The sequence below is a fragment of the Paenibacillus diazotrophicus genome, from assembly GCF_042610465.1.
On record NZ_JBGJZN010000001.1, the window covers coordinates 576,717 to 807,402 of the forward strand.

Consider the following 230,686-nt stretch of genomic DNA (forward strand, 5'->3'; position numbering starts at 1 on the left):
GGAATTGTTGCTGTAGCAGCAGACATTTTGAACAAACGAAGGAGGTGGGCCTATCCGCCTGAATCGTGGAGACGGTGGATAGGAGTATAAATTGAGCGACCCTTTACCCGGTATATTACATGTAGGTCTTATTATTTTGTTGGTGCTGTTTAATGGCTTTTTTGTTTCGGTTGAATATGCGATGGTGAAAGTACGAAGCGGACGCATTGATTCCCTGATGGAGGAAGGCAGCAAACAAGCAGTGGCAGCAAGTAATATCGTACACAATCTGGATGGTTATCTGTCCGCCTGTCAGCTCGGCATCACTCTTGCTTCTCTGGCACTTGGTTGGCTGGGTGAACCGGCAATCGCCATGATTGTGGGACCCCTTGTAACAAGCCTTGGATTTGGCGAAACTTCAGTATATGTGATTTCGCTGATTATTGCTTTTATGTTCATCACAGTTCTGCATATTGTGCTCGGTGAACTTGCTCCCAAGACAATTGCAGTGAACAAAGCTGAAGCGGTACTTCTGCTAACTGCTGGTGCAATGAATGTTTTCTTCCGGATCATGTATCCTTTTATCTGGATCGTCAAAGGTCTGGCCAGCAGTCTGCTGCGGATATTCCGCTTATCGCCTGCGTCAGAGCTGGCAACAGCGCATACGGAGGAAGAAATCCGCATCATTATGCAGGAGAGCAACAAGAGCGGACTAATCGATAATACGGAAATGACCCTGGTGGATAACATCTTTGAGTTTGCTGATACGATGGCACGCGAAATCATGATTCCGCGCACGGAAATGATCTGTCTGAACAATAATCTGACGGTTGAAGAAAATATGGAAATTGCCTTTGACGGGATGCGTACACGGTATCCGGTCTGCGACGGGGATAAGGATCACATCCTTGGATTTATTCACATCAAGGATCTGATCCGGGACAATGCACCCAAATACAATGAATTGATTCGTCCCATTCTTACCGTACCGGAATCGATTCAGATTAGTGCACTTCTCAAAGTCATGCAGCGTGCGAAGACGCAAATCGCGATTCTGATTGATGAATACGGCGGTACCTCCGGTATGGTTACACTTGAAGATATTATGGAGGAGATTGTCGGTGAAATTCAGGATGAATTCGACGAGGAGCGCCCGGGGGTAGAGAAGCTGGGAGATCATGAATTCTCCATTGACGGCTTGATGCTGATTGAGGAGATCAACGACCGGCTCGGGTTGAACATGGAAACGGATGACTATGATACGATTGGCGGCTGGTTGTATTCCAAGCTAGAAGTCAATCCGCCGCAAAAGGGGCAGACCGTTGAATTTGACAATCATCTATTTGTGGTAGAAGAAACAGACAACAAACGAATATCCCGTATCAAGGTAATGAAGATCGAGTTTCTGGCTGAAGAGGCAGGAGCTTGAGGATAACCTAACTCTTGTTCCAAGGCATGGCGTGAAGCAAACGCTGTGTCTTTTTTTATACATAAAATCCCATAAAGCATAGAGATTTTTGTCGATTCGAGTCGTTTCGCACAGGGTAAAAAGAGTGTAACTGACAGGATTACATTCTTTTTAAAATAAGAAAGGAGAGTGGCCGATGACGAATCACTCATTTTACAGCGAGCTGCTGGCCCTCTTTTCTATTGTAATAGCATGGCTATCCAGCTTCATAGCAGTGGAGCTTACTGAAAGAATGGTACGTAAAAAAAGAAGTGTGTTCTATGTCCTATTGAGCGCCAGCAGTCTTGGAATTGGGGTATGGAGTATGCACTATATTAGCATGAGTGCAGTTAAGCCCGGGAACAGCATGTCTTATGATCTGCTTCTGCTGTTATTTTCACTGGCCGTGCCTATAGCGGCGTCTTTTGTGCTTCTAATGATATTCAATAATCCCCGTACGCGCAGGAGCAAGTCAAATCTCGCCTTGGGCGGCTGTTTATTCAGCAGCGGTATCCTGATCATGCATTACAGCGGGATGATGGCTATGCAATATTCAGCGGCTTTTGAACAGAGCATGTTATCAATATTCGGTTCTTTAATACTCTCGCTTGCCATTCCTGTGGTTGCAGCCTCCTATAACTTCAGGTGGATAGAGCAGCGGTATAATATGTTTTCTGCAGCCAAAACCAAGCTTATTCTGCTCCTCACTGCAGTAATGTCGGGAACGAATTATATAGCTATGGCTGGAGCTTCTTATGTCAACACAGAACCCTCTATGTACACTGGCAGAACTCCCCTTCTGAATGATTCGATGCTGGGAATGATCCTAGCCGGTACGTTTCTGCTGGTTGTCATTGTTGTGCTAATTCTTATGTATAAAGATAGGAAACAGGTGATATTTACTTCACAGTTTAATGAGCAGCGCTACTCTGCCTTATTTGAGTTCAGCCCAGATATGGTGATATGCATCGACCCATTAGGCAAAAAGGTGATCAGTGCTAATCCTTCGTTAAGGCGGACAACGGGTTACGGCCAAGAGGAGTTGAGCGACTATAAGAATGTGTTATTCAGTACCCGGGATGCACAAGCGCTCAAATCAGTCATAAAGCGTGCTGCAGCCGGGCAGTCCGGGAAGCTTGAAGTAAACGTAAAAACTAAAAACGGAAGCAAGTTGATCTGCAGTGTTACTGTCTTTCCTTTAATGAGCGAAAAAGAGAACTTCATCTATATTATTGCAGAAGACATCACAGCGCTAGCTGAACAACAGAAAGAGCTTCTAATCGCCAAAAATGCCGCTGAAAGCGCTGCGCGGATGAAAACTGAATTCCTGGCTACGATGAGTCATGAAATCCGTACACCCCTTAACGGCATTATTGGCATTAACCAGCTGCTCGCCGAGGAAATTACAGTTCCTGAGCAACTGGACTTATTAAAACTTCAATATACGAGTAGTCATGCCCTGTTGAATGTGATGAACGATGTTCTGGATATATCCCGCCTGGAAGCAGAAAACATACTGCTGGTAAAAACGGATTTCAATCTTCCTGTATTGATGCGGGAGTGTGTGAACCTTTTCAAGGTTGCTGCCACCCAAAAAGAATTGGCAATGTCACTTCAGCTGGACCCCGCCGTTCCGGAATTGTTCATAGGCGACAGCGCGCGCATCCGGCAGATTTTGGTTAATCTAATCGGCAATGCAGTCAAGTTTACTCATCATGGGGGGATAACAGTATCCGTAGCTCCATACAGCGCTCTGGGTGCGTCTATGGTTCTTGAATTCACGGTGAAGGATACAGGGATTGGGATCACGCCGGATAAGTATAAAATGTTGTTTCAGCCATTCTCCCAGGCAGATGCTTCCCATACCCGCAAATATCCCGGCACAGGTCTCGGGCTGGCGATCTGCAAGAAACTCGTAGAACTTATGGAGGGAAGCATTTGGTCGGAAAATGCCACAGGCGGGGGGAGTGTTTTTAGCTTCAGAATCCCTCTGCAGCGGATGGAACCTATTCCTCAACAGGAGGTTTGCCAATAAGAGAGTTTTAATTATATAATTTTAAAGGAAATACCTTCATCACAACAGTCCCGACGGGACAGAAAGGAACTCTCATTTGAACAAATCAAATAAAAACAATGTCATGCTTCCCCAATTAAGCAAAGCGGAGAAACGCAGGGCACAACAGGAACAGGACAAGCAGAAAACGAGAATCCTGATTATTAGCACAGTGGCCATTGTAGTGATTATTTTCACCGTGCTTATTCTTTTGGCATCGAAGGACTCTTCTTCCAATGCAGGTTCAGGCGAAGCGGTTCAATTCAATTACAGTGAGCTTCCAAGACTGGGCAAAGCGGATGCACCGGTTAAAATCGTCGAATTCGGTGATTTCAAATGCCCGGCGTGTGCCAATTTTGCAGGTGTCATCAAGCCACAGCTGGCCCAGGAATATGTGAATCAGAATAAAGCAGCTATTTACTTCGTAAATATGGCCTTTATCGGTCCGGATTCTGAAACGGCCTCTCTGGCAGCCCTCTCGGTATACCATCAGAATAGTGATGCTTTCTGGAAGTATTACGATGCAATTTATGCGAATCAAGGGGATGAAAATGCTGAATGGGCTACACAGGATTTTCTGGTGAATCTGGCAGAGAAGGAAAAGCTGCCCATTGATTTAGATCTGTTGCGCAAGGATATCAAGGAACGGACCTATGAAAGTGAACTGCAAAAGGATATTACTCTTGCCAAGGATACCGGAGTCACCTCCACACCTACTGTATTTATTAATGGATACAAAGTAGAGGAGCCATTCAATATGGAAGCCATAGATGCACAGATGAAGTCTGCTTCCGAAGCAGTGAGCGCCGAGTGATGAAGTTCTCTACGTTCTGCAGGCGCCACTGTCTCTATCTGGCCTGGTTCGTGTCCGTTATTGCGGTAGCGGGAAGCTTGTATCTTAGCGAGGTCCTAAAGTACGAGCCATGTAAGCTGTGCTGGTTCCAGCGTATATTTATGTACCCGCAGCTCATCCTGCTGGGCATTGCCACATACCGGAATGACAAAAAGATAATTCCTTATGTGCTTCCTTTAAGTCTAATTGGGGGTAGCATAAGTGTTTATCATTATGCCGAGCAGAAGATTCCTGCACTCAGCAAGGTGCTCCCATGTACGATTGGCGTACCCTGTAATAAAGATTATCTTAATTTTTTCGGGTTCATTACGATCCCTTTGCTTGCCCTGATCGCATTTGCTCTAATCACGATTTTGCTCTGGACCGGGCGTAAAGAGGACACCGTAGACTAGACAGAGCCACAGCAGAATATAGAGGGCAATCATTCCTGAAATTTCTGACACAAATATAGATAAAAATCATGAAAAAACCCGGTATGAAGGGATATTCGCAGAGAATGAAAGATCGCTATATCCCTCATCTTTGTTTTGCGTAAATTGGATGTTTTTTCATTCTTTTTTCATTTTTTTCACCGCTTTACGGAAGAGGCATTGTAGACTATCATTAGACCTTGTGAGAAGTTGAATATGCGCTGAATTTTCTGTAAGGAAAAACGGGGGAACCAACATTGGCCAAGCGCCAAAGGGGTGAATCGGGAACGGTCCGCAAGGGCTATAACCGTAGGGCTACCACAGCCCGAATCCGCCAGCTAACCTCGTAAGCAACGGTGGGATAATGACGATGCGTAAGCATGCGGATCATTTCCGTATGCTTATTTTTGTGCCTGCATTTATGAAATCCACCAATGAAAACAGCGCACGGTATTACCGTTTCAACGTAAGCAAAGAGAGGAACTGTTACTACAATGGTAAGCAAGGTAAAACGACTATTGATCGGGCGTCCGATGAAGTCGAACGAACTCGATCATGAAAAGTTATCCAAGGTGAAAGCACTGGCTGTCCTGTCTTCTGATGCGCTCTCGTCTGTAGCCTACGGAACGGAACAAATCCTGATTGTGCTGGTAGCCGCAGGCTTCACAGCTATCTGGTACTCATTGCCAATTGCATTAGCCGTATTGGGCTTGCTGGCTATTTTGATTTTATCCTATCGCCAGACTATTTTTGCTTATCCGCAAGGCGGAGGCGCGTATATCGTTGCCAAGAGCAACCTCGGGGTTCCTACTGGACTCTTAGCAGGCGGATCGCTTCTGGTCGACTATATTTTGACCGTTGCGGTTAGTGCGTCGGCAGGGACGGATGCGATCACATCCGCTTTTCCTAATCTTCATAATCATAGTGTTCTAATCGCCGTAACCGTTATTCTGCTCTTGACCCTTGTCAACCTACGAGGCGTTACGGAATCTGCATCGTTCATTGCTATTCCTGTGTATCTGTTCGTAGTATCGATCTTCGTGTTGATCATTGCGGGAATATTCAAATATGCAACCGGCGGAGCCCATGCCAATGTTCCAGAAATCGGGGCTGCTGTATCGAATGTCAGTTTGTTTTTACTGCTTAAAGCCTTCAGCTCCGGCTGTTCGGCCCTTACAGGAGTAGAGGCGGTATCGAACGCAATTCCAAACTTCAAGGCACCTGCTGAGAGAAATGCGGCCAAAACCTTGATGATGATGGGAATTATCCTTGGAAGTATGTTTACAGGAATCACGCTGCTCGCCTACTGGTACGGAATTACACCGGATACCAAAGCTACAGTTGTATCCCAAATTGCTGAATCTACTTTTGGACGCGGTGGTTTGTACTTCTTCATTCAAGGGATTACTGCTGTAATTCTCTTCCTTGCAGCCAATACGGCTTACTCAGCTTTCCCGCTGCTGGCGTTTATGTTTGCCAAAGATAAATATCTGCCCCATGCCTTTATGGTCCGAGGCGACCGTTTGGGCTTCTCTAACGGCATTATCTTCTTGGGTGTATTATCAGCCCTGCTTGTCGCTGCTTTTCATGGAAATACAGAAAGTCTGATTCCTTTGTATGCAGTGGGTGTATTCATTCCTTTTACCCTGTCCCAGCTTGGTATGATGGTGCACTGGTATAAATCCAAACCTAAAGGCTGGCAAAATAAATTTGCTGTGAATACGGTGGGGATGCTTACTACCCTGACCATTACTCTGATCTTTATCATCACGAAGTTCTCGAGTGTATGGATGGCCTTTATCTTCCTGCCGGTTGTAATGTTCGTGTTCCACCGGATTCACCGCCATTATCTCAATACAGCAGATCAGCTGCGTATTTGTCCGGAAACGGATAAACCTTGTATCAAAGGAAGCACCGTAGTTGTTCCTGTCGCAGGTGTAACCCGTGCAGTTCTGCATTCCATCAGCTATGCCAAGTCCTTAACGGATAATGTGGTAGCCGTGTATGTTGGATTTGATGAAGAAGAAATTAACAAAATGGAACAGAAGTGGGAGGAATGGAATCCGGGAGTGCGCTTAATTGTACTACGTTCCCGGTATCGCAGCATTCTTCGTCCGCTTGTCAAGTTCATTGATACAGTGGAGTGGAAGACCGCTTCTACCGACCATATCACGGTACTCATTCCGCAGTTTATTACGAAGCATTGGTGGCAGGCGATCCTGCATAACCAGACCAGCTTGTTCATCCGCTCTTATCTGATGAATCAAAAAGATATCATCGTAGCGACAGTGCCTTATCATTTGCATAAATAAATAGATGTATTACATTAACAGGGCTGTTTCCGGATACTTCGGGAGCGGCTCTTTTGTATTGGCTATGTTAAACCTTATTGTTGATATTTGATTATTACGAACAAACGTTCTATAATAAAGGTAATATCATTTTTCGGAGATGATTTACCTATGGATTTAAAGGAACTGAAGAAGCTTGCCGATACTTTGGACGATAGCAGCAAGCGGGAGCTTATCTATTTCTTGCAGTCCCAAACCAAGGGCATGTTGGCTCCTGTAAGAGCAATTGATGAGATACAAGAGCAGAAGCACAAAGATGGGCTTGTTTGCCCGCATTGCAAAAGCCATTCCGTTGTTCGGTTCGGCAAGTACCTAGTAAAAACACGTGCTGGAGAGGTCAAACGTCAGCGTTACCGTTGTAAGTCCTGTCGCCAAACGTTCAATGACCTTACGAACACCCCTTTGCAACGAACGAGGCGACCTCATATGTGGGTTCGTTTTATTGAATGCATGATTGAGGGCTTTTCTCTTAGAAAATGTGCAAAGCAGTTAACCGATGAAGTCACACATGTCACCTTGTTTTACTGGCGACATAAGATTCTCGCCGCTCTTAAGCAAATACCAACTGAAGCGTTCCAAGGTATCGTCGAAATGGACGAAACCTATTTTCTATTCTCTGAAAAAGGCAAGCAGAATATCGTTGGACGTAAGCCTCGAAAACGTGGCGGCAAATCCAAATATCGTGGCATAAGCAACGACCAGGTTTGTGTCCTTGTAGCCCGTGACCGTCAAAAGATGACCTACTCTGGCGTTCTTGGACGTGGGCGTATTAAGACAACGAAGTTGGATGAAGCGATTGGCGAACATCTATCCGACTCAAATGTTCTTTGTACCGATTCGTGGAGAGCGTTCAGTTCGTACGCAAATACTAAAGGCTTAGCTCATTACCGTTTCAAGTCCGATGGTAAACAGCGTGTGAAGGGCGTGTACCATATCCAAAACGTAAATAGCTATCACAGTCGCTTAAAGAAATGGATGGACCGATTTAATGGTGTTGCAACGAAATATTTGCATAATTATCTGGCGTGGTTTCGATATATAGACAGCAAGGAATATGAGAATACCTCATCGAATAAGAAAAATATGCTGGTCAAATCATGCCTATTTACGGTGACAGAAACGAACAACAAACTTCGACTGTCGGCTTTATCTTGCTGAATAAACTGACGATGCTTGTGAAATTTATAATAACAAAAGGTGTGTGTGAAATGATAAAAGGAATATATGAGGCACATTTACCAGTAAGAAATTTAGAAGTTTCGATAGAATTTTATAAGAAATTGGGTTTGGGTTTTGCTTGGCGAGATGATGACACTGCTTTCTTTTGGATAGAAGAGGGAAAAAGTTGGTTGGGTTTATGGCAAGGAGATGAGTATAAGACCCCTTACCATCCTTCATTACGACATATTGCTTTTCGAGTATCATATGAAGATTTGAAAAAGTCTTTAAAATGGTTAGAATCAATTCAAGTTGAAGCTGTACCATTTGGCAGAAGAACATCTATTGAGCCATTTATTCGTCCGAATCAAGGTAACGCTTCCGTTTATTTTAATGACCCAGACGGTAATAGTTTAGAATTAATATGTTATGTTCCAGTTTCAGATGACTTAAAACATATTACTGATAAGTTGTCTTTTGAGGAATGGGAAAAACTTATGGATAGTCATGTAAAATAAAATTGAACCACCTTCTCTAAGGAAGGTGGTTCAATTTTAACCCAAAATCAACATTGAAATTTAACATAGCCTTTGTATTAAGAAGAAAAGGTGAAAGTGAATTTTATATTAATATGGTATTATTATGCCTATCCGAAATAATAGAAGGGGAGATGCAAATGGCCATTTATTTCATAAGACATGGAATTGATGATGAAGGATTTCGTGGAGGGTGGAGTCAAAGAGGACTCGTTGTTGAGGGATATCGGCAATCGGAGAAGCTGGGGCTTTACCTTAAGGAAAACCAATCGTCCTTTAATATACATCGTATCCTAAGCAGCGATTTGCAACGGGCATTAGATACAGCAAATGAGATCTCCAGAGCACTAGGATTTCGAGTTGAAAGCAGCGAAGATTGGAGAGAAACGAACAATGGGGTTATTGCAGGCATGCCCAATGAAATTGTGGATGAACGATACCCTAATCTGTACTTCTCGGGTTTACGGATGGATGAACGTTATCCTGGCGGAGAAAGTCCCATTGAATTTTTTACACGTATAAAAGAAACATTTACCCTACTATGTGAAGAACAAGTGCGAAACCATCCTGTTGAAAATGTAATCGTTGTTACGCATGGTGGAGTCATTAATATAATCTATCATATTTTGAGAGGATTGGAATGGACTAACAAGACCCGAAAAGCATTTTCGGCTTCTTACACAAGTATACATAAAATAGAGTATTGTGAAGGAGAGTGGAGAATTTCACTGGAAAACCTTACACAGCATCTGTGAAGATAAACAGTTGCGTGTAAAAACTAAATATTTATGTTGACATAGATAATGAGAATCAATATCATTTAATGGAGTGAGACGTAACAGACAATTCTTTGACCAGATCGGATATTACATATAGGATTCTATTGATGTATAGGAGTGAAGAGGATGCCGGAACGTTTGAACACAGAGCAGTTAAGTATTGGATATGCGGAGGCATTGATTGTCAAAGGACTGAACCTGTCTCTTCCAACAGGGAAAATCACAGCCCTGGTAGGGGCGAACGGTTCCGGGAAATCTACCATTCTCAAGACAATGGCGCGTATCATGAAGCCTAAGAGCGGCAGTGTGATGCTGGACGGTAAGTCGATCCATAATCTGTCGACCAAAGAAGTAGCCCGGCAGCTGGCGATCCTGCCGCAGAACCCCACTGCACCGGATGGACTTACTGTATCAGAACTGGTAAGTTATGGCCGCTATCCGCATCAAAAGGGCTTTGGTACGCTTACTCCGGAAGATCATAGTATTATTGCAAATGCGATCTCAGTGACGGGTATGGAAGAGTTCCACGACCGTCCCATTGACCGTCTATCCGGAGGGCAACGTCAGCGGGCCTGGATTGCGATGGCACTGGCCCAGCAGACGGATATTCTGTTTCTGGATGAACCGACAACTTTTCTGGATATGGCACACCAGCTGGAGGTTCTCCATCTGCTGCAGAAGCTGAATCAGGAAAAAGGCCGTACCATTATTATGGTAGTGCATGATTTGAATCATGCTTCCCGTTATGCTCAGCATATGGTAGCGATCAAATCCGGACATGTGATCAGTGAAGGCCCTCCGGCTGAAGTAATGACACCTGATGTGCTGCGGGAAGTATTTGGTATTGAAGCGGATATTGTACGTGATCCGCGGACCGGTGTGCCTCTCTGTCTGCCTTATGAACTGGCGGCATTCAGTGCAGTTGGGGTGTAATAGGTTATAAATGTGAAATGTGACTCATAATGATAATATATGCAGTTGGCAACAGGCTCCCGTCATTGACAAGGGAGCCTGTTCGTTGTTAAAGTTGTGGTTGCCCTAGTTAACGATTATACAGTGAATCAAGGAATATTATTTTTATGGAGTCGAAGGAGCACTGAACATGAATATCAGCAAAATATATGAGGATCTGCAGCAGCTGGTTCCGACTGGAGTGGTCAAGCGCGGGGAGGCGCTGCAAGGTTATGTATTTACGCGTATCGGCGGGCAGGCCGACATTCTTACGATACCTGCGACATATGAGGAACTTCAGTCCATTGTTACATATGCCCGTGTAAACGACATTCCATTGACCGTTCTGGGGAACGGCTCGAATGTCATTATCCGTGACGGAGGGATTCGCGGGATTGTCCTGCAGACTGCAGACTTAACCGATATGGGAATAAGGGATAATTTGCTTTACGCCCAGTGTGGTGCAAAGATTATCGATGTTTCCCGATTTGCTTTGGAGAAAAGTCTTGCAGGACTTGAGTTCGCCTGCGGAATTCCGGGAACTGTAGGTGGAGCGCTGTATATGAATGCTGGCGCATACGGCGGAGAGGTCAAAGATGTGCTGCATAGTGCACTTGCTATCAGTAAAGCAGGGCGGCTAGTGACTCTTCAAGGGGATGAGCTGGAATGGGGATACCGTAAAAGTGTCTTCGCCAGTGGCGAATTCATTGTATTGGAGGCCCGGTTTGCTTTGCAACCAGGTGATCCTGCGAATATCAAAGCGGTCATGGACGATTTGACCTGCCAACGCGAATCCAAGCAGCCATTGGAGTATCCCTCCTGCGGAAGCGTCTTTAAGCGTCCCCCCGGGAGATTTGCCGGGCAGTTGATTCAGGAGAGCGGGCTTCAGGGAACAAGAATCGGCGGAGCTGAAGTTTCACTTAAGCATGCGGGATTCATTGTTAATACCAATCAAGCAACGGCCAAGGATTATATAGGGTTGATTCACCATGTTCAGTCTACAGTCAAGGATAAGTTCGGAGTAGAGTTAGAGACAGAGGTAGAGATTATCGGAGAAGAATAATTAACATATCACAGGACGCAGTCAATTGGATGCGTCCTGTTTTGTTATTTTATAGTGGGCAGTATTCAGCTTTTGGAGATGGAATATTTGGCTCTGTCCGTCCGAAGTTCAACCCGCTCGTCATTAACTTCATCCAGTTGAAGCCCGCTGACAGCAATCTCGTAATTCAACTGGGGCAGGGGGACAAGCTCGCCGTCCCGGTTAATAGTGTTGCCAGTGCCTCGCAGAATCAGAGCACTATCCAGATATTCATCAATGACATCTTCGGCATCCCGATAATCCACGGTTTCCAGATTGAAGTGGACGGTGTCCAGATCCTTCATCTCTTGCTTGTCAATAACCAGAGTTTCGCCCCCTTGGGCGGTCAGCCAATCCATTAATTTCTGTACACTTTGATCCATCAGTTGATCCCATCCTTATCAAGGAGATTATAGAAGTTAAGTTACCCTTTTCTTCGAAATTGAATCCATGCTTCTGTGAATGCATTAGACAGGTGAAGGTGAAAGATGAATTAAGTGAATTAAAGATTAATGAAGTTAACAAAAACTCATTCAGACCTGCAGCTGATTGTAATTTCCTTTTCGAGTGTAAACTACTATCAGGCACTTCTATTTTATACTTAAACTACATTGGCCAAGGAAGGTGAACCTATTGTGGAGTGCACTGTTATGGGGAGCTATTTCCGGCTCTGCGGTCCTGCTTGGAGCATTGCTGGCTTTATATCTGCCGATTCCGAAAAAGCTGATTGGATTCATTATGGCATTTGGTACTGGGGTACTCATTGGTGCAGCGGCGTATGAGCTTCTGGATGATTCCGCCGCTGAAGGTGGACTGAATCCTACCATTATCGGATTCTTGGCCGGTGCAGTTGTGTTCACACTGTTTGACTGGTATATCTCGCGCAAGGGCGGCGCGGGCCGCAAACGTTCCGGCAGAGACAGCAGCAGTAAGAAGGTGCAGGGCAGCGGAATGGCTATTTTTGCAGGAACTGTGCTAGATGCTATTCCAGAATCAATAATGATTGGTGCCAGTCTAATCTCCGGCCAAGGGGTAAGCATGCTGCTGGTAGCTGCCATCTTCATCAGTAATATTCCTGAAGGGCTGTCCAGTACTTCAGGACTTAAGCAGGACAACTACAGCAAAGGGAAGATCGTCTTGCTGTGGCTCAGCGTCTTATTGATGTCTTCAGTGGCATCGGGTGCGGGATATCTGTTCATGGATCATGCCAGCGGTTCTACGACCGCGCTGATAGCCTCTTTTGCCGGAGGAGGAATTATCTCTATGGTGTCCTCCAGTATGATGCCGGAAGCATATGAGGAAGGCGGGCCGCTGACCGGACTTGTTGCCGCAATGGGCATGCTCTGTTCTCTGATTTTGGATAATCTGTGAGGGTTGTCAACCGACCGCCATACATGGTATAGTTCAATTCGCTAGTATTATCATAAAGAAGAATTCTGGGCCTTGAGCCACAGGAGAGGTTCGCGAACTCCCTCTATAAAAAACTAAGCCGTTTTGGCATAACTTATCCCGTATCAAGGGTTCAGGAAAAGTGTAGGCAGCCGCCTGTGCTTCTTTTGCTGTTATGCTGTGCGCAAAAAAGACAGCGCCTGTCAGTCAGTATGCATATCCGTCAGATTAGACTGGAGGCGTATCTTCTTAGTAGAGCCAAGTTTTCGAAACTCGTTCTTCTTTCCAGTTCCGGATAACACCGGAGGAAAAGAGAGGGGTTTTTTGTCATGTCAGAAGGCAGAGTAAAAGAGGAAATGCAGGAGGTCACCCTGCTGGGCAATCAAGGTACAACTTATAAATTCGGCTATGATCCGGACATTCTGGAGGTATTTGATAACAAACACCCCGGCCGCGATTATTTTGTCAAATTCAATTGTCCGGAGTTTACAAGCCTGTGTCCCGTGACCGGTCAGCCGGATTTCGGCGCCATGTACATCTCATACATTCCGGAGCAAAAAATGGTCGAGTCCAAGTCACTGAAGCTCTATCTGTTCAGCTTCCGTAATCATGGTGATTTTCATGAAGACTGTGTAAATATTATTATGAATGATCTGATCTCCCTGATGGAGCCACGATATATTGAAGTATGGGGCAAATTCACCCCGCGCGGGGGCATTTCCATCGATCCTTACTGCAACTGGGGACGTCCAGGAACCAAATATGAAGCGATGGCCGAGCACCGGCTGATCAATCATGACCTGTATCCGGAGAAAGTGGACAACCGTTAATCCGTAGCTAGTGAGAGGAGACCATAACTGATGAACAAAAAAGCATTAGTCGTATTCAGCGGCGGCCAGGACAGCACAACCTGTCTGGTGTGGGCATTGCAGCAGTTCGAAGAGGTTCAAGTGGTGACCTTCAATTATAATCAGCGCCACGCTGCCGAGATTGAAGTCGCTAAGGAAATAGCCGGGAAATTCAATGTGAAGCAGCATATTCTTGATTTGGGCTTGCTGAATCAGCTTGCACCTAACGCACTGACCCGGGATGATATAGAAATTGCCGCCGGAGAAGGAGAGGAACTGCCAAGTACGTTCGTGGATGGGCGAAATCTTCTGTTCCTTTCTTTTGCAGCAATTCTTGCCAAACAGCTTGGGTATGCCAACATCATTACCGGGGTATGCCAGACTGACTTCAGCGGATATCCGGATTGCCGGGATGTATTCGTGAAATCACTGAACGTGACTCTTAATCTATCCATGGATTACGAGTTCGTCATTCACACACCGCTGATGTGGCTGGACAAAAAAGAAACATGGAAGCTGGCCGACGAGCTCGGTTTCTTTGAATATATCCGCGAACACACGTTGACCTGCTATAACGGAATTATTGGCAGCGGGTGCGGCACCTGTCCGGCTTGTCTGCTGCGACAGCGGGGACTCACGCAGTATGAAGCGGAACGAAACGAGGTTGTTTCCTGATGATGGGCGAGGTATCTGTATGCAAAATATTTACTTTTGACTCGGCTCATCAATTGGTGGGACATAAGGGGAAGTGCAGCAATCTGCACGGGCATACCTATAAGCTGGAGGTTGTGTTGAAAGGCAAGCCGCTTGTAGGAGAAGGCCAATCTGACGAAGGGTTTGTAATTGATTTCAGCGACATCAAGGCAACGGTAAAGGAAAGTCTGGTGGACCATCTGGATCACGCTTTTCTGGCTATGGGAAATGAGCCTGTATTGGAGACACTGGTAAGCACAGGTTCGAAGGTGGCACTACTGTCTTTCCGGACAACAGTCGAGAATATGTCGGCTTACATTGCTTATCAACTCAAGCGGGCTTCACTTCCGCTATACTCCGTCAAGCTGTGGGAGACACCAACTTCCTGGGCAGAAGTGCTGGCAGCGGATATCCCTGATGAAGGGCCGTCCTACCGCCTGTATGGGGGCTGTGATTGTGAGTAAGCTACCGGTAATTGAGATGTTTGGTCCAACGATCCAGGGTGAAGGGGCGGTCATTGGTGTCAAAACCATGTTCGTCCGCACCTATGGCTGCGACTATCGCTGCAACTGGTGTGATTCTGCTTTTACCTGGGACGGTACAGCCAAGGATAAAGTGAAGATGCTCTCGCCTGAGGAGATAATGGACGAGCTGACTTCGCTCGCCGGTAACAATTTTGATTGTGTGACCATCTCCGGGGGCAACCCTGCGCTGATCGGTGAGGGACTGGGTACCCTTATTAATCTGCTTCATGAACGCGGTATTCAGTCAGCCATCGAAACACAAGGAAGCAGATGGCAGGAATGGTTCTACGAGGTGGATGTGCTTACCATCAGCCCCAAACCGCCAAGCTCAGGAATGAAGACCGATTGGGACATGCTTGACAGTATTATGGACAAGATGAAGATACAAGGCAAGTCTGCCCATAGTCTGAAGGTTGTTGTATTTAATGATGAAGATTACCAATATGCGAAAAGCATCCACGGCCGCTATCCGGAGGTGCCACTCTACCTGCAGCCTGGTAATGAGGATGTTACGGAAGAGGGAGACATCTCGGCCCGTCTGCTGGGACGGCTGGAATGGCTGTTCAATCTGGTTATTGCCGATCCGGAGATGAATAGAGCGCGGGTGCTGCCGCAGTTGCATGCCCTGATTTGGCATAATAAACGGGGCAAATAATCCGGTTACGTATGAACCGGAATACTTAGCCGGACCTCTGCACAGTGGAGGTCCGGTATTTGTCTTGTTCGCAGCTTATAACTGCTGTCACATAAATGAAGCCTATACTTCAGCTCATCTGGTATAATCTTTTGGTAGATCAAGGTACTCCGTTAAATTTATTCGATAAGGAGAGATTATTCCAATGGCAAACGATTCGACAGCGTTAATGATTATCGACGTTCAAGAGGCTATGTTTTCTTATCCGGACATGAAGCTGCATGAGGAGGAGGGCGTGACAGCCAGAATCGTCTCCCTGCTGCATAAAGCCCGTTCGGCTGGCGTTCCAGTTGTGTTTATTCAGCATACGGAAGATCAAGAATACACCAAAGGCACCCCCACATGGGAGATCAGCCGTCATGTCACCCCCCGGGAAGGAGAAATCATTGTCGAGAAGCCTACCTGGGATGCTTTTCACCGGACAAATCTGAATGACAAGCTTCAAGAACTAGGTATCACTCATCTGGTGATCTGCGGCATGCAAAGTGAGTTCTGTGTGGACACGACCTGCAGACGAGCTTACAGCCTAGGTTACAACAGTGTGTTGGTTGAGGATGCGCATAGTACTTTTGACAATGAAAGTTTACGCGGTAGCGAGATCGTGAACTATCATAATTCGCTTCTAGGCGGAAGGTTTGTAAGGCTGCGGAAGGAGCAAGAGGTGGAATTCTAATAGACACAACTGCTGCTTCATGGATAAACCGCAAGGTTCTGGGGGTATAACATAGTATGGCTTGAAGTAGTAACGGCCTGCTGGTTCATATCTCTACTACCGAAGGAGTGGTTGCATAATGAAAGCAGTAACTTACCAAGGCAAGAGAAAAGTTGAAGTCAAAGAAGTCGCTGACGCAAAGCTTGAGAAAAAAGATGATATTATTGTTCGTATAACTTCCACAGCCGTTTGCGGTTCGGATCTTCATATCTATAATGGAGAAATCCCCGGAATGCATGATGACTATATTATTGGGCATGAACCGATGGGAATTGTCGAGGACGTGGGTCCTGATGTGACCAAGGTGAAAAAGGGCGACCGTGTCATTGTACCTTTCAACGTAGCCTGTGGCCAGTGCTTTTTCTGTCAGCATGAAATGGAGAGTCAATGTGATCATGCCAATGATGCCAAAGATACAGGCGGTTTTCTGGGGTATTCTGATTCCTATGGTGGATTTGCCGGTGGTCAGGCGGAGCTCCTGCGTGTGCCTTATGGCAATTTTGGCCCATTTGTCGTGCCGGAGGATGCTGAGATGGAGGATGAAAAACTCATGTTTCTCTCGGACATTGTGCCGACAGCCTGGTGGGGTGTTGAGAACGCAGGAGTCAAGCCCGGAGATACGGTCATTGTTCTGGGTTGCGGGCCGGTTGGGCTGTTGACGCAAAAATTCGCCTGGATGAAAGGGGCTTCCCGGGTAATTGCCGTAGATCATGTGCCGTATCGTCTCCAACATGCAAAGCAGACTAATAATGTAGAGATTTTTAATTTTGAGAAAGTGAAGGATATCGAAGCCCATTTAAAGGAAATTACGCGCGGTGGAGCGGATATAGTCATTGATTGTGTCGGTCTGGATGCCAAAAAAACGGTAGTGGAAAAAGTGGAGACCACGTTAATGCTTCAAGGGGGTTCGCTCGGAGCGTTCAGGATTGCAGCAGATGTGGTACGCAAATTCGGAACGATCCAGTTGATCGGCGTGTATGGGCTTAACTATAATATGTTCCCGCTGGGACATCTGTTTGAACGCAATATCACGCTTAAGATGGGACAGGCACCGGTGATTCACTACATGCCGGCTTTATATAAAATGATAAAAGAAAATGTGTTTGATCCTACGGATATTATTACTCACCGGCTGCCGATCAGCCAAGCTGAACATGCGTATAAGATCTTCAATGACAAAGAAGAGGATTGTATCAAGGTTGTGCTTAAACCGTAGTATGAAACGTAAGCATTCAACTAATAAGCTTCATTCATACAAGCATGGACTTCTTCCCGGTAGGTGGAGTTCATGCTTTTCATTTGATTATTTATTGTGAAAAAGGCTGCATTTTTTTTCATTCTGCGATAAATTAACATAGTGAGTTTTATCTAACCTGAAAGGAAGCTATTTGTGAATTCAAAAAAGCCGCCCGTTCCTGTCCCTTTTCTGATGCTGATTGGAATTGTGGCCGTCTCATTTTCTTCTATCTTCATCAAATGGTCGGATGCCCCAGCGTCCATTCAAGGCATGTACCGGCTGCTCTTTACCTCGCTTTTGATGCTGCCTTTTGCCCGGCCATACAGCGGAGCAGCTTTTGCCTTGCGCCGTAAGGACTGGCTACTGCTGGGAGCGTCAGGCTTAATGCTTGCACTGCATTTTTTACTCTGGATGGGTTCGCTAAAGTATACTTCTGTGGCCAGTTCAACTATGATTATGGCGCTGGAACCAGTATTTATAATGCTGGGAGCTTACATACTGTATAAGGAAAGAAGCACTTCAGCCGCTATAATGGGTCTGGCCCTCGCCATATTTGGTGTGGTCTTTATCGGCTGGGGGGATATTGGTCTCTCAGCAGACAATCTCAAAGGAGATCTCCTGTCCATCGGAGGAACTGTTGCGGTTGCCGGTCATTTACTGATTGGACAGAAGCTTGTAGCCCGTATGCCGTCTTATCTTTACAGCCTGATCGTATTTATTTCGGCGGCAGCAGTATTTGGCTTATATAATCTGCTCTCTGGCATTTCATTTATTAATTATCCTCCGCGGGAGTGGGGCATATTTGTTCTGCTGGCTGTAGTTCCAACCGTCTTCGGGCATATCCTTTTCAATTGGCTACTGCAGTATACTTCAGCAACTACAGTGTCTATGAACATTCTGGGTGAACCCGTGGGAGCAAGCATATTGGCCTTCCTGCTTCTGGGGGAACAGCTGACAATGCTCCAATGGGCAGGAGGAGTACTGGTTATGGGTGGACTCGCTGTATATTTATATTCAGGGCGCAAAAAAGCGGCGAAGATCAAGGAATCCCTTCCTAGCGCATCCTAAGGGATTATCATAAGAGAGTATTAAAAGAGATAAAGGGGTTACTATTACATGAATGAACATGAACAATTCGCAAACATTAATAATCCGGATAGTCTGAGCACAAGCCCTTCCAGTGAAGAACTGTGGAACGAGGATACCTATTCAGCCTGGACCGCCCGCTTTGGCAATCCTGCAGATGCAGCGGCGAAGCTCAAAAAAGATCCTGCTGCCAGACTCTACCCCTTGCTAGGCTACCTCGGTGAAGTTCGGGGCAAGAAAGTGTTAAATCTTATGGGTTCTAACGGCATGAAAGCCGTAGCACTCGGGCTCCTGGGAGCAAAGGTGAGCGTGGCGGATTTCTCGGAAGCCAATGCCCGCTATGCTGCCGAACTGGCCGAAGCTGCGGGAATTCAGCTTTCTTACATTGTATCGGATGTGCTGAAGCTGCCGGAAGAACTATTGGATAGTTCATATGACATCGTCTTTGCTGAAATGGGGATTGTCCATTACTTTACGGATTTGGCTCCGTTTATGGCTACGGTATACCGGCTGCTGACACCCGGTGGCCGGTTCGTGCTCCGTGATTTTCATCCCATTACGACGAAGCTGATCTCCTCGAAGGGCTCAACCGCCAAGGTTCGTAAGCATAAGGTGAGCGGGGATTATTTTGACACCACATTGGAAGAAAAGAAAGTCTCCTACTCCAAGTATCTGCCTTCATCCGGAGTGCCGCTAGGAGAAGAGAAACATAGTGTCGTATACTGGCGGCGCTGGACACTGGGTGAAATAGTGACAGCAGCAGCCAGAAGCGGACTGATAATCCGGGAATTAGCTGAAGAGCCTAATTTATCTTCTGAAGTCTTTGATGCAGGAATTCCCAAGACCTTCGCCCTGGTGGCGGAAAAAATGTAGTATCTCCATCAAACGAACCGGTATAGCCCTTGACGCTGTAAGCAGTGTCGTCAAAGGGCTGTACTTTTTTTGAATTATTCTTCTCCTTTAACACCTGCTGCCAAATCTGCAAATGCAAGCTGCAAGGGGGTTAGAGTATAATCTCTTCGCCATGCCAGCGCAAATTCCCCATGTTCGGGCTGTATACCTGGCAGAGGTATGCAGCGTAAGCTCCCGGCAGCGAGTTCAGCCGCAATCATATTCTTGGAACAAAGCCCGACGCCGCCCCCGCTACGAATGATTCCCTTCATTGCTTCAGGTGAATTCAGTACTACATGTCCCCATACCTTTACTGTGTTCAGCTCTGCCCATTGGTCTGTAATGCCTTGTAGGAAAGAACCTGCCTCATATTGAATCCATGGCTCCAGAACAACCTGTTCAGGTGATATATTCTTGATGTCTGTAAAAGGATGACCTGGCGCAAAAACCAAAACAGCTTCATTACGGGCAACTGTTCGAGTTGTAAAGGAATTGTCCTGCCCGCCATAATTATGCAGAACAGCTAACTGGATTTCTCTACCCCGCAGACGCTCGCGGAGAACAGCATCCGGTTGCACGGATAACGAAATATCCATTCCAGAATGCTGGCGGATGAATTGCGAAACCAAATTTGGCAGAAGATAAGTACCAGGAACATAACTTGCTTCAAGTTCCAGATGACCGGAAGAGAGTGAGGAGTATTGTTTGATACTTCGTTCAGCTTCAGCCGTGAGTGCTACAATCCGGGAGGCATACTGATACAGCGTCCGTCCGGCATCGGTAAGGAGCACCCGTCCACTGCGATATTGAAAAAGAGGGGTCCCCAGCTCGCTTTCCAGGCTTTTCATATGAAACGAAACGGTGGGCTGTTTTAAGCCCATTTCAGCTGCCACATCGGTTACTTTTTTGTATTTCTCAATCAGGACTACAATTTGTAGCTTAACAATATTCATTATGTACCTCCGCAAAAATAGGGATTCATTAATTAACTTTACTCATTGTATAGATTATATCTATATTATTATAGAAATTCTATTATGTTTTTTATCCTCCGCTTTACATACTTAATACTTTTCCCTGACGAACGGGCTCTAGAATAGGAAGAGTCAGATGTGACACGGACACAGTCTGATGCTTCCAAAAGTGAGTTTTGTATGAAGCAAATACCAATAACAGATACTCACAAAACATAGTGGATGCTGAACCTGTGAATGATAAGCAGAAGCTATACAAAACACTCAGGAGGAGACAAACAAATGCAATTCAGAAAAACGTGGGTCATGGCTTTGGCATTAACAAGTGTAGTAGCACTTTCGGCATGCGGCAACAATAACGGTGGAAACAATGCAGCAACCAATAACGGAGGGAACGCAGCTGCCACTAACGCACCTACAGAAACGAGCAGCGGCGCTGATTTAAGCGGTTCTATCCTGGCATCAGGCTCCACAGCCTTACAACCGCTGGTAGAGCAGGTAGCTGAGAAATTCATGGAGACTAACGCAGGTGTAGATATTCAAGTACAGGGTGGAGGAAGCGGGACCGGCCTTACCCAGGTAGCAGAGAAGCAAGTGGATATCGGTAACTCCGATGTATTCGCAGAAGAGAAGCTGAAGGATGCCGATGCTGAAAAAGCAAAAGCGCTCGTTGACCATCAGGTAGCGGTTGTAGCGATTGCTGCAGTTTCTCATCCGGATGCAGGTGTAGATACTTTGACCAAGCAGCAGCTTGTTGATATTTTCACAGGTAAAGTAACGAACTGGAAAGAAGTTGGCGGTGCGGATCAGAAAATCCAGATCATTAACCGTCCAAGCAGCTCCGGTACACGTGCTACTTTTGAAAACTTCGCACTAGGAACCAAAACAGAAGATCTTCAAGGTTCGATCCAGGAAGATTCTTCCGGTACCGTTAAGAAGATTATCGGCGAAACACCAGGAGCGATTGGTTACCTGGCATTGTCTTACCTCGATGATTCAGTGAAGACGCTGAAGTATGATGGAGTTGAGCCATCCGTTGATAACGTGGTTGCAGGTAAATATCCAGTATGGGCTTACGAGCATATGTACACTAACGGCGAACCTAATGCAACGGTAAAAGCCTTCCTCGACTACATCATGACTGACGAAGTTCAGACCGGCGATGTAGTAGAACTGGGATACATTCCAGCTTCGCAAATGCAGGTTTCCCGTGATGTAGCAGGTAAAGTAACTACTAAGTAATTCACAACCACACAATCAAGTGAATCATCCATTAGAACTTCAAGTGATTAGAGGCGGATTTCTTCTGCCTCTCTTTTCACTTTAGAAAGAGGGAGCATCTTGAGGGCAAAACCGAAGAAAGCAAAGATTGAAAAACATCATATAGAAGATTTTATTGGAAAGGCTTATATGTCCTTTTGCGTACTGCTATTGATAGTCATCATAATATCGATGGTATATTTTGTGGCGTCCAAGGGTATATCCACCTTCACCAGTGGAGATGTAAAAGTATCTGAATTTCTGTTCGGGACCAAATGGTCACCTGAGGCAGACACGCCTTCATATGGAGCTTTTCCATTTATCGCCGGTTCCTTTCTGGTTACGCTGATTGCTGCACTGATTGCAAGCCCGCTCAGTATCTGTGCTGCACTGTTCATGACTGAGATTGTTCCGGGATGGGGCAAAAAACTGCTGCAGCCGGTAATTGAGCTGTTGTCCGGAATTCCATCTGTCGTGTACGGCTTTGTCGGACTGAGTGTCATCGTTCCTTTTCTGCGTAATACGTTCCCTGGTCAGGGCATCGGGGTTGCTGCAGGCGCGCTTGTCCTGTCGGTCATGATCCTGCCGACCATTACAAGCGTGGCTGCAGACGCGCTGGCTTCATTGCCGCAAAATCTGAAAGAATCCTCTTTTGCGCTCGGTGCCACGCGGTGGCAGACCATTGCCCGTGTGATTCTCCCCACTACGTTCCCTGCGATTATGACAGGGGTGGTGCTCGGTATGGCTCGTGCATTCGGGGAAGCGCTGGCCGTGCAAATGGTTATCGGGAATGCTCCTTTCGTGCCGCGGTCGCTCTTTGAATCCGCTTCGACCCTAACTAGTGTTATCACACTTAGCATGGGCAACACGACGATGGGTTCCCCGCAAAATAACGCGCTGTGGAGTATGGCGCTGGTTCTTATGCTGATGACATTTGTCTTTGTCCTCCTCGTAAGAATGCTCGAAAGGAGAAATAAAATTTGAAGCCGAGAACTGCAGACAAAATTGCCACAGCGCTGATCGTATTTTTCGCATTACTTATTGTAGCCATCCTGATAGGACTATTGGGATACATTCTGATTCGCGGCCTTAACCACATCAGCTGGGATTTCCTGACCTCTGCTCCGCAGAAGATCCGCGCAGGCGGAGGGGTTGGACCACAACTCTTCAACTCTATCTACCTGCTGGTCTTGACCCTAATCATTACTGTACCGCTAGGCCTTGGTGCTGGAATCTTCATGGCGGAATATGCCCGCCCAGGCAAGCTGACTAACTTTATCCGTCTGATTGTGGAGGTATTGTCTTCTTTTCCTTCGATCGTTGTCGGATTGTTCGGTCTGCTACTGATCGTGAACACCTTTAATCTAGGGTTCTCCCTGGTCTCCGGTGCACTGGCCCTTACGTTCTTCAATCTGCCGCTGATGGTGCGGATTACTGAACAGGCCTTCCGCACAGTGCCTAAGCAGCAGAAGGAGGCAGGCTTTGCCCTGGGGCTGTCCAAATGGAAAATTGTCACTACTGTGCTGCTCCCAGTCGCATTGCCGACCATAATCACAGGAACGATTCTGTCAGCGGGACGTGTGTTTGGGGAAGCGGCTGCGCTGATGTTCACGGCAGGCATGAGCAGTCCCCGCCTGGATTTCTCTAACTGGAATCCGGCTAGCCCGACTTCGCCGCTCAATCCGTTCCGGCCGGCAGAGACGCTGGCAGTGCATATCTGGAAGGTCAACAGTGAAGGCTTGGCCCCGGATGCCATTCAGATCGCTGCTGGAGCTTCGGCAGTGCTTGTGATTACGGTACTCATCTTTAATCTGGCTGCGCGTTACTTTGGCCGTCTGATCTACCGCAAGCTTACTGCTTCTAAAAGAATGAGCTAACTGCAAGTATACGATGGATTAATAGGAGGAATATGAGATGGGTATTGCGGAACCAGTAGTGCGTGAATCGTTCCAAACCGAGGATTTGAGCATATTTTACGGCACATATGAAGCAGTGAAAGGGATAAGCCTCCCTTTTGCCCAGAATACAGTTACAGCGCTGATCGGCCCTTCGGGCTGCGGTAAATCGACATTTCTCCGTTCACTCAACCGGATGAACGATGAAATCTCCGGTTCCACGACGAAGGGAAGTATCTGGATTGATGGTGTGGATATCAATGCCCCTGGTACAGATGTGATCAAGCTTCGTCAAAAAATCGGCATGGTCTGGCAAAAGCCGAATCCATTTTACAAGTCGATTTATGAAAACATCGCGTTTGGTCCAAAATATCACGGAATCAAGGGTAAAGCGGCTCTCGATGAAATTGTGGAAAGCAGTCTGCGGCGCGCTGCACTATGGGACGAAGTTAAGGACCGCCTGAAGGATTCAGCACTTGCTTTATCCGGTGGACAGCAACAGCGTCTATGTATTGCAAGAGCCTTATCGGTAAATCCGCAGATTCTTCTTCTGGATGAGCCTGCATCGGCTTTGGACCCGGTATCTACCGGTAAAGTCGAAGAGCTGATCAAGGAACTGAAAGAAGATCTGAGAATTGTTATTGTCACACACAATATGCAGCAAGCTGCGCGGATCTCGGATTATACAGCCTATTTCTATCTTGGTTCACTTGTAGAGTACGACAGAACCGAGAAGGTTTTCAGCAATCCCGACAATCAAATGACCCAGGAATATATTATGGGCCGCTTCGGCTGATTCAACGTATATGTAAAAACAGGTATAACCCTTCATGAGAAGGAGTTGTACCTGTTTTTTTGTGTATTTGAAATAAACATCAACAACATGTAAAATCTACTGAACATGATTATGAACGAATCCAATTCCGCATCTGCCAGCAGTATTATCGTAATTCATTCTGTTCACTAGATCCTGAAATGTTGAATCACATTAATCAATGGAAGGATGTATAAGTATGGACAAGAAAGCCAAAAAAGTATTGCAGACAACCTTTTGGTCTTCGGGGGGTTGGAAGAACGTTCCAGCTATTTATACTGGTGAAGACTTTGAATATGCCAGAAGCCAAGGAGTAATGTTTGATCCGTTTACAATAACACATGACGAGTGTGTGCGGCGCATTCGAGAGCTTCATGATAGCACCGTCACCAAAGAACGGGTAGCGACAGCTTTTGTACATAGTCTTTCGCAGCGGAAAGTTCATTTACGGAGTGCTTTGTCTAGTTGGGCGCTGACGTCCGGGTTGGAACAGCATTCCTATGAGCAGCACCCGTTGGAAAGAGCCAGTTATAGTTATTGTGGCGATTGTAACACGGTTAAAATTATGTCTGACAAGAATTATGTTAATGCAGACCTGAATGTGCTTAACTTTGAAAGGGTCAAATGGGGCGGAGTCCGTCTTAACCAGCTTTTGTATTGCTGGCTGGATCTTGAACTGCTGAGTAGAGAAGAAGAACTCAGTGTTAGCAGAGAAGATTTGGAAATCCTCAAACGCATGATTGAAGCCATGGAAGAGTGTGATCCTGGCGATACGGCACGCAAACTGGAGAAGCGCTGGAAAGACCTGCTCCCGTCAAGTAAATACGAACGAGATGTGATTATGGAGATTTGGGGTTTTGCGGGAATATTGGTGCCGCAGGAAGAGCCCCGGCTGGGGCGCGGTGGAAATAGTGATTTTATCTCTGTTGCCAACTGGCGGGGAGAGGATAGGATCTCCTGGGAGAAGCTGGAGTTTTATTTTGGTACCATGCTATAAATCCAAAGAGAGCAAGCTGTGTATCGTCTCGATTAAAACACTTGAAAAACTAATCACATTAGTTTATATTATAACTAATAACATTAGTTTTGGAGGGGATCTTATGAGAACGACTCAAGTAGGCCAATTGCTACAGCTGACCTGGATGCCCGGATTTTTCCCCGTTAACTGTTATCTGGTAGAGGAAGAGGATGGACTAACATTAATAGATGCAGCCTTGCCATTCAGTGTGAAGGGTATTATGGCCATAGCTACAAGTCTGAATAAACCGGTGAACCGTATTGTTCTGACACATGCCCATGGTGACCACGTCGGAGCATTGGATGAACTGAAGAAGCAGCTTCCGGCAGCGGTGGTGTATATTTCCGAAAGGGATTCTGCCTTGCTTAGAGGTGACCGGTCCTTGAGGGCTGATGAGCTGCAGACGCCAATTAAAGGCAGTGTTCCGACCAGAATCACCACCGTACCGGATATACTGCTGCAGGAGGGCGATACTGTAGGCTCGTTAACAGCCATTGCGACTCCGGGTCATACACCGGGTTCAATGTCTTTTCTGGATCAGCGTAACGGATTCCTTGTGGTTGGAGATGCTTATCAGACCTTCCGCAGAACAGCTGTGTCGGGGACGGTTGTACCGTTGTTTCCTTTCCCCGCCATGGCCACCTGGAATAGAGACAAGGCACTGGAAAGTGCGATTAAGCTATATAAGCTTTCACCCAAGCTGCTTGCAGCGGGACACGGAAATCTGCTGAAGGCACCGGGTGAACAAATGGAATTGGCCATTCAGCAAGCCGAAAGACTTCAGAAGGAGGCAGGGAACTGAAATGTCACCAAGAGCCGGATTAGATACACATACATTAATACTGGAAGCTGCAGGAATTGCCGATGAGCAAGGAATAGAAGGGGTAACCCTGGCTGCACTCGCAGCCAGGCTGGGCGTTCGTTCACCGTCGTTGTATAATCACATTAACGGGCTTCAGGGACTGCGTTCGTTGCTTGCAGTACATGGTCTTGAATTGTTATTTACAGCCATGTCTGCAGCGGTTGATGGACTCAGGGGAGATTCAGCTGTACATGCCATGGGACAGGCTTATGTAGACTTTGCCAGACAGCGTCCCGGATTGTATGAGACAACACTGCGGGCGCCGGAGGAAGGAAATCCGGAGCTGGAGAAGGCGAGCGAGCAGGTACTGTCCTTAATTATTGGAGTGTTGTCCGGCTATGAGCTGGGTACAGAAGGGGAATTGCATGCGGTCCGGGGCCTGCGCAGCTTGCTGCACGGATTCGCGGCCTTGGAGAACAAAGGAGGATTTGGCATGCCTCTGGATACTAACGTCAGCCTAAGCCTGCTGATTAGCACTTTTATTGCAGGGATCCACAGTATGAGATTAGACAAGTAGATGAGTGCTCTAGCAGCAACATTAGGAATTCCGGGAGGTAATATTGGTGAGCAGTCTAGAAGAACAAGGAACAGTCTTGACTTATGAGGAAATGAAAGAGGTTATTGCCAAGCTGGGTATCCTGCCGTTGGCATCACTCATCCCGGAACATCCATCCGTGACCGGATTAACCAAAGCTGAGAAGTGGCATACGGATACGGAGCTGGATCCCTGGTCCTGGCGTGCCCGCTTCCCTGGTGAGGGTGTGGCTGCATACGGAAAGTTCATTCGAAAAAAAGCAGTTTTAGTCACCAGTGAATGGTTCCCAGCTTACGTAGCGGCTACGGGTAGCCCGCGTTCCCTGGAGGAACGTTATGATAGCGGACTGTGCAGCAGGGAAGCATTAACTTTGCTTCAGATCATCCGTGACAATCAGGGGATTGAGACACGTGAACTCCGCACACTGGCGGAAATGAAAGCAAAGGAGAAGAAAACTGCATTTGACAATGCCGTTACAGAATTGCAAGGCACATTGGACATTGTTATTTCCGGGGTTAAGGAACGCCATAATTCGCTTGGTGAGAAAAATGGCTGGAACAGCACTTCTTTTGAAACAGTAAGCCACTGGATGACAGATAATAAGATACCCTTATTTAAAGGTACGAGGGAAGAAGCGGCAACATGGCTGCATGTGCGTATGGAAGGGAACTGGCATCCCGGCGCTATTAAATGGTTAGAAAAAGTGTTGTCCTGGTAATAGAAACGGCTGACACTTTCCATAAGCGGAAGGTGTCAGCCGTAAGCGCTTTCTATCAATCGTATATAATAAATCAGCCTCTTACAGCATAGGGGCAAGGTAAGCAATCAGGAAATACAGAAACCCAAACAATAGCATAACATAAGCTGTGTACTTGATGGCATTGGAAGCTACGATGCTCGGGTCGACGGGGGCCTTGACATCCGTGCGATCCACTTCAATGGTTTCCAGGTCGTGGGATAATGATTCTTTCATCGGGACAACCTCCTTGGAAATAGAATCCTTAACTGTATTGTGGCATAATTGTGAACTAAATTCAACAATTTTGTGAATAAAGTTTGAACAAAATTTCAAATTTAGACTATTCATCTCCTTAATACTAGCTGAACAGGCAAAAAAAGACCCTGAAGCTCTCTTTTTCAAGAGAAACTTCAGGGTCTTTAATAATATGAATGGATTTGTCAAGATCTGTTAGTTAACTTAAGCCCAGTTACCGTTGCGGAAGATAGGTTCGGATACTCCATCATCTGTGATCCCATCGATATTCATGTCCGCGGATCCCATCATGAAATCTACATGCGTCAGGCTCTGGTTCATCCCGTGCGCTGCTAGTTCATCTTTGGTCATCGTAGTCCCTTGCTCCAAAGTGAAGGCGTAAGCGGCTCCTATTGCCAGGTGGCAGGACGCATTTTCATCATAGAGAGTAGTGTAGTAGAGAATGCCGCTTTCCGAGATAGGCGAGTGATATGGTACCAGGGCGACTTCACCAAAAAATGCTGAACCCTCATCCATTGCGAGGAGCGAGGCGAGCGCTTCTTGACCTTCCTCGGCAGTAAAGTCTGTGACTTTGCCGTTTTCAAGGGTTAAGGTGAACCGGTCAATAATCTTGCCGCTGTAGCTCAGCGGTTTGGTGCTGCTGACCTTGCCGTTAGCCCCGGTCTTAAGCGGAGCGGTGAATACCTCTTCCGTTGGAATATTAGCCAGAAAAGGAACTCCGCGTCCGTTCACAGCCCCCGCCTGGCACCAGATATGTCCTTCAGGCAGTTCTAAAGTTAGATCAGTGCCTGGGGCGGTGTAGTGCAGCTTGCGATATCTCTTCGCATTCAGGACATCACAGCGTTGTTTCAGGCCGTCCAGATGGAGGCTCCAGGCTTCCACCGGATTCTCCTGGTCTGCTCTGACCGCTTTGAAGATCGCATCCCACAGCAGTTCAACCTGCTGTTCACGCGGAGCGTCCGGGAATACTTTGGCCGCCCAGACAGCAGAAGGGTATGCCACCAGGCTCCAGCTCACATGGTTACCCATCAGCATTTCCCGGTAAGGCACCATGGCTTGACCTGCGGTGCGCTGATTATCGGCAATTCGCACAGGATCTATTCCGTTCAGTAAATCCGGATTCGTCGAAATAATCGACAGGAAGGCCGCTCCGTTACGTGCCAGATCTTCCAGCTCATCTGCTTGCCATTTTGGCGGCTCCAGGAAGCTTTCGGAGGGAGCCAGCTCATAACGTGTCCGGGTGACAAGCTCATCCGTATAATTTACTTTGACCAGCTTTGCTCCGGCTTCGTAAGCTTGACGCACAACGAGGCGCACCAATTCAGCGGAGGCAATGTCAGCGTTGACCACCAGCGTCTGACCTGGTTGAATGTTAATTCCTATTTTTACTGTCAGCAGTGCGTAATTTTTCAGCTTTTGCTTGAAACTCAGCATAGTTACCGCTCCCCTCAATCTCTCTCTTTCGTTAGAACGCCCAGTTTCCCTTAAGGAATACAGGCTCCTTGGTACCCTCAGCGGTAATACCGTAAATGTCCATCTCTGGAGAGCCGATCATGAAATCAACATGGGTAACACTTGTATTCAAACCGCGTTCAATCAGTTCTTCCTGATTCATATCTTTGCCGCCTTCGAGACAGAAGGCATAGGCTGTGCCGATGGCCAAATGGTTAGAGGCATTCTCATCAAACAATGTATTGAAATACAGGATGTTGGATTCGGATATTGGTGATTTATGCGGGACAAGAGCAACTTCACCTAGATATTTCGCGCCTTCATCCAGACTGATGAGATATTCCAGTGCTTCCTGGCCTTGTTCAGCCTTAACGCTTACGATCCGGCCTTGTTCAAAAGTTATAGAGAAGCCATCGATGATGTTCCCGCCGTAGCTAAGCGGTTTGGTACTTCTGACGGTTCCGTTAACACCGGTTTTGAGCGGGGCTGTGAATACTTCTTCCGTTGGCATATTGGCAACAAAAGAATGACCTTTGGCATTGATGCTGTCTCCTTGAGCCCAAAGATGGCCTTCAGGCAGCTCGATGCTAAGGTCTGTGCCGGGTGCTATGTAATGCAGGCTTTTGTATTTCTTGGCATTCAGGACATTGGCTTTTTGTTCAAGTGTATCCAAGTGCTCCTGCCAGGCAGCTACAGGATCTTCACGATCCAGTCGAACGGTGTGGAAAATTGCATCCCAAAGCTTGCTGATGCGTTCTTCTGCGGGAACCTCCGGGAATACTTTATCTGCCCATGGCTGTGAAGGAATGGCAACAATACTCCAGCTGACTTTATCGGACATTTGCATTTCACGATATTTGGTCAGCGCAGCTCCACGGGTCTTCTGGAAGTTCGCGATACGCTCAGGATCGATGCCTTTGAGTGCGTCTGGATCCTCTGCGATGACATGAAGAAAGGCCGCGCCATTCTCAGCGAATTCGGTCATTTCTCCGGCAAACCAGGTAGGAGCCTTCGTGAACACTTCCGGCGCTGCATGCTCGAACTGCTGGCGGGTAATGAATTCGTCACTCCAGTTGACTTTTACCTGGCTTGCTCCGATGGCATATGCTTTGGCTGTAATCATACGGACGAATTCTGCAGCCGAGATAGGCGCACTCACGACCAGGATTTGTCCAGGTTGAACATTCACACCAATTTGAACCGCCAAATCCGCATATTTATTAAGCTGAGTTTCCAGTTGGCCCATTGCTAATTTCCTCCAATTTCGATTGTATTTAGTCTTTAGTATTAAATTATTAACCGCCGGATGAAAAAAGTCAATCGGCTTACATTAGGTAGGGAAAAGCTCTCATCTCATGATATACTAAGGGAAAGTTAGGTTATGATGAAGGGAAGAAAAGAACATGAATGTGGAAATTATAAAAGCAGAAATGAAACGCGAGGAAGACCGAAGTTTCGTAGGCAGAACGGTCTTCACACTTGAGAATCACAGTTCCCCATATGAGATCACATTTTTCAGCAAACGCGGTACGGAATGGGATTACAGTCTGAGCTTTGCCGGTGAGCCTGGAAGTGAAGAACAATTCCTGGAAACCGATGCCCTGCTTGAAAGTGATGACGATGTCTATAATCTGCTGCTGGATGCAGCACTGGATACCCAGGAGCTTCCGGAAGAGGCAGAAGAAGAGTAAAAGAAAAATGCGACCTTTCAAGGCATGAGCTTGCCGGGAAAGGTCGCATTTTTCTGTAGATATAGGGTTATAGCCGTGCCGCTTGTATCAGCCTAATGTAATATTACCTTCGGGATAGCGGTATAGGTCTTTACTTCCCTTTGGTTTGAGCGCATAAGCCAACGTCAGCGGGCCTGTCCGGCCGACGAACATCAGGATAATTACTGCCAGCTTGCCAATTGTTGTGAGCTCAGGTGTGAGTCCCATGGTAATGCCAGAAGTTCCAAAAGCGGAGACAGCTTCAAACAGTACCGTCAAGAAATCAGCACTCTCGGTAACCGACAGGAGCATCGTAGCGGATACAACGAGTATAAGCGAGAGTAGGGACATGGTAATGGCCCGATATACATTCTCTTTGGAGATTCGAAGGCGGAACATGACAATTTCATCCTTACCCCGGATCTTGGCGTAAGCTGTACTGACGAGTAGGGCGAAGGTAGTGATTTTGATCCCCCCGCCGGTAGAGCCTGGGGCCGCACCAATGAACATCAGAAGGATCATAAGGAACTGGGTAGATTCAAGCAATAACGGAATCTCGATGGTTGTGACACCGCCTGAACGAGGTGTGATCGCCTGAAGGAAGGACGCCATAATTTTTCCTCCGGGATGCAGAGGCTTTAAGGTGTTGTTCAGCTCCAGCCAGAAAAAGACCATAGCTCCGCCCAGAATTAAAATGACGGAAGTTGAAAGGACGACTTTGGAGTGAAGGGTCAATCGTCTACGATGGGGATAATCAACTACATCAGACAGGACAATAAAGCCAACTCCGCCCAAGAATATCAACACCATAGAGGTCATGTTTACAATCGGGTCTTCGGCATAACGTGTTAATCCACTGAATGGCCCGTGAATATCGCCAAAAAGATCAAAACCTGCATTGTTGAAGATAGATATGCTGTGGAATATCCCATAATAAATTGCTTTACCGAAATTCATGTCCGAATTAAATCTGATGGTAAAAAGGATGGCTCCACAAAGTTGGATGATAAGCGAATATAGCAGTACTCTCTGGATCAGACGCACAATACCCTGGATTGAATTCTGGTTCATGGATTCCTGCAGCAGCAGCCGTTCTTTCAATGAAATCCGCTTGTTGAGCACAAGAGTTATAAGTGTAGCCATGGTAACAAAACCCAGTCCGCCACATTGAAATAATACCAGAAGCACGATTTGTCCGAATACGGTAAGCTCTGTTCCTGTGTCGATAACAGCAAGGCCTGTAACACAGGTTGCTGAGGTCGTCATAAACAATGCATCAATTAAGGAAATTCTCTCCCCGGTGGAAGCCGCCGGGAGACATAGAAATATCGTCCCGATTGAGATCAGCAGCATGAATCCAAGAGATAATATTTTGGGTGGTGTCAGTTTTTGATGTCTGAAAGTTTTCATATCCTGTGCTCATTCTCCTGACGTCTGAGTAAAAGTTGACAAGATTATACCATATCTTCATTTCAATCCTCAAAAAGGGGAGGGATATGACAGAATTTATCGAAATGGTTAAGTAGTCCAAATATATAAGAAGTTTTATAGAGGAGGCATACTGGCTGTGACAAGTCCGATTCTGAATCAGATTGGCGCTGTTTTCATTCCTGTTAGTGATATTGAAAGGTCGAAGAACTGGTATTGCAGTTTATTGGGGCTTCCACTAGATGGTGAAGTGCTGTTCGGTCATTTGTATGTGATTCCAATGCAGGGGCCCGGTATTGTGCTGGACAGCAGAATCTTCACAACAGAAGCCGTACTGAAGGTTCCTACATTCCACCTGAACACAGAGGATATAGATGCAGCCTATGATTATGTCAAGGAATCCGGAGCAGAGCTGTTGACCGACATTGAGCATGACCACTGGTTTAGTTTCAAAGATCCTGATGGGAATATGCTAATGATATGCCGATGTTAAGGGAAGATGCAGATTAGTTAACTATATTAAATAACGCAGATAATTAATATCATTAAGTATCGTTAAGCCTAAAAGATGCCAATCGATTCTTTTGGCTATTACTGCACGAACAAAGGCGCTCCAAGTTGGAGCGCCTTTTGCAATGTTTAATGTAATTAATTATTCCGGCTGTACGTCCTGATATTCAGATCCGGTCTGTCCGATTTCAATCTCAACCTTGCGTATCCGGTGACGGTTCATTTCGAGAACGGTTAGTTTTACATGTTCATGAGTCACGCTTTTACCAACAGCAGGTTCCTCCAGATGGCTGTATAGCCATCCTCCGATAGTAGTGACCTCATCGTCATGCAGATCCAGACCAGTCAGTTCCTTAATTTCCTGGACAGAGACGTTACCGTCAAACAGGTAGTGGGATTCACTGAGCTTCTCGATATTGCGGCGTTCGTCAGCGTCGAATTCATCACGGATCTCACCGACAATCTCTTCGAGAATATCCTCAATCGTAATCAGACCGGAGGTACCACCGTATTCATCAAGCAGCAGGGCGATATGCACACGCTCTTTTTGCATGCGGGTCAGCAGTGTTTTCACTGGAGTAACTTCAGATACGGTGAGCAGCGGCAGAATCAGGCTTTTGAAATCGAATTCCGGATTGTTATCGTATTGTAAGTAAAGCTGTTTCGTATTGATCATCCCGATGATGTTGTCTTTACTACCGTCAGCCACGGGAAATCGGGTGTATTGCTCCTTACGGATGATTTCCAAATTCTCTTTCAGGGAATGGTTGGTGAACAGGCAAACCATGTCTGTCCGAGGTACCATGATCTCTTTGGCCAGCATTTCGTCGAAGGTGAAGATACGGTTTACATAGCCATATTCAGCTTTGTTGATTTTACCGCTCTCATAACTTTCTGAGAGAATCAGACGAATCTCATCTTCGCTATGCGCATCTCCATGCTCGCTTGCCGGCTTCATCCCGAACATGCGGACAAGCAGGTTGGCAGAACCATTCATCAGCCAAATCAGAGGGTACAATATTTTGTAGAACCAAATAATCAGCGGTGAGGTAATCTGACCGATTTTCTCCGGAATATTGATAGCGGCTGTCTTCGGAGCAAGCTCACCGACTACGACATGCAGGAATGTGGCAATAATGAATGCCAATGCAAAAGCAATGGGCTCACTCACACTGTGGCTGATATGGCCAAGGTCGAACAATGGAAGCAAAAGCTGCTCAAATGCAGGCTCTGCCAAAGCCCCGATCCCCAGTGCTGTAATCGTGATGCCCAGCTGGCAAGCAGACAAATATCCGTCCAGATTAGCTGCAACCCTTTGAACCGCCAAGGCATTCTTCTTGCCCTCCAGCACCATCTGGCTAATCTGACTGCCTCTCAGCCGTACCAATGCAAACTCCGTCGCTACAAAAAATGCGGTTAAAATGATCAAAATTGCCACAAGCGTCAAACTAAGTCCTATACCCATATAATCTTTACCATCCCTCTCGTTGTTAAAATAGGTTATACTCATATTATGAGTTCATATGAACTCATTGTACGAACTTTTCAATATAAAATCAAATGGCGAAGGGGTGCCATATATGGAAGCTTTTACACTCAGCCGGATAGAAATGTCTGAATTATTGCTGTCGCTGAACGGAGCTACAGAACGTAAACCGTTACATATTTTACAGGCTGCCTGGTCAAAATTTCATCATGAAGCAGTGGAAAATGGCTCGTCGCTCCCGGCTTTTCTGTCTACAGAGATTCCTCCCATTCTACAAAAGCTGATCAAAGGCGGGAAAGTGAAGGGGTTGTCACTTGGAGAAATCGCTACACTGGGCCACTTGATTGAGTATTCTACACTTTCAGCCACTTCTATGCAGAACTGGGTGAAACGTGATTTCAAAGAATACCTGGGCTCGCCCCGGGAGGGTAAGAAATATTCCGTTAACCAGGCAGCGCTTCTATTTATGATCGATGATCTGAAGGCAGCGCTTGATTTCGAGAGTATCCGCCAGCTGTTCCGGATGCTTTTCCTGGCACCTGAACGGGACGATGACGATCTGGTTGAACCAGCACAGCTGTATCATGCCTATGCGGAGCTTTTTGAGGAGATTAAGAGTAGTCCTGTGTTGCCGGACCAGGGAATCGCTGATCTCAACGCTCAACAGACTTACTCCTCTAAGGCAGACAGGGTGCTTAAGGCCTCGCTCGAAAATATGATGCAACGGTTGAACCATTTGACCAGGTCCCAGCGGCATGCCGTACGGAATATGCTAATGATTGCCGCTATCTCCGTCCAAACCTGCTATTTCCAGGCATTGGCCAGACAATACTGCAACGCAGCGTTATTCCTTGATTTTTGAACCCGGCAAATTTAGAATGTGTAAGTGATACAAGCAATAAATACCAGGTTGATTAGTCGGACTTAGGGAAGAGGTGCATAATGTTAAATAATATGTCGCTGCTGCAAAATCCAAAGCAAAGAAAACTGCTCTTCAGTGCCGGTCTCAGCTGGATGTTTGACGCAATGGATGTGGGAATGATATCTTTTGTCGTTGCGGCGCTTGCCAAGGAATGGGGCCTCGGACCGGAAAAGATCGGATATTTGACGAGCATCAATTCTATAGGTATGGCAGTAGGCGCAGCCGCTGCAGGTATTCTTGCTGACCGTTTCGGTCGTAAGTCGGTTCTACTGTGGACCCTCCTTATTTTCTCGCTGGCCAGTGGGTTATCTGCTTTTGCCGCCGGGTATGCCATGCTGTGCGTACTGCGTTTTATCGCCGGATTTGGGCTTGGCGGAGAGCTTCCTGTCGCCTCAACACTGGTCTCCGAAAGCATGCCAGCGAAGGAAAGAGGACGGGCGGTAGTTCTGCTGGAGAGCTTCTGGGCGGTCGGGTGGATCGTCTCGGCGTTAATCGCTTATTTCGTAATTCCGGATTATGGCTGGAGAATAGCTTTTGCCATTGGTGCGGTACCGGCCCTCTATGCGCTGTACTTGCGGCGTGCGATTGATGATTCCCCCCGATTTGCGGAGATTCAGAAGAAAGCACCTGTGCCTCTACGGAGCCGGATAGCCACCGTCTGGTCCGGTGAATATCGTCGTTCAACGATCATGCTCTGGATTTTGTGGTTCACGGTTGTTTTTTCCTATTACGGCATGTTTCTGTGGCTGCCTACGGTCATGGTGATCAAAGGCTTCAGTCTTGTCAGAAGCTTTGAATATGTGCTGATTATGACGCTGGCGCAATTGCCGGGATATTTCACCGCAGCTTATTTCATTGAGAAATTCGGCCGCAAATTTGTGCTTGTGATCTATCTTCTGCTCACTGCGGTCAGTGCTGCGTGGTTCGGAAATTCTGATACCGAGGGCATGCTGATGGCTGCCGGGATCTGCCTGTCGTTCTTCAATCTGGGGGCATGGGGCGGGATGTACGCCTATACACCGGAGCTGTACCCGACAGCCATCCGCTCAACAGGTGCAGGACTTGCGACTTCCTTTGGCCGCATCGGCGGGATTATAGCACCTACGCTAGTGGGCGTTATGGTCGGTAATGGAGTAGGGATCGGTTCGATATTCCTGATCTTTTTTGGGACTATTATTATTGGTGCTTTAGCTGTACTGTTCCTGGGCAAAGAGACCAAAGGGCTAGAACTCAGTTAATCCCAAATCTTCAGTATCAGGCTTGATGTTCATCCGTTAAGAATGCTAATATTAATAGTAAGATGTAGACAGCGTTACTTCATACCAGAAGTACACAAACGGTTCCTTCACTTCTGTGAACAGGACCGTTTTTTCGTAAGACCCGTATGGGGGTGGAGACTTGAGAAGAGACGGAAATGAGCCGCATTTTACAGAGCTGGTGTGGGAGAGCACGGAGCAGAATTTGCCGATCCCCCCTCGTTCTTCAGCAGAGGCCGGGGTCCCCAAGGCTCCAGCAGTCATACCGAAGAAAAAAGCGCCTGAAGAATCGACCATTCAGCTGCAGTTATGGGATATGGAAGAAACTCAGGAGCCGGTAACTACGACAGAGAGCCAGTTTGTCATCCGGGCCAGGGAACTGGTGGATCATAGGGAAGCAGCGGCGCTGTTTGTTCCTTTCAAAAGCTACTGGCCGACCTATGGTCATATGACCGGAGCACAGAGCCGATGGTATTTCTTTTGGCGTGATGAGGTCAGACAGGGCAGGTACCCTAAGACGGATCTGTCTTATATTTTTCTGCATGTCTATGAGCTGATTAATGGTGTGGGCTGGGACGAGCCCCAGGAGGGATACCGGCAGCTGAATCGGTTATGGGAAGCTTATCGGGAACAATATAAAAGACTTGATCAATACCTGGGCGGATGGATTGCGGATTTCTCATTCGTGCATCATCTGGAGGTTCCGTTGACGGGCATTGTCGCCCGTTCGCGGGGACTTGCCGGTGATCTGGCTGAGCTTGAACTGGTGCGCTGTTTGACTTCTGCACCGGAGCAGCTGACTTTTGAAGTGCTGACTGTCATGTCCGATTACGATATCAGCAAATCCAAATTCTATGCGGGAGAAGGAAAGGCGGCTGCAGAACGTTATATCCCGCAGGTGGTTGCCCTGATTGATGCCTATGTGACCCGCAAGCATGGCTCCAATCTGATCGGAATGTTTCCTCCGGGTCCGGCAGTAGTTCGTGAGCGTTACCTGTTCCGTAGCGCAGTGTATGACATCTCATTGTACGGCTATTCTGTTCTTGTGCCTGTGGTGCGGATTAGTAAATCTCCTCCACTGCGCAGTCTGATTACACGCCTGTTCCGGCTCACGGAGAATAAGCTGCGGGCACTGCTGGGTTATCGGGGCAGATTGAAGGATGTTAAGGTTGATGCCGATATGGAAGACTTGGTCAGCCGGTTTCTGCAGCGTGAATTCAAGAAGGCGGAACAGAAGGAAAAGGGCCCGGCGGTTATCATTGATCCCCGGAAGCTGGAGCAGCTTCAAAGCGATTCCGATATTGTGCGGACACTGCTTACGATAGAGGAGAGCGGGCAAGCCCAGGATCAGCTTACTGAGCTTAACGAGGATGTAGCAGGAGATGCGGGGATTCATGTGTTTGAAGAGACTGTTTCAATGGCAGAGCCGCTGCCAGATCCCGGCAATGATGATTCCGCGATCATGCATCAGTTCGCTGCTGCGCTGACTCCGCTTGAATTCGCCGTCGTCCGTGCTCTGGCAGAAGGCAAAGGAATGAATGCGGTGCACCATTTGGCTGCGGCCGGTGGAACGATGACTGAGCTGCTGTTCGATGGAATCAATGAGACTGCGATGGAACTTCTGGGCGATCTGCTGATCGATGAAGAAGAGCTGAACGAGGAATTGGTGCCGTTACTGCAATATTTGGGTGGGGTGAATGATTGATGAGTGTACTGAAGATACCAAAGCGGATGACCACTGCGCTGATAAATTCACTGACAGCGGGTGTTGTTCCGCGTATTGGTCTTGAGCATATCGCGGTGGGACGCCGTCCCGAGGTCGAGGCCATTCTCCGGGATATGGAGAATATTGCTGAAGGCGGTGCCGCCTTCAAATTGATAACCGGCAAATTCGGCAGCGGCAAAAGCTTCCTGCTTCAGATTATCCGCAACTACGCCATGGACCGGGACTTTGTAGTTGCGGATGCTGACCTGTCCCCTGAAAGGCGCCTTGTGGGTACCAAAGGGCAAGGCCTAGCTACATACAGGGAGCTGATGAGCCATCTGTCTACGCGCACACGCCCCGACGGCGGAGCGCTGGAGATGATTCTCCAGAAGTGGATCATAACCCTGCAGCAAGCGATTATGCAGGAGAAGGGCTATAGTCCGGATGCTCCTCAGCTTGGTGAAGAGGTGGAACAAAGAATCTATACTGTGGCTTCAGAAATGCGGGGTCTGGTGCACGGTTTTGATTTTGCGAAGGTGTTAGCTGCCTACTGGAACGGTCACAAGTTAGCCGATGATGAGCTGAAGCAGGATTCCTTGCGCTGGCTCCGCGGCGAGTTCGCCACCCGTACCGAAGCACGCAAGGCGCTGGGCGTCGGTGTAATTATCGATGATGACAACTGGTACGATTATATGAAGCTATGGGCGGAATTCACGGGTGCCATCGGGTATCAGGGGCTGCTGCTGTTCATTGATGAAGGTGTGAACTTATACAAGATCACGAACAGTATTTCACGCCAGAGCAATTATGAGAAGTTGCTGACCATGTTCAACGATACCATGCAGGGCAAGGCAGAGCGGCTGGGAATCTTTATTGGGGGGACACCGCAATTCGTTGAAGACGGACGCCGCGGGCTGTTCAGTTACGAAGCCCTGCGGTCAAGACTTGTTGCCGGACGATATGGCGGTACGGGTCTTAATAATTTTACCGGGCCGATTATTGCACTGGATATGCTCTCCCACGAGGAAATTCTGGTGCTGCTGCAGAAGCTACGGGATATTCATGCCCTTCATTACAGTTATGAGGCCAGGCTGACGCAGGAGCAACTGGTGCATTTCATGGAAGAAGCCGTAGGCCGCCTCGGAGCGGATGAGCTGCTTACCGCGCGCGAGGTGGTGCGCGATTTCATGGACCTGCTGCATACGCTGCACCAGCATCCGGAAATATCATTCGAGAAGCTTGTTGGCGAGCGGACACCTAAGACTGCCGACACGGAGCCGAATGAACTGGACGGTTTCCTGGCGGAGTTTGACTTATGAGCAGCAATCCGTTTTACAGGCTGGCTCCATTTATTAAGGAGTTCATCTATAAGAACCGCTGGGAGACACTGCGTGAGGCTCAGGTGGATGCATGCCGTGTGCTGTTCGATACACCGCATCATCTGCTGATTGCCTCGGGTACGGCTTCCGGTAAGACGGAAGCCGCTTTTTTTCCGGCGCTTACCCAGTTGTATGAAATGCCTTCGGCTTCTGTGGGGATTCTCTACATAGCACCGCTTAAGGCGCTGATCAATGACCAGTTCACCCGGTTGAATGACTTACTCCGCGAAGGGAATATACCGGTCTGGCACTGGCATGGGGATGTACCGCAGGCAGACAAGACGAAGCTGATGCAGAATCCCTCAGGGGTGCTACAGATCACTCCAGAGTCCCTGGAAGGTCTCCTGATGAACCGTCCTAATGCCATTCCGGCATTATTCCATGATCTTCGCTTCATTATAGTCGATGAAGTGCATGCCTTCATGGGAGCGGATCGCGGCATTCAGGTACTCAGCCAGCTCGCGCGCATCAACAGGATGGCTGGCTGCCACCCGCGGCGGATTGGACTTTCTGCTACACTAAGCGATTACGCTTCTGTAACGGAATGGCTGGCGGCGGGTACCCGCGAAAGTGTAGAAGTCTCGGCACCGCAGGGGGGGCGTAAGCTTCGCCTTAGTGTCGAGCACTTCTCATTTCCTGATGCGCGGGACGAAGTGCAGGCCGAGCATCTGGAGCGGGCGCGCCAGGCCTATTATGGTTTCATTTATGACCATACGCATCTGAAGAAAGCGCTCATCTTCACCAATAGCCGGACGGATGCCGAGGAGGCGATCCTGGAGATGCGGAGGCTCGCCGCGAAGCGCGGCGAGCGCGACGTGTTCCATGTGCATCACGGAAGCATATCCGCGATGCTGCGCGAGGAGACGGAGGCAGCACTCCGTCAGAGGACTGGCCCGGCGGTGGCAGCGGCCACGCTGACGCTGGAGCTGGGCATTGACCTGGGCGAGCTGGAGCGCGTACTGCAGCTTGGCGCACCCTATAGCTGCGCGAGCTTCGTGCAGCGGCTGGGACGTTCAGGGCGGCGGGGAGATGCCGCCTCGGAGATGATCTTCGTCACGCCGGAGGAAGAAGACGAGGAGGCTCAGCTTCCCGCACGGATGCCATGGACGCTGCTGCGGGCCATCGCCGTCATAGAGCTCTATGTGCGCGAGAAATGGGTTGAACCGCTGGTCGTACGGCAGCTTCCGGTAGGGCTGCTCTACCATCAGACGATGAGCATCCTGAAGAGCATGGGTGAAGCGGAGCCAGAGGATCTTAAGGCTGCTGTACTTAGTCTTCCTTCATTCAGCAGTATAGAGCCTGCAGATTATGATGCATTCATGGAATATATGATCGGAATGGGCCATATTGAATCCATGGATGAAGGCAACCTGCTGATCGGACTGGCAGGGGAGAAGATCGTTAATAACTTCCGGTTCTATGCCGTATTCAAAGACGATGAGGAACATGTGGTATATAACGGCACTGAGGAGATCGGTTCCATTACAACAGTGCCGCCGCCAGGCTATTGTTTCACCCTTGCAGGCAAGCTCTGGAAGGTGGAAGAGGTAGACAACCGCCATAAGGCCGTGTATGTCAAAGGCTCGCGCGGCAAAGTGGATACCTTATGGTTAGGTGCAGGAGGAGATGTACACACCCGCATTATGACCAAAATCCGTGAGGTACTGGGATCAACGGCACTATATCCTTACCTGGCCCCAAGTGCGGCTGCACGACTTGAACGTGCACGCCGTCTAGCGAAGGAAAGCGGTCTTCTTAAGCATTCCGTGCTTCCTGCCGGCGGCGATTCCATGTTCATCCTGCCTTGGGCAGGGAGCCGTCAGTTCCGGACTCTGGAACGGCTGTTGAAGAATAATCTCAAGGGACCGCTTGGATTGCGTTCCGTGACCCCCATGGAGCCCTATTATATGGTCGTTGCCGGGAAGGCAGATGCAGAAATGCTGGAACAGGAGATTATCACCGAAGCCACAGCCGCATCCAATCCGATCGCTCTCCTCGGGCCGGATGAAGCACCATACCTTGGCAAATATGATGAATTCATTCCGCATGACCTGCTGCGCAAAGCTTTTTCCCTCGACGGCCTGGATGTCCCGGGATTGGTAGAGGTGCTGAAGCAATGGGGGAGAACAGAGTGAAAACGATGTGTATGCAGTGAAATTGACCTATCCAAGCTTGTCTCAAGGATGGGCCGTTAATTCATATATTGAGATCCCCAATACTCCTGCTTTCTTGCGCAGGAGTATTTTTTTGGCATCCCTAGAAAAAACAAACCTTATTTCTGTAGTTCCCACCTTGTTGGAAGCGCTTAAGCAGAAGATAATTAACCTATCACGAACACAGGGGGCATTGATTCATGGTCAACAGAAAAATGAAGACAACATTCACCGTCGCATTAACTGCAGCAATGGCTTTAAGCGTTGCAGCATGCGGCAACTCAAACGACAACAGTAAGAACAACGCAGCGTCAAGTGCAGCACCTGACAGCACCAACAGCACTAACAGCGGTACAGCAGCGAACACGACGAAGAGTGACAAGAAGGTAACCATTACCTTCCAGAATATTTATCCCGATCCAACCACTCCGTCCTACAAAATGGTCCATGAGCTGACTGACCAGTATATGAAGGAACATCCAAACGTCACCATTGAACTGGATACACTGAATACCGACCAGCAAAAAGTCAAGCTCAAAACCCAAGCAGCTTCCAAAGAGGTACCGGACATTACCATCGTGAACCCGGCCGCACAAATGAAGCCTTTTGTAGATGCAGGATTGTTCGCACCACTGAACGATATGCTGGATCAGAACGGGCTCAAAGACACGTATCAAACGGGTCTGCTGGACTACTACAGTTTTAATGGCAATATATACGCCTTACCAGATGGCAATAACATCGAAGTGGTCTATTACAACAAAGACTTGTTCGCACAGGCTGGTATTGCTAATACCCCAACAACCTTTGAGGAAATGCTTAAGGACGTGAAGATTCTCAAAGACAAAGGTATTACGCCACTGGCTATCGGTGAAAAAGATTCCTGGACAGGTTCCTTCCTGTTCATGAACATCCTGCTCCGCACTAACGGCGGCCCTGGCTTCCTGCAGGATGTAATGGATGGCAAGAAAACCTTTGAAGATCCTGCTTTCGTAGAAGCTGTAGACGCATTCCAACAGCTGGTTCAAGCAGGTGCGTTCCCTGACGGTGCAACTTCCATTGACGCTAATGCAGGCGGTAACATCTTCAAATCCGGTAAAGCCGCTATGTGGGTGATCGGATCTTGGGAAACAGGCGCAGTTGATGCTTCTTCCGTGGCAGGTAAAGTAGGAGCGTTCCAATTCCCTACGGTTAACGGCAAAGGCGACCCTAACGAATTCATGCTTGCACCAGGCAGCGCATTCGCAGTATCTGCCAACAGCGAACACCTGCAGGAAACAAAAGACTTCCTCAACTTCTTCGCCAGCAATCTGCCTAAGAAACAATTTGAACTGAAAAATGCTGTAGGTCTTGGTCAAAAAGTAGACGGCGACTTGAAAGCAGCCGGTTACTCCGATCTGGCAATCACCATAGCCGGTCTGTTCAACCAAGTTAAGGGCGGCGACCTCTCGTTCGACAACACGATGAATCCGGCTACTTCACAGGTGCACCTCAGCAGTATCCAGAACCTGTTCGTACAGAAAATGGATTCCGCTGCAGTAGCCAAAGAACATCAAACCGCATTCGAAGCTAATAAATAAGCAGTTACCATCGTTCACTCTCGGTGCGAAGTAAGCTGAATCCGGCTTCTTCGCACCGATATTTATCCATGAAACAAAACATCTGATATAGACAAAGAATCTGCTTGTTTAGGAGGCGGGAAAGATGAAAGTACTGAAAGTGCCAGCACGCACAATAGCCGTCTTCGTGTTGCCGTGTCTGTTCTTGTACGTGTGCCTTGTGTTTATTCCCATACTGGTTTCACTGTATACAGGTTTATTGAAGTGGGACGGACTCTCGTCTGCCACATTTGTCGGATTCGGCAATTTCAAAGATATGTTTTGGAATGACCCGGTGTTCTGGCCATCTGTAAGAAGAACCTTGCTCTATGCTGTAGCTTCCATGCTGGAAATTCCACTGTGTCTGGGAATGGCTATTTTGCTTAACCGTTATGTCAGAAGAGGCAACACATTGGTTTCGATCTATTTTACACCAGTTATTCTTTCTGTCGTAATTATTGGACAACTGTGGAAAACGATCTATAACCCGGCCTCCATGGGCGGTATGCTCAACGGTGTTCTGATCTCTCTGGGACTGGACAGCTGGACACACAATTGGCTGACCGAGCCCAAAATTGCCATGTTCGCCCTTTATCTCGTATCCCTATGGCAGTTCTTCGGCTATCATCTGCTGATTCAGTACACAGGGGTACAGAATATTCCGGATGAACTTTATGAAGCGGCCAAAATTGACGGGGCGGATGGCTTTAAAGCGGATCGCTATATCACACTTCCGTTGATCGTCCCGATCTTTAAAATATCGATTGTACTGGCGTTTATCGGTTCCCTGCAGGCCTTCGATCTGGTTATGGTAATGACCGCCGGCGGTCCGGCTCATGCAACCGATGTCATCTCTACACATATGTACAATAGCTCATTTATGTCTTTGAAGTATGGCTACGGCAGTGCGATTGCCAGTTTCCTGGTTGTAGTCTGTCTGGTCTTTACCGGATTCATTAATGCGATATTCAACAGACTTGAACGTAAATTCAATTAGAAAAGGAGTGCGCGATCATGCAAAAATTCAAAAAAGGAATCGTGTATCTTCTTTTCGCAATTCCTGTAGTGACCCAGTTATATCCACTGCTCTGGCTAGTACTCTATTCACTGAAGACCAATGAAGAAATTATGGATGGCAGCTTTTTCTCCTTCCCCAAAACCTTTCAATGGCATAACTACAGTGAAGCCTATACTTCAGGCAGTTATCTGAAATACTTATCCAACAGTGTGTTCGTTACCGGCATTACAATGATCTGTGTTATTGTTCTTGCCTCCATGGTAGCTTATGCCATCTCGCGTTTCCGCTGGAAATACGGAAATATCGTCATGACGATCTTCCTAATGGGTATGATGATTCCGATGCAGGCTACGCTGCTGCCGCTGATGATTATTTTCAAGAACATTCACGTTCTGAATACTCATTTGTCGCTGATTCTGCCGTACGTTGCGTTCTCAACACCAATTGCAGTCTTCATCCTGTCCGGGTTTATGAGAGATATTCCCCACGAAATTGAGGAATCGGCATTTATTGATGGAGCAAGCGTATACCGGATTTTCCGCAGCATTATTCTTCCGGTGTCCATCCCGCCGGTGATGACCGTATGTATCCTGACCTTCATCAACATCTGGAACGAATACATCCTGGCAGCAACCTTTATCTCTTCCGAAAAGCTAAAAACATTACCATTCGGGGTATATACTTTTGTAAGCCAGTATTCCGTTAATTACGGTGACATCGGGGCATTCCTGGTCATGGGCGCGCTGCCGGTTATCCTGATCTACTTCTTCCTGTCCAACAAAATTACCAAAGGAATGGTAGCGGGTGCTGTCAAAGGCTAATCGTCGTTGCAAAAAAAATTGGTAAAGATTTATAATAGGAAACGGCAGAACAGGGTGTTGAAAGGAGAGAGTCCTATGAAAAGCGGCTTTCATTCCATCCATCATCGGTTGTTCTTGCTGTTTCTTTTTTGCATGTCCAGTATTCTGCTTATTGTCAGCCTGCTCTACTATAACCGGACTACGGTACAGTTGCATGAGAAGATTAGTGATTTGTCGCAAAAGAACGTCTCCCAGACGGCAGGGTTGTTCACCTTGCTCTACAAAGGATATGACTCTCTGTCCAAATCACTCAGCAATAACTTCGAGATGATTCGATTGATTAATGAAACAACGGATGAACCAGCAGTGGCTTACATCAATGAGCAGACCGTCACCAACATTATCGGTTCAATATTTTATTCACGGGATGATCTGGTGGGCATCCATGTCATCACGGACAAAGGAAAAATCTATAATTACGGCAACTATATGAATGTCGTAGACCCCAAATATCAAAGTCAGGACTGGTACAAACAGCTTCAATCCTCTTCAGGCAAAATGGTCTGGCTCGGTGTGTATCAGCATTCGTTAATTGACCAGGTGGAGGACAGCCCGGTGTTTGCTTTTGGCCGGCAAATCTATGATCTGAATGAGCACAAACCAATTGGCATTGTTCTCTATGAGACGAATCCACAGCCTGTTCTTGACGCTTTGGAGAACCTTAAGCTGGGTGTGCACAGCCAGGTGTATTTGATGTCAGAGGATGGGCGGTTTGTGACCTCAGCAACAGATCCGGCTCCGGTAAGGGAGACTTTGCCTTCCTTGCAGAACTTCCAGCATGAGAGTGTGCGGCAGGAATCTGGGCGTCTGGTGGTGGCTTCCCGGCTTTCTTTTTCCGGATGGTGGGTGATGACTATTACCCCGGATAAGGATCTCAATGTGGAACTGAAAGAGATGAAGCGCTATTTGCTCATTGTCATCTCGATTCTGATCTTCGTGTCGACGTTAATCGCTTCTATCGTGTCACAGACGATCTCCTCACCGCTGAAAAAGCTGATCCGCGAGATGAGGCAGGTGGAGGTCGGCAACTTCCGGGGGATGGTCAATGTGTCGTCCTACCAGGAGATTAATATTCTCGTTGCCTCCTTTAACCGGATGGTCCGGCGGATTGAGGAACTGATTGAACGCGTGAAACTGTCCTCTGTGAGTGAGAAAAATGCTGAGCTGCATGCGCTGCAGTCCCAGGTCAATCCGCATTTTCTCTACAACACACTGGATATGATCTACTGGATGCTGGATGAGGAGGGGAATGAGCAGCTCGGCGAGCTGGTGCTTTCCCTCTCATCAATGTTCCGGTACAGCAGTCAGTGGGAGGATGCAGCAGAGGTTACGCTGCGCGAAGAGCTGGAGCAGATTGGCCATTATCTGATGATTATTTCCATCCGCCTGGAAGGAAGGCTGCAGATTGTGATGGATATTGACGAGCGCTGGCTGAACATCCGTCTTCCGAAGATGACCGTTCAACCCGTGATTGAAAACGCAGTTAAGCATGGACTGGAGTCTCTGGGCCGCCAGGGTATTCTGAAGGTGTACACACGCGAAGAGGATTCCATCCTGCAATTGATTGTGGAGGACAACGGCGACGGAATGACAGCAGGGCAGCTGGAACGCCTACTACAATCCCTGAACGGGAATAGTCCCAAGGAAGGCAGTAAAGGCGGGATTGGACTACAGAATCTGCACCGGCGCTTGCAGCATATGTTCGGAGAAGAATACGGGCTGCACATTCAGAGCTTTCCCGGAGAAGGAACCCAGGTTGCTATTGTGCTGCCGATTAGGTTGGAAGGAGATAACTTAACGTGAATATTCTTGTAGCTGATGATGAAAGGGTCATCCGCGAAGGCATCATACGCACCATCGGACAGATCAGTCCGGATCATCAGGTGTTTGTGGCGGCTAAGGCGGAAGAAGCGGTCAAGATTATGGAAGAGCAGCGGATTCACATCGTTCTGACGGATATTTTGATGCCAGGAATGAGCGGGCTTGAATTCATGAAGATCTCCAAGCGCAGATATCCCTACGTGAAATGGGTAGTGATCTCGGCCCATAGTGAATTCTCCTATGCGCAGGAGGCAGTACGTCTCGGGGCGAGGGATTATCTGCTTAAACCCATTGGCAAGAGCAAGTTGCTGGAGATCATCACGAATCTCACTCTTGAAATTGAGCAGGACAACGATATTTCCCGGCAGGGAGAGAGGCTGAAAGCGAGCCTGCGGTTTCTGCGGGAAGGCGTCTTTCAGCGTCTGGCCTCAGGGCTTGATATCGGTAATCTGGACATAGAGCCTTTTATTGAGGATTATAAACATTTCTATATGGTGATGGTGCAGCTGGATTCTGCGGACAGAAGCATACGGCTGGAGCATTTTATTGTGGAGAACGTACTATCAGAGCTTATTGAGCTGCATGGGCGGGGTTTTGTTGTCAGCTATGACCGCCAGAGTCTGCTTGGACTCATTACCTTGCGGGAGGACGCCGAGATTCAGCAGTTTCTGGAGGAGGTCAAAGACCATCTCACCCATTATTTAAAAATCCCCTTTCAAATGATCCACTCCGGTCTCAGCTATGACTTCAGTACAGTCCCGCAGGTCGTCAAACGGATGAGGGAAGCTTCGGCTCTTCAGGCCCTGGAGCTTGAGCCGATGAAGGGGAGCGGTGAAAAAGCGGTAGATGTGGCGCTGCACTATATCAAGGAGCATTTCAATGAAGACCTGTCTCTCGAAAAAATGGCTTCGGTAGTATTCCTGAATCCGGCATATTTCAGTCAACTGTTCAAGCAAAAAACCGGGCAGGGCTACAAAGACTATGTGACTTCGCTGCGGCTGGAGCAATCCAAGCTGCTGCTGCTTAATCCCAGACTAAAACTGGCTGAGATCGCCGAGCATGTGGGGTATCAGGACATGAAGCATTTCACTCAGATGTTCCGCAAAAGGTACCAGTTAACCCCTACCGAGTATCGCCAACAGCAGAATATCAATATTCTGATGAGTAAAGGAACGCCGCTGTCATAAAGAACACACTGATAATCCAACTAAAAAAGGAAGCGGATGCCGGTTTCGAAACCGGTGTCTGCTTCCTTTTTGACTGCATGTCATGCTGCTGTGTAAGGTGGTTTAGATGTTGTTGAAGCTGTTAAAAGCATTATATCCGCCATCATAGTCGTTCAAGAAAATAACTGCAATAATGACAATGGCAATAATAACGGCATAAATAATCGTGCCAACAATTCCGCAGACCAGCCCTGCAATAGCCATGCCTTTACCTTGTTCGTTACGTGTGCGGATCTCTTTGAAAGAAATCGCGGAGAGAATAATCGCAATAATCCCGAATATCAGACCAATATAAGGAGATACAATGGATAAGATTCCGAGCACCAGGGCGGCAACGGATTTGCCGTTTGTCTTGGCAGGCGCGGGTGGCTGCGTGTAATATTCCTGATTTCCAAATTGCGGGGGTTGATAACTCATGTGATAGCTCCTTTTATGTGTTTTGTGAATAATAGCTCCAGTGTATTATATAATATTTTCCAACTGGAGATGTGCGCATTCCACTATTTATTTATATCGGTTGAACTATGTAGTTTATTCAATTTCCAGCAGAGAGACATTTTTCAGCAGGTTTATGCGCAGTTTTCCCAGAATCCTGTCGTACTGGATCATATGAATTCACCTCCTGTCCGTTAGAGGATCCAGAATCGGCCATTTCTTCAATATTACTATATAATCCTCCAATTGACCTTAATAATTTTGATGAATAGGATCGGTCTATGCCAACATGAAAAGACTGCACGTTCGTCCAGGGATGGCGGAGTGCAGTCTTAATCTTTAGCTACGTTTCATTTTTGGTAACACCATTTAAGCTTGCTACGTAATCGGCAGCTTTATTGTTGCTAACCATTTGAGGTTCCTCAGTGAGATGATCGTGATTTTGCTGATTGTTCTTCTTATCCGCACGATTATTGGCGCGGTCGTGTTTGGGATCGGCACTGTTTTTGGGCATAACGTTCACCTCCATCTCTTTGAACTTAGTATGAGACGGTGTTTTGTATTTTATCCCAGCATCTTTCCGGCAGGCTGCCATAATAATTATGCCCATGGACATTCTTTTTTCATTGGATATATAGGAAATACTTGCATATATGTAATTATCATGGTAAATTATAAATATAAGTTTGGGATTCATTTTGGGCCCAATAGTTAATTTAATTAGCTGTAAATGTAAGGCGAGAAGGAGCATTTCCCCCAATGCTCCTTTTTGTTATGTCCAGTTGTTCGTATGGAGATTTCTTTTCGATTAATGTTTCTTTAAGAAATCAGAGGTACACTTAGTGTGATACGAGCCATAAGGTAGGATAAGGAGAGATAGCATGCACCAATTATTGAACGCTATAACCGATGCCGCTCTGAATCTTGTAAGTACGCTTGGAATCTGGGGAATCTGGATTGGGATGGTGCTGGAGAGCGCCTGCATTCCCATTCCAAGTGAGGTGATTATGCTAAGCGGCGGGCTTCTGATTGCCAGAGGAACGTTGTCCTTTCCAGAGGTCGTGACCGCGGGAGTACTCGGCAATCTCGTTGGATCTGTTGCGGCATTTTATGTGGGGGCTCATGGTGGCAGAAGATTGCTGGAGAAGTATGGTAAGTATATACTCTTCAATTCCCGCCATCTGGAGCAGTCTCAGCGCTGGTTTGACCGTTATGGAGAGAGTACGGTGTTCTTCACAAGGATGATGCCGTTTATCCGGACCTTCATTTCTTTGCCTGCCGGAATTGCCGGGATGAAGCCCGGGAAATTTATTTTATTCACTGCACTGGGTTCCTTGCCATGGAATATCGTGCTGGTGTATCTGGGATATCGCCTTGGTGACAATTGGACAATCGTCGAGCAATATATGCGGCCTGTGAGTTATACCCTTTGCGGTGCTGTTGTTGTACTGATCATCCTGTGGCTGGTGCGGAGAAGCAAAGAACGTACTTCTTAGCGGTTATACACACATTCTAATCCTCCCGCAGCATTATGCGGTATTCACTGGGCGACATGCCGCAGTATTTGCGGAACTGTCTGGAGAAATACAATGCATCGTTGAAGCCGACGGATGAAGCCACTTGGTCAATGGTGAGAGTACCTGATAGTAGACTTTTGGCTTTGTCCATCCGCATCTTCAGTAAATATTGCTTGGGGGAGAGGCCTGTTTTCTGTTTGAAAGCCTTGGACAGATGCGCACGGTGATAGCCGAGTGTTGCCGCCATATGATCTATGCTGATTTGTTGATGGAATTGCAGAGAGATCCAGCGGATGGCCTGATCGATCTGCCGGTCGATGATTTCCGGCATTTCCATGGGTCTGGCAGGCAGCATGGACAGGTTATCCTGCCCGAAATGGTGAAGCAGAAGCCGAGTCCATCCGGATGCTTCCAGACTTTCCAGACGCGGATAAGCAGACTGCCGGAAGGAGAGACGGATCCGTTCGTACAGGCTGTGCAGCTCCCGGATGTTCTCGGATTGCAGCAGCGGGCGGTCCCTTGTAATGCCGATATCGGATAACAGTCCGGATACCCCTGTACCTTGAAGCGCCACCCAGGCATAATGCCAAGGGTTAAGATCATCCGCCTGATAGCTGAAGAGAGAGCCTGGAAAGATCACGAAAGTGTCGCCGCTCCTGCACTGCTGAGACGCAGCGCTGCTCTGGAAGCAGCCCTCACCCTCCAGAACCGTATGGATCAGATAATAATCATGGACGGAAGGTCCGATTTTATGACCGGGATAGGGCTGGCCTTCACCGCTGAACAGAACAGCCAGGTCCTGCTCCTCAGGAAGCAGATTGAAGCCGGCGGTAAAGGAATAATGCTCAGGAATCATGGATGATCCACCTTTATATCAAGAGTGTGACACACTATTGTCAGGCTACAACAGGTTTGTTCTAAATGCAACAAGTGTCCATAACTCTCTTAAGTCTGAGCAATCAGGCTTTTTTTGTTGTGGGCTTAGCAGTGGGTGATTAATAGCTTAGAGTGAAACCTAGACATGAGAAGCAAAATATTGAATATATTTGATCCGCAAGGATTTCTTCCTGGTACACAACTTTCTGCTGCTGTTAGTGCCCTATTACATAATTATGGGCTATAGCAATCTGGATGCCTATACGATGTTCACACTGCCTTTTTATCTCATTGGAGATGTGACAGGGCAGATAAGTGAACCGGTTGAATACGTTAACGTAGATCCGGCTGCGCAGTCCCTGTAGGGAGTGGCGCAGCCGGTTTTGTTTTTATAAGGCACGCATAGCTTTTTCACATGGTATTACCTGCCCTGATCCATTTGATCTACATAATCCTTGGCATCCTTCAGCGATAAATTTCTCGCTTCACGGAGGACCTTGATCGCCTGGATCTTCTTGCCTTCAGCCAGCAGCAGATACAGCCTTCTCTCCAGATCCGGAGCAAATTCCATGTTCTGCACATGCAGAGGTGTTGGTGTATCCATCCTTGGCTTGACCAAGCCTCCGTCCATTCCTGAGCGGCTATGGATCCGCTCTAGCTGTGATTGCAAGTCGTTAACCCGTCTGCTGAGGGTCATTACCCTTAGCATTAATAAGCTCGAGAGAGCAAGTGAAGCGATCGGAATCCAATCTGTATTTTGCAAGGAAAGAGCCTCCCTATAGGTCATTGGTATATACTCTATTACTCAATACCCGTCGAGCTCAGTAATGAACACACTTGAAGGTTCTAATGAAGAATGTCATATCCCTTCAGTATATATCATGATATTTTGATCAAAAGTTTCTGGAATGTAGCAGAGGGGGGTTGGATATGATTACTCCACACACACTTGAAGAATACTATGTTAGAATTGGCAGGCTGAAACAGAGATATTTGCAGGAGCGTTTTGAGGCGGATCTGCCCACATTTGCCTCCCACGAAGAGGCTGCTGGCTGGTTCCGCAATTTGTTTGCAGATAACTTCATCTTCGTGGAAGAGATGGATGCGCCCCATTCCGGGAAATACTACCTCTATGACATTATTCATGACAGGGAGATTTGGGAACGCCGGCAGTTAGATTTAAGAGAGAAGGGCACAGCCAACGGGCTTGGTATGCTTCTCTGCACTCAGAGAGTGGATATTTATGAGGATGGCTCCGTGCAGCTGGGATTTTGATTATATTTTAACGAGTTATGCAGGTCAGTAATCAGAAATGATTATTGGCCTGTTTCATTTGACTGTTAGAAAGATGAAGGATATGCTTATCTTATAATTAGAAACCTAACTATTTTGCGTTAAAGGAGTTTAGCCCATGACTGAACAACACTCGAACACGCCATTTTCGGATTTGATCCGGGAGATTGGCTTGAAAAAGAAAAGACAGGCAGATGAAAGATTAGCGGAGCTGGGCATGAATGCACAGCAGGGGCAGATGATCGGTTATATTGCGGAGAATCAGGAAAAAGGTCTGATCCAAAAGGATCTGGCGGAGCATTTCAATCGCAAGGAGGCCAGCATCACCAGCATGCTTCAAGGCCTGGAGAAAAAAGGATACATTAAACGGGTGATTCCAAAAGAAAATGAGCGGCAGAAAAATATCTATCTTTTGGAGAAAGCAACAGCTCTGGTCGAGGAGTTCAATGAGATTTTTGCGGAAGTGGAAAAAAGCATCACTGACAATCTTACTACGGAAGAGGCAGAAACACTGATGAAATTATTATTAAAGGTGAATTCGAGCCTGTAGGCTGCTTGACATGAAATGCATTTCACAATTTACAGTAAAGGGGACCCTATAAATATACATGAGGAGAACCTGCTATGAACATCAAGTTAATTGCGGTAGATATGGATGGAACTTTTTTAGATGATTCCAAGAACTATAACCGGAAATGGTTCAAACGGCTGTACGCTGTAATGAAGGCAAAAGGCGTTCATTTCGTGGTGGCCAGCGGGAACCAGTATTATAAGCTAAAAACTATTTTTGAAGAGATTCAGGATGAACTTGCTTATGTCGCGGAGAATGGCGCCTATGTTATTGATGGAACAGAAGTATTATTCACCGGCAGAATCGCACCGGATAAGGTAAACCTGATCGTAGACAAGCTGAGTCAATATGAGGAGATTTCTGCAGTTATGTGCGGAGTGGATGGGGCTTATGTGCTCGAAAGTGAAAGTGATGAATTTTATGAGCTCATGTGCCGTTATTATCCGAGACTGCAGAAGGTTAACGCACTCAAGCAAGTAAATGACCAGATTTTCAAATTTGCATTAATAACTCCTGACTTGACCGCTGGTGGGGTTGACAAATACCTGCCGCTGCTTATGGAAGAGCTGAAGGGTATAGTTGACCCTGTGACCAGTGGTCATCAGTGTATTGATCTGATCATCCCTGGTTGCCACAAGGCATCCGGGCTTGAACGTCTGATGGAGCGATATAGTGTCCGGCCTGATGAATGCGCGGCTTTTGGAGACAGCAATAATGATATCGAAATGCTGAAGTTGTGCAAATACAGTTACGCTATGGATAACGCATCGCCGGAAGTAAAAGCTGTAGTTAATTATCACACGGTGAGCAATAATGAACATGGTGTGCTGCATGAGATTTCATTACTTCTGGGAGAACCATCTTTGCTGGAAAATATAGAGGACGGGAAAATAAGATCCGAAATATTAAGATAACAGGCTTCCCGCACATGTTTATCGTACACACTAATTAGGACATAACCAACTAACCAAAACCAGCAGGGTTCAGGACTCTGTTGGTTTTGGTTTATTTTATTATGTTTGTATTGTTTTTTTTATTTGTGCTATTGTTTATAACAGAATGAATGAGAGATTAAAGGTTATTATTCAGATATTATACATAGGAGTGATAGGATGCTTACGAAGATCAGCCTGGAAGGCGAATGGAAGCTGCAATTGGATGAGGCGAAAAAAGGACTGGTAATGCCTTTTGTAGATGTCATTGCTCTTCCGGGCACAACGTCTCACGCCCTAAAGGGACCTAAGAACGAGCAAATACTTGTAGACGCTCTCACAGATGAGTACTTGTTCGAAGGATATGCCTGGTATTCAAAAGAATTTGATATTCCGGAGGCACTTTCCGGGAAAACCTGCATTCTGCATCTGGAAAGAACCAGACTTACCACTGTTTGGCTGGATGGTATAGAGATCGGCAACCGTGACAGCCTGAACACCCCTCATGTATATGACCTCGGACAGCTTCGTTCCGGTAATCATACACTAACTATCCGTGTTGATAATACGGATTATCCGACTAAAGGCGGACATTTAACTTCGAAGGATACCCAGACCAACTGGAATGGGATTACGGGACGCATTGAGTTGCAATTTTACAGTGAATCTTATTTGAGCGGCATTCGTCTTGATCCGGATGTGTCAGGGCGATCAGTTCGCATCACAGCCACTCTTGAAGGCGCGGATGCAGGCATGATCGCTGTTTCGGCCTTTAGTTTTAATAGTGAGACTGAACAGAACATAACCGGACAAGAGTACAAAATCTCACGCGGAGAGTTTTCAGTCAGCTATGGCCTCGGACCGGATGCACTTCTCTGGAGTGAAGCCGAACCCAACCTGTATAAGATAAGTATTACACTCAGAGGTACGGGAGAAGGGGATTCCGATCAGCATGAGCTGACTTTTGGACTTAGGGATTTCAAGACAGACGGCGACAAATTTACGATCAACGGACAAAAGACCTTTCTCCGCGGCAAGCACGACGGTCTGATTTTCCCATTAACCGGATATGCGCCAACGGATCTGGAGGAATGGCTCCGAATACTTGGCATCTCGAAGTCCTATGGTATTAACCATTACCGTTTCCATACCTGCTGCCCGCCGGAGGCGGCCTTTGCCGCTGCGGACATGCTCGGTATCTATATGGAGCCAGAGCTGCCATTCTGGGGAACGATTACAGAAGAAACGGATGAGGGCCATAATCAAGCCGAACAAGACTATCTGATCAGCGAAGGATATGCCATTCTACGGGCTTTTGGCAACCATCCATCCTTCGTAATGATGTCGCTTGGCAACGAACTGTGGGGCAGCCGAACCAAGATTGATTCCTTTCTGAAAGACTATAAGGCTTTCGATGATAGACATCTCTATACACAGGGCTCCAATAACCATCAGTTTGTTCCGGAAGTCCTGGAGCATGAGGATTTCTTCTGTGGTGTGCGTTTCTCCAAAGACCGGCTGTTTAGAGGCTCTTACGCGATGTGTGATGCCCCTCTGGGACATGTTCAGACCGATGAACCTGGTACCATGAAAGATTACGATGAGCAATTCGTACCTCCCGCTTTAGGGAATGGGAATGATCCTGCAGTAGCAACTGGGGATACCATACAAATTCAGTATGGCACTGAAGCTAAGACCGTACAGGCCGGAGATGCATCTGGTGAATGGATTCCACGAATTCCGGTAGTCTCCCATGAGATTGGACAGTATGCGACTTATCCGGATTATGCAGAAATCAGTAAATATACAGGTTCACTCAAAGCCAAGAATTTTGAAATATTCCGCGACCGGCTGGATGATAAGGGATTGGGTCATCTCGCTGAGAAATATTTTGAATGTTCTGGGCAGTTGGCAGTAGCTTGCTACAAAGAAGAGCTGGAGGCAGCGTTCCGTACCCGAAAACTTGCCGGATTTCAGCTTCTGGATCTGCAGGATTTCAGTGGTCAGGGGACTGCGCTGGTAGGCATTCTTGATGCCTTCATGGATTCCAAGGGGCTCATTTCCGCAGAGGAATGGCGTACGTTCTGCAGTGATGCGGTTCTGTTGGCGAGATTTGAGAAGTATAACTATGTCTCCGGAGAACGTTTCGATGCGCATGTTGAGTTGTCCTGGTACCGGAACGGGTCGCCGGACACCCTTGAACTGCAGTGGGAGTTGAATGCTGATGGAGGAACACTGGCAAAAGGTAGTTCTGAAGCAGTAATACCGGCTGGGTCCAATTATATCGATATCTGTGATATATCCATCGCTCTTCCTGAGGTCGTGCAAATGACCAAAGCCGTTCTTTCTTTGTGGATACCAGGTACGGATATCCGCAAGAGCTACGATGTGTGGATTTATCCGCAAAATACTGGCGGGGTGCTGGACGATGTGCATTTCTTCCAGGAACTATCGCCGGAAGCGATCAACTTGCTGGAGCAAGGCCAGAATGTGCTGCTTATGCCTAAGCCGGAGTCTCTCCAGAACGCTGTTGAAGGTTTTTACTGTACAGAATTCTGGTGTTATCCTATGTTCCGTTCCATCTCCGAGAGCATGAACAAGCCCGTACCAGTAGGTACAATGGGTCTGCTGATCGACAATAACCACCCTGTGTTTCGCGATTTCCCGTGCGAAGAATATTCTACGTACCCTTGGTGGAACATCATTCAGAATTCAAAGTCCATCATCCTGGATGGAACCGATCGGTCGTGGAGTCCCATTGTGCAGACCATTGACAACTTTGAGCGCAACCACAAGCTGGGCTTCTTGCTGGAATGCAGCGTGGGGGCAGGTAATCTTCTGATATGTGCGCTTGATGCGGACAAAGCAAGCGTCACTCCTGAAGGCAGACAGTTCTTATCCAGCTTGACCCATTACATGAAATCCGCAGATTTCAAGCCGCAGTACCGTGCGGACGTTGCTGAGCTTCAGGAGTTACTTCAATAAGAAAAGCTAACAGAGGTGTCCTAAAGCCAAGCATTTGGCTGATTGGGACACCTTGTTTTTTTGAACAGGGATCCATGTGATTGCTTGGTGTGCGCTTTCTTAAACGTTCCAGAGGGTTTGGGAACCATTACTATTCTAGAATGAAACAGCCACGAGGCTATTTACATTGAGTTAAGGGTACTGGAGGAAATATCTTCTTGTCTACTTTTCCATAGATTATTGATAAGGTGGAGGAAGTATGGATAAGAGGTGATGTAGATCATGATTAGAAAACACTGTTTGTTCTGTGATGAGATGGTCCCTGTTCAACAGGATGGCGAATATGACAAATATACAGGATGCTCCTGTTCGCCGGGCGGGTTCTATAGCTTATTAAGAGACAGCTATGAAGCGATTACCTCACTCCCGCACCCAAGGAAACGCGATTTGCTTCATATTGTATCGGCTTATATCCGGGAGCAGACCGATTGTGGCGTGAAGGTCGTCCTAGCTGAGAATGATGTGGAATCCATTACAAATTTACCGGAAATCCCTGTGACCCTTGAAGATAAGGGGACCCGGTTCTTGCAATATTTGTACAGACACTCCGAGGGCCCGGGAGAACCGGTCATCATTCAGCCGCTCTCCAGCAGTTATAACCTGACGTATTCTCCCAACTTGCAAGAGCTGGTATATATCATTGATAAACTCATCGGCGAGCAGCTGATCATAAGGGAAGGCATGACTTTTAAGCTTACCGATAAGGGATGGAGTGAGACTGCGGCAAAGGCTGGCGGCAAAAAAATAAAACCATGCTTCGTACTCATTCCGGACGATGAGGATCAGCGTACAGAATGGCTGGAAATGCTGTTGCCTAAAATCGAGCAGTTCGGTTATTTACCTCGCTTGCTTGCACATGACAAAACGCAGAATCAGGATCACAATTCTCTTGAGTTCATCGGAGACAGCAGACTGATTATCGCTGACTTGACCGGTCATTCGCCAGAGGTGTATTTTACAGCAGGATATGCACTTGGTCTGAACATTCCGGTGATATGGACCGTTCACAGCAGTGAGGCGGATATACTTCGGGTTCAAATTAAAGACATTCGTCCAATCGTCTACGATACCGTGGAAGAACTGGCCGTTATCCTGCAGCAGAGGCTTAGCTATGGGCGGATAGATGATTTCAGAATATAGGCCGATAAACGCAAGCCGACATACTTAACAGACGTCTCAGTACTAATAAGATGTCTGATTTTTTGAGGGGAGACCGGATCATACGATCCGGTTTCTTTTCTGTGTAACCAAAAACACTAATCACCGTATTAGGGTTATGATTAAGATGCCCATAATAAATTCGAGCAGAGGTAATAAAGCGTATGAATGAGAAGACTACGGATCAGGGTGAGACGATGTACAGGGTGGCTGAGCAGAAGGCAGCTCAGTATTTTGCATCCCTTTATATGCAGGTTAAGGACAAATCATATATCCCTGCTGTGACCAAAGATATTCAGTTGTGGAGACGGAGACATGTTCATAAAAATTCATGGCTGTCTTTTTTTACACGGTGGAAGAAAAGTGCTGTTTCCCGGGATTATGAACAATATATCGAATGGCTGAATCATACCGGGCAATTAGATGACTACTTGGATCGCAGTATCTCCTATATTTATATGAGAGACTTGGGGAAAACACTGGACGATCCCCGCACGCAGGCACGAATTCAGCAGGTAATTACAGACACGAAGCATCACTTGATTCCTTCCAATACATCCGGGCGGCAGAACCGAGCAGAATCCATTAGTGTCGCCGGATTTTTCCGGTGGGCCCAGAAGGAGGGCATAGCATCGACGGCCATTTGGCTGATAGAGAAGCTTAAGAATGTCGCCACTCATATCCCGAAGGAAATGGATGCCGATCAAGCCGAACGCAAACTCATCAAAATCATAGTCGGAGTCGTCCTGCATGTGATAGAAGAAATGGATGACAATACAGCATCTGCAGAACGGTCCCGGAGACTGGATGAAGCGATCCGGATCGGCTACTCCTACGGTTTGACGTATCCTTTTATTGACGATCTTCTGGATTCTAAGGTTTTAACAGCTCCCGAGAAAGAACAATATTCCGGTATGATCCGGACTGCGCTGCTAACAGGGGTAGTGCCGGAGCTTAGCGAGTGGCCCGGAAAGAACATGGAGATTATCCAATATGTCCATGCAGAGCTGCGGAATGCGTTCGAATATATGAAGATCCTTCAGAAACCGGAGACGGAGACGACCTTTTTCGGGCAGTCGTATGTTTTTTTTAATGCCCAGGACATTGACCGAAATAAGGAACTTACTAATGCGAATTACACCAATGAAGAACTTTATATTCCTATTATTTTAAAATCCTCTTCCTCCAGGTTAATTGTCCGTTCCGTGATCAGCGCACCCGTGGACGAAGGTTTTGATGAGCGGACCTTTTATTACGGAATCTATAATCAGCTGGCTGACGACTTTGCAGATATGTTTGATGATATGGAGGAGGGAGCGGTAACCCCCTATACCTACTATTTGAAATATCGTAAAGTCCGTTCGGATCTGATCAATCCCTATGAATTATACTGGACGGTGATCTCCCATCTGATTCATAATGTATATCACTCTGATCCCAAGACCCTTGAGGTCATTCTGGATCGTGCCATCAACGGACTCAAACGCTATAAAGCACGCATAGGGACTGAACGGTATAACGAGATCATGGAGATCTTTGCATCCGGGAACCCGGAATTTAACCGGCTTATTCAACAAATGGTACGAAAAGCAGATCATGTTGATTTCTTCGACAAGTTGCTTCGGGACCGGATGAACACCCAACTTAAAAATGAACGTAAGGAAAAGGAAGAATTTCAGCGGACCGTTCACACCGCCCGGGACCATATCAATCATCTGCTGGAGATTCCCATACCGGATGGTATTCCTCTCATGAAAGAATCATTGATTGAGGCTGCGAATTATAGCCTGACCGGGGACGGGAAGCGGATACGGCCTATTTTGACCTGGGTCCTGGGTGTCGAGGGATATGGACTTCAGTCCGCTGCAATCGAGCCGCTTCTCCGGTCATTGGAATTCATGCATACCGCATCCTTAATATTCGATGATCTGCCTTCTCAGGATAATGCACCTACCCGCAGAGGAAGGCCAACCTTGCATGAGGTGCATAATAGCGCCACAGCTGAATTAACGGGACTTTATCTGATTCAGAAAGCCATTCAAGAGCAAGCTTCGCTGAAGGCTTTCGATCCTAAAACCGTGCTGGCTTTGATGCAATATTCGGCTGAAAAAGCAGAGGACATGTGCATGGGGCAGGTAATGGATTTGCACTCCAAAGGCAAGGCATTGACGCTGGAGCAACTGAACATGATGTGCTTTTACAAAACCGGATTAGCGTTTGAAGCCTGTTTGGTGATGCCTGCCATTCTTGCTCAGGTGCAGCCTGCGGAAATTGCAGCGTTGAAGAAATTCGCTTATCATGCTGGTATTGCTTTTCAGATCAAAGATGATCTGCTGGATGAGGAAGGGGATCATCAACTGCTTGGCAAGAATACCCGTATGGATGCGGACAATAATAATTCGACCTTTGTATCTATTCTTGGTCCGGAAGCGGCTAGAATCGAGATGTGGGATCACTATTGCCACGCAGTAGAAGCGTTGAATGCGATCTCCCGGCAAGCCGCTTTTCTAAAGCACTTATTAGACTATATTATTAACCGGGACCGCTAAATTTACGGAAGTACTGGGGGAGACCATGAATAAAACTGAACGGCAGCTCGCCATCACACTTGAACTGCAGAGGAGCAAGGTGCTTCGAGCGGAAGACTTGGCTGATCAATTCGAGACGAGTGTGCGGACGATATACCGTGACATTCAAGCATTGAGTGAGGCGGGGGTTCCGATTATCGGCGCTCCCGGGCAGGGGTACTCCCTGATGGACGGGTATTTCCTGCCGCCAGTCGGCTTCACTGCCGAGGAGGCTGTGGCCTTGATTATGGGGACGGACTTCATTGAACAGAGGCTGGACGCTTATTACGGCAGTGTAGCGAAGGCGGTACGGCGCAAAATTGAGGCCGTCCTTCCCGAGCCGGTACGCTCTGAATCCAACCGGGTACGTGAAACGATGCGGCTTCTTCACACCAAAGAACCGGTAACCGGCCATAAGGAAAAAGACTATCTCGGAGATGTAAGGCGTGCCGTTCTGGAACGACGCAAATTGAGCTTTACCTATCTGAAATCTTTGCCCGGATCCGACGGGAACCGGAAAAGCATGCGGAAGGTTGCCCCGTATGGACTGGTGTTCATTCAAGGGAATTGGATTCTGATCGCACACTGCGACCTGCGGCAGGAAATCCGCCATTTCCGTTTGTCGCGGATGACAGAGCTCGACGTGCTCGATGAGTCGTTCACGGTGCCAACCGGATTTGACCTGAGCCGCTACCGCCAACCAGATGACCGTAATATTCGGGTACAGATACGGGTGAATCCTGAGAAGGCGGACAAAATCGCAGAAACCGGCAGCTTTTATATGGAAACGATGGAGGAGCGGAAGGATAGCCTATTATTTACCTTTCGCGTCCGGCACACGGAAGAATTGCTTCCGTATGTCCTTAGCTGGGGCGGGGACGTAGAGGTGCTCGAACCGGAGTCATTCCGCCATAGGATCCGGGAAGAGGCCGATAAAATTCTTAAACGCTACTGACAAGCAAAGTGACCATACGCATAACCCTTTGGCCGCAACCGTGTATATTTATAGTATGAATAGATGAACTTTGAAAATTTCAAAATGTGATTGTAATCCTCCTTTTTGTTTAGCCTCCAAGCTAGAATGAAGTTGTTGATAAACATTATCATTCAGGAGGTTAAGCATATGAACACAGAATACAAGATTGCGAAAGATACTTATTGGGTCGGTAAAATTGATAACCGGGAGGTACCTTTTCATCGGCTGATCCTGGCGAAAGGAACTACCTATAACTCCTACCTGCTGAAAACCGGCAAACCTACGATCATCGACACTGTAGATATGGAGTTTGGACGTGAATATGCGGAGCGGTTAAGCCAATTCATTGATCCCATGGATATTGAATATATCGTAATTAATCATACAGAACCTGACCATTCCGGAGGACTGGCTGCGCTCTCCTCACGGGCACTCAATGCCACGATTGTCTGCACAGCGATCGCTGTGCCGGAGCTGCAGGAAATGTACAAGCTTCACAGCCGGAATTTCCTGGTTGTAAAGGACGGAGATACACTGGATATCGGCGGAAAAACCTTGCTGTTCAAGGAGACTCCGTACCTTCATACGGCTGAGACTATGATCACATATTGTGTGGAAGATAAAATCCTCTTTCCTTGCGACATTTTCAGCACCCATGTTGCTGTGAATAAGCTGTTCAGCGATGAGGCCGGATACGACATCACGGATGACTTCAAAGGCTACTACAGTGCAATTATTCACCCGCACCGGAGATACGTCAGAACGCTAATGACTGCTGTTCAGGACCTTGATATTGAGATGATCGCACCTTCTCACGGATATCTGATCCGGGAAGACATCCGCAAATATATTGATCTCTATGATGTACTCAGCCGTGAGACTACTGAAGGCAAAAAGGCTGTTATTGTCTATACCACACTTAAGAATAATACCAAAAGAATGGCGAATATCATGAAGGATTGCCTGAATGCAAACCAGATTGAGACTGAAGTGTGGGATGCCGACAAGAGTAGTGCGGAAGATATTCTGAACAGTATCGCCTCTGCAGATGCCGTGTTTATAGGAAGCTCTACCAGATATGCTGATATGATCGGCAACCTGGAGCCTATCCTGCAAGAGATGAAGAATATGGATCTGGAAGGCAAACTGGCGGCTGCCTTTGGCTCCTACGGTTGGAGCGGGGAAGCGATAGAAGTGATCCAGGATTATCTGAACGCCACGAATATGACTGTACAGAGTACTTCGGAAGTCATTAAATCCACAGGGATGATCCACATTGAATTCCCGATACGTGTCCGTTTCTCGCCTAAGGCGCCGGAAAAGGTTCAACAAATCAAAAATGCTGCGGAATTTGTCTCTGATCTTCTGCTCAGTTCTTATTAAGGGGGCAGAACATGAATAAACATTATCTTATTATTGGCAGTGGAGTAGCGGCTGTTCATGCCGCCAAGGCGATACGCGATCAGGATCCTGATACGGAGATTTCAATTCTGGGTGAGGAGGGGCATTTGCCCTACAACCGGATTAAGCTGACCAAAGGATTGTTCACCGATTTGCACAGTGAAAAGGTACTGATCAAGAAGGAAAAGTGGTATAAGGATAACCGAATCGCTGTGCAAACCTCAACCCGGGTAACGAATATTCATACAGACCGGCAACAAGTTGAGACAGCTGACGGCAGAATGATCACTTACCACAAGCTGCTGCTCTGTATGGGGGCGAGAAACCGGGCACTTCCAGTGGAGGGTGCAGGGCTGAAGAATGTCCATACCATCCGGGATCTGGAAGATGCTGATTCCCTGAAAGCGAGTCTTGAGAGCGGCAATCGTATCGTAACCATCGGCGGTGGTGTACAAGGTCTGGAGACGGCATGGGCCTTACACGAAGCTGGTTATGAAGTGACTGTTATCGAAGCGGCTCCGCGGTTAATGGCTCGTCAACTGGATGAAACCTCTTCAAAAATGCTGAAGGAAACCCTTGAACAAGCCGGTGTGAAGGTTATTCTGCATACCGGTGTGACCTCGATAACAGGTGTGGAATCCGTAACAGGGGTTACACTTGACGATAATTCTGTAATTTCCTGTGATCATGTCGTTTATTCGATAGGTATTGTGCCGAATACAACGCTTGTGAAGGACACCCCGATTGATACCCGTTCCGGTATTGTCGTGAATGCACATATGGAGACTAGTGCTCCCCATGTATATGCTGCAGGAGACATTGCTGAAATGAACGGACATGTGGAAGGTTTGTGGGGAGGAGCTATGGAGCAGGGGCGCATTGCCGGTAATAATATGGCGGCTAATGAACCTGTTGCTTACCGCAAAGCAGTTCCGGTCACTTACTTTAATGCATTTGGAATCTCGCTGTTTTCGATTGGACAGACAGATGAGGCGCTGTGTGACCAGAGTATATCAGCAGTAGAGAACGGGGTATATACCCAGATATTTGTGAAAGAAAACACAATGATCGGCGCTGTTTCCTGGGAGGGGGCTGCGGCCTCGCTGGTCTATAAATCCGCTATTGAGTCAGGCTGCAGCCTGGAAGGCATCAATCTTTCCAGCAGTATTTCAGTAATTATGGAGGAAGTTAAGAGTAGATTACAAAGCTAACCTGAGTAGATCAAAGAGGAGATGACCCTGATGAAAAAGTATGTATGTGAGCCTTGTGGTTATATTTATGATCCTGCAATTGGTGATCCTGACGAGGATGTAGAACCGGGCACCGCTTTTGAAGATTTGCCTGAGGATTGGGTCTGCCCGGTCTGCGGCGAAGATACCAGCCATTTTTCACCTATATCTTAGAGAATTCTGCAAAGGAGAGACCCGATATGCCGGAACATTCCTGCCAGAATGCCGCTGAGCCCTGCACCCGCAAAGTACCCATCTTCGCTTCCCTTTCCGGCGCGGACCTCTCCCGGATCAGTGCGATGATTATCCACCGGAAGTACTCCAAGGGACAGTCTCTGATTCTGGAAGAACAGCCGACGGATACCCTGTATATTATTCAGCAAGGACAAGTGAAACTGTCCAAAATGACTCCGCAGGGAAAGGAGCAAATCCTGCACATTTTGACAGCCGGTGATTTTTTTGGCGAACTCAGCATCTTTAACAGCGATGAGCTCAGTAACTTTAGCGCATATGCATTGAAAGATACCAGTATCTGCATGCTGACCAAAACAGATATGGAGCTGCTGATCATGGATAATCCCGATATTGCCTTCAAACTGCTTAAGACGGTAACTAAAAGACTGGCGCATACCGAGAATCTGGCGCAAAGCCTGGCTACCAAGGATCCGGAAATCCGGATTGCCTATATGATTCTGGAGCTTAGTGATGTCTATGGTAAAATGCGGGGCGATAAGATTCATATCGATCTCCCGCTTTCACGGGAAGAACTGGCGAATTACGTAGGCGTTACACGGGAAACCATTAGTCGGAAATTTGCAATCTTTGAAGACCTGGGTCTGATTGAGCTGATCGGCAACAAGCAGATGATCATCCGCAACCGGCCCTCCTTGGAGAAATATATGGACTGACAATTGAAGACAAAAAAAAGAGTGTGCCGGAATTTGGATTCTGGCGCACTCTTTTTTACAATGTGGACTAGGCTTGTTCTAATTGCATAGCCGGACCAAAAAACTCATAGTGGATCTGTTCCTCTTTCATCCCTATCGCCAGCAGTTCACGGATCATGGCTTCCATGAAAGGAACCGGTCCGCATACATAGGCATCACCTGCTGGATCCACATACGATGCTAATGCTTCACGAGTGATTTGGCCGTCCGGGCCGCTTGAATAAAAGGTTTTATATTTGATATTGCTCATGTTCAGCGCATGCTTCTCAACATCATTACCAAAAGCGGCTAGTGATTCATTTCGTGCCGCATGCAGGAACACAGTAGGGCGGTCCGGCGATGACACGGCTACCGTTTCGAGCATGCTCATCATTGGCGTGATACCGACACCACCGGAGATAAAAGCCACCGGTGTGGTTTTGGAAGTATCCAGCAGGAATTCTCCGGCAGGTGCACTTACTTCCACGGTATCTCCTTCGCTTACCTGTGTATGAAGGTAGACAGAGACTACTCCATTCGGATCATTGTCAGCTTCCCGTTTCACGGAGATGCGGAACTCGTCAGGATTGGATGCTTGAGACAGGCTATACTGGCGGATCATAGTATACTGTTCACCCGGGATTAGTACCCGCACTGAAATGTATTGTCCTGGTTTGAACGCCGGTACACCCGAGCCATCAGCAGGCTTGAGATAGAAGGAGGCTATGCTGGAGCTTTCCTGTACTTTTCGGACCACAGTAAACGGTTTGAAGAAATTCCAGCCATTCTCTTGCTCGCGCGCTTCCTTGTACATGTTCGCTTCAACACCAATGAAGGCGGCTTCGATTACGCCATAAGCTTCTTCCCAAGCCTTCATGATATCATCGGTTGCTGCGTCCCCAAGCACTTCCTTGATGGCTTTCAGCAGAAATTCACCGACAATCGGGTACTGCTCCGGTTTAATACCAAGACTCACATGTTTATTGGCAATCTGGACGACTGCAGGCAAAATATTCTCCAGGTTGTCAATGTGAACTGCAGCAGCATACACTGCATTCGCAAGGGCAGTCTGTTGCCGGCCTTGTGCCTGATTGGCATGGTTAAATACATTCAAAAGCTCAGGATGGGCCGCAAAGAGATTCCGGTAGAATACCGTAGTTATTGCAGTACCGTGTTCCGCAAGGACAGGGGCTGTGGATTTGACAATTTCTCGTGTTTGTGTGGATAAAATGACCGTTCACTCCTCTCAATTTTACAAATTTAATATATACTCTTTTACATTTAAAAGATATATTTAAAATACCACTTTAACAAAACGGACACTTTTTCTATCTTATTTTGTATCAAAGATCACATAATTTATCCAGGCTGCGAAATTATCGTGAAGGTTCCTCAAGCAGCAACCTTTCCTCGTCTCTGCTGTGAATAGCATTCACCACCACAAGCGCATGGAAATGCTGAAGCACTTCTGTTGTGAGGCCGTCTTCGTCAAGCATGGTTTTGATATCTGTGATCATGATTCGGAGGAGCTCATGATCACGAGTCAGCCTGGTTACTACATTCTGCAAACCGGGGTTATTCGCCGCCATCTCCGGGTAGAACCCTTCTTCTTCCGCCTCCGCATGACTCAGTATCCTGGTCTCCCAGTACTCCACAAGGTGATCGGCCGCTTGTCGTGCAACCTCGAATTCTTGTATCTCCAGCAGTTTCTCGACTTCTTCAGTTTTGTCTATTGCACCCGATAGTCCGCCTTGATGTATGGCATGATGGGCGTGCAGTTGACGTAAAGAGGGTCCTACCATTTGTTTATCCTCCCCAAAATTTTTTCTCAGTATAACATAGAAGGCAGCATTGAAATTTCCGGTTAGGACATCCCCTGAACAAAAAGAGGGAATTCCCTGACAGCAGTTAGCAGCGCACACCTTTCTAAAACACTTAGAAGGCTCTCCTGATTCAAGAGGGGGGCTTTTCACTTTTTGCTGAATCAAGGGATTTCCCGAGGGACTATAGGACATTCCCTAATGGGAACTCCGGTCCGGGACATCCATAATGGAGGTATTCGAATGAATAGTGAGTCGGACTCTTCCATGTCCTTCATTCTGCAAAGGAGTGTTTGTAAGCGATGAAGAAAAAGTATGGCTTGAACTTTTTTAAGCCGGTTGAAAGTTATTCTGGAAAGTGGTCCATTCTGGAGGAAAAGAACAGGGATTGGGAAGATATGTACCGCCAGCGCTGGTCTCATGATAAAGTGGTCCGCACAACGCATGGAGTGAATTGTACAGGCTCCTGCAGCTGGAAGGTATTCGTGAAGAATGGAATTATTACTTGGGAGAATCAACAGATTGACTATCCGTCCTGCGGACCGGATATGCCAGAGTTCGAACCCCGCGGCTGTCCCAGAGGAGCAACCTTTTCCTGGTATGAATATAGTCCACTTCGGGTGAAATACCCCTATATGAGAGGGAAGCTGTGGCGCCTCTGGAAGGCTGCAGTGCAGGAGCATGACAATCCCGTAGATGCTTGGGCAAGTATCGTAGAAGACCCGGAGAAAGCGGATCTCTATAAAAAAGCCCGAGGCAAAGGGGGGCTGACCCGGGTTGCGTGGGATGACGCGCTTCGTCTGATCTCGGCACAGTTAATCTATACCATACGAAAGTATGGGCCAGACCGGATTGCCGGGTTCACTCCGATTCCGGCTATGTCTATGGTCAGCTATGCTTCGGGTGCACGGTTCCTCTCCCTCATTGGAGGGCAAATGCTCAGCTTTTACGATTGGTACGCTGATCTGCCCCCGGCTTCTCCGCAAATATGGGGCGAGCAGACGGATGTTCCAGAATCCTCAGATTGGTACAATGCCGGCTATTTGATCATGTGGGGCTCGAATGTACCGCTAACCCGGACCCCGGATGCCCACTTCATGACTGAAGTACGATATAAAGGAACCAAAGTGGTGTCCGTTGCACCGGATTTGGCAGAGAACGTCAAATTCGCTGACAACTGGCTTGCACCTAATCCGGGTACCGATGCTGCCTTAGCTCAGGCAATGACCCATGTGATTCTGAAGGAATTTTATTATGAACGCCAAGAAGCGATGTTTATGGACTATGCCAAACAATATACGGACATGCCTTTCATCATTCTCCTGGATCCCCATGAGCAGAGCTTGAAGGGCGGTCGTTTCCTCCGTGCGAGCGATCTCGGTGATTCCTCTCCGCATGCGGAATGGAAACCAGTGATCTATGACTCTGTCTCAGAGGAGCTTGTGGTTCCGAACGGGACGATGGGGCAGCGCTGGGAGACGGATAAGAAGTGGAATCTCATTCTTGAACGGGAAGACGGAACGAAGATTGTTCCTGCACTTTCTGTTGAAGAACACGGCGGGCAGTGGGAAGAGATTGTATTCCCTTATTTCGATCAAGCGGGGAACGGTACATTCACACGGACGATTCCTGCTATGAAAATACGTCTTGCTGATGGAACGGAACGATATGGTACAACGGTATATGATCTGATGATGAGTCAATACGGGATCGGCAGAATTGAGAGTCCTTGGAACGCCAAGGACTATAACGATAGCGCCTCCCATTACACTCCTGCATGGCAGGAGAACATCACAGGTGTGAAATCCAGTGTTGTGGTTCAGATTGCCCGTGAATTCGCCCAGAACGCCATTGATACCGGCGGACGCTCCATGATTATCATGGGAGCAGGGATTAATCATTGGTTCAATAGTGACACCATCTACCGCTCCATCCTGAACCTTGTAATTCTTACCGCATCCCAGGGGGTAAACGGGGGCGGCTGGGCGCACTATGTTGGTCAAGAGAAATGCCGCCCGATCGAAGGATGGTCGACTATCGCTTTTGCGAAGGATTGGCAGGGCCCGTCCCGGCAGCAGAATGCTACGTCGTTTTTCTACTTCGCAACAGAACAATGGCGTTACGAAGAGAGTGGTACCGATTCGCTTAAGTCACCGACAGCAGGAGAGGTAGCCTACCAGCACCCCGCCGATTACAATGTGCTTGCGGCAAGGCTGGGCTGGCTGCCTTCCTTCCCGCAGTTTAACAAGAACAGCCTCATGTTCGCAGAAGAAGCCGCTCAGCAGGGCAAAAAAACCAATGCTGAGATCATCGCCCATACGCTGGAGGAGATCAAATCAAGAACGACCCGTTTTGCTCTAGAAGATCCGGGTGCACCCGAGAATTTCCCGCGAAGCTTATTCATATGGCGTTCTAATCTGATATCCAGCTCCGCGAAGGGCCAGGAATACTTTATGAAGCATCTGCTCGGTGCATCAGATGGACTGCTTGCCACGCCGAATGAAGAGCAGAAACCCGAAGAAATCGTCTGGCGGGAGGATGTAGAAGGCAAGCTGGATCTGATGGTCGCGCTGGATTTTCGTATGACCACAACCCCGTTGTATGCAGATGTCGTTCTTCCGGCGGCTACCTGGTATGAGAAGACGGATTTATCCTCAACAGATATGCATCCGTTCGTTCATCCATTTAATCCTGCGGTCAATCCGCTGTGGGAATCCCGTTCAGATTGGGATATTTACCGCCAGCTCTCGGAAGTCTTCTCGGAAATGGCGAAGTCAGAGTTGCCGGGTGTCTACAAAGATCTAGTCGCTACACCGCTTGCCCATGATTCGATCAGTGAGATTTCTCAGCCGATGGGCTTGGTCAAAGACTGGGCCAAAGGTGAAGTGGAAGCTGTTCCGGGCAAAACGATGCCAAATCTGATTATTGTGGAACGAGATTATACCAAGATTCATGATAAATACATCTCACTTGGACCTAATCTGGTCTCCGGCAAAGCAGGCGCACACGGCATCAGCTTCTCCGTGGCTGATGAATATGAAGAGCTGAAACGTCTGAACGGGGTCTTTTATGATGATTCGATCAAAGATGGTTTGCCCAAAATTCAAACTGCCCGTCAGGTAGCAGATACGATTCTTCATCTGTCTTCTGCAACCAATGGCCGGGTATCCCAGAAAGCCTACGAACAGGCAGAGAAGGATTCTGGCGTTGTGTTAAGAGATATCTCAGCGGACCGGGCTGCGGAGAAAATCACATTCCATAGCATCACCGCACAGCCCCGGGAAGTGATTCCTACACCGGTATTCAGCGGTTCCAACAAACAAGGGCGCAGGTATTCGCCGTTCACTACCAATATTGAACGTCTGGTCCCGTTCCGGACCCTGACAGGCAGACAGCACTTCTATATTGATCATGAAATCTTTCAACAGTTTGGTGAAGCATTGCCTATCTACAAACCGACCTTGCCGCCGATGGTATTCGGACCGCGGGACAGGGAAGTAAAAGGCGGGCAGGATGCGCTTGTCCTTCGGTATTTAACACCACACGGCAAGTGGAATATTCACTCCACATATCAGGACAACCAGCACATGCTGACTCTTTTCCGTGGCGGGCCTACGGTGTGGATTAACAACGAGGACGCAGAACAGCACGATATTGCTGATAATGATTGGCTGGAGGTCTACAACCGGAATGGCGTGGTCACTGCCCGTGCTGTCGTCAGCCACCGTATGCCTAGAGGCACCATGTTCATGTATCACGCACAAGACAAGCATATTCAAGTACCCGGCTCCGAGATTACCGATACGCGTGGCGGCAGTCATAATGCTCCCACCCGAATTCATCTTAAGCCCACCCAGATGGTTGGGGGTTACGCACAGCTCAGCTATGGATTTAACTACTACGGCCCAATCGGCAACCAGCGTGATGTATACGTAGCCGTGCGAAAAATGAAGGAGGTCAACTGGCTTGAAGATTAAAGCGCAAGTAGCAATGGTGATGAATCTGGATAAGTGCATAGGCTGTCATACCTGCAGCGTGACCTGCAAAACGACCTGGACCAACCGCAAAGGTGCGGAATATATGTGGTTTAACAACGTGGAGACCAAACCGGGTATCGGTTATCCGAAACGCTGGGAAGATCAGGAACTCTACAAAGGGGGCTGGCAGCTCCGCAAAGGCAAGCTTGAGCTGAAATCCGGCAACAAGTTGTCCAAGATCGCGCTCGGGAAGATTTTTTATAACCCGGACATGCCAGAGATGAAGGATTATTATGAACCCTGGACATACAATTATGAGCATCTTACGGACGCGGGGGAACAAAAGCATTCACCTGTGGCACGTGCGCATTCGGCAGTAACAGGCGAGAAGATGGACCTGGAGTGGGGTCCGAACTGGGAGGATGATCTGGCCGGCGCACACGTAACCGGACCGCTTGATCCGAATATCCAGAAGATTGAAGAGGAGATCAAGTTCAACTTTGAACAATCGTTCATGATCTATCTGCCACGGTTGTGTGAACACTGCCTTAATCCCAGCTGTGTCGCCTCTTGTCCTTCAGGAGCGATGTATAAAAGGGAAGAGGATGGCATTGTTCTCGTAGATCAGGAGGCCTGCCGGGGCTGGAGATACTGCATGACGGGCTGTCCATATAAGAAGGTATATTTCAACTGGCAGACCAACAAAGCGGAAAAATGTACGTTTTGCTTCCCGCGTGTGGAAGCTGGATTGCCGACGGTATGCTCTGAGACCTGTACTGGTCGTATCCGTTATCTAGGCGTTCTGCTCTACGACGCGGACAAGGTGCTGGAGGCTGCTTCCACACCGGATGAGAAAGATCTGTACAAAGCCCAATGTGATTTATTTATGAATCCGCATGATCCTGAAGTCATCGCCCAAGCCAGAAAAGACGGGATCTCTGAGGATTGGCTGGAAGCCGCCCAGAATTCACCGGTATATAAGCTTGCCATTGAACATAAGCTGGCGTTCCCGCTGCACCCGGAATACCGGACGCTGCCGATGGTATGGTATGTCCCGCCACTCAGCCCGATAATGAATTATTTTGAAGGGAAGGATTCTCTGAAGAATCCGGATATGATTTTCCCGGCGATCGAGGAAATGCGGACACCCATCCAGTATCTGGCCAATATGCTGACCGCAGGCGACACTCAGACGGTAAAAGAAGCTCTCCAGCGGATGGCTATGATGCGCTCGTATATGCGTGCTAAATCAGCCAATCAACCCTTCGATGCAAGCCGGCTTGAGCGGGTAGGATTGACAGCACAGCAGACTGAACAGATGTACCGCTTGTTGGCTATCGCCAAATATGAGGACCGCTTTGTAATTCCGACATCCCATAAGGAACAAACTATGAATCCATATCGTGCCCAAGGCTCTGCTGGGTATGGCAACCGGATGGGTGACATGGGTTCCTTCGGGTCATCAGGATCGGGATGTGATGGATGCGGTCCGTCAAATACTGCCGGTTCGGAGTCGAAGACGGCCAAGGAATTATACGAAGAGAACTTCTACGGAGGGATCTGGCGTGATTGATTTAACGAAGCTGTATACATTCAAGCACTCCTTCGGGTACTTTGCATTGCAGCTAATGTATCCAGAAAGTCAGGATTTTCAACAGTCTTTCCCGGAAGAGGTGTTCGAAGAGGGACATCCGGCTTACCACCATCTGCATATGTACGGGACGCTCATGCAGCAATACAGTTTGGATGAGATACAGGAACAATATGCAGCAACCTTTGATTTTCAGCGGGATTGTGCACTGTATATGACCTATTTTAAATTTGAGGATGCCAAGGAACGTGGTCAAATCCTCGCCAAACTAAAAATGCTGTATGAAATGTATGGGCTTGAAATGCCTGAAGGTGAATTGCCGGACTACTTGCCGCTCATGTGTGAATTTCTTTATGCAGCCGAATGGCTTAACGATTCACGGACACCCGAGAATTTCCGGATGCTGATTGGGGTTCTGGAGGATGGCACATATCACTTGCTTCAGGCGCTGGACAAGAATCAAAGCCCGTATTTCCACCTGGTGAAGGGTCTTCGGGAAACACTCAAAGCTTGCATCGAACAGGAGGCAGTCAGTCAATGAATATGTTCGATCAATTCTTATGGGTCATTATTCCATACATTTGCCTAGTCGTTTTTGTTGTTGGGCATATCTACCGCTACCGGAGAGACCAGTTCAACTGGACGGCCAAATCCAGTGAATTTATCGAGAAGAAACAACTGAAATATGGAAGTATTCTCTTTCATCTTGGAATTATTCCTGTTATCTTCGGACACATTGGCGGTCTCGTTGTTCCAAAATCATGGATGGAGGCTGTGGGTGTAAATGAGCATACGTATCATATCGGGGCAGTATATATCGGTGGGATTTTTGGAATCGTCACTCTGGCCGGTATGCTGATTCTTACCTCACGGCGATTTACACTTAAGAACGTCCGGCGGCTAAGCAGCGCTTCTGATTTGATTGTTAATTCTCTGCTCTTGTTCATTGTATTTATGGGCATGTACTCTACACTTGTTACCAACGCGGTGCAGCCTGAATTTGATTACCGTGAGACCATTTCCGTATGGTTCCGTGGCTTGTTTATGTTCAGACCCGATCCTGCGTTAATGACAACTGTGCCGCTATCCTTTAAAATTCACGTCCTGTCAGGTTTCGCGATCTTCGCATTCTGGCCCTTTACCCGGCTTGTTCATGTATGGAGTGTTCCGTTGAATTATGTAGGCAGAAGTTATATTCTATACAGAAGACATAAATCGAATTAAAGGAAAGTAAGTGTGCACTTCTTTCCCTGTTCAAATAGGAGAGAACACGATGAAAAACAAGGTTGATTATCAGCTGGAGCTTGACCTGATCCGTGAAGCTTTAGGGTATGATTTCATGTCATTGGCACTTGCAGACCCTGCAGAATATGATTATGTCATCCGATGGAAATACGCCTCCGGCAATCTGAATTCCCGTTATAAAGGGATTGTTCTTCAGTCGGGAAGAGGAGTAGCGGGCATCGTATTCAAAACCGGAAAGCCGTTCTTACTCTCTTCAGTAAAAGAACAGGTTCGGCAAGAAATGCTGTTTAATTATCCGATTGTTAAATCAGAGAATCTGCAGAGTATAGGGGCAGTACCCCTGTGGAACGATGCCCGTGTAGCCGGTGTGCTTCTTGGTGGTTTCCGGGGGATTCAGCAGGTTAATGAAACCATGCTGAGGGATCTGGAGAGTATGGCTCGTAAGGGGATTGGAGACTTGAACGGGAAGGAATTGTTGCTGAGTTGATGCTGCCAACCGGGATGGATTCACTAAATATTCTGATGCTGAAGCTGTTTGAGAACAGCAGGGAAGCTATCTTCTTTTTTGACAGGGAAGGGAAGACACTGGCCATGAATCCTGCAGCCTCCAGTATTGTGGACAGCGACTTTCTAGACCAGCTAGAGCAAGGGAATTCCCTTGCTCTCTGCAGTACATGCAGGGGGTATACCAGTGACCATGAGCTCCGTACCTGTTCCAACTGCTTTTTTCATACAACTGAATCCGAGGATTTCACCTCCTACCAGGTTTACCTTGAGACGAAATACAAAGGGATTGTACCCTACACAGCAAGCTTTCATACGATAGATCCCGAGAATGGGATCCGGGTGTTAATGCTCCGGGATCTAACCAGACAGTTCAAGACCCAGGAGAATTTTTATCAGAATAAAATGATGAAGCATGTGATTGAAGCACAAGAGAATGAGCGAAAGCGGATTTCCCGTGAACTGCATGACAGCGTTGCCCAGGAGCTTATGAGCGCTGTAGTGGATTTGCGGGTGCTTAAGTACATGACCACAGATGACAACATACTTAAGAAGGTCAAGCAGACCGAAGTCTCTATGACGCGGCTCCTGAATGATATCCGCAATCTCTCTGTGGAGCTTCGTCCGGCTGCGCTCGATGATTTCGGGCTGGAAGCAGCCTTCCGTTCCCACTTTAAGCGGCTGGAGCAAATCTACGGACTTATCATAGAATTTGATTCCGATCTCTCCGAGAACCGCTATGACAGTGAAATAGAAACGGTGATGTACCGGGTCTGCCAGGAAGCTGTGCTCAATGCTCTAAAGTATGCACAGGTAGACATGGTCCAAGTAAAACTTACCGAGCGTGACGGAATGCTGAAGCTCACAATCGAAGATGAAGGTATCGGCTTTAACTTAGGGGATGAACCAAACGGTACCGGACTGGGATTATACGGTATGCAGGAGCGTGCAGAATTAGTAGGAGGCAGCTTCAGCATAAGGACGGAGGCAGGAAAGGGAACTACAATTATTATTCAAGTTCCTGCCGGAGATGGAAGTGGAAAGGAATGATCACCGGATGAAGATCGTTATCGCAGACGACCATGCCATTGTGCGCAGCGGTTTTGCCATGATTCTTAATTTCCAGGATGACATCGAAGTCATTGGTGCTGCTGCCGACGGGATAGAAGCCTATGCCATGGTAGCGAAATGCAGGCCGGATATCCTGATCATGGATCTTAGCATGCCGCCCGGAGAGAGCGGACTGATCGCTACAGGCAAGATCAAGGAGGATTACCCCGATACCAAAATATTAATTCTGACCATGCATGATGATGAAGAATATCTGTTCCATGTCCTGAAGAACGGAGCGTCAGGTTATGTGCTGAAAAGTGCGCCGGATGAGGAGCTATTACTGGCTATTCGCACTATTCATCAGGGAGGAACCTATATTCATCCCAAATTGGCTACCTCCCTGGTCCGTGAATTCATCAAAAAGGATAAAACTGCCGCTTCAGAAGACCTGTTTGAACTGTTGTCCAAGCGGGAGCTTGAGATTTTGCCGCTGATCGCTAAAGGCTATGGCAATAAAGAGATCGCAGAAAGGCTGTTTATCTCCGTGAAGACGGTGGAGGCCCATAAATCAAAAATCATGGAAAAATTAAACCTGAAGAGCCGGCCGGAACTGGTGGAATATGCCTTGAAAAAAAAGCTGCTGGATTTCTAAGTTTCGATTGGAGGTATTTATGCCGAATTCTACCGGTATGCACTCTACTTCACCTGCTATGCGTATTCTAGAGAACGAACACCGCTATTTATCCTATCTGATGGGAGAATGGCACGCGATTGTTCTTTCTTTTGAACAAGACGATCTGATCAGTGAAGAGGAAGCTCGTCACAGAATCGGGGAGCTGCGGAGATTGATTCTGGAGTTTCAGATTCCGCTTGCCAAGCATACACATAAAGAGGAAGAACACTTTTTCCCGCTGCTCGGCCGGTATATAGGTTTTGAACAAGGGCCGCTGGTTGGAATTCAGGAAGAGCATGTGGAAATCGACGGTTATTTGGGACATTTCCTTCACCATACGGCAGTTGACATGGAACCGCTGTCGCTGTCAAAGATGATGTCCGCCGTGAAAGATGCTGCAGAGGCTTTTGAAATATTAACCGTGCATTTTGTCAAAGAAGAAGCTGTGATTTTTCCAATGGCCGAGACTCAGCTGAACGAACCGGACCACAGGCGGCTTTTTTCAAAAATGAACACACTAATCACATAAAATCTCCATACGGCTTTATTGTCCTCCTAAGGATGATAGAGCTTTTTTATATTTCAGGGAATCCCCTCTCAGGGACAGGGTACTCCCCTATATCAGTAGCCGAGTAAGGGCAGATACAATAAGGACAGGAAGTGAATATATACAATCAGCAGATAAGAATAATGGCGGAAAAGGTGAATGACATGATTAAAAAAATGCAGTTGCCGTTACAAACCCTGAATTTGATCGTTGGCTTTATGGTATGGGTAATTATTTCATCACTAATGCCTTTTATTTCCGAGGATATTTCTATTCCATCGGGAAAACTGGCCATGGTCACGGCGATTCCCGTAGTGCTTGGTTCGATCCTGCGTATACCGCTCGGCTACTATGCCAATATTTTTGGAGCCCGTATCATTTTTCTGATCAGCTTTATCCTTCTTCTCTTTCCAGTCTTCTATATTAGCAATGCCACCACATATATGGACCTGATCGTTGGCGGTACGTTTTTAGGGATTGGAGGCGCTGTTTTTTCCGTAGGAGTTACCTCGTTGCCCAAGTATTTCCCCAAAGAAAAACACGGGTTTGTTAACGGGATCTACGGGGTTGGGAATTTGGGTACGGCCCTAACCACATTTACTGCTCCGATCGTCGCTGCCCATTATGGCTGGGCGACTGCTGTGAAGCTGTATCTGATCCTTCTGCTGGTCTTTATTGCGCTTAATTTCTTTTTCGGAGACCGTCATGAGCCTAAGGTAAGAACGCCTATTATTGATCAGATTAAAGGTGTAGCCGCTAATGAGAAGCTCTGGTTGTTCTCGTTGTTCTATTTCATTACGTTCGGGTCGTTTGTCGCCTTTACAATCTATCTTCCTAACTTTCTGGTATCCAATTTTGGACTGGAAAAGGTGGATGCAGGCATGCGAACCGCGGGCTTTATTGCTGTTGCCACCTTCTTCCGGCCGGTTGGCGGCTGGCTGGCTGACAAATTCCAGCCTTTATTTCTGCTCATCGGGACGTTCAGTATTTATACTATTGCTGCGATCCTCTTAGCATTTCTGCCCTCTATTGGACTGTACACGGTGGGGTGCCTGGCCATTGCGTTCAGTGCAGGGATAGGAAATGGAGTTATCTTCAAGTTAGTCCCGCTTTATTTCAATAAACAGGCGGGGATTGCCAACGGGATTGTCTCCATGATGGGTGGACTGGGCGGGTTTTTCCCGCCGATTATGCTCTCGATTATTTTTTCAATCACAGGCCAATATTCGATAGGGTTCATGCTGCTGTCCCAAGTGGCCTTGGCGAGTCTTGTTCTTGTGATTTGGCTCTATTACAACGATCGCCTGGCACTTACTTCCGAAGTGTTCAAATCTACGGCCCAGGGAATTCTCGTAACGGATGCTTCGGGTGTGATCAAGAGTGTCAACCCTGCATTTACGAAGCTTACTGGCTTTACAGAAGCGGAGGTGCTGGGCAAATTGCCAAACGTGCTGAAGTCAGGAAGGCAGCCGGAAGGTTTTTACCGCAGCATGTGGAGCGAAATCCGGGCAAAAGGGTTTTGGCAGGGTGAAATTTGGAACAAAAGAAAGAATGGAGAGGAGTATCTCCAGCTGCTGAATATTAGTGCCGTCAAGGATGAGACCGGGGCAGATATTCGTTATGTCGGTACATTCAGCGATATTACGCACAAATAAGTGGGAGATTACTAGAAATGGGAGGAGGGCGTATGAGAACGACACCCATCATTGATCAACTAAAACGTCCGATCCGGGATTTGAGGATTTCGGTAACTGACCGTTGTAATTTTCGCTGTACCTACTGCATGCCGAAGGAAATATTCGGTGACGATTACGCCTTCATGCCCGCCCGCGAACTGCTGTCTTTTGAAGAGATTATTCGTTTGAGTAAACTCTTTATATCTTTGGGAGTTGGCAAAATCCGACTGACCGGGGGAGAACCGCTACTGCGGAAGGATCTTCATGAGCTTGTATCAGGCATCCGGGATTTGAATGGTGTAGAGGACATCGGATTGACCACTAACGGTATTTTCCTGGGGCAGCATGCAAAAAAGCTGTACGATGCGGGATTGCGGCGATTAAATATTAGCCTGGATGCGCTGGATCCCGTGATTTTCGGAAAAATGAACGGAAGAGGCACGAAACCTTCTCTTATTCTGAGAAATATTGATCAAGCCCGTGAAATGGGCTATGAGATCAAAATCAACATGGTGGTTCAAAAAGGTGTAAATGAATCAGAGATCCTGCCGATGGCTGCCTATTTCAAGGAACGTAACATTACGCTGCGCTTCATTGAATTTATGGATGTAGGAAATGACAATGGCTGGAGTCTGGCTAAAGTTGTTACCAAAAAGGACATTCTCCAATACCTTCAAAACGATTATAAGTTAGAGGCTTCGGAGCAAGAGAGCTATGGAGAGGTAGCACAACGTTACCGTTATCAAGACTGTAAGACTGAGGTGGGATTTATCACTTCGGTGTCTGAATCCTTTTGTTCGTCCTGTACGAGGGCAAGGTTATCTTCTGACGGTAAATTCTATACTTGTCTGTTTGCATCAAAGGGTACGGACCTGCGGACATTGCTTCGCACCGGAGCTGACGACCGTACGCTGCTCCGTGTGATTAAAGAGGTATGGGAGCTGCGCGGAGACAGGTATTCCGATGAGCGCCAGGAACAAACTGCAGGGAGCCGGAACAAGATAAGTATGTCGTATATTGGTGGCTGACGGGTTGGAATACACAAGATGGTATGAATTAATAAAGGTAGGAGACGATGGTCACCCATGAACGGAGCGGAACTGCTGATTCAGTTATTGCTTGACAAGAAGGTCGACACGATTTTTGGATATCCGGGGGGAGCCGTACTTCCTCTATACGACGCTTTGTTTGATTGTAATACCTTACATCATGTCTTAGTAAGACATGAACAGGCGGCCGTTCATGCCGCCGATGGTTATGCGCGGTCCACGGGGCGTCCCGGACTTGCACTTGTCACAAGCGGACCTGGTGCAACTAACGCCATTACCGGAATTGCGACAGCGTTTATGGATTCTATTCCAATGATTATCCTTACGGGTCAGGTGGCTACCGAATTAATTGGTCTGGATAGTTTTCAGGAAGTGGATATTTACGGAATGACGATGCCTATTACGAAACATAATTATATGGTTAGGGATATAGGCGATCTACAGAGGATTGTACATGAAGCCTTTTATTTGGCCACAACAGGCCGTCCCGGTCCTGTGCTGATCGATCTGCCGAAGAATGTGATGACGTCCACAGTAGAGGACAACCATTACAGTGAAATATCGCCAGCACCCTTACATATCCGCGGTTATCAGCCATATTCAGTGATCCCTGCCGATAGCTTACAGCTTGCAGCAGAGCAGTTCAATCATGCAGAACGCCCATTAGTTCTAGTTGGAGGCGGCTGTATGACAGATGAGACACCTTCATGGCTAAGAAAGTTTGTGGAGAGATTTCGGCTTCCTGTTGCGAGTACGCTAATGGGACTCGGCGCCCTGCCTTCCGATCATCCACAGCATCTGGGCATGGTGGGGATGCATGGAACTGTAGCTGCCAATCGTGCATTACAGGCAGCCGATTTGGTACTATGTCTCGGGGTTCGCTTCAGTGATCGTGTGACAGGAAACCGCAAGTCATTCTCTCCCGGCTCTTTTAAAATACAAGTTGATATTGATTCCTCTGAACTCAATAAGAACATCAATGTTGACCTTGCCATAACAGGACTCATATCGGAAATGCTTGCCGGATTGATGGAAGAAATACATAGGAGTGACCACTCCCTTTGGGAGAAACAGATTCAGCAGTGGATACAGCGATCCTCTAAATCTTCTCCCCAACCAGTAGCGAAATTGACTCCACAGGAAGTAATTAAATGTATTGATGCAGCTACAGACGGCAATGCCATCGTATCAACCGATGTAGGCCAACATCAAATCTGGACAGCCAGACACTACAACTTTACCGAACCGCGCTCTTTTCTAACCTCCGGTGGACTTGGAACCATGGGCTATGGATTGCCGGCAGCCATCGGTGCAGCAGTGGCCTATCCCGACAGGGAAGTCATCTGTATTACAGGGGATGGAAGCTTCCAGATGAATATACAGGAGATCATGACTGCTGTGGATCTGGGCATTAATCTGAAGGTCGCCATTCTTAAGAATGGATACCTTGGGATGGTCCGGCAGTGGCAGCAGCTTTTTCTAGGGCGAAGGTACTCTTCGGTGCACATCAGTTCACCTGACTTTGCTCTAATGGCCCAATCTTTTGGTGCGCACGGATTTCGGGCGCAGACCCTGGAGGAAGCAGAGTGCATTATTGAAGAGGCATTGCACACAAAGGGAGTCGTAATCATGGAATTTGATATTACCGAAGAATCCAATGTATATCCTATCGTCCCTCCGGGGGCCGGGAATCACGACATGATCGAAGAGTAGCACTATCAATATACAAAGAAGCGGGTTCCGTTATCGGAGACCCGCTTCTTTGCTTTCCAAGAGATTTATTGTAATTAGTGTTCAAAGAAAATAAAGTATTCGACTGGATTCATTGATTTAACGGGGTTTTTGTTTTGAAGGATCGTCAGCTTTTGAAAAATAAATTTTAAACTGATCCATTAATAAAAGCAGTGACGAACCAAGACTTGATAATAAAGTCTTAGACTGCCGCTGTTTCGTTTAACTAACGTTTCCCGTTAGATTAACGTCAAAACTTATGAATTATATATCTCTCTATTTAGATTAACAACATCTTGATGTGAGTATCCGCCTGCAGTTGTAGTAGAAAATCTTGCTATTGCCTGATCTCTTAAAAACGGGGCTTTTTCCTTATTCGCCCTCGTTAATGCTTCGGTTAATTCCTCTTTCGTTAGTTCCGTGCAGTAGCCAGGGTTTCCGGGCTGTTGTCTCCACGAATCATTTAAAGAGCCACCATCTACGGCATCAAAGCCTAGCACATTTACTACGTCCATAATTACTTCTTTATGGGATTGAACGTTACCAGCCACCGCCATTGCAATGCGACCACTAGTACCTTCAGGAGTTCCATTATTTTTTAATGTATACGCTAATTGATTGTTGAACGCTTTAATGATAGGTCTACCTAATTGGTTTGAAACCCAAAGACTTTCAACCATTCCGTTCTCAATTTCTTCAATTTTATTATCCCTAAAAGGATAATAATTTGATGTGTCTACAACAATAACTTCTTCTCCAATTTTGTCTATAGTATCACGGATGCTTGGTATTACATGAGAAGGAAGAGATATTATAAGAACATCAATATTTGTAATTACATCTTCCAAACTCGCAGGTGTTCCAGCAAACTCTTTTCCTTCTAAATGTTCAACTCCACGAGTTTCTGCAATTTTTACGTTATGCCCATTCTCAACTAATTTATTAGAAATACTTGCCCCTATTGCTCCTGCACCTATAATTCCAAATCTCATTTTTATTCCTCCTATTTGTATTAAAGTTGATTTTTTGAGTATTTTGTCTACATGCACTAATATATATACGTTACTCGCTTTTTTGAAGAGGGCAATAATAAGTGACATAGTACTATTTTTTGTACCTAACAGCAGAATGAGGTGGAATTGGTGTCTAAAATCAACAAAGAAGGATTTAATGAAGAATGTAAGACGGACCATAGGGAAATATATGGAATTGCTTATACCCAAAATCTGCTTTCAGGACGTTGGAAGTATATGATTCTTTGGTTTCTAAAATTCAAGCCACACCGATACAACGAAATTAAAACTCTTTTATGGGGTATTTCACAAGGGTCTCTAACAAAGCAACTTCGGGAATTGGAGGCAGATGGCTTAATTAACCGTAAGGTTTACCCTGAGGTGCCTCCGCGTGTTGAGTACTCACTGACGTCAAAAGGAGAACAATTGATTCCAATTATTGATTTAATGGAGGAATTCGGAAATAAGTTTGGAGAAAAATCAGATTAATTAGACGGGGTATTTCTAAACTATCCTGCTCCTCAGCTTAATGAAGCATTGTCAGTCTAATACTTTATTTTCACCGAACAATTAGAAATAGAAGATAATCACCGATATGTACAGCATAATGGAAAAGACAATTTCCAGCATTCCGGTTCGTTTGGCTGTGATTTTTGTTCTGGGAAGGCTTGCCGCGCGCGCAAGCAGAAGGAGCAGGGGGCAGGTTAATGAAGGGAAGAGGAACACACCAATAAGTATAAATAGACTATGATACACTACCGATGCGTAATAATACTTTGGATTGTTTTTCTCACGAATAATCGTTTTTACGTACAAGGCAGTCCCTACAAAATATAGTAACGCCAAGATAAACAATTCGGTAGCTGTTTCCCAGCTTGTACCTCCGCCAACATAAAATACGGGAAACACCATCAGACAGAACAGCAGAATCCCTGAGATATCGTTGAGCAGCGCACGTTCATTTTTGGTTCTGGCATAATACAGATTTACAGCAAAAAGTGGTAGGGCCAGCAGGGCGAACCAGAGAAGCTTAGGCTTGGCAGCGGTCAGATAGATAACAAAAGGGAGGAGCAGCAGACCATATACTTTAAGAGGCTTGAGAACCCTGTCAAACCGTCGCGTTTTGACTCCTTGCAAAAGTTGAAAGATGAATAAATAAATGAACAGCCAGCACAAGAACAATGGAATATGAAGGAATAGGGCCTGTGAGGCCGCCATTCCGAACAAAAAAGGGAGTACCAGCATGGCCCAAGCGCCATGTTGATTAGGAATATATTTTTTCAACAATAATTACCTCCAGTGCGATACCATATTTCCCGGACACTTTAAATATACGATCTTTCGAAGCACCCTCTAGTGATTCCAGACACACGTTGCAGATTATCCAGTTCTATCCCTACATATAAAAATAAAGCTTGCATCCCTTTGACTATTAATGATATTTTAAAATAAAAGCCACACAAAACAACGTAAAAGCACAAAAGAACAACTTGGGCATCACAGGGATGAGATCCCGGAATTCAGGAGGCTTAACATGATTACACGTCGACTTTCCTTTCATCCGAATGGGACTTTTAAAATTGTGCAGTTTACGGATATCCATCTCCAGGATGGAATCGAGCCGGAGCGTGATGCCCGGACGCTGGAACTTATGAAGCGTATTCTGGAAACCGAGCAGCCGGATCTGGTCGTGTTCACTGGCGATCTGATCTACAGCGCAGATACGGTAGACCCCAAGGCTACATTCCGCCGGGTAATTGAGGTAGCGGCACAGGCGGGAACGCCGTTTGCCGTGATCTATGGTAACCATGATACGGAGAAGGGGGTTACAAGGGCAGAGCTTCAGGCGATTTTATCAGAATATGAGTTATGTATGGCTGAAGCGGGACCGGAAGAAATACAAGGTACAGGCAATTATGTGCTATCCCTCTATAGCCATGCGGAAGAACGGGAGTCTGCGGTACTATATTTCGTGGATTCGGGTGAATATGCTCCTGCAGCTATCGGCGGGTATGCCTGGATTCATCCTGATCAAGTCGGCTGGTATTCACAGGAATCTGCTAAGATCCGGGAGAGAAATGGCAAAGTGCTGCCTGCGCTGGCATTTATGCATATTCCGATTCCAGAATACAATGAGGTATGGCAATCGGGAAGTGTAGCCGGGAATAAGGGAGAAATGGTCTGCTGCTCCAAAGTAAACAGTGGCTGGTTCGCGGCCATGCTGGAAGCAGGAGATGTGATGGCAACCTTCGCCGGACACGATCATGACAATGATTACATAGGCGTACTGCACGGAATAACGCTTGCCTATGGCCGGGTGACCGGGCATAACACATACGGGGCCCTGCAGCGCGGAGCAAGGGTGATTCGACTCCAGGAAGGGGAACGGCGGTTCGAGACATGGATCAGGTTGGAGGATGGCGGTGTAGTTTGACCTAAGCATGGACAGAGACAACAGGAGGGTATACGAAATGAAGGTAGATTTCCATCTCCATCTGGAAGAAGGGCCGTATTCACCAAGGTGGCTGCAGCGTACGCTGGAGAGTCTGACCACGATGAAGGGCAGCTCTGAAAAGACACATACACTGTCCTGGATGCAGGATAGCTTCGGTCTGCTTGAACAGCGCATCGCGGGCGGAGCCTTTACCACCGAGTGGCTGGACCTGTATCTGGAGCAAGCTAAGAAGCGAGGGATGCACACCGTCGGCATCGTCGATCATCTGTACCGGTTCACGAAGTATAAAGCCTATTATGAAAAGCATATGATCCTGGATGATACCTGGATAGGCCGGTTGCAGCGAGAGTGGCTGGATCAGGTGTGTATGGCGGATTCGGACGATTTTGTAAGATGCATTCAGCTCCAAAAGGACAAGTGGCGGCGTGAGGGAATAGAGCTGCGTCTTGGTATCGAAGCGGACTATTTTCCCGGCTGTGAGCTGGAGCTAAGCGGGATTTTGGCAGAACAGCCTTATGACTATGTGATCGGTTCTGTGCATTTTGTAGATGGCTGGGGTTTTGACAATCCGGCGACGCAAAAGTACTTTGAACAATTCGATCTGGAAGCTCTGTACGCCCGGTTCTTCGAGATTGTCGGATATGCGGTCACTTCACGTTTGTTCGATATTGTTGCCCACCTCGATAACCTCAAGGCCTTTAACTACCGCCCGGATGAAGAGCTGCTACTGCCTATGTATGAGCAGATTGCTGATCTGCTGATTGCACATGATACTGCCACAGAGATCAACGCTGGAATGGTGTACCGTTATCCGATTAAGGAGATGTGCCCAAGCCCCGCTTTCCTGGCGGTATTGGCGGACAAAGGCGTACTTCTCACGACCTCTACCGATGCGCATTTCCCAGAAGATCTCGGCGGTTATACGGATCTGCAGCTGGAACTGTTGAAGCAGGCGGGCATGAGGGAGATAGTAACTTTCCACAACCGGCAACGGAGCACGCATAAGCTGGAATGAATAATGAATAGCGAGTCTTTCTTTTTGAAGAAAGGCTCGTTTTGTTATAATAGGTAAGGATACATAAGTTCGGTATGAGGGGTTGCTAAGATGATGAGCCATATGAAAGAGAATATCGTCGAATATTGTCTGCGGAAAAAGGGGGCGACTAGGGAATATCCCTTTGGGCCTGAACCCTTGGTGATCAAAGTTAAAGGTAAAATGTTCGCTCTTATCTTTGAGAATTTAGAGAAGCATACCATTATCAACCTGAAATGTGATCCTGTCATTGCGGATAATCTGAGAGAGCAGCATGAAAACGTTCGTCCAGGTTACCATATGAACAAAAAACACTGGAATTCCATAACCCTCGATGGCTCCGTGCCAGAGCCTGATCTATTGGCAATGATCGACCACTCTTATCTTTTAGTTGTTAAAACCCTTTCAAAAAGTCTCCAACAATCGATACTGGATACTTAATCTCCTACGCTTGCGTTTGCTCTGACTTCCGGCGACGCAGGCTCATGATAACCAAGGACAGAGCAACACCCGTGAGGATCAACCCTAGTACACGGAATCCCCCGAAGCTGAACTTTCCGCCCATGACGATCCCTACCAACAATGAGGAGAGAATCGTTCCAAGGTATCTGGATGTATTAAACAACCCTGATGCTACTCCGATTATTTCTTTCGGTGAGCTTTTGAACATGGCTGCTTGCATACCAACATTATTTAACCCGTTACTTATGCCGAAAGCAGCTAAAGCCAGACATACACTGATAACCGGCGAATGTTGATTCAATGACACGATCCCAACAGATCCCAATGTCATGAATATGGCGGACACCAAGAGTGCCGGGGCTGCTCCTGAGTGATCGATCCAACGCCCTGCCAATGGGGAAACGACTAGCGAGCATAATCCTAAAGTTAACATCAGAATCCCTGTATGGAATTCGCTGACATGACGTACGATTTGCAAATAGGAAGGAAGCCCGAAAAACACCGAATAATACAATACGTTCACGAGCATGAATTCGATATTGACCCAAGTCATCGCAGGATAATGGGCAAATGTACGCAAAGGAATAAACGGTGAAGTCGTATGCAATTCATGCCGGATGAAGGCCCAAATTAACATGAGACCTATCACTATTTCAGTGATAGTTAGCCATGAGATGTGACCGGATGATTTGGCCGACAGTAATCCAACGAGCAGTGCTACCAGACCTGTTGTGAAAAGCAGGATGCCTGACACATCAATCACATGGGCCCATTTCCGAAAAGACGTGTTGCTTGCGATGGCTGCTTGCGAATCGTCCTTAGGAATCGTCTTCCAGGACATTATAAAGCTAACCACTACAATTGGAATATTGACGAAAAAGATAGCATGCCAATCCCACCAGTGAATGAACACCCCGCCAATAAAGGGCCCAATAGCTGCTGCTCCGGATAGGAATATGGACAAAACAGAAAGTGCGGTAGCTTGCTTCTCTGTGATATGAACTCGTACAATGGCCATTCCAACGGCAACCATCATGCTTGTTCCAACGGATTGCAAAATTCGAAACACGATAAGCCACCCAAAGCTTGGGGATAGCGCAGCTAAGAATGAGGCAGCGAAGGATACGCATAGCCCGGTAAGGAATATTTTTCTACGGCCGAATAAATCACTGGCCTTACCCATGACAGGTTGAGCGACAGCACTCGCTATGTAGAATGAAAAGATAACCCAAGAAACCTTTGTGAAATCTAGCTGAAACACATTTTGCAGCCTTGGAATCGCCACCGAGACCATCGAAGAGTTTAGTGGATTCAAGAGAATCCCCAGTCCCACGGATATCATTAACCACCAGCTACGCGAATTCATTGTGAGTACCTCCCCAAATTGTTATAATCATATCCTACTTGACATCATGTATTTACTCCAACGCATTCTATGTTATGATTTCATTGACTTAAGGGAATGAATGGAGGTTGGCCAATGGAACTTCTTCAATTGCAGTATTTTGTTGCTGTAGCCCGGTTGGAACATGTTACTGAAGCTGCACGAAGTCTGCATGTTACACAATCCTCTCTGAGCAAAACGATTGCCCGCCTGGAGGAGGATTTGGGTGTTCCCTTATTTGACCGGACCGGAAGAAGACTGCGGTTGAATGATTTCGGAAGCAGATTCCTCCGTCGTGCTGAAAGGGCTTTGTTTGAATTAGAACAAGGCAAGCAGGAGATTAAGGATCTTGCCAATCTGGAACATAGCACCCTGGAATTGGCGGTGACCGCCGCAAGCATGTTGCCAAGTATCCTTCGGGAGTTTCGGAAAAAGATGCCTTCTGTTCTTTTTCATGTACAAATGCTTGCCACGCAGGAAATGGTTACACTTCTTCTTAGTGGAGCTATCGATGTATGCTTGTCTTCACCTCCGATACAAGGGGATGATATAGAATGTCAAATCGTATGCATTGACCCGATCGTTGTCGCTGTTCCTAAGGGGCATCATCTGGCAAATCGAAAAAGGATATCCTTGATAGAGCTAAAGGACGAATGGTTTGTCGGTGTAAGGAGAGGTTACGGCACTCGCGATTTAGTGGACACTGTTTGCGAATCAGCTGGATTTATACCCCAATATGTATATGAGGGCGATGAACCTGCAAGGTTAAGCGCTCTTGTGGAAGCGGGAATTGGCATAGCTTTCATACCTAGCAGTGCACGGAACTCACGGGAACACATCCATTATATCCAAGTGGATAATCACGATTTGGTAAGGGAAATCGCTCTATTATGGCACAAAGGTCGGTATATTTCGCAGGCTGCTCTGGAATTCCGTGAAGTGGTTGTGGAGTATTTTGGCGCGATGTCTGAACAATATTATTTCAACTAAGGAACGGTGGATCAGATGAGGCTTACCCTGTATACTGATTTTTCTTTGCGCATCCTCATGTATCTCGGGACAAAAGAACGAAGCGGGCTGTCGACGATACAAGAGATTTCAGATGCTTATCATATTTCGAAAAATCATTTGATGAAGGTTTCCCACGAGCTCGGTCAAGCGGGATATATAGAAACGGTAAGAGGCAGAGGAGGCGGAGTACGGCTGGCACAGTCGCCTGAGCTCATTAACATCGGTGAAGTGGTACGACGGATGGAAGACGATTTCCATCTGGTGGAATGCTTCAATCCTGCTGGTAATCATTGTCCAATCGCTCCAGCATGCGGATTAAAGGGCGTGCTTGGCAGAGCGCTCAATGCCTATTTGCAGGTGCTTAGTGAATACACCTTGCAAGACCTGCTGCTGAATAAGCATGACCTGCAGGATATCTTTCAGCGGGAAAGAACGGCATTAAGCCTTCAATCTTAATTGGCCATTTAAGGACTCCTCATAATTCGCTCTATTAATATTCTGTGAAATTAGTGACAGCATCTGTCGAATAATGATTGTATTTCATAGATATATGTGAGATTCTGTAAATATCTCTATGTCTATGAAAGAGATCACACAGCTAGAATGTTGTAACACAACACAGAAGAGGGGTCAAAACTATGAGGATTAAGCAATCATCATCAAAAGTGGCTATGTATTTGGCAATTCTATTATTTTGTATGACGGTCATGCCGCAGCCTTCAATTACCTTGGCAGCGCCGTCCATACAGGCAGAAGATGCACCCGTTCAGCCATGGCCATCCAGTTTCACTGCTTACACGGACAGCAGTGGGAAGATAATCAATGACCCAGCCAACGAGCCGGGAATAAGTCCGGACGATGTTGATTTTATGAGCGGATTATCTAAAGGCGCGGGTGATCTTCCTTCGTTCTATGTAGCAGGTGACGGATCGAATCTGTTTTTTCGCATGAGACTATTAGGGGACCCGCGGGATGACAAAGGAGGATATCTCTCTTCCGTCTGGCTGGTGAAGGTTTCCGATGGGACTGCGACCAAAGCCGTCATTGGGCTTAATGGTAAATCCCCTCATGAGGATTATATATATATATCCAATAACAACGGTTCTGTAGTACATGCTGTGAATAAGACTGACAATAGCGGGAAGAATGTACCCGGCACCCGGGTGACCGAGGATTCAAACGGTGATTATTTTCTCGATATCCAGATTCCTGTAGCTAGCTTAACAGCTATTGATTCAAGTATCACATCAGCATCTATTCTGAAGTTTGCATTCGCTACCTCCAAGGCGGCCAATCTGGCTGTTATCAATAAGGATGGACAGGAAGAAGCTTACGGCGACTACGCTAAGCTGTCTCCCTTCGGAATTTACCGGCCTAATATAGCGATTGCACCGGCCCTTCAGGATGCATACACAACTTTCCCTGCATCTGTAACCGGCACCACTGCCAATGTGGCAAATGGACAGACAGTGACTCTGACTATTGCACCTACTTCCGGCAATGGGGCAGCAGTTACCAAAACAACGACGATCACCAATAATGCCTGGTCCATATCAGGTATTACAGGTATCGCTACTGGATTCTCCTATCTGGTCACAGCGAGTGTGGTGAACGAGAAGGGGTATACGGCTACCGCATCTCAGCTTACTGGAATCGGTGCCTCCAAAGTGACGATTACAGGAAATCCTAGTTACTCCACATACCAGTTTCCGACCAGCTTTGCAGGGACCTTTGTCCGTTCTGCAACTGGTAACAGAAATGTACTACTCTCCATATACCGATTGTCGGGTCCTAATTTAGCGACTGAGACACTATTGACTTCAACTATGAGACTCGGTGTAACTGGAAATCCGGGAATATGGTCAATAGCTTCTATAAGTTATATAAATGGAAGTCAACCTACACCAGGATCAACTTACAAGATCGTTGCCGTAGATGAAGATAATGCCAATGCCAAAGCGGTACAGGTGATTAAATTCCTCCAGAGCAACATCACGATCAGTTCACCGGCGAATAATACCCGTTCAGATGTTACTACACCCAATGTTATAGGAACAGCGAACCCCGATGAAACGGTCAAACTGTACATCGACAATGTGCTCTCCAGGCAGACTATTGCTGATTCAGGCGGCAACTGGACGATCAGCATCGATAAGCCGCTTACAGCCACACCGGTTAACAACTATCATACGTTCAAAGCTGTGGCTTCAGACGGAAGCACTGAGGTGGCCAGCAATATTGTCAATTACGGAGTCAGTGCGCTGGATGTCAGCATCGAGAACGGCTCACATCCATACATTTATCTGACGACAACTGAACCGGTCTTCCGGGGCAGATCAACGGACACCGCTGTGGATGTCGTAATAACTGATGATAGTGATGCGTCCCAATCCTATACTTGGTCCAATGTGCCAGTTACTTCCGGCAAATGGTCTGTGAGAACGCCTTCTACATTTATGTTGATAAGCGGAAAGAACTATACCGTTACAGTGTCAGCAGACAACAATAATTCAGTCACGGCTACTATGCATGCGCTAGTGAAGACCAGCACTACTATTTCGGTCATCAGCCCGGTAGCAGCCTCACATATGAATGTCCGTGATTCCATTACAGGCATTTCTGAACCTAATGCAGAAGTCAGCTTGAATCTGGATCAGGCAACCATTGTGAATGTGACGGCAAATAATATCGGTGATTGGAGCTATACACCTTCTTCCGATTGGACAAAAGACAACCATACCGCTGAAGCGACTACATCGGATGAAGCTGGGAATACGGCATCTGCTGCCACATCCTTCATGATTGGTAGTACCAGTATCGCTTCAGTGACTAATGTGAGTTACAGCGCACCCTACGGGACAACCATTGACGACGCTAAAAGTGCACTTGGGTCAAGCGTTACAGTGGATCTGGAGGACGGGGGAACGGCTACGGTTCCAATCACTTGGAGCGGAGATTCTGTTCCTGCTTATGACGGTTCAGTTGCCGGCTCTTATGTTTTTGCAGGAACCTTCAATTCATTGCCGGAGGGTGTGAATAATAACAATTCTATTAACGCAAGCGGGACAGTACATGTGTTGCCTCCCGGCACTACAAATATCGTGTCAGCTGAAGACGTCAGCGTGAATGTGCCATACTCCACTACAAAGGAGAAAGCCAAAGAAGCATTAGGCACCATAGTTGAGGTTACGTTGGATGGCGGCAGCAAGGCAGCGGTTCCGGTTGCGTGGGACGATGAATCTGTTCCTGTGTACGATGGCAACTACGCTGCAGCATATAGCTTTACAGGTACTTTGGGTCCTTTGCCAAAAGGATTGGACAATACTGCTTCTGTTAAGGCAATGGGGATCGTGAACGTTGCTGATATTAATGAGAATCAATTGAAAGAAGCTGTACGAAGCCTATGGATACGCTACAGTGTTGGCGACATCTGGGAAAGCGTAACACTGCCTGTATTCCTGCTCAAGGACGGTAAATATAATACTGATATTACATGGACTTCTAACAAGCCGGATGTAATATCCATTGAAAATGCTCCTGCTGATTGGGGGAGTGCAGAGGGGAGAGAATTCAAGGCGGTCGTTAACCGCCAGGCAGAAGACGTAAGTGTTATTCTGACGGCCAACGTTGCAAAAGGCGCAATGCATGTGTCCCGCAGTTTTCTGCTGATCGTCAAGAGTACAAATGTTGCAGAAACAAAAACGACAAGTCCACGTAATGACAGCAACATCAAAGTAAATGATAAAGAAATCCCGATTCTGATTAACCGCACCACCTTGTCGGACGGCAGCCGTATTGACAAACTGATTGTATCTTCCACTTCTATGGATAAACTGTTGCTCGCCATCGGACCCGGAGCAGATCTGGAGATGCAGTTTAATGATAAACCGAATGGGGATACCTCTGAGCGTTCCGATGAAATCACCATGGAGATTCCAGTAGATGCTCTGGACAAGCTCAATAATCAGGCAGTTCAACTTACAACCCCGGAAGGATCTGTCCGGCTCCCGGCAGCTTCCGTCGCTCAAGCAAAGAGCTCCGGCATCGATCTCTTTTTCCGGATTGTTCCGGTTCGGGCAGAGACGACACGCCAGACGATCTTTAACGATACTCTGCAGAATCCCCTGGTAAGAGCGGAGGCTGGAAGTAAAGACATTCGAATGCTCGATATTCCACGCGAAATTGAAACTAATTATTCGGGATTCGCTACTGAAGTAACACTGCCTTTGACCTATCTTTCGATACCAAGCGATCCCACACAACGCCAGCTGTATCTTGACTCCTTACGCGTCTTTATCCAGCACTCGGATGGTTCGGAAGCCATTGTCAGAGGAACGGGCCCGAACTCCATTCCCGGTGAGATTATTACTAGTAATGGTGCAGCTACAGGGTTGAAATTTACGATTGATAAATTCAGTACCTTTAGTTTCTTTCAGGTCACTGATCCTGTGCCAACACCGGTTCCGACAGCTGCTCCGACAGCCGCTCCGACAGCCGTTCCGACAGCTGCTCCAACAGCGGATCCATCTTCGGGTTCACCAATGGGTTCATCAACCCCTGTGTTCCCTGAGAAGGTAAAAGTAACCACGGGTACCGTCAGTCTTATAGATCATCAGCTGGAGCTGAAGCTGGATCAGCCCCTTGCAGCGGGAACTCTATCGACTGAAGGGTTAACCGTAACGATTGCCGGCAAACCTGTCCAGGTTCAGAATGCAGAGATTACCGCCGATAAGCGGCTGGTTCTGACACTCGGTGAACCCATTCAGGCAGGAATGCTCATTCGTATTGAATACAAGGCTCCATCAAGCGCCAGCACAGTACAGTCTAAAAGTCTTGAATCCTTCACACTGGAGATCCTGAACAGTATGATTCATAACAAGTACATCAACGGATACCCGGATGGTACCTTCAAGCCAGGCCACTCCATTACACGGGCTGAAATGGCCGCTATATTGACACGCTTGCTTGGAACAACCCAGGAGAAGATAACCGTCAAGCCTTACCCTGATGTGAAGACCACTCACTGGGCATCATCAGGAATTCAACTTATGAAGGATACGGGGATAATGAAAGGTTATCCGGATGGACTCTTCCACCCCGAGAAGTCTATCAGCCGGGGAGAGATGGCTGCGGTCATTCTGGCCTTCAAGGGTAAAACTGCGAGCAGCGAATTACCGTTGACCTATAGCGACACGGCCGGTCATTGGGCTAAATATGCCGCTGAAGAACTGAAGACAGAAGGGATCATGATTGGGGGCACGGACGGCAAGTTCCATCCGCAAGATAATCTGACTCGGGCAGAAGCGGTGGTTGCCATGAACAAGGTATTGAAGCGCGGAGGACTCACAGGTGATTTCGATCCTACCTGGCCCGATACTTCGAAGAGCGACTGGAGTTATGCGCAAATAGAGGAAGCATCCCATTCCCATGAATCCACTCGTGTTAATGACATGGAAGAACGTTGGATACGTTTCATTAATAATTAAAAGAATATACAATAAGCCCCCAGGCTGTTGCCCGGGGGCTTATTGTATGCCAAAAACAAATAATTCCTATGAAGAAAACGAATTAATATTGACACATAAGTGTTTGTCTTCTCTATCGACGCAGCTCACATGATATGTTATCATGATAAACTGATAACGTGTTACCGAACTAAAGCACATGTTACAATGTGTTATCTACTAGGGGGATTAGAGAGATGAAGAGAAAAGGAATATTCGTTCTATTGGTAGTTATGGCTATTGCTGTGATAGCAGGCTGCTCCAGTTCTGGAGGCAATGATGGTAAGCTGGTGATCGGTATTGATGATAAGTTTGCCCCTATGGGCTTTAGAGATGACAATAATGAAATTGTCGGTTTTGATATTGACTATGCGAAAGCGGCAGCTGAGAAAATGGGCAAAGAAGTGACCTTCCAGCCGATTGACTGGTCAGCCAAGGAATCGGAGCTGAACAGCGGACGTATTGATATGATCTGGAACGGGTACACCATTACGGACGAGCGCAAGGAGAAAGTGTTATTCACCAAACCTTATTTGGAGAACAGTCAAGTTGTTGTTGTGCTTGCAGATTCGCCGCTGTTGAAGCTGGCAGATCTGGCCGGAAAAAAAGTGGGACTACAAAGTCTTTCGTCAGCTGCTGATGCCCTGGATGCCAGCCCGATTAAGGCAGAACTTAAAGAGGTATCCGAATTTACGGATAATGTGTTAGCTTTGACGGATCTGAAGTCGGGACGTCTGGATGGTGTCGTCATAGATGAAGTGGTGGCAAGATATTATATGTCCAAGGAGCCAGACACTTACAAACTGTTGGATGAATCGTTAGCTCCTGAGCAATACGGTGTAGGGATTAAGAAAGGCAATGAAGCCCTGCTGACTGAGCTGCAGAAGGCTCTGGATGAACTGAGCAGTGACGGAACGGCTGCTGAAATTTCAACAAAGTGGTTTGGTGAGAACAAAGTACTTAACTAGATTGTTTCCTTTAGGAGTCAGGTGAAAACATGGATATTGACTATATTATTAAGATTTCCGGACCGATGCTGGAGGGTGCGCGGACGACCGTATTGCTATTCCTGATAGTGATATTACTGTCCATTCCGCTCGGGATGCTGGTCACACTGATGGCCAAAAGTGCCATCAAGCCGCTGGCCTGGATTGCACAAAGCTATATTTACGTCATGCGCGGAACTCCACTTTTGCTGCAGCTGCTGTTCTTCTGCTTCGGCCTGCCGCAGATTCCCGTCATTGGACAGTATCTGGTGATGGACCGTTTTGTTGCAGCCTGCCTGGGTTTTATTCTTAATTATGGTGCTTATTTTGCCGAAATCTTCCGCGGTGGGATGCTCTCGATTGATAAAGGTCAACATGAAGCAGCCAAGGTTCTCGGACTCAGCAAATGGCAGACCCTCCGTAAGGTGATTCTGGCCCAAATGTTCCGGGTGGCACTGCCTGCGGTAGCGAATGAATCGATCACTCTGGTGAAGGACACTGCTCTGCTGTATGCCGTAGCCGTACCTGAACTGTTGAATTTCGCGAAGACGGCGGTGAACCGTGATTTTACGGTGACTCCTTTTGTAGTGGCCGGCGTAATTTATTTATTGATGACACTGGTGCTTACGCTATTCTTCAAGGCACTGGAGAAACGTTTCAAATTTGAGTAGAAGGACTGTTTGGCTATGAGTAGGATGATTGAAGTACAGCAATTGCAGAAATCTTTCGGCAGTCTCGATGTGCTAAAAAAGATTACATTTGACGTTAACCCTGGCGAAGTCGTTGCGGTGATCGGACCTTCTGGCTCCGGCAAAAGCACCATGCTGCGCAGTCTTGTGCATCTTGAGGAGGTTACCGGTGGAAGCATCTTTATCCACGGCAAGCCGCTCGTTGAGGATGGGAAATACGCCAGTGGTGCCGACATTAGAGAAATCACCTCGACCATGGGCATGGTATTTCAGCACTTTAATCTGTTCCCGCATCTGACTGTCAGGGGCAACCTGGAGCTTGCACCTAGAACGCTGAAGCGTGAGAGTATTGAGGCGATAACTTCCAAAAGTATGGAGCTGCTCTCCAAGGTAGGTCTTGCTGACAAAGCAGACGTATATCCCTCCATGCTGTCAGGCGGACAGAAGCAGCGGGTGGCTATCGCCAGAGCACTGATGCTGAATCCGGACATTCTCCTGTTTGACGAGCCGACGTCGGCGCTTGATCCCGAACTGACCGGTGAGGTGCTGCGTGTCATCCGTCAGCTTGCGGAGGAGAATATGACGATGATTATCGTCACCCATGAGATGAACTTTGCCCGCGATGTGGCGGACCGTGTATTCTTCATGGACAATGGGGAAATTGCCGAATCGGGAACTCCAGAGGAGATTTTTGGCAATCCGCAACTAGAGCGGACCCGGACCTTTCTGAATCAGGATTAGATGAAATGGAATTAGAAGAGTGCACAGCGGAAGCTGTGCGCTTTTTTTTGTTCGGTGAAGGTTCTTATGGTTTTGACAGCAGGCTTAGGAAATGAGAAAATAATGTTTTATCCATGGAGAATTAATAAAGCACATTTGGAGGCATATTAATGAATCAGCGTTTTCGTATTACCCGATCCATGCAAGAAAACAATGGGGAGCACAGCATCTCCTTGGAAGAGTGTAAACAATACTTTGCATCCATCTCTGACTTTTCGTACTCGCAGGTTCTTACGATTCAAGGAGCAGATAGCACGATGTCTATCGACGGAGATTTTTTTATGTGGAAATCTGGAGGTATGGAGATTCCTTTCCGCCTTTATATGGGAGATTTATATGTAGCGGTATCCAATGAAGCTATTGTTCCCAAAATGATTGAAATTGCAACGGATCTGCGGGCGGATATAGTGGAGGGGTGAACCTAGAATCAATCAGTGAAGTATAGTGCATAACAAGAAGGCATACGCTCAAGTGGCGGATGCCTTTTCGTTGTTTCCTGGAGATTAAATATGGGAGACAATTATTTAAAGATTCAGTCCTCTTTAGGGGAATCAGCAGTTAAATACTCACAGTTAAAACCTGTAAAAACCGCATGGGAATCAGGGGTATCTCCAACCGCATACAATCCGATCAGTACACCTGTAAATCCTCCTGCTACTTCTGAAGAAAGGTATCTGGTTTGCGCAGCTCCAAGGAAAGTTTCTGTACCCTTGATCTGAACATAAAAGCGATAGTGAGTTGGCGTAGATTTGATAATCAATGTAGCCTGATTAGTTTGCTCCAGAACCAATGCTTTTTCAATGGATTTAATGTCTCCGATATTTAGGCGTTCAATGACTTCGTATCCCTGTTGTTGTCCACGCAGTGCCAGATCATAATGGTGGTTTTCGTCCATATACACAGTAATGCCGGCTTCGCCGCTGGTAAGGCTGACTTCGCATGTAATTACCGCATTGAAGTCCTTTTGACGGATGCCTATGAAGGTTGGGGATGCCGGCAAATCCAGCGATACTCCGGTTCCCTGCAGCTTAATCTTATCGGCTTCTAACTGATAATGCTCCTTAGCCGGATGACGCAGATAAACCCAGTCCAGGTTCCAATCTGTGTTCTCGAAGTTAAAGACCTTTTTCTCCTGTTGGCTGACTGTGTCCGCGATCCGATCCGTCTCGAAACTTAACAGAGTAGTACCTTGGTGACCCGCCGTAAACCATCCGTCTTCGCCAAAGGTGATCGGGGTCAGGAATACTTCACGTCCCAAGTGGTGATAAGTAAGATATTGACCGGTCTGACGGAAACCCAGATGCAAGAGCCACCAATTCCCTTCGTGGTCCTGAATCAGATCACCGTGGCCAACGCCTTGGAGCTCATAACCCCCTAAGTTCCGATTGGTCAAAACAGGATTATTGGCATAAGCTTCGAACGGGCCGGAAGGTGAATCACCCCGCGCATAAGTAACCATGTGGCCATATTCGGTCCCGCCTTCAGCTGCCATCAGATAATATCTTCCGTTTATTTTGTATAGATGAGGGCTTTCCAGATAGCGGCCGCCCGAACCTTGCCAGACAGAACGGCTTGGTGACAGTTTGCGTCCGGATTCAATTTCAATTTTGCATTGGACAATCCCGGGGATACCATAATCGTCAGTTCCATTGCTCATGAAATATGATTTACCGTCTTCAAAATATAAATCCGGATCGATGCCCCCTTGATCGACATTAATCGGTTCAGACCATTCCCCGTAAATATCATCCGTCCAGACATAGAAGTTCTGATGAGTAGTGTCATTGGTGGTGGTCATGTAGAACCGGCCGTGGTTGTATCGCAGAGTGGGGGCAAAGACCCCTCCAGAGCTACCCACACTGTCCAATTGAATCTGGCTCTTCCGGGTTAGACAATGACCGATTTGGGTCCAATTAATCAGGTCCTGACTTTCGAAAATCGGAACGCCGGGGAAATACTGAAACGAACTGCATACCAGATAATAGGTACTATCTACTTTGCATACGCTGGGGTCAGGATAAAAGCCTTTGATAACCGGATTGTTGTATCTCATAAGATCCACCTCATAATAAATTCATATATATATGATTTCAATCAATTGATTGCTATAAGAATTAAACACTATTGATCAATTACTTTCAATAGAAGTAGGTTTAGGGTTTGTAGTATATTTAATGAAATAATATATATGTGATTTCAGTAGATATTCGTCAGGAGAAGATGTCCATGCTAAAAGCGAACGGGGAACCGAAATATATTGCATTATATGAAGCGCTGGCTAGTGAAGTCAGGTGGAGAATTATGGATTTGATTGCCGGCAGTGAAATGAATGTCAAAGACATCGCGTCAAAGCTGGAACTGAGCCCTTCCATCGTCACCATGCACATTCGCAAACTCGAGCAGGCCGAATTAATCGGGAGCCGCAGGGTTCGGATAGACGGAGGAACGCATAAAATGTGTTTCCTCAAGCAAAAAAGCATCGAGATCGAGCTGCCCTCCGCCAACCGAACTTCGAGGATCAGAGAACAGACGATTTCAGTCGGTCATTATACCGCTTTTGATGTTCATCCTACCTGCGGGCTTGGCACCCATGAGAAAGAAATCGGAGTCTGGGACGATCCGCGCTATTTTCTCGATCCCGAGCGGGTTCAGGCTGCCATTCTGTGGTTTGGAAAAGGCTACGTAGAATATAAAACGCCTAACTACTTGCTTCCTGAGCAAACCCCAGAGGCTATCGAAATTTCCATGGAGATTGCTTCTGAAGCCCCAGGTCTGCGAGATCATTGGCCATCGGATATCCGGTTCACTTTTAACGGTGTAGCACTTGGAATATGGACAAGCCCGGCAGACTTCGGAAGAGCCGCGCGTGGCATCTATACACCAAAGTGGTGGCATCGAAATGTGAACCAATACGGATTATTGAAGACGATTCGCATTGATGCTTCAGGTACGTATATAGATGGAGAGTGGATGTCGGATGTGACTATTGTTGATATCAAGTTAAAAGAACAATTCTGGACACTTCGTTTTGCGGTTGAAGAGGATTCCGTAAATGTAGGGGGATTGACGCTCTATGGAGCGGGATTCGGCAATCATGACCAGGATATTGTGATTCGTGTATACCTTAGCGAGTGATGGCTGATAATGAACAAATTCATTAATTCCATTCATTAATGAACAAATCGGATGGTTTTAACAATAGGCAAGCCCTTTAATTTCTTTATAATAATAGACGCGAATACCTAAAGAGGGTAAATCTATAATAGAGCCTAAAACCATCAATCTATCCATTGAAAGAAGGAATCCATCATGAAAAATGAACAGCTCAGCAATAGTACTATTTTTCCGTTAGGGGAGAAGGTGAAAACAAACTTTACAGGTGACGCCTATCTGCAAATGGTGTTTACAGATCCAGCACCACTAAATACCGCGATCGGAAATGTAACCTTTGCTCCGGGGGGCCGTAACAACTGGCATGCTCATCAGGTTGGACAAGTCCTGTTAGTCACCGGCGGCAATGGCTGGTATCAGGAAGAAGGCCAACCCGCCCGTGCACTCACAACAGGTGATGTAGTCAATATTCCGCCTCACGTGAAGCATTGGCATGGTGCCACAAAGGACAGCTGGTTTGTTCACCTGGCCATGACCCCAGGACCCACGGATTGGTTTGAACCGGTCGATGATGAATGGTATGAGAAACTGTAGGAATGTACGTAACGGAATTGGAGGTTTGATCTGTGGAATATGTCAAATTTGGCAATACTGGTATGGACGTCTCGCGGATATGTCTGGGTTGTATGAGTTTTGGAGATGTGCTGCCAGGAGGGCATCAATGGGTGCTTAATGAGGAAAACAGTCGTCCAATCATCCAAAAAGCTCTGGACCTCGGAATCAATTTTTTTGATACAGCGAATGTCTATGCAAACGGAACCAGTGAAGAGATTATAGGACGGGCATTGAAGGATTATGCCGACCGGGATGAAATTGTGCTTGCCACTAAGGTCTGGGGACGTATGCATCAAGGACCAAACGGTGGGGGGCTTTCCCGAAAGGCCATTATGAGCGAAATCGACAAAAGCTTGAAGCGGCTAGGGACTGATTATGTAGATCTATATATCATCCACCGCTGGGACTACAATACGCCAATCGAAGAAACCATGGAAACGCTACACGATGTTGTGAAGTCCGGAAAAGCCCGATATATCGGTGCTTCTGCCATGTACGCTTGGCAATTTCAAAAGGCTTTGCATGTAGCAGAGAAGCATGGCTGGACGCGTTTTGTATCCATGCAGAATCATCTTAATCTGATCTACCGTGAAGAGGAAAGGGAGATGATGCCGCTCTGTAAAGATCACAAAATTGCGGTGACTCCTTATAGTCCACTTGCATCAGGAAGACTGATCCGTAATGGTTCAGAAAGCACACACCGATCGGATACCGATCTGATTCAAAAAGCAAAATACGATTCTACAGCAGAAGCAGACCGGTTGATCGTTCAGCGTGTAGCGTCACTTGCAGACAAGCTTGGCGTTCCCCGTATTCATATTGCGCTTGCCTGGCTGCTGCAGAAGGAATCTGTAGCTGCTCCTATTATAGGCGCAACGAAGCTATCTCAACTCGAAGATGCAGTAGGTGCTCTGTCGGTGAAATTAACACCTGAAGAAATTTCATTCCTTGAAGAACTATATATTCCGCATCCAATAGTCGGTGCTCAGTAATACAGCGACATGCTTCCTTATCAGAACATGAATGAACTCAGCCCGGGAATGCCATCCTAAGGATGTAGTATACATCTCAGTTTCCCGAGGAGGATTCTTGTATGGCTCACCAGATGAGAAGAAAAGAAGCAGCCTGGAAGTCACGAAAGCAAGATCAGCACCCCCATGGTAAAATCAAATCGCTTAAGACCTTGTCCAGCGAATATGATGAGAAGCATACTGCGTTTTAAGAATAAGAAAGACTGTCGGACTAATATGCCGGCAGTCTTTCTTCATTGAATCTGCTCAGAACTCGCTCCTTGTAAAATGGTGGTCACACTTCCATTTAACCCAGGGGCGATTTTTTTATAAGAATTGCAATGACTAGATTATGCTATACCTATGACTTGAAAATGAAGGTATGGCAAAGTGGAATTATACTACAATGTGAAGTGAACAGAGGATTGGCATCTGTATTAATAACTGACAGGAGTGCGGATTCATGAAATATACCAATCCCGTAATACCGGGTTTTCATCCTGACCCGAGTATTTGCCGTGTTGGCAGCGATTACTATTTAGTCACAAGTTCGTTTGAATATTTTCCCGGTGTTCCTATCTTTCACAGTAAAGACCTGGTTCATTGGCGGCAGATCGGTCATTGTCTCACCACAGAGCATCAACTTCCCCTAACGGGTGCATGGAGTTCAGGTGGAATCTACGCACCGACACTCCGTTACCACAACGGCTGGTTTTATATGGTGACTACCAATGTCAGCGGGGGCGGGAGTTTTTTTGTCAAGGCTCAGAACCCTGAAGGCCCCTGGTCGGAGCCTGTGAAAGTTGCCCAGGGCGGCATTGATCCTTCTCTATTGTTCGACGATGACGGCCGTGTATATCTCCAGTCTCCAACTACTGGCGCTGAAGGAGATGGCATCTATCAATGTGAGATCGATATGGAGACCGGCGACAGACTGTCAGAGAGCCGCTTGATTTGGAAAGGTACTGGTGGTGCTCATCCTGAAGGGCCTCATTTATACAAAATCCATGGGCAATATTATTTGATGATCGCCGAAGGGGGAACCGAATATGGCCATATGGAGACGATTGCAAGAAGTGATCATCCTTATGGCCCCTTTGAACCTTGCCCTAACAATCCGATTTTAACGAATAGAAGTATGGCAAACGGTATATATGCAACGGGCCATGCCGATTTAATTGAAGCTCATGACGGTTCATGGTGGGCGGTGTGCCTAGGAATAAGAACGGTATCCTACCCTATGGGACATCACCTGGGAAGAGAGGTTTTTCTGGCACCCGTGAGCTGGACATCTGATGGTTGGCCTATCGTAGGCAATGGCACCCATATCGAGCCTGTGATGGATGCTCCGAAGCTGCCCCAAGTGTTATGGCCGGAAAAACCGCCCAGAGACGACTTTGAAGATACCCAGCTGGATATGAGATGGACATTCTTGCGTAACCCTGTGGAGGGCAGCTGGTCTTTGACGCAGCGACCGGGTTATCTTGTCTTGCTTGGACAAGCGGCAACCTTAAATGAGGCCCTGGCTCCTGCTTTTGTAGGTCGCCGCCTGTGTCACTTTTCCTGTACAGTGGTGGCTAAGCTCGAATTCGATCCTCAGCACGACGGAGAAGAAGCGGGGTTAACGATGTACATGGACGAAAAGCATCATTACGATCTGGCTGTAAAATTCATTCAGGGCCGCAAGCAGCTGATCTTCCGCCGGACAGTCGGCTCCATGCAGATGGTGGAGCAGCGTGAATGTCCTGAAGGAGCCATTGAGCTGCAGTTTCAAGCGCAACCCGAAAGATTCGTGGCATCGTTCCGTTCTTCACAGTCTGGCACCATAGAAATGGGATGGGGAGAAACACATCTTCTCTCTACCGAAGTCGCTGGCGGTTTTGTTGGTGTAATGGCAGCTATGTATGCTACATCGGATGCGGAGAATCCCACCCCTGCGCTATATGACTGGTTTCACTATGAGCCAATCGAATAGGTTCTGTGGATTGTAAGTTCCTTCTGCCTGAGCAAGCCTTAATGTTCAGAGAATACCGGATGCTGCTGTGATTCTTGCATCTTACGAAATGCTTTTGGAGTCATGCCGTAGCTTTTTTTGAATTGGCGTGTGAGGTAATTGCTATCGTTAAAACCGCACTCGTAAGAAATATCCGTAATGGAACGATTGGTTTGCTTAAGTAGTGTGCAGGCCCGTTCCAAACGGAGCCGGTGCAGATAAGCAATGGGTGTGGTCCGGTAATACGACTGGAAGATCCGGTTTAAATGTCTGACGGAAATATCCGCTTTGGATGCAATCTCCTCCAGTGCTACTTGATCCAGGTAATGATCCTCGATGTAAGAGATTGCACTGGCCAGATGCATCAGACTGTTGGCTACGCCCTTCTCCTGATGATCGTATTGCCTGGACAGGTACACCACAAGCTCCATGAACCGGGAAGCAAGCATGGTCTGATAACCTTGTTGCTTCGCTTCATATTCTTTGATCATAACTGATACCAGCGCTGTAACATATTCAAGGCTTGCAATGGACATGTTCAATTTGCTTTTGTACGTATTGATGCTGCGATAGAAAGGTTCCAGAATGAAAAGTGCCTGATAACCATCTAGGGAGCGCAGATCCTGTCCGGCAGACTTCAACATATCCGGCTTGTACATTACATTACAAATTTTGAATTCGTGCGGGGCTTTGTAGGCATGATGGGTCCCGCCGTTCAAGACAAATACATTGCCTTTCTTGATAAAAGATTCCTCATTGTTAACGATATGTGTAGCATGACCATTCAATACGATGACCAGCTCAGAGAAATCCACATGTTTATGAAGGGACATTTCTTCATCATGTCCTCCGTACTGAATGAAAAATGGAAACTGCTCATCGGTTGTGAACCAGTTAAGATAGACATCACTCAAATGAAAGCACCCGCTCCGTTATTAATCATGTCTATATTATGCTATTTTGTGACTTGATAATCAAGGTTTTCACATGGATCAGAAGTTAAAATAAAGACGAAAACAGGCACGATTAACTTACCTAAAGGGGGATAATATCACCATGATTCAAAAATTGCCCAAGACATGCGGAATAGCACTTTTAGCAAGTGCGCTCCTTCTATCGGCAGGCTGCAGCAGCACAAAAAATAATTCTGCTAACACCGCAAATGACAGCAACAGCAGCAGCGATACCGCTCCGGTAACATTTTCATTCTTTGGAGCTGATGCCAATCCGAACTGGAATAAAATGCAGGATGATGTAGGTAAAGAGATTACTGCGAAGACCGGAGTTACCCTGGATGCCGAATTTGATGTGGGCAGCGGCGGTGGAGACAAGATCTCATTAATGGCTGCCAGCGGAGATTACCCGGACATGATTTACGCCAAAGGAGAGCTCGGCAAACTGGTGGATGCAGGAGCAATTATCGATCTGACTGATCTTATCGACAAGTATGCACCAAATATTAAAAAGGTCATGAGTAAAGATATGAACCGGATGAAATACAGTAAAGACGACCAGGCCATATACTCGATTCCAACTAACACAGGTGTGGATCAGCAGTATTTTGATGTCACGAGCGGATTTGAAGTTCAGCTCCGTGTGCTCAAAGAGTTAGGTTATCCGGAGATCAAAACGGTTCAAGACTTTGAAAGCGTACTCAAGAAGTATGTGTCCAAACATCCGACAACCGATGGACAACCTACCATTCCTCTTTTGTTAAATGCAGATGGCTGGAAGAGTATGATTACCGTAACCAATCAAGCCGCAGCGACTACCGGAGGTGCAGGTGATGGTGAGTACTACGTGGTACCGGAAACGTATGAAACCATGCTGCATTACAAACGTCCGGAAGAAAAGGATTACTTCCGCTGGCTGAATCACATGTATAACGAAGGACTGCTGGATAAAGATTCTTTTGTGCAAAAGGATGATCAGTATAAATCCAAAATCTCCAGCGGACGCGTACTCGGTCTCACTTCTGTGGAATGGGAATATTCAGATGCAGAAAACGCACTGAAATCAGCTGGTAAAGATGAATACACATATGGTCATTTTCCAGTGACATTAGGTGAGCAGTATAAAGATAATACCCTTCAGGCCATTGGGGTGGACGGTTATGGTATCAGTATCACTACTGCCTGCAAAGACCCTGTCCGTGCCATCAAATTCATAGACTGGTTGTCCTCTGAGGAAGGACAGGTGTTACGAAATTGGGGGATTGAAGGCAAACAATATACAATAGAAAACGGAGTGCGTGTGATTCCGGAAGAGATCCGCAATCAGAAAGTGAATGATGCCGCTAATTTCGGGAAACAGACAGGCATCGATATGTATTCAGCCTTTGGTGTCCGTTACGGAGACGGCGTCAAAGATTCAACAGGCAACTACTATACGACCAACTTCCCGGAACAGATCATTGCCAGCTACTCGGATGCTGAGAAGGAAGCTTTAGCGGCTTATAAAGCAACCACGTGGAAGGATCTGTTCCCGGCCGAAAATGAATTTCCTGTCAAAGAATGGGGGGCACTGTATAATATGCAGGTTCCGACAGATGGGGATTATCAGGTCATTTACCAAAAAACACAGGACATTGTCCACAAACGTATTCCGGAAGCCATTCTCGCAACACCAGCAGACTTTGACAAAATATATGATGCATTCATTCAAGAATTGAACAAAGTTGGAGCAGAGAAAATGGAGAAGGAATATACAGAGCTGGTTAAAGCAAGAGTATCACTCTTTACCGGCAAGGATATAAAATAATAGTTAAACGTATAAAGGTCCTTACCTACTTGAGGTAAGGGCCTTTATGTCTGTATTCAGGATAAGAATGCTTTGACGGATAGATTTCATTGGCGTATGATAAACGTATCAAATAAATTTGATTTGACGAGGTCTAACTATGAATACAGAGCAATCGCAATTGTTTAGTAATTACGAACAAAAGTTTAAGGCACTGGCTGATCAGAAGCGATTAGCGATTTTGTATGAAATCAAAAAACAATCTGAAGTGTGTGTATGTGAGCTGGAAGGGATCATAGATCTTCCCCAATCCAAGTTGTCTTATCACCTTAAGTTATTGCTGGATGCAGATTTACTTAAGTGTCGTAAGGAAGGTCGCTGTAACTATTACAGTATCAATGAGAAGGCGATCAAATATCTTTTGCCGGATGATGTTTGTTGTATCTTTTACCCTCCCACAGTATAAAAGGGGGTTAAATTATTCTATCCATCAAAATATTTTGATGAGATTCTGATGAAGCAAAGGAAGGTATTTAGAGATGGTGTTGCTAAATTCTGATTATATAAATTACGTTATCGATAACCATTTAACTCAAGAAATTTTTAAGGGACGGTTTGGGCTTGAAAAAGAGAATGCGCGTGTCGATAAACATGGGAATCTTGCATTAACACCTCACCCCAAAGCATTTGGCTCCAAAACGGATAATCCCTATATCCAAACCGATTTTTCGGAAAGCCAGGTGGAGATGATCACTCCCGCATTTCATTCTGTTGAAGAGACCTATTTGTTCCTGGAGGCGCTGCAAGATATCGTAACGCAAGAATTGACTGGTGAATATTTGTGGACCAGCAGTAATCCCCCCGCTTTGCCTCCGGAAGAGGATATTCCTATTGCCCAGATGAATGATCCTTTAGAAGATGCGTACAGAAATAAGTTAGCGGGCAAGTATGGGAGAAAGAAACAGTTGCTCAGCGGAATCCACTATAATTTTTCGTTCGATGAGGGTTTTCTGCAAAAGCTCTATGAAGCTGTACCAAGTAAAACCGGATTTAAGCAATTCAAGGACGATTTATATTTCAAGGTAGCACGGAATATTCTGAAATATCGCTGGTTACTGATTTATTTGACCGGTGCCAGTCCTGTTTTTAATAAAACCTATGTAGATCGATGTGTATCCTTAAGCGATCAGTTGGATGACGAAAGCCATTTCTTTCCCAATATGAGTTCACTGCGCAATAGTATTTGCGGATATCGAAATGAAAAACCTATATATGTATCTTTTAATTCAATGGATGAGTATGTCCGGGATTTGAGAGAATTGGTCATTTCGAAGGAATTACTCAGTGTCAAAGAATTTTATAGTCCTATTCGTATGAAGCCGGCTAAGGGTGATCATCCCATGCAATCGCTTCTGGAAGACGGTGTAGCTTATATAGAATTACGTATGTTCGATTTAAACCCGCTTTATAAGAACGGGATCAGTCTGCAGACTATGAAATTCATCCATTTATTTCTTATCTATGTGATGCTGAAGCACGATGAACCCTTCACTAAACAACAACAGCAGCAAGCAGATATGAATGTGGATACCCTTATGTTCAAAGGACTTCAAGGGGAACTGCTGGATGACGGCAGTGGGGTAAGCATGAAAGAAAAGGCCATAGCTATCCTTGATGAAATGCAAGCAATGATAAAAGCACTCCAACCCGACGACTCGTCGTGGATTCATATACTTAATTATCATAGAGACATCCTGCACAATTCCGACCACAGTTACGCATCCATCGTCAAATCAGAAATACAATCTTCTTCTTATCTGACTTATCACTTAAATAAAGCGAAGCAATATGCACAAGAAAGTTGTGCGGCAGGATACCAGTTCGTTGGCTATGAAGATTTGGAATTGTCGACACAGCTATTACTAAAAGCAGCGGTTAAGCGCGGAATTAGCTTTGAGCTCATTGATCGTGATGAGAATTTTGTTGTCCTTAAGAAGGGGGATCATCTGGAATATGTGAAGCAGGCAACGAAAACATCCTTAGATTCATACAGTACAGTACTAATCATGGAGAATAAGATCGTTACCAAGAAGGTGCTGAAACAGCATGGAATTCGGGTTCCTGCTGGTGCAGCTTATGGCAGTCAACAGGATGCCTTGCTGGATTATGAAGTTCATCGGGATAGAGCAATCGTAGTAAAACCGAAATCGACGAATTTTGGCTTGGGCATCACTATATTCACCAATAGCTATACTATAGAAGATTATAAGCAAGCTATTGATATGGCCTTTGCTCATGACCGGACGATCCTAGTTGAGGAATTTGTAGCAGGACAAGAATATCGTTTCCTGGTTATGGGAGATGAAGTAGTAGGGATACTGCACCGTGTACCTGCCAATATAGTAGGGGATGGGGTGCATACAATCGAAGAACGGATTCAGCAAAAAAACAAAGATCCGTTGAGGGGGAAAGGGTATAGAACCCCGCTAGAACGGATTCAATTAGGCGAACCGGAAAGGTTGTTTTTGAAAAACCAGTCCATGAGCGCATTAGATATCCCAAGATTAGGTGAAGTAATCTACTTAAGAGAAAACTCCAATATCAGCACGGGAGGGGACAGTATCGATTGTACAGATGACATTCCAGAAAGTTATAAACAGATAGCTGTGCGGGCTGCTAAAGCTGCTGGAGCTACATTTTGTGGAGTCGACATGATGATTAATCATATTAACGAAGAGGCAAGCGAGGAGAATTATAGTATTATCGAAATTAACTTTAATCCGGCCATTCATATTCATTGTTATCCATATCAAGGTATAAATCGAAGAGCAGATGATAAGATCCTTGATTTATTATTCGGACCGCCCATGGAAACATGAGGAGATCCGGTGGGGAAGACACTTAGAGCGGGAGAGTACTGATCTGGTAAAAAAACAGTCCGCCCTCAATCACAGAGGGGGCGGACTGCTTTGGTTTGACCAATAAATCTCCTTATAAGCTGCTTATTACGATATTACGCAGCTTGCGGGTAATCGGCAGCGTGCCGGCATCTTTTTTCTGAATCATAAAAAGCACGGTCAGACCATCTAGAGGACTATTGCAGAAATATGCCCCAAGCCACCCATCCCAGCCATATTCGCCTTGGCCGCCGATTACTCCGGCTTTCCCGGTGTCGGTCATGATGCGCATCTGGTTACCGTAGCTGTGGCCTTGCAAGGAATGCCAAGTATCGAACCCTTTTTGCTGCCAATCGCTTAATCGTGCTGAAGTCATATATTGAACGGTTCTAGGCTTGAGCAATTGAACTCCCTTATAGCTGCCCTGATTCATAAGCATCGTCGTAAATTTAGCGGCATCGTCAATCGTAGAGACAAGTCCCGCTCCGCCCGACTCGAATGCCGGTTCCCGGTCCATGTGGTGGAAGATACCGAGATGACTGTCCATGTACGCCTTCAATCCGCCTTCACCATCATCCTGATAGACTTTGGCAAGACGAACTCTTTGTTCTTCTGACAGCCAGAAACCGGTATCTTTCATTCCCAGCGGCTCAAATATCTCCTTGTTCAGAAATTGCCCATAACGTATGCCGCTAACCGTCTCCACAATCGCACCAAGGACGTCCGCCGACGTTCCGTATTGCCAGAATGATCCCGGCTCGAACGATAGGGGTCCTTGACCCAGGCGGTTGGCAAATTCCATTGTGCTCATTGGATCTTCACCGTATAGACGGCTGCCTAGATCCTGGAACAAAGCATCTGTGTACTGTCCCGCTTTATCGGTTCCGCCGTATACCAGTCCAGAGGTCATATTCAGCAAGTCGTGAATGTTGACTTCCCGGGTAACAGGCTTCAGTTCACCATTGTTCTCGACCTGTTGGTTTTTGAAACCCGGAATATACTGGCTGACAGGATCAAATAAATCGATATCCCCACGCTCCAGCAGCATCATGATGGAAGTGGCGGTAACCGGCTTTGTCATCGAGTATAGGCGGAAGATTGAATTTCTTGATATAGCGCGACCTGTCTCAAGGTCGGCCATACCGTCCTCATGATAAAAAACCTCGTTGCCATTCTTGATCACCATGAAGTTAGCACCGGCGATTTCCTTGTTGTCGATACTTTTTTTAAGCGTTTTCTTCAGTTGGTTGATAATGTTTAGGTCCAGCATGTCTTTTATGACTCCCTCTCCCAAAATTATTCGCTACAGAGAATTTTAAACGCTTTTGGAGCGGCTGTATAGTATACTTATAGGCTCCTCTCTAAAAGCACCCCGACTTGTTTTGCCATTTCGTGCGGTGGATGGGGCATCCCATTCCTGATCCACCATTCAATGACTCCAACGTACGCAGTTCCTGCATACTGCAACATAACATCATCACTCAAATCCGCATTCTTATCGCTTTCCCTGTCAATCTCACCTTGGAATCCTTTCATAAATGAAGCCAAGAGCCGTGTCCGGAAAGAAGAGGGGGTGCCTTTACTTGCTAACATCGTAGAAAAAAACAAATAATTTTTCTCGAAATATTCAAAATAAGGTACAAGCGCATCGACCCAATTCATCTCACATGCCCATTTATCCATCTCACCTAACTCATTAATATGTATTTCTATGAGCTTATCCAATAAATCGAATTTGTCCTGATAATGAAGATATATGGTTCCACGGTTGACATTCGCACGGTCTGCAAGCTCCTGAATGGTAATGTCGTCAAAGTTCTTCTCAGTCATGAGTTCAATGACAGCCTTTTTTAAGGCTTCCTGGGTTTTAATTTTTCTGCGATCCACTTTGCCCGTCAATATTTACACCAAACTTTCTTAGATAATGAATATTATTGATTAATGTGTTGATAAATCAACATAATACGTCTTTTTGATCCTTGAACATAGGATTCTTACCTATATAATAATTGACAGGAGTTGATTAAACAAATTTAGTTTACTATTTCCGGTTGGGAATATCGTAACTGTATGTTGGAGTTTCACTAAGAAGTTAACCGTGTAAGTCTTAAGGTGAACTCATAAGTAGGATTATCTGTTTTCGGATTTGTTCAACTGCCATGTTTATTCAATAAACCAATTCGCAGGAGGTTTTACAATGATTACTGTTAACGCACGTGCTACATTCAGCCAGGAAGGCCCCTTCCGGCTGACCACGATAGAGCGCAGAGAGCTACAGCCACATGATATTCTGATTGAGATTAAGTTCGCAGGGATTTGCCATTCTGACATTCATACAGCACGGGGCGAGTGGGGGCCAGTAGAATATCCTCTTGTTCCAGGGCATGAGATCGCAGGGATTGTTACACAGGTAGGTTCAGAGGTTACAAAATATGCTATTGGCGACCGTGTTGGGGTTGGCTGTATGGTTGATTCCTGCCGGGAATGTGATAACTGCCATAAAGGGGAAGAGCAGTACTGCCTCAATGGAATGACAGGAACCTATGGGGCTGTCGATAGGTATGGGCAATTTACACAAGGAGGTTATTCCACACATATTGTAGTTACTGAAGATTTTGTAGTTCGAATTCCTGACGGTATTGAGCTGGATGCCGCAGCACCATTGTTGTGTGCAGGGATCACGACATACTCGCCACTGCGCCATTGGGGAGCTGGTCCTGGCAAAAAGATAGCTGTTGTAGGACTTGGAGGGCTTGGACACCTGGCCGTAAAAATAGCGCATGCCATGGGGGCAGAAGTAACGGTTCTATCTCAATCATTGAAGAAGAAGGATGATGGTCTGAAGCTTGGGGCGGATTATTATTATGCCACAAGTGACCCGGGAACATTTGCAGAGTTGGCTGGTTCGTTCGACCTGATTGTGAATACCGTGAGTGCGGGTATTGATATTGGTTCCTATCTTTCGTTATTAGCGCTGGATGGTACTCTTGTCAATGTAGGCGCTCCAGCGGAGCCATTGCCAGTTAACGTATTCTCACTTATCGGCCACCGCCGTTCGTTTGCCGGATCTATGATTGGTGGCATTCGGGAAACCCAGGAAATGTTGAATTTTTGTGCGGAACACCATATCGCTCCTGAAATTGAGATTATTTCTGCCGACCAAATTGATGAAGCTTGGGAGCGCGTGTTAGCCTCAGATGTCCGGTATCGATTTGTGATCGACATCAGCACGATGGAGAAAGAATAATCACGGGTATTGAATACTAACAAAGAAAGAATCTGCTACAGAAATAGCAGATTCTTTCTTTGTTAATGATTATATTTGGAAATGTATTAGGATTTACTTACACTCACATCATCGATGATCGCTTTGCGGAGGTATGCCTCGATAGTACCGTTAGTAAGCTTTGACAGTTGAATAAGACTGTTATGGGACATTTTAGCCCATGCCTTGATGTCTTCAAAGAATCCTTGATCAGAGGCCGTTACTTTTAAAATTTGCCCGACCTGTAGCTGGTCGATATTTTTTTTCACTTGAATGATCGGCCCTGGACAGCAGAGTCCACAGGCGTCAATGACTGCATCAGCATTCAAATTGTCCGTAGCAGTCAATTTATCATTTGAAGCCGTATTTTTGTTTTGCGGAACATATTTGCTGATCTGATATGTTTTGTAGCCACCTGTCAAATTCTTCACCTTGAACCCTTTTTGGGTTAAGATCCGGGATGCCGTATAGCCTCTCAAGCCAACCTGGCAATAGACCCATATTTCCTTAGCGGGATCCAGTTCATCCAGGCGATTACGCAGTTCATCGACAGGAAGGTTAATCGAACCTTCGATATGCCCATTCGCATGCTCCAATTCGCTTCGTACGTCCACAAGTATTGTGGAGTCCAAATTCCGGCTGGCTAAATCCCCAGGTACAAATACTTCACTCATTCCGTTAATTACATTCTCTGCCGTGTATCCGGCCATGTTAACCGGATCTTTAGCCGAGGAATATGGAGGAGCATATGAGAGTTCCAGTTCAGTTAAATCCGCAACTGTGCCCTTAAAACGGATCACCGTGGCAATATCATCAATGCGTTTGTCTACTCCGTCAAAGCCTACAGCTTGCGCACCCAAAACTCTGCCATCCATATTAAAAAGAAGTTTTATGGATATTGGAGTGGCTCCAGGATAATAGGAAGCATGGGAGTTAGGATGTACATAGATAACACGATACTGGATACCAAGTCGCTGCAGGGTTTTCTCATTATTGCCGGTAGATGCACCAGTCAAGCCGAAGACTTTAATAATGGATGTACCTTGAGTCCCTTTGTATGTGGTACCTAATCCACTGACATTGTCTGCAGCAATACGACCTTGTTTATTGGCAGGTCCTGCCAAGGGGACGGCTGACTTATGTCCGTTAACGAAATCCACGATTTCTACAGCATCACCTACCGCGTAGATATCTTTAATATTCGTTTCCATTCTCTCGTTAACCAGGATATGCCCTTTAGGTCCGAATTCCAGACCGCTATCTTTCAGGAACGATGTATCCGGCGTAACTCCGATGGCCAGCAGGACAATTTCACTTTGTAGAACCTTACCGCTTGCAAGGTGGACCTGAATCTGCTCGTCAGTCTCCTCAAAGCTCTGCACCATGTCGGAAAAAATTAGATTTACTCCATGATCCACGAGTTCTTTGGATAATACGGCTGACATTTCGGAATCGAAGGGAGCCAATAGTTGAGGGCCTGCCTCAATCAGTGTTACTTCCAGCCCGGCTTCCTTCAGGTTTTCCGCCATTTCCACTCCAATAAATCCACCGCCAATTACTACCGCTGAACGTGTACCTTCTTCACTCACCTTATTTTTGATTTTGTCTGTATCCGGAATGTTTCGTAGTGTGTGAATTTTGGAACTCTCTATTCCAGGCAGAGAAGGGCGGATTGGCTTTGCACCTGGAGATAGAATCAGAGCATCATAGTTCTCCTCATAGGAGCCTAGTTCCTTACTTTGCACAACTACTTTTTTGCCAATCGGGTCAATGGAGATCACTTCACTCTGGATTCGAACATCAATATTGAAGCGTTTATGCATGGCCTCAGGCGTTTGTACCAGTAATTTGGAACGATCTTGTATGGAACCCCCAATATAATAGGGAAGACCGCAGTTAGCAAAAGAAATATAAGGGTCACGCTCAAACATCACTATATGTGCATCTTCATCCAATCTGCGCAGACGGGCTGCCGCTGAGGCGCCTCCTGCAACTCCACCTACGATTAATACTTTTTTATTCATGACTATTCCCCCTTTAATATTTGTAGCAGAAGTTTGATTCTTTCGTCTTTAACGGAATAAATAATCTCAAGGCCGTTTCTTTCAGTCTCCACAATACCTAAAGATCTAAGCTTCTGGAGGTGTTGGGAAACTGTAGATTGTGGAAGCTCCAAACATTCTTGCATATAAGTCACGTTACAACTTCCTTTATCAATGATTCCTTTTACAATACATAATCTAACCGGATGGGCTAGTGCCTTCAATAATTCAGCTGCCTGTGCATAGGTTTCAAATTGTTTGTCCATTGACTGTGAAATCACCTCGATCCACTAAAACGTTATATCGTAATATTAAGATATAGAGATATAAATTGCAATCCCTTCATTGTGTCGAAAATATGACGGGCTGTGTGCATAGGTCGAAGTAGTAGGTTATCTAATCATTTACTTCATTAATGAGCAAAATTATTCGTGTTTCTAGTTTGCATTATCCATATTAATAAAAAATCAGGTGCTTACACACACTATTGACAAACGGGTTCAACACAATTATGATTTATCCATGCCAATACCCATGGGGGTATACGTATTATATGTTTTTAGCATCCAGATAAAATACTTCAAGGAGGTTCTGAAATTGCAAATGATTAAAACAGATCAATCACTGGATTGCAAAGGACTGGCATGTCCGATGCCTATCGTAAAAACTAAGAAAGCGATGGACCAGCTTGAAGCAGGTCAGGTCATCGAGGTTCAAGCTACCGATAAAGGCTCTCTAGCTGATATTAAGGGATGGGCAAAGAATACCGGTCATCAATATTTGGGAACCATTGAAGAGGATAACGTCCTCAAACATTATCTTCGCAAAGCCAGCCAGGATGAGATTAAGGAGCAAAAAAAATATATGCATGTGATCTCTAATGAGGAGCTTGAGAAAAAACTGGCGAGTGATGAGAAGGTGATGGTTCTAGATGTTCGTGAACCAGCTGAATATGCATTTAGTCGAATTCCAAATGCGTTCTCCATTCCTCTTGGTGAACTGGAGAATCGTTGGAATGAACTCAATCGGGAAGATTCTATCTATGTTATTTGCCGGACGGGAGCGCGTAGTGATCTGGCGTGCCAGCTGTTAGCTTCAAAAGACTTCAAAGACGTTCATAATGTTGAACCTGGCATGTCCGGGTGGACAGGATTAACGGAAAATAACTAATACAATAACTATAACTAAAACATTAAATGGAGGAATTAACGTAATGAGTACAAAAGTAGCTATTATCGCAAGTAACGGTGGTTTGTTCGATGCCTATAAAGTGTTCAATATTGCCACAGCTTCTGCCGCAACCGATGCCGAAGTGGCAATCTTCTTCACCTTCGAGGGATTGAATTTGATTCACAAACAGGCTCATCACCAGCTGCCATTACCGGCCGGACGCGAGCATTTTGCCGAAGGATTCAAAAATGCCAACGTTCCATCCATTCCTGAGCTGGTTGAAATGGCACAGGAGATGGGCGTCAAAATCATTGCCTGCCAGATGACTATGGATGTAATGAATTTGCAAAAAGAAGATTTTATCGAAGGAATCGAAGTCGGAGGCGCAGTAACATTCTTGGATTTCGCTAAGGATGCCAATGTCTCTTTAACATTTTAATCAAAGGAGGAACCGATACATGGAAGCTACAAATGCACTGAGTATAATGACAGCCAGGGAACTTACAAGATTGGTTCTGGCCAAGGAAGAGCTGTTCATCCTGGACGTTCGTAATGAAAGTGACTTTAATGACTGGAAAATTGAAGGAGATATGATTGAGGTCATCAATATTCCATATTTCGAACTGCTGGATGGTGTGGATCCTGCACTTGATCAAATTCCAAATGGCAAAAAGGTCCTTGTCGTATGTGCCAAGGAGGGTTCATCCAAATTCGTGGCTGAGCAGATTGTCCAGGCGGGAAGAACTAATGTGTACTATCTGGAAGGCGGAATGAAATCATGGAGTGAGCATCTGGAGCCTGTTAAGATCAGTGATTTGAAGGGTGGGGGATCCCTCTACCAGTTTGTTCGAATCGGTAAAGGCTGCTTGTCTTATATGGTTGTATCAAACGGTGAAGCGGCCGTAGTGGATACACTCCGGATGACAGAAGTCTTCGAGGAATTTGCGAAAAGCCAAGGGGCGACGATCAAGCATACCTTAGACACTCACCTCCATGCCGATCATATCTCAGGCGGCCGGAAATTGGCGGAAAAGACTGGAGGGACCTATTGGTTGCCACCTAAAGATGCTGACGAGGTTACTTTTTCGTATGATAAATTGGAAGAAGGACAGGATATTACTGTTGGAAATACAACAATTCGGATCGAGCCGGTATATTCACCAGGTCACACAATCGGCAGTACCTCACTTATCGTAGACGAACAATTCCTGTTGACCGGTGACATCTTGTTTATTGAATCGATCGGACGTCCTGATTTGGCCGGCAAAGCAGAAGACTGGGTCGGCGACCTTCGTGAGACACTCTATAACCGCTACAGAAGACTATCCCAGGACTTAACCGTTCTTCCGGCTCATTTCGGAAAAGTATCCGAGCTTGGGGATGGAGGGAAAGTTATGTCGAAGTTGTCGGAACTTTATGGTAAAAATCCAGGTCTGAATATTCAAGAAGAAGCAACATTCCGGCGCACTGTAACGGAAAACCTGCCACCTCAACCGAATGCATACCAAGAAATCCGTCAAACGAATATGGGGAAAATGACACCAAGTGAAGAAGAGCAGCAAGAGATGGAAATCGGTCCAAACCGCTGTGCCGTTCACGATAAATAAGAGGAGGATATAAGAAAATGCAAGTAGATCTTGTGGTCGACACGAAAGGATTAGCTTGTCCAATGCCGATCGTAAAAGCAAAAAAAGCCCTGGACGGTCTTACCACTAATCAAATCATGGAAGTGCAATCAACAGACAAAGGTTCTATCAATGACTTTCAGGCATGGGTCAAACAAACCAAACATGAGCTTATTAAATATGAAGAAGAAAATGGCATCTATAAATTCTTTGTAAAGAAGATTTAAGAAATAAGCGGACACGCATGAGCGTGTTCGCTTATTTCAAGCCATCATAAACAATTCGTACACCAAGAGAGCTATAGCTCTCCTCTTTATAATGACCTTTGGGGCATGACTTGATACTGCAGGCAGCATTACTGTCGGCATGCAATCTATCGTTGCATACTGGGCAGTTATCTTTAAAAAGAGATTTCAACACACTAAACATGCTTAATCACTCATTTCACATTAATTTACTTGGTATTATTATACCCGCATATTTCTGATCCGTATACATTTTTGTTGTTTTTTTTATCATCATCTAAAGGAAGGGGAAAGCCGATGGATATACTGCTTTTTATCGTAATGGCATTGCTTGGTCTGGTCGGTTCTTTCTTTTCCGGTTTGCTTGGGATTGGTGGAGCGATTATTAATTATCCGCTGCTTTTATATGTACCCTCTCTGCTTGGGGTAGCACAATTCTCCGCCCATGAAGTGTCGTCGATTAGCATGTTCCAGGTATTTTTCGCTTCGCTTGCAGGAGTCATTGCTTTTCGGCGTAAAAAAAATAATGGGGCTGTTGTTCACAAGGGTCTAGTTGTATATATGGGGAGCAGCATTCTCGTGGGCAGCCTGGCTGGAGGATACATCTCGGGGCTTCTTAATGGAGAAGTTATCAATTTGATTTACGGAATCCTTGCAGTACTAGCGGTTATCCTCATGCTTATCCCGAGAAAAGGAAGCGAAGAACAGTCGGAGCATCTAACATTCAATAAATTCATTGCTATGGGCGCGGCTTTTTTGGTAGGTATCGTCTCAGGAATCGTAGGAGCAGGGGGCGCATTTATTCTAATACCTATTATGCTTACTGTTCTCAAAATACCCACTCGTACAACCATTGCCTCCTCGCTTGCTATTGTCTTTATATCAGCAATAGGCGGGTTAATCGGTAAAATCTCGGCTGGGGGTATTCCTCTGGAGCCTACAATCTATACGGTTATCGGGAGTCTACTCGGAGCACCTCTTGGATCCAGGATTAGCTCCAAAATGAATGTTAATGTGTTACGGTATGGATTAGTCGTCTTAATTGCCCTCACGGCAGTAAAGATCTGGTCAACCATTCTATAATCATTCTCGAAATCCTTCAAGCGAGTTGTTTAAAAAAATTTTTGTGCTATAATACCTATAGGGGTATATGTATACTATGTATATTTGATGAAAGGTGATGATCATAGATGGAATATCATTATCCGGATGAAATGAAAACACGCTTACGCAGAATCGAAGGTCAAATTCGGGGTGTCCTTCGAATGATGGAAGAAGGAAAGGCATGCAAAGAGGTTGTGGCTCAATTATCTGCTGTGCGCAATGCATCTGATAAAGCTATTGCCCAGATTGTCGCGGAGAACCTGCATCAATGTATTGTAGCTGAACAAGCTGAGGGCAACCCAAATACCGAGAAAATGGTCAAGGAAGCCATCGCGCTTCTTGTGAAAAGCCACTAACTGAGAGTTAATGAATTAATACTAAATAGAATAAAGGAGAGATTAGCATGGCATTTAAAATTACAAAAGAAATTTCACCACAGAAGGTAGCCGCACAGCTCAAAAAAGGGGATTCAATGATCATGCTGGATGTTCGCGAACCTGTAGAATGGGCTGAGGGACACATCGCCGGTGCCAAACATATTCCACTTGGCGTGCTTTTGGAACGGCTACATGAACTCGATCCTGCCCAAGAAACCATTGTTATGTGTCGAAGCGGAAACCGTAGCGGCTTGGCATGTGAACTGCTGACTGAAAGAGGTTTTAATGTTATTAACATGACAGGTGGACTTAATAACTGGACGGATGAATGGGTGCGTTGACTAACTTACAAGTGGATTTGCAGTAGCTGGAGCAATAATTATCAGCTGCTGCAGCCCTTAGGAAAGGACAGAGCAAGATGATCATATTATTGTGCTTTTTGACTGGAGCCATCGCTTTAAGGTTCTTGTACCAGATATGGCCCGTTCGTTCCCTTTCCTATATTGATCCTAATAATTGGGTCCAAGAAAAGGAAAGGTTAAATTTGAAAATGCTCGATGTCAGGGATGCTTCAGATTATTTGGAAGAACATATTTCCGGCTCGATAAATATATCTTTAGGACGCCTTCCTTACGTATGGCAACACGATCTGGTTCCTGACGATAGCGTACTGATTTTGTCCAACAATTGGTACCAAAGCAATAAAGCAGCAAGAATACTCCGTAAGCATGGTTTCCGTTGTCTGTTTGTAATCGAAGGTGATGAGTGGCCTGCAAAAATATGTTTTCGTAAAATAACCCAAGAAGGAGGAAGACATTGTGGACACAGGTTCAATCATTAACATTGCAGTAATTGTATTGTTGCTCTGGTTTGTTTATTCCCGTATAAGACCCGCAAAAGGATTAAAGGCGCTGAACGCTGAAGAATTTCAACATGTGATGGAGGGCAGCGAGAAAAGGATGCTCATAGATGTACGGGAGCCGGGAGAGTATAAGACCGGTTATATTAACGGCGCTAAGAACATCCCTTTATCCCAGCTATCTGGCCGCTTAAGGGAAGTACCTAAGGATCAAGCTGTTTTTCTATATTGTCGAAGTGGAATGCGAAGCAAGAATGCGGCAAGAATTCTGCTGAAAAACGGTTATACAGGACTTGTTCATCTGCAAGGAGGCTTGAGCGCCTGGAGTGGTAAATTGAAGCGCTAATAAGGGATTCATCCATTTAAAATAGTATGAATAGAAAATGACATCATACACAATACTATCTGAAAATGGTTATTAAGGTGGGGAAATAGGTTGGATATCGCCTGGATATGGAAATCTGCTTTTCTGGTTGTCGTCGGGATAATACTTTTAAGAATTGCCGGGAGAAAATCAATAGCACAAATGAGTGTAGCTACGACTGTAATTATAATCTCAATCGGTACTACGATAGTTCAACCTATCGCCAATCATGAATTATGGAAGGCTGTTGGTTCAGCTGCAGTGTTTATTGTGTCCTTATTAATTATTGAATATTTACAATTGAAAATAAACTGGCTCGAAAAGGTGCTTAGCGGAAAATCAAAGATCGTGATTGAAAATGGACAAATCAATATTAATACTCTACATTCTGTCCGAATGACAGTTGATCAACTTGAAATCAGGCTCAGAGAGAAAGGGATTTCGAGCTTTAAAGATGTCAAAACCGCCACACTTGAACCAAACGGCCAATTAGGATACGAACTGATGAGGCATGCCAGACCAGTAACTATCGGGGAACTGGAACGTATGCTGGGCTTGAAGTCAGGCGACAAAATAGAAGAGGGGACTCTTTTCAAAGAAGTGAGTCAAAACCGCCATGAGAGTGGGATTGACCCCACCCTGCAGTAGTCATGTCTTTACTTCTCAACTTCTAACAAAACAGCCAATTTCGCACCTTTGCTTTTTCTATACATACACTGGAAAAAAGCATAGGAGATGATATTGGTGCTTGATATTCAAAGTCCACCGATTCTTTATGCCCATTATTCTTACATTGGAGATCCATTAGTTTTTGCCTCTGGTGTTGCTGAAGCTTACAAATTTCTGAAGTGAATATGCGCTGATATTTCAGACTTTATATCAAGAAAAAGAACCGCCCCTCATAAATTAGTTGAGGGGCGGTTCTTTTCGGAGCAGGCGAAGAACATGACTTGCCGGCTCTGACGGCGTCCTGGCCGAAAGCTGGGTCTATAAAGCCAGCAGGTTATGCAGCAGCAAAAATTATGGAATTCACCTGCTCTTACTGTTAATATAAAACTTGTGTCAAAAAAAATGAAAAGAAGGTTCTTGCAGTGAATCAACATTCGATCCGCAGACTGCTGGATACTTGGTTTGATTTCAAGTTTCGGCTTCTCGCAGGCGGCATAGCAGTAGGCATACTATCAGGTACGGTGGTTGTAATGTTTCGTTATGTATTGGAGGAAGCGCTCAAGCAGTCTTTGGTCTTTTATCAGTATCAGAGAAATCACTTATGGGTTGTACCCGGATGGCTGGCGATTCTGATTCTGTCCGGATGGTGTACTGGTATGCTTGTAAAGAAACAGCCTGGTATTTCGGGAAGCGGCATCCCTCAGGTGAAAGCCGTGTTGCAGAACCGACTGCAACTCAACTGGTGGAAAGCGGTAACCTCTAAGTTTTTCGGGGGAGCAGTAAGTATTGGAGCCGGATTATCCCTGGGAAGAGAAGGTCCTTCGATTCAAATCGGCGCTCTGGTTGCTGAAGGCTTCAGCCGGATATTCCATAAATCGAAGACGGAGACACACATCCTAATCACATGCGGTGCAAGTGCGGGGCTTTCGGCCGCCTTCAATGCGCCAATCGCGGGCGTTATTTTCGCCTTGGAAGAAGTACACATGAATTTTTCTCCACTCATTATGATCTCTGCTTTAACCTCGTCACTGGTCGCCGATTTTATTTCAAAGGAGTTCTTTGGACTAACCCCCGTATTTAACTTTTCCGGGATCGGAACGCTGCCGCTGGCCGATTACTATCATCTGGTCCTGTTGGGATTGCTGGTCGGTGTATCTGGTATTTTCTTTAATAAAGGCTTATATTTTTTTCAGGATCTGTATCAAAAGATAACCTGGATTCCTTCACAGGCCCGTCCGGTCATTCCGTTCGTTCTAGCGGGAATCCTGGGATTGACACTCCCATCGGTCTTGGGCGGAGGCAATGACTTAGTCAATGATTTAGTGTCAGATCCTTATTCTTTAACCTTTTTACTGCTTCTTCTTGCTGTGAAATTCCTATTTACCATGCTCAGTTACGGATCTTCCGCACCCGGAGGGATATTTCTGCCGATGCTTGTCATTGGAGGATTGATTGGCACCCTTTACTGTAAATTTGCAAATGGTTTACTGGGAGGAGTTCATCTTGATGAAGCTTATTTTCTTATAGCCGCCATGGCCGGATTTCTGACTGCAAGCCTGAAGGCTCCCATTACTGGCATCATCCTGATTACTGAGATGACAGGTTCCTTTACGAACCTGCTGCCTATAGGCATCGTATGCCTGGCAGCTTACATGACTGCTGAGTTTTTTCATTCCTTGCCAGTCTATGAAGTACTACTTGAAAGATTTCTGCACGGGAAAAGCGCTTTTGACAAGACGGATTCGAGTAAAGTCATTCTCGAGATTCCGGTCCATCAAGGATCTCTATTAGATGGAATAGGCATTGGAGAATTCCAATGGCCTGCACATTGTCTGATCGTATCCGTTAAAAGGGGAGCTGAAGAAATTATACCTACCGGGAGTGTGGTTATACGTGCGGGAGACTCGCTTATAATTTTGACAAATGACAGCCAGTCAACGCTAGTTTTGGAGGCGGTAAGAAAAGTCGCACATATCAGTTCATTTGCTTAGCTTTAGTAATGTAGGAAAGAGCAGCCATAAAAAGGCTGCTCTTTTTTTGCTTTATTGATCTTTTTCCAGTTGATTAATCAGCTCTTTCATCTCGGCGATTTCTCTCTTCTGGGACTCAATAATCCCATCCGCGATTTTCCTTACCCGGGGGTCGGAGATATTCGCTCGTTCACTTGTCAGAATGGCAATGGAATGGTGAGGAATCATGGCTTTCATCCACGCCACGTCACCTACTGTAGTCTGGCTTCGAACGAGCCACAGCGAAAGTCCAAAGACAACGATATTTATGGTAAGAATTAGGGCATTCACGATCCGCTTCGTATACATTTTCCACATAAAGAGAAGCATGACTATGGCCATGGCGGAGCCCATGATCAATGCCATATATAGCCGGGTTTGGCTAAAATATATATGATCGATTTGAAATACATTCAAATACATTAGCCAGTACATGAGAAGTGTGGATATTATAATCATCATTCCGAATCGCACATACATTTTCATGGATATCGCTCCTTTATGGGGTTATCTTATAAACTCTTGCTTCGTAAGGTTCAAGCATAAATGAAGGCTCCAGACGAACATTCTTAGTTTCATAGTTGGAGATAAGAAGCTCTGCATCGGTCTTGCCTAGTTCATAGGGCCAAGTAAACTCAGCTTGCTCGTCGGAGAAATTCAGGAGAATGAGCATTTGTTCCTCATCCAGAGTTCGCGTGTAAGCATAGATGTCCGGATCTATCGGCTGAAGAAGCTGATATTCGCCGTAGAGCAGCACCTTGCTCTTTTTACGCAACTCGATCATTTTTTTGTAATAGTGGAAGATAGAATCCTTGTTCTTTCTATCACGGTCCACGTTAATGTCTGGATAATTGGTGTTCAACCTGATCCAAGGCACCCCAGTGGTAAATCCCGCATTTTCGGATTCGTCCCACTGTAAGGGCGTTCTGGCATTGTCCCGGCTCTTATTCCAGATGGCTTTCATAATCTCGTTGTCGGAGAGACCCTTCATTTTGGCCTGCTCGTAATAGTTGAGTGTCTCGACATCCCTATAATCCCCGATGGAAGGAAAGTGAGCATTGGTCATGCCGATTTCCTCACCTTGAAAAATGTAGGGTGTTCCTTCCAGCGTAAGCATGAAAGTAGCAAGCATTTTAGCAGATTCTATGCGGTATTTCGCATCATTACCGAACCGCGAGACCGGTCTGGGCTGGTCATGGTTGCCTAAATAATTAGCGTTCCAGCCTTTTCCGTGAAGTGTGGTCTGCCAGCGGCTCATGATCTTTTTTAATTCAGGTACTGTCCAAGAACGTGACTGCCATTTGCCGGTACCCGGCGCTGCTGCATCCAAGGACATGTGTTCGAATTGAAACACCATATTTAACTCGTGCCGTCCATCCCCGACGTATTCCAACGCTTGTTCGGGACCGAGTCCAGATGTTTCTCCGACGGTCATAATGTTATAATCCATAAGCACTTCCTCGTTAAGTCTCTTGAGCATTACATGGACTTTCTCAAGGTTAGAGAAGAGCTGATAAGCTTGTACCACTGTTAAATGCTGGGGATTCTCCGCGTCGGGTAATCCTCTGGTTTTGACAATATGGGCGATGGCGTCAAACCGGAATCCGTCTACACCTTTCTCAAGCCACCACCGGATCATCTGGTAGAGCGACTCTACCATTTCGGAATTCCGCCAATTCAAGTCAGGCTGATGCTTGGAATAGAGATGCATATAGTATTCTTCTGTCGTCTGGTCATACTCCCACACTGAACCGCTGAAATACGATTCCCAGTTGTTAGGGAACAGGCCGTTTTTGCCTTCCCGCCAAAAATAGTAATCCCGTTTCGGATTATCCTTGGAGCTTCGTGATTCTTTGAACCAGGGATGCTGATCGGATGTATGGTTGAGGACCATATCCATCATGATTTTAAGCCCTCTCGCATGTGATTCTCTAAGCAGTTCGTCAAAATCGGCCATCGTCCCGAAATCCGGGTTGATTGCATAAAAATCGCTGATATCATATCCGTTATCTGCTCCCGGGGATTCGTAGATAGGGCAGAGCCATAAGACATCCACACCGAGTTCTTTCAGGTAATCCAGCTTGGAGATGATGCCCCGAAGGTCACCTTTGCCGTCTCCGTTCGAATCCATAAAACTTGCCGGATAGATTTCGTAGACAACACATTCTTTCCACCATTTCCCCGTCAATCCTGTATCGGTCATGTTATCTCTCCTTAATGAACCAGCATGTCGATCATTATCCATTGCCTCCCTGAAAAGAAGGGTATTGTGTCATACCTCCGTCTGCAACAAGAGTAATCCCTGTAACATAGCTGGATTCATCGGACGCCAGCCATGCCGCTACGGCCGCTATCTCTTCCGGCTTGCCGATATAACCGAGCGGTACCAGCTTTTCAACCGCCGCCCTGGATGCCGGATCTGCAAATTTGACCGCATTAATCGGCGTTTCAATCGCTCCTGGTGCAATATTATTGATTCTGATTCCTCTAGGCGCGAACTCCAAGGCCAGCGTTTCCGTCATTAGCTTAATCCCGCCTTTGCTGGTCGCATAGTGAACAAAATGGGGCCATGGAATTTGCTCATGAACACTGGAGATATTGATGATTCGTCCTTTAATGTCATGATCCAGCATGTACCGGATGGATTCCCTGCAGCCCAAAAAAGCACCCGTCAGGTTCACATCAAGCACTCTTCTCCAATTGTCCAGCGTCATGTCCTCCGAAGGAACTTCGTTTTCTATTCCTGCATTATTGATCATCACATCAACCGCCCCGAAGGACTCGTGAGCCAGACGAATGAGCTCTTGTATATCCGCTTCCTTGGAAACATCGCCTTTCAGACTGACGGCACGGCCACCGTGTTCTGTAATTTCCTGAATGATTGGGTCCACATGTTCCTCATTACTGTAGTAGTTAATGACAACATTGGCTTTCTCCCGCCCAAACCTTTGGGCCATCTCCCGTCCCAGACCGGTGGATGCTCCGGTAATGACGACAGTACGGCCTTTCAATTCCTTGTACATGTTAGCCTCCTTGCCGAGCTTCGGATTTTGTTGATTTGTTGATAAGGGTAACACCTGTATAATAAATAGTAAGCTTGCCAACTAATTTTTAAACATTATAATTAAAAGGAAACAAGATATATGCCTGCTTATACATAAGGCTGGGCATCCATTTTATTAGTGAGGAGCTGTCGGCGATGTCAAAACATCCCTCAGAAAAATTAGCGGTTATTTTTTACCGGTTGAATCGAAACTATCAATATCTTATGGCGCTTCGTCTAAAACCATACAACATCACGCCAGAGCAGTGGAATGTGCTGAAACATCTTCAAGAGCAGGATGGCCTGACCCAAAAGGACCTAACCTACATGGCGGATAAAGATAAAACGACGGTTACCCGGATGATCGAAAGTCTGGTGGAGAGGGGGACGGTTACCAAAGAGGTGAATTCGGAAGACCGCCGTTCTTATCGGATTTTTCTTACTGAAGAGGGAAAAGAGCTTATTCGTCAAGTTCAGCCGATTCCAGATCGTGTGAACTGGGAGGTATGCAGCGGATTATCTGATGAGCAGATTCTTCAGTTAAAGGAGACGTTGGACGTTTTGCAGGAACAGATACTAACTGAAATTGAGCACTACAGCCTTCAAAGGGGAAATATTACACATGCATTTAACTAATCGAAAAGGGTATCATTGGCTGGTTGTCTTCACGGTATGTATAGGTGCCTTTATGGCAGCCCTTGATGCAAGCATAATCAATCTGGCATTACCAACACTTGTACGGCAATTTGATATTAGCATGTCTGATGCCGAATGGATTAGTCTGGTTTACTTACTAACGCTTGCATCGCTGGTTATCCCATTTGGAAGATTGGCGGATATGTATGGCCGCCGCTGGATGTATGCCGCTGGCTTTGGGGTATTTCTATTCAGTTCTTTATTGTGCGGTTTATCGTCTAGTTTGATAATGCTGCTACTATCCAGAGTGTTACAAGCAATTGGAGCAGCTATGTTACAAGCTAACAGTGTCTCCATTATTACTGCTTCCACCCCACAGAAGCATCGTGGGAAGGCTATTGGTATTCAGGCGAGTGCACAGGGGATTGGACTTAGCCTGGGTCCGGTAATCGGTGGAGCCTTTCTTTCGATAGGGGACTGGCGCTGGTTATTCTTTATTAATATTCCAATAGGTATCATAGGAACAATCATGGCTGTATTTTTACTTCCGAAAGATATACTGGGCAAGAACCGAGATCCCTTTGATTATTGGGGGAGCTTATTTCTCATTCCTGCCCTAGTCTTGATCGTGTATGTTTTGAATAAGGGAGAGAATACGGGATGGACCTCACCGATTATTACATTATGTTTGTTCGCAGGTTTACTTGCATTAACTTCGTTTATCAGAGAAGAGCGCCGCTCCAATTCTCCTTTACTTGATTTGAATTTGTTTAAGAACAGTATCTTTTTGACTGGTAATGCGGCAAGCTTTCTTTCTTTTACGGCGATGTATGGAGTGTTGCTTCTCAGTCCTTTTTTAATTGAAAGCGAATTTCACACGTCTATTACCATGACTGGATTTTATTTATCATTTGTACCGGTCGGTATGACTGTTTTCACTCCTGTTTCCGGTTATTTATCTGATCGGTTTGGTATTCGCTTTCCGGCAATTATGGGGATGAGTGCAGTTTTTGGAGGATGTATTTTACTGGCTTGTATTCAGAATGAGAATGATATTCCGCTTCTTCTTTCTGGTCTATTATTAGTTGGCATAGGGATGGGGATCTTCACGCCTCCCAATAACAGTCATATTATGGGGAGTGTTCCCAAAGAGCGGCTAGGGGTGGCAGGTGCAACGTTGAATATGAGCAGGACGATTGGCATGGGTATGGGGGTTACTCTTAGTGGCATGCTATATCAAATGTCGCTTAGATTACTGCCGGCTACTGGGAGATCATCCGCTATTGCAGCATATAGAATTTCTTTTGTGCTTATTGGGTTACTAAGTGCTGCAGCACTTTTTATAGCTCTTTTCCAGAAGAAATCAGGGCATAAGTACAGCGAGGAGTTTATAGAGTACTATATTTAGCAAAGCTGATCCTATGATGGGTTATATAAGCTTAACCTCTTTTTTAAATCTTCTAAAAGTTCATTGGGCATTTCCCTAACCTTAACATCAGCACCCAGAAAAAGTAGCCAATTCGTTATTTCAGCCAACTCTCCAGGCTTGTTCACATGAACAAAAGTCTTTATCGTGCCTGTGGTTTGGTAAGGGTTGGTGTAGGATAATGATATTTTTAAAGGATGGTATTTTTTGAACTGGGCAATCGCTTTTGGACCAAGATCAAGGACAAGGTTGATTGCTTCTTCCTGCTTACTTAGCTTTTCAATAATTTTTTTCTTGCTTGTTCTATTTTTCACCGGATAGGGTATGACATGGGTAAGCTGGTCTACCGGAAAAATCCGCTTCTTTTCTTCATTTAAGTCAAAGCCTTCAATCAGCCAAAGGTTCTTTTCACGATATAGGTGCATGAGATATATGGGATAAGACTGGATTACCTTCTCTTCTTCGATGGAAATCAATAAATAGCTATCTACAAGAAGAAGTTGGATCAGTTTTTCCAGCATCGGATGGGGAAGGTCGGACAGGTCAAGCAGATCAGGATTGTTTGGGTTGGTTCCTTCAAAGAGCAAGGTCTGATTCAAAAGAAAAAGGTCTTCCTGCTGGTTTTCTGAGATGAGACCCAGTAATTTTTCCGTTAAGGACTGACGACTCTTAAGGTAGGGGAGCTGCCCATTTCTTGTTGCCATGAAGGCAATAAAAAGAGCTTTGACTTCATTATCAGTAAACCGGACAACGGGAAGAACGGAGTTGCGCATGACAGAATACCCCCCGTCCCTTCCAACTTCAGCGACCAGCGGCATTCCCATGGCTTCTATTTCTCTGATATCTCTAATAGCTGTCGAACGTGAGATGTTAAACTCCTGCATCAGTTCAGTAATGGTAAAGTGGGCGCGATTGTTGATATACCGCATGATGATATTAATCCGTTCAACTTTTTTCATGGGAGCTCCTAAACAGTATCATTTTTTGACATGATTTAAGGCTATCATATAATTATCAAGTGAAGAAGACAAATCATTTGATAAATCCACATAAAAAGGATGGTTAAGACAATGGAGACGTATACCCTTGAAGAAAAAGAAAGCTTTACTGTTATAGGTTTAGGAACTGAACTCAAAAGTGATTACACAGATTATGCTGGCATTAACAAGGAGAAAGCAGACTTTTGGCTGGCCGTCAGTCAAGATGGAAGGCTTGACACTTTAAAAGCGATGGCCACTAACGACTACGTATTTGCCGTAAACGAAGCGGTGAATAGTAAGATGATGCATTATGCTGGCGTTATGACCGATGCAGCGGCACCAGAAGAAGCCAGAGTGATCCAATTTCCTAAGGGAGATTATCTGGTTGTCAAAGGGGAAGGAACGACGGCAGATGAATTGAATAACAAGCTTGCCGGTGTTGCCTTTGGACAAGTTCTGCCGGAAGCAAAAAACTTTGCGTATGTAGGCGGACCTAATACAACAGTAGAGATGGGGCAGCGAAATGGCCTCATTGTTGGTGAACTGTGGATTCCTGTGGTAAGGAAATAATAATCGGAGCATAAGAGGAGGTTTGGAAATGTCACATATCGTTGATTTTACAAATGTGTCTACGTCAGGCTTGGAGTCTTCACCTGTAGCAGAAGCGCTAGCTGGTCTACGTGCGAATGAAGCCCGTTACTTCATGAACAAATATAAACATGAATTTGAGGTTCTGCCTGCCAGTGAAAGCCAGGATACTCTTGATTATGTGAACCGGGTATTAAAAGAAGAACGTGATCTTGTTTTTGCAGCCAAACCTCTAGAAACGTCGCGCTTTCAAGTGGAGAATATCCGGTTTGCCTACGTCTTTTATGAAGATGGTCTGGCGATCAATGTCATGTATACAGTAGATGACCCTAAGAAACGGGCTGTAGGTTTTAAACTCTCTGAGGGGATGGAGATTCCACAGGAGTTAGAAGGGAAGTTTAAGTTTGCCAGACAGAAGTCTAAACTTGCGGGTACCATCCGGGGTTCGTTTTTTGTCATTAAAGGAGAATACGAATAATCCGATCTGACGGCCTGGACAAGTAGAACCGGTGGCTGTGGGTATAATCATCGTTTGGTTTGTGAATTTCTTGCATAAGCATCGGCCTATAATGGAAAACTTCTGGAGTGTGCACTTTGAATTCCAAGGAGGTTAACAAGATGACAACTCAGGACCCGGAAGAGCTTCTTAAGAAAAAACACGAGATGGATGAGCAAAAAAGACAGTTTACCAATTTTGCCAAGGCCGCTTCCGGTCATGTTGAATTAGAAGCAGGTCAAGAATTCAGTAATGACCGAGTGCCTGATGATCAAAACCGTATGAAATCTGTGGAGAACCGACGCGATTGATCTTAAGAAAGTGATAAAAAATATGCCGATCCTTTTCTGGATCGGCTTTTTGCGTATTATTCAGCATTAACCCCTATGACTGTGATAAATCAGTATGGATCAATTATATATTAGTATTAATCATTGGATTGAAGGACACGCTGCTTTATAATTTCATTGTATTATCAAAGATAGATAAATCCAACTCAATTGAGGGGCTGCAGGCGATGATCGAACTGAAGGGCAAACATGTCGTTCTTCACGATGGTGATTTGAAACGCAGAGAAGAAGCAAACCGGCGGTATTTAATGAAATTGACGAATGATAATCTCCTGTTTAACTATAAAGTAGAAGCAGGCAGATACCATGGCAGAGATATTCCACATGATGCACATGGGGGATGGGAGACGCCTGTCTGTCAGATCCGGGGGCATTTTCTTGGACATTGGCTGTCTGCCGCAGCTATGCGGTTTCATGAGACTGGAGATTTGGAACTCAAACTTAAAGCGGATATCATATTAGACGAGCTTGCCGAATGCCAGAAAGATAATGGCGGACAATGGGCTGGGCCTATCCCAGAGAAATATTTACATTGGATCGCAAAAGGAAAAGGGATCTGGGCTCCACAGTATAATATCCATAAGTTATTTATGGGACTTGTTGATATGAACCAATTCACCGGAAGTCAAAAGGCACTCGATGTGGCAGATCGATTTGCAGACTGGTTCGTCACATGGAGTAGCACCTTCACAAGAGAGAAATTCGATGACATTCTGGACATGGAGACAGGCGGTATGCTTGAAGCTTGGGCGGACCTGCTCCATATTACCGGGAATGATAAATACACTACCTTGCTGGAACGTTATTACCGCAGCAGACTTTTTCACCCGTTACTTGAAAACAAAGACCCTCTGACCAACATGCATGCCAACACAACCATTCCTGAAGTACTCGGTTGTGCTAGAGCTTACGAAGTAACAGGTGAACAGAGGTGGCTGGACATTGTCACTGCCTACTGGAAATGTGCGGTTACAGAGAGAGGAACGCTGGCAACTGGCGGGAATACTGCGGGTGAAGTGTGGATGCCCAAAATGAAGATTAAGGCACGCCTCGGTGATAAGAATCAGGAGCACTGTACGGTATATAATATGATTCGTCTGGCAGAGTTTCTCTTCCGGCATACATCAGATCCGGCCTATGCGCAGTATATCGAATATAATCTGTACAACGGTATTATGGCTCAAGCTTATTATCAGGAGTATTCTCTGACCGGCAATAAGCACGGTAATCCCGAATCAGGGCTATTAACTTATTTCCTGCCGATGAAGGCTGGCCTCAGGAAGGATTGGAGTTCGGAGACTGATAGCTTCTTCTGCTGCCACGGAACAATGGTACAAGCTAATGCAGCATTAAACAGAGGTATTTATTATCAGGATCAGAATGATCTCTTTGTATGCCAGTATTTTCACTCTGAGCTGACAACTGAGATCAACGAAGAGAATGTCCGAATTTATCAATCTCAAGATCATATGAGTGGAAGCATGCTGAACTCTTCGAACACTGCAGGACAGCAGGAATTGAATGAGATCACAGCTCTTCACGAGAATCTGCCTAATTATAAAAAGTATGATTTCGAAGTCCATACCACCTCTTCGAATGAGTTCGCAATCCATTTCCGTATTCCAGACTGGATCATGTCGGAAGCCGTCATCTATGTGAACGATGAGTTACATGGGAAATCTGCAGATCACCATACATTCTATAGCATATCACGGAATTGGAGATCCGGTGATCGGATCAGTATGATATTGCCTATCGGCATCAGGTTCATTCCTCTGCCGGACGACGAACAGACAGGAGCATTTCGCTTTGGTCCTGAAGTACTGGCTGGTATTTGTGAGAATGAAAGGATTCTCTTTACACAAAAAGATGATGTTGCGTCTGAATTGATACTGGAAAATGAACGGGAGTGGGGCAGCTGGCGCTATTTCTTCAAGACAGTACATCAGGATCCGGGAATTCAGCTGAGAAGAATTCGCGATATCGGTTATGAACCCTATCAAGTTTACTTCCCGATAAAAAAAGCTTAGGCACCTATCGGCGAGGTAGATAACGTGGTTAACTAAAAATGATTATTGCGGACAAAAAAGTAAAGGGTGGTTATCTAGTGGAATATCATGTTGCAATTCAAGGAAGCGATCAGGTGCCGGGTACGGAGGCACAACCTTTCCGTACTGTTTCACGCGCTGCGGCTATAGCGGAGCCGGGAGATATCATTACCGTGCATGCCGGTGTCTATAGGGAATGGGTCAACCCGGCCAATGGAGGAACAAAGGAACAGAGGATTGTATACCAGTCTGCCGGCGATGGAGAAGTGGTTATCACGGGTGCTGAGCCTGTAGCTGACTGGAAAGCCGAAGGGAACGGTGTCTGGAGGGCGGAAGTGCCAAACAGTCTGTTTGTCATCCGCAACCCCTATCAGACTAAATTGCAAGGTGATTGGTTGTTTGAGGGTGCATTCGAGCCGCATCTGGGGGATGTTTATCTGGACGGAAAATCCCTATATGAATGTGATAGCGTTACCAAATTGCACAATCCCCAGGTTTGGCCACAGGCCAAATATGCGGAGGACTCTTTGATGCAATGGTACGCGGAAGTAAGTTCAACGACCACCACCATATGGGCGAACTTCGGAGGCAAAGACCCCCGCCAAGAGAATGTGGAAATCAATGTGCGCCCTTATTGCTTCTGGCCTGAGAAGACCGGCCTCAACTATATTACCGTCAGGGGCTTTACTCTACGGCAGGCATCCCCCCAGTGGGCCCCGCCAACGGCTTTGCAAGAAGGACTTATAGGTCCCCATTGGAGTAAAGGCTGGATTATTGAGAATAATCGGGTCAGCGAGTCCAAATGTACAGGTATCAGCTTAGGCAAAGAGAGAACTACCAGTCAGAACGAATACTCGGACATTCGTAGTAAAGGCGGAACGCAACGGGAGCAGGAGGTTATTTTCGGTGCATTGCGCAAGAATTGGCATAAGGATCATATCGGAAGCCATATTGTCCGCAACAACATAATTCATGATTGTGAACAGGCTGGAATTGTTGGACATTTAGGTGCTGTTTTTAGCCGGATCAACCAGAACCGCATTTATAATATTCATCACAAGCGCATCTTCCACGGCGCAGAAGTGGGGGGAATCAAACTCCATGCCGCACTGGATACCCAGATTAGCGGAAATGTCATCTATAGCTCCTACCGGGCGCTTTGGCTGGATTGGCAGGCGCAAGGCACCCGCATCAGCCGGAATATCTTTTATGACAATCTGTCCGAGGATCTCTTTGTGGAGGTCTGCCACGGCCCTTATATGGTGGATCATAACCTGTTCCTGTCTCCTATGAACTTCCGCAATATGGCCCAAGGCGGTGCGTTTGTGCACAATCTGTTTACTGGCAGATTCGTGGTGCGCTCCGAGCTTACCCGCTATACCCCCTACCATATGCCTCATGAGACAGCGGTTGCAGGGTACAGCAACATCACGGGCGGCGACGACCGGTATTACAATAACATATTTATAGGTGATGATGATCCGAACAAAGAGCCGCTGCCTATGACCTTTTTCGAGCATCTTCCGCTCACACCAAGGGAAGATATGGATTACGGCGGTGCAGCGGTGATGGACGGTGTACCAGATAACTCCCGCTGTTATCTTCATCCTGCAGGACTGGGCGGCTACAACGATTACCCGAGTATTCGTGAAAAGCGGTGGTGGGAATATTCAAAGGAAGAAATTGCGGCCTTAAAGGAATCCGGTAAGCCATTTCAGCCCGATCAGATCGCACTCCCCGTTACGATACAGGGTAATCTGTATTTGAAAAGCGCGGTGCCGAGTAGCCATGAGACAAATGCTAAGGTTTATGTCCAGGGTGGGATCGAGATCGAAATCGATCCGGCTAAATGCAGGATACAAGTGCATGTCCATAGCCCAGAAATACTACGTGCTGCAGCCCCTACGGTAGTTACAACTGATCTTCTCGGCAGAAGCCATCACGCTGAGATGTACTATGAGGAGCCGGATGGATCTTCTTACCGTTTCGACCACGACTTCTTTCATAAGCTACGCCCAGAAAAAAATGTAACACCCGGACCCTTTGAAATATTTGACAACAGTCCGGTGGAGATTGTTCTGTAAACAGCAGTGCATGAGAGGTCATTCAGGCTGAGTATAACGAAAATATCACTCAGCATACTTCTAATGTGAAGATGGTACCTTTGGATATGACGAGATTGATCGAGTTATTTCGAGCAAAGAAGCAAAGTTGCAGTACAGACAGCCGAATTAATTCCATTAAGTTGAATATTATTAGAAATGAGCTGACATCCCGTTATGTACCGGTTATCAGCTTGTTTCTATTTTGAGTAAGCCAAACAGAATAGCGTTTTACTTGAAAAACCCTGCCGTCTATGGTGCACTAGATGGCAAGGACGAGTCTTAGCTTATAAGCTACTTAGCATCAATTGAAATAATGAGGCATGACGCTGTTCGTCATGCATGGCGTGCATAAAATGCATATTAATCGGGTGATTAGTTGCTCTATAGGCAATTTCTTGATAGAACGCTGCCGTTTCTAATTCATCGTGAATTGCGGTTCTGACGCCTTCTTGGAATGTCACAGGCATCTTACCGGCAGGTATTTGCGGTTGTTGTCCCCCCAGGTGGTTTAGAATCATGGTAAACCAATGATAATGCTTGAATTCATCCCTCTGGATACGTAAAATTGTCTGCCGGTACTGTTCATTCGGTGCTAATTCAGCTAACCTTTGATAATATCGATAGGCATGAACCTCACCAACAATTGCTTTAGAGATATCAGGGATAAGAAATGTATCGGTAAATGCCATTCCTCCTTGCATACCCATTTGCCCCATTTGTCCGCCCATAGCCCTCAATCCGTCTGCATAACCCATTTGATACACTAACATCTCCTCCATAAATTTACATATACCTTACCTTATGCTGTGCCATCGTCATTTGAGCCTAGATCCATTAAATTCTCCTGATGCGCTGTAGCGGAAGTAGTGAGTGGGTATCTGTACCTGTAATGGAAAACTGACATGTTGATATCCTTTATTTTGTTTAGCCGAAGGTATCTAGGGTAAGGATATGAGGAAAAGAAACATTTATCACGAAAATATGGAGGTTGAATAGTCATGTTCCATTATACGGTTGAAACCTCAAAGACCCCTGAAGAGGCGATAGCGGAACTTACTGAACATTTGAAAGAGGATAAATTTGGCGTCCTTTGGGAGCTTGATATGAAGAGCAAGCTTCATGAAAAAGGAGTTGAATTAGATATGGCATACCATATTCTTGAAGTATGTAATCCGAATGAAGCGAAACGGGTATTATCCGAAAACATACTGGTCGGTTATTTTCTCCCATGCAAGATTGCCGTCTATGAAGAGAATGGGAAAACTAAGATCGGGATGCCAAAACCTACGTCGCTCATTAGTATGATTCCAACCGATAAATTGATGGCTATTGCTTCAGATATTGAGAACCGGCTTGTTGCTTGTATCGACAAGAGTCGATAACTTAAGGGATTAGAGTCCTAAGTAATGTAATAGATGGCTAGAGGAAGTATGTATGTAAAAGATTTTTTCCAAGTCTTTGCAAAGATATGCGACGATTGTGCTACAGAATGTGCAAAGTTCCAAGACGCACTCTGCCAGGCATGTGCTGAGTATTGCCGCAAATGTGCAGATGAATGCCGTAAAATGGCTTCGTAAATCTGGATTCTAAACCTAAAAGGAATCAATAAACAAGCTGACATACCGCTCTGAAACGGTTGTCAGCTTGTTTGTATGAGCAGGTAACTGTGATTCCTGAATTTTTTGTAGCTTCATCAAAAACGTACAGTTTCAACATTTTAACTACATAACTTCCTTTTATAATAAAGACAAATGGTAGAAATCTTACTAAAAAGGAGGAAGAAATATGGCTTGGTCTTGGGTACGTATGTTGGTGGTTCCGTTGAGTTTGGGGTCTATGGTGCTTGGGAAAAACGAAAAAAAGAATTCCTGTTCTAAGATGGCAGAATCCGACTGGAATCTCCATTCCGATTACTTTGAATTAATGGTTCTAAATGAACGTCTGAAAAAAGAGCTTGATGACTTAACTGTATAATGAATGACGTTTGAAAGTACTCATATGTTATGATGTGGGGAAATACGACACATAGAGGTTTTGAAATGGCAGCTCCAGACAAAAGTATCGTCTTTAACAAGTTGACGCAAAAATACGGATGTTCCTTCTCTGCTATCAAGGGAAAGCAAATTATGTTTCAATGAGTGGATCAATTGTTTACGGATAACAACGGTGAAAAAACAGTGGAAGATGATTACCGAATCGATTATCTCAAGCATCATTTGATTCAAATCGCTGAGGCAATTCAAGATGGCGTTGAACTGATGGGGTATACGACTTGGAATTGAATTGATCTTGTTAGCGCAACAACCGCCCAACTGAAAAAAAGATATTAGATGGAACATTGCAGTACTTGGAGGTGGATTAGTTATTTATGCAAATTTTAGTATTAGGTGCAACCGGACGTGTTGGCAGTCATATCGTGGCCAATGCGCTTAAGGATCAACACCATGTAACTGTACTGGTTCGTAATCCGGAAAAATGCCAGACTCATAATAAAAATTTAACAATCATTCAAGGTAATGTATTGAATCGAGAGGATATTATGCGTGCTATCCATGGAGCTGATGTCGTTATTAGTGCACTGAACACAGATGGGACCAATACGCTATCCGCAAGTATGCCGTTGATCATTGATGCAATGCGTGAAGAAGGAATAAAACGAATCATTACTTTAGGAACAGCTGGTATTCTGCAAAGTAGACAATCTCCGAGTGTTCTAAGATATCAATCCAGTGAATCCAGGCGTAAATCCACCCATGCTGCAGGAGAACATCATCGAGTATATTTGATGCTTCAAGATTCAATACTGGAATGGACGATAGTGTGTCCCACATATTTACCAGATGGAGTACACGTAGGTGTATACCGTGTAGAGCGTGATTTTCTACCTGAAGGTGGCACTGAAATATCCGTAAGGGATACAGCAGAATTCACGTACAATCAAGTTAAAGATGACTCTTATATCAAGTCTCGGGTAGGAATTTCTTACTAATTATTGAGAATTACCTGCAGATAAGGGAAAGAAGATATACCTAAGAAAAAATGAAAGATTTTGTTTATTGCAGCACCTGTAGGACGCAAAGGTAAAAATAGACGTTTAACACAACGTTCTATAGAAAAACTTGTTGAGAAATATGCAAAAGTCTTTGGAAAGCCGGCTTTGACGGTTCATTCTTTGAGGCATTCATTTGCCACACGTTATCATATTGAGAATATTGACATAAAGTTACCTGTCCTCAATGGTGCAACTGTCGCCAACCGGTCCAACTTCCTGCAGTCTTATCGCTTGCAGACTCTTTGCAATTGCCTTTAGCCGGTTTTAACCGCGTTTTTCTGGTATCTCTAATCGAAAACAATTCTTTGACTCCGTAGGAACTCCTGAAGCAGAATATGATTGAGGCTAAACCAGGGATGTGGACCGGTTCCTATACGTCAGGCAGCGTAACTTCTTTATTCTTCTGGTTTCCCAGTGAGCCTGCGCTTGATTTGGAGATGTTTCGTCTCCTCCCAGGGAAAGGCATTTACAGTCGGCCGTTCTCTCCTTGCCATTTAACCACTCACTGGAAGAGGCAATTTAATCAGGTAAACCAGCTATGGTAAAATAGAGGTTATTAAGAGACCTATCCAAGAAGCAGTAAATGTAAATAGAAGGGGCAAAATAGTAAGGAGGTAAGGGCACTAATGCCTTTACCTCCATTTCATCTTTTGTCAAAATACAATGCGTCTGATAAAACGATTGCCCAAATTGTTGCTGAGAACCTGCCTGAATGACCCAGCACCTTGCGTGTTTTGGAGCAAAGGCTATGAGGGCGCGTCGTAAGGAAGCTGTCGAGGTTATCCTTCAGGCTACTGTATGATCTGAATATATAACTGTTTTAGAATTGTTCTTAAGCATCAACAAATGCTATCATGAATTGGAGTGGTAATTAATAGTGTACATGCTTTTTAATTATATAGTATCTATAAAGTAATAAATAGAACCGGGGGCTGTTATTACTAATATGAAAACATATTATTGTGACCTTGAGGTTACGTTGGACATTATCGGAGGGAAGTGGAAGGGGCTTGTTTTGTATTATTTGATTAAAGGTCCAAAGCGCACGAGCGAGTTAAAGAGACAGATACCAGGTATTACTCAAAAAATGCTTATTCAAACGCTTCGAGACCTGGAAACGAGTGGACTGATACATAGAAAAGTGTATAATCAAGTCCCCCCGAAAGTCGAATATTCAACTACTGAACTTGGTCAATCTCTTGAATCTATTTTGAAAGCTCTTTGCAACTGGGGTGGAAAATATGCAGAGGAAACATTCGCACAGGATGAGTTCGAAATTTTGCACACGGATTAAAAATAGTATAAAACGAAAACCCCAGGGATATCATGCTTGGGGTTTTCGTTTATATAAACGGCTATAGAAGAGATTTAGCCCAACATCCTTACAATTGTTTCATTTTAGTTACTATATAACAAAAAAGTACGTACTTCTTTTTTAGATATGTTTGATACATAATGTCACTTGTAAGGTGGAATTACATCTTACACAAGTAAAATCGCTGCGTTGTTATAGTTTGGTTACTATAGCGGTACTAATATAGGCCATACGGCCTCAAGAGGGAGAGGACAGAAATTATGGGGAAATTCAATGGTAAGGTCGTGGTCGTCACGGGAGGGACAAGCGGTATCGGACTTGCAACGGCACAGCGTTTCGTGGAGGAAGGCGCGCATGTTTTCATAACTGGACGCAGACAAAACGAGCTGGACACAGCGGTGAAATTGATTGGGGAACGGGTCACTGGCGTTCAAGGTGACATATCAAATCTAAACGATCTAGACAAACTATTTGAAACGGTGAGACAGGAGAAAGGGCATCTGGACATTCTTTTCGCTAATGCCGGACTTGGCAGCTTCCTGCCCTTGGGCCATATTACAGAAGAGCAATACCAGATTACATTCGATGTAAACGTAAAGGGTACTCTGTTCACCATCCAGAAGGCTCTGCCGCTGTTTCCGGACCAGACTGGTTCCATCATTCTTACGGGTTCAACGGCATCTACGATCGGCGATGCAGGGTTTAGCGTGTACGGAGGAACCAAAGCGGCGCTCCGCCAGATGGCGAGAAACTGGATTACGGACTTAAAGGGGACCGGAATACGAATTAATGTACTGAGCCCAGGAATGATCCATACGCCGGCTTACGACGATTTGTTTGGAGAGGCGTTGGATCAAGTCCTTGAATCCGCTAAGGATACCGTTCCAATGAGCCGCCTTGGTAAAGCTGAGGAGATCGCCAGTGCAGTGATGTTCCTTGCCTCGGAGGAAAGCAGCTATGTCAACGGCATCGAACTATTCGTAGATGGTGGATTGGCACAAATCTAAGCATTCGTTAAAGGCCGCTTAATCAGCGGCCTTTTTATTTGAAGTTGTTTTTTTGTGACCAAAATAGGGGATTTATCGGTAATGGGATCAAGTTCTTGTCCCACAAGGGACGATGGTCTTGTCCAGCTTCTGATGACTCAACACACGCAAGAGACTAAATCACAACATATATACATATGTACAAAATACGGGTTTTGTGAATAAGTGGTATATAAATTAGTTTCCTTTTCTGATTCATGATTAATTGTCTATACTTCTCTAGCTGTTCAGCTAAATATTTTGAAAGCTGTTTTGCCTGATTGCTCACATTTTCCTTTGAACTGTATCCCACAACTCCGAGTATATTTAAAAGCAATTCTATATTTAGTTTTTGTGCTTATGAGGATCTTATCCCAATCCGTATGTTTCTTGCCATGCTGTAAAATATCGTCGGCATATTTTAGACAGTCATAATAAATAATAGACTAAATCAATATGACTATCGTTCTTTAATTTCCAATATAACCTTATTTACCCTTTTTCCTTGCTACTAGAACATATTGTAAGCAGCTCATATCCATATCGTCCTTCATCTCGCGGCACACCACTACTTCCAGTATCAGAACTATAAAAACGTTCAGTCTTTAAAATTGTTTTACACCAGTTAACAGGGAGGGGCTTCCCCTCCCCAAAAAAACATCAATATCTATTAACAAACACCTGAGAAGCTACTTTTTGCTCTCTTACACAAACTTCTTGATGCTACCTACCTAGCGTATTTATCATTAAAATAACACAGTTCGCTGATCTATATACTATATATGCGACCGATCATGAGAGCGGTACCGTAACATATATTCATCAAGAAGACACCCTCTATCGGCTGCAATTTTGCAGTTCCAGCTTTGAATCTTTATTGCGATATCACAACTTGTTTATGAAGCAGGTACAGCGGCGAATTGAATTAAGCAGCGATTCGCAAAATCGGTGGAAGCGCTTGAAACAGAGTTCATAAGTTATGATTCTCAAGTCATGGAAAACGACGGTTTTTTTGGCCAATCCCCCATTCTCCACTGAAATTCATGCTCGCCAAGTCCAAGATCTGCTGTTCGGCAAGATAATATGGGCTTTTCTCCCTTTTGGCATTACTACCCCTGCAGTTGTGGACCTAAAGACCACCATTCTCTAGTAATCGAGATGATTTACGGCTCCTGATCAAGTCAAGATATCCCATTTTGCATGGATATCCAATGTAATTCGAATCGATAGACCCATCGCTCCTGGGCTATGCCTTTGTTATACTTCCAAGTGAGGTTTCAAACAATCTATAATCTAGAATCAGGAATATAATCGTAGCATACTTCATTTCGCACTTTAATTTAAAACCCACACAGAGGAGCTCAAAGACATGAACTTTTTCAAAAAACTGTTTGGCGGCAATGAAATGGGCAAATCGGAAGACGGTACCACAATTTATGGCTATGACGCTCCGGATGAGCGGCAGGTTACACCTCCCTCCAAAATTTTGTACATGGAAGATTTAAACGAACATTTTAATAGAGTCTTTCCAAACCGAGAAACCGGCGTGTTCCATGAACTGATTTCAGACATCGTACATATTGACGTGAATATTATGGAAGCTACACATGATGAGCCATACAGAGTGCTGTACACCAATGGAATGAGCGATCTGCCGATGACACTCCCACAGGAAATTCGTAAAGAGTACAAGCATCTTGAACGCGCGGAGCTGATGATGTTTTTGCCGGCGGACTGGCCGCTTACGCAGAAGGATTTTGAATCGGAGGAGAACTACTGGCCAATCCGGCTGATGAAGATGCTTGCCCGATTCCCGCATATGTATCAGTCGTGGCTTGGATACGGCCATACTATCCCCAACACTGGGGATTACGAGCCATATGCGCCTAACACTGAGCTGTCCGGAGTGATCCTGTTTGCTCTGCCGGAAGAGGTTAGCACAGTCCATACGAAAGATGGCAATCAGGTTCAGGTTTATTTCCTGGTTCCGCTATACCAGGAGGAAATGGAGTTCAAACTGGAGTCCGGAATGGATGAACTGGTTGCCAAGCTGTCCGAGCTTCCAGATGATTTCCTCGTTCTGAATCGGAATAGACGCAACGCTTGTAAATAACTGCCCGGATTAACGGGTTTGAAACAGCTTTAAAAGGCTGAGCCTAAGTAAAGGATATGACTTTGGGCTCAGCCTTTTTATTAGAATGTAAATCCCACGTGTAGCCCCAGTGCATTAGAGCAGTCACTACGCCAAAATTGGACTTCCGGCAATGCTCTGTTCATAAGAAACAGCCCCTTTTCGATTCTCGTTAAAAATATTCGACTACCCTAGCCCACTAACTCTTAAGATCAGCTTTTCTACGTGCTTGGCTTAGTTTTAGATGATTATCAAATCGGCTATAGTACCATGTTCTTGTCCACTGACAGTAAGCTCATTTGCTGATAATTAGATAGTGACTGCTGCAGCTCCACAGCAATCAATGAAAACTGAAGTTCATTGTTTTTAAAGCTATGATTTTTTTATTTTGGTTACTGATAGTAAGATTGAGATTCACCGCTACTACATGTCAACCTTGGAATGCCGCAGTTAGAACTGCTAGATCTAATCTGCGGCGAAGTTAGTTTATCTATAATGTTAAAGTTTACAGCGATAACAATAGTCTTCAGATTTCACAAGTGAAGGCAAAACTTCCGCTCTCCAGTTTGTGCTGCTCACCATTTGGCATAACAAGTGTGCATTCAGTAGATACGGGTACATGAACATGAATAGCAAATCTGTTTTCTTCAATACTCCACTCAGATGATGCATATCCATAAGGTGTCTGGATGCTTCCTTTTGCTGACGTAATTCCGCCTCCTAAGACTGGTGCAATCCGGAAGGTCTTGTACCCCCCGCTGGTTGGCTCAAGGCCAACCATTCGTCTGTATAACCAGTCTCCCACTGCACCGTTAGCATAATGATTGAAGGAGACCATCCCTCCACCGGATCCTTCATCTGATTTGTTTCCGCTTAGATCACCTATATTCACTGTTCCATCCGGGCGGAGTGCATCCCAGCGTTCCCAGATGGTTGTTCCTCCAGCTTTGACCTCATACAGCCAAGACGGACATCCCTCCTGAAGCAGCAGCTCGTATGCTTTATCAGGATATCCATTGTCTGATAGAGCAAACAATAGATAAGGGGTTCCTGTAAAGCCAGTGGTCAGCTTGTTGCCTGCCTCACGAACAAGCCGGACAAGATTTTCCGCCATAACGGCTGTCTCTTTACCTTCTGTCATATTGAAATGAAGTGGAAGGACGTAGGCGGTCTGAAATTCTTTTTTTAAATTACCTTTACTATCAGTAAAGATTTTGCGATAAGCTTCAATAATTCTAGATCTTAGTTTCCGGTAATAAACGGCATCCTCTTCATAGCCAAGCAAGTCAGCAATTTGGGCAGCCAAACCGCAAGAGTTGGCAAAATAAGCTGTCCCGACCCACTTACCTTTCTTTAGCCACTGCCTGGCTGTCTCGTCAGGTGCGCACCAGTCTCCAAAATGAAACGGGAAACGCCAGACGTGACGGCTGTTAGGTGTAACCGAAAAAAGTTCAGACCACCACTTAGCCGCTTTTAAAAATTTCTTAATCGTTGGATATTGCCGCTCCAAAAGCTGCTTGTCGCCGCGGGCAAGGTATTCTGCCCAAGGTACAAGAATGCAGCTGTCTCCCCAAGCAGATGTAGCCATTCTTGGCCAGTGGTCGCCTGCGCGGGGGACAACCATAGGAAGGCCTCCACCTGGTGCCTGCTCCGCCCGCATATCTGCCAGCCATTTGTCCAGAAACCGGCTTAAATCAAAATTGTAACAGGCAGTCCGAGCAAATACGGCAATATCACCGGTCCACCCCTGACGTTCATCACGCTGCGGGCAGTCTGTAGGAATATCAACAAAGTTAGATTTGCCTCCCCAACGAATATTGCTGTGTAATTGATTAATTAATTCATTAGAGCATTCGAATTCACTTATTTCTTCAAAATCGGAATGAAGCACCAGCGCTGATAATTCCAAATCTTCGGCATGGATACCTCTTACACCTACATAACGGAATCCCATATAGGTTAGGCGTGGAGAGTACGTTTGTGGACCATCTTTGCAAATATAGGTTGCTGTCGCTTTCGCGGTACGTAGCGATTTAACGAATAACTCCCCATCAACAAGAACCTCTGCATGACGAAAGATAACCTCTTGATGATTTTTGCCAAGCAGTTTTGCCGAAATGACTCCGGCAAAATTCTGACCGAAATCATAGATCATTTCACCGCTCGGTGAAAGAGTACAGGAAATCGGCTTCAGTACTTCCTGAACACGGACCGGATCTCCATACTGTGCCGACAAAAGAGGATTCTTGCGTGGAGCTGACAAGGTTGTCTGTTTCCATTCAATCCGTTCCAAGTCTACAGTGGCATCATAAGTCTCTCCGTCATACCATTCGGCCATGCGGTAGTTACCCTCTTCTGAGACTTGCCAGGATTCATCTGTAACCACTTCATCATAGGATCCGTCGGTATACTCAATATGCAATTCGCATAGAAACGCTTGCCGGTCGGCATTGATCTTGTTCTTCCGGACGTAATTGAAGGATCCGGCTGCCCAACCACCTGCTACGACAGCGATTAACCTATTATCAGTCCCGAGTGAGCCGCTAACGTCATACGTTTGATATTGTATTTGATGATCATAAGAAGTGAAGCCTGGAGCAAAGTAGTCCCTCCCCACCTTGCTGCCATTCAACATCAGTTCATAGACACCTAGTGCTGTAGCATTAATCCATGCACGACGCACAGGCTTGCTTATTGTGAACGCACGCTTGAAGGTCATTGGAACTGGTGAAACCTTTTTTGGAAAATCATAACCTCCATCTGTAATCCATTTCCCCTGCCAAAGAACTCCCAACCGTCCAGTTTCAAAAGATGTCTCAGCATCAGCGGTTTGTCCGCTTGTACCTGTTGCAGTGACATGAACACTATACGTAGTAAAGGGCTTCAGTTCTCCGCTATAAACATTATTTATTTGATCTGTGGTTTCATATTTCCAGTCCCCAATTGTTATCACTGCGCTTAACAGGCTTTCACCCTTCACATCGGAATCGAGCGCAAATGAAATATTTGGACTTCTATCCGTGATACAGCCTTGTTCCATATTTTCTATTTTTAATTTGTTTATTTTAAGCATTGTTTTGTTCCTCCCTGCGGTCTTTCATTGCTTTCTGTTTAAGTCCCAGCCCCTTCTCCACATTTAAGAAGATCAGCAAGCCAATTAAGATAATACTGGTAATGGTTTCAAATCCCACAAAAGCAAAGGTGATCATGTCCTGAACAGATTCTGACTGGGTACTAACTAAATCACCTGCTTGATTATAAAAGGGGGCTGCATAACCCGCAAAAGATAACATGCCGTTGAAGATACCTGTACATAAGCCACCCATCGTTACGGCAATAGTGGTATAAACAGACATCGCAATTCCATCACAACGATACCCGGTTTTCCATTCCATATGGTCTAGTGTGTCTGCGAATAGTGCCATAAAAATATAGGCGCTTGGCAGAAAGCCTAAATTCTTAATGAATTGCCCTGCCAGAACGATTGGCATGTTGGCCGGATATACCCAGCAAACGGCACTACCTATGCCAACCAGAACAAAACCTATAAGGGTTACATTCCTTTTTCCAAACTTTTTGGCTAACGGCCATACAGCAAAAATCCCAATGCCAAGCGGAACTCCGCCTACAACAGAAATTAACGTCTGTGTAACACCATCACTATAGGTCCCTAGCACATAGTTGCAATAATAGACCAGGCTCAGATTTTTCAGACAGACACCAAAGGTATAGATTAAGAAGTAACTCAGAATAATTAACATATACCGGTCCGAAACAATAGCCTTCAGCTGCGTACGAAAGGGTAACTTGGACTCGCCATCCTCAATATTTCCGCCTGTACTCTCAGCCGTCACGCGTTCCTTCGTAAAAAAATATTCAATTAGAGTAAGTGGTAAGACTGCTATGGAAATAACGCACATCACGAGGATCCAACGGCTTTTATCAACCCCGATAAGCGGCAGAATAGTCATTGGAAAAATTAAGGCTACAATTATTCCACTCATCATAATCGTTGAAACCTGACTGAATACAGACAATTTCCCGCGCTGTATACCATCACGGGTAGAAAGAGGCACCATTAAATTATGGCCCACATTATAAGTCGTGAAAGCAATTGAATAATACAAATTGTAGGATAGGACAATCCAGATCACCTGTATTTTTGTATCTGCTTGTGGCACAAGAAATAGCAGTATACCAGAAACCAGCATTAGCGGTGCAGATAATAACAGCCAAGGCCGTGCTTTTCCCTGTCTTGTTCTTGTACGGTCAATAATATATCCCATAACAAAATTTGCTATGGCGTCAAGGATCTTTGAAACGATCGGAAATGCAACAAGGAACACTCCACCGCCGACGGAGGTCAAACCAAGTACATCTGTGTAATAAACATTCAGATAAGCCGCCAGAACAGCATTCAACAACAACGCTCCGGAAGGACCAATCAGATAACCGAGCCAGCGTTCTTTCGCAGTAGTATCCGCTGAGGTTACACGGGAATTCATAGCCTTCGATTGAAAAACCGCTTTCATACGATTCATTTGTTTTCACTCCTTATTGTTCACCCGGAAGAGGAAGCGGCTTGTCCTTTTTTAAAAGGGTCTTCAGCCCTTTGATAAGGTTCCCGTTAGCCAGTTCTGCAAAACCGATCGCAGTTTGGTATGTGAATTTCCCTCCTGATGACATGCACATGGAGCGGATTGAATTGTAAGGCATCATTTTTACGACAAAATGAGAATTTTTCATTCGGGTATCGCGTTCCAGTGAATCCGGCATAGCTTGCGCTTTTTTATAATCCTTTTGTATGACATGCATAACTCCGGTATACAGGATGCGCCCCATCAAAGTCCTCTTAAACTCAGCCAGAGTAGATTCGATTGTTAATTTAGACTTTGATACTGCTACTGGGAGAGGATATCCGACCAGCTTCTCAAAGGCAGCAGGGATACTGAGCGGCGGCTTATTGTAAGCATCCATAATATCAGCCGAATAGGGAATTACGGCTTCCTTCTCACCGGTTATTGTTATAGATGCGTTTAAACGAATATCCACTGCCGAGGCGGCCACAGCAATTTCATAAGTACCATTCTCCAAAACCCACCGCTGCTCTTTAACGTTCCAGTAAGATAAATCAGATTGGTTAAACTTCAGCTCAATCGTTTTGGTCTCTCCTTCTGTCAAGAATACTTTAGAGAAGGCACGGAGCTCTTTATCTGCTTTAAACACCTTGCTTCGATTATTTTCCACGTAAAGCTGTATGACCTCGGAGCCGCTGCGCCCACCGATATTTGTCACATCCGTCTTCACTGTGATCGTTTCACCGCTCTGGCTAAAGGATAAATTGCTGTATTGAAATGATGTATATGACAATCCGTATCCGAAAGGGAACCGCAGTGTGGTACCGGCCTTATCGTAGAAGCGGTATCCAACATAAATACTTTCATAGTAATTTGAGATAGAACTGCGGTTATAATCAGCGTAACAGCTTGTACTGCTGTTATGCATAGGCCAGCTTTCTGCAAGCTTCCCTGAAGGTGTAACTTCCCCATACAGTAAGGCCGCTGCAGCTTCTCCTCCATACATCCCCGGCAAATACATATTTAGCATGGAAGAAAGCTTATCGAAGAAAGGCAGTTCTACAGGTGCGCCGGCGAATAAGACTAGTATTACTTTTTTTCTTGTAGCGATAAGAGCGTTTAATAACTCTGTCTGGTTATCTCCCATCTTCATATGCTCCCGGTCGAATCCTTCACTCTCCTCAAAGTCGGAAAGGCCCCCGAAGAACAGAATGGTGTCTGCTTGCTTCGCGGCATCCAGCGCCGCTTGCTCCAACGCAGTGTCCCTTTCCGTATAAAAGCAGCGAAATCCCTTTTCATATATGTAAGAAACTCCGCGTTCATCAAACGCGTTCATAGGGGTAATGACCTTGGGCGGATTGATCAGTGACGAACCAGCTCCCTGATAACGCATTTTTTCGAACATCTCACCGACAACAAGCAGGTTTTCCTTTCCGCTTAACGGCAGAGTGCCGTCATTTTTAAGTAGCACTGCACTGTCTTTGGCGATCTCACAGGATAGCTGTGCATGAGACTCTGGATTATAACCCTCGCCTTTGGGCTTCTTGGGAGTACATTGTTCAACAAGGCCCAGCATTCTTTCAACTGCTTGATCCAGCTTATGCATAGGTAATTTTCCGGTTTTGGCTGCTTCAATGACTGTTTTTCGGTTATGCCACACGCCACCAGGCATGTCGAGGTCGCAACCCGCCAGCACACCTTCTACGCGGTCACAGGTAGCCCCCCAGTCTGTCAATACAACGCCTTCAAAGCCCCACTCATCTCTCAATATAGAAGAAAGTAATTTCTTGTTTTGAGAAGCAAATACTCCATTCAACTGATTATATGAACACATCACAGTATACGGACTCGCCTCTTTAACAACGCTTTCAAATGCACGAAGATATATTTCTCTAAGTGCACGCTCATCAACGATACTGTTACCTACAAAACGGAAATTCTCATTTGAATTGGCTGCAAAATGCTTTACACTGCAGCCTACTCCCCTACTTTGAACCCCCTGTACAAATGCCGTGCCAAACTTACCTGAAACAAACGGATCTTCGGAATAATACTCAAAGTTTCGTCCACATAACGGACTGCGCTTGATATTAACTCCCGGTGCAAGCAACACATCCACTTCCTCGGCATTACATTCTTCAGCAATGGCTTCACCCATTCTCTTTGCATACTCCGGGTTCCAAGAAGAGGCAACCGTAACTGAGGTCGGAAACGCAGTAGAGTGAGCATTGTCGGAGACAGCGAATCCACCGCCTGCACTCCTAACCTTTCGAAGCCCATGGGGACCATCAGTTAAAAAAAGTTTCGGTATACCTAATCGAGGTATTCCATTTGTATTCCAGGAATCAATACCTTCGAGGAGCGCCGCTTTTTCTTCAATTGTCAACAGATTAAGAAGCTTTTTCTTACTTTTCATTGTTTCCTCCTTGCAGTAATTATTGTCCCAGTCTACGACATTTTCATGAGAACGTATTGTACATCTATGAACTGGATTGCAAATTTCGAGCATTTTCTTTAACAATAAAAAAGCAATCGAATACCCACATCTATTCCGGGTACTGATTGCTTTAATGTGCTTATTATTTGAGGCGGCTACGTACCATTTTTAAAAGTATTCCTGTATTTTAAAGGAGTCTTTCCTGTATACTTTTTAAATTGATTTTGAAAATAGCTTTGTGAGGAGAAGCAAAGATAATTACTAATCTCACTCAAAGGTTTATCAGAAAAAGCCAGCAGCTTTTTAGCTTCCTCCATTTTTATCTTATGGATATAACTGCTTAAACTAATACCCATATCCTCGTTGAACCTCCTGGATATATAGGACGCACTAACACCCAAGTCAGAAGCAATCTTACTAACTAATATAATGGAGTTTATATTTTTTTTAATACTTTGAATACATTCGATAGTAATGAGTGAAGCATTTTTAGGAATTTCGTTCATCGCCACTCTCTCGGCAAAATCAAAAATCATTTGTTGCCGCAAGAATGAAAGAGTGTCAAGCCGGGACAAGCTTTCTGACTGTTGAATATAAGTATCGCTGAGATGATATGCCGTTTCAATATCCAGGCCACCTTCTATAGCCGCCCGGGTAACCAAAGTGACGCTGGCAATAAAAATATTTTTCTCCTGACGCAGCGCATCCTTTGCAACAAGGCCGCCTTTGCCACGTACAGAATTTTCAAATAAAGCCTTAAGCCTTTCCACATCTCCAGTACGCACAAATTCAATGATTTGTTGCTCGAGAGTATAGGTATTATGGAAGGTAAGTTCCGTCTCTGTTTCATACAAGTTTTTTGACATCTTGTTCTTAATGTCTGCTTCAAAGCTGTTGAAATGGTTACCGGTCATCAGTAGCTTCTCAACAGTTATTCTCTTCCTTGTAAGAGCAAAGTTAAAAATGCATAGCGAATTCAAAAAGCCTTCAAAAGAGATTAAGGGTATTTTAGTAATAAATTCAGAGAATGCTGTGCTGTGTTGATAAGAAATTGTAGAATGAATCCTAATCTTGGAAAGATGATTTTTTGTTAAAGGCGTGTAGTAGCCCGGCCCCAATATAAACTCTCCCGCTGAACCAACATTAGTAATCTTCCCGTAGAATAGAAAGTCTTCTGAAACATAGTAACTCACAGCATGCTCATCTTGGGCCAAAATAGGGAGTGCTTTGCTCACAGGGTCTAAATATGTCGGAACATCGGGCAGCACCCGTACAAGTTGCTGGTCTATATAATATCTTATTGGTAAGCCAGTAATATTATAGAAAGAATCCATTAGAAAATGAATATCTTTTATAAGCATGGTGTTCACCCCTGTATCACTAGTATGCGTTCTTAGTTAATTACGTTATGCTTGCTTACAAAGAAAAAGCTTGCCCTCTAGGAACAAGCTTTTTAACCAAGAACGCTCTATTCTCCTGCAATATCTAATTCAGATACAATTTTTTTATATGCTCGTCCATCATCCTTGCCTTGAATAGGGTTCCATACTTGAGCAAAGAACGGTTCACGCTTAGCACGTTCTTTGTAATTCCAGCTTTCACGTTCACATTGAGGGCAGAAATGTCCTCCCTCAAGAACAAGTTTGGGACTGGCACTAAAGGTATGGCCGAATGCACATTTGAAATCAAGCTTATTCGTCCAATTTCCCGTCGCCATCTCTGTAGACAGGCATTCACCACCGCGGAATGTTGCAGCCTCTTTCATATCTTCAATATTTAATTGTGAGGCAGGCTTATTCTCATCATAACCATGGTCAAGCTTGATAACTTTGTTCCAATCGGTGAATTTCTTCATCTCGGATAGTTTTCCCGGAATCGACTCCCAATTTTTCTTACTGCCCCAATAAGCATCGATTTTCTCAATATCATTATCCTCTATAAAACGCAGTGTCCCACGTTCTTTCACAGCTTGTTTTTTCATTGTACGCTTAATCATAGCCCCCATTAATTTTTGCCCTCTCGGGAGCTTCGTGATGACTTTTGCTACTGGAACAAGTGCGCCAAGATTATCGAGATAGCTCTGATAGAAGTACTCCATCGTATCCTGTCGAAAGTGGAAATAATTCTCCAGCTTGTCAGAATCCAGATAGTATTGTCCATGAAAATTCCTGGTAGCATACCATTTAGGGTCGATGACATGATCAAGATTGGTAATGCCAAGCTTGCCGTACAGCACTTGGTACATCTCAAGTGTACTCACCCGGCAGCTTTCTCCTCCGCCAATGTTATAGATATGCTGCCAAAATGCTTTATCAAGCTCTCCGTCGATATCCTGGATACACAGGTTACGCATTAATCGTCCTGAATCCCGGTCAGATACGTACTCAAGTACATTTTCCAGACAATTATGGAACATAATCGGGTCTTGAATCTTACTCATCGCCGGGCCCATAATACCCGTTTGGCGGAGACTCACCCAATAGCTTAGTCCAGATTCAATGACCATACGCTCGGCAGCGATTTTAGAAACGGCATAGTAATCATATACACTTGGCTTAAGAGGATCACCCACACGTCCCCAATGGATTGGCGGCATACGGTCACCGGTTTCTGCTATTGTACCGATATTTACAAAGCGCGTGACATCAGCACGACCACTTTTCTTAATGGAGTCAATGATGTTTTTCGCTGAACCATAGTTAATCTGCATGGCCCGATCGGGAAACTCATCAGCCGCAGGAGAAACAAAAGCAGCGATATGAAGGATAATGTCGGCATCCTTCACACATTCATCCACCAGGTTGCGATCCAACAAATTGCCATAGACTATTTTCACACCGTTCAGCCTTTCATAGGGCTGGAGCTTCTCACGGCTGTTAGGATTGTCTAAATCAAAGAGCAGCAGTTCGCATTTCGCCAGATCGTTTATAAGCAGCTTTAACGTCTCTCCACCCATATTGCCTGCTGCACCCGTAATCATGATTCGTTTTTTCTTCATTATTGTTCACCTGCATCATAAGTTTATTGACAAGTCATTCGCCTACCTTCATACTACGGACACGGTGTCTATTTAACAACCATCAGTTGTTTTATGCTTTGATGGAATCTAGACATCTGAGAGCAAAGTGTCTAATTATCTAGAAATTTTATTTTTTGGAGATGAAATGATCATGAATCAACGTGAACGGTTAACCAAACTACTGCTGAAACAGAGCTTGATCCGCTTACTCAAAGAGAAAAATATAAGCCAAATTAGTGTTAAGGAATTGTGCACCTCAGCAGGCATCAATCGCTCCACGTTCTACTTACATTATGCCAATGCTTATGACCTGCTTGAAAATGTTGAACAGGAGATTATTAATAATACAAGTGCCTATCTGGATAAAATTGAAGCTGGAGACAGCGGTATTACTTATATTCAGACTTTTTTAGAGTACATTAAAAAGGATGAGGAGCTATTCACTGTCATGCTCCTCACCTCCAATGAAAACGTGTTATTTCCCAAACGCCTTCTGAATGAAATACTCAAGAATATTGATAGTCAGCTTCAACTCAACATACCTGAACGATTGAAACGGTATACTTATTCTTACCTGGTCAATGGAAGCCTAGCGATCATACAAGAATGGATACAAGAAGGATTTGTCATCTCCAGTAATGAACTGGCAGAGCTCATCTTCTCTTTGGCCGACCATTCCTTAGTGGCGATTACATCATCAGAAGAGAAATAAGTATCTATAGGTCAACAAAAAAAACTGATCTTCAACAAGATTAGCCCTAGGCTTCTTACTTATCTATCTTTTTGCATGTCCCGACCGATCACTTCTGGATTGCTATATTTTCAGATATATAGGTTGAATGATATGGCTTCAATATATGTTCATAAATCTCTTTATTTACAAATAAGATCCTCCACTTGCGTCGATGACCTGTCCAGTGATCCAACTGCTATCTGGAGAAGCGAGGAACGCAGCGATATCTGCGATATCCTTCGGTTCACCCCATCGTCCGAAAATTGAGAAGTTGGCACCGAACTCCCGACTTTCCTCATTCTGCAGCATATCAGCATTCATATCGGTGGCTACAAATCCAGGAGCAATCGCGTTAATTGTAATACCCCGCGGGCCAAGCTGATTGGCAAGTGAAAGTGTCAGGACGTTAATAGCGGATTTCGACATGCTATAGGCCGGGATAGCTGGCAAAGAAATGGGGGTTACGGCTGAAGAAATCTGAATGATACGCCCTTCGCTTCGTAAATGAGGCAGTGCCTGCTGGATCATGAAGAACGGCGCTTTTACATTCAGCATCATCAGCGAATCAAAGTCTTCCTCCTTCGTATCTTCAATGGCAGAGGTGAGTCCCATCCCCGCATTGTTGACTAGAATATCAATACTGAACATGCCGAACCGTGCAATGAGCTCCTGTTCAACAGTAGCGTAAAGGCTTCGGACTCCATTAAGTGTTCCAAGGTCAGAGCAAGCGGAAAATGCTGAGCCTCCGTTGCGATTAATTTCCTCCACAACCTCTATAGCAGCCCTCTGGTTGGTTGCGTAATGCACTACGACCGTTGCACCTTCTTGTCCAAGTCGCTGTGCAATTGCCCGGCCGATTCCTCTACTTCCTCCAGTTACAATAGCCACTTTGTTATGCATTTTACTCATGTTATCCAACTCCTGACGATTTATTTTGTTTTTGCATTTCAGTTGTACCATACCCGGACTTTCTCAATGTTGCTCGCTCATTCGCCAATACTCGGCTTGTGCGATCTTGCTATTTCATTCCCATTTGCTTACAGAATCCTGATATTAAGGGTATACTTAGGCTAGAGGTGATGCCGGTTGGATGATGTAGTTCAGGAGGGTTCACTACTAACGGAAGAACTTGACAATAACGCAAATTACGAGCATCCATTTTTTTACGGGGTTCGCACGACTGGTATTTTCTGCAGACCTTCTTGCAAGTCAAGACCTCCTAAAAAAGAGAATGTCCGAATTTTCTTCGATGCGTCGCAGGCACTAGCGGAAAATTTCCGACCTTGCAAACGATGCAAACCATGCGGACAACGACTTCCTGACGAAGAATGGGTCGACCAGATCACCTGGTATATCGACAGGCACTTTGCCGATACGATCACGCTGGAACTTTTGGCTGAACAGTGCCATGGGAGTCCCTATCATTTGCAGAGGACTTTCAAGCGGATAAAGCATATGACGCCTATGGAATATATTCAGAGAAAAAGAATAGAAACAGCTCAAAAGTACATGCTGGAAACGAACAAGTCGTTCGCGGATATTTCAAAATATGTCGGATTTTCCAGTGTTTCATATTTTACAACTCTCTTTAAGAGATTGACGACGCGAACGCCGGCTGAATTCAGAGCATACTATGCGGATAAGCTGAGCCCTGAGGATCTATCTTATGAGCAATCCCTTTAACACCAGAAGCCTAGCTTCGCTTAACCATCACCTGCTCCGGTCCATCTAATATTATTTTGTCGCAACCTAATCTTTATAAAATAAAAATTCCAAATCAAAAACGGCTGCCTTTAAAGGCAGCCGTACGTTAGATTATTTACGAACAGAGACAATGAACTTCTCCAGTGAGCTTGTGCCGGTAATACTCTGATTGCAAGCCTGGCCGTCTAGACATACGTATTGGCCAATGGAAGAATACTGATCGGGCAAAGCACCTGCAGGCTTGGTCTTGACGGTTATGAACGCAAGCTCCTGATGCCGGTTGCAGAACATGCAATACCCTTTCTTGTGCGTTGGCATGATTCTTCCTTCAATGCCGATGAATTGTCCCTCGAATGGATAGACCATAAATAGTTTGTTCGTAGCAATGTCAACCCAGCTCAGATATGTGACATATCTAAAATCAATGGATTGCAGATCAGGTACCTTCAGCTTCTTATTCTTCGGAAAAAGCTTCTGGATCTGCTTCAGTGTAATCGGTGGAAAAGGTTCCAGATAGGGTTCCAATGCAATAAGATAACTCTGGAATTCATGTGCTGTCTCCAAACCGGATACTTGCTCCAGCATGTGTTCCTGCTCTGTTGACAGAGAAAGAAACGCATCAATGATATTCACAGCGGTGCGATATCTTACTGTTTTTAGGACGCTCTGATCCGCGACGGATCGGAGTGTTTTTTGAAGAAATTCGGATTGTTTCTTAATGACGTTATATTGATGGTTTCTAATAAATGGTGTATTCATAGCTCTGCAGCCCCTTATTTTTAATGGAAAAACCATAAGGTGCAAAGCCCGTTATTAGAAACGATAAAGTCAAGTATGGGCGATCGGATCCATTCTCTCGCCCTCACACAAAGTATCGCCCCTAAATTAGGCTTTGCATGAGGACTTCCTAGCTAATGAGCAATTAGGTTTTGCCATCAGTATAACCCCCTATCAGATGAACAAAAGTTCTTTCGAAAAAAGTATAGCAGGGAATTCTGAATGGTGCAATTCATCCGAAGGACACCATTTAAGATGATCCGTACACAGCATCAGACTTCATCCATTGCATTCCGGATGTCATATTCGCTGATATCTATTTCCATTTCTATACCCAGAGCCATTCTAGCCAGCTGCCTTCCTACATAAGGACCCATCGTCAATCCGGATGCGCCAAGTCCATTAGCTGCAAGTAGACCTTCCCAGCCGGGGACTGTCCCGATGACAGGGAGAAATCCTGGTGTAAAAGGGCGGAAACCTACTCTTGTCTCCAGAAAAGTACTATTCACTAAACCAGGCGCCAGGTCTAACCCTTTATTCAGAATCTCCTGAATTCCACCGGCAGTTATTCTTGTATCGTAGCCTGCGACTTCATTTTCGTGGGTTGAACCGATAACAATCCTTTGTTGACCCATAGACAGCAAATACTGATCATTTGGCGGAATAACTACAGGCCAGTGATCTGTATCTTGATGATCTGGAATCTCTAAATGAACGATTTGAGCTTTTTGATAACGGACTTTAAAATTGATGCCTAACGGCTGCAAAAGCGGATGGGCCCACGCTCCGGCGCACACGATGATAACATCAGCATTGTAGGTTTGTGTACCCACAACTACGCCTGTTACACGATGTGCGCTGTATTGCAGCTTGGCATCCCCATGCATAAAGACGGCACCGTTTCGCTGTGCAGACTGATTGAGCGCATCGCGCAAAGCACGTCCGTCAACCCGGGCAGCGCCGCTGATATGAACGGAAGAATAACCCTCTTCCAGTACCGGAAAAAGCTCGCGTGTTCGTGCTGCATTAAGCTGTATAATATCTCCGATCTCAGGTGCATCCACCTTTCGCAGATTAGCCCTTTCCTCCATTTGTTTGATTTTCATCACGTCCTGATGAACACTAAGAGCTCCAACGCGGGCATAACCGGTATCTGTCTCACCTTCGTCCCGAAGCTGTGTGATCAACTCCGGGTAGTAACCGGCACCTGCTTTGGCGAGTCGATACCAAGCCTGATTACGCCGCTGCGACAGCCAAGGACAGATAATGCCGGCGGCAGCATCGGTTGCTTGTCCCTTATCCTTGTGGTCGACAACAAGGATATCCGCTCCCATTTTAGCTAAATGATAGGCCGTTGACGCCCCAAGGATTCCTGAGCCGATGATGATAACTTTCTTCATAAGTCCCTTTTCTTCCCTTCCTTAAACAAACTCATAGCTCAATAATCTTCGTAGCGATATTGCCGCAGAATTCCCGGTCATGCTCTACGAACAGAATGGTGGGTTCATACTCCAGCAGCAGCTCTTCGATCTGCATCCGTGAAATGACATCGACGAAATTTAGCGGCTCATCCCAAATATGCAGGTGAACCTGCTCACTCAGACTTTTGGCGATCAGCACCTTCTTTTTTTGACCGCCGCTAAAAGTAGAAATGTCCTTCTCAAATTGTACTCTAGAGAAATCAAGCTTTCTTAGGATGGATTTGAAAAGACTCTCATCTATCCCGTTATCCCGGGCGAAATCCGTTAGATTGCCTTGTAGATGCGAGGTGTCTTGGGATACGTAGGAGATTTTGAGCTGACGATCCTTAGTAAAGCTGCCTGTGTATTGTATATCCTCGCCGCAAATCAGTTTGAGGATGCTGGATTTACCGGAGCCATTTTTTCCCGTAAGCGCGATGCGATCCCCTTGCTCAATTGTGAAAGTCACATCTGAACAGACCTGTTTCTCGCCATAGGAAATAGCGACCTGTTCTAGTTCTGTAAGAATGTTTTTATGATATGGAAGCTGTGAAATCTCCAGGTTATCGGCGCTCTCGATATTTTTCAGCAGCCTGGACTTTTGTTCAATTGCTGTTTGCTGTCTTTGTTCAATAGATTTGGAACGTTTCATCATTTTTGCAGCCTTGTGGCCAATGTAGCCCTTATCCACCTTGGAGCCGGAGTTTCGGGTCCCATTTTTGGACTTTTCCACTTCGTGTGACCAGTTCCCTGTCCGTTTGGAAGAATCCGCGAGACGCGTAATATCTTTTCTGAGCTTCTCATTCTGTGCCAGTTCAAAGTTATCCAGGTGTCTTTTATTCTCCCACCAACTCGAGAAATTTCCTTTTTGAATTTCAATGTTGGTCTTGTTGATAGACAGAATATGATCTACACAATTGTCCAGAAAGGACCTGTCGTGAGACACCAGAATATAGCCGCTTTTGGTATTGAGATAATCACTGACCAGTCTCCTGGCCTGCATATCTAGATGATTGGTAGGTTCATCGATGAGTAGAAAGCTGTTTTCCTTAATAAACAAAGCGGCCAGCAGCACTTTCGTCTGCTCACCATTGGACAATGAGGCAAAAGGACGGTATAGAACGTCTTCATCTACCTTAAGCAAAGAAAGCTCCCGCATAAACTGCCAATGGATATAATCCGGAAAGATTTCACTCACGACATCCAGCGTATGCTCTTCCTTGTTCGGGACAGGGTAAGGGAAGTATTCAAAAGCAACATTCGCAGAAATAGTTCCGCTGTGTTCATATTTACCGAGCAGCAACTGTAGAAAGGTGGTCTTCCCTCTGCCGTTCCTCCCCGTAAATCCCAGCTTCCAATCAGTGTCGATCTGAAAATTCACGTTCTCAAATATGTTATCGTAGCTGCCTTCATAGGCAAACGTAAGGTTGGTAATATTAATAAGTGACATCTAGTGATCCTCCTGTATAAAAAAATAAAAGCTACAAGAAAGTTAATTTCTTGCAGCTCAAATAGATACAGAACATCATACCCGCAGCAGGGCAGATTAAGGATCCATCGTTTGAGTGAAAGGAAATGTAACTTTCTTGCGTATAAAGAAATAAAACATGCGAAAACCATCGCACTACATAAGCTGAACCTTAGATTCAGATATATAACTGTTTTATTATTTTATAGATCCGCAAGAAAATCCTACATTTTCCTCTTCAGCTCCGTTCTTTAATTTACAGGCATCTTACCATAATCATTTCTGATTTTCAACTCGCCAATTATGATTGATATCACGGATGAAGGGGAACGGGAAGCCCATAAATACGACGAAGTGATGCGGCATTTGATAGTCCATGAGATTCACCATAGCGGTCAAATGTCTATATGGTCAAGGGAAATCGGAAGAAAGCCGGTTAAAGCTAACTTGATTGGCAGAGGGTTATTCGATACTTGAATTCTTTTCACATAGAAAAAGTACAACAAAAAGACCCGCTCCAGGCGGGCCATCCGTAAAGCGGTAAGTGGAATGCTCTTGAAAAAAGCATGCTGCTCATTAATGGTTACAATCCTTGATTAAGTTCAATTAAGGTACCGGCAGGGTCACGAAGGTAGGCAACGCGGTGGCCCCATTCCGGCGTGTCGTGAGGTTCTTTTACAAATTCAACATGCTTGCTGCGCAATTGATCGTAAACAGCATCCACATTATCTACCTTGAAAATGAGAGCCGCCCGGTCAGGGTTGCTGAATTCCTTGCGTTCACGCAAGACTTGAATGGGTTCATTCCCCATCAGTGGCTCCAGAGCCAGATTGATATCTCCTGTATAAAACTCTGCATAAGGAGTCTCCTCACTACCGTGGAGGACTTTCAGACCCATAATGTCCCGGTAAAATATAAAACATTCACGCACATCTGGCACCAGCAGACGAAAATGTGAAAGTTTCAAGCGAATCCCTCCTGTCTGAGACTTGAGATTTGTATGCTTCTTATCATAACATGCAGATCAGCATATGCTTTCTTATGAATTGCTGTTATTCAGATTGATCTGTTTGTCGGTTTGATAAAAAAGCTATCTGTCAATACTTTACCGCTTCTGCCGCCTCCGGGTCAAAGTCTGCCACTATCAGCATATCCATATGCCTTGCATGGCGGAGCAAATAATGTACAAAGCTTTCCTTGAATAAGCTGCGCCACAGCGGCCTGCGGGAGTGTCCGATAATCAGCTGAGTGGTCTGTACCTCATTCATTCTGCTGAGCAGCTGCTGATGCACAACAGCACTGCTGCCCGCCAAAGCCACTTCCATGTTCCCGCCCAGCCGTTCCGTCAAATGCCGCAGGGACTCCAGCCGCTTTTGTTCTTCGGGGGTATGGTGTCCTCCGCAGTGAACATAGCGCACATACCATTCTGCCTTGAGTCTGTGTGCAATACGGAAGCCCCGGCGGATTAGACGCTCTGCACGTGGGCCGAGATCGACACACACAAAGATGACCTCACGGCGGCTCCACGGGCCTCGCAGGGACGGCTCCCGGTCCCACGCCTCCAGCCGTTCATCAACATCATCCGCAATTTCACGAAGAGCCAGCTCGCGCAGAGCAATCAGATTCCCAATCTTAAAAAAAGACTCCAGGGCTTGGTTCACCTTCTCGGTTGCATAAATTTTCCCTTCCCGCATTCGCTCCTGCAGCATTTGTGGTGTAACGTCAATGAGTTCAACCTCACCGGCCATTTTCAAAACTGCATCAGGGACCGTTTCCCGGACACGAACTCCAGTCAGTTGTGCCACTGCGTCATTCAGGCTTTCCAGATGCTGAACGTTCACGGTTGTGATTACGGAAATGCCGTTATCGAGCAGCCGCATAACATCCTCATAGCGTTTTTTGGTCAGACTTCCGGGGACATTGGTATGTGCCAATTCATCCACCAGCACAACCTCCGGGTGACGGGCAATAATGCTGTCTGTGTCCATCTCCTCCAGTTGTGAGGACTGATACTGAATGCGGGCCCGCGGAATAAGGGGCAATCCCCCGATTTGCCGTTGGGTCTCCTTCCTTCCATGTGTCTCCAGTAGACCTATGACTACATCAATGCCTTTGGTCAGCAACAGATTTCCCTCTTGCAGCATTTTATAGGTTTTCCCAACCCCAGGCGCCGCACCAATATAGACCTTGAACGTTCCACGATGAATACGCTCAATCTTCTGTTCCATCTCCTGACTGGTTAACCGGTGAAAAGGTTCCTCCTTCCCGTTGGAGCCGGGCTTGATTGGCAATATCCGTTCCCCTTCCTGCTCTGCCCTGTCAGCCATCAGGAATACATCGATGTTCCGTGATTTACGTAGGACCCGATTGGCGATGGAGCCCTGCCACTTTTCCTGCCAGCGGCTTTTCTTGGAGTGCCCCATGACGATCCGCGTGACGTTATTACGGATGGCATAACGTACCAATATTGCTGGGAGCAGCCGCAGACTTGGAAGAGACAGCTCTTCGAAGCGGGCATCGATCCGCTGGGCCAGCTTCGTGATCGCACGTTTGAAGCTCTGCTGATCCTTAGTTAACTGATGTTTTGGAAGCACAAAGGTTACCACCATAAGCTCACCGTTCAGCCGCTTGGCGATTTGCTGTCCTCTTCTGACATACAGCGAACCATTCCAATGATATTGTGTCGAGACGAGAATCCGTTCAGTGGCGCCGGAAGGACCAATTAGTCCTTGCTCCTCCCGGTGTCTTTCCAGTGAATCATTGACCCCCTCGGCGACCAGACGGAGTGAGAGCTCACGGAGGACGCCAAGATTTCCGCGCCGGGTCAGCGCTGGAGGCGTCTCTCCGCCAAGAACCCCTTCTTCAATACGTTTTAATATGGTTTCGGGGGACACGTCGATCAGGCGCACCTCATCCGCCAGCTCCAGAGTATTGAGCGGAACCGTTTCCTCCGCGCAAATACCCGTTTTCTGCTGAATAATTTCGGCCATTCCAGCCAGCTCATATACGTTAATGGTTGTAATTACACTAATGCCGTGATCCATCAAATGACGGATATCATCCAGCCGTGTCTCGAAACGGGCTCCTTCCCGATTACGGTGGGCCAAGCTGTCCACCAGAAGCACCTCAGGATTGCGCTGAAGCAGAACATCGACAGGAAGATCCTTCTGCTCCTTGCCGTCTTTCATCCAGTGAAGGCTGGGGACGCGCTCAAGATTCACCAGTTGCTGTACAGTCTCCGCCCGTTGCATCGTCGAGACAGCACTGATCACCACATCGATCCCTTGCTGCTGCAAAAGCTTGCCTTCCTCCAGCATGTGATAGGTCTTGCCTGAACCACTTACGGAGCCGATGATGATCTTGAGACGGCCCCGGCGAAGGCGGTAAATGGAATACAGAATTTCTTCCGGAGATTTACGTTTGTACGGGGACATCCGGTGGCCTCCTTATAGGAATATAAATTACCCTGTCCGTGAGGGACACGAACAGGGTAACCGCCTGATTACTGAGCAGACAATTCAGATAAAGCCATATTCAGCTTCAGCACATTCACCCGTTCTTCGCCGAACAATCCAAGAGCGCGGCCCTCCGTATGCGCTTGGATTAATTGTTCAAGCTTATCCGAAGAAATACCGGTCAGACTGCTGATTCTGGGAACCTGCACGATAGCCGAGGCGGGGGAAATATCCGGATCGAGGCCTGAGCCGGAGTTCGTAACCAGATCGATAGGCAGTTGATTCACTGGAACCTGCGGATTGTCCAGCTTCCACTGGGCGATAAAGTCGCTGGTGCGCTTCAGCATATCCTTGTTGGATGGGCCATAATTATTCGAGCCCGAAGCCTCCGCTTTGTAATCGATGCTAGACACACGTCCGTGGAACAGCGCAGGATTGGTGAAGTTCTGGCCAATCAGTTCGGAGCCAATCACCTGGCCCGCACTGTTCTTCAGCTGGCTGCCGTTCGCCTGTGAAGGCATTAACACCTGGGCTATAGCTGTGGAAGCCAGCGGGTACACAACTCCGCAAAGCATAATAAAAATAGCGCTGAGTCTTACTATACTGAGTATATAAGAACTAGTGTTCTTCATTTATGATCCGTCCTCTCTGTCTTAATAACCGTATATAGCTTATATCCAAATACTAACGATCATATCAATGAGCTTAATGCCCAGAAAAGGAACCAGTACGCCTCCGAATCCATAGATAAATATATTCCGGCGGAGCAGCTTAACAGAGCTCATCGGCTTATAGGATACCCCTCTCATGGCAAGGGGGATCAGGAGCGGAATAATAATCGCATTAAAGATCAGTGCCGAGATAATAGCGGAGCTTGGCGATCCCAGCCCCATTACGTTCAGCACCTCCATTTCCGGAATCGCGAGCGTGAACATCGCAGGGATGATTGCAAAATATTTGGCGATGTCATTCGCAATACTGAAGGTAGTCAGGGCACCTCGGGTCATCAGCAGCTGCTTGCCGATGGCAACGACCTCTATAATCTTGGACGGGTCTGAGTCCAAATCAACCATATTCGCCGCTTCCTTGGCAGCTGAGGTTCCGCTGTTCATGGCAAGCCCCACATCGGCCTGGGCCAGAGCAGGAGCATCGTTCGTTCCGTCACCCGTCATAGCGACCAGCTTGCCTTCCTGCTGTTCACGGCGAATGACTTCAATCTTATTCTCCGGTGTGCTTTCAGCGATAAAACCGTCCACTCCGGCTTCAGCAGCAATTGTTGCAGCGGTTAGAGGATTATCTCCGGTGCACATAATCGTTTTGATACCCATTTTGCGCAGCTCATCAAATCGTTCCTTCATTCCGGGCTTCACGGTGTCTTTCAGATAAATAAGTCCGAATATCCGGTCGTCAACGGCAACGGCAAGCGGTGTTCCGCCTTTACCGGCTATATCATTCGATCTTTTGTCCAGATTACCGGGAATCTGCCCGCCTTGGGAAGAGACCCAGCGCTTCATGGAATCAACAGCCCCTTTACGGACCTTGCGTCCATCCTTCAGATCCAGTCCGCTCATCCGCGTTTCGGCACGGAACTCAATGATTTCTGCCTCTTCTGCCAGTCCGGTCTGATAAGGATGACCCTGTATTTTGATCAGTTCAATCACGGAACGGCCTTCCGGTGTCTCGTCCTTCAGTGAACTGATTGCTGCCCACCCCGCAAGTTCCGCTTCATTCTCATTCCCTACGGGAACAAATTCGCTGGCCATACGGTTCCCGAAGGTGATGGTGCCTGTCTTATCGAGAATCATCGTATTGATGTCTCCGGCTGCTTCAACCGCTTTGCCTGACATCGCCAGCACGTTGAACTGGGTAACCCGGTCCATGCCTGCGATTCCGATTGCAGACAGTAGACCGCCGATGGTAGTAGGGATCAGACAGACCAGCAGCGCGATCAGGACAGGGATCTCCAAATCGACATTCAGATAGGCGGCAATCGGCCGCAATGTGACTACGACGATCAGAAAAATAATTGTTAAGCTGATTAACAGCGTGTTCAGTGCTATTTCATTCGGAGTTTTCTGACGTTGGGCACCTTCGACAAGGGAGATCATACGGTCCAGAAACGATTCACCGGGATCACTGGTAATCCGAACCTTGATCTGATCACTTACTACTCTTGTGCCGCCTGTGACAGAGTTGAAGTCTCCTCCAGCCTCCTTGATGACTGGAGCTGATTCCCCAGTAATCGCAGATTCGTCCACGGAAGCAAGGCCTTCAATGACTTCGCCGTCGCCGGGAATGAGTTCTCCTTGGCTGATGACCACGATATCTCCTTTACGCAGATCAGAAGAAGAGACGATCTTGACAGCACCGCCCACCAGCTTGTTCGCGGAAATATCCTGTTTCGTTTTCTTCAAGGTATCCGCCTGAGCCTTGCCCCGCCCTTCAGCCAGTGCTTCAGCGAAATTAGCGAACAATACAGTTACTAGTAAAATCAAAAAGACTGTAATATTGAAACCTATGGAGTCTTCGGTATGGAAATAGCCGGGGGCCAACACCATCATCAGTACGATAATTGTGCCGATTTCTACAACGAACATCACCGGATTTTTCACCAAGGTCAACGGATTCAACTTCATGAAGCTGTCCTTGACCGCACTTTGCAGGATAGGGCCGGTTAGCAGTTTCTTTTTAGGTATGGTACTCATCTTGTTCTCCCTCTCTTAACGTAAGGTCAAATATTCTGCAACCGGACCGAGAACCACCACCGGCAGAAAGGTCAGTGCACCGATAATCAGCACTGTACCGATTAGAATTCCTGTAAATAGGACATTGTCGGTGCGGAACGTGCCGATCGTCTCCGGAACGGGCTTCTTACGGATCATGGAGCCGGCCACTGCCAGCATGGCGATAATGGATACATATCTTCCAAGCAGCATGACAATCCCTGTAAGTACATTCCAGAAGGTAGTGTTATCGGCCAGACCTTCGAAACCCGAACCGTTGTTGGCCGCAGAAGAGGTGAATTCATAGAGCACCTGCGTCATTCCATGGAAGCCCGGATTCGAGATGCTCCCTTTACCCAGCTCGGTCAAGAAGGCGGCAGCGGTAGGTGCCAGAATAATCAGCGGATGAATGAGTATTGCGATTGCGATCAGTTTCATTTCCCTCGCTTCAATTTTCCGGCCAAGAAACTCCGGTGTCCGGCCAACCATCAACCCGCACAGGAACACTCCCAGGATCGCATACATCAGCATGTTGACTAGACCTACACCCTTGCCTCCGAACACATTATTCAGCATCATGAGGGTCAGCGGAGTTATGCTGCCAAGCGGAGTGAGGGTATCATGCATATTATTAACGGTACCGGTAGTTGCCGCCGTTGTTACGGTTGTGAACAAAGAAGACTGTGCGATCCCAAACCGGACCTCCTTCCCCTCCATACTACCCTGGGAGGCGTCGATACCCATCGCATTGATTGCCGGATTTCCAGCCGTTTCCGCGTAAAAGTTGAGGCCCAGCAGCAATACGAACAAGGTCATCATCGCGCTGAAGACAAACCAGCCCTGACGTTTGTTTTTGGCAAATAATCCGTACATATAAGGCAGGGATGCGGGCAGAGTCCACATCGAGAGGATTTCAATAACATTCGTCAGGGGGGACGGGTTCTCAAATGGATGGGCCGAGTTGGCTCCAAAAAATCCGCCGCCGTTCGTACCCAGGTGCTTGATTGATTCAAGTGAGGCAACCGGGCCAATAGCAATTTGTTGCGAACCACCCTCTAGCGTTGTTACATGAAGAGATGGCTGTAATGTCTGCGGAACCTGCAGGGCCACCAATACCAATGTCACCAGCAGAGCCAGCGGGAGAAAGATACGGATGATGGCTTTCACGAAATCTTCGAAGAAATTCCCGACCGTATCTCTTCCGGTAATACCTCTTACGAAAGCGACTGCCACGGAAAATCCGCTCGCAGCTGAAGTGAACATCATCATTGTAATCACAGCCATTTGCGAGAAATAGGTTAGACCGGTCTCCCCGCTATAATGCTGCAGATTGGTATTCGTCATGAAGCTGATGACAGTATTGAACGTGAGTGATTGCTCCATCCCTCCGGTTCCATTCGGATTCATCGGTAGTGCGCCTTGCAGACGAAGGAACAAGTAGCTGAAGGCTACCAGTACAATGTTTGTCCCCAGGAAGCTGATAGCATAACCCTTCCAACTCATTCCCTCACGGTTCTTCAGTCCGCTCCATTTGAATATCCCGCGTTCGAACCCGCCAAATAGACGGTCTGTACGATTCGGCTCATTTGAGAATACATGATATAAATAAGTTCCTGCCGGTTTTACCAGCAGCAGCAGTATGACAATGACTACGGCAATTTGCACAATACCCACGAAGGCCCCTCCTTAAGTTGACACTCTCTCTTATAGCATCATTGAATGAATTTTTAGAATTTCTCTGGATGAATCAGGGCGTATACCAAATACAGAAACAGCAGCAAGGCAGCTGCAATAACGATAGTCATTGTTCCGTCCCCCTTGCATCATCAGTCATATGTCCACACCACTGAGCAAAGGTGTAGAGGAGTACGAATAGCACCGCCAGAGCTGCTACCATATACACATCCATCATTTTCTTTGCCACTCCTCTCTCTCTATCATCTTTTATTTTCTCTCCCTTATTACTTCAATCCAGCGTAACATTTCTGCCATTAGTTAAGGATTAGAGATTCTATAAGCGAATTAAGATTGTATTAAGATTTAGGAGGCTCCTTATCATCCTCGTTCTCCTCACTGAACAGGCTTTGCCAATAGTAATGGTCATAGAATTTTTTCACAATAAAAAGAAACATGGCTATGATGGAGATAAGACCCGCATTTTTCAAAAATTCATTCATACATAACTCCTTCTCTCTTCGGCTGTTCACTACCCTTCCAGCGTATCACTATCGTCATTTATTCAGGATTAGGGATTGCTGGAGCGGATAAAGATCACGTTAAGGTTAAGAGGGAAAACAGGATCATTCTCCGGGCAAAAAAAAGCGGAAGACCAAGGCTGTAAGTATAAGCCTTGGTCTTCCGCTTTTTACACATATTCGGCTAAATGGCTTTGTTGTCATCGCCAACCTGAAGCATCCGGTATCCGACGCCAATATGCGTTTGAATGAATTTGGGCTGAGAGGGAGTTCTCTCGATCTTTTTCCTTAAGGTGGCCATAAAAACACGCAGGGCAGGAATGTCGTACGTATGGCTGCCCCAGATTTCATGAAGAATGTAATTATGAGTCAGCACTTTGCCCACATTTTTGGCGAGCAGGCACAGCAGCTTGTATTCAATAGGGGTCAGATGAATTTCTTCATCATCTAGCCATACACAACCTGCCGCATAATCGATTTTGAGGCCCTCATTCGTAAAAACAGAGGCATCCTTCAACAGCTTGTCACTGTCATACCGGATGCGCCGCAGACTCACCCTGAGCCGGGCCAGCAGTTCCTCCACGCTGAACGGTTTGGTCAAATAATCATCCGCACCTGCATCCAGAGCATCGATTTTGTCCCGGTCCTCGCTGCGGGCGCTTACCACAATAATGGGGAGATTGGACCAGGAACGTACTTTTCGGATAATCTCCACCCCATCCATATCCGGTAAACCCAGATCCAGAATCATAAGATCAGGCTGCCCCGATACTGCTTCAAGTATTGAGGCTGCTCCAGTTTCAGCCGTATGGTATTTGTAGCCTTGGGTCTCCAGTGTGGTGGTAATCAGCTTCCGGATCGGTTTGTCGTCTTCAACTACAAGAATCAATGGTTTATTCATGAACGTTCACCTCCTCTGCCTGCAGGGTAAAGCGAAATATGGTGCCTTGCGGGAAATTATCATGCACGGCAAACATGCCGCCATGGGCATGGATAATGGATTTGCACAATGACAGCCCGAGGCCCAGTCCGCGGCGCCCGTCTCCACGGATATTATCAGCCGTATAGAACATGTCGAACACTCTAGTCTTCGCTTCATCGGATATGCCGGGACCATCATCGGCCACCTCAACCATGACCATTTGTTTATCTCTTTTGACCGAAATGGTGATATGAGAACCGGTTCCCGTATACTTAATTGCATTGTCTAGCAGGTTGATCAGCACTTGTATAATCAGCCTGGAATCCATTCTGGCCATAATTAGCCCATCACTCTGAACGGTACGGATGATGTGTTCACTGCTTTTCCGATTCAGGTGAAGCAGCGCTTCAGCAATGACTTCCTCCATAAGCTCTGCCTGAACGTTCAGATTCAGACTTCCATTTTCTATACGGCTAATCGACAGCAGGTTCTCTACGAGATTAATCAGCCACATGGAATCGTCATAAATATCTGTATACAACCCCGTTTTCTGTTCCTCACTCAACAGACTGGAATTCCCAATGAGAATACCGGCATTCCCTGAAATACTGGTGAGCGGTGTACGCAGATCATGAGAAATGGCCCGGAGCAGGTTAGTCCGGAGCTGTTCCTGCTGAATCTGGATGGAGATTTCCTTTTGTTTTTCATTCAATTGCTCTTTCTCCAGCGCCAGTGCACATTCTCCCAGCATGGCAATCACCAGGCTCTTGTCAAATACCTCGAGCGGATCTTCATTCTCCATTACAATGGCGGCTACGGCAAACACGCAGTCTCCCCCGCGAACCGCATGATACAGGCAGCCCGCAGCTGAAAAAGTATCCGTGGTGGCTCCGGCACGCTTGTTGTTTTTGTAGACCCAGTCAGCTACTGAACGCTCACTGTTACTTGTGTAAATGTGTGGATCGGCAGTTGAATCCTCTTTGGGGAAAATCATCGGTTCCGCCAGGGAACCAGGCAATACGGAATAGAAAATAACCGTTCTGTCCAATAGCTTAACCATTTGCTGCGCGGTTTCATTGATAATGGCAGCCGGATCTTTGGCTTGTTGCAGCTTGCGGCTGGTTTCCAGCAGGACCTCGGTACGAAAGGCTTTTTGAGCGGATTGCCGGGCCTGCTCCTTAACCCGCATAGTCAGAGTACTGGTTATAAAAGAAGCCGACAGCATCACCAGAAAGGTAATCGGATATCCCGAATCGTACGCCCGCAGGGAAAAGTAAGGCTCGGTGAAGAAATAGTTGAACACAATCACACTGAATACCGAAGTTGCCGCGCTGTACAGCCTTCCTTCAGTAATCATTGCACTCAGCAGAACACCCAGTATATACATTGTGATGATATTCGCTTCCCGAAAACCAAGCGCTTTGAACCACAGACCAATCAAGGTGCAGATCAGGAGTATCCCAAAGGTTATAAAGGTGTCGGCCAGTGACAGCTGCGGCGAAATCGTATATTGCGGAAACCTTTTGTAGAGGGAAGGCTGGGTGTCTGGAATGATATAAATATCAATATTCGGCAAGACGGCATCCAGTTTGTCCATGACATTTGTGTTGCCGAACCAGCTCTTTTTATGGTGTGAGCGGCCCAGAATGATTTTGGAGACCCGGCTTGTTTTGGCATATTCTGCGATCTGTACTGAAATATCCTCACCGTAAGTTGTCGCAATCTGAGCGCCGAGCTGTTCCGCCAACCGCAGATTCGCTCTCAGCTCGGTCTTATTCTTTTGCGTGAGTCCCTTCGTGTCCGGTGTTTCCACGAACAGCGCTGTGAATTTTCCGTGGAACGCCTCGGCCATTCTGGCGGCAATACGGATTACCTTTTTATTAGACGCTGCCGAAGACAGGCATACGAGAACATGCTCATTGGAGTAATGCTCATGATTAGACTCCTGTGCACTGATCTGGAGCGCAATCCGGTTCAACTGGTTCGATGTATAGCGCAGGGCAATCTCGCGGAGCGCATTCAGCTTATCCGGGCTAAATCCGCTAGAATCTTCATCTTGAGGGGGTTCATTAGAGATTTTCCCTCTATTCAGACGTTCGATCAGATCATCAGGTTCTATATCAACCAGCTCCACTTGATCGGCACTTTCAAATATTCGGTCTGGAATACGCTCTGGTACGGTGTGGCCGGTGACGGAAGCCACTATATCATACAGGCTTTCTATATGCTGAACATTAACGGTAGTGTAGACATCAATTCCCGCACGCAGTAATTCTTCCATATCCTGATACCTTTTTTTGTGCCGGCTTCCCGCAGGATTGGAATGTGCCAGCTCATCCAGCAGGATGAGCTCCGGTTGTCTTTGGATCGCCCGGTCCAGATCAAATTCCTGAAAGACAGTTCCTTCCCGGGATATTTGGATAGTTGGAATCCGTTCCAGTCCATCCAGTAGCGCCTCAGTTTCCGGCCTGTCCCGGTTCTCAATAATTCCGGCAACCACATCTATGCCGTCTTTTTGCTCTTCACGGGCAGCATTCAGCATGGCACAGGTTTTGCCGGCTCCTGCCGCATAGCTAAAATATATTTTTAACTTTCCCCGTACTGCCATTTCATGCCCTCTTTCTGTCTATCCGCAGCTTCAATATCTGAAAAAAACGTTATTACGTAAGTATAGCATGAGGCAAATCAGCATAACATTACGGTTTTGGAGCAGGCATTAAGATTGCATTAAGATTCTCTTGTGAACCCTGGGAATTCACAACTCTCCGGATAAACCCCCACAGAATTATCCATACTACACGGTATCTAATTATGGAGGGTTCAATATGAAAATGACAGGCGATCGGCTGTGGATTGCAGCGCTGGGTGGTGTATATGAAATCGGCAAAAACATGTATCTTCTTCAATACGCTGAAGACATTATCGTTATTGATTGCGGGTCGAAATTCCCGGATGAGACTCTACTTGGCATCGACCTTATCATCCCCGATATTACCTATCTACTCAGTAATCTGGATAAAGTCAGAGCATTGGTGGTTACTCATGGACATGAAGATCATATCGGGGGAATCCCTTATTTCCTCAAACAACTGAATATCCCGGTGTATGCTTCCCGTCTGACACTCGGCTTAATTGAGACAAAACTGAAGGAGCATGGGCTCCTGCGCCAGACTGAGCTGCATTGCATTGATACGGAGTCCACGCTGAATTTTGGTTCCATCACCACAACCTTCTTCCGGACAAACCACAGTATTCCGGATTGCCTTGGTATTGTCTTCGATACACCAGAAGGAACGGTGGTTCATACCGGCGACTTCAAGTTCGATATGACCCCTGTCAACAAGCAGTATCCCGATATACATAAAATGGCGGCTATTGGAGAAAAGGGGGTTAAATTTCTTTTATCGGAGAGTACGAATGCAGAACGGCCTGGATTCACTCCTTCAGAAAGGCTGGTAGGAGCGCATTTGGAGGAAGCCTTTCATAACGCGGAGAATAGAATTTTCATCTCTACCTTTGCTTCCAACGTGCACCGTTTGCAACAGATTGTAGACGCAGCCGAGCATACCGGACGCAAGCTTGCCCTGCTGGGCAGAAGTATGGTCAATGTGGTAGGGGTGGCTCAAGAATTGGGGTATTTGAACATCCCTGAAGGCATGCTGATCGAAACGGCCGACGCAGGCAAAATGGAACGTGATAAGATTGCTGTATTATGTACCGGCAGTCAAGGTGAACCTATGGCAGCATTATCCCGGCTCGCGAATTCCAGCCACAGGCAGCTTGAGATTAGCGCCGGGGATACTGTCCTTCTCGCAGCAAGCCCGATTCCGGGCAATGAGCGTAACGTGTCCAGGATCGTTGACAACTTGTATATGCTGGGTGCACGGGTAATCTACGGATCACGCAGTGAGCTTCATGTTTCGGGGCATGGCAGCCAGGAGGAACTGAAACTGATGCTGACCTTGATGAAACCTGAATATTTCATTCCGATTCACGGGGAATACCGGATGCTTCATCATCACAGCCTACTGGCTGAGGCCGTTGGGGTAAAGAGCGAAAATATCTTTATTGTGAAAAACGGGGATATTGTCGAATCTAGTGGTGGTGATGTCCGTCAAACAGGACGGATCACCGCTGGACAAATTTTCGTGGATGGACTGGGAATCGGCGACATTGGCAATGTAGTGCTGCGCGACCGCAGACAGCTGTCTGCCGACGGAATTCTGATTACAGTCATTACGTTAAGTCAAAATGACGGACGGATTCTGAATGAACCAGATACCATCTCTAGAGGTTTTGTATATGTACGCAACTCTGATACCCTGATGGAAGAGATCAATCAGCTCATAACAGCTACTTTGAAGAAGATGAATGATGCTGACCTTGGACAGTGGAACATCATCAAGGAGACCATAAGAGGCGCATTGAGTAAATTCCTATATGATCGAACAAAACGCAGACCCATGATTCTGCCTATTATCATTGAAGTCTAGAAATTAAAAATATCCGCAGACGATGGACTATTTGTCCCTTCTGCGGTTTTTTTATTAGTAAGAATGTATTAATGATGTCGCTGTTTCTACATATTTGCAGCTTGGCCCATACGAATACGTTTACAATTCGATCGTATGCTATACAGTATTACTTCTTTGAAATCATTATGAGGAGGAAAATGAATGTCGTTTGGTTTCAGGAAATTTGGTTTGCTGTTCGTTGCTTTGGTATTACTGGCAGGTGCCTATGCGTATCCGGGCCAAAAGATGAACGCTCAAAGTGCAGAGGGCTATTATCAAACTTCCGGTAGCCGGATTGTGGATTCCGCAGGCAACCCTGCAGTGTTCAACGGACTCAATTGGTTTGGCTTCGAAACCTCAAATTATTCTCCACATGGCTTGTGGTCACGTTCCATGGACGATGTACTCGACCAAATCAAGGCAAAAGGCTATAACTTGATCCGCCTCCCCTACTGTAACCAAATGTTTGATGCTGGTTCTGCTGTCAACAGTATCGATTATGCCAAAAATCCAGACCTAGTGGGTCTAAAGCCGATTCAAGTCATGGATAAGCTGATTGAAAAAGCGGGAACCCGCGGCATTCGCATCTTCCTGGACCGCCACCGCCCGGATTCAGGAGGACAATCGGCGCTGTGGTACACTGCAGCCTATCCCGAAACCCGCTGGATCAGTGACTGGATCATGCTGGCTGAGCGTTACGCGAATAACCCCACGGTCATTGGGGCAGATCTGCACAATGAGCCGCACGGCACGGCAAGCTGGGGCACCGGGAATCTTGCTACCGACTGGCAGCTTGCCAGTGAGCGCGCAGGAAATGCAATTCTTAACGCGAATCCGAACTGGCTGATCATAGTCGAAGGCATCGAAACCAACGTTCAGGGTAACTCTACAAGCTACTGGTGGGGCGGCAACCTGACAGGTGTGCGGAATCATCCAGTTGTGCTTACCTTGCCGAACCGGGTAGTCTATTCTCCACATGATTACGGGCCGGGCGTAGCTTCACAGCCTTGGTTCAGCGCTGCCAGCTTCCCGGATAACTTGCCTAAGCTATGGGATGATACCTGGGGATATATCAGCAAGGAACAAATAGCTCCAATTCTTACAGGCGAATTTGGCGGGCGCAGTGTAGATACCCTCACCGTAGAAGGAAAATGGCAAAATGCGCTCGTAAGCTACATCGGGAAGAATAATCTCTACTGGACCTACTGGAGTCTTAATCCTAACAGCGGAGATACCGGGGGACTATTACAGGATGACTGGACCTCATGGAATGAGCCCAAGCAAACCATGCTGAACCCTATCATGAAGCCGGTTACCTTTCCTACTGTGCCTGGCGGTCCAGGAGAGGAACCGCTTCCGGGTGACCTGCAAGCCACATCACTTTATCGTGTGGGTGAAACAGGGACTGCTGTTAACTCAATCAGGGCGAGCCTACAGCTGAGGAATGAGTCAAGCACCTCTATTCCCCTAAACGAACTATCGGTACGTTACTGGTATACAAGTGATGGAAGTACCCCACAAACCCTGGAGTTTGATTATGCGGCAATTGGAAAAGAAAAGCTGATTACGACGATCGTTCCTCTCATGCAGCCATTGACCGGTGCAGACACCTATGCGGAGATCAGTTTTACAGCTAGCGCAGGCTCTCTTGCAGCATCCGGCACAACCGGTGACATTCAATTCCGCATTCATAAAAATGATTGGTCGAATTACAATCAGGCGGGGGATTACTCATTCGCACCAGCCCTGACCAGCTATACAGCAAATAATCATATTACAGTCTATCATAAAGGAAAGCTGATTTATGGGATTGAACCTTAAAGACCTTAAAATGCAGACTTATATATTGTGAAATCATAACCGAATGAAAATACGGCAAGGTGTCCGTATACATCAATGAACGGACACCTTGTTTAAGTGCACGCCACCCGGTTAGGTGGTGTTCAGCTGTATTAAATTCTATTCCATGAAAGACCCATAATCAGTAATTTTCATCTTCACATCAAAGGTAACTGGAATCCGGCAAAATGCTTCATCCCAATGGTCTTTCAGCTTTTTCCACACCTGAGGTTTCTCAATACTGAGCCGATTCCCGAATCCGGCAACCTCTACTTTGTATTCCGACTGCATTTTTTGCATTAGTGACTGAATCATAGAATTCAGCCTCTCTTCAAAAATCCGCTGAACATTTTCAAGATAATCCTTATTAGTGGAAACCTTTCCCTTCCCCCATTTTTCAATTAATCTTCCTTCGGATTCTATGCTCACGTGAAATGCTGGCTGTTGTTCCTTGTTCAGCTTTACGGACACTTTAGAGTCTGCTGATTTGATCTCATAGGTTATAGGTTTATGGTCCTGATTATATGCCTTGATCGTCCCTCCCTCGACTTCCCCCTTAATCCATGCGATGCTCTCCACATCCTGCTGGTTCAGACTCCCGATCCACTTGCCGGTGTCCCCCTTAATAATCCCTCCTCCCGAAAACTCCAAATCCCTGTCCGCTTCTGCAATATTCTGTAATACAAAACTTTGCTTGGCATACATTAGAGCATCTAATTCGGATATAATGACACCTTTCATGATTTTACTGGTTCGAAAACGGTTACCAACCATTTGTTTGAGGTGAAAAGCGGGTATGTCATCTGCGAATTTCGATACGAGAGTGTCTGCAGCCCGTCCTTCACTTAAATAAATTAGGGTGCTAGGCCGAATATCATTATCCCTAAGCATAAAATCCATTAAATCCTCTATCTTCTGCTGTTGTAACAGCTCCTTGGAAATAATAAAGACTTTCAGATGATGCCCTATCAGCGGGCGGTCCAGACGAGTAGCGAACTGTCGCAAGATCTCCAATACAGAGTCTCCAGTCTCCGACATATTAACATATTTCGGGCTGTCGGAACTTGATTTGTTAGATTTACCCGAAGAGCCATTTGACTTTTTCGGGGCGATTTCAACCGTGACTGTGATGGTATTCTGTTTATAGTAGCCTCCACCCTTTTCCTCCAGACTCTGTTCTGCTGAACTTAGTTTACCGGTATCCAACGCGATGGCAGTATACAGACTCAAATCTTCAATTTCTTTGCTGCTCCAGCACCCGGCTTGTGTTAGCAGAAGAACGCATGCCAGGAACGTGAGCAGGTATCTGGACTTATACATTCTGCTTCAGCCCTTTCCTTCTGATTATCCAAACGACTGACAGTAAACAAGGAATCAATATAAACATTACGATTCCCATAATACCGATAGCATCACCAAGCGCAAAAACATCGTTAATCCGGACAGGAATCATGGTTGTAAGAAAAATGAGCGGCATCAATCCGAAAATAATCGGAGCAAGCTTAACATTGAATATCTGGGAGATTCCAAGCGAAGCATTGAAGAAAAAGCTGCAGAAATTGCAGAACATTTGCATCATCCAGATCACAAGCAGCGGAAATTCCATGCGTTCAAAGAAGAACCCTGAAACTTCAAAGCTGCGGATTAAGTCAATGGTTGGCCAGGTACTTGTGACTACGGAATCTATCGACAACCCGCCTATAGACATAACAACAGTCAACAGGTATAGTGCCAGGGGAACCGAGATTCCGCTTATCATAGCTTTGACGGCTTGCTTCGGGTGCTGCATATATGCAACCAACGTCATTACAACCTCGCCGCCTGTAAACACCAAAATCGTGGATTTCAAGCCTTTGATTACCGGGAGTACACCGTCGCCCAGCAGCGGACGCAGATGATTGATGTCAAAAAGTTTTACACTTAAGAAATAACATAACAGAAGTACAAAAAGGCTGACTGGAAAAAGAATCTGGTATACTCTGGCAATCGCATTAATTCCACCAAACACCAGATATCCGCCCACCCAGATAAACGGGATCACAATTGCCCAAATGGGAGTGCCTTCAAGTAAGAAAAACAAGGTGATCTCGGCAAATACGCGAATCTCAAAGCCTGCGATAATGACAAAGTAAATAATAAGAAGGATAGACAGACAACTCCCCGGGATCCTCCCTGCGATTTGTCTGGAATATTGGTATATGGTCTTGCCGGGAAATTGCTGACTGAGCTTAACCATCAACAAGATGACCAGCATGACAATTCCTCCGCCCAGCAGAACAGAAATCCATGCATCCGGTGTTTTAACGGTCTCTAGAACAGACCTCGGCAAGGTCAATATTCCCGCACCCAGAACCGTGTTCGTCAAGAATATAGCAGCCTGTGTAGCGGTGATTTTCTGATCAGAACGTTTAAACACCTGTATTCCTCCATTCTGGGTTCAGGTTAAGAGCGTCGTTTTTTCTTTTGCGGCTTCATCATTTCAGGTCTTCGCTTCATTAAAGACATGGGTGCACGGATGTAGAGATCCTTCCAATCGCTTAACCGGATTGGTGAAAAAGGAGTTACGTAAGGCACTCCAAAGCTCGTAAGCTTAGTTAGATGAATGAGGATTAGCATGATAAACAGGATCGTACCGTACATCCCCAACATAGCTGCAAACAGCATGCCAACGAACCGCAAAATACGTAATGTAATCCCTGCGCTGTACATGGGGATAGAGAAAGACGATATGGCTGTGACCGCTACTACGATAACCAGAAATGGGCTTACAATTCCCGCCTGTACCGCGGCATCGCCAATTACTAGACCCCCCACGATACCCATTGCCGGTCCGATCGGTTTAGGTAGCCGTATCCCTGCTTCACGAAGGATCTCAATAGATATTTCGAGAATGAGCACCTCGATAAGAGACGGGAATGGAACGCCTTGCCGGGTCTCAATAATACTGATGACTAGCTCCGTTGGGATTAGTCCAGGATGGAATGAGATAAAGGAAATGTAGAGTGCCGGTGCCAGCAGGGCCATAAATGCTGAGAAGAATCTGAGCATACGGAGCAGTGTTCCCGGGAGCCAGCGCTCATAATAATCCTCTGGGGATTGCAGAAGCATACTGAAGGTCACAGGAACAATAAGAGCAAACGGGGTACCATCCAGCAAAATCCCTATTCTTCCCTCCAGTAAAGAAGTTATGACCCGATCGGGACGTTCCGTATTCTGCGTCTGCTGAAACGGACTTAAATAGTTATCCTCGATTAATTGTTCCACATATCCGGATTCGGCCAGGAAGTCCATATTGATCTTTGAGACCCTATTTGTTACCTCTTCCAGCAAATCAGGATTGACAATATCCTTGATGTAAGCGATGACTAACTTTCGTTTGACTTGGCTTCCAACCTCATAAAGCTTCATCTCCAGATTTTTATTCAAGCCTTGACGCCGGAGAATGGAGGTATTCTCACTCAGCACCTCGGAAAAGGCGATTCTGGGCCCCCGGAGGAGTCCTTCTGACGTCGGTTCAGTAATTGCCCGGATCGAACCATGAGGTATCCCGACTAGAATCCCAGCGTCAATCCCGTCTATGATCAGAGCAGTGTAACCAAAGAGAATGAATTCCTGCAGCTTCTCCAATTCATTCACTTCATTAATTTCCGATAGTGGAAGCAGACGTTCTTTAAGAGCAGATAGAGTGACCGGTCTCTGAGGGACATGCGGTACCCCGTGATTCTCCATAGTGCCAGACATCAACGGCTCCAGTACCTGCTTGTTGATCATTGCTTCATCCTGCATGCCTTCAACAAAGACAAGTGCTGCCTTTAGGTCATACCCGCCTACCAGGAACTCCCGAAAATGAACATCACTGTTCATACCTATACGATCCTTAATCGAAGCCAGATCGGTGCTGTAATCTCCACTGAGTATGCTGCCCGGAGGCTTATTGCCTTTGGTCAGTGTGGATGAATGTCCCTGGTTGAGTTGAGGACCTCTTCCGCTGCCTACGAATGCGTACAGTTTTCTGTATACAAAATAGATTCCCAGTGGACAAATCAGTGTAATTGCAGCTTGCACAAAAACAGCCCAGCCAGGAATGAAGGAAATAATACTCGACCACATTCAGCTCATTCCCTTAATTATAATTTTTAGGCACAGTCCTATTTAAGCGTGTAGTCTTTTAAGTGTGCCAAATAACAGTAAAATTTAGTCATAAACAAATAACCCTCATTCTCCTTGGAGAAATGAGGGTTATGTTTGCTTGAATTAGGATGGCTGAGATGGTAGTAAATTGGAGGGATTTTATCTTAGGAGTGTAGGGAAACCTCTTTGTACCAAGCTTTTAGATTTGAACTGAAGTCCTTGTGTTTCTTGATGTAAGCCCCTATGTGTTCTTCCTTGACCGAGTTCAACCCCATCCCAAAATGATCATAGAGCTCTTGGATGATGAATTCATAGATCTGATCTGTCTGCTTACCCTGTTCAAGCAACTCTAAGAGATGCAAGGTGATGCAATCATATTCATCTGAAGGTGCTCTACTTCCAATGAATCCAACAGGGTCCCAGGAGTTCACAAGCATCCTAGCTTGCGGAAATAGTTCGGTGTGCTTCTGCTTTAATATCCTCATTTCAGAGGGTGAACAATGTTCCAACATGAGTCTCACCTACCTTTTATTCTATACCTGTATGATAAACCGCAAGATCTAATCGCACTATGAAAAGGAACATACTCCAGGGTAAACTGACCAGTCTTAGCTTTCGCAAAGGAATATCTGTGTCTTCCTATAAGGGAAGTAGCACCGTGAAGGTGCTGCCTTCACCAGGAATACTGTCCACATGGATGGAGCCAGCATGTGCTTCCACAATCCACTTGGCAATTGACAAGCCGATTCCATAGCCGCCAAGCTCACGGGTTCTTGACTTATCCACCCGGTAGAATCGTTCGAATAGGCGGGACAGGTCACGGGCATCAATTCCGATTCCATTATCTTTTACTTCAATACCAAGCATATGGGCTCGTCCTTCAGTACGGAACAGCCTAAGCTCCACCTTACCACCTTCCGGTGTATACTTAATCGCATTATCCAGCAGAATGACGAATAACTGAGATAGTCTCTCTTTATCGGCATTGATCATTATTTCTTCTCCGGCACTGAAGTGGAGCATTATTCTTCTTTCGCTGGCAAGAGCTTCTAAAGATCGCACAATCTGGCCGGCACATTCGGTAACATTATAGGATGATTTCTGTACCACAGCTGCATCGGAGTCAGAGCGTGCCAAGGTGAGCAGTCCGTCGGATAACCGGATCATTCTTTTGGCTTCATCCCTCATGTTCTCTAGTACTTTACGGGCGAATGGCTGATCATCGCCTACTCCCTCCATCTCCAGTGCATCGATCGAGGACAGCATTACGCTAAGCGGTGTTCTCAACTCATGGGACGCATCCCCGACGAATTCCTGTTGTCTGGCAAAAGACCGCCTTACCGGAATCATTGCTTTTTTGGACATCGAATAACTGAGAAATATCGCCAATCCGAAGAATAGTATTGCAACTGCAAACAGAATTACAATTAGCCACTGAAACAGCCGAAGCTGTGCGGAGGTGTCTTTGACGGCGTAGAGAATACCTGCTGCTTTTCCCTCATGGAATATTGTTTTGCCAGCAACGAGAAGTTCTCCTGATCCTTGGTGATTGGCTGTATCTGCTTCCGAATAACGGATAGTGCGATAGATGGTCTCTTTTGAATCAGGAATCAAGCCTTCCAAATCCCCACTCAATTCACTGAAGCTCCGAGAATACGGAAGATTCGCAGTGATGAGTTTCCCCTCAAGGTCTGCCAGAATACCGGTAATTTCACCGGATTCATTGGGGTTCTTCCTTAACCAATCCTCTGGACTGTTCCCGTTCCTGTTCAAACCGTGCACACCATATTCATGCATCGAATTCACCCGGTCATTCAGCCAAGATTCCAGCTGCTGTTTTTGCTGATTGATTAACAGATAGTGTAACAGTCCATAAAGGGTCACAATAAATAAAATCAGAAAGGTAATCAGCACGGCGCTGTACTGAATGGTGAGCTTTCGCTGCGTCTGTTTGAGAAGATCTGTAGATCCTCGTGGTCTATTTATCAATTTTATACCCGACCCCCCTTATGCTCTGGATCCAGTTGTCTCCTGTAATACCGGAAAGTTTCTTGCGTAATAGCTTCACTGTCGCATCGATGGTTTTGGGTCCGACATCAGCGTCAAGCCCCCAGATCCGGTCAAAAATAACATCACGGGTCAGCACAATACCTATATTCTGCGCGAGCAGATCCAGTAGTTGGAATTCACGCGGCGTTAGCTGAATCTCAGTGTTGCCGAGCCGTACACTCTGGGCATTCCGGTTAAGGCGGATATCCCCGATTCGTATCTCTTGCTCCAGAATAGGCGCGAAATTCCGCCGCTGTAGCGCCCGTATGCGTGCAAGCAGCTCTTCAATTTCGAAAGGCTTGATTAAATAATCGTCAGCCCCGGCATCAAGACCTGTTATTTTATCGAGCAGACTGTCTTTGGCCGTTAGCATCAGCATAGCACCCATATAACCTTCACTTCTTAACCGGCGGCAGATACTCACTCCATCCCCGCCCGGCATCATCCAGTCCAGAATCAACAGATCATAGACCATTCCTGAAGCGTAAATGTATGCATCTTCTCCGGTGGTTACCCATTCCACATCACATTCAGCTTTTTTCTTAAGCATATGGGCAATCAGTTCACCCAGACGCAGATCGTCTTCAGCCAGCAATATTCTCATCTGTCTTTTCTCCTCTTATCGATGTGCTGATTAAATCATAGCATTTGATGATGAAATTAAAATGAAATTTACCGTCTGTTACTTTCACCATATTTTCACCAACTTGAATTAATCTGTGAATACATTACAACAAGGAAATGAGGTAAATCACAATGAAAAAGCAAAACTTGATTAAATGGTTAATTGGAGTGACAGGCGCTGTCCTGTTTACCGGCTTTATTGGGTATATCAATCATTCAGAAGCCGCACAAAGTGATTCCTCTCTTGCCATATCTTCAGGCTATGAACAAGCTCAGGAACCAAACAGGGATTCTACAGCGGATGGACCAAGACAGCGGCGCGGGGATTTCGGATCCGGATTTTCGGGCAGCACAGGTTCAGAGGATAGCCGGGGCGAAGGAAGAATACGAACTCAGGCATCATAAAGGGGGAAGCAGCATGAGCCATTTCAAAGCAATGAATACTAGCTTTCATACACACGGGCTGACTGCAGATATAGATGAACAAGCGGAACGCTGGTTTCATTTCGTTGAAATGGAGCTCAGCCGGTTCAACCTGGATAGCGGCCTAATGCGGCTGAACCAATCACCGGGAAAGCCAGTAACAGTCTCGCCGCTCCTGTTCGAAGTTCTGAACGAAGCGGATAAATATTATACAGAGACTGGAGGTTTGTTCAACCCCTTTATGGGTAACATTCTGGCTTCGGCGGGCTACCGGGTAAGCTTTGAGCAGATAAGCAGTAGTAAGTTGACTGAGGAAGAAAGTACATTGTCTGAAGCTGAACCTGGGATTAGTTCCATACCCAGTTCTATAATGCGGCTTAACCGCAATCCGGATACAGTTCTTCTCTCTCCCGGCTATTCCGTTGATCTGGGGGGAATTGCCAAAGGCTGGAGTGCGGAGAAGTTCTCCCTAAAGCTGCAGCAACAAGGTATTGAGAGCGGAGTGATCGACGCCGGCGGTGATGTGATCCTGTGGGGAGATGCTATACGGATCATTGACGTAGCCTCACCCTTCATTCCAGGGGATGACCTTGCAGCTATTCGCATAAGAACAGGGGCGGGTATTGCCACAAGCAGCAGCATAAAGCGAAGCTGGATCCATGCAGACGGGAGCACACGGCATCATATTATGGATCCGCGTACATTGCAGTCCAGCGCTTCGGATCTGGTCCAGGTCACAGCAATCTGCCCAACGCTTGTACAAGCAGAGGTGTACGCCAAATGCTTGCTTATTCTGGGCACGGAACAAGGTATCCCTTGGCTGGAGAAGAATTATCCCGATTGTGCGGCTATTGCCGTCAAGGCAGACGGGACGGTAATTCCGATAGGAGTAATCGAATGTATTCTAGCCAAACAACAAGGAGGCGGTGTCCATGCAACAGTGGCTAAATAGTCTTGCGGAGCACCTATCGGTGTGGACTACAGTAAGAGCTGCCGGTTTCACTTCCTATCTGCTTCTGTTCTTAGCCGTTACTGCAGGTCTGCTACAAGGCGAGCCGTGGGTGAAAGGCCAGCGGCGCGTGCAGCTGAATCTTATCCATCAGTGGACAGGCTGGTTCGGCCTGCTATTCGGTCTTGTACATGGACTAGTGCTTACTTATGATCAAAATGTAGGATATTCGCTCTTTGAACTTGCCATTCCTTTCGCATCCCATCATGAACCGCTGTGGACCGGACTTGGAACCCTTTCCTTCTATATGCTCCTATTGATCCTAATCAGCTCAGATATGATTCGTACCATTGGAAAAAAACTATGGCGGGCTATTCACTTTTTGGCTTTACCGATGTTCGTTATGGCTCTTCTTCACGGAATCATGCTTGGGTCCGATACCAGAGAACCCGGAATTCAGGTTATGTATATGCTGACAGGATTGACGATAGCCGGATTGGTAGTCCGACGAATCTATGTTGGCCGGCAAATTCAGGCGAAACGCTTGGTCTCAGTAGCAAGAAGATTATCGTAAATGAAACGAAGCAGGAACACTTTGCGGAAACAACAAGGATGCAGATTGTCCTCATGACCATGGCTCGCGCTATTGGCATGAAGGCAGCTGCATCTTTTGCTGTTGTCCACAATGGTTAATGGATTAAATCTTTGATGTACCAGGCATCACAGGCATAATGTTCGGAGCCGGCAAGCGGGGCGTCTAATAGCAAGAACCCTTGTTTGATGTAAAATTTATTAGCGGCTTGCATGCTTTGCAGAGTTTCCAGATAACACTGCTTGTAATGGAGAGAAGCAAAATCCAGTGCTATCCTCAATAATTCTGTAGCGATACCACTTCCGCGAATGCTTGAAGATAAGTACATCTTCTGAAGCTCACATACCTGATCTGACCCATCGAAGGAAGCTATTCCGCAACCACCCAGCACTTTCCCGTCTTCTTCCACGATCCAGTAAGCCCGGTCAGGCTCATTATTATAGTAATGATACAAATCATGCATACTCTCATCAGCCCACGCCAATCCTTCACGGTTCCCGCCGAACTCGATCAGGCATTCTCTGATGATCTGTTCAATTGAAGCATTATCTTTAAATTCAATATTTCGGATGATCATTGCTTTGGTTAGCCTCCATGTCTTAAGTTAAATATAGGTTTAATTCTAACATAACATAAAACCATCATTGATTCAGGTAGTCGGATCTTAAGATTTCCAGGTGTAAACATGATAGGATAGGTAAATGATGACTATAGTTAGGAGAGACAATGATGAACAAACTTGTATTCTTCCTGGGACCGGCGGGTGCCGGCAAAACAACCTTGGCCAAAGCAGTCGCATCTCGCCGTAAAGCTGCTATCCTGGATATGGATATTCTCCTCAGGCCTGCTGCAGATGTGATCATGAGCATGCATGGTCTGGACCCCGATGACCGGGATTCCACAGAGTATAAAAGATTATGCCGCGATCTAGGCTACCGGATCACCATGGATGCCGCGCTGGATAATATGGGACTGGAATGTGACGTATTTGTAGTAGGTCCATTTACCAAGGAAGTCCAAGACCCTGGATGGATCGGAAGTGAGCTGGCCCGGATCGGCCGCAACCTGGAAGAAATTGAAGTAAGAGTGGTTCTGGTAAGTCTGGGTAACTACGAATTATACCGGGAACGGATTGAAGGCAGGCACTCTCCCCTGGATGATTGGAAGTTCCGGAACTGGGAGACTTTTAGCACTTCACTTGAGAGCCGAACGGTTGCCTGGCCTCTTCAGGCGGAGAACATCCTGCGGATTGATAATTCGAGTTCGGATGTTCAAGCGGCTGCTGTAATTGTAGAAAGGTTTATTTACGGCTAGTTAAAAAGGAATTGCAGTACCTACCCCTCCAGCCCATGAAGCTGCTTGAACTCCTCTGGCCGCATGCCCGTGACCCGTTTGAAGACGGCACAGAAATAGCTGGTATTCTCAAACCCCGCCTCCTCGGCAATCTCATAAATCTTTTTCTCCCTGCCGCTGAACATAAGCTGTTTGCTGCGGTTGATCCTCTGTTTATTAATGTAAGTCACAGGCCGTTCATGCAGTGTCCGCTGAAACAAACGGCATAGATATTGAGGTGAGATCGACACTACCTCCGCTAATTCCTTAAGCGGCAGGGTCCGGTGCAGATTCAGTTCGATATGCTGCAGTACCGGCTTGATGCGTTCCAGTTCATCCTGACCGCCTGCCGGTGCCGACAGCTGCGCCTTGAGATCAAGCATTAATGCATACATCAGCTTGGAACGCTCCATATTAACATCAAGACTGTTGGCATGTGACAGCTCAAGCATTTTTTGCAGGGGATTCAGTAATGAGAGATCATTCAGCCTTCCAGGTCCCGATTCCCGGATTCCGGCATACGTCAGAAGTCGTCCCGCTTCTCTTCCATTAAAAGAAACCCAGGACAGCTTCCATTCAGCACTAATTGGTGCATAGGCATGGGCAACATGCGGAAACAGAAAGAAAACGTCCCCCGGTTCTACAATGTAACGCCGATCCTTTAGAAACAATTCACCTTTGCCTTCAAGGACCTGATGCATCTGATAGTCCGGGAACCCCGTGGGTCGCTCCAATTCCGGTTGATGCTCCCAGAACCCGATAGTTGTGGCATACAGCGGCAGTGCCTCTATTTCATCTGTTTCGCAAAAGATCAATGTGCTCTCCATGTTAGTTCTCCTGTTTCATATTGTGTTATGCAAGCGAATATTCTTCTATATATCTTGAAGTATTGGCATTTTATAATATGAATATAATAATATAAGGAGATGTTAATGTGCGCAACAAATTTACCTATGAACCCCCTGCAAATGGATACCCGGAATGGAATAACAACCCGGAGATTTTTCAGCTGAACCGCTTGGATGCGCATGCCTCCATGATCTCATATCCAAGTATCCCCGAAGCACTCAAGGGTGACAAGACCGCTTCGCCTAATTATCATCTGCTGAACGGAAATTGGAAGTTTGCATTTGCAGAGACGCCAGAGCAGCGGATCAAGGACTTTTATGCCGCAGATTATGACAGCAGCAGCTGGGCCGAAATCCCCGTCCCTTCCCATTGGCAATTTCAGGGTTATGACTACCCTCAATATACGAATGTCCGTTATCCATGGGCGGTATCCGAACCAGACTTGAAGCCTCCTTTTGCCCCAACCAAATACAATCCTGTAGGTTCCTATATCAGTACCTTTACAGTGCCTGAAGATTGGGCTGGCCAGCCAGTGTATATCAGTTTTCAGGGCGTAGAGTCTGCATTTTATGTGTGGGTCAATGGTGAACTTGTAGGTTATGGTGAAGATACCTTTACCCCTTCCGAATATGATATTACAGCTTATCTGCAAGATGGAGACAATACGCTGGCGGTTGAAGTGTACCGTTGGTGTGATGCCAGCTGGCTGGAGGATCAGGACTTTTGGCGGCTCAGCGGGATTTTTCGTGATGTCTACCTATATACGGCTCCTCCTGTGCATATTGCCGACTTCTTCGTGCACACCGACTTGGATGAGAATTACGCCAATGCTGAACTCAACGTTGATGTGAAGCTGGAGAACTATTTTAATACGGCAGCAGGCGCCTTTACGGTTGAAATGCAGCTGTATAACGGTGATGGCAAGAACGTATGGACCTCCCCGGTAACTACTGGCGCTTCCTTTGGAGAGGGTGGATTGCAGCAGCTTAAGCTTGGAGCCGAAGTTATCGGACCGGATAAATGGAGCGCCGAAAAGCCGAATCTGTATACTCTTGTCCTCTCATTGAAGAATGAACAGGGTGAATTGCAGGAAGCGGTCAGCACTAAGGTTGGCTTCCGTACCTTCGAAATTAAAGACGGACTGATGAAGATTAACGGCAAACGCATTGTCTTCAAAGGCACGAACCGTCATGAGTTCTCCTGTGAGACCGGACGTGCGCTTGGTAAAGAAGATATGATCCGTGATATCGAGCTGATGAAGTCTCATAATATCAATGCCGTGCGGACCTCTCATTATCCGAACCAGTCTATCTGGTATGAGCTGTGTGATGAATACGGACTCTACGTAATCGATGAGACCAATCTGGAGACACACGGTTCCTGGCAATATGGCCAAAAAGAGCTGAATGAGTACAACGTTCCTGCCAGCAGACCGGAATGGCGCGCCAATGTGCTGGACCGCTGTAATTCCATGATGCAAAGAGACAAGAACCATCCATCTGTTATCATCTGGTCGCTCGGTAATGAGTCGTTCGGAGGCGATAACTTTATCGCTATGCATGACTATCTTCGTGAAGCTGATCCGAGCCGGGTCGTTCATTATGAAGGCATCTTCCATTACCGGCCATCTGATGCGGCAAGCGATATTGAATCCACTATGTACATTAAGCCGCGTGATGTTGTCGAGTATGCTAAGAATGATCCGAAAAAACCTTATATCCTCTGCGAATACAGCCATGCTATGGGTAATTCATGCGGAGGTCTGCATTTATACACAGAGCTGTTCGATCAGTACGATATTATCCAGGGCGGCTTCATCTGGGACTGGGTCGATCAGGCGATCCGCACCACAACTGCCGACGGTATTTCTTATCTGGCGTATGGTGGAGATTTCGGCGAAACGCCGCATGACGGTAATTTCAGCGGTAACGGGTTGCTGTTCGCTGACCGATCCGTTACACCTAAACTGCTTGAAGTTAAGAAATGCTATCAGAATGTGAAAATAACCGCTGCGGACCTGGCTCAAGGCCGTTTTGAGATCCGCAACAACTACCTGTTTACAAACATCGCAGAGTTTGAGTTGAAATGGACAGTAGCCTTAGATGGTGTTGTTGTGCAGGAAGGTGTTGCACAGGTCTCTGCTGAACCAGGAGAAACGGCCGAATGTGTCCTTCCTTACGATCAGAGCACTTTGGTAAATGGACAAGAAGCAGTATTGACGCTGTCCTTCACGCAGCCTGCAGCGACCGCATGGTCTGAAGTTAACCATGAGATCGCCTGGGAACAATTTGTATTGTCTCCGCGTGTCGCAGTAAGCCCATCAGTGAATGCTGCCACTGGAAGTGCATTAAGTATCACAGAACAAGCGGATGTTCTTACCGTCCAGGGAGAAAGCTTTGCGCTGGCATTCCATAAGGCAAATGGCGACCTGTTCTCCTATACTTCGTCCGGGAAGGAACGCTTGCTTGCCCCGGTAAGACCTAATTTCTGGAGAGCGGTAACTGACAATGATCTGGGGAATGGACTCGATAAGCGTTGTGCAGTGTGGAGAGAGGTGTCCTACAACAGAACACTTACCGGGTTCTCCTACTCTGCCGGAGACAACCTTTGCATTGTGACAGTGAACTACCTGCTTGGCACTGAGCCTGCCTCCACTCTACTGCTGCAATACAAGATTACGCCAGACGGAAAGGTCGAGATTTCACAGGAGCTGAATCCAGGAAGCGATAAGCTGCCTGAAATCCCTGAATTCGGATTGCTATTTGAACTGGACAAGGAACTGGATACAATCTCCTGGTACGGTAAAGGTCCTCATGAGAACTATTGGGACCGCCAGACAAGCGCCAAGCTGGGACGTTATTCCGGCAAGGTAAGCGAACAGTTCGTGAATTACCTCAAACCGCAGGAGTGCGGCAACAAAACCGGAGTTCGCTTTGCTTCCCTAACGGAAAGTTCAACCGGCAACGGGCTTCACTTGGAGAGCAGCTTGCCGATGGAGATCAATGTGCTCCCTTGGACACCGGAAGAGCTCGAAGCGAGTGATCATGGCTACAAATTGGCGCCTTCCACCAAAAGTGTGCTGAGAGTTAATTACAAACAAATGGGTGTCGGCGGAGATGACAGCTGGGGAGCTCCAACACATGATGAGTTCACCCTGCCATCCAACCGTCCTTACAGCTTCCGCTTCACGTTATCTGTTCTTTAATCGTTCCTTTTTAAATGTTAGAAATTAGAAAAGGCGCATTTCCCTTCTTGAAGAGGGGAAACGCGCCTTTTTGATATCCTGAGAACACTTGGGCGGATATTCCATAAGATACGGTATACATGATCTAAACCAATTCTACTGGTACCAGTAATTACGAAGCTGGCGCCAGACAGTGATGCTACTCATTCTAAGGAGGAAATTCCATGCAATATGATTGGCGACCCTACTATCCCGCTGAGGGCAATCCGAATGCCAGTCACCAACCCATGTCAATGTACATGGCGGTGTCTTCTGAATGCCTGAGCAGACCGCAAGTGGATCTGATGAGTCTCATGAGGTCGCTCTGGGAGCAGCATGTAACGTGGACTGTGATTGCAATCCGCAGCCTTGTATATGGCTTACCTGACACAGATGAGACTTTGGCACGTCTCCTAAGGAATCCTTCAGACATGGGTGATGCCCTTAAGCCCTTTTACGGTGCGGCTGCAGGTGATGCTTACGCGCAGCTAATCAAAGAACATCTAGTCATTGCTGCCGACCTGGTAAAAGCCGCAAAAGCTGGAGATGAGACGGCTGCTGCAGCTGCCGAGAAGAAATGGGTTGCTAATGGCGATCAGATTGTCGAATTTCTCAGCCGCATTAATCCTTATTTCCCCAAAGAGGAATTCAGGCAAATGTTCTATCAGCATCTTGCATTAACCAAGGCGGAAGCTGTCAGTCTGCTCCAAAAGGATTATAAACAAAGTGTGCAGCTGTATGACTCCATTCAAAAGGGAGCGCTGGCCATGGCCGATATGATTACGAATGCGATCGTCAGCCAGTTCCCGCAAAGCTTCAGATGACATGCTTCACCCGGCGAACAGTAGCTTCATCCTAAGTATTGTCCAGCTTCCTTGAAGCTTCCAATCATCCCGGCGCCAACTGCCGCGCATAAGGCTGCTCCCACAGCAGCTTCCTCCGAAGCTGAACTTAGCGTAAGGGGCAGTCCGAACCGCTCTTCCACTTTCGTGCACAGAGCCGGATTTGCGCGCAGGGCGTTGCCGGAACCAATAAGTCCAGTCCAATGATTCTCCGGACTCATTTTCATAATGCGATCATAAAATGCATACAGCTCGTCAACCATACCCTGGAGAAATGCTTGGATCAGCAGACCTGGAGTGAAGTTGTCCAGCGTAATCCCTTCTATACTTCCCCGCGCATCAGGTTTCGACCTCGTGCCCATAAACTGCGGGTTGACTGACAGGCCGTGACCGGGCGTGTGACCGTCTCGAAGCAATATATCCATAAATGCGTACATATCTTCATGAGATTCTCCCGTGTATGCTTCTATCAGTTGACGAATGAACTTCTCCAGTAGCGCATAGGATTTGCCGCCGCTCAGCGCGGCTCCGACCATTAGCACACCACCACCCGGATAAGGCCGTGCTTCCAGCCCCTCAACCGGGATGCCAGAGTGATTCAGCATTACGGAGAACTGGCTTCCGGTCCCGATGTTCAGCAGCAGCGATTCTTCCGGAAACGGTACACTGCCAAGGAAGCTTGCCTGATTGTCCCCCAAAGATGTGAATACCGGAACCCCTTCGAGGGTTAAGCCAAGAAGTGTTCCGGATGGAGCTACCTTCGGCAACAGTTCAGTACTTATACCTGATCGTGTGATGGCCTCCTTATCGAAATCCCCCTCCGTGATGCTATAGCATCCCAGCCCGGCAGCTTGGGTGGAATCAATAAGTGGCAATGTTCTCCCGGCAAGTCTCATAGCGGCATAATCGGCAATGGTACAAAAGCTGACGGTTTCCGGCGGAACAAGACTGTGCTGCAGGTTATAGAAATGAGTTACCAGCCCATAGCCGGGAAAAACCGCGTATCCGGTATTTTCACCCAGTTTTTGTGCAAAGGTATAATCCTTATCGTAAGGCTGACCTCCTCTGCCATCCTGCCACGTATACAGTGGGGTCAGATGTTTCCCCGAAGCATCTGTATACAAGATACCGTGCATTTGTCCGGTCAGTCCGATACCTTGTATCCCTGGCTGCCATTCGAGTAGTTTGCTAAGTATGCCATGAACTATATTAAGAATGATTGAAGGATCTTGAAGACGCTCCCATTCTTGCTGGCTGACATTCAATTGTGCTGCATTCTTTTCAGTAATGGAGTGCAGGGTACGGCGTTGTTCCAGATCATAGACCATACCCGTAATGGAAGTCGTTCCTATATCGATTCCGATGATTCTCAAGTGCTTCCTCCTCTCAAAACTTAGCCCATACATGAATTATAGCTTGTTCCGTTTTGGTCGCCAGTTCTAAATCAAGCCATTCTTTGCGTCCGCACAGACTTACACTTTCTTTGAGAGGGCAATTGGCTGAGTGATGATTATTCTGCTGATGGCATATCCAATCAGTCCTCCGAGCACGTTCAGAATAAGATCATCCACATCAAAGCTCCCCATGGCTAAAAGAATCTGGGTGCCTTCCAGTGCCGCGCTCCATGCGAAAGAGTATATGAAAGCAGTGAACAAGCCTCCTCTTCCAATTAACCTTACGATTATTCCTTGCGGAATAAAAAGTGCAATATTCCCGAACAGATTTATGAAATCATTGGGATTCGAGAGCCGTTCCAGATTACGGTTAATGGAGACAAAGGGTGTAAAGTTGGCAAACGCCAGGCGGTTCTGAATCATCCCGGGAACCTCCAACACATTATGCAGCTGATACCAGAGTGCTCGGATGTCTACAGGCCCATATTTGAACAAAATTATTTTGACCAGCAGGTACAAATATACAGCATATCCTAAGATAATAAGCTTCCTGTTCCATTTCTTCATGATGTCACCCACTTACTCAGTTGCACAGTGACTATTACCCCATCCATGTTGTTGCCGGATATTTCATAAGGATGCCCTGCCGGCAATTGAACACTGTCAAGCTCTAAACCCGGTACATATAGAATCAGATACTTTCGATTGTCGACCATAACCTGCAGACGCTTCCGTTTCTTCAAGTCAGCAAGATATTCCTCCAGGACCTGGTGCTTCTCCTTCATCAGCAGACTGTGCGGCAAACCGACATAACGGAAATGCCAGGCCTCGTATTGAATTCCGGTGATATTCGTCTTATCGGCAGGATACCTCAGTATAAATCCATAATGCCACGCATTAGCCTGTAGCCACTCCCCCTCCGGAGAATGGGCAATCTCACCTTGCGAGGAGCCGATGTCCAGCGATAAGCCTGTGTTATGCTCACTGTGACCTGCGGGAAGCGCGTAATCCGCTCCTTTTTCACGATAGAGCTTGCGTTGTTCCGCTTGATCCCGGTACCCGCTGCTGATGCGGAAATGCTCCACTCCGTCCTTGGCAGCCGCTTCGGTCAATTTCGAGAACCTTTCGGTTACACTGCGTGACATTTCAATGGATGGATCCAGCAGTTCAAAGCCTTGGGTTAACTCATCATGCTGTGAAAGTGCAACGATATCCTTAGATACCCCTTTCTTATGTACAGAATAATCTTTGTTGACCAAAATGAGATTCCCCTGGTGAATTTGTTCTTTGTCTATCTTTATAGTGATGTAGTCTTCTGCAGATGCAGATAGAGCAGCCGGGTGCTCCTGAATGGAGGGTTCTTTTGCCAGCAGTCCTTCCTTTAGACAAAACCTGAATGCGATGACCAGCAAAACAATGAACAAAAAAAGCCACTTTTTCAATGCAAGCATCTCCCTTTACCGTATGTTTCACCAGAATATAGGAAAAAGCTTAAATACAAAGTGGCCTAAAAATTAAATTTTTCTTAAATTACAGCTTGGATTCATATCAGGGCTTAAGCGGTAAGGTCACTTTGAAAATCGTAGAGGTTACACTACTCTCTGCGGAGATGGTGCCACCATGGCGCTCAACGATATTTTTGGCGATAAAAAGCCCTAGTCCCGTACTCTTCGTATCCGATGTGCGTACCTGGTCCCCGGTATAGAACATATCAAACAGAAATGGCAGCTCTTCCGGTGAAATGAAATGTCCGTAATTCATGACCTCAACAACCGCATGGCTGTCTTCCACTTTACAATGGATATCCACATATTGACCATCCCTGCCGTAACGTGCGGCATTGGTCAGAAGATTCTCAAAGACACGGGCCAGCAGTTCTCCTTCCGCCGGTATCATCAGTTGCGGTACGATATGGAGCCTTGCAACCAGCTTGTTCTTCTCGAACAGCGGATACAGCTCTTCATTAAGCTGGAACAGCAGCTCGCTGAGATCGATGGGTTTCTTCTCCACCGTAAGCATTCCGTAGTTCATTCGGGTAATCTCGAATAGCTCTTCAATCAGCTTCTCCAGACGCTGTGATTTGGTATACGCAATCCGGGTGTAATGCCTTGCCTGCTCCGCAGACAAATCGGTAGTATTCAAGATATAGTCCAGGTAGCCCAGCACCGAAGTCAGCGGCGTACGGATATCATGCGCCAGATTCAGTACCAGCTGATCCTTACTGCTCTCAGCAAAATCCCCCCTTGCGACAGCCCCTTGCAGCTGCTCACTAGCCCGGTTAATATCATCAGCAATTGCCTGGAACTCGTCATGGGAGGCAATGTCCACGCGGGCACTGAATTCTCCGTTGGCGAGACTGTGAATGCCTGAGGATATTTGTTCAAAATAGGTAGCATAACGTTTGGTCAGCAGGAAGAAAAACAGGATCGCGAGCGGCACAAACAGAATTAAAAAAAAGTTAACATCCCCGACCCGGTTCATGAAGACCCGCACGCGTACAATATCATCTTCTGCCAGGACCTGTTCATGATAGTACATCTGGAGCCCTTTATAGACCAGATAGGTGAAAAAACCGGAGATCAGCATACTGAGTCCGAACAGCATCAGCATACTTGTACGGAAACTGCGTTGTGGTCTAGCCATTGAACGTATACCCTACTCCCCACACGGTTTTGATGAATTTCTTAGGGTCCTCACCCAGCTTCTTCCGGAGGGTGCGGATATGGACCATCACCGTATTCCCGCTGTCGTAGTATGACTCGCCCCATACCTGCTCGAAAAGATTCTCTGCACTGAATACCTTGTTCGGATGGCTGGCAAGCAGGTACAAAATATCGAATTCCTTCGGGGTCAGCTCCGCCGTCTGCCCATAGATTGAAACTGTGCGTTTATCCGGATCAATGATCAATCCTCCCACCTGCAGGATGGACGTAATGTCTGTATCCGGCTGATTCAGCTGCATGGCCCGGCGAAGCTGGGCATTGACCCGCGCCACCAGTTCCATGGGGTTGAAGGGTTTGGTCATGTAGTCGTCGGCACCAAGAACCAGCCCCGTGATCTTATCCAAATCCGAAGCCTTAGCACTCAAAAAAATGATCGGCATGCGGTGCTGCTCACGAATCTGCCGGGTAACCTCATGACCATCAAGCCCGGGCATCATGATATCCAGTATGGCCAGATCGACAGGCTGTGTTTGCACGGTCTGGATAGCTGCAAGCCCGTTCAGAGCTTTGACCGTAAGATAGCCCTCCTTCTCCAGGTTCATGGCTATCAGATCAGCGATCTCCGCCTCATCATCCGCTATTAAGATTGTAATCGGCTTCATTGGTTACAGCCTCCTGTTTCAGATTCCACTATTATACTGGAAACTGCTTTTGGGGTCACTCTTTCGGTCCATCCACTTCCACACACAAACAAATCGCTCTTTATAGAATGGGGGGTTATCCCGCCATTATAAAGAGCGATTCGTTATGTCAGGGGACCTTCATCCTTACCGGAGATCCTTAATTCTTAGGTTCGAGCTTAACAGTCCGGATGGACTCGTCAGCTTATAGGAAGGGTAGTTCTCTTCTGCTTGCAGCGTCATAGTGGAATCAAACAATGATTCCTGCTGGCGGTCACACACGAAGACGAAGGGCTCGTTCTGTATAACGATGTCCGTATCGTTAGGTCTGTCTACAATCTGGATCACAAGAACTCCATTGCAGCCGCAATCCTCGGTATCGTAGAACAGCTTAAGATATCCCGGCTTACCACCCAAATTTTCTTCAAGGCGTCCGCTTGTCACTTGGTCTAGTAGAATCTGCATCTCACCGTTCTCTCCCTTGCATCAGTAAAGTTCAACACTGTAATCTGTGCAAAGTATAGTCCGTTTGAGGCTCTAAGTCCAGTGATTGGGGTCACTTCAATTATGACACTCCGGCAAATTGGCATAAGCAGCATTAACCGATCCGAGAGCGTACACCCTTCTCCAGCCGCAGTAGCTGATCTCTTACCGCCACGGATTCACCAATAATAATAAGTGCCGGATTGCTGATCTTCAGTGCGGTAGCGAGCTTATCTATATTTCCCAGTGTTCCTGTGATGACCCGTTCATGGACAGTCGTTCCATTCTCGATCAGGGCAGCCGGAGTCGCTGGACTCTTCCCGTACTTAAGTAACTGCTGCCGGATGTCACTTAGCGTACTGACACCCATATAAATAACGAGCGTATCTACACTATGGACAAGACCCTCCCAGTGTGCAGCTGAAGTCTGATCGTGGCAGCGGCTTCCAGTCACAATTGCAAAAGACGCAGCCAGCCCGCGGTGTGTCAGCGGAATGCCGGCAGAGGCGGCGGCGCCGATAGCCGAGGAGATACCGGGAATGACTTCATAATCGATGCCGGCTGCAGCAACAGCCAATGCTTCCTCTCCGCCTCTCCCGAAGACATAGGGGTCTCCTCCCTTTAACCGGACAACATGATTACCTGCAGAAGCGTATTTAATAATTAGATTCTCGATAGCTTCCTGTGGCATGGAATGATGTCCGGGCGCTTTGCCGACATAGATCCGCAGTGCCTCTGGTTTGCCGTAACTAAGAATTTCATCGTTCACCAGCCGGTCATAGAGAATTACATCAGCGGTTTGAATTCTGCGCATGGCTTTGACTGTAAGAAGTTCTGGGTCACCGGGACCCGCTCCTACAATAGACACGCTTCCCTGGATCATAGGCTTCCCTCCAGAGTTAAATAGATGGAACCGGTTCTCCTGTCCACTTCGACCTCATAAGTGACTACGTGACCATGATCCGGCGCCTGTACATCCCCGCTGTGCAGATCAATGCGCCAATCATGCATCGGACAGTGCACCTTAGAACCACAGACCATTCCTTCCGACAAGACTCCGCCTTTATGTGGACATTTATTCTCTAGAGCAAGCACTTCGCCATCTGAGAGGCGGAATAGTGCGATTTCTTTGTCACCCATTCTGACGATCCGGGAGCCCTTCACATCAATATCCGTCACCTTGCCCACCAGCATTTTGGTCATTGTCATATGGCTTCCCCCTTCAGTACCGTCTTCGTCTCAGACAGTTGCTCGAAATTTTTACGCAGCTCCGGTTCATTTACGATTTGCTTCCAAGGATCGGTTGTAAGACTGAGCGCATGCTGGATTCTCTCCTGAAGGGCCAGACGATCCTCCTGTAACTCCAGTGCAGCCTTGATACTGTCCAGGCCCACCCGTTCAACCCACTGTGCGGTCCTTTCGTTCCATCCGGCATTCTCGCGGTAATATTGAAGGAAAGCGCTGGCCCACTCCATAACCTCATCATCCGTTTTGACCACACAGAGCAGGTCAGTTGCCCGTACATGTACGCCGCCATTGCCTCCAACATGCAGTTCCCATCCGCCATCAATCGCGACTACGCCAAAATCCTTAATCGTAGCTTCCGCGCAATTGCGGGGACAACCGGATACAGCAAGCTTAACCTTACCTGGGGTGTTGAGCCGTTCGAATGCTTTCTCAAGCTTGATCCCCATCCCCATGGCATCCTGGGTTCCGAACCGGCAGAAGGTGGAGCCCACGCAGGTTTTAACCGTACGCAAGGTCTTGCCGTAGGCGTGACCTGAAGGCATATCCAGCTCTTCCCACATCTTGGGCAGATCTTCTTTTTTGACTCCGAGCAGATCCAATCTTTGACCACCGGTAAACTTCACCAGAGGAACATCAAATTTAGCAGCAACCTCTGCGATCTTCATGAGTTCAGCTGGTGAGGTTACCCCGCCGTAGATTCGGGGAACCACAGAATAGGTTCCATCTTTCTGGATATTGGCGTGATAACGTTCGTTGGTAATGCGTGATTCCTTCTCATCCACATATTCTTCCGGCCACAGCATTCCCAGATAATAGTTCAATGAAGGCCGGCATTTGGGGCAGCCCTCTTCATTGTTCCATTCCAGGACATTCATGACTTCCTTGACGGTCTTCAGCTCCATGCGCTTGATCTCCGCGACAATCTCGTCACGCCCCAAGGTGGTACAGCCGCATATTCCTTCTTTAATTGTCACGACATGATCTCCAGCATATAATTGCAGAAGTCCTTCTACCAGAGGTTTGCAGCCGCCGCAGGATGCAGAGGCTTTGGTGCAGGCCTTGATCTGGCCGACACTCGTGCAGCCGCCAGTTTGAATCGCTTCCGCGATGGCTCCTTTGGAAACTCCATTGCAGCCGCAAATAATTTCATCATCGGCCATCCCCTCAAGCCGGTTGCCTTTGGGAGAAGCCAGCGCGTCGGAGGATATGCCGAGCAGCAGCTCTTTTTCTTTCCCTTTAATATTCTCTCCGTTCTTAATCATGGAGAAGAGCTGTGCACCGTCACCGGTGTCACCGAACAAAACCGCGCCGACCAGCTTGTCATCCTCAATCACCAGCTTCTTATAGACCCCGTCTATCTCGTCCTGATATCGAAGCGCCCGGGTACCGGGCCGCTCAATGAACTGTCCTGCCGAGAATACATCGACACCCGATACCTTGAGTTTGGTTGAAGTTACAGATCCGGAATAACCTTCCGTTGCGACCCGTGCCAGTCTTTTGGCAAGAACCGCACCTTGTTCATACAGCGGAGCTACAAGTCCATAAGCAATCCCTCTATGCTCTGCACATTCACCCACAGCGTAGATTCCAGGAACATTGGTCTCCATAAAATCATTGACGATAATGCCCCGGTTAATCGCTATGCCGCTTTTCTGCGCCAGCTCAACATTCGGTTTGATGCCTACTGCCATAACGATCAGATCCGCCTCAGCAACTTCCCCGTCTGCGAATAGCAGACTTTTGACTCTCTTTTTGCCGAGAATCGCTTCGGATTGTTTGCTCAGCAGGAACTTCATCCCCTGCTCTTCCAGCTCCTTACGGAGCATGATGGATGCCGGTTCATCTAACTGGCGCTCCATAATATAGGGATGAATGTGCACAACGGATACTTCCATTCCCAGATGCAGCAAGCCTCTGGCCGCTTCCAATCCCAGCAGCCCTCCGCCGATAACCACTGCTTTACGGTACACTTGTGAGGTTTCCTGCATAATCTGACAATCCTTAATGTCGCGGAAAGCAATTACGCCTTCCTTATCAGCTCCCGGCAGCGGCAGCATGAACGGATTGGAGCCTGTAGCCAGAATCAGTTCATCATACGGCAGCACCACCCCTTGATCCGAGTATACTTTGCGCTGCACAGTATCGATATTTGTAATGGTATGACCCATGTATAGACGGATCCCGTGGCTGTGATACCACTCCAGATCATTGATTACGATTTCTCCCATGCTGCTCCCGCCTGCCAGAACAGAGGACAGCATAATCCGGTTGTAATTCGGATGCGGTTCGGAGCCGAAGATGGTAATCTCGTAAGCCTCCGGGGATAACTTCAATAAATGTTCGATGGCCCGTACCCCCGCCATTCCGTTACCCACCAATATGAGTTTTTTGCGAATATCTGACATCTGTCTCTCTCCTCTCCATGTGAGCAACAGAAAAAGCCCGCTTCACTCCGCACGGAAACATACATCTTCCGTTTGCGAAAAAGTGAAAGCAGGCGCCATTGCCGCTTCAAGCGAATACACCATTGTATTCGTAGACTTGATGAATTTGTTAAAACGACTATACTACAGGAACTCCAATTACGTCAATATTGTTAACACATAAATTTTTGATTTTTAAATTTATCGACAAAGCAACCTCTTCTGTGTTATATAATATTACATCATCTATCTTTCGTGCACGCTGCTGCTGGTTGATCACAACCGGTGACTACGATATAAAAGGAGCGTCAAACTATGCATTCCCTGTTGATTATTCAGAATAACAAGACAGAGAACGTCAGAGAAGAGCGTTCATCAACAGGCCCGGATACCCTGCTTCGTTCATGCGGCTATGTAATCTCAGCGGCAGCTTCGCCAGAAGAGGCCATGCGGATGATCAGAGATGCGGATGCCTCTATCCTTGATCTTCCGATTACGGAGATCCAGACCTGGAGAACCTCGCTGATGAAGTGCAAAACCGCTCCAATTCTATGGTGGTGCACTTCATCCACCTCAACCTTATCGGTCGCTGCCTGTGAAGACGACATTATGGTGGACGGAATCTTATCCCCTTCCATGCAGCCGCAGGAAATTCATTGGATTCTTCATTTCAGCGCCAGACAATGCTTTGAGCGCCAGCAATGGCTGAAGGAGCGGGAGCAGCTTCTATCGCGGATTGAAGAACGCAAATGGATTGATATGGCTAAAGGAATCCTCTCCAAAGCCAAAAACATCAGTGAATCCGAAGCCTATGATCTTCTTCGTAAGCAGGCTATGAACGAACGCAAGCGGATGGTTGATGTAGCCACTTCTATCGTCAAAGTGTATCAGCTGCTGCAGGATCAAACTTAAGGAGAATCCATATGATTAATATTCTAAAAGAAGTCGCCCGGGGTAAACGGGGAGCCCGTGACTTAACGTATGAAGAAGCGGAAGCCGCAGCTGAATCGATACTGAATCTGACGGCTTCTCCGGTCCAGATCGGCGCCTTTCTGATTGCCGAGCGCATCAAACTGGAAAGCTTCGAAGAGCTGGAGGCCTTTGTATCGGTCTGCCGCAAACATGCCCACCGTGAACCGGTTCTACAGGGACTGGATTGTGCAGGTCCATATGACGGCCGGAAAAAATCGTTCGCCGCCACCTTTCCGACCTCTTTTGTCCTAGCGGCAGCCGGCCTTCCTGTCACACTTCACGGATCAGCTTCCTTACCGCCAAAATGGGGAATTACCCTGCAGGATATTATTCAGGAAACCGGGATTGAGATTAGTGCACTCAGCAAAGCTGAAATGATTGAGTCCGCCGGCAAGAGCGGTGTGCTGTTCGTCGATTCGGAAAAGTGGTGTCCGCCTCTAGCGGACATTCGCAATCTCCGTGAGGATATTGGTATGCGTACCATCTTCAATACGGTAGAAAAGCTGATTGACTATTCCTGTTCGCCTTACATTGTATATGGTATTTATCACAACACTGTGTTTGACCGTATATCCAGAATGATTATCAAGCTTGGTTATCGAAAAGGCTTGGTTGTGCAAGGTGCCGAAGGGTCAGAAGATCTATACATCGACCGCCCCAACCGCGTATATTCCATTTCCGGCGGTACCGCCCAATTGGATATTATTGATCCGGAATCGCTTGGCCTGGAGACTCCTGTGCCGGAAATGGACTGGACCCCGCGTCAGCAGCTGTTGATGGCGGAAGCTGTACTTCAAGGCGAAGGCCACCTGGCCTTTTATAATCAAGTGCTGTTAAATGGTGCAGCACGGCTCCATCTGGCCGAGAAGGTTAATTCGATTGAAGAAGGTGTGTATACCTGCAAGCATCTGCTGGATAACGGGGATGCCTGGGAAGCCTATCAGCAATGGAAACACTCGCTCCTGGGCAGCAAAGCCCCTTCCGGATACGGACTGTCCATCTAAGATTATAAAAAGCGCGCATCCGTGGCATTGCGGATACGCGCTTTTTGTTCAATTATGGACATTGTAAGGGTTATGGATTCTCACTTCAGATTCAAGGCCTGCTGCGGCTTGCCGGACGAAGGTTCACTCTCAGGTGATCGCGCCCCACCTAATTTGAACACCAGAATCCCCCCAACGATGACCAGCACCCCAATCAGTTTATTGATGGTAAATGGTACCTTTTCCAGACCCAGCCAACCCAGTGAATCCCACAGAAGCGCAAAACCAAGCTGTGAAGTAAGCACGATCGAAATTGCATAAGTGGGTCCGAGCAGCCGGGTAGCCTGCACCAGACAGATGACCACGCCAACACCAATCATGCCGCTGAACCAGTACCAGGGCTGCATATGCTGCAGTGTGAACATGTCGGCGCCTTCCATAATCACTCCCATCAGAAGTGAAGCGATAAATCCCATTCCCAGCACCAAGGTTGTAGTCGTCCAGGAACCCGTATGCTCATTAACTTTAGTGTTAAAAATATTCTGCAGACTCACCAGCGAACCGGCAATTAACGCCAGTAAAATTCCTATTAACATTTCTTACTCACTCCATTTCACGTGTGTACGATATTTGCTCCAGATGACTCAGCTCTGTTCATAAATGTTGCGGCTCGCAAGTTTGATAAGTCCTGCCCTATCTTTTACTAGAATGTGACCGTTACTCCGTTCAATCAGACCCTCCAGGCTAAGCTTCTGAATGATACGGTTCAGATGCCTGTAGCTCGTGCCAATAAAATTGGCGGTATCTGTAAGGTTGATCGTATTCAGCTGCCCAGTAAAGTTGGGGTCAGATTCATCGAATGAGATCGACAGCAAGTAGCTGGCCAGCCGCACCTCCACCGGATGCATCAGATTGAGGCTCAGGAAATTAGATTTGCGGTAGAACTTTTGGGTGATAATCTCCAGTAAGAACTGCAGCAGCGGCGGATGATCCTTACCGTATCTATTCAACCAGCGGTACTCTATACCAAGCATATACACAGGAGATACAGCCTCCACCGTGTTGAGCCGTTCCGTGTTTTGAATATATTCCACATCACCGATCAGCTCCAGCGGGGTTTTGAAAGAGATGATCAGTGTTTTCCCTTCAGGCGTTGTGGTATAGATTTTGAGCTTTCCCTTGACCAGAATATATAAATATTCGGAAGGATCTCCTTTGGAGCAGATATGCTCCCCTTGTTCGAAGCTGTACAGGTGCATGTGTTCTTTCAGCGGTTCATTAAGTATAGACTCCAGATCATGTGCTGCAATGTATCCCTGAACCTGCTCCGAATCCAGAATTTCTTTCATGGTCTGCACCCGTCCTTAGAATTTCAATATGACCACACCGACAATCATCATACCAATCCCGATAAATTGCGGAAGCCGCATCTTTTGCTTCATGACGCCAAACCACCCTTTAATATCAATCACAAAGGTCAGGCAGAGCTGGGCAATAAGCAGGGCAGAGATCGTCAGCGTAACGCCAATACCTTGAATTGCAGTAACTTCACTGAAAATAATAAAAGCGGCCAGCGCACCACCCAGCAAATATAAAGGTTTGACCTGCTTGAATCCCTGTTTCTTCGCATCGCGTACGAACAGCAGGATCATTAGCGCCATCAGGAATCCGATGAACTGCGTTATCGTTGCGGCCTGCCATGTGCCGATATCCTGACTAATCCTCGCGTTAGCTACTCCTTGTAAGGTTATACAAGCCCCAGCGATAAATGCAAAAATAATCCCTTTCATAACTTCTCTCCTCTATGTTTATCTCTGTCTTCATTAAAAGTCATAATCCCCATTTACGGTAGGACATATGTCCTGAACAGATATTTCTGTTTAACCGTATCGCATTCTATAGACAAAACAAAGCCCGTCTCAGGCCTAAAAAGGCTTAAAACGGGCATACACATTGCAATAGTATTAGTCCAGTAGCTTCATCTCATGTAGCTGATCAAAAATGATCCGGCTGACAGCCGAGACCCGCTCCCGGTCTTCATAGACAAGCCAGTTAAGCTCGGCAATCTCCGAGGCCGGTGACAATTCTCCAGTGTAATCGGCGGTAAAACAGGTCATCTTCACCTGTATACCCTCTGTTTTGCCATGTGCCGGTGCTTCAAAAATGCCAAACCGTATAGCAGTATCCGGAAGAATTTCTACTGACAACTCCTCCCTCACTTCCCGGATCAGCGTCTCTGCATCCGTCTCACCGGGTTCTCTTTTTCCACCGGGAAAATAATAGGTATCTTTACCATGGGAACGTGCCCCCAGCACACGCCCTTCCCGGATCAGAATCCAGGCAACCTTATCGATTATTTCACGCATAACGACATCAGCCTCCTGAGCATTTCCCCGCCGTTCAGCTTACGGGCAAAAAATCATTTTTGATATGCATATACTCTTGTGCTTCATCCCAAGGTACTGAATAAGACTGCCCTTTGGAACAAAAAATTGATGAAGAAGGATAGGCCGGATCAGCATCCTTATTATAGTTTTTGAGGGCGACTACCGTTTCTGTCTGGTGGCAAGGCTGGTACTCGGAGACTTTTAGCGATAAAGCCCCTTTTCCTTGGGTCATAGAAGCAAGTCGCACTGCGTAATTCATAAAAGTAGCTACGGGAACCTTGCCGGTAACCACTGCTTTGCTTTCGGTTATCTCCGGTGGATCAAATGTACCGCTGGCCTGCTGTATATCCGTCATTACTTTACCTAGATAATCTGAGTCTATCCTGATTTTGAAGTCGTAGACAGGTTCCAGCAGGATATTCTCTGCTTGTTCAAGCCCCTGACGCAAGGCCCGCAGCGCCGCTTCCCGAAAATCTCCGCCATGAGTATGCTTGTTATGCGCTCTTCCGCTAAGAAGCGTCATCCGCAGATCGGTGAGCGGAGAACCTGTAAGCAGGCCATGGTGTCCGCTCTCCAGCAGAACTTGTCCGATCTGATGCTGATAACCCACCGCAAGCTCATCGGGATGGCATGCATTAATGAAATGTAGCCCGCTGCCCCGTTCTCCCGGCTCCAGCTTCAGCAGAACCTCTGCATAGTGCTTCAATGGCTCAAAATGTCCGCAGCCATACACTGCCGCAGCAATCGTCTCCTTGTACAGAATCTCTGGCGGGCCAAAAGCTACCGGGATCATGAACCGTTCCCGCATCATCTGCTCCAGAATCTCCAGCTGAATCTGGCCCATCACCTGGATATGGAGCTTCTGCAATGTCACATCCCAGCTCACATTCAGTGACGGGTCCTCTGCCCCCAGCAGTTGAAAGGCATTCAGAACCTCCTTCAAATGAACGGGAGGCTCGAACAAGACCTTGGACTTTAGCGTGGGAACCAGTTCGCTGTCTCTTCTGTCCTGCAAAGCTCCCACACCATCGCCCGGCTTCGCCTTCGACAGACCGATCACAGCAAACAACTCTCCTGCTGCAGCCCAATCCACGGAAGTATGTTTCACACCATTTACTTTACGGATTCCGGTAATCCGTTCAGGATCAGCCTCATCCTCAGGCCTGCAAACCAGCTCATCTCTTACTTTGAGCATACCCTGCAGCGCTTTGATATAGGTAATGCGGGTCCCTTTGTCATCATGGCGGATCTTGTATACTCTTCCGGCAAAAGGAAGGCTAGCATCATAATCGGAATAGGTCAGGTACTCCAGCTTATCCAGAAAAGAATCGATTCCGAGATCCAGCAATGCTGATCCCTGCATGCACGGAAATAACTTACCCTCACGGACCATGGACCTCACCGCTGCCTGCCAATCCGATTCACTCATGGACCCCTCAAAATAAGCATCCAGAATATGCTCATCACGTTCAGCAAGGCTCACCTTCAGCTCCTCGGGCAATACTGTACCTACCCATTCCGGGAGAAGAATTGCGCCATCACTAAGCTGGGTGAGTATTTCTTCGTACACACGCTGTGGATCTGCACCCCTACGGTCCGTTTTGTTGATAAAAAAGAAGGTTGGAACCCCGTGACTGCGCAGCAGATGCCATACCGTTTCTGTATGGCCTTCCACACCTTCAACAGCGCTGACAATCACCACGGCATAGTCCAGCACCTGCAGCGTACGTTCCATCTCTGGTGAGAAATCGACATGTCCGGGAGTATCCAGCAGAAAGTACCGCGTATCTCCGCGCACAAATTCAGCCTGATCGGCAAATACAGTTATTCCGCGTGCCTTTTCAATCTCATGGGTATCCAGAAACGTATCTTTATGATCTACTCTACCCCGGCTGCGAATGGCCTGGGTATGATAGAGCAGCTGCTCGGCAAATGTCGTTTTGCCAGCATCGACATGTGCGAGCAGTCCGATGGTTAAATTCTTCATATTGTAAGGCTATACACCTCCACGGATATGCGGTGCAACTTCAGTATTGTAAAAAGCGCTTAGCCGTTCCATTTCAACTGTGCTGAAGGATGGAACTTCTGAGGCAGCCAGATTGTCAGAGACCTGGGCTTCATTCTTGAAGCCTGGAATCACGCAGCTGACCGCTGGATGATCGAGAATCCAGCGCATGGCCGCTCTGGCCATACTGCCGCGTCCTTCCACAATCCAGTCAAGTTCCCGCGCGAGCTCCACACCTTTTGCAAACGGAAGTCCGGCGAAGGTTTCCCCCACATTGAACTGCTCTCCGTTGGCATTGAAATTCCGGTGGTCATTGGCAGCGAAAGTGCTGTTCTCCTTAAATTTGCCGGTCAACAGTCCACTGGCCAGCGGCAGCCGCACAAGGATTCCCGCTCCTGCAGCTTCCGCCCGGGGCAGCAGTGCAAGTGCCGGCTGTTGACGGAACAGATTGAAGATGATCTGGAGTGCTTCTACACCCGGATACTCCAGACTAAGCAGTCCTTCTTCAATGGTCTCAACACTGACTCCATAATGACGGATTTTCCCGTCTCTCTTCAGCTTGTCCAGCACTTTGAACACGCTTCCGTCACGCAGGATCTCAATGGGCGGACAATGGATCTGATATAGATCTATAGCCTCCCGGTTCAGACGGCGAAGACTCTGCTCGCAGTAATCGCTTACCTTACGCTCCGAATATGTCTCCGGATCATGGATGTCACCCGCACGGCAAAATTTAGTCGCGATATGGATCTCATCCTCTTTGCCTTTGGTTGCCTTCGCGAGCAGCTCCTCGGCATGGCCGGAGCCATACACATCTGCAGTATCAAAGAAGTTAACGCCCTGTTCCATCGCCAGCTTAAGCCCTTTCAACCCGTCTTCATCCCGGCTCACGCCCCAATCGCCGCCGATCGCCCATGTGCCGAAGCTGACCTCGCTTATTGATAATCCTGTATTGCCAAGTTTGCGGTAGTTCATAGAATTAGCCTCCCGTTCTGAGATATATTCCTGTTCTATTATGATCGGTTTGCAGAGCTTGGTCCAGTCTCAGGAGTGAGAACATCATCAAATGGTCATCTTTTATTGCGAATCGGTTGAGTTAAGAACTACTCTTTGTTAAGGATGTATACCACCGTCTTCACTTCACTGTCCGAGAGGGCCGAATAAGTGAAGGTCATTACATTCCCTTCGCGTTTTTTCAGTGTCAACATTTTGGTCAACACATAAGGGTCAGAGCCGTCTGCTGTGTCCCAATCCTTGCGATCCTCAGAACGGATTAATTCCGCACTGAGATTCGTATATTCTCCAGAAAGTGTATGGATTGCAAACAGCCCGGTATGTTTCAAATCACGAACAAGCAGCACATCTTTAGCCGCGTATTCGACGGTGAAGTCTCCCGTTATTCCGCTTCCCTGCTCCAGTTCAAACAGCTTACCGAGACTGCCATCGGCATTAATATACTGAACGTTCTTGCCGTCAGTCATGTACAGCTGTTCCGACGGGAGCCCTGTAGAATGGGGGTAAGAGGGAATAATGGTATGATAGTTCATTTGCTTCACTATTTTACCGTTCTGGATGAGTGCCTGATAGCTATTACTGAAATCATTGAACATTGCGTAGTGCTTGTCGATCAGAAGCAGCAGATCGTTGCCCTTCCCTGCATTCTTGATCTGAAGCCAGTGGGTATAGGGGGATTCACCCAGTTGAAAAGTACCGATGGACTCTGGCTTGCTGTCTGTGGAAGATCTAAAGAAGATTTCCCCACTCTTCTGGGATACCCAGTAGGCCCTGCCCTTAATGGATGTAGAAGTGAATCTCGGTTCATCTACGAGCATGATGTTGCCCGTGCTCTTATCTGTCCAGGTTTTGCCGCCCATAGCACTTACAGCTGATACCAAGTGAACGTATAACTTGCCATTGAGAATATTCGGTGCCTTCGCAAGCAATAAAGGCGTGCTATTCGTAGTCGCTGTTTTTGAATTTGCCTTCATGGTCACTTCACGGCCTGGACGTATCAGTACGACTGCTCTTGTCTTCTGATTCCAGGACAACGCATAGCCCATAGACTCAGCCAGTTCCTTCAGTGGAACCCATGTTGCCCCCTTTACTATCATTTGACTGCTGCCCATTGTGGTGCTTTTGTCATTTAATAAAATTCCGCTTTCCCTGGCTGCATGTACTGTACCGGTGCTCAAGGCAAAAAACAAGGCTGCCGTTAAGTAGCCCATTGACTGCTTCCATTTCCTCATTCGCAAAGTCTCCTTTATCATAATTCTTACAAATTGGACGCACTTCGTTGGATAAAGTTTCAAAATCATGTCTTTAGGTCCTGATTTTACTACATGAGATCCGCTCTGCTATGATAATTCTGGAGGCGACTGAAATGACACTTGAATTCATGACTTTCGAAGAGTGGGATGATACACTGTGGGCAGCGATCGAGCCGATCTACTGTGAGGCTTTTCCGCACGGGGCCAAGCCGGTGAAGATCCTGCATGCCATGCTAGACAAGAAAATCGCCTGGCTGCATGCCGTTTACCTGGACGGGGAAATCGCCGGGATGGCGGTTACAGGTCTTACCGGTCCAGCCGCCGAACGGATGCTAATCATCGACTATTTGGCCATAGATACCCGATTACGCAGCCAAGGTCTAGGAAGACGGTTTCTGGAGATCATCCGCGATTGGGCAGTCCAAGAGCATCACATTCAGGCAGTTCTAATCGAAGTAGAAGCTGGCGATACAGAAGAAGATGCGGCACGGGTCCATTTCTGGGAGCACTGCGGGTTTATTCCAACGTCGTACGTACATCAGTACATCTGGATTCCCGAGCCTTACCGGGCTATGGTGCTGCCGTTAAGCCAGGATTTTGTCATTACAGATGAGGGTCAAACCCTATTCCGCCATATTACTAAATTTCATACGAAATCTTTTCGTAACAGCGACAAGTAGAACAACCTTGAGGAGGACGAAGTATGCTGTTTGAACTTATCAAATTTCCTGAAGTCGTGCCGAGTATGGGCCAACTTGTCGCTGTCCAGGCGTTAAAAGGAACCGGGGAAGGAGCAGTCTCTTTGCTTGCGCTGGATCGGAATAGTGATCTCTGGCAATTTGACTTACACACAGGACAAGCAAGAATGCTGCTGCATGTCGATATACCCGATTTGATATTGGAGGAACCTGTTCAGATTGTAATTTCAGCAGACGAATGCTTCGCTGCGATTTCGGGTAGATTCAGCCAGCACGCAGCGTTGTATGATCTCCAAGATTCCAAACAGATCATGTCATTGTCTCGGGACAATTATCATTATGATGTATGTACCTTCCCGCTTGCTTTTGCTGAACATGAGGGCAGGACACTGTTGATTCACGGTACAGAATGGAACCGGCTGGATTTGCTCGATGTTCGTTCGGGTGAGAATCTGTCTACACGTCAGTCAACAGTTTCCTTAGCTGAAGGTGGAGAACAGCTCACGAAACAAGTCCTCGATTATTTTCACGGTAAAATCTATGTCTCCCCTCAAGGAAAATGGATCGTCGATACGCGGTGGCACTGGCAGCCTGTCGCATCCATACGCTCCTGGAGTCTTCCAGCCTGGATCTCGAACTGCTGGGAGTCAGAGGATGGAGATACCTTACGGGTGCTCGGAGACTACATGGAAGATTGGGATCAACCGGCAGCCTGGCTCGATTCTTCAACCTTAGCTGTATGGGGTCAACTGGCAATTGATTTATTCGATGAAGAGGACACGAAAGATTACGGTGAAAACCCTTATTCTCATTTTCTGACTATATTTGATCTGCAAACCGGGGAACGTAAGAAACTGTTCATTCCAGTACCTGAATACCGGACAAAACCCTTGATCGATGGGAAACATTATTATCCCCGCGGACATATTGCTGCAGTGAACGGCAAGATTGTAATGTGGGGACCGAAAAATGGCTTATCCATCTTTAATCCTGATACGGGTGAAATGGAGTATACCGACAAAACTTTATGCCCCTATTTCTATCATCCTTATGCAGAGGTTTTTCTTGAGATAGATACATCCGGCCGTATTGTTGGCAAGCGGTTTATCTAAGTTGAGGTTATACAACAAAAGCCTCCCAGAGACCTGAGAGGCTTTGCTATCTCACTGAACAGAGAGATAAAATCTTATTCGTAGGGATGACGTTCAGTTCTATAACCGGTGATTATTATACTACAGTCTTCCTTTTGCAAACTCATAGAATCCAAGTGCATGTTCCCAGTCCGGGAACCCGGCTTGGGCCATTTTGTCGCTGCCGCCACCTTTTCCCTGGAATTCTCCGAGATTGGCTTTGAAGAAGGTGCCACAAGACAAATCCGTATTGCCGCAGGAAGCCAGCACTACCTTATTCTCCGCAGCCGTCAGCAGCAGCACGGGAAGTTCTGTATGAGCAGTCAGCTTCATGGCCAGACTCTGCAAATCCTTAAGGGATTTATCCTCAAAGACTTGAGCGGCTACCCTTGCTTCGGACTCAAGTCCAGACAAGAGCTCTTTGGCCAAATAATGATCATTCTGTTCCTTAAGTGTACTCAGTTCGGCTTGCAGTTGATTCTGCTCGGCTTCCCATTTCCCGATCCGGTCCATAATTTCATCTTTGCCTGTATTGAACTTCGCAGAAAGCGCGCCAAGGATACGCTGGTTATCGTTAGCTTCGTCGAGTGCACGCCCGCCGCATTTGAAAGTGATCCGGATGTTCCCCTTCTGCTTCTCCGCTCTTACCAGCTTGATCATCCCAATTGCTCCTGTAGCAGATACATGAGTCCCGCCGCAGGCGTTATGCTCCACTCCCTCAATCTCTACAATGCGGATGTTCTCTGTAACCTTGGGCAGCTTCACCAGCGGCAGGTTAGCCATTTCTTCAGCGGTGACAAAATAGCTTACGATTCGGTGGTCAAGCACAACCTGACGGTTGACTTCCTGCTCTGCAGCAGACAGCTGATCCGGGGTTAGCTCCTGAAGCTCAATGTCGATGGTTGCGTAATCATTCCCCAGGTGAAAACTCAACGTATTTGCTTCAAACCGTTCAAGGAATACCGCCGACAACAGATGCTGGCCGCTGTGTTGCTGCATATGGTCAAATCTGCGGTTCCAGTCTAGCTGACAGCTCACTTGGTTTCCTTCGGGTAGACGATCCACCTTGTGCAAGACCTCGTCTTCTTCTAGAATGACGTCCTGTACGAGGATTCCGTCTATGGTTCCTGTGTCGCAAGGCTGCCCCCCTCCATGAGGATAGAAAGCCGTCTCTTCCAAAATCAGATAATGCCCGTCCTCACGATCTACCACTTTACTAACAGAGGTCTGCCATTCCTTCAAATAGGCCGAATCATAATATAGCTTCTTAGTCATATCAGTGTTCCTTTCTGAATCGTCTTTTGTGCATCAGTGCATCGTATCCCATATTTGTTTCCCGATCAAGATCAGAGTAACCGTGATGAACAGGGGGCGAATATAGCTGGATCCCTTGCGGATAGCTATTCTTGAACCCACTAGAGCACCGATCACGATCGGAATGCCCAGCAGCAGGCCATAATACAAGCTTACTGAGCCAAATGCGGCAAACGTCAGCAGACTTGCGATATTACTGGCAAAATTCAGTACCTTCGCGTTGCCTGCGGCCGTTACGAATTCAAATCCCAGCATGAGAAAGGCGAAGATCAGGAACGAGCCGGCACCCGGACCAAAGAATCCGTCATAAAATCCAATGACAAGCGCAACACCCATGCCTATTATTAACGATCTTTTGCTGTCTTGGGAGTAGGTGGAGACGTCACCCCATGACTTTTTGAACAAAGTATAGACCGTAATGACAACCAGCATCACGATCACAAGCGGCTTCAGAAATTCTGAAGGTACTTGCCGGACGGTCAATGAGCCAGCCACCGCGCCAACAAGTGAGAACGGAATTAGAAACTTGACCATTCCAAAATTGATCTTCCCGGAACGGACAAAAGACGCGGTACTGGTGAATGAGCACATGGTCCCGGCTAATTTATTACTGCCCAGCAGCAGCGGGAGCGGAATGCCGGCAGCGAGCAGCGCTGGAATGGAGATCAGACCTCCGCCTCCCACTACAGAATCAATCACACCCGCCAAAAAACCGCAAATCACCAAAATCAAAATCATTGCTATACTGCCATGTTCCATAATGCAAAAAAGCCTCCTGCCAGTATGTAAGTGTCATACAAACAAATTTCAGCATACACAATTTCGCGGGCTTGTACCATAGAATTCTTTGAATACTTTATATATATCAGTCTGTACATCCCATACACGAAAAAAAGTGACAGGAACCTTCCCTGCCACTCTTGTCCAATCCGTGTTTGCAAATGCTCATTTATACGTATTCTGTTCGTTTTTCTTATACGTGGTTTTGTCATCCCGCAGCGCTTCCTTGCGGATATCGCTTTTCTTCTGTTCCATTTGCTGGGCTTCCTGGCTGGTCACCGCCACCTGATCCAGCTCCTCTACGGTGTTGATCAGATTCTTATCCGGTTTGGTGTGATTATCCATTGTATTGCCTCCTGAAAAGTAGTTGTAGGGTGATGGGTCGCATCAGTTTATTGTGGCAAGATATGGGGCGGATTATGCGCTGTTGCTGGATTAATGATGAACATGTGCGCACAAAAAAACCGGATAAGCAGATTCATGATCTGCTTGTCCGGCTCATGCGTACAATAATTCTATTCTTCCGAATCTACGTTGTGGTAGACCTGCTGTACATCATCCAGTTCCTCCAAAGCATCAATCAGCTTCTCAAACTGTGCTTCGGCATCCTCTGGAAGAGCTACATAGTTCTGGGGGAGCATCGTCAGCTCTGCAACAGTGAAATCGGTAATTCCCGCACCGCGGAATACTTCTTGAACTGCATGGAACTGGTCAGGCTCGGCATAGACGATGACAGCATCGTCTTCTTCCAGCACATCACGCACATCCAGATCCGCTTCAATCAGCAGCTCCATCACTTCGTCGGCTGTTTTACCTTCTAGACCAATGACAGCTGTAGGCTCAAACATATAGGTTACCGAACCGCTGACACCCATATTGCCGCCGTTTTTACTGAATGCAGAACGCACCAGAGGAGCAGTACGATTGACGTTGTTCGTCAATGCGTCAATGATGATCATCGAACCGCTTGGTCCAAAACCTTCGTATCGAAGTTCTACGTAGTTCTCATCACCGCTGCCTTTGGCTTTGTCGAGTGCCCGGTCGATAATGGCCTTAGGTACATTGTACGTTTTGGCACGCTCCAGCACGACTTTTAGTGCCCGGTTCGATTCAGGATCAGGTTCACCCTTCTTCGCGGCTACATAAATTTCTACACCAAACTTGGCGTATACCTTACTTGTATTGGCATCCTTGGATGCCTTCTTTTCTTTAATATTATTCCATTTACGACCCATATTGTTCCCGCTCACTTTCCAACATTAATTATAAACAGTCCAATATATTATACCTCTGCTCTGTGTATCCCGTAAAGGGCAGTCCCGGTGTACGCTAAAAATCCAGCAAAGCCAGTAACCTCTCCTGTCCGACTGCCTGGATCAGTACAGGGATTCGGGGACCGGTCTCCTGACCCAGCACCAGCTGATAGATTAGGGTGAACAACCGTTTTTGACGGTTTTTCATTACTTTTTTATCCTCGTCATAACAAATCGCGTATATCTCTGTCATCATCTGCTCATCCTCCATCCCTCCGGTTCTAATCAGCCCGCAAAAGGCTTCCAGCCACTGTTGTTCATGAGTCTCCAAAGTTTCATACAGGGCAATATCACGGCTGCCATTTACGGTAACCAGCTTTTGCGGCATCCAGTGTTTGATCCAATATTCCGCCCGCTCCGCTATTTGCAGAAGCCCGTTCACATCTACTTCCTCCCCGTTATGTGTCATCATCTCATGCAGCAAATTTTGATCGAAATGAATCAGAGGCAGCAGTCCTGCAATAGGGCCGAAGCTAGGTGTATTCAGGTCCAGCGGATGAATCAGCGATAGTTCTACCGCCGAATGAATATCATCAGTGAGCGTATGGGAACTGTAAGCCTTCCGATAACGTTCAAATTCCGTATAATTGCGCAGCACATCTTCATCCATCCCGATATGAAACTCAGCATTGGGCTGGTATTTGGCAAACAGAAACAGAATATTCTCCGGTAAATAGACCTTCAGCAGATCATCTGGGGTGTAGTTGTTCCCGGACGAGCTGGACATTTTGGCAAAACTGCCTTTGATTCGAATAAATTCGTAAGGCTCATACATTGGCGGTGGATTCCCGTATATCCGCTCGGAGATCACGGAGGCTACATTGTAGCTGCCAGTTTCTGATGAATGATCACGGCCTCCAGGCTCGAACAGTACTTGCTCCACATTCCAGCGCATCGGCCAGTCGATTTTCCATTGCAGCTTGATATTATCCGCCTTAGCAACAGACACAATACCGTGATGACCGCATGTACAGCTATAAGTTAGGTGCTCTTTCTCTTCATCAAAAGAATGTACACTAGTCGAGTCCCTGCCACAATCCCCGCAATACACACTCACAGGATAAAATGCGGCTCTCTCTGCTTCGCTGGCTTCCCCTGTTTTGAAGGACATCAGGATGTCATAGATCTCTCCCCTACTCTGAAGTGCATGAAGAATTCCGGGTGCATACCGGCCGGATTGATACTCTTTACTCTGATAGATGAATTCGGGTCTGATCCCAAAAGCGCTCAGCGCCTGTTCAAATTCCTGTTCGTAATGCTCCGCATAGGAGTTGTGGCATCCGTATGGACAAGGAACTTGCGTGTAGGGCCTGCCAATATACTGCCCGAAGCTTGGATCGACATGAACCGGAACTTTGCGGAAACGGTCAAAGTCATCCCACGAAAAAATAAACCGCACTTTTTTGCCTGCTTTTTCAAGTGCTTTACTTACAAAATAAGTGGTCACAATCTCCCGGAAATTCCCGATATGGATGTGACCTGATGGACTGATCCCTGATGCGCATACAAATGTCTGCTGCTCCGGGTGGCTTTCGATTAACCGTTTTGCTATTTTTTCGGACCAATGCATGGATAATCACCTCAACAATTATTGTGTAAACGCAAAAAAGCTCTCATCCGCAAGATTGTCATCTTGAGGACGAGAGCTGTAATCAGCGCCGTGGTACCACCTCTGTTCGCGAACATGTCTCCATGCACGCCTCTTCAGGTACGGCCATTACGCTTATACCCTATCTCTGTAACGGGAGAACCCGTCATAGCATCCTTGGGCATGTTGCCCAATTCCGTATGAAGCTCGGAGACTTTTTTCGTTAGGCACACCGCTGCTCCGTTTCACCATTCCGAAGCTCTCTGTGAACTATGCCGCCTAACTACTCTTCTCGTCATTGCTGAAGTGATATGTAATTTTTCAATATAATTCACTATAACAAAACTAGTACGGTATGTCATTATTCAATCTGACTGAGAATATTTGCTACTCCATCAAACCCACACTTCATTCGCCGTTTCAATAATCAGCCTAACCTTATCCCACTGCTCTTCCTCGGTCAGCATATTCCCTTCCTCAGAGGAGGCGAATCCGCATTGGGCGCTGAGGCACAGCTGGTCAATCGGGACAATCTGTGCGGCTTCTTCGATACGTGCCATGATCTGCTCTTTGTTCTCCAGACCGCCGTGTTTCGTAGTTACCAGGCCAAGCACAACCTGCTGCCCTTGAATGAAACGGAGCGGATTGAAGTCACCGGAACGTTCATTGTCGTATTCCAGGAAAAAGGCATCTACTTCAGCCTGTCCAAACAACGTCTCAGCTACGGGCTCATACCCGCCGGCGGCAAACCAGGTAGAGCGGAGATTCCCCCGGCAGACATGCAGTGCAATCGTCATATCCTGCGGCCGCCCGGCTATGCTGTCATTGATCAGCCTTACGTAATCCTTGGCGAGCTGATCGGGATCAATACCGCGGCTGCGCAAGTGCGCCCTGTGTCTACCGCTGCACAGCGTCCCCCAAGTTGTATCGTCCAATTGCAGATAACGGCAGCCTGCTTCATAGAATGCCTGGATGGCATCCTGATAGACTTGGATGATATCACGGAACAACGTCTCACGATCCGGGTAGATCTCATTGCCGTTGTAATCCTGTACGAAGTGAAACAATGCCGGAGAAGGAATGGTCATTTTGGTAAGGGTATCGCCAGCCATCTGCTGCAGCTCCATGAATTCTTCAACCATGGGATGATCCCCGAAGGCGATTTTGTCTACGATCCGGAAGCTTTCAGCACGTTGAACAGTTTCTTTGGCGCCTTTTCCCTGATCCAGACTGATCTTCTGTGTACCCGTGATCCCAAGAAAGAAATCGAGATGCCACCAGGATCGGCGGAATTCCCCGTCAGTAACGGCTTTTAGTCCCAAAGCCTTTTCCTGTTCCAACAGTTTGAATATTTCCCTATTCTCGACTTCATGAAGCTGCCCGTCTGTGATTGCTCCATGCAAACGTTGATTGCGTGCGGATTTCAGTTCCTCTGTGCGGAGGAAGCTGCCGACGATATCGTAGCGAAAGGGTGGAGTATTTCGTGTGGTGCCGGTAACTGGACTGATCATACGTCCCTCCTGCGTTTAGAGTAAGAAAGATTTAAGGTCGAAGTAATTACGGGATACCAGATCATTCAAAATATCAATGTATGCGGACATCATCTCACCTGGCTTGCGGTCCTTATGGGCGATCCAGCCGACGGTGAATACCTCAGGACTGTCAAAAGGAATCGTTACCAGCCCCTCGCCATTCAGCTCGGTATCCATTATTCCCGTACCCACCGTGTAGGAATCACTGCCCAGCAGAAGATGGGTCAGCGTCGCACGGTCGGTAACCTGGATATTTTTCTCAATCTGTGTGAAGCTGAGCATCTCTTCGGAAAAATGCAGCGAGTTGTTCTCCCCCTGCTCAAAGGTAATGTACGGAAAAGGAAGAATATCTTCCAGCTGGATCATTTCCTTAGCGGCGAGGATATGCCCTGCCCTCACATATACATGAGGGTTCGTGTTGAACAGCGGGGTGAACTTCAGGTTCCCGTCACTGAACAGCTTGTTCATCACCTTATAGTTACTCTCATTGATATAGAGAATGCCCAGATCACTGCGGAGAGTCCTGACGTCCTCAATGATCTCATAGGTCTGCGTCTCTCTCAGACTAAAGTTATATTCAGGCACCTTGCTCTCTGTCATCAGCTTTACAAAAGCATCCACTACAAAAGGGTAATGCTGGGTGGATACGGAAAAGTAGATTGGACTGCGTTTCTTGCCGGTATACCGGTTCTCCATAAATTCAGTCTGTTCAATAATCTGCCGGGCATATCCGAGAAACTCCACACCTTCGGCTGAAATGCTAATACCCCGGTTATTCCGCTCAAAGATGGTAATCCCCAGCTCATTCTCCAGCTCTTTAATGGCATTGGAGAGGCTTGGCTGAGAGACAAAAAGTCTTTTGGCCGCTTCATTCATCGAGCCGCTGTTCGCAATCTCAATGGCATAGCGGAGTTGCTGCAATGTCAAACCTGTACCTCCTTTTAGCAAGGACTTTTTTGCTGATGCATCACTATCCGGTTACATCAGATGCCGTCCCTCGGAAGGAACGGCACCTGGGTTTCTGCTTATAGTAGCATAGAATCACTGTTCCATCCATGCCTGATGCCAGAAGTGCTTGCAGTTTGTTATTGGCTCCGCTTCTTGCCTGCATCAATCTTGGATGGGTCGAGGCCTTCCCAGATGTTCTTGATATCCGCCTGTTCGGGATGTTCAAACACTAGAAATGCGGTGGGCAGATAACGCTCTCCATATTGGGAGGAGGGTTTGTTGATAATTTCATTATCTTTCACCAGAACAGTCGATGATCCTCCGTCCAGGTTGGCTGCGATCACCGCTCCATGCTTCAGCATAATCTGCTGCACATCATAGAGATTCGCACCAATACTGTAACCTGGCTGTCTGCCGTCTATCACTACGAACAGCAGCGCACCGTCAGCACGCTGGCCCATCGCCGTTCTGGGAGCAATCCCCCAGCCTTCGGCTGCATTCTTGATCAACCCTTTACCGTTCACAATAATCCGCGGCTGAAAAGATACCGCCTCCTGCACCCCCATCTTGCTAAGCTCCTCGAGAGTATAGTTCCCGGCGATCATTTTGCCCTGCTTGTCCAAGCCTACGATCTGTGTGGAGTTTTTGCCTCCGAGACCGTTATAGAAAAGCTTGCCCTGCGAAATAACCAGGCCGATTGGCTTAAATCCGTTTCCCTTCCAGTTGGGGTCTGCGAACCCTCCGCCGTTCACGCCGGCAATGGCTCCCGTACGGGCGACCATACTGGTTACTTTTTCACCTGAGCCTATCGTATCAGGTACGCCTAAGCGGACCTTCGTTGGATCATTTACCGTCATCACATACCCGGTATAACCACTGCCGGATACCTTATCGATTTCAACCAGCGGTTTATCTTGTTCTTCGGCTGTAGGTTCCTTAATCACGTGGGTGTCCTTCTCGTCCCCCATATGCTGAAACCGCAGATTGTATTCTGTGACCCGTTCCTTCAATTCATCTTCGCCTATAATATATTTCGCCATATAGCGGTGCTGTGTAGTGATTAGCGTATCTGCTATCAAATAGCGGGTGTTCCGGGCAGAAGGTGCAAAATACAGCCAGGCACCGCCGGCTATCAGCAGGATTATGAAGAATAGAAAAAGTCTGGAGAGCGTGCGGAAAAAGCTTTTTTTCTTGCGTTTACGAACGGGCTTCTTCTTGCGGACGGTGTTGCGCTGAGGTAAAGATGATGAAGAGTTCACTTCTTGATTTCCTCCCTGGTACTGCCTGATAATGGAAATGGGCATCGGCTCATCTACCCCATCATAGACGATATTACCAGATTAAAGGTTTCAGTTTGTTAAATTGTTGGAACATTATATAGAAGGATAGGTGATCCGGGTAATTTCTAACCTCTCATATTCACAACTACTGATCTTCGGTGGAGCAATAGCTATGATATGACTTTATTTTATTGAGTATCTAAACGCCACTGGATGATGCACAACCTATCTTAAATCTTTGTTATGCAAAAGAGCTGCCTCGGGGCAGCTCAATTTTGTATGTTCCCATTTATTCGGTTATATCTCTCTAGCGATTACGTCCATTGCCACTACCGCTGCTTCTGTTGCTGCTGGAAGGTCCGCCATCACCGTGATCGGTGGAACGGTTGCTGTATGGATTCACCGGCACGCCATACAGAGCCATATACCGGTTGCGCCGCGAGGCCAAAACAATGCTAAAGACAAACACTAAGAGAAATAAAGCCATTATTACATATCCTTCAGATTTGGTAAGAGGATAAGTTACCGTATCTGATACTGAAGCTGAGGTACTATGTGTAGACTGGAAGCTCAAAGGCTCCGAATGGACAGGTTCAGAGCTTGTGACTGCCGGAGTCGTGGCATTCAGGGCATTATCTGCCCGGGTCAGAAAAAAGCTGTAAAAAGCATTAACCGTGGCGGTTGCGCCAGCAGCATAATTCTTCTGGGCGAATAACGGTTCAAGCTTCGCACTCAGAATATCGCTGACTATGTCATTGGTCAGTATGCCGTCGATACCTTTGCCCTGCAGCACATAATAGTTGTCGCCACTGACATCCAGCACAAGCATGACATCATCCGGTCCGGCCCCCATGGATGCGAACTTAGCATATGTGTAATCCTCCAGGCTCTTATCTCCCAAATTCTTAACGGTTACGACATATACTCCGCTATGGGTTGTGAGCTGATAACGATTGCCGGATTGATTCAGATCATCTCTGGTAACCTGTGTGAACACTCCGGCGTTATCGCCCACAAAATTAGTGGTTCCTAAGGGTTCAGGGTTATAGGTTTTGTATGCACCTGCCCCATAATCATCCAAGGTGTGATCTGGAACAGCAGTCTGGGCAAAGCTGAAGGTTGGAAGCAGCATTACACTGAACAGCATCGCAAGACATATGGTTTTAATAGTTATTCGATTCATACGTACCCCCCGGCTAGTCATAGATTTTATCTTCTATTTCGGTTCTGCACGGAATGGGACAATGTTTCTTTATACTGGCATGGATCAGAAATTAAAATTATCCGGATTAGATCCAAACCTCTTGTTCTGATTCAAGCCATTAATGCGTTCAACCTCAGCTGCTGTTAATTCAAAATCGAACACATCGGCATTCTCGATAATCCGGTGTTCTTTGATCGATTTGGGTATGCTCACAATGCCGTTCTGCAGATCCCAGCGGATCATCACCTGTGCGAGAGATTTGTTATGACGGGCAGCAATATCGGCCAGCACCTCGTTATCCAGCAGATGACCTTGAGCGAGGGGTGCCCATGCTTCAATCTGTATACCCTGCGCTTTGCAATAGTCACGGAGCTCTACCTGTGTAAGCAGTGGATGCAGTTCGACCTGATTGACCATCGGCTTCACTTGGGCAGCCTCCTGCAAATCCTCCAGGTGATGGATCTGGAAGTTAGAGACTCCTATGGCACGGACCTTACCATCTGCATACAGCTTCTCGAGCGCTCTCCAGGTATCTTTGTATTTCTCTTTAACCGGCCAATGAACGAGATACAAATCCACGAAGTCCAAGCCTAATTTACTGATGCTTTTGTCAAATGCCGCCAACGTAGATTCATAACCCTGATCGGAATTCCAGACCTTGGTCGTAACGAACAGATCCTCGCGATTTACTCCAGATTCATGGATGGCCTGTCCCACACCTTCTTCATTAGCATATAAGGCTGCAGTATCGATGCTCCGATAACCCGCTTGGATTGCTGCTTTAACGGAGTCGATGACCTCTTGACCCTCTTGCACCTTGTATACTCCCAAGCCAAGCCAAGGCATCTTTACGCCATTAGCCAAAGTTGTAGTTGATTGCAGATTCTTCATGAGTGAATTCAATCCTTTCTACGAGCTCTGTAATATAAGAATCAGAATAATGAAGCCGGAATCAGCTTGCGTCCGCCCTTTATGAGCGTGGATTCCAGCATTTCTCCCTTTTCACCGCCAAAATACAGCTGCCAGTACACCCCGAACCGGACACTTACATCGTTCTTTACCAGCTCCGGCGGAGTAACGATCAACCACTGGAATCTCAGGGCTTTGGAAATTTCAAATACGGGGTCAAGCACGTTGTTAGAGACCATTTCACCAAATGGATTATCATATAAAAAGACCGTCCAGCCTTTGTTCTCGCGGTTGACCCGTTTATGGGTCATGATCATCATCGCCACCAGCAGCTGAACCGATTGGCGTTGCCCGCCGCTGCCGACCGCCTCATCCAATGCTCCGCGGTTAATAACCTCCCAGTCGGAGTAATGATAATCCTCGGGTGCTGCATACAGGAAATAGTTCTCAGTCACAGGCTTGTACACCTGCAAGACAGGGAAGCGGTTCTGCATGGCGGCGTACACAATTTTTCCGTCACTGATCAGATCCTTAACTGCCGCTGCCGGAACCTGCTCAATCTTCGGGAATTTCTCCAGCAGGCTACTGATGCAGCGGTTGAAGTAATCGCTGACCAGCGGTTCGATATCTTCGGTGGTCTTCGGTACATTAATGTTCTTATAATTCAAACGTACCAGCGGGAAGGAATGACCGTTCTCATTGTGGACAATCATCCGTCGTTCCATCCGCTTCAGGATGTCTACAATTTGCACTACCCGCTTGGCAGCACGGCCGACCCACATTTTGCGGGAGAGCTCCATGCCTTCTTTATCACCGCGGATGCTTTCGATCTGGTCCTGTGAGCTCTGTAGCATCGAGTCCAGCACTTGAAGCGCAATAGTGAAATCCTCCCAGTGAACGGTGTTTAAGCGTTCCTGGATTTTGGTCTCCAGCTCAGCATTCCAGCCGCTTTTGGCAAGTGTGCCGCTGAGGGCGTTCTTCTCTTCCTTAACCCGCCGCGAAATTTCGTTCCGTACAGTACGGCTCTCCCTGCTGCGGAGCAGCCATGCACTTACTGCCCGCTCGCAGTCCTCTCTTGTGCTGAGCTGAACCTCTTCTGGAACGTCCCTCAGCTGCAGCCTTCCTTCTACGTGGGTCTCCATGATTTTACTTTGACTGGCAAGCGTCTGAAGCCACTGATCCAAGGACGTCAGCTTCAGCTTACAGCTGTTAATCGCGTATTCATTGTCCCGGGACCGCCCCCTAATCTCTTCATCCTTCTGATCGAGCGAATCATTCCAGTGCTCTACTGCCCGCTCATGCTTCTCCTTTATCGACTTCTCTGCTTTGTTTAACTGCTTCTGCAGATGATCCAGCTCGGTCTGGCAGCGGATGAAAGAATCATGTACATCCTGGTAGTCCTCATCCAGTATTTTCGTTTCGCTCTTCTGCCTCGTCCGCGCTGACATGATCGAATCCGGGGTATCTCCTGGTTCCTGCACACTGCGCCAATTACTGTCAAGCTGTTGGACTGCGGCTTCAAGCTCAACCAGTTGTCCGGCTGCAGATTTGATCTGTGCAGACCTCGTACGGATCTCCAGCTCATTGCGGCTAAGGGATTGCTGGAGGCTTTCAAGTGTGCTTAAGGTCTCTAGCAGCTTGTCCTGAATCGAAGCATCACGTGGTAAGTCTGGTTGTTCTTCTTGATTACCGCCGGTTGTGGCCGCCTGAAGCCCTTCAGGAAAGATCAGCTCAGGGAACCAGGTTTGCAGTCTCGGAAATAATGAGTATCGGGTATCTCCGATCCATTTTTCCCGCTCCAGAGAGTTGCTGTTAAGTTCCGCCTTTAACTGCGCAAGCTGGTGTTCCTTGCCTGTGATCTCTTTATTCAAATCACCTTTGCGGTCGAGCGCCTCCTGCTTGTCCTTATAATCCTGTTCCTGCTTCTTGGTCCGTTCATTCCACTCGCGAAGTGCTGCCGCCTTGTCTTCCTGCTCGGATTTGCCGGCTTCACATTCAGCTGTTTCTCTCACAATCAACGCTATGGCTGCTTCGTTATCACTGATTTCTGTATTCAACGCGCTTACTGCTGTACGAAGCTCGTGCTGCGAACTATTAAGTGCTGTCAGCTTGTCCTTCAGAGTAACAGAATGCTCCCCTTGGAATAACCGTTCAAATTCCTGCCTTGCGGATTTCAGCTTGGCCAGATACCCTTCCGCATCCTGCAGTTCGACTTCCTGCTCCTTCAGCCGGGCAGATATCCCCTGCTTCCATTCCAGAAAACGGTCCGGCTGCAGCACCATTTGCGAACCTTGCCCGTCCAGTATAAGGTAGGGCTGGACCGCAGGCTGCGCCATCTGTTCGCGGATGAAGATCGGAACCGGTGATTTTACCAGCAGATCCTTCACCATATCAGGCTGCAGCTTGGCCGCCTCGCGTTCAGTAAGGATAAGGCCATAAGGCAGCAATGGATTTCGTTCCAGCTCTTCCTCGCGAATCAGATAAGGCTGATCGTTCAGGAAGGCACTGCCCGGCATCGAGCTAATCTTCAGCGAATCAAGCCTGTCCTTAACCGTCAGCAAATCGCTGTTCGGCAGCCAGTAGGCCTCATGCTGAAGTTCAACATCCAGCAGCTGATGATAGTAATCTCTTCTGAGCCGTTTGGTCTGTACCTCTGCTTCGTCCAGTCTGCGGATGAATCGCTCCTGTACAGCAGCTTTCGCTTCGAATAAGCCAGTAGCTCCAAACGTGTTATGCTCCTCATATAATTCCAGCAGCACCACGAGCTGCGACCAAAGCTGTGACTCTTTGTTCAGCTGTATATCCAACTGTTCTTTAAGCCCGCTTTCATGCTGTTCATGGCTAAGTAGCTTCTCGCTTAGCTGAGTATGCCTTTTATGCAGATTGAAGCGGTCTTCTTCAGCAGATTTGCGCCGTTCATTCAGCTCGCTGATATTCTCTGCGAAACTTCTCGCATATCCGATAGCCCGCTGTAGCGAGGCAGCAGGTGAATGAGCAGCTTCTTGACCATGGCGGGAAGCGAACACTCCCAGCGCTTCCGTGTATTGGCGGATGGAGGCGGTCAGCTCGTTAATCCGGCTGTCCAGGCCACCCAGCTCCAGTAAATAGCTTTCCCGTTCTTTACGAAGCCCTGTTTCTTCGGTTGTCAACGATTGCTGGCGGCCGCTGAACACGTTGATCTGCTCTTGCCACAGTTTTGAGACAGCCGTCCACTGCTGGCGAAGATTCTCCTTCGCAGCTTGTACCACCTCCTGGCGCTCCTTCATTTCCAGAGAGCCTTCGATGGCTTCAATCTCCTTCTGCCATTGCTCCATCTGACGGAGGTGAACTTTGCGTCTGGCCAGATAATGAGCTACTTCAAGAGTCTTTTCCTCTGCTTTGGACTCTTCCAGCCGCTGACGGGCACGGGCCTGGTTATCCCCGATCTTTTTGAATTCCTCCTGCTTCCGTTCCGCTTCCTCTTTGCTGCGCAGGTACATCAGGTTATCTCCCGCGAAGCGCAGTTGTCGGGCCTCCTGGTGCAGCTGCACCAGCTCGTCTGCTTTTTTGCGTCGTTCCTCTTCGGCTGTTCTCAGTTCGTCATGGATAACCGTGTACATTTGCCGTCCCAGCAGTTCCGTTTCACGGTAGCCCCGGTCCGCTTCTACTCCCTGCTTCACCAGTTCAAGCAGCGGTGCTGCCAGTGTGGTGAATTCGGCAAAAGCCTTCTCCCGCTGCTCCAGCATCGGAAGTCTTTGTGCAACAATTGCTGCATCCATGAACATCTTTTGCAGAGAACCTTCCTGTTCGGGCAGCCCTTCGTTCAGGCTGGTGCCGATTTCGGGAATGATGAGCTTTTCGAACAGGTTCTGGTTCGTAAAGGCATCGTTTTTCTGGAAATAGCCTTTGATACCACCCTCTTCACCGTTAATCCGTCGCATATTGCGCCACTCACCGATATGGATATCCCGTTCTGCCAGGAAATTGTAATACCTTTTCAGATCTGAGCTGTGACTTCCGAAGGAAGCTATTTCGCCTCGGCGGTCGCGTACGAACTGCTGTATACTATCGAAGCTAACAGGCCCCCCGGCATTGGCATCATATAGAGGCAAAGTGGACAGCGTAAGCTCTGCATGCTCTTCATAATCCAGCAGTGCATAGAGCAGATAGTCGACTTTGATCTCCAGTTGATCCGCAGAGCTGTGGGCTGTCATTGCAATGCCCGTAGTCATATATTCATTACGATCACTGTTGTCCAGCCGCCACTCAATGGCCACGTGGAAGGTGTAGGGCTTGAGCTGTTTTTTGTGATTATGGAAAAATGCCTCGACCTGGTTCTCATTGTCCTTGCCCCAGGCCGCCTTAGGGATCAGCAACTGAAAAATCGACTGCAACAGGACACCTTTGCCGCCGCCGTTCATCAGGGTAATCAGCGTGTTAGCCGGGCCTTCGTCGTTGCTGAGGTCCAGGATCATATCGTCATACTTTTTGAGCATCTTCTCATATTTAAGTCCGGCAATCCGGATCCGTTCAATGCGCGGCATGCGATTCCCCCTCCTTCTCCGTCAAGGTGCGCCCGACAAGTGCTTTTAATTCTTTATAACGGTCCACATCATGATACAGGTAACGCATTCTTTCATATAACTCTTCTCGCGGGAAGATCCGCTTCTCATTCTCCGAGATGAATACCAGATGTTCCTCCTCCAGCAGCTTCATCCCCTCATGAATCAGACCCATCCGTGAACCGGCCCCTCGGGTTAGGGAATCGCCCTCCTCCTGGCTTTTGGTCTGCATATAGAGGCTTGTCCAGACCTTGTACATCGCCTGAATATCCAGTCGCCATTGCTTGCTGAAGCTACTGTCAGCGTCCATTTCCACCCATGCCTGAAATAGGGATGAGATCTGGTCGGAAATTTGAATATAAGACATGCTGTCCTGTCCCGGTTTGAAGTGGTGCTCATCCTGATCCATCTCGGCCAGAAACACCAGAATGATAATGTTTATGATATGTAAATGGGTTTTACGCTCAATCCTTGAATATTTATTCCGTAATTGTGTGAAGTTACTGGCAAAACCCGATCCGAGCGGATTAACCAGCAGATGCAGGCGGTGTCCGGAATTCATAATCCGGCAGCCTCCTTCTTTGGCCATGTACTGCAGTGCATCATAGGCTCCCGTGTCCTGAAGACATTCGGCGGCTGCGGGATCATCCAGTGAGATCACCTTCCGGCGAAGCAGGTCAAAAAAGAGCCGTGAGGCCTGCTGCAATTGTTCGAGTGAATAGCTCATGCGGGTTCATCTCACCTCTCGATTATAGTAATAGTATAAGGACTCATTTCCAGGCCGGGCCAGGAGACAAGTTGCGTATGTGTGTTCTGTATTGTTGTGCGTAGCACTGTGCCGCGCAGTACCTCCAGATCAGGGTTAGAATCCAGCAGCCGCTGGATGAGCTCCTGACATTCATCTGACGCTCCGCCCTTACTGTCCGGATCCAGGTCCTGCACTGTAATTTCAGCATGGAAGAACTGCACCCACAGATCGACGGCATCAGGTGTCGAGGACCATTGGCGCTGTTGCTCTTCTGTGAAAGCTTCTGCAGAAAAAGTAAAGCTTCCTTGATCCGCCAGTTTTTGTAAAATAGGACCCCATAGTTCTGCAACCTCAGGCCATGGAATAGACCTCGGTGTATATGGAATACTTTCCTCTTCTCCAGCTTCATCTGGATCGTCTAATTCATCTACGGGCAGGAACCCGACCTCCTGTTCTTCCCATGCCCAGGCCAGCGGGTAGATAAAGTCCTGATTAGGCGCGAACAATCCGCTAACCAGCATCTCCAGGCTGTCCGCATCCGGCAAACCTTCGGCTTTAACCCATTCCTCCCAGACATTGGTACGAAAATTAAAGCCTCCCGCTCCCCAGAAGAGCTCGGGGAAATTCAACCGGAGATTCGTCTCTGCCTCAAAAATGCTTAGCACCACTTCAGCAAGCTCATCGTGTACCCGTCTGGATAACTCCACTCTTTCCGACAGCTGGCGGAGCTCATTGAAGTCGATAACATCCTTCTCATCATTAGCCAGACGGGCTAGTGAACGGTGGATATTATCAAAGTGCTTGCGCTCCTCGTCAAACTGCAGGTGGATTTCCTCCAGCCTCTGATGCCGCAGCACACCGTATTCACTGAACATATGCTTCGGATTACGACGCAGCGCATTTCGGTATTCCTGCTGCTGCTGTGTCATCTTCCGTACCCGCGAGATCAGTTCACTCACATCCTGCAACGCGCGGGTCACCCGTCCATGCTTGATGTGCATCTGAATTTCCAGCAGCTTGATGCTGATCTGAAATTCTTCGATAATCTCATGGCTCATGAAGATCAGCTCCATGGCGTATTCCGACAGCCGGTAGACGGTTTTGCCGCTCTCCTCCCAGCTGGTGCGGGTAGCATCCTCATCGACAGTAAAGTACTTGTATTTCTGTACTTCCATCTTCTGGGACAGATCATCATAATAGTAGGCTTCAAAATCGCCACCGCTCCCGCTCCACAGCAGACCATCCACTAGCCGACCTACAGATTCGGCAGTACCAAGCTTGACTATATTGAACCGCTCCAGTGAACTCCAGGCCAGCTCCACGATATCCTCCCTGGCTCTAAGTTCACTGGATTCCAGTTCCAGATAATAGACCTGCAGCAGCACACTGAGCGCTATCATTTCCTTATACGGCTGCAGCTCGCCAAGATTCATGCCCGCCCCCAAGGTCCACAAGGGATTGAGACGTTTATTCCGTTCTCCAAAATCACTCCAGTTCATGCTTCACTCCAACCTCGCCATCACTTCGTAGTTTAGGACTTCCTGGGGAATTCTTATAAAATAACATAAACCCATATCTGCCCCATAGAGGGTGGAATATGGGCTATATAGATAGAACATGAACTCTGCGGGATTAATCTCTGATCTCTTACAGATAAGTTCCTGCTACCGGGGAATGTATGTTTCTATTATATCAATGATCTAGAATTCTGGCTATTTGCAAAAATAATAATGAAGAGAACATACAACAAAACGCATGCCGATGTCGGCATGCGCTATTAAGGCTGATAAGATTCTATTCTTCCGGAGATGTTTCCACATATTTTTTGAAATTATCTAGAATCGCTTGCCAACCGGCTCGCTGCATTTCGGCGGGATTGCTATCTTCCGCATCGAACACTGTGATGATTTTTGTGTTGTGATCTTGGTGTGAGAAGTTGATTACCACTTTTCTACCGTCGGCAATCGTATAGGATATACTCTCGTTAAGGTTCACCTGGTCGTACACTCCGGTAAAATCAAATCCAAAGCTGCCGTCCTTGGCTTCCATTCTAGAGAGAAATTTACCACCGGCCTTCAGGTCATTCTCTGCGTATGGCGTATGCCAGTCTTCGGAAGCGTTATTCCATTGCGTGATATGCTTCGGCTCTGTCCAATAGGTCCACACTTTTTCAATAGGAGCATTAACTACTGTGTCCACTGTTACCGTTACCGGCTTACCTGTCTCCACTATATAACCCCCTCAATGGCTGATTTGTTCTGCATACTTCACATGCAGCAAGTAATGCAGATTGGCTTGCACCGCAGGCCACTCGTCATCAATGATACTGTACAGCATGCTATTCACTATAGGGCCTTCCATGGTGATCCGGTGTTTACGCAGAACGCCCTCTTTTACCGCACCAATACGTTCGATGGCTTTTTGTGACCTCAGATTGTCCCCCGCGATCGTGAAGTTCACACGAATCAAACCCAGGGATTCAAAACAATACTGCAGTAACAATGATTTGGATTCCGTATTTACAGCAGTCCGCCAGAACTGGGGTGCAATCCAGGTGCAGCCAATTTCCGCATTGCGGTGATTGTGATCTATATGCATAATTCGCGATGTCCCGGCGACTCTGCCTGTGGATTGTTCAATCATAACAAAAGGGAGCTCCGTCCCCTTCGCCTGATTGGCCAGCGCCGTGTCAATTAAACTTTCCGCTTGTGCGTCTGATGTGATTTTGCGCCAGGTATACTCCCAAATTTGCGGATGGCTCATAATAGCGATCAGATCCGCCTTATGCGCGGATTCCATAGGAACCATTCTAATACTAGTGCCGCTAAGTTCTCTGATATTATTGGAAATCACGAAGTTGCCTCCTATAGACGTATTCTCCCAGACTTCCCGCAGAAGGGAATCTTCATATCATTATAAATTACATCCATCAACCCTGTCTGCCACATTCATATAAAAAAAGAGCCCCGTTTGTGTAAAACGGAGCTGCTTCCGGCTGTCATTTTGCCGATATTTTAATGAAGATACATCTATTCTCTTGTGTCATTCTCACAGATCATTTGCCGGACAAGCTCGGAGACGCTCATGACTCCGATATCACCTGCCGCACGTTTTCTTACAGATACAGTAGCGGAGTTCTGCTCCTGCTCACCAATCACAAGCATATAAGGTACTTTCTCCAGCTGGGCTTCGCGGATTCTGTAGCCCAACTTTTCATTCCGCAGATCAAGCTCGGCGCGGATTCCGGCATCCTGCAGTTCTTTTTTCACCTTGAAGGCATAATCGGTAAAGTGTTCAGAGACTGGTAAGAGCTTCACTTGTACAGGGGACAGCCACAGTGGAAAAGCTCCGCTGAAATGCTCTGTAATAATCCCCATGAACCGGTCAATTGAGCCATATATGGCACGGTGGATGACAACCGGACGGTGTTTCTCACCATCTTCACCGATATAATTCAGATCGAACTTCTCGGGCATCTGTAGATCCAGTTGAATGGTTCCGCATTGCCAGCTTCTCTTAAGCGCATCCTGAATATGAAAGTCGATCTTCGGCCCGTAAAAAGCCCCGTCTCCCGCATTTATCCGGTACTCGATCCCGCGTCTATCCAGTACTCTTTGCAGCGATGCTTCCGCCTGATCCCAAAATGCCTCCGAACCCATATAGTCTTCCGGCCGTGTAGACAGCTCCACCCTGTATTCGAAGCCGAATACTTTGTAGATATAGTCGATCAGTTCCAAAACGCCGCCGATTTCTTCTTCAATCTGTTCAGGAAGCACAAACAGGTGGGCATCATCCTGGCAAAAGGTCCGGACCCGCATCATCCCGTTCAGCGCTCCTGAGAATTCATGACGGTGAACCTGACCAAACTCCGCGATACGTATCGGCAGTTCCCGGTAGGAATGCAGGCTATTTTTGAACATCAGCATATGCCCTGGACAATTCATCGGCTTCAGCGCATATTTCGTTTCGTCCACCTGAGTAAAGTACATGTTGTCCTTGTAATGATCCCAATGGCCCGACTGCTCCCACATCCGGTTGTTCATCATCAGGGGCGTACGAACCTCATCATACCCCCGCTCACGCTGCAGTGCCCGGGAGAAGTCCTCAAGTTCTGTGCGGAGAATCATGCCTTTAGGCAGGTAAAAGGGCATACCCGGCGCTTCTTCGGAAAACATGAATAATCCAAGCTCCTTACCCAGCTTGCGGTGATCCCGTTTCTTCGCTTCCTCCAGCATGTGCAGATGCTCATCCAGCTGAGCCTTCTTGTAAAAAGCCGTACCATAAATGCGCTGCAGCATTTGATTATCCGAATTACCGCGCCAATAGGCTCCCGCTACACTCATCAGCTTATAGGCTTTGATCTGGCCTGTAGAAGCCACATGCGGACCTCTGCATAAATCTATGAACTCACCCTGCTCATACAGGCTGATCACTTCGTCCTCCGGCAGACTATGAATCAGTTCCACTTTTAACGGCTGATCCATCGCTTCAAAAAGTGCGACTGCTTCACTGCGGCTGACAACCCGCCGGACAATCGGCAGATTATCCCGAATAATGTTCTGCATTTCCTTCTCAATTGCGGCGAAGTCATCTATTGAAACCGGTTGATCCGCATCAAAATCATAGTAGAAACCATCCTCGACAACCGGACCAATGCCCAGTCTAACCTTCGGTGCGCCATATATTCGTTGGATAGCCTGAGCCATGAGATGTGCTGCACTATGACGCAGGATAGACAATCCTTCTGAACTTTCCGGCATGACGATTTCAACGAGACAGTCGTATTCAACCGGTTGATGGAAGTCAACGGGTGTGCCGTCGATTTTGCCGGCTACTGCTTGTTTCTTCAGGCTAGAGCTGATTGATTCCGCTATTCGTGCAATTGTGGTGTTGCGTGCGTACCTCCTAATTGTTCCATCCGGCAGCGTTACATTGATCTCCATGATTGTGGCCTCCATTTCTTCAGGTTTATTGGTGTTATAGAACGCAAAAAAACGCATCTCTCCCGGAAAGGGACGAGTGCGTTCTGGCTCGTGGTTCCACCCTAATTTGATCTGCAATGTTCGACCCCCGGCTGTTCGGCGGAAGAATCATATACAAGATCCTCATTGGTATCCGTTATCGGGGATAAGTCGGTGACATTTACAGCTTCCCTAACAGCAGGGTAGGTTCAGTGCCACGGCTGCAAAGGGGTAACATCCTGCCGGTCCCTGTAAGAAGCTCTCACCGTTCACTTCTTTCTCTGGCCAGTCCTAGTAGGATATCCTGTCTTTGGTCATTGCCTTGGATATGGTGTTGCTGGTTACATAATACTCAAGTCGTTTACGAAATGTCAACCACTCTTATTTCACAGTAATAACATTTATATAATTGCGCGAGATAATATCACCTATATCTTTCACATCGTAAGCAATATCATCCGCTCCAGCATTTTGAAGCTCCGCTTCCGAACCATAGCCGATCATGACACCCATGGAGGCTACGCCGCATGCTTTGGCACCGATAATATCATGTTCGCGGTCTCCAATCATCAGCGCGGTTTCCGGAAGAATGTGATTCTCGTCCAGAACATACTGAATAACCTCTTTCTTCTTAGATCGGGTACCGTCCAGATTACTTCCAGCCACATGCCGGAAATATTTGTTCAGGCCATAATGCCGGATGATCTCTTCCGCAAATACCGTGGGTTTTGAAGTAGCTACGTATAGATTGAAGCCTTTGTCCTGCAGTTCCTCCAGTAGTTCCGGGATGCCATCAATCACCGCATTCTCGTACATTCCCAGTGTGCGGTACCGTTCACGGTAGAATTCAACAGCTTTGGCCGCCATCTCGGCGGAGAATCCCTGTATTTCTATAAAAGAATCATATAAGGGCGGGCCGATATATGGCAGGAGCAGATCGGGATGCTCCACGGTAATATCGAATTTGCCCAGGGCGTATTCTACGCTTTTGGTGATCCCTTCTTTGGGGTCGGTTAAGGTGCCATCCAGATCAAATAAAATATTTTCGAGTCTCTCCATAACTTACGTCTTGCCCCTTCCGTATTCATTTGCTGCCTGCATGATGTCACAACTCTTACAATCATACCTTTGATTCTCCATACTTTCCACACACTTATCTACTACTATGATTATGACAGTTAATTAATTTATTGGAGGAACCAACATGAACATGACGCATTATATGTTCCTGCTCGCGGATAATCAGCCATGGAATCTGATTCTTTTTATGGCAATCCCGGTCATCTTTGCAGAGACGATCACCGTGACTGAATTTATTATTTTGTTCACCAAAAAACTGAGCGGGCCCCTCAGGACGTTTAATCGGGTATGCAGTATTCTGGCCGGGCTATATTTTACAGGAGTATTCCTGTACTTGTTCCCTACTGCTTTTGTACCGATTACCGCAAACGGGGAATGGCATACATGGGTTGAC

At 46.7% G+C, this 230,686-nt stretch carries 208 protein-coding genes, 4 pseudogenes, 2 riboswitches and 1 other annotated feature (1 of these 215 running past the window's edge); of the genes and pseudogenes, 126 read left to right on the forward strand and 86 right to left on the reverse strand.

All coding sequences use genetic code 11. From position 1 onward, the window contains the following. Positions 1–91 precede the first annotated feature (91 nt). The 10 genes from ACAN54_RS02560 (at position 92) to murB (ending at position 11,580) form a co-directional block, all read left to right on the forward strand. Positions 92–1,408 carry a hemolysin family protein gene (locus tag ACAN54_RS02560; RefSeq protein ID WP_379152073.1) on the forward strand — a complete coding sequence of 439 codons (1,317 nt, stop codon included), beginning with the start codon at positions 92–94 and terminating at the stop codon, positions 1,406–1,408. Between the two features lie 175 nt (positions 1,409–1,583). Further along, a complete protein-coding gene (locus tag ACAN54_RS02565; RefSeq protein ID WP_379152076.1) occupies positions 1,584–3,461 on the forward strand; it encodes an ATP-binding protein in 1,878 nt (625 codons plus the stop codon). Between the two features lie 76 nt (positions 3,462–3,537). After that, positions 3,538–4,293, forward strand: a complete 756-nt coding sequence (locus tag ACAN54_RS02570; RefSeq protein ID WP_379152079.1) for a DsbA family protein — start codon at positions 3,538–3,540, stop codon at positions 4,291–4,293. Beyond that, positions 4,293–4,724, forward strand: coding sequence for a disulfide oxidoreductase (locus tag ACAN54_RS02575; RefSeq protein ID WP_379154119.1), 432 nt, complete (start codon positions 4,293–4,295; stop codon positions 4,722–4,724). The genes ACAN54_RS02570 and ACAN54_RS02575 overlap by 1 nt, the downstream gene beginning before the upstream one ends. Before the next feature lie 227 nt (positions 4,725–4,951). Further along, positions 4,952–5,110, forward strand: a riboswitch (cyclic di-AMP (ydaO/yuaA leader). A gap of 126 nt (positions 5,111–5,236) precedes the next feature. Then, positions 5,237–7,054, forward strand: a complete 1,818-nt coding sequence (locus tag ACAN54_RS02580; RefSeq protein ID WP_379152082.1) for an APC family permease — start codon at positions 5,237–5,239, stop codon at positions 7,052–7,054. A gap of 150 nt (positions 7,055–7,204) precedes the next feature. Next, positions 7,205–8,251: an IS1595 family transposase gene (locus tag ACAN54_RS02585; protein ID WP_379152085.1), complete on the forward strand. Its 1,047-nt coding sequence runs from the start codon at positions 7,205–7,207 to the stop codon at positions 8,249–8,251. A gap of 50 nt (positions 8,252–8,301) precedes the next feature. Then, positions 8,302–8,769: a VOC family protein gene (locus ACAN54_RS02590; protein WP_379154121.1), complete on the forward strand. Its 468-nt coding sequence runs from the start codon at positions 8,302–8,304 to the stop codon at positions 8,767–8,769. A 53-nt stretch (positions 8,770–8,822) separates the two neighbouring features. Beyond that, on the forward strand, positions 8,823–9,542 hold the full coding sequence (locus tag ACAN54_RS02595) for a histidine phosphatase family protein (RefSeq protein ID WP_379152089.1): 720 nt from the start codon (positions 8,823–8,825) through the stop codon (positions 9,540–9,542). A gap of 150 nt (positions 9,543–9,692) precedes the next feature. Continuing rightward, a complete protein-coding gene (locus tag ACAN54_RS02600) occupies positions 9,693–10,499 on the forward strand; it encodes an ABC transporter ATP-binding protein (protein WP_379152094.1) in 807 nt (268 codons plus the stop codon). Between the two features lie 169 nt (positions 10,500–10,668). Next, complete coding sequence (murB, locus tag ACAN54_RS02605) at positions 10,669–11,580, forward strand: UDP-N-acetylmuramate dehydrogenase (protein WP_379152097.1); 912 nt, start codon at positions 10,669–10,671, stop codon at positions 11,578–11,580. 65 nt (positions 11,581–11,645) lie between these two features. On the opposite strand, the gene ymzB is transcribed toward murB, so the two are convergent. Continuing rightward, a complete protein-coding gene (gene ymzB / locus ACAN54_RS02610) occupies positions 11,646–11,981 on the reverse strand; it encodes a protein YmzB (RefSeq protein ID WP_379152100.1) in 336 nt (111 codons plus the stop codon). 250 nt (positions 11,982–12,231) lie between these two features. On the opposite strand from ymzB, the gene ACAN54_RS02615 reads away from it, so the two are divergent. From ACAN54_RS02615 to ACAN54_RS02655, 9 genes are all read left to right on the forward strand, one after another. Then, on the forward strand, positions 12,232–12,969 hold the full coding sequence (locus ACAN54_RS02615) for a ZIP family metal transporter (protein ID WP_379152103.1): 738 nt from the start codon (positions 12,232–12,234) through the stop codon (positions 12,967–12,969). 79 nt (positions 12,970–13,048) lie between these two features. Beyond that, a riboswitch (PreQ1 riboswitch) is annotated at positions 13,049–13,092 on the forward strand. A 224-nt stretch (positions 13,093–13,316) separates the two neighbouring features. Beyond that, positions 13,317–13,817 (forward strand): preQ(1) synthase, encoded by a 501-nt coding sequence (queF, locus tag ACAN54_RS02620; protein ID WP_379152107.1) that lies wholly within the window; start codon positions 13,317–13,319, stop codon positions 13,815–13,817. Positions 13,818–13,847: 30 nt separating this feature from the next. After that, the gene (queC, locus tag ACAN54_RS02625; protein ID WP_379152110.1) at positions 13,848–14,510 is read left to right on the forward strand and encodes a 7-cyano-7-deazaguanine synthase QueC; all 663 of its coding nucleotides are present in this window, start codon (positions 13,848–13,850) and stop codon (positions 14,508–14,510) included. A 2-nt stretch (positions 14,511–14,512) separates the two neighbouring features. Next, on the forward strand, positions 14,513–14,992 hold the full coding sequence (locus ACAN54_RS02630) for a 6-pyruvoyl trahydropterin synthase family protein (protein ID WP_379152113.1): 480 nt from the start codon (positions 14,513–14,515) through the stop codon (positions 14,990–14,992). Continuing rightward, positions 14,985–15,707: a 7-carboxy-7-deazaguanine synthase QueE gene (gene queE / locus ACAN54_RS02635; RefSeq protein WP_379152116.1), complete on the forward strand. Its 723-nt coding sequence runs from the start codon at positions 14,985–14,987 to the stop codon at positions 15,705–15,707. Before ACAN54_RS02630 ends, queE begins: the two co-directional genes overlap by 8 nt. 184 nt (positions 15,708–15,891) lie before the next feature. Next, positions 15,892–16,419, forward strand: coding sequence for a cysteine hydrolase family protein (locus ACAN54_RS02640; protein ID WP_379152119.1), 528 nt, complete (start codon positions 15,892–15,894; stop codon positions 16,417–16,419). A gap of 118 nt (positions 16,420–16,537) precedes the next feature. Beyond that, a complete protein-coding gene (locus tag ACAN54_RS02645) occupies positions 16,538–17,674 on the forward strand; it encodes a zinc-dependent alcohol dehydrogenase (RefSeq protein ID WP_379152122.1) in 1,137 nt (378 codons plus the stop codon). A 174-nt stretch (positions 17,675–17,848) separates the two neighbouring features. Then, positions 17,849–18,763, forward strand: coding sequence for a DMT family transporter (locus tag ACAN54_RS02650; protein WP_379152125.1), 915 nt, complete (start codon positions 17,849–17,851; stop codon positions 18,761–18,763). A gap of 48 nt (positions 18,764–18,811) precedes the next feature. Then, complete coding sequence (locus ACAN54_RS02655; protein WP_379152128.1) at positions 18,812–19,654, forward strand: class I SAM-dependent methyltransferase; 843 nt, start codon at positions 18,812–18,814, stop codon at positions 19,652–19,654. A gap of 74 nt (positions 19,655–19,728) precedes the next feature. Here ACAN54_RS02655 and ACAN54_RS02660 read toward each other — a convergent pair whose 3' ends face one another. Then, complete coding sequence (locus ACAN54_RS02660; RefSeq protein WP_379152132.1) at positions 19,729–20,625, reverse strand: LysR family transcriptional regulator; 897 nt, start codon at positions 20,623–20,625, stop codon at positions 19,729–19,731. Positions 20,626–20,928: 303 nt separating this feature from the next. Here ACAN54_RS02660 and ACAN54_RS02665 point away from each other — a divergent pair, with 303 nt between their 5' ends. The 8 genes from ACAN54_RS02665 to ACAN54_RS02700 all read left to right on the forward strand — a co-directional run bounded on the left by ACAN54_RS02665 (position 20,929) and on the right by ACAN54_RS02700 (position 27,748). Beyond that, on the forward strand, positions 20,929–21,888 hold the full coding sequence (locus ACAN54_RS02665; protein ID WP_379152135.1) for a phosphate ABC transporter substrate-binding protein: 960 nt from the start codon (positions 20,929–20,931) through the stop codon (positions 21,886–21,888). A 126-nt stretch (positions 21,889–22,014) separates the two neighbouring features. Continuing rightward, positions 22,015–22,890, forward strand: coding sequence for a phosphate ABC transporter permease subunit PstC (pstC, locus tag ACAN54_RS02670; protein WP_379154123.1), 876 nt, complete (start codon positions 22,015–22,017; stop codon positions 22,888–22,890). Further along, positions 22,887–23,783: a phosphate ABC transporter permease PstA gene (gene pstA / locus ACAN54_RS02675; RefSeq protein WP_379152139.1), complete on the forward strand. Its 897-nt coding sequence runs from the start codon at positions 22,887–22,889 to the stop codon at positions 23,781–23,783. The genes pstC and pstA overlap by 4 nt, the downstream gene beginning before the upstream one ends. A 37-nt stretch (positions 23,784–23,820) precedes the next feature. Then, the gene (gene pstB / locus ACAN54_RS02680) at positions 23,821–24,597 is read left to right on the forward strand and encodes a phosphate ABC transporter ATP-binding protein PstB (RefSeq protein ID WP_379152142.1); all 777 of its coding nucleotides are present in this window, start codon (positions 23,821–23,823) and stop codon (positions 24,595–24,597) included. A 217-nt stretch (positions 24,598–24,814) separates the two neighbouring features. Beyond that, positions 24,815–25,612: a hypothetical protein gene (locus ACAN54_RS02685; RefSeq protein WP_379152145.1), complete on the forward strand. Its 798-nt coding sequence runs from the start codon at positions 24,815–24,817 to the stop codon at positions 25,610–25,612. Positions 25,613–25,715: 103 nt separating this feature from the next. Continuing rightward, positions 25,716–26,435 (forward strand): MBL fold metallo-hydrolase, encoded by a 720-nt coding sequence (locus ACAN54_RS02690; protein ID WP_379152148.1) that lies wholly within the window; start codon positions 25,716–25,718, stop codon positions 26,433–26,435. A 1-nt stretch (position 26,436) separates the two neighbouring features. Then, positions 26,437–27,012 carry a TetR/AcrR family transcriptional regulator gene (locus tag ACAN54_RS02695; protein ID WP_379152151.1) on the forward strand — a complete coding sequence of 192 codons (576 nt, stop codon included), beginning with the start codon at positions 26,437–26,439 and terminating at the stop codon, positions 27,010–27,012. Positions 27,013–27,058: 46 nt separating this feature from the next. Continuing rightward, complete coding sequence (locus tag ACAN54_RS02700) at positions 27,059–27,748, forward strand: AlkZ-related protein (protein WP_379152154.1); 690 nt, start codon at positions 27,059–27,061, stop codon at positions 27,746–27,748. Between the two features lie 81 nt (positions 27,749–27,829). Here ACAN54_RS02700 and ACAN54_RS02705 read toward each other — a convergent pair whose 3' ends face one another. The 3 genes from ACAN54_RS02705 to ACAN54_RS02715 form a co-directional block, all read right to left on the reverse strand. Further along, on the reverse strand, positions 27,830–28,003 hold the full coding sequence (locus ACAN54_RS02705) for a hypothetical protein (protein ID WP_379152157.1): 174 nt from the start codon (positions 28,001–28,003) through the stop codon (positions 27,830–27,832). Positions 28,004–28,228: 225 nt separating this feature from the next. Continuing rightward, complete coding sequence (locus ACAN54_RS02710) at positions 28,229–29,458, reverse strand: aminopeptidase (RefSeq protein ID WP_379152160.1); 1,230 nt, start codon at positions 29,456–29,458, stop codon at positions 28,229–28,231. Between the two features lie 31 nt (positions 29,459–29,489). Then, the gene (locus ACAN54_RS02715; RefSeq protein WP_379152163.1) at positions 29,490–30,722 is read right to left on the reverse strand and encodes an aminopeptidase; all 1,233 of its coding nucleotides are present in this window, start codon (positions 30,720–30,722) and stop codon (positions 29,490–29,492) included. A 157-nt stretch (positions 30,723–30,879) separates the two neighbouring features. Here ACAN54_RS02715 and ACAN54_RS02720 point away from each other — a divergent pair, with 157 nt between their 5' ends. Then, a complete protein-coding gene (locus tag ACAN54_RS02720) occupies positions 30,880–31,167 on the forward strand; it encodes a hypothetical protein (RefSeq protein WP_379152166.1) in 288 nt (95 codons plus the stop codon). 87 nt (positions 31,168–31,254) lie between these two features. On the opposite strand, the gene ACAN54_RS02725 is transcribed toward ACAN54_RS02720, so the two are convergent. Continuing rightward, on the reverse strand, positions 31,255–32,595 hold the full coding sequence (locus ACAN54_RS02725) for a TrkH family potassium uptake protein (RefSeq protein ID WP_379152169.1): 1,341 nt from the start codon (positions 32,593–32,595) through the stop codon (positions 31,255–31,257). Between the two features lie 157 nt (positions 32,596–32,752). Here ACAN54_RS02725 and ACAN54_RS02730 point away from each other — a divergent pair, with 157 nt between their 5' ends. Continuing rightward, on the forward strand, positions 32,753–33,106 hold the full coding sequence (locus tag ACAN54_RS02730; RefSeq protein WP_379152172.1) for a VOC family protein: 354 nt from the start codon (positions 32,753–32,755) through the stop codon (positions 33,104–33,106). 159 nt (positions 33,107–33,265) lie between these two features. Here ACAN54_RS02730 and ACAN54_RS02735 read toward each other — a convergent pair whose 3' ends face one another. Then, positions 33,266–34,588 (reverse strand): hemolysin family protein, encoded by a 1,323-nt coding sequence (locus ACAN54_RS02735; protein ID WP_379154125.1) that lies wholly within the window; start codon positions 34,586–34,588, stop codon positions 33,266–33,268. 115 nt (positions 34,589–34,703) lie between these two features. Here ACAN54_RS02735 and ACAN54_RS02740 point away from each other — a divergent pair, with 115 nt between their 5' ends. From ACAN54_RS02740 to ACAN54_RS02785, 10 genes are all read left to right on the forward strand, one after another. After that, entirely contained in the window at positions 34,704–35,471 is a 768-nt protein-coding gene (locus ACAN54_RS02740; protein ID WP_379152175.1) for a DUF1836 domain-containing protein, read from the forward strand. 80 nt (positions 35,472–35,551) lie between these two features. After that, complete coding sequence (locus ACAN54_RS02745; RefSeq protein ID WP_379152178.1) at positions 35,552–36,769, forward strand: MFS transporter; 1,218 nt, start codon at positions 35,552–35,554, stop codon at positions 36,767–36,769. A gap of 160 nt (positions 36,770–36,929) precedes the next feature. Beyond that, complete coding sequence (locus ACAN54_RS02750; protein WP_379152181.1) at positions 36,930–38,492, forward strand: TerB N-terminal domain-containing protein; 1,563 nt, start codon at positions 36,930–36,932, stop codon at positions 38,490–38,492. Beyond that, positions 38,492–39,811 (forward strand): ATP-binding protein, encoded by a 1,320-nt coding sequence (locus tag ACAN54_RS02755; RefSeq protein ID WP_379152185.1) that lies wholly within the window; start codon positions 38,492–38,494, stop codon positions 39,809–39,811. Before ACAN54_RS02750 ends, ACAN54_RS02755 begins: the two co-directional genes overlap by 1 nt. Next, positions 39,808–42,006 carry a DEAD/DEAH box helicase gene (locus ACAN54_RS02760; protein ID WP_379152188.1) on the forward strand — a complete coding sequence of 733 codons (2,199 nt, stop codon included), beginning with the start codon at positions 39,808–39,810 and terminating at the stop codon, positions 42,004–42,006. Before ACAN54_RS02755 ends, ACAN54_RS02760 begins: the two co-directional genes overlap by 4 nt. Before the next feature lie 218 nt (positions 42,007–42,224). Beyond that, positions 42,225–43,604, forward strand: a complete 1,380-nt coding sequence (locus tag ACAN54_RS02765; RefSeq protein ID WP_379152192.1) for a sugar ABC transporter substrate-binding protein — start codon at positions 42,225–42,227, stop codon at positions 43,602–43,604. Between the two features lie 124 nt (positions 43,605–43,728). Further along, positions 43,729–44,619, forward strand: a complete 891-nt coding sequence (locus tag ACAN54_RS02770) for a carbohydrate ABC transporter permease (RefSeq protein WP_379152195.1) — start codon at positions 43,729–43,731, stop codon at positions 44,617–44,619. 17 nt (positions 44,620–44,636) lie between these two features. Further along, entirely contained in the window at positions 44,637–45,461 is an 825-nt protein-coding gene (locus ACAN54_RS02775; RefSeq protein ID WP_379152197.1) for a carbohydrate ABC transporter permease, read from the forward strand. 75 nt (positions 45,462–45,536) lie between these two features. Then, positions 45,537–47,303: a cache domain-containing sensor histidine kinase gene (locus ACAN54_RS02780; protein ID WP_379152199.1), complete on the forward strand. Its 1,767-nt coding sequence runs from the start codon at positions 45,537–45,539 to the stop codon at positions 47,301–47,303. Further along, positions 47,300–48,508: a response regulator gene (locus ACAN54_RS02785; RefSeq protein WP_379152202.1), complete on the forward strand. Its 1,209-nt coding sequence runs from the start codon at positions 47,300–47,302 to the stop codon at positions 48,506–48,508. The genes ACAN54_RS02780 and ACAN54_RS02785 overlap by 4 nt, the downstream gene beginning before the upstream one ends. Positions 48,509–48,610: 102 nt before the next feature. Here ACAN54_RS02785 and ACAN54_RS02790 read toward each other — a convergent pair whose 3' ends face one another. Together ACAN54_RS02790 and ACAN54_RS02795 are read right to left on the reverse strand one after the other, a co-directional pair. After that, positions 48,611–48,964: a DUF4190 domain-containing protein gene (locus ACAN54_RS02790; RefSeq protein WP_379152205.1), complete on the reverse strand. Its 354-nt coding sequence runs from the start codon at positions 48,962–48,964 to the stop codon at positions 48,611–48,613. A gap of 361 nt (positions 48,965–49,325) precedes the next feature. Continuing rightward, a complete protein-coding gene (locus tag ACAN54_RS02795; RefSeq protein ID WP_379152208.1) occupies positions 49,326–49,679 on the reverse strand; it encodes a hypothetical protein in 354 nt (117 codons plus the stop codon). 184 nt (positions 49,680–49,863) lie between these two features. Between ACAN54_RS02795 and ACAN54_RS02800 the strand changes: the two genes are divergently transcribed. Then, positions 49,864–50,478, forward strand: a complete 615-nt coding sequence (locus ACAN54_RS02800; RefSeq protein WP_379152211.1) for a DedA family protein — start codon at positions 49,864–49,866, stop codon at positions 50,476–50,478. Positions 50,479–50,494: 16 nt separating this feature from the next. On the opposite strand, the gene ACAN54_RS02805 is transcribed toward ACAN54_RS02800, so the two are convergent. Continuing rightward, positions 50,495–51,355, reverse strand: coding sequence for an AraC family transcriptional regulator (locus ACAN54_RS02805; protein ID WP_379152214.1), 861 nt, complete (start codon positions 51,353–51,355; stop codon positions 50,495–50,497). 256 nt (positions 51,356–51,611) lie between these two features. On the opposite strand from ACAN54_RS02805, the gene ACAN54_RS02810 reads away from it, so the two are divergent. Beyond that, positions 51,612–51,740, forward strand: a complete 129-nt coding sequence (locus ACAN54_RS02810; protein ID WP_379152217.1) for a hypothetical protein — start codon at positions 51,612–51,614, stop codon at positions 51,738–51,740. 56 nt (positions 51,741–51,796) lie between these two features. Here ACAN54_RS02810 and ACAN54_RS02815 read toward each other — a convergent pair whose 3' ends face one another. Next, complete coding sequence (locus ACAN54_RS02815; RefSeq protein WP_379152220.1) at positions 51,797–52,138, reverse strand: ribosomal protein L7/L12; 342 nt, start codon at positions 52,136–52,138, stop codon at positions 51,797–51,799. Between the two features lie 167 nt (positions 52,139–52,305). Between ACAN54_RS02815 and ACAN54_RS02820 the strand changes: the two genes are divergently transcribed. From ACAN54_RS02820 to ACAN54_RS02870, 11 genes are all read left to right on the forward strand, one after another. Then, the gene (locus tag ACAN54_RS02820) at positions 52,306–52,650 is read left to right on the forward strand and encodes a hypothetical protein (protein ID WP_379152223.1); all 345 of its coding nucleotides are present in this window, start codon (positions 52,306–52,308) and stop codon (positions 52,648–52,650) included. Positions 52,651–52,786: 136 nt separating this feature from the next. Then, positions 52,787–53,218 (forward strand): MarR family winged helix-turn-helix transcriptional regulator, encoded by a 432-nt coding sequence (locus tag ACAN54_RS02825; protein WP_379152226.1) that lies wholly within the window; start codon positions 52,787–52,789, stop codon positions 53,216–53,218. 74 nt (positions 53,219–53,292) lie between these two features. Beyond that, positions 53,293–54,153 carry a Cof-type HAD-IIB family hydrolase gene (locus tag ACAN54_RS02830; RefSeq protein WP_379152229.1) on the forward strand — a complete coding sequence of 287 codons (861 nt, stop codon included), beginning with the start codon at positions 53,293–53,295 and terminating at the stop codon, positions 54,151–54,153. Between the two features lie 198 nt (positions 54,154–54,351). Further along, the gene (locus tag ACAN54_RS02835; RefSeq protein ID WP_379152232.1) at positions 54,352–57,156 is read left to right on the forward strand and encodes a DUF8487 domain-containing protein; all 2,805 of its coding nucleotides are present in this window, start codon (positions 54,352–54,354) and stop codon (positions 57,154–57,156) included. A 261-nt stretch (positions 57,157–57,417) separates the two neighbouring features. Continuing rightward, positions 57,418–58,335, forward strand: a complete 918-nt coding sequence (locus ACAN54_RS02840) for a hypothetical protein (RefSeq protein WP_379152235.1) — start codon at positions 57,418–57,420, stop codon at positions 58,333–58,335. 182 nt (positions 58,336–58,517) lie between these two features. After that, entirely contained in the window at positions 58,518–60,902 is a 2,385-nt protein-coding gene (locus ACAN54_RS02845; protein WP_379152238.1) for a polyprenyl synthetase family protein, read from the forward strand. 25 nt (positions 60,903–60,927) lie between these two features. Next, entirely contained in the window at positions 60,928–61,875 is a 948-nt protein-coding gene (locus tag ACAN54_RS02850; RefSeq protein WP_379152241.1) for a helix-turn-helix transcriptional regulator, read from the forward strand. Positions 61,876–62,043: 168 nt separating this feature from the next. Continuing rightward, entirely contained in the window at positions 62,044–63,279 is a 1,236-nt protein-coding gene (locus tag ACAN54_RS02855) for an FprA family A-type flavoprotein (RefSeq protein ID WP_379152245.1), read from the forward strand. Positions 63,280–63,290: 11 nt separating this feature from the next. After that, a complete protein-coding gene (locus tag ACAN54_RS02860) occupies positions 63,291–64,508 on the forward strand; it encodes an NAD(P)/FAD-dependent oxidoreductase (protein ID WP_379152248.1) in 1,218 nt (405 codons plus the stop codon). Between the two features lie 30 nt (positions 64,509–64,538). Further along, positions 64,539–64,700 carry a rubredoxin gene (gene rd, locus ACAN54_RS02865; RefSeq protein ID WP_379152251.1) on the forward strand — a complete coding sequence of 54 codons (162 nt, stop codon included), beginning with the start codon at positions 64,539–64,541 and terminating at the stop codon, positions 64,698–64,700. Between the two features lie 26 nt (positions 64,701–64,726). After that, on the forward strand, positions 64,727–65,434 hold the full coding sequence (locus tag ACAN54_RS02870) for a Crp/Fnr family transcriptional regulator (RefSeq protein WP_379152255.1): 708 nt from the start codon (positions 64,727–64,729) through the stop codon (positions 65,432–65,434). A 67-nt stretch (positions 65,435–65,501) separates the two neighbouring features. Here the strand turns inward: ACAN54_RS02870 and hmpA are convergent, their stop codons facing one another. Both hmpA and ACAN54_RS02880 read right to left on the reverse strand, forming a co-directional pair. After that, positions 65,502–66,683, reverse strand: coding sequence for an NO-inducible flavohemoprotein (hmpA, locus tag ACAN54_RS02875; RefSeq protein ID WP_379154127.1), 1,182 nt, complete (start codon positions 66,681–66,683; stop codon positions 65,502–65,504). A 145-nt stretch (positions 66,684–66,828) separates the two neighbouring features. Then, positions 66,829–67,254: a hemerythrin domain-containing protein gene (locus ACAN54_RS02880; RefSeq protein WP_379152258.1), complete on the reverse strand. Its 426-nt coding sequence runs from the start codon at positions 67,252–67,254 to the stop codon at positions 66,829–66,831. Positions 67,255–67,574: 320 nt separating this feature from the next. Between ACAN54_RS02880 and ACAN54_RS02885 the strand changes: the two genes are divergently transcribed. The 11 genes from ACAN54_RS02885 to ilvB all read left to right on the forward strand — a co-directional run bounded on the left by ACAN54_RS02885 (position 67,575) and on the right by ilvB (position 81,300). Then, on the forward strand, positions 67,575–71,249 hold the full coding sequence (locus tag ACAN54_RS02885; RefSeq protein ID WP_379152261.1) for a nitrate reductase subunit alpha: 3,675 nt from the start codon (positions 67,575–67,577) through the stop codon (positions 71,247–71,249). Continuing rightward, positions 71,239–72,822: a nitrate reductase subunit beta gene (gene narH, locus ACAN54_RS02890; protein WP_379152264.1), complete on the forward strand. Its 1,584-nt coding sequence runs from the start codon at positions 71,239–71,241 to the stop codon at positions 72,820–72,822. Before ACAN54_RS02885 ends, narH begins: the two co-directional genes overlap by 11 nt. Beyond that, entirely contained in the window at positions 72,815–73,381 is a 567-nt protein-coding gene (gene narJ / locus ACAN54_RS02895) for a nitrate reductase molybdenum cofactor assembly chaperone (RefSeq protein ID WP_379152267.1), read from the forward strand. The genes narH and narJ overlap by 8 nt, the downstream gene beginning before the upstream one ends. Next, positions 73,378–74,064: a respiratory nitrate reductase subunit gamma gene (gene narI / locus ACAN54_RS02900; RefSeq protein ID WP_379152272.1), complete on the forward strand. Its 687-nt coding sequence runs from the start codon at positions 73,378–73,380 to the stop codon at positions 74,062–74,064. The genes narJ and narI overlap by 4 nt, the downstream gene beginning before the upstream one ends. 49 nt (positions 74,065–74,113) lie before the next feature. After that, positions 74,114–74,572 carry a GAF domain-containing protein gene (locus ACAN54_RS02905; RefSeq protein WP_379152275.1) on the forward strand — a complete coding sequence of 153 codons (459 nt, stop codon included), beginning with the start codon at positions 74,114–74,116 and terminating at the stop codon, positions 74,570–74,572. Next, positions 74,569–75,639: a sensor histidine kinase gene (locus tag ACAN54_RS02910; RefSeq protein WP_379152278.1), complete on the forward strand. Its 1,071-nt coding sequence runs from the start codon at positions 74,569–74,571 to the stop codon at positions 75,637–75,639. The genes ACAN54_RS02905 and ACAN54_RS02910 overlap by 4 nt, the downstream gene beginning before the upstream one ends. 7 nt (positions 75,640–75,646) lie before the next feature. Continuing rightward, a complete protein-coding gene (locus ACAN54_RS02915) occupies positions 75,647–76,294 on the forward strand; it encodes a response regulator (protein ID WP_379154129.1) in 648 nt (215 codons plus the stop codon). Between the two features lie 19 nt (positions 76,295–76,313). Beyond that, positions 76,314–76,844 (forward strand): hemerythrin domain-containing protein, encoded by a 531-nt coding sequence (locus ACAN54_RS02920; RefSeq protein WP_379152282.1) that lies wholly within the window; start codon positions 76,314–76,316, stop codon positions 76,842–76,844. Positions 76,845–77,026: 182 nt separating this feature from the next. Then, entirely contained in the window at positions 77,027–78,517 is a 1,491-nt protein-coding gene (locus ACAN54_RS02925; RefSeq protein WP_379152286.1) for a nitrate/nitrite transporter, read from the forward strand. Between the two features lie 32 nt (positions 78,518–78,549). After that, entirely contained in the window at positions 78,550–79,566 is a 1,017-nt protein-coding gene (gene moaA / locus ACAN54_RS02930) for a GTP 3',8-cyclase MoaA (protein WP_379152290.1), read from the forward strand. Positions 79,567–79,623: 57 nt separating this feature from the next. Next, entirely contained in the window at positions 79,624–81,300 is a 1,677-nt protein-coding gene (gene ilvB, locus ACAN54_RS02935) for a biosynthetic-type acetolactate synthase large subunit (RefSeq protein ID WP_379152294.1), read from the forward strand. A gap of 275 nt (positions 81,301–81,575) precedes the next feature. Here ilvB and ACAN54_RS02940 read toward each other — a convergent pair whose 3' ends face one another. Further along, entirely contained in the window at positions 81,576–82,511 is a 936-nt protein-coding gene (locus tag ACAN54_RS02940) for an NADPH-dependent F420 reductase (RefSeq protein ID WP_379152297.1), read from the reverse strand. On the opposite strand from ACAN54_RS02940, the gene ACAN54_RS02945 reads away from it, so the two are divergent. Further along, positions 82,461–82,820 (forward strand): winged helix-turn-helix transcriptional regulator, encoded by a 360-nt coding sequence (locus ACAN54_RS02945; protein ID WP_379152300.1) that lies wholly within the window; start codon positions 82,461–82,463, stop codon positions 82,818–82,820. The two genes, ACAN54_RS02940 and ACAN54_RS02945, sit on opposite strands and share 51 nt — an antisense overlap. Before the next feature lie 81 nt (positions 82,821–82,901). Here the strand turns inward: ACAN54_RS02945 and ACAN54_RS02950 are convergent, their stop codons facing one another. After that, positions 82,902–83,615, reverse strand: a complete 714-nt coding sequence (locus ACAN54_RS02950; protein ID WP_379152303.1) for a YwiC-like family protein — start codon at positions 83,613–83,615, stop codon at positions 82,902–82,904. 250 nt (positions 83,616–83,865) lie between these two features. Here ACAN54_RS02950 and ACAN54_RS02955 point away from each other — a divergent pair, with 250 nt between their 5' ends. The 3 genes from ACAN54_RS02955 to ACAN54_RS02965 all read left to right on the forward strand — a co-directional run bounded on the left by ACAN54_RS02955 (position 83,866) and on the right by ACAN54_RS02965 (position 86,260). Next, entirely contained in the window at positions 83,866–84,765 is a 900-nt protein-coding gene (locus ACAN54_RS02955) for a metallophosphoesterase family protein (RefSeq protein ID WP_379152306.1), read from the forward strand. A gap of 37 nt (positions 84,766–84,802) precedes the next feature. Then, positions 84,803–85,801 (forward strand): histidinol phosphate phosphatase domain-containing protein, encoded by a 999-nt coding sequence (locus ACAN54_RS02960; RefSeq protein WP_379152309.1) that lies wholly within the window; start codon positions 84,803–84,805, stop codon positions 85,799–85,801. Positions 85,802–85,903: 102 nt separating this feature from the next. Next, positions 85,904–86,260: an MmcQ/YjbR family DNA-binding protein gene (locus ACAN54_RS02965; protein WP_379152312.1), complete on the forward strand. Its 357-nt coding sequence runs from the start codon at positions 85,904–85,906 to the stop codon at positions 86,258–86,260. A 4-nt stretch (positions 86,261–86,264) separates the two neighbouring features. Here the strand turns inward: ACAN54_RS02965 and ACAN54_RS02970 are convergent, their stop codons facing one another. Then, positions 86,265–87,647 carry an MFS transporter gene (locus tag ACAN54_RS02970; protein WP_379152315.1) on the reverse strand — a complete coding sequence of 461 codons (1,383 nt, stop codon included), beginning with the start codon at positions 87,645–87,647 and terminating at the stop codon, positions 86,265–86,267. A gap of 114 nt (positions 87,648–87,761) precedes the next feature. Between ACAN54_RS02970 and ACAN54_RS02975 the strand changes: the two genes are divergently transcribed. The 7 genes from ACAN54_RS02975 (at position 87,762) to ACAN54_RS03005 (ending at position 97,054) form a co-directional block, all read left to right on the forward strand. After that, positions 87,762–88,655 (forward strand): LysR family transcriptional regulator, encoded by an 894-nt coding sequence (locus tag ACAN54_RS02975; RefSeq protein ID WP_379152319.1) that lies wholly within the window; start codon positions 87,762–87,764, stop codon positions 88,653–88,655. Between the two features lie 15 nt (positions 88,656–88,670). Continuing rightward, positions 88,671–89,132 (forward strand): RrF2 family transcriptional regulator, encoded by a 462-nt coding sequence (locus tag ACAN54_RS02980; RefSeq protein ID WP_379152321.1) that lies wholly within the window; start codon positions 88,671–88,673, stop codon positions 89,130–89,132. A gap of 182 nt (positions 89,133–89,314) precedes the next feature. Continuing rightward, on the forward strand, positions 89,315–94,162 hold the full coding sequence (locus ACAN54_RS02985; protein ID WP_379152324.1) for an S-layer homology domain-containing protein: 4,848 nt from the start codon (positions 89,315–89,317) through the stop codon (positions 94,160–94,162). A gap of 215 nt (positions 94,163–94,377) precedes the next feature. Beyond that, positions 94,378–95,148, forward strand: coding sequence for an amino acid ABC transporter substrate-binding protein (locus ACAN54_RS02990; RefSeq protein WP_379152327.1), 771 nt, complete (start codon positions 94,378–94,380; stop codon positions 95,146–95,148). A 29-nt stretch (positions 95,149–95,177) separates the two neighbouring features. Beyond that, on the forward strand, positions 95,178–95,837 hold the full coding sequence (locus ACAN54_RS02995; protein ID WP_379152330.1) for an amino acid ABC transporter permease: 660 nt from the start codon (positions 95,178–95,180) through the stop codon (positions 95,835–95,837). 15 nt (positions 95,838–95,852) lie between these two features. Further along, positions 95,853–96,596: an amino acid ABC transporter ATP-binding protein gene (locus ACAN54_RS03000; RefSeq protein ID WP_379152333.1), complete on the forward strand. Its 744-nt coding sequence runs from the start codon at positions 95,853–95,855 to the stop codon at positions 96,594–96,596. A 149-nt stretch (positions 96,597–96,745) separates the two neighbouring features. Continuing rightward, positions 96,746–97,054 (forward strand): hypothetical protein, encoded by a 309-nt coding sequence (locus ACAN54_RS03005; RefSeq protein ID WP_379152336.1) that lies wholly within the window; start codon positions 96,746–96,748, stop codon positions 97,052–97,054. Positions 97,055–97,167: 113 nt separating this feature from the next. Here ACAN54_RS03005 and ACAN54_RS03010 read toward each other — a convergent pair whose 3' ends face one another. Next, the gene (locus ACAN54_RS03010; protein ID WP_379152338.1) at positions 97,168–98,688 is read right to left on the reverse strand and encodes a glycoside hydrolase family 43 protein; all 1,521 of its coding nucleotides are present in this window, start codon (positions 98,686–98,688) and stop codon (positions 97,168–97,170) included. A gap of 173 nt (positions 98,689–98,861) precedes the next feature. Between ACAN54_RS03010 and ACAN54_RS03015 the strand changes: the two genes are divergently transcribed. The 5 genes from ACAN54_RS03015 to ACAN54_RS03035 all read left to right on the forward strand — a co-directional run bounded on the left by ACAN54_RS03015 (position 98,862) and on the right by ACAN54_RS03035 (position 103,346). Beyond that, positions 98,862–99,770: an ArsR/SmtB family transcription factor gene (locus ACAN54_RS03015; protein WP_379152341.1), complete on the forward strand. Its 909-nt coding sequence runs from the start codon at positions 98,862–98,864 to the stop codon at positions 99,768–99,770. A 174-nt stretch (positions 99,771–99,944) separates the two neighbouring features. Then, positions 99,945–100,340, forward strand: coding sequence for a cupin domain-containing protein (locus ACAN54_RS03020; protein WP_379152345.1), 396 nt, complete (start codon positions 99,945–99,947; stop codon positions 100,338–100,340). A 32-nt stretch (positions 100,341–100,372) separates the two neighbouring features. Beyond that, the gene (locus ACAN54_RS03025; protein ID WP_379152348.1) at positions 100,373–101,353 is read left to right on the forward strand and encodes an aldo/keto reductase; all 981 of its coding nucleotides are present in this window, start codon (positions 100,373–100,375) and stop codon (positions 101,351–101,353) included. Between the two features lie 101 nt (positions 101,354–101,454). Then, a complete protein-coding gene (locus tag ACAN54_RS03030; RefSeq protein ID WP_379152351.1) occupies positions 101,455–101,583 on the forward strand; it encodes a DUF6254 family protein in 129 nt (42 codons plus the stop codon). Between the two features lie 251 nt (positions 101,584–101,834). Further along, positions 101,835–103,346: a glycoside hydrolase family 43 protein gene (locus tag ACAN54_RS03035; protein ID WP_379152354.1), complete on the forward strand. Its 1,512-nt coding sequence runs from the start codon at positions 101,835–101,837 to the stop codon at positions 103,344–103,346. A 38-nt stretch (positions 103,347–103,384) separates the two neighbouring features. Here ACAN54_RS03035 and ACAN54_RS03040 read toward each other — a convergent pair whose 3' ends face one another. After that, positions 103,385–104,278 carry a helix-turn-helix domain-containing protein gene (locus ACAN54_RS03040; protein ID WP_379152357.1) on the reverse strand — a complete coding sequence of 298 codons (894 nt, stop codon included), beginning with the start codon at positions 104,276–104,278 and terminating at the stop codon, positions 103,385–103,387. Positions 104,279–104,420: 142 nt separating this feature from the next. On the opposite strand from ACAN54_RS03040, the gene ACAN54_RS03045 reads away from it, so the two are divergent. The 3 genes from ACAN54_RS03045 (at position 104,421) to gshAB (ending at position 108,982) form a co-directional block, all read left to right on the forward strand. Continuing rightward, positions 104,421–106,124 (forward strand): ABC transporter substrate-binding protein, encoded by a 1,704-nt coding sequence (locus ACAN54_RS03045; protein ID WP_379152360.1) that lies wholly within the window; start codon positions 104,421–104,423, stop codon positions 106,122–106,124. A 139-nt stretch (positions 106,125–106,263) separates the two neighbouring features. Next, positions 106,264–106,569 carry an ArsR/SmtB family transcription factor gene (locus tag ACAN54_RS03050; RefSeq protein WP_379152363.1) on the forward strand — a complete coding sequence of 102 codons (306 nt, stop codon included), beginning with the start codon at positions 106,264–106,266 and terminating at the stop codon, positions 106,567–106,569. A 73-nt stretch (positions 106,570–106,642) separates the two neighbouring features. Then, positions 106,643–108,982, forward strand: coding sequence for a bifunctional glutamate--cysteine ligase GshA/glutathione synthetase GshB (gene gshAB / locus ACAN54_RS03055; RefSeq protein WP_379152366.1), 2,340 nt, complete (start codon positions 106,643–106,645; stop codon positions 108,980–108,982). A gap of 112 nt (positions 108,983–109,094) precedes the next feature. Here gshAB and ACAN54_RS03060 read toward each other — a convergent pair whose 3' ends face one another. Together ACAN54_RS03060 and ACAN54_RS03065 are read right to left on the reverse strand one after the other, a co-directional pair. Next, positions 109,095–110,270, reverse strand: a complete 1,176-nt coding sequence (locus ACAN54_RS03060) for a serine hydrolase domain-containing protein (RefSeq protein WP_379152369.1) — start codon at positions 110,268–110,270, stop codon at positions 109,095–109,097. Between the two features lie 77 nt (positions 110,271–110,347). Next, complete coding sequence (locus ACAN54_RS03065) at positions 110,348–110,830, reverse strand: TetR/AcrR family transcriptional regulator (RefSeq protein WP_379154131.1); 483 nt, start codon at positions 110,828–110,830, stop codon at positions 110,348–110,350. Positions 110,831–111,197: 367 nt separating this feature from the next. Here ACAN54_RS03065 and ACAN54_RS03070 point away from each other — a divergent pair, with 367 nt between their 5' ends. Continuing rightward, complete coding sequence (locus ACAN54_RS03070) at positions 111,198–112,247, forward strand: NAD(P)-dependent alcohol dehydrogenase (RefSeq protein WP_379152372.1); 1,050 nt, start codon at positions 111,198–111,200, stop codon at positions 112,245–112,247. 119 nt (positions 112,248–112,366) lie between these two features. On the opposite strand, the pseudogene ACAN54_RS03075 reads toward ACAN54_RS03070, so the two are convergent. After that, positions 112,367–114,289, reverse strand: a pseudogene (locus ACAN54_RS03075) (FAD-dependent oxidoreductase); the annotation flags it as partial. Between the two features lie 2 nt (positions 114,290–114,291). Then, complete coding sequence (locus tag ACAN54_RS03080; RefSeq protein WP_379152375.1) at positions 114,292–114,573, reverse strand: ArsR/SmtB family transcription factor; 282 nt, start codon at positions 114,571–114,573, stop codon at positions 114,292–114,294. 337 nt (positions 114,574–114,910) lie between these two features. Here ACAN54_RS03080 and ACAN54_RS03085 point away from each other — a divergent pair, with 337 nt between their 5' ends. The 11 genes from ACAN54_RS03085 to ACAN54_RS03135 all read left to right on the forward strand — a co-directional run bounded on the left by ACAN54_RS03085 (position 114,911) and on the right by ACAN54_RS03135 (position 122,711). After that, a complete protein-coding gene (locus ACAN54_RS03085) occupies positions 114,911–115,477 on the forward strand; it encodes a sulfurtransferase TusA family protein (protein WP_379154133.1) in 567 nt (188 codons plus the stop codon). A 43-nt stretch (positions 115,478–115,520) separates the two neighbouring features. Then, on the forward strand, positions 115,521–115,916 hold the full coding sequence (locus ACAN54_RS03090) for a DsrE/DsrF/DrsH-like family protein (RefSeq protein ID WP_042236621.1): 396 nt from the start codon (positions 115,521–115,523) through the stop codon (positions 115,914–115,916). A gap of 19 nt (positions 115,917–115,935) precedes the next feature. Further along, a complete protein-coding gene (locus ACAN54_RS03095) occupies positions 115,936–117,084 on the forward strand; it encodes an MBL fold metallo-hydrolase (protein WP_379152378.1) in 1,149 nt (382 codons plus the stop codon). A gap of 17 nt (positions 117,085–117,101) precedes the next feature. Next, a complete protein-coding gene (locus ACAN54_RS03100; RefSeq protein ID WP_379152381.1) occupies positions 117,102–117,329 on the forward strand; it encodes a sulfurtransferase TusA family protein in 228 nt (75 codons plus the stop codon). Between the two features lie 315 nt (positions 117,330–117,644). After that, positions 117,645–118,430, forward strand: a complete 786-nt coding sequence (locus tag ACAN54_RS03105; protein WP_379152384.1) for a sulfite exporter TauE/SafE family protein — start codon at positions 117,645–117,647, stop codon at positions 118,428–118,430. Between the two features lie 107 nt (positions 118,431–118,537). Then, complete coding sequence (locus tag ACAN54_RS03110; RefSeq protein ID WP_379152386.1) at positions 118,538–118,807, forward strand: metal-sensitive transcriptional regulator; 270 nt, start codon at positions 118,538–118,540, stop codon at positions 118,805–118,807. A gap of 47 nt (positions 118,808–118,854) precedes the next feature. Next, on the forward strand, positions 118,855–119,169 hold the full coding sequence (locus ACAN54_RS03115) for a rhodanese-like domain-containing protein (protein ID WP_379152390.1): 315 nt from the start codon (positions 118,855–118,857) through the stop codon (positions 119,167–119,169). A gap of 77 nt (positions 119,170–119,246) precedes the next feature. Further along, complete coding sequence (locus ACAN54_RS03120; RefSeq protein WP_379152393.1) at positions 119,247–119,669, forward strand: rhodanese-like domain-containing protein; 423 nt, start codon at positions 119,247–119,249, stop codon at positions 119,667–119,669. Next, the gene (locus ACAN54_RS03125) at positions 119,647–120,033 is read left to right on the forward strand and encodes a rhodanese-like domain-containing protein (protein ID WP_379152396.1); all 387 of its coding nucleotides are present in this window, start codon (positions 119,647–119,649) and stop codon (positions 120,031–120,033) included. The genes ACAN54_RS03120 and ACAN54_RS03125 overlap by 23 nt, the downstream gene beginning before the upstream one ends. A gap of 90 nt (positions 120,034–120,123) precedes the next feature. Further along, complete coding sequence (locus tag ACAN54_RS03130; RefSeq protein WP_379152398.1) at positions 120,124–120,699, forward strand: DUF421 domain-containing protein; 576 nt, start codon at positions 120,124–120,126, stop codon at positions 120,697–120,699. Positions 120,700–121,142: 443 nt separating this feature from the next. After that, positions 121,143–122,711 (forward strand): ClC family H(+)/Cl(-) exchange transporter, encoded by a 1,569-nt coding sequence (locus tag ACAN54_RS03135; protein ID WP_379152401.1) that lies wholly within the window; start codon positions 121,143–121,145, stop codon positions 122,709–122,711. 51 nt (positions 122,712–122,762) lie between these two features. Here ACAN54_RS03135 and ACAN54_RS03140 read toward each other — a convergent pair whose 3' ends face one another. Genes ACAN54_RS03140 through ACAN54_RS03150 form a run of 3 tightly spaced genes read right to left on the reverse strand, consistent with a single transcriptional unit; the run spans position 122,763 to position 125,752 of the window. Then, entirely contained in the window at positions 122,763–123,215 is a 453-nt protein-coding gene (locus ACAN54_RS03140) for a DUF305 domain-containing protein (RefSeq protein ID WP_379152404.1), read from the reverse strand. Between the two features lie 13 nt (positions 123,216–123,228). Further along, a complete protein-coding gene (locus ACAN54_RS03145) occupies positions 123,229–124,932 on the reverse strand; it encodes a glycoside hydrolase family 13 protein (protein ID WP_379152407.1) in 1,704 nt (567 codons plus the stop codon). A 34-nt stretch (positions 124,933–124,966) separates the two neighbouring features. Beyond that, positions 124,967–125,752: a glucose-1-dehydrogenase gene (locus tag ACAN54_RS03150; protein WP_379152410.1), complete on the reverse strand. Its 786-nt coding sequence runs from the start codon at positions 125,750–125,752 to the stop codon at positions 124,967–124,969. A gap of 176 nt (positions 125,753–125,928) precedes the next feature. On the opposite strand from ACAN54_RS03150, the gene ACAN54_RS03155 reads away from it, so the two are divergent. Together ACAN54_RS03155 and ACAN54_RS03160 are read left to right on the forward strand one after the other, a co-directional pair. Then, positions 125,929–126,408 carry a MarR family winged helix-turn-helix transcriptional regulator gene (locus ACAN54_RS03155; protein WP_379152413.1) on the forward strand — a complete coding sequence of 160 codons (480 nt, stop codon included), beginning with the start codon at positions 125,929–125,931 and terminating at the stop codon, positions 126,406–126,408. Beyond that, positions 126,395–127,816: an MFS transporter gene (locus ACAN54_RS03160; protein WP_379152416.1), complete on the forward strand. Its 1,422-nt coding sequence runs from the start codon at positions 126,395–126,397 to the stop codon at positions 127,814–127,816. Before ACAN54_RS03155 ends, ACAN54_RS03160 begins: the two co-directional genes overlap by 14 nt. 11 nt (positions 127,817–127,827) lie before the next feature. Here the strand turns inward: ACAN54_RS03160 and ACAN54_RS03165 are convergent, their stop codons facing one another. After that, positions 127,828–128,793, reverse strand: a complete 966-nt coding sequence (locus tag ACAN54_RS03165; protein ID WP_379152419.1) for a helix-turn-helix transcriptional regulator — start codon at positions 128,791–128,793, stop codon at positions 127,828–127,830. Positions 128,794–128,904: 111 nt separating this feature from the next. On the opposite strand from ACAN54_RS03165, the gene ACAN54_RS03170 reads away from it, so the two are divergent. The 5 genes from ACAN54_RS03170 to ACAN54_RS03190 all read left to right on the forward strand — a co-directional run bounded on the left by ACAN54_RS03170 (position 128,905) and on the right by ACAN54_RS03190 (position 134,380). Next, positions 128,905–129,384, forward strand: a complete 480-nt coding sequence (locus ACAN54_RS03170) for a GyrI-like domain-containing protein (RefSeq protein ID WP_379152422.1) — start codon at positions 128,905–128,907, stop codon at positions 129,382–129,384. A gap of 28 nt (positions 129,385–129,412) precedes the next feature. Further along, positions 129,413–129,880, forward strand: coding sequence for a DUF8821 family protein (locus ACAN54_RS03175; protein ID WP_379152425.1), 468 nt, complete (start codon positions 129,413–129,415; stop codon positions 129,878–129,880). A gap of 140 nt (positions 129,881–130,020) precedes the next feature. Next, entirely contained in the window at positions 130,021–130,209 is a 189-nt protein-coding gene (locus tag ACAN54_RS03180; RefSeq protein ID WP_379152429.1) for a hypothetical protein, read from the forward strand. A gap of 206 nt (positions 130,210–130,415) precedes the next feature. Next, positions 130,416–132,278, forward strand: coding sequence for a beta-L-arabinofuranosidase domain-containing protein (locus ACAN54_RS03185; protein ID WP_379152432.1), 1,863 nt, complete (start codon positions 130,416–130,418; stop codon positions 132,276–132,278). 77 nt (positions 132,279–132,355) lie between these two features. Further along, a complete protein-coding gene (locus ACAN54_RS03190) occupies positions 132,356–134,380 on the forward strand; it encodes a right-handed parallel beta-helix repeat-containing protein (protein ID WP_379152435.1) in 2,025 nt (674 codons plus the stop codon). 305 nt (positions 134,381–134,685) lie between these two features. Here ACAN54_RS03190 and ACAN54_RS03195 read toward each other — a convergent pair whose 3' ends face one another. Beyond that, positions 134,686–135,156: a ferritin family protein gene (locus ACAN54_RS03195; protein WP_379154135.1), complete on the reverse strand. Its 471-nt coding sequence runs from the start codon at positions 135,154–135,156 to the stop codon at positions 134,686–134,688. A 243-nt stretch (positions 135,157–135,399) separates the two neighbouring features. Between ACAN54_RS03195 and ACAN54_RS03200 the strand changes: the two genes are divergently transcribed. The 9 genes and pseudogenes from ACAN54_RS03200 to ACAN54_RS03240 all read left to right on the forward strand — a co-directional run bounded on the left by ACAN54_RS03200 (position 135,400) and on the right by ACAN54_RS03240 (position 141,906). Next, a complete protein-coding gene (locus ACAN54_RS03200) occupies positions 135,400–135,783 on the forward strand; it encodes a DUF302 domain-containing protein (RefSeq protein ID WP_379152438.1) in 384 nt (127 codons plus the stop codon). Between the two features lie 33 nt (positions 135,784–135,816). Further along, positions 135,817–135,978 carry a four-helix bundle copper-binding protein gene (locus tag ACAN54_RS03205; RefSeq protein WP_489685736.1) on the forward strand — a complete coding sequence of 54 codons (162 nt, stop codon included), beginning with the start codon at positions 135,817–135,819 and terminating at the stop codon, positions 135,976–135,978. A gap of 208 nt (positions 135,979–136,186) precedes the next feature. Further along, positions 136,187–136,375, forward strand: coding sequence for a hypothetical protein (locus tag ACAN54_RS03210; RefSeq protein ID WP_379152440.1), 189 nt, complete (start codon positions 136,187–136,189; stop codon positions 136,373–136,375). Between the two features lie 164 nt (positions 136,376–136,539). After that, a pseudogene (locus ACAN54_RS03215) lies at positions 136,540–136,680 on the forward strand (family 1 glycosylhydrolase); the annotation flags it as partial. Positions 136,681–136,769: 89 nt separating this feature from the next. Beyond that, a complete protein-coding gene (locus ACAN54_RS03220) occupies positions 136,770–137,390 on the forward strand; it encodes an NAD(P)-dependent oxidoreductase (protein ID WP_379152443.1) in 621 nt (206 codons plus the stop codon). Between the two features lie 11 nt (positions 137,391–137,401). After that, positions 137,402–137,621 (forward strand): annotated as a pseudogene (locus tag ACAN54_RS03225) (tyrosine-type recombinase/integrase); the annotation flags it as partial. A gap of 778 nt (positions 137,622–138,399) precedes the next feature. Continuing rightward, positions 138,400–138,747, forward strand: coding sequence for a winged helix-turn-helix transcriptional regulator (locus ACAN54_RS03230; RefSeq protein ID WP_379152446.1), 348 nt, complete (start codon positions 138,400–138,402; stop codon positions 138,745–138,747). Between the two features lie 281 nt (positions 138,748–139,028). Beyond that, on the forward strand, positions 139,029–139,775 hold the full coding sequence (locus ACAN54_RS03235) for an SDR family NAD(P)-dependent oxidoreductase (protein ID WP_379152449.1): 747 nt from the start codon (positions 139,029–139,031) through the stop codon (positions 139,773–139,775). 1,387 nt (positions 139,776–141,162) lie between these two features. After that, complete coding sequence (locus ACAN54_RS03240) at positions 141,163–141,906, forward strand: suppressor of fused domain protein (RefSeq protein WP_379152453.1); 744 nt, start codon at positions 141,163–141,165, stop codon at positions 141,904–141,906. A 544-nt stretch (positions 141,907–142,450) separates the two neighbouring features. Here the strand turns inward: ACAN54_RS03240 and ACAN54_RS03245 are convergent. From ACAN54_RS03245 to ACAN54_RS03265, 5 genes are all read right to left on the reverse strand, one after another. Continuing rightward, positions 142,451–144,997, reverse strand: a complete 2,547-nt coding sequence (locus tag ACAN54_RS03245; RefSeq protein WP_379152456.1) for an alpha-L-rhamnosidase — start codon at positions 144,995–144,997, stop codon at positions 142,451–142,453. Then, positions 144,990–146,465, reverse strand: coding sequence for an MFS transporter (locus ACAN54_RS03250; RefSeq protein ID WP_379152459.1), 1,476 nt, complete (start codon positions 146,463–146,465; stop codon positions 144,990–144,992). Before ACAN54_RS03250 ends, ACAN54_RS03245 begins: the two co-directional genes overlap by 8 nt. A 13-nt stretch (positions 146,466–146,478) precedes the next feature. Beyond that, a complete protein-coding gene (locus ACAN54_RS03255; RefSeq protein WP_379152462.1) occupies positions 146,479–148,917 on the reverse strand; it encodes a glycoside hydrolase family 3 C-terminal domain-containing protein in 2,439 nt (812 codons plus the stop codon). Between the two features lie 176 nt (positions 148,918–149,093). After that, a complete protein-coding gene (locus tag ACAN54_RS03260; RefSeq protein WP_379152465.1) occupies positions 149,094–150,299 on the reverse strand; it encodes a helix-turn-helix domain-containing protein in 1,206 nt (401 codons plus the stop codon). 107 nt (positions 150,300–150,406) lie between these two features. Continuing rightward, positions 150,407–151,936, reverse strand: a complete 1,530-nt coding sequence (locus tag ACAN54_RS03265) for an NAD-dependent epimerase/dehydratase family protein (protein ID WP_379152469.1) — start codon at positions 151,934–151,936, stop codon at positions 150,407–150,409. 172 nt (positions 151,937–152,108) lie between these two features. Here ACAN54_RS03265 and ACAN54_RS03270 point away from each other — a divergent pair, with 172 nt between their 5' ends. Beyond that, positions 152,109–152,669 carry a TetR/AcrR family transcriptional regulator gene (locus tag ACAN54_RS03270; RefSeq protein ID WP_379152472.1) on the forward strand — a complete coding sequence of 187 codons (561 nt, stop codon included), beginning with the start codon at positions 152,109–152,111 and terminating at the stop codon, positions 152,667–152,669. Between the two features lie 165 nt (positions 152,670–152,834). On the opposite strand, the gene ACAN54_RS03275 is transcribed toward ACAN54_RS03270, so the two are convergent. Next, positions 152,835–153,599 carry an SDR family oxidoreductase gene (locus ACAN54_RS03275; protein ID WP_379152475.1) on the reverse strand — a complete coding sequence of 255 codons (765 nt, stop codon included), beginning with the start codon at positions 153,597–153,599 and terminating at the stop codon, positions 152,835–152,837. Between the two features lie 177 nt (positions 153,600–153,776). Between ACAN54_RS03275 and ACAN54_RS03280 the strand changes: the two genes are divergently transcribed. Beyond that, a complete protein-coding gene (locus ACAN54_RS03280) occupies positions 153,777–154,373 on the forward strand; it encodes a bifunctional transcriptional activator/DNA repair enzyme AdaA (protein ID WP_379152478.1) in 597 nt (198 codons plus the stop codon). 132 nt (positions 154,374–154,505) lie between these two features. On the opposite strand, the gene ACAN54_RS03285 is transcribed toward ACAN54_RS03280, so the two are convergent. From ACAN54_RS03285 to ACAN54_RS03295, 3 genes are all read right to left on the reverse strand, one after another. Next, the gene (locus tag ACAN54_RS03285; protein ID WP_379152481.1) at positions 154,506–155,153 is read right to left on the reverse strand and encodes a FusB/FusC family EF-G-binding protein; all 648 of its coding nucleotides are present in this window, start codon (positions 155,151–155,153) and stop codon (positions 154,506–154,508) included. Positions 155,154–155,443: 290 nt separating this feature from the next. Next, entirely contained in the window at positions 155,444–156,571 is a 1,128-nt protein-coding gene (locus tag ACAN54_RS03290) for an NAD(P)/FAD-dependent oxidoreductase (RefSeq protein WP_379152485.1), read from the reverse strand. 31 nt (positions 156,572–156,602) lie between these two features. Next, on the reverse strand, positions 156,603–158,081 hold the full coding sequence (locus ACAN54_RS03295) for an Lsa family ABC-F type ribosomal protection protein (RefSeq protein ID WP_379152488.1): 1,479 nt from the start codon (positions 158,079–158,081) through the stop codon (positions 156,603–156,605). 339 nt (positions 158,082–158,420) lie between these two features. Between ACAN54_RS03295 and ACAN54_RS03300 the strand changes: the two are divergent. Further along, a pseudogene (locus tag ACAN54_RS03300) lies at positions 158,421–158,576 on the forward strand (DinB family protein); the annotation flags it as partial. 106 nt (positions 158,577–158,682) lie between these two features. On the opposite strand, the gene ACAN54_RS03305 reads toward ACAN54_RS03300, so the two are convergent. The 9 genes from ACAN54_RS03305 to ACAN54_RS03345 all read right to left on the reverse strand — a co-directional run bounded on the left by ACAN54_RS03305 (position 158,683) and on the right by ACAN54_RS03345 (position 170,002). Beyond that, positions 158,683–159,066, reverse strand: coding sequence for a VOC family protein (locus ACAN54_RS03305; RefSeq protein WP_379152492.1), 384 nt, complete (start codon positions 159,064–159,066; stop codon positions 158,683–158,685). Between the two features lie 130 nt (positions 159,067–159,196). After that, the gene (locus ACAN54_RS03310) at positions 159,197–161,533 is read right to left on the reverse strand and encodes a histidine kinase (protein ID WP_379152495.1); all 2,337 of its coding nucleotides are present in this window, start codon (positions 161,531–161,533) and stop codon (positions 159,197–159,199) included. 68 nt (positions 161,534–161,601) lie between these two features. Next, positions 161,602–162,186, reverse strand: coding sequence for a potassium-transporting ATPase subunit KdpC (gene kdpC / locus ACAN54_RS03315; RefSeq protein WP_379152498.1), 585 nt, complete (start codon positions 162,184–162,186; stop codon positions 161,602–161,604). A gap of 39 nt (positions 162,187–162,225) precedes the next feature. Further along, positions 162,226–164,259 (reverse strand): potassium-transporting ATPase subunit KdpB, encoded by a 2,034-nt coding sequence (gene kdpB / locus ACAN54_RS03320; RefSeq protein ID WP_379152501.1) that lies wholly within the window; start codon positions 164,257–164,259, stop codon positions 162,226–162,228. Between the two features lie 15 nt (positions 164,260–164,274). Continuing rightward, positions 164,275–165,951, reverse strand: coding sequence for a potassium-transporting ATPase subunit KdpA (gene kdpA / locus ACAN54_RS03325; protein ID WP_379152505.1), 1,677 nt, complete (start codon positions 165,949–165,951; stop codon positions 164,275–164,277). A 53-nt stretch (positions 165,952–166,004) separates the two neighbouring features. Continuing rightward, entirely contained in the window at positions 166,005–166,082 is a 78-nt protein-coding gene (gene kdpF / locus ACAN54_RS03330) for a K(+)-transporting ATPase subunit F (protein ID WP_379154139.1), read from the reverse strand. A gap of 228 nt (positions 166,083–166,310) precedes the next feature. Further along, the gene (locus ACAN54_RS03335) at positions 166,311–166,454 is read right to left on the reverse strand and encodes a hypothetical protein (protein ID WP_379152508.1); all 144 of its coding nucleotides are present in this window, start codon (positions 166,452–166,454) and stop codon (positions 166,311–166,313) included. A gap of 202 nt (positions 166,455–166,656) precedes the next feature. Further along, complete coding sequence (locus tag ACAN54_RS03340; protein WP_379152511.1) at positions 166,657–167,373, reverse strand: response regulator; 717 nt, start codon at positions 167,371–167,373, stop codon at positions 166,657–166,659. Continuing rightward, on the reverse strand, positions 167,366–170,002 hold the full coding sequence (locus ACAN54_RS03345; RefSeq protein WP_379152514.1) for a DUF4118 domain-containing protein: 2,637 nt from the start codon (positions 170,000–170,002) through the stop codon (positions 167,366–167,368). The genes ACAN54_RS03340 and ACAN54_RS03345 overlap by 8 nt, the downstream gene beginning before the upstream one ends. 217 nt (positions 170,003–170,219) lie before the next feature. Between ACAN54_RS03345 and ACAN54_RS03350 the strand changes: the two genes are divergently transcribed. After that, positions 170,220–171,887, forward strand: a complete 1,668-nt coding sequence (locus ACAN54_RS03350; RefSeq protein WP_379152517.1) for a ribonuclease J — start codon at positions 170,220–170,222, stop codon at positions 171,885–171,887. Positions 171,888–172,070: 183 nt separating this feature from the next. After that, entirely contained in the window at positions 172,071–173,729 is a 1,659-nt protein-coding gene (locus ACAN54_RS03355) for a cellulase family glycosylhydrolase (RefSeq protein WP_379152521.1), read from the forward strand. A gap of 138 nt (positions 173,730–173,867) precedes the next feature. Here the strand turns inward: ACAN54_RS03355 and ACAN54_RS03360 are convergent, their stop codons facing one another. The 6 genes from ACAN54_RS03360 to ACAN54_RS03385 form a co-directional block, all read right to left on the reverse strand. Further along, the gene (locus ACAN54_RS03360) at positions 173,868–175,067 is read right to left on the reverse strand and encodes a Ger(x)C family spore germination protein (protein WP_379152524.1); all 1,200 of its coding nucleotides are present in this window, start codon (positions 175,065–175,067) and stop codon (positions 173,868–173,870) included. Further along, positions 175,060–176,163, reverse strand: coding sequence for a GerAB/ArcD/ProY family transporter (locus tag ACAN54_RS03365; RefSeq protein WP_379152527.1), 1,104 nt, complete (start codon positions 176,161–176,163; stop codon positions 175,060–175,062). The genes ACAN54_RS03360 and ACAN54_RS03365 overlap by 8 nt, the downstream gene beginning before the upstream one ends. A 26-nt stretch (positions 176,164–176,189) precedes the next feature. After that, positions 176,190–177,857, reverse strand: a complete 1,668-nt coding sequence (locus ACAN54_RS03370; protein WP_379152530.1) for a spore germination protein — start codon at positions 177,855–177,857, stop codon at positions 176,190–176,192. A 185-nt stretch (positions 177,858–178,042) separates the two neighbouring features. After that, positions 178,043–178,363: a hypothetical protein gene (locus tag ACAN54_RS03375; RefSeq protein ID WP_379152533.1), complete on the reverse strand. Its 321-nt coding sequence runs from the start codon at positions 178,361–178,363 to the stop codon at positions 178,043–178,045. Positions 178,364–178,517: 154 nt separating this feature from the next. Further along, positions 178,518–179,792: an ATP-binding protein gene (locus ACAN54_RS03380; RefSeq protein WP_379152536.1), complete on the reverse strand. Its 1,275-nt coding sequence runs from the start codon at positions 179,790–179,792 to the stop codon at positions 178,518–178,520. Between the two features lie 64 nt (positions 179,793–179,856). Continuing rightward, positions 179,857–180,531: a response regulator transcription factor gene (locus tag ACAN54_RS03385; protein WP_379152539.1), complete on the reverse strand. Its 675-nt coding sequence runs from the start codon at positions 180,529–180,531 to the stop codon at positions 179,857–179,859. Positions 180,532–180,683: 152 nt separating this feature from the next. Here ACAN54_RS03385 and ACAN54_RS03390 point away from each other — a divergent pair, with 152 nt between their 5' ends. The 3 genes from ACAN54_RS03390 to ACAN54_RS03400 are packed head-to-tail and all read left to right on the forward strand — an operon-like array spanning position 180,684 to position 182,497. Then, positions 180,684–180,956, forward strand: coding sequence for a hypothetical protein (locus ACAN54_RS03390; RefSeq protein WP_379152542.1), 273 nt, complete (start codon positions 180,684–180,686; stop codon positions 180,954–180,956). A gap of 13 nt (positions 180,957–180,969) precedes the next feature. Next, positions 180,970–181,926: an FAD:protein FMN transferase gene (locus ACAN54_RS03395; protein ID WP_379152545.1), complete on the forward strand. Its 957-nt coding sequence runs from the start codon at positions 180,970–180,972 to the stop codon at positions 181,924–181,926. Beyond that, positions 181,907–182,497 (forward strand): ferric reductase-like transmembrane domain-containing protein, encoded by a 591-nt coding sequence (locus ACAN54_RS03400; RefSeq protein ID WP_379152548.1) that lies wholly within the window; start codon positions 181,907–181,909, stop codon positions 182,495–182,497. Before ACAN54_RS03395 ends, ACAN54_RS03400 begins: the two co-directional genes overlap by 20 nt. Before the next feature lie 115 nt (positions 182,498–182,612). On the opposite strand, the gene ACAN54_RS03405 is transcribed toward ACAN54_RS03400, so the two are convergent. Then, positions 182,613–183,092 carry a GNAT family N-acetyltransferase gene (locus ACAN54_RS03405; protein ID WP_379152551.1) on the reverse strand — a complete coding sequence of 160 codons (480 nt, stop codon included), beginning with the start codon at positions 183,090–183,092 and terminating at the stop codon, positions 182,613–182,615. Positions 183,093–183,244: 152 nt separating this feature from the next. Between ACAN54_RS03405 and ACAN54_RS03410 the strand changes: the two genes are divergently transcribed. Next, positions 183,245–183,829 carry a P-loop nucleotide/nucleoside kinase family protein gene (locus ACAN54_RS03410; RefSeq protein ID WP_379152554.1) on the forward strand — a complete coding sequence of 195 codons (585 nt, stop codon included), beginning with the start codon at positions 183,245–183,247 and terminating at the stop codon, positions 183,827–183,829. 20 nt (positions 183,830–183,849) lie between these two features. On the opposite strand, the gene ACAN54_RS03415 is transcribed toward ACAN54_RS03410, so the two are convergent. Next, positions 183,850–184,674, reverse strand: a complete 825-nt coding sequence (locus ACAN54_RS03415) for a helix-turn-helix transcriptional regulator (protein ID WP_379152557.1) — start codon at positions 184,672–184,674, stop codon at positions 183,850–183,852. 107 nt (positions 184,675–184,781) lie between these two features. Here ACAN54_RS03415 and lacZ point away from each other — a divergent pair, with 107 nt between their 5' ends. Both lacZ and ACAN54_RS03425 read left to right on the forward strand, forming a co-directional pair. Continuing rightward, positions 184,782–187,901: a beta-galactosidase, LacZ type gene (gene lacZ, locus ACAN54_RS03420; RefSeq protein WP_379152560.1), complete on the forward strand. Its 3,120-nt coding sequence runs from the start codon at positions 184,782–184,784 to the stop codon at positions 187,899–187,901. 266 nt (positions 187,902–188,167) lie between these two features. Beyond that, positions 188,168–188,743 (forward strand): acetylglutamate kinase, encoded by a 576-nt coding sequence (locus tag ACAN54_RS03425; RefSeq protein WP_379154141.1) that lies wholly within the window; start codon positions 188,168–188,170, stop codon positions 188,741–188,743. 26 nt (positions 188,744–188,769) lie between these two features. Here the strand turns inward: ACAN54_RS03425 and ACAN54_RS03430 are convergent, their stop codons facing one another. From ACAN54_RS03430 to nirB, 9 genes are all read right to left on the reverse strand, one after another. After that, the gene (locus tag ACAN54_RS03430) at positions 188,770–190,134 is read right to left on the reverse strand and encodes a sedoheptulokinase (RefSeq protein ID WP_379152563.1); all 1,365 of its coding nucleotides are present in this window, start codon (positions 190,132–190,134) and stop codon (positions 188,770–188,772) included. 99 nt (positions 190,135–190,233) lie between these two features. Further along, positions 190,234–190,722 carry a VanZ family protein gene (locus ACAN54_RS03435; protein WP_379152566.1) on the reverse strand — a complete coding sequence of 163 codons (489 nt, stop codon included), beginning with the start codon at positions 190,720–190,722 and terminating at the stop codon, positions 190,234–190,236. After that, positions 190,719–191,597, reverse strand: a complete 879-nt coding sequence (locus ACAN54_RS03440; protein ID WP_379152569.1) for a M15 family metallopeptidase — start codon at positions 191,595–191,597, stop codon at positions 190,719–190,721. The genes ACAN54_RS03435 and ACAN54_RS03440 overlap by 4 nt, the downstream gene beginning before the upstream one ends. A gap of 106 nt (positions 191,598–191,703) precedes the next feature. Beyond that, positions 191,704–192,798 carry a sensor histidine kinase gene (locus ACAN54_RS03445; RefSeq protein ID WP_379152572.1) on the reverse strand — a complete coding sequence of 365 codons (1,095 nt, stop codon included), beginning with the start codon at positions 192,796–192,798 and terminating at the stop codon, positions 191,704–191,706. After that, positions 192,791–193,480, reverse strand: a complete 690-nt coding sequence (locus tag ACAN54_RS03450; RefSeq protein WP_379152575.1) for a response regulator transcription factor — start codon at positions 193,478–193,480, stop codon at positions 192,791–192,793. Before ACAN54_RS03450 ends, ACAN54_RS03445 begins: the two co-directional genes overlap by 8 nt. A gap of 165 nt (positions 193,481–193,645) precedes the next feature. Next, the gene (locus ACAN54_RS03455; protein WP_379152578.1) at positions 193,646–193,963 is read right to left on the reverse strand and encodes an iron-sulfur cluster biosynthesis family protein; all 318 of its coding nucleotides are present in this window, start codon (positions 193,961–193,963) and stop codon (positions 193,646–193,648) included. Positions 193,964–194,096: 133 nt separating this feature from the next. Continuing rightward, positions 194,097–194,864: a uroporphyrinogen-III C-methyltransferase gene (cobA, locus tag ACAN54_RS03460; RefSeq protein WP_379152581.1), complete on the reverse strand. Its 768-nt coding sequence runs from the start codon at positions 194,862–194,864 to the stop codon at positions 194,097–194,099. After that, entirely contained in the window at positions 194,861–195,184 is a 324-nt protein-coding gene (nirD, locus tag ACAN54_RS03465; RefSeq protein WP_379154143.1) for a nitrite reductase small subunit NirD, read from the reverse strand. Before nirD ends, cobA begins: the two co-directional genes overlap by 4 nt. 2 nt (positions 195,185–195,186) lie before the next feature. Then, entirely contained in the window at positions 195,187–197,634 is a 2,448-nt protein-coding gene (gene nirB / locus ACAN54_RS03470; RefSeq protein WP_379152584.1) for a nitrite reductase large subunit NirB, read from the reverse strand. 333 nt (positions 197,635–197,967) lie between these two features. Between nirB and ACAN54_RS03475 the strand changes: the two genes are divergently transcribed. Both ACAN54_RS03475 and ACAN54_RS03480 read left to right on the forward strand, forming a co-directional pair. After that, the gene (locus tag ACAN54_RS03475; protein ID WP_379152587.1) at positions 197,968–198,564 is read left to right on the forward strand and encodes an ANTAR domain-containing response regulator; all 597 of its coding nucleotides are present in this window, start codon (positions 197,968–197,970) and stop codon (positions 198,562–198,564) included. Between the two features lie 5 nt (positions 198,565–198,569). Then, positions 198,570–199,628 carry an anthranilate phosphoribosyltransferase gene (locus ACAN54_RS03480; RefSeq protein ID WP_379154145.1) on the forward strand — a complete coding sequence of 353 codons (1,059 nt, stop codon included), beginning with the start codon at positions 198,570–198,572 and terminating at the stop codon, positions 199,626–199,628. 80 nt (positions 199,629–199,708) lie between these two features. Here the strand turns inward: ACAN54_RS03480 and ACAN54_RS03485 are convergent, their stop codons facing one another. From ACAN54_RS03485 to ACAN54_RS03515, 7 genes are all read right to left on the reverse strand, one after another. Beyond that, positions 199,709–200,203, reverse strand: a complete 495-nt coding sequence (locus tag ACAN54_RS03485; RefSeq protein WP_379152591.1) for a DMT family transporter — start codon at positions 200,201–200,203, stop codon at positions 199,709–199,711. 48 nt (positions 200,204–200,251) lie between these two features. Continuing rightward, positions 200,252–200,956, reverse strand: a complete 705-nt coding sequence (locus ACAN54_RS03490; RefSeq protein WP_379152594.1) for a Crp/Fnr family transcriptional regulator — start codon at positions 200,954–200,956, stop codon at positions 200,252–200,254. A gap of 15 nt (positions 200,957–200,971) precedes the next feature. Beyond that, complete coding sequence (locus tag ACAN54_RS03495; protein ID WP_379152598.1) at positions 200,972–201,397, reverse strand: DMT family transporter; 426 nt, start codon at positions 201,395–201,397, stop codon at positions 200,972–200,974. A 174-nt stretch (positions 201,398–201,571) separates the two neighbouring features. Then, complete coding sequence (locus ACAN54_RS03500; RefSeq protein WP_379152601.1) at positions 201,572–201,973, reverse strand: NUDIX hydrolase; 402 nt, start codon at positions 201,971–201,973, stop codon at positions 201,572–201,574. Between the two features lie 34 nt (positions 201,974–202,007). After that, positions 202,008–203,981: a GTP-binding protein gene (locus ACAN54_RS03505; protein ID WP_379152605.1), complete on the reverse strand. Its 1,974-nt coding sequence runs from the start codon at positions 203,979–203,981 to the stop codon at positions 202,008–202,010. 9 nt (positions 203,982–203,990) lie between these two features. Then, positions 203,991–204,974 carry an aldo/keto reductase gene (locus ACAN54_RS03510; protein WP_379152609.1) on the reverse strand — a complete coding sequence of 328 codons (984 nt, stop codon included), beginning with the start codon at positions 204,972–204,974 and terminating at the stop codon, positions 203,991–203,993. A 128-nt stretch (positions 204,975–205,102) separates the two neighbouring features. Then, entirely contained in the window at positions 205,103–206,245 is a 1,143-nt protein-coding gene (locus tag ACAN54_RS03515; RefSeq protein ID WP_379152612.1) for a copper amine oxidase N-terminal domain-containing protein, read from the reverse strand. A 134-nt stretch (positions 206,246–206,379) separates the two neighbouring features. Between ACAN54_RS03515 and ACAN54_RS03520 the strand changes: the two genes are divergently transcribed. Next, on the forward strand, positions 206,380–206,946 hold the full coding sequence (locus tag ACAN54_RS03520; protein WP_379152615.1) for a GNAT family N-acetyltransferase: 567 nt from the start codon (positions 206,380–206,382) through the stop codon (positions 206,944–206,946). Between the two features lie 23 nt (positions 206,947–206,969). Next, positions 206,970–208,076 (forward strand): hypothetical protein, encoded by a 1,107-nt coding sequence (locus ACAN54_RS03525; protein WP_379152618.1) that lies wholly within the window; start codon positions 206,970–206,972, stop codon positions 208,074–208,076. 120 nt (positions 208,077–208,196) lie between these two features. On the opposite strand, the gene ACAN54_RS03530 is transcribed toward ACAN54_RS03525, so the two are convergent. The 17 genes from ACAN54_RS03530 to ACAN54_RS03610 all read right to left on the reverse strand — a co-directional run bounded on the left by ACAN54_RS03530 (position 208,197) and on the right by ACAN54_RS03610 (position 230,271). Beyond that, complete coding sequence (locus tag ACAN54_RS03530; RefSeq protein WP_379152621.1) at positions 208,197–209,369, reverse strand: alanyl-tRNA editing protein; 1,173 nt, start codon at positions 209,367–209,369, stop codon at positions 208,197–208,199. 33 nt (positions 209,370–209,402) lie between these two features. After that, entirely contained in the window at positions 209,403–210,167 is a 765-nt protein-coding gene (locus tag ACAN54_RS03535; protein ID WP_379152624.1) for a TSUP family transporter, read from the reverse strand. A gap of 186 nt (positions 210,168–210,353) precedes the next feature. Next, positions 210,354–210,533: a hypothetical protein gene (locus tag ACAN54_RS03540; RefSeq protein ID WP_379152626.1), complete on the reverse strand. Its 180-nt coding sequence runs from the start codon at positions 210,531–210,533 to the stop codon at positions 210,354–210,356. A 170-nt stretch (positions 210,534–210,703) separates the two neighbouring features. Beyond that, positions 210,704–211,423 carry a YebC/PmpR family DNA-binding transcriptional regulator gene (locus tag ACAN54_RS03545; protein ID WP_379152628.1) on the reverse strand — a complete coding sequence of 240 codons (720 nt, stop codon included), beginning with the start codon at positions 211,421–211,423 and terminating at the stop codon, positions 210,704–210,706. Between the two features lie 94 nt (positions 211,424–211,517). Beyond that, positions 211,518–213,071 carry a lysine--tRNA ligase gene (lysS, locus tag ACAN54_RS03550; protein ID WP_379152629.1) on the reverse strand — a complete coding sequence of 518 codons (1,554 nt, stop codon included), beginning with the start codon at positions 213,069–213,071 and terminating at the stop codon, positions 211,518–211,520. Positions 213,072–213,133: 62 nt separating this feature from the next. Continuing rightward, positions 213,134–213,397 (reverse strand) — a binding site (T-box leader). An 87-nt stretch (positions 213,398–213,484) separates the two neighbouring features. After that, complete coding sequence (locus ACAN54_RS03555; protein ID WP_379152630.1) at positions 213,485–214,600, reverse strand: 5-methyltetrahydropteroyltriglutamate--homocysteine S-methyltransferase; 1,116 nt, start codon at positions 214,598–214,600, stop codon at positions 213,485–213,487. A 15-nt stretch (positions 214,601–214,615) separates the two neighbouring features. Continuing rightward, positions 214,616–215,548 (reverse strand): LysR family transcriptional regulator, encoded by a 933-nt coding sequence (locus ACAN54_RS03560; RefSeq protein WP_379152632.1) that lies wholly within the window; start codon positions 215,546–215,548, stop codon positions 214,616–214,618. 158 nt (positions 215,549–215,706) lie between these two features. Continuing rightward, on the reverse strand, positions 215,707–216,828 hold the full coding sequence (locus ACAN54_RS03565; protein ID WP_379152634.1) for a phosphodiester glycosidase family protein: 1,122 nt from the start codon (positions 216,826–216,828) through the stop codon (positions 215,707–215,709). A 328-nt stretch (positions 216,829–217,156) separates the two neighbouring features. Beyond that, positions 217,157–218,032, reverse strand: a complete 876-nt coding sequence (locus ACAN54_RS03570; RefSeq protein WP_379152636.1) for a TPM domain-containing protein — start codon at positions 218,030–218,032, stop codon at positions 217,157–217,159. An 84-nt stretch (positions 218,033–218,116) separates the two neighbouring features. Then, on the reverse strand, positions 218,117–218,944 hold the full coding sequence (locus ACAN54_RS03575) for an aldo/keto reductase (RefSeq protein WP_379152638.1): 828 nt from the start codon (positions 218,942–218,944) through the stop codon (positions 218,117–218,119). Between the two features lie 41 nt (positions 218,945–218,985). Then, positions 218,986–223,485, reverse strand: a complete 4,500-nt coding sequence (locus ACAN54_RS03580) for a coiled-coil domain-containing protein (RefSeq protein WP_379152640.1) — start codon at positions 223,483–223,485, stop codon at positions 218,986–218,988. Then, entirely contained in the window at positions 223,472–224,230 is a 759-nt protein-coding gene (locus tag ACAN54_RS03585) for a DUF6063 family protein (RefSeq protein ID WP_379152642.1), read from the reverse strand. The genes ACAN54_RS03580 and ACAN54_RS03585 overlap by 14 nt, the downstream gene beginning before the upstream one ends. An 11-nt stretch (positions 224,231–224,241) precedes the next feature. Then, complete coding sequence (locus tag ACAN54_RS03590; protein ID WP_379152645.1) at positions 224,242–225,750, reverse strand: hypothetical protein; 1,509 nt, start codon at positions 225,748–225,750, stop codon at positions 224,242–224,244. 295 nt (positions 225,751–226,045) lie between these two features. Then, positions 226,046–226,480 carry an SRPBCC family protein gene (locus ACAN54_RS03595; protein WP_379152647.1) on the reverse strand — a complete coding sequence of 145 codons (435 nt, stop codon included), beginning with the start codon at positions 226,478–226,480 and terminating at the stop codon, positions 226,046–226,048. Positions 226,481–226,492: 12 nt separating this feature from the next. After that, positions 226,493–227,104, reverse strand: a complete 612-nt coding sequence (locus ACAN54_RS03600; protein ID WP_379152649.1) for a GNAT family N-acetyltransferase — start codon at positions 227,102–227,104, stop codon at positions 226,493–226,495. Between the two features lie 176 nt (positions 227,105–227,280). Continuing rightward, positions 227,281–229,194 (reverse strand): threonine--tRNA ligase, encoded by a 1,914-nt coding sequence (gene thrS / locus ACAN54_RS03605; RefSeq protein ID WP_379154147.1) that lies wholly within the window; start codon positions 229,192–229,194, stop codon positions 227,281–227,283. A 399-nt stretch (positions 229,195–229,593) separates the two neighbouring features. Further along, complete coding sequence (locus ACAN54_RS03610) at positions 229,594–230,271, reverse strand: HAD family hydrolase (protein ID WP_379152651.1); 678 nt, start codon at positions 230,269–230,271, stop codon at positions 229,594–229,596. A gap of 145 nt (positions 230,272–230,416) precedes the next feature. Between ACAN54_RS03610 and ACAN54_RS03615 the strand changes: the two genes are divergently transcribed. Next, positions 230,417–230,686: the 5' portion of a DUF6803 family protein gene (locus ACAN54_RS03615; protein WP_379152653.1), read on the forward strand. 216 nt of this gene lie beyond the right edge of the window; 270 of the gene's 486 nt are visible here — the first part of the coding sequence; the start codon lies at positions 230,417–230,419; its stop codon lies off the right edge, out of view.

Coding starts and splice junctions, on each gene's coding strand:
- ACAN54_RS02565 (WP_379152076.1), top strand. CDS start 1,584: ATGACGAATCACTCATTTTACAGCGAGCTGCTGGCCCTCTTTTCTATT.
- ACAN54_RS02575 (WP_379154119.1), top strand. CDS start 4,293: ATGAAGTTCTCTACGTTCTGCAGGCGCCACTGTCTCTATCTGGCCTGG.
- ACAN54_RS02580 (WP_379152082.1), top strand. CDS start 5,237: ATGGTAAGCAAGGTAAAACGACTATTGATCGGGCGTCCGATGAAGTCG.
- ACAN54_RS02585 (WP_379152085.1), top strand. CDS start 7,205: ATGGATTTAAAGGAACTGAAGAAGCTTGCCGATACTTTGGACGATAGC.
- ACAN54_RS02590 (WP_379154121.1), top strand. CDS start 8,302: ATGATAAAAGGAATATATGAGGCACATTTACCAGTAAGAAATTTAGAA.
- ACAN54_RS02600 (WP_379152094.1), top strand. CDS start 9,693: ATGCCGGAACGTTTGAACACAGAGCAGTTAAGTATTGGATATGCGGAG.
- murB (WP_379152097.1), top strand. CDS start 10,669: ATGAATATCAGCAAAATATATGAGGATCTGCAGCAGCTGGTTCCGACT.
- ymzB (WP_379152100.1), bottom strand. CDS start 11,981: ATGGATCAAAGTGTACAGAAATTAATGGATTGGCTGACCGCCCAAGGG.
- queF (WP_379152107.1), top strand. CDS start 13,317: ATGTCAGAAGGCAGAGTAAAAGAGGAAATGCAGGAGGTCACCCTGCTG.
- queC (WP_379152110.1), top strand. CDS start 13,848: ATGAACAAAAAAGCATTAGTCGTATTCAGCGGCGGCCAGGACAGCACA.
- ACAN54_RS02630 (WP_379152113.1), top strand. CDS start 14,513: ATGGGCGAGGTATCTGTATGCAAAATATTTACTTTTGACTCGGCTCAT.
- ACAN54_RS02640 (WP_379152119.1), top strand. CDS start 15,892: ATGGCAAACGATTCGACAGCGTTAATGATTATCGACGTTCAAGAGGCT.
- ACAN54_RS02645 (WP_379152122.1), top strand. CDS start 16,538: ATGAAAGCAGTAACTTACCAAGGCAAGAGAAAAGTTGAAGTCAAAGAA.
- ACAN54_RS02655 (WP_379152128.1), top strand. CDS start 18,812: ATGAATGAACATGAACAATTCGCAAACATTAATAATCCGGATAGTCTG.
- ACAN54_RS02660 (WP_379152132.1), bottom strand. CDS start 20,625: ATGAATATTGTTAAGCTACAAATTGTAGTCCTGATTGAGAAATACAAA.
- ACAN54_RS02665 (WP_379152135.1), top strand. CDS start 20,929: ATGCAATTCAGAAAAACGTGGGTCATGGCTTTGGCATTAACAAGTGTA.
- pstB (WP_379152142.1), top strand. CDS start 23,821: ATGGGTATTGCGGAACCAGTAGTGCGTGAATCGTTCCAAACCGAGGAT.
- ACAN54_RS02685 (WP_379152145.1), top strand. CDS start 24,815: ATGGACAAGAAAGCCAAAAAAGTATTGCAGACAACCTTTTGGTCTTCG.
- ACAN54_RS02690 (WP_379152148.1), top strand. CDS start 25,716: ATGAGAACGACTCAAGTAGGCCAATTGCTACAGCTGACCTGGATGCCC.
- ACAN54_RS02695 (WP_379152151.1), top strand. CDS start 26,437: ATGTCACCAAGAGCCGGATTAGATACACATACATTAATACTGGAAGCT.
- ACAN54_RS02705 (WP_379152157.1), bottom strand. CDS start 28,003: ATGAAAGAATCATTATCCCACGACCTGGAAACCATTGAAGTGGATCGC.
- ACAN54_RS02710 (WP_379152160.1), bottom strand. CDS start 29,458: ATGCTGAGTTTCAAGCAAAAGCTGAAAAATTACGCACTGCTGACAGTA.
- ACAN54_RS02715 (WP_379152163.1), bottom strand. CDS start 30,722: ATGGGCCAACTGGAAACTCAGCTTAATAAATATGCGGATTTGGCGGTT.
- ACAN54_RS02720 (WP_379152166.1), top strand. CDS start 30,880: ATGAATGTGGAAATTATAAAAGCAGAAATGAAACGCGAGGAAGACCGA.
- ACAN54_RS02725 (WP_379152169.1), bottom strand. CDS start 32,595: ATGAAAACTTTCAGACATCAAAAACTGACACCACCCAAAATATTATCT.
- ACAN54_RS02735 (WP_379154125.1), bottom strand. CDS start 34,588: ATGGGTATAGGACTTAGTTTGACGCTTGTGGCAATTTTGATCATTTTA.
- ACAN54_RS02740 (WP_379152175.1), top strand. CDS start 34,704: ATGGAAGCTTTTACACTCAGCCGGATAGAAATGTCTGAATTATTGCTG.
- ACAN54_RS02745 (WP_379152178.1), top strand. CDS start 35,552: ATGTTAAATAATATGTCGCTGCTGCAAAATCCAAAGCAAAGAAAACTG.
- ACAN54_RS02755 (WP_379152185.1), top strand. CDS start 38,492: ATGAGTGTACTGAAGATACCAAAGCGGATGACCACTGCGCTGATAAAT.
- ACAN54_RS02760 (WP_379152188.1), top strand. CDS start 39,808: ATGAGCAGCAATCCGTTTTACAGGCTGGCTCCATTTATTAAGGAGTTC.
- ACAN54_RS02765 (WP_379152192.1), top strand. CDS start 42,225: ATGGTCAACAGAAAAATGAAGACAACATTCACCGTCGCATTAACTGCA.
- ACAN54_RS02770 (WP_379152195.1), top strand. CDS start 43,729: ATGAAAGTACTGAAAGTGCCAGCACGCACAATAGCCGTCTTCGTGTTG.
- ACAN54_RS02775 (WP_379152197.1), top strand. CDS start 44,637: ATGCAAAAATTCAAAAAAGGAATCGTGTATCTTCTTTTCGCAATTCCT.
- ACAN54_RS02780 (WP_379152199.1), top strand. CDS start 45,537: ATGAAAAGCGGCTTTCATTCCATCCATCATCGGTTGTTCTTGCTGTTT.
- ACAN54_RS02790 (WP_379152205.1), bottom strand. CDS start 48,964: ATGAGTTATCAACCCCCGCAATTTGGAAATCAGGAATATTACACGCAG.
- ACAN54_RS02795 (WP_379152208.1), bottom strand. CDS start 49,679: ATGAATCCCAAACTTATATTTATAATTTACCATGATAATTACATATAT.
- ACAN54_RS02800 (WP_379152211.1), top strand. CDS start 49,864: ATGCACCAATTATTGAACGCTATAACCGATGCCGCTCTGAATCTTGTA.
- ACAN54_RS02805 (WP_379152214.1), bottom strand. CDS start 51,355: ATGATTCCTGAGCATTATTCCTTTACCGCCGGCTTCAATCTGCTTCCT.
- ACAN54_RS02810 (WP_379152217.1), top strand. CDS start 51,612: ATGGGCTATAGCAATCTGGATGCCTATACGATGTTCACACTGCCTTTT.
- ACAN54_RS02820 (WP_379152223.1), top strand. CDS start 52,306: ATGATTACTCCACACACACTTGAAGAATACTATGTTAGAATTGGCAGG.
- ACAN54_RS02825 (WP_379152226.1), top strand. CDS start 52,787: ATGACTGAACAACACTCGAACACGCCATTTTCGGATTTGATCCGGGAG.
- ACAN54_RS02830 (WP_379152229.1), top strand. CDS start 53,293: ATGAACATCAAGTTAATTGCGGTAGATATGGATGGAACTTTTTTAGAT.
- ACAN54_RS02835 (WP_379152232.1), top strand. CDS start 54,352: ATGCTTACGAAGATCAGCCTGGAAGGCGAATGGAAGCTGCAATTGGAT.
- ACAN54_RS02840 (WP_379152235.1), top strand. CDS start 57,418: ATGATTAGAAAACACTGTTTGTTCTGTGATGAGATGGTCCCTGTTCAA.
- ACAN54_RS02845 (WP_379152238.1), top strand. CDS start 58,518: ATGAATGAGAAGACTACGGATCAGGGTGAGACGATGTACAGGGTGGCT.
- ACAN54_RS02850 (WP_379152241.1), top strand. CDS start 60,928: ATGAATAAAACTGAACGGCAGCTCGCCATCACACTTGAACTGCAGAGG.
- ACAN54_RS02855 (WP_379152245.1), top strand. CDS start 62,044: ATGAACACAGAATACAAGATTGCGAAAGATACTTATTGGGTCGGTAAA.
- ACAN54_RS02860 (WP_379152248.1), top strand. CDS start 63,291: ATGAATAAACATTATCTTATTATTGGCAGTGGAGTAGCGGCTGTTCAT.
- rd (WP_379152251.1), top strand. CDS start 64,539: ATGAAAAAGTATGTATGTGAGCCTTGTGGTTATATTTATGATCCTGCA.
- ACAN54_RS02870 (WP_379152255.1), top strand. CDS start 64,727: ATGCCGGAACATTCCTGCCAGAATGCCGCTGAGCCCTGCACCCGCAAA.
- ACAN54_RS02880 (WP_379152258.1), bottom strand. CDS start 67,254: ATGGTAGGACCCTCTTTACGTCAACTGCACGCCCATCATGCCATACAT.
- ACAN54_RS02885 (WP_379152261.1), top strand. CDS start 67,575: ATGAAGAAAAAGTATGGCTTGAACTTTTTTAAGCCGGTTGAAAGTTAT.
- narI (WP_379152272.1), top strand. CDS start 73,378: ATGAATATGTTCGATCAATTCTTATGGGTCATTATTCCATACATTTGC.
- ACAN54_RS02905 (WP_379152275.1), top strand. CDS start 74,114: ATGAAAAACAAGGTTGATTATCAGCTGGAGCTTGACCTGATCCGTGAA.
- ACAN54_RS02915 (WP_379154129.1), top strand. CDS start 75,647: ATGAAGATCGTTATCGCAGACGACCATGCCATTGTGCGCAGCGGTTTT.
- ACAN54_RS02920 (WP_379152282.1), top strand. CDS start 76,314: ATGCCGAATTCTACCGGTATGCACTCTACTTCACCTGCTATGCGTATT.
- ACAN54_RS02925 (WP_379152286.1), top strand. CDS start 77,027: ATGATTAAAAAAATGCAGTTGCCGTTACAAACCCTGAATTTGATCGTT.
- moaA (WP_379152290.1), top strand. CDS start 78,550: ATGAGAACGACACCCATCATTGATCAACTAAAACGTCCGATCCGGGAT.
- ilvB (WP_379152294.1), top strand. CDS start 79,624: ATGAACGGAGCGGAACTGCTGATTCAGTTATTGCTTGACAAGAAGGTC.
- ACAN54_RS02940 (WP_379152297.1), bottom strand. CDS start 82,511: ATGGTCCGTCTTACATTCTTCATTAAATCCTTCTTTGTTGATTTTAGA.
- ACAN54_RS02955 (WP_379152306.1), top strand. CDS start 83,866: ATGATTACACGTCGACTTTCCTTTCATCCGAATGGGACTTTTAAAATT.
- ACAN54_RS02960 (WP_379152309.1), top strand. CDS start 84,803: ATGAAGGTAGATTTCCATCTCCATCTGGAAGAAGGGCCGTATTCACCA.
- ACAN54_RS02965 (WP_379152312.1), top strand. CDS start 85,904: ATGAAAGAGAATATCGTCGAATATTGTCTGCGGAAAAAGGGGGCGACT.
- ACAN54_RS02970 (WP_379152315.1), bottom strand. CDS start 87,647: ATGAATTCGCGTAGCTGGTGGTTAATGATATCCGTGGGACTGGGGATT.
- ACAN54_RS02975 (WP_379152319.1), top strand. CDS start 87,762: ATGGAACTTCTTCAATTGCAGTATTTTGTTGCTGTAGCCCGGTTGGAA.
- ACAN54_RS02980 (WP_379152321.1), top strand. CDS start 88,671: ATGAGGCTTACCCTGTATACTGATTTTTCTTTGCGCATCCTCATGTAT.
- ACAN54_RS02985 (WP_379152324.1), top strand. CDS start 89,315: ATGAGGATTAAGCAATCATCATCAAAAGTGGCTATGTATTTGGCAATT.
- ACAN54_RS02990 (WP_379152327.1), top strand. CDS start 94,378: ATGAAGAGAAAAGGAATATTCGTTCTATTGGTAGTTATGGCTATTGCT.
- ACAN54_RS02995 (WP_379152330.1), top strand. CDS start 95,178: ATGGATATTGACTATATTATTAAGATTTCCGGACCGATGCTGGAGGGT.
- ACAN54_RS03000 (WP_379152333.1), top strand. CDS start 95,853: ATGAGTAGGATGATTGAAGTACAGCAATTGCAGAAATCTTTCGGCAGT.
- ACAN54_RS03005 (WP_379152336.1), top strand. CDS start 96,746: ATGAATCAGCGTTTTCGTATTACCCGATCCATGCAAGAAAACAATGGG.
- ACAN54_RS03010 (WP_379152338.1), bottom strand. CDS start 98,688: ATGAGATACAACAATCCGGTTATCAAAGGCTTTTATCCTGACCCCAGC.
- ACAN54_RS03015 (WP_379152341.1), top strand. CDS start 98,862: ATGCTAAAAGCGAACGGGGAACCGAAATATATTGCATTATATGAAGCG.
- ACAN54_RS03020 (WP_379152345.1), top strand. CDS start 99,945: ATGAAAAATGAACAGCTCAGCAATAGTACTATTTTTCCGTTAGGGGAG.
- ACAN54_RS03030 (WP_379152351.1), top strand. CDS start 101,455: ATGGCTCACCAGATGAGAAGAAAAGAAGCAGCCTGGAAGTCACGAAAG.
- ACAN54_RS03035 (WP_379152354.1), top strand. CDS start 101,835: ATGAAATATACCAATCCCGTAATACCGGGTTTTCATCCTGACCCGAGT.
- ACAN54_RS03045 (WP_379152360.1), top strand. CDS start 104,421: ATGATTCAAAAATTGCCCAAGACATGCGGAATAGCACTTTTAGCAAGT.
- ACAN54_RS03050 (WP_379152363.1), top strand. CDS start 106,264: ATGAATACAGAGCAATCGCAATTGTTTAGTAATTACGAACAAAAGTTT.
- gshAB (WP_379152366.1), top strand. CDS start 106,643: ATGGTGTTGCTAAATTCTGATTATATAAATTACGTTATCGATAACCAT.
- ACAN54_RS03060 (WP_379152369.1), bottom strand. CDS start 110,270: ATGCTGGACCTAAACATTATCAACCAACTGAAGAAAACGCTTAAAAAA.
- ACAN54_RS03065 (WP_379154131.1), bottom strand. CDS start 110,830: ATGACTGAGAAGAACTTTGACGACATTACCATTCAGGAGCTTGCAGAC.
- ACAN54_RS03070 (WP_379152372.1), top strand. CDS start 111,198: ATGATTACTGTTAACGCACGTGCTACATTCAGCCAGGAAGGCCCCTTC.
- ACAN54_RS03080 (WP_379152375.1), bottom strand. CDS start 114,573: ATGGACAAACAATTTGAAACCTATGCACAGGCAGCTGAATTATTGAAG.
- ACAN54_RS03085 (WP_379154133.1), top strand. CDS start 114,911: ATGATTAAAACAGATCAATCACTGGATTGCAAAGGACTGGCATGTCCG.
- ACAN54_RS03090 (WP_042236621.1), top strand. CDS start 115,521: ATGAGTACAAAAGTAGCTATTATCGCAAGTAACGGTGGTTTGTTCGAT.
- ACAN54_RS03095 (WP_379152378.1), top strand. CDS start 115,936: ATGGAAGCTACAAATGCACTGAGTATAATGACAGCCAGGGAACTTACA.
- ACAN54_RS03100 (WP_379152381.1), top strand. CDS start 117,102: ATGCAAGTAGATCTTGTGGTCGACACGAAAGGATTAGCTTGTCCAATG.
- ACAN54_RS03105 (WP_379152384.1), top strand. CDS start 117,645: ATGGATATACTGCTTTTTATCGTAATGGCATTGCTTGGTCTGGTCGGT.
- ACAN54_RS03110 (WP_379152386.1), top strand. CDS start 118,538: ATGGAATATCATTATCCGGATGAAATGAAAACACGCTTACGCAGAATC.
- ACAN54_RS03115 (WP_379152390.1), top strand. CDS start 118,855: ATGGCATTTAAAATTACAAAAGAAATTTCACCACAGAAGGTAGCCGCA.
- ACAN54_RS03120 (WP_379152393.1), top strand. CDS start 119,247: ATGATCATATTATTGTGCTTTTTGACTGGAGCCATCGCTTTAAGGTTC.
- ACAN54_RS03140 (WP_379152404.1), bottom strand. CDS start 123,215: ATGAAAATGTATGTGCGATTCGGAATGATGATTATAATATCCACACTT.
- ACAN54_RS03145 (WP_379152407.1), bottom strand. CDS start 124,932: ATGACCGATACAGGATTGACGGGGAAATGGTGGAAAGAATGTGTTGTC.
- ACAN54_RS03150 (WP_379152410.1), bottom strand. CDS start 125,752: ATGTACAAGGAATTGAAAGGCCGTACTGTCGTCATTACCGGAGCATCC.
- ACAN54_RS03155 (WP_379152413.1), top strand. CDS start 125,929: ATGTCAAAACATCCCTCAGAAAAATTAGCGGTTATTTTTTACCGGTTG.
- ACAN54_RS03160 (WP_379152416.1), top strand. CDS start 126,395: ATGCATTTAACTAATCGAAAAGGGTATCATTGGCTGGTTGTCTTCACG.
- ACAN54_RS03165 (WP_379152419.1), bottom strand. CDS start 128,793: ATGAAAAAAGTTGAACGGATTAATATCATCATGCGGTATATCAACAAT.
- ACAN54_RS03170 (WP_379152422.1), top strand. CDS start 128,905: ATGGAGACGTATACCCTTGAAGAAAAAGAAAGCTTTACTGTTATAGGT.
- ACAN54_RS03175 (WP_379152425.1), top strand. CDS start 129,413: ATGTCACATATCGTTGATTTTACAAATGTGTCTACGTCAGGCTTGGAG.
- ACAN54_RS03180 (WP_379152429.1), top strand. CDS start 130,021: ATGACAACTCAGGACCCGGAAGAGCTTCTTAAGAAAAAACACGAGATG.
- ACAN54_RS03185 (WP_379152432.1), top strand. CDS start 130,416: ATGATCGAACTGAAGGGCAAACATGTCGTTCTTCACGATGGTGATTTG.
- ACAN54_RS03195 (WP_379154135.1), bottom strand. CDS start 135,156: ATGGGTTATGCAGACGGATTGAGGGCTATGGGCGGACAAATGGGGCAA.
- ACAN54_RS03200 (WP_379152438.1), top strand. CDS start 135,400: ATGTTCCATTATACGGTTGAAACCTCAAAGACCCCTGAAGAGGCGATA.
- ACAN54_RS03205 (WP_489685736.1), top strand. CDS start 135,817: ATGGCTAGAGGAAGTATGTATGTAAAAGATTTTTTCCAAGTCTTTGCA.
- ACAN54_RS03210 (WP_379152440.1), top strand. CDS start 136,187: ATGGCTTGGTCTTGGGTACGTATGTTGGTGGTTCCGTTGAGTTTGGGG.
- ACAN54_RS03220 (WP_379152443.1), top strand. CDS start 136,770: ATGCAAATTTTAGTATTAGGTGCAACCGGACGTGTTGGCAGTCATATC.
- ACAN54_RS03230 (WP_379152446.1), top strand. CDS start 138,400: ATGAAAACATATTATTGTGACCTTGAGGTTACGTTGGACATTATCGGA.
- ACAN54_RS03235 (WP_379152449.1), top strand. CDS start 139,029: ATGGGGAAATTCAATGGTAAGGTCGTGGTCGTCACGGGAGGGACAAGC.
- ACAN54_RS03240 (WP_379152453.1), top strand. CDS start 141,163: ATGAACTTTTTCAAAAAACTGTTTGGCGGCAATGAAATGGGCAAATCG.
- ACAN54_RS03245 (WP_379152456.1), bottom strand. CDS start 144,997: ATGCTTAAAATAAACAAATTAAAAATAGAAAATATGGAACAAGGCTGT.
- ACAN54_RS03250 (WP_379152459.1), bottom strand. CDS start 146,465: ATGAATCGTATGAAAGCGGTTTTTCAATCGAAGGCTATGAATTCCCGT.
- ACAN54_RS03255 (WP_379152462.1), bottom strand. CDS start 148,917: ATGAAAAGTAAGAAAAAGCTTCTTAATCTGTTGACAATTGAAGAAAAA.
- ACAN54_RS03260 (WP_379152465.1), bottom strand. CDS start 150,299: ATGCTTATAAAAGATATTCATTTTCTAATGGATTCTTTCTATAATATT.
- ACAN54_RS03265 (WP_379152469.1), bottom strand. CDS start 151,936: ATGAAGAAAAAACGAATCATGATTACGGGTGCAGCAGGCAATATGGGT.
- ACAN54_RS03270 (WP_379152472.1), top strand. CDS start 152,109: ATGAATCAACGTGAACGGTTAACCAAACTACTGCTGAAACAGAGCTTG.
- ACAN54_RS03275 (WP_379152475.1), bottom strand. CDS start 153,599: ATGAGTAAAATGCATAACAAAGTGGCTATTGTAACTGGAGGAAGTAGA.
- ACAN54_RS03285 (WP_379152481.1), bottom strand. CDS start 155,153: ATGAATACACCATTTATTAGAAACCATCAATATAACGTCATTAAGAAA.
- ACAN54_RS03290 (WP_379152485.1), bottom strand. CDS start 156,571: ATGAAGAAAGTTATCATCATCGGCTCAGGAATCCTTGGGGCGTCAACG.
- ACAN54_RS03295 (WP_379152488.1), bottom strand. CDS start 158,081: ATGTCACTTATTAATATTACCAACCTTACGTTTGCCTATGAAGGCAGC.
- ACAN54_RS03310 (WP_379152495.1), bottom strand. CDS start 161,533: ATGTCCCCGTACAAACGTAAATCTCCGGAAGAAATTCTGTATTCCATT.
- kdpC (WP_379152498.1), bottom strand. CDS start 162,186: ATGAAGAACACTAGTTCTTATATACTCAGTATAGTAAGACTCAGCGCT.
- kdpB (WP_379152501.1), bottom strand. CDS start 164,259: ATGAGTACCATACCTAAAAAGAAACTGCTAACCGGCCCTATCCTGCAA.
- kdpF (WP_379154139.1), bottom strand. CDS start 166,082: ATGACTATCGTTATTGCAGCTGCCTTGCTGCTGTTTCTGTATTTGGTA.
- ACAN54_RS03335 (WP_379152508.1), bottom strand. CDS start 166,454: ATGAATGAATTTTTGAAAAATGCGGGTCTTATCTCCATCATAGCCATG.
- ACAN54_RS03340 (WP_379152511.1), bottom strand. CDS start 167,373: ATGAATAAACCATTGATTCTTGTAGTTGAAGACGACAAACCGATCCGG.
- ACAN54_RS03345 (WP_379152514.1), bottom strand. CDS start 170,002: ATGGCAGTACGGGGAAAGTTAAAAATATATTTTAGCTATGCGGCAGGA.
- ACAN54_RS03350 (WP_379152517.1), top strand. CDS start 170,220: ATGAAAATGACAGGCGATCGGCTGTGGATTGCAGCGCTGGGTGGTGTA.
- ACAN54_RS03355 (WP_379152521.1), top strand. CDS start 172,071: ATGTCGTTTGGTTTCAGGAAATTTGGTTTGCTGTTCGTTGCTTTGGTA.
- ACAN54_RS03360 (WP_379152524.1), bottom strand. CDS start 175,067: ATGTATAAGTCCAGATACCTGCTCACGTTCCTGGCATGCGTTCTTCTG.
- ACAN54_RS03370 (WP_379152530.1), bottom strand. CDS start 177,857: ATGTGGTCGAGTATTATTTCCTTCATTCCTGGCTGGGCTGTTTTTGTG.
- ACAN54_RS03375 (WP_379152533.1), bottom strand. CDS start 178,363: ATGAGGATATTAAAGCAGAAGCACACCGAACTATTTCCGCAAGCTAGG.
- ACAN54_RS03385 (WP_379152539.1), bottom strand. CDS start 180,531: ATGAGAATATTGCTGGCTGAAGACGATCTGCGTCTGGGTGAACTGATT.
- ACAN54_RS03390 (WP_379152542.1), top strand. CDS start 180,684: ATGAAAAAGCAAAACTTGATTAAATGGTTAATTGGAGTGACAGGCGCT.
- ACAN54_RS03395 (WP_379152545.1), top strand. CDS start 180,970: ATGAGCCATTTCAAAGCAATGAATACTAGCTTTCATACACACGGGCTG.
- ACAN54_RS03400 (WP_379152548.1), top strand. CDS start 181,907: ATGCAACAGTGGCTAAATAGTCTTGCGGAGCACCTATCGGTGTGGACT.
- ACAN54_RS03405 (WP_379152551.1), bottom strand. CDS start 183,092: ATGATCATCCGAAATATTGAATTTAAAGATAATGCTTCAATTGAACAG.
- ACAN54_RS03410 (WP_379152554.1), top strand. CDS start 183,245: ATGAACAAACTTGTATTCTTCCTGGGACCGGCGGGTGCCGGCAAAACA.
- ACAN54_RS03415 (WP_379152557.1), bottom strand. CDS start 184,674: ATGGAGAGCACATTGATCTTTTGCGAAACAGATGAAATAGAGGCACTG.
- ACAN54_RS03425 (WP_379154141.1), top strand. CDS start 188,168: ATGTCAATGTACATGGCGGTGTCTTCTGAATGCCTGAGCAGACCGCAA.
- ACAN54_RS03435 (WP_379152566.1), bottom strand. CDS start 190,722: ATGAAGAAATGGAACAGGAAGCTTATTATCTTAGGATATGCTGTATAT.
- ACAN54_RS03445 (WP_379152572.1), bottom strand. CDS start 192,798: ATGGCTAGACCACAACGCAGTTTCCGTACAAGTATGCTGATGCTGTTC.
- ACAN54_RS03450 (WP_379152575.1), bottom strand. CDS start 193,480: ATGAAGCCGATTACAATCTTAATAGCGGATGATGAGGCGGAGATCGCT.
- ACAN54_RS03455 (WP_379152578.1), bottom strand. CDS start 193,963: ATGCAGATTCTACTAGACCAAGTGACAAGCGGACGCCTTGAAGAAAAT.
- cobA (WP_379152581.1), bottom strand. CDS start 194,864: ATGATCCAGGGAAGCGTGTCTATTGTAGGAGCGGGTCCCGGTGACCCA.
- nirD (WP_379154143.1), bottom strand. CDS start 195,184: ATGACCAAAATGCTGGTGGGCAAGGTGACGGATATTGATGTGAAGGGC.
- nirB (WP_379152584.1), bottom strand. CDS start 197,634: ATGTCAGATATTCGCAAAAAACTCATATTGGTGGGTAACGGAATGGCG.
- ACAN54_RS03475 (WP_379152587.1), top strand. CDS start 197,968: ATGCATTCCCTGTTGATTATTCAGAATAACAAGACAGAGAACGTCAGA.
- ACAN54_RS03485 (WP_379152591.1), bottom strand. CDS start 200,203: ATGTTAATAGGAATTTTACTGGCGTTAATTGCCGGTTCGCTGGTGAGT.
- ACAN54_RS03490 (WP_379152594.1), bottom strand. CDS start 200,956: ATGAAAGAAATTCTGGATTCGGAGCAGGTTCAGGGATACATTGCAGCA.
- ACAN54_RS03495 (WP_379152598.1), bottom strand. CDS start 201,397: ATGAAAGGGATTATTTTTGCATTTATCGCTGGGGCTTGTATAACCTTA.
- ACAN54_RS03500 (WP_379152601.1), bottom strand. CDS start 201,973: ATGCGTGAAATAATCGATAAGGTTGCCTGGATTCTGATCCGGGAAGGG.
- ACAN54_RS03505 (WP_379152605.1), bottom strand. CDS start 203,981: ATGAAGAATTTAACCATCGGACTGCTCGCACATGTCGATGCTGGCAAA.
- ACAN54_RS03510 (WP_379152609.1), bottom strand. CDS start 204,974: ATGAACTACCGCAAACTTGGCAATACAGGATTATCAATAAGCGAGGTC.
- ACAN54_RS03515 (WP_379152612.1), bottom strand. CDS start 206,245: ATGAGGAAATGGAAGCAGTCAATGGGCTACTTAACGGCAGCCTTGTTT.
- ACAN54_RS03520 (WP_379152615.1), top strand. CDS start 206,380: ATGACACTTGAATTCATGACTTTCGAAGAGTGGGATGATACACTGTGG.
- ACAN54_RS03525 (WP_379152618.1), top strand. CDS start 206,970: ATGCTGTTTGAACTTATCAAATTTCCTGAAGTCGTGCCGAGTATGGGC.
- ACAN54_RS03530 (WP_379152621.1), bottom strand. CDS start 209,369: ATGACTAAGAAGCTATATTATGATTCGGCCTATTTGAAGGAATGGCAG.
- ACAN54_RS03535 (WP_379152624.1), bottom strand. CDS start 210,167: ATGGAACATGGCAGTATAGCAATGATTTTGATTTTGGTGATTTGCGGT.
- ACAN54_RS03540 (WP_379152626.1), bottom strand. CDS start 210,533: ATGGATAATCACACCAAACCGGATAAGAATCTGATCAACACCGTAGAG.
- ACAN54_RS03545 (WP_379152628.1), bottom strand. CDS start 211,423: ATGGGTCGTAAATGGAATAATATTAAAGAAAAGAAGGCATCCAAGGAT.
- lysS (WP_379152629.1), bottom strand. CDS start 213,071: ATGCATTGGTCCGAAAAAATAGCAAAACGGTTAATCGAAAGCCACCCG.
- ACAN54_RS03555 (WP_379152630.1), bottom strand. CDS start 214,600: ATGATCAGTCCAGTTACCGGCACCACACGAAATACTCCACCCTTTCGC.
- ACAN54_RS03570 (WP_379152636.1), bottom strand. CDS start 218,032: ATGAATCGAATAACTATTAAAACCATATGTCTTGCGATGCTGTTCAGT.
- ACAN54_RS03575 (WP_379152638.1), bottom strand. CDS start 218,944: ATGAAGAATCTGCAATCAACTACAACTTTGGCTAATGGCGTAAAGATG.
- ACAN54_RS03580 (WP_379152640.1), bottom strand. CDS start 223,485: ATGCCGCGCATTGAACGGATCCGGATTGCCGGACTTAAATATGAGAAG.
- ACAN54_RS03585 (WP_379152642.1), bottom strand. CDS start 224,230: ATGAGCTATTCACTCGAACAATTGCAGCAGGCCTCACGGCTCTTTTTT.
- ACAN54_RS03590 (WP_379152645.1), bottom strand. CDS start 225,750: ATGAACTGGAGTGATTTTGGAGAACGGAATAAACGTCTCAATCCCTTG.
- thrS (WP_379154147.1), bottom strand. CDS start 229,194: ATGGAGATCAATGTAACGCTGCCGGATGGAACAATTAGGAGGTACGCA.
- ACAN54_RS03610 (WP_379152651.1), bottom strand. CDS start 230,271: ATGGAGAGACTCGAAAATATTTTATTTGATCTGGATGGCACCTTAACC.